The organism is Streptomyces mirabilis (genome assembly GCF_039503195.1).
In the GTDB taxonomy this organism is placed as follows: Bacteria; Actinomycetota; Actinomycetes; order Streptomycetales; family Streptomycetaceae; genus Streptomyces; species Streptomyces mirabilis_D.
This window is the reverse complement of record NZ_JBCJKP010000001.1, coordinates 7,731,261-7,961,946: the sequence shown is the minus strand read 5'-3', so window position 1 is coordinate 7,961,946 and position 230,686 is coordinate 7,731,261. Positions and strand designations below refer to the sequence as shown.

The window sequence follows — 230,686 nt, the reverse complement described above, 5'->3', positions numbered from 1 at the left end:
CAGGGCGCCTTTCTGCTCAGCGCGGTACGGAAGGGCGGTGCGACCCGCTGGGTCCGGCTGGTCAGCGAGGCGGGCGCGCCCTGCGTCGTACGGCACGGCATCGGTGGCGCGATCGACGTGCGGGACGGGCGGGGACGGCAGCTGCGGTACGAGACGGTGGGCGAGGGGACGATCCAAGTCACCCTGCGCCGTGGCGAGTCGGCGCTGATCACCGCCAAGGGCGACCGCCCGGACCTGACCGTCACGCCGGTACGGCCGAACGCGGACGCTCCCCGGTGGGGGCTGCCCGCCTAGAGAAGGAGCGTGTCAAGGTCGATGTCGTCGGCCAGCGCCCGCATCCCCGTGTCGTTGAAGTGGAGGTGGTCGCCGGGGTCGTAGGCGGGGAGAATGCGGTGCGGGTCGGCCGGGTCGCGGACGGCGGCGTCGAAGTCCACGACCGCGTCGAAGAGATCGGCGTTGCGGATGAAGGCGTTGACCGTCAGCCGGATCGCCTCACGGCGCTCCGTATAGGCGCTGTACCCGCCGTACGGGGTGATCGTGGCGCCGACGACCCGGATCCCGCGGGCGTGGGCGCGCTCCACGATCCGGCGGTACGCGTCCTCGATGGCGAGGGGATCCTTCTGCTCGGGCGTGCCCTTGATGTCGTTGATGCCCTCCAGCACGATCACCGCGCGCACCCCGGCGCGGGAGAGCGCGTCGGCGTCGAGACGGGTCAGGGCGCTCGGGCCACCGTTCTCCAGCAGGAGGCGGTTTCCGGAGATCCCCGCGTTGAGGACACCGAGCCGGCGGTACGCGGGCAGCGTGCGCAGACGGGCTGCGAGCAGGTCGGGCCAGCGGCGGTTGGCGCCGTACGTCGAGCCGGTGCCGTCGGTGAGGGAGTCCCCGAGCGCGACCACGCTGCCCGCGGCGGGAGCGCCGAGTACGTCGACGCCGGTCACGTAGTACCAGTTGTCGAGGGTGACGGTGTACGCGGTGCCGGGCTCGTCGGCGGTCCGGTCCCCTTCGCGGGCCAGGAAGTTGGCCTGGAATGCGGAGCGGTGGTAGGTCGCCGGGCCGGAGTCGGCGGGGGTGTGGACCGAGATCAGGAGGTTGGCGTCGGCGGGAACCGGGAGGTCGACGGGGTCGCTGACCATGTCCTGCCCCACGGGGACCGTCACGGATCGGCGGCCGGCGAACGTGGCGACGCGCAGCGATCCCGGGGCGGCGTTCGGGCTCATGGGACTGCCCCACTCCTGCAACGCGACCGTGACGGCATCGAGCTGGAGCGGCGCGCTGCCGAGCCGGTTGGAGACGCGGACGCGGGCGGCGCTGCCGCCGACGCTGGTGTGTACGACGTTGCGGATCGAGGCGCCGGGCAGGGCGGGGGCGGTTCCGGAGGGGGCGGTCTCCCAGGTGCCGGTCCAGCGGGCCTGGTCGTCGTCGTGGGCGGTGAGAGGGGTGGACCCCGCATGGGCGCTCGCGGCCGGCGGGACGAGCGCCAGAACGGTCACCAGGACGGTGAGGAGATGGCGAGCCTTGATCACGCGGGTCATGCGGTATCGCTTCCCTGCCCGCCGGGCCCGTCAACGAAAGGTCACACCGTTGGCCGTGCGGTCTCACCCGCACCACTGATTCGTAGGACCTATCGTTCGATCGTCCCGAACAGAGCGACGTCCGAACCCCTTTGGGGCGGGAGACCTAGGACCAGGACCCGATGCGCTCCGCGCACGGGCGTGTTTGGCTGCGTCCATGACCGAATTCAGCGAGGCGGAACGTGCCTACCTCACCACGCAGCGGCTGGGTCGGCTGGCCACCGTCGACGCCCACGGGCAGCCGCAGGCGAACCCCGTCGGCTTCTTCCCGCAGGACGACGGGACGATTCTGATCGGCGGTTACGCGATGGGCACCACGAAGAAGTGGCGCAACCTGCAGAAGAACCCGAAGGTGGCGCTCGTCGTCGACGACATCGTCAGCCACCAGCCGTGGAAGGTGCGCGGCATCGACATCCGGGGCGAGGCCGAACTCCTCACCGGCCCGCACGACTTGGGTCCGCACTTCAGCGAGGAGCTGATCCGTGTCCATCCCCGGCGCATCCACAGCTGGGGCCTGGAGGACTGACCGGAGCCCTCGACGGCGCTTGGTAGGGTCACCGACCATGACCGCCACGGAACCCACCGTCCTGGCCACGTCGGGTGGTCACCGCGTCGGCGACCGCACCTGGCTGACCTTCGACGCACTCGTCCACCACGCCGTCGAACTGTCGGGCGTGCACGGGCGCCGGCCCCGGGTCATGTATGTCGGTACCGCGATCGGCGACGCCGAGCACTTCGCCGCCCGGATGAGCGAGGCGGCTCGCGTGGCGGGCTTCGACCTGACGCCGCTGCGCCTCTTCCCCATGCCCAACTTCGATGACATCGAGGCGGCGGTGCTGGAGCAGGACGTGGTGTGGGTGACGGGCGGTTCGGTGGCGAACCTGCTCGCCGTGTGGCGCGTGCACAAACTGGACGCGATCCTCCGTCGCGCCTGGCAGGCCGGGGTCGTCCTCAGCGGGGTGAGCGCCGGATCGATCTGCTGGTTCCAGGGCGGCACCACCGACTCCTTCGGCCCCGAACTGCGCCCGCTCACCAACGGTCTCGGCTTCCTGCCGTACGGCAACGGCGTCCACTACGACACCGACCCCGGCCGCCGCCCGCTGGTCCACCGGCTCGTCGCCGAGGGCACGCTGCCGCTCAGCCACTGCACCGACGACGGCGTGGGCCTCGTCTACCGCGGCACCGAACTCGTCGACACCGTCAGCGAGACACCGGGCAAGGGGGCGTACGTCGTCCGGCGCGAGGGGGACCGGGCGGTCGAGGAGCGCGTGGAACCGCGCCTGCTCCCGGCACCGCGGCACTGACGTTCCCGACGGCCGCCCGGGGGCCTCACTCCAACTCCCCAGCCGCCCTGAGGTGTTGAACGGCGTACGAGCGCCACGGGCGCCACGCGTCCGGCACGTCCACGCCCGGCGGCACCACGTCGGGGTCGCCGAGCGCGCGCGTACGGATTTCGGCGGCGGTACGGCCGTCCAGCCCCGGCAACGCCAGCAGCGCCTCCTGCGCCTCGTCGCGCTCCGCGCCCGCGTCCAGCCGCAGGGTGCCGTCGGCGAGGGCGGTGGTGAGCGCGCCGAGGGGGCCGTCCGGCTCGGCCTCCGCGAGGACGGCCGGCTCCGGGAACACATGGGTGAGCGTGCCGCTCGGGGCGTCCAGCGCCTTCCCGTACCGCCGCACCAGCCGCTCGGCCTCCGCCCGCCCCACCAGTGCGCGCACGGCCAGCTCGTCCGGATCGGCGGCACCCGGCGAGCGAAGGCCGGGGCGCGCGGCGACCAGCGGGGCCAGCCGGGGATCGGCGCCCAGCCGCTCGTCGACGGCGTACGGATCGGCGTCGAGGTCGAACAGCCGGCGCAGGCGCTGGACGGCGGTGGTGAGGTCGCGCAGGTCGGTGAGGTGGAGCCGGGCGTCGAGCCAGCCGCGTGAGCGTTCGTCCACCGCGACGATTCCGGTGCCGTACGGGAGGCGGAGGGTGCGGCGGTACGTACGGCGGCCGGGGGTGCCGTCGATGTCCTCGACCCCCGGGACCGCCTCGTGGGCGAGGAGGTCGAAGACGGCGGCGGACTGGTACGGGCCCCGGTGGGCGAGGCGCAGGGGGATCCCGGCGGTGGGGGTGACGGTGCGCCGGGTTCCGGTCCCGCTCCGTGGTGCGGCGGCCGCGCGCAGTTCGCTCGGCGTCGAGGCGTACACCGCGCGGATCGTGTCGTTGAACTGGCGGACGCTGGCGAACCCGGCCGCGAACGCGATCTCCGTGATCGGCAGGCCGGTGGTCTGGAGCAGGACGCGGGCGGTGTGGGCGCGCTGGGCGCGGGCGACGGCTACGGGGCCCGCGCCGACCTCGGCGGTGAGCTGCCGCTGCACCTGGCGGGCGCTGTATCCGAGCCGGACGGCGAGCCCTCCGACGCCCTCCCGGTCGACCACGCCATCCCCGATGAGGCGCATGGCGCGCCCTACGACGTCGGCCCGCACGTTCCACTCCGCGGAGCCGGGAACGGCGTCCGGGCGGCATCTGCGGCAGGCTCGGAATCCCGAGCTCTGCGCCGCGGCGGCCGTCGTGTAGTACCGCACGTTCTGCCGCTTCGGCGTCACCGCCGGGCAGCTGGGCCGGCAGTAGATCCGGGTCGTCTCCACCGCGAAGAAGAACTCCCCGTCAAACCGGGCGTCCCTGCTCCGTACCGCCTCGTACCTGGTCTCCGCGTCCATCACACCCACCAGTCTGCGCCGCCCCCGCTCCATCGACTGGCGGCTTTCAGACACAACACTCAACCAAAACCTGATCCCGCCCCCACCGCCCCTACCCGTCCCATCCCCAGGGGCTCCGCCCCTTCCACCCCACCGGGGGCTTCGCCCCCCCGGACCCCCGCATCGGCCTGAACGGCCTCGTCCTCAAACGCCGGACGGGCTGAAGATCCGGGGCGAAGCCCCCGCCTCAGGGGCGCGAGGAACTGCGCGACCAGCCCCCACCGGACCCGCAGCCGAAGAACTTCGGACGGGCGGAGGACGTGGGGCGCAGCCCCACCCTCAGGGGCGCGAGGAACTGCGCGACCAGCCCCCACCAGGCTCGCAGCCGAAGAACACACCCGGGGGGCCTGGGGCGCAGCCCCGGGACGCCGTTCCGCGTGGGCTCAGTGCCAACGACCCCGTTTGGCGTCCATCGCCGCCCTCCCCTCCGCCCCCTTCCGCTTCCAGTCCCGTCGAATCTCCGCCCGCACCCGCGCATCCGTCTTCGCGACGATCCGCTGGTTCTCCCGCAGCAGCTTGCGATAGCTGGCGAGACGGCGTTCGGGAAGGACGCCGGAGTCGACGGCGGCGAGCACCGCGCAGCCGGGCTCCGCTTCGTGTGCGCAGTCGTGGAAGCGACAGTCGGCGGCCAGGCCCTCGATCTCGGAGAAGACCTGCCCGACGCCGGTCTCGGCGTCCCAGAGGCCGACCCCGCGCAGTCCGGGCGTGTCGATGAGGACACCCCCGCCGGGGAGGGCGAGCAGGTTGCGGGTCGTCGTGGTGTGGCGGCCCTTGCCGTCCACGTCACGCGCGGCCCGTACGTCCATCACGTCCTCGCCGATCAGTGCGTTGGCGAGGGTCGACTTGCCCGCGCCGGACTGTCCGAGGAGGACGGACGTGCCGCCCGACAGCACCGCCGCGAGTACGTCAAGACCCTCCCCGGCGCTGGAGCTGACCGGCAGCACCGGGACCCCGGGCGCCGTCTTCTCGACGTCCTGGACGAGGTGTCCGAGCGTCGCCGCGTCGGGCACGAGGTCGGCCTTGGTGAGGACGACCAGGGGCTGCGCACCGGACTCCCAGGCCAGCGCGAGGAATCGTTCGACGCGGCCGAGGTCGAGTTCCAGGGCGAGGGACACGGCGACGACGGCGTAGTCGACGTTGGCCGCGAGGATCTGCCCCTCGGAGCGCTTGGAGGAGGTGGAGCGCACGAAGGCCGTACGGCGCGGCAGATACGTACGCACGTAGCGCGGGTTGCCGGCGGGTTCGACGGCGACCCAGTCCCCGGTGCACACGACCCGCATCGGATCGTTCGGCGTCACGAACGCGGTGTCCGCGCGCAGCACCCCGTCGGTGGTGACCACGTCGCACTGACCGCGGTCGACCCGGATCACCCGCCCGGCCAGCAGCCCTTCGGTGGCGTAGGGGGCGAACTCGTCCGCCCAGACGTCGTCCCAGCCGTAGGGAACGAGCGCGGCGAACGGTGAAGAGGGGAAAGCGAGAAAAGCGGAAGTCAAGGGAGACCCTTCACAAGGGCGGCCCCGGCACGCGCGCTCGGGCGCGGAGAGAAGAGGAAGGTCAGCCGGCGGCCACGGAGGTGGACTTGATGAACTTCTGGATGCGGGCAGCGCCCATCTCGAAGACAGCCATCGGTCACACCTCCCGGACATGCACCAGACGTGCACGAGTCACCCGCGGCACCCCTCGGTCACCGCTCGAACAGCCACGACCATAGAGGCACACGCCCCGCGGCGCCATCGAATTACGGCGTACCCGGCCGCGATCCCGGGCCGGGCTGCCCGCTGATCCGCGGCAGTGCCTGTTCGGCCCAGATCACCTTGCCCTGGGGGGTGTACCGGGTGCCCCAGCGCTCGGCCATCTGCGACACCAGGAACAGGCCGCGGCCGCCTTCGTCCATGGTCGCCGCGTACCGCAGATGCGGCGAGGTGCTGCTGCTGTCGGACACCTCGCAGATGAGCGTACGGTCGCGGATCAGCCGTACGTGGATCGGCTCGGAGCCGTAGCGCATGGCGTTGGTGATGAGCTCGCTCAGGACGAGTTCCGTGCTGAAGCCGAGCTCGGACAGGCCCCACTCGTCGAGCTTCTGGGACACGGTCTCGCGCATCCCGGCGACGGCCGCCGGGTCGAGCGGCACGTCCCAGTCGGCGATCTGGTCGGACGGCAGCCCCCGGGTGCGGGCGATGAGCAGGGCTACGTCGTCCTTGGGGCGGCCGGGCAGCAGTTCGTCCAGCACGGCCTGGCAGCTCTCCTCGGGCGACCGGTCGGGGTGGCCCGCCAGCGCGTCGCGCAGCAGTTCCATGCCCACGTCCAGGTCGCGTCTGCGGTCCTCGATGAGGCCGTCGGTGTACAGGACGAGCTGAGCGCCCTCCGCGATGTCCAGTTCGGCGGTCTGGAACGGCAGGCCGCCCAGGCCGAGGGGAGGCCCGGTCGGCACGTCCACGAAGGTGACGGTTCCGTCGGGGTGGACGAGCGCGGGCGCCAGGTGTCCCGCGCGTGCCATGACGCAGCGGCGCGTCACGGGGTCGTAGATCGCGTACAGGCAGGTGGCGCCCACGACGCCCGCGGCACCGTCCGTGTCCTGCTCGTCCTGGTCGATGCGGCCGACCAGGTCGTCGAGATGGCTCAGCAGCTCGTCGGGGGGCAGATCGAGGGTGGAGAAGTTGTGCACCGCGGTCCGCAGCCGCCCCATCGTGGCGGCGGCGTGCAGGCCGTGGCCGACCACGTCGCCGACGGCCAGCGCCACCCGGCTCCCCGGCAGGGGAATCACGTCGAACCAGTCCCCGCTCACGCCCGACTGGGCGGGCAGGTAGCGGTAGCCGACGTCGAGGGCGCTCTGCTCGGGCAGGGCCCGCGGCAGCAGGCTGCGCTGGAGGGTGACCGCCACCGCGTGCTCGCGGGTGTAGCGGCGGGCGTTGTCGATGCTGACCGCGGCCCGGGCCACCAGTTCCTCCGCCAGCGACAGCTCCTCCTCGTCGAAGGGCTCGTGCTGCTTGGCGCGCCAGAAGTTGGCCACGCCCAGCACGACACCGCCGGCCTGGATCGGGGCGGCGATGAGGGAGTGGATGCCGTAGTCGATGATCTCCTTGGTGCGCTCCGGGTCCTGCGCGTGCCAGCCCGTGGCGGTCGACAGGTCCGTCACCAGTTCGGAGCGGCCGCTGCCGTAGCCGCGTGCCTGGGGTGTGGAGGGCACGAAGTCGATCAGCCGACCCCTTTCGTAGAGCGGATGGTCGTTGCGGATGCCGCACACGGCGATGCGTCGCAGGTCCGTCGCCGTGGTGGCCGGCTCCTCGCCGTGCAGCACGGCGTCGGCCAGGTCGACGGTGACGAAGTCGGCGAAGCGGGGGACGGCGACCCGCGCCAGTTCGTCGGCGGTGCACCGCACGTCCAGGGTGGTGCCGACGCCGAGTCCGGCGTCGTACAGCAGCTTGAGCCGCTCCCGTGCGACCTCCGCCCTGCCGGTGACCGCCTGGAGCTCGGTGGAGTCGCGCAGCGTCACCACCGTTCCCTCGATGCCTCCGTCGCGCCCGGTGGGCCGCTGGTTGACCGCCAGCAGCCGTTCCCCGGCGAAGTGCACCTCGTCGGTGGCCTCGCGCCCGGAGACGAGCAACTCCACCGTCTCGGGTTCGAGGCTCGACAGCTGCGACACGAGCCGCCCCTCGGCGTCGGGGGGCAGCTCCAGCAGCCGTCTGGCCTCGTCGTTGGCCAGCAGCAGCCGCCCGTCGCCGGCGACGATGAGCACTCCTTCGCGTACGGAGTGCAGCACCGTGTCGTGGTGGTCGTACATGCGGGTCATCTCGTCCGGGGCCAGGCTGTGGGTCTGCCGTCGCAGCCGCCTGCCCACCAGTGCCGTCACCCCGGTGGACACCACGAGTGCCCCGGCCCCGGCGCCCAGGATGATCGGTAGTTGCCGGTTCACCTCGCTGGTCACGTTCTTGACCTTCAGACCGGCCGACACCAGGCCCACCACCTTGCCCCTGGCGTCGTCGACGGGGACGGTGGCCTGCACCTCGTGACCGAGCGGGCCGTGGACGCTCTCCGTGTAGACCTTCCCCGCCAGCGACGGCCCGATGGTGCCCACGAAACGCTTTCCGATCCTGCTCGGCAGGGGGTGGGTGTAGCGGATGCCCTTGGTGTTCATGACCACGATGAAGTCGACCCCGGCGGCCTTGCGGGCCGCCTCGGTGAGCGGCTGGAGGATCTTGCTCGGGTCGGGGGTCCGCAGTGCCGCCACGAGCCCGGGAGAGTGGGCGAAGGTCTCCGCCGTGGCTATGGAGCGGCGCTTGGCCTCGGCGGTGGTGTCCCGCTCCGTCTGCAGGGCAAGGGCGAACACACCGCAGGCCACGAGCAGCACGACCAGCGCCACCTGAAGAACGAACACCTGCCCGGCTACGCTTCGTGGGCTCCTGCTGACCAGCGGCCTGAGTGAAAAGCGTCGAAAACCGGCGAATCGTTTCGCCATGTGACCTTTCTAGCACTGGTGATCCCGAGCGGCCATGGCCCACCCGTGGCCCATGATCGCCCGGGGACGCGCCCGACCGCCGAGGGCGGCGGCACGAGCGCGACTGGTGGCATCTCTCCGCTGCCGTCTCGGGGGACGATCAACGGGAGGGACGGGATGACGAATGATCTCCGGTTCGGTCGGGAACTGAGCGGCACTGGTCGGGCGACCTGCCGCATCGCGGACAGCTCTTCGCAGTGGCAGGACGTTGTCGGCTACCGCACCGATGCCCTGGCCGACCTGCTCCATGGTGTCGCGGGTCTCCACGGCACCGTCGCCGTCCACGCTTCTCCTTCGACCTCGAACCGGCCGAAGTGAGTCCTCCAGCACGACGGGTGTGCACGTGAGCACGATATGGCGTTTCCGTAGCCCGGACACACCTGGGGTTCACAGGACGATCAGGACGATGGTGATGAGCACGGCGATGACGGAGAAGCCGACTCCCATCACGCAGCCCGGGTTGTTCGTCAGGTCGGAGAGCCGGGACGTGAGGGTGGGAGGTCTCGGCGGGGTGGAGGAGGGTTCCGGGGCCGTCGTGGGGTCCGGGACGGTGTAGGGCGCGTGGGAGGCGGAGGGCGGCTGCGGGGCAGCGGGCGACGGCTGGGCGGAGGGGGCTCGCTCGCCCCGGCTGAGCACGTCGCGCAGGATCTGCTGCCACAGGACCGGCGGCAGGTCGGGGACCTGGCCGTTCGCGGGGGCGATGATGCTCTGGCGGAGCCAGTTGCCCCCGGTGGGGTGGCTGTCCCGGGTCATGCGGTGGAGCAGCTCGCGCAGATCGCGCAGATAGCGCTCTTCCCGGGCCAGCGGGGCGACGGCCCACGTGAAGAGGTCGGCGGCCCGGGTGACCATGGCCGTCCTGGACACGGGTTCCGGGCCCTGTCCGTACGGCGTGAAGTACAGGCCGTTGTGGAGCACCTCCGCACACAGGTCGTGCCGCATCTCCGGTCGGCGCTCCTGGAGGCGGTGCTCGTTCCCCAGCTCGTCGAGCAGGAGTTCCACGGACTCCGGCGGCAGGTCGGCGGAGCGCAGCTCGCCCAGGAGCAACTCGTCGGGCAGGGTGCGCAGACGCGCCGCCAGGAGACTGCGTTGCATGGGGTTCCCGCGCCGATGGTCAAGGAGGTCCTGGTGCAGCCCGTACGCCTCGACGGCGGGAGTCCGGACCGGCGCCTGGACCGGCGTCCGCAGCGGGCGCGGAGGGGCCATGGGGGAGAATCCTCGGGTGCCGGGGGCGCGTAGGTGTCCGGATACGGGTCCGAGTACACATCCGGGCGCGGGTCCGAGTACACATCCGGGCGCGGGTCGAGGTGCGGGTCGGGGTACGGGTACGGCTTCGGGAGCCGCTGCGGGGGCGTCGTCTCGGCCCGTTCCCGGTCCTCGCCTCCCTCGTCCCCCTCCCCGACCGGGCCCGGTTCCGCGGAACGGGGCGCGGGTGCGGGCGCGTCGGCGCGCGTGCCGGTCCGGCGGTCGGTGCTGAGGATCTCGTGCAGCAGGACGCGCCGCCGCGCCCACTCCAGCCCCGCGCCGCCGGCGAGCTCGTCGACCAGCTGGGGCACCCCGGCGGCGGCGTCGGGATGCGCGCGGAGGCGGTCGAGAAGGTGGTCCACCAGTCGGGCGGCCGCCTTGTGCTCGAACCGTGGGGTGACCCGACGGCCCGTGACCCGGGCCAGTGGACCGGCCCCGCCCGCGTCCGGCTCCCAGTGCGGGACGCACGTCAGACGCAGCTGATGGGTGTCCACCGTGTCGTGGGTGGCGAACGTCCACTCCTGCCCCAGCCAGCGCCCGAAGAGCAGGAACAGCCCCAGATACGCCACCGGCACGCTGTCCTGGTCCGGCCAGCCGGGCTGCCCCTTCTCGTCCGCGAGCAGCGACACCCGCTGCGCCGGATCGCGCAGCCACTCGGCGGCGACCAGGATCAGCGCGTGCTTGACCGCCGGAAGCAGCTCCAGCATGGCCGGGAGCCGCTTGCGCGCCAGCGCGTCGAGCTGGGCGCACTCGATCACGCGCAGGCGTCCGGAGGCCTTCTCGGCGGACTCCCGGCTGCCCCAGCCGCCGTAGGAGAGGCCGAGGCACTGGCGGATCTTCAGAGTTCCGGGGTCACCGATCAGGACATGGCTGATCGTGCTGGGCCGGCCGCCGCGGTCGGTGGTGGGCCAGCGCTGGACGAGCATGACGTCGCCGTCGCGGGACAGGGTGCGTACGACGCTCTGCCGTGAGGCGGCCGTACCGGACACCCACAGCAGCGGGCCCAGTTCCCGGCCCAGTTCCTCGGCGCGTTCGGCCGGACAGGAGTGCGCGACGGCCTTCATGCCGGTGCCCTGGCGGCCCTGGTTGCCGTCCCAACGGAAGACGACCTGGTGCACCGAGCCCCCGATGCCGCCACCGCCCGGCCCGTGCGCGCCGGCCTGCTCCCCGTGGGCGGCCGGACTCCTCCGATCCGGGTAGTCGCTCACTCGATCCTGGAAGTCGCTCACTTCGCCTCACCTCGCGCGGATCCCGCGGCTCCCACCGCTCCCCCGGTTCGTCCGGCCCTCGCCGACGGCACCGCCTCGAACGCGGGCGCCTCTCCCACGGCGAACGCCTCGGCGCCGCCCGGCACTTCCACCATCCCGTGCAGCGCCAGCAGCGCCAGCAGCGGCTCCAGCACCCGCCGGGGCCCCGCCCCCGCCGGATAGCGGCCCTGTTCCTCCTGGCCGCCGGTGGCCGACGCGACATGCAGGGTGCACCGGCGGATCGCGTCGAAGGGGCGCAGCCAGGCCGGCCCGGCGTGCTGTCGCAGCAGCCCGTACACGTCCCGGCTCTCCTCACGCGTCCGTTCGGGGTCGAGCGAGGTGGCCGGTGCCCGGCCCAGCCACCGGTCGACGGGCGGCTGGAACCGCAGGAGGTCCGCCTTGCCGAGCACCATCGCGGCGGCCACGTCCAGATACGGTCCGTTCTTCGGCAGCCGGTCGAGGACGGTGCCGAAGGCGAGGTCGCCGTCCCGGTTCACCTCGACACCCCAGCGTTCCCTGGCGTGGTCCAGATGGGGCAGCGGAAGAGCCAGCGCCGGATCGACGACGAAGATCAGCGCGTCGATCCCGAGCAGGAAGCGTAGCGCGGCATCGGTCCGTACGAGGTCCTCGCCGCCGAGGTCGAAGAAGGCGACCGGACGTACCTGCCCGTGGGCGTCGGTGATGAGGAGGGACTCCACGAAGCGCGCGAAGCCGTCCAGGCCGAGGGCACCGGTGTGGTCGAGGACCTTGCCGTTGCGCAGCGGCTGCACCCGTTCCCGTACGAACCGAGCGTGCTGCTCCGGGTTGACGGACTGCCACTTCAGGCCGAACGGCTCCAGGCCGCCGTCGGTGATCTCCGCGATCATCTGGGTCAGCAGATGGCTCTTGCCGGTGGACGACTGGCCGACCATCGCGACGGTCAGGGGGCGGCCGTAGGTGAGGTAGGGCACCGGGATGAAGTGCTCGGGGAAGTCCCGGTCCGCGGTGCACTTCTGGACGGCACCGCGCATGACGTCCTGGCGGCGCAGGGCGTTGCCGATCGTCGAGACGTCCAGCGGCTTGTACTGCATCCTGCTGTCGGTGACGAAGAGCTGGGCGAGGTCGAGCTGGATGTGCTCCAGGCAGTACGGGCACAGCACCTGGCCGTCGCTGCTGCGCCCGGCCGGTGTCCCGGGCCCCTGGTGGGTGACGGGTGCCTGCCGCTTGAGGCGCAGCGCCCGCTCGAACGCCTCCTGGTGCGCGCGGGTCTCGTCGGCGGGCACGGTGAGCGTGACGCGCCGGGCGGCTCCCGGCGCCAGCAGGTCGAGCAGTTGGGCGGGGGTCGGCCGGTCGGCGGCCAGCGGGGCGAAGGCGCCCCGCAACGTCTCGGCGAGCACGCGGTGTTCGCCGAGGTCGGTGGGTGCCCGGTCACCGGGGCCGGGCCGGCCGGTCACCAGCTGGTAGAGCACCTGGGCTGCGCTCCACACCGCGTCCCGGGGGTCGACGAGCCCCTCGCCCCTGCGCTGTTCGGGCGAGCAGTAGGGTGCCCTGCCCCACCGGGTCCTCGGCCGTCCGGTACGAGCCGCCCCCTCCAGTCCCCAGAGCTGGACCGAGGCGCCGTCCCAGAGCACGGTGGCGGGCGAGATGCCCCGCAGCACCAGCTCCTGGCTGTCCAGCAGGCACAGGGCGAGCATCAGGTCGCGGGTGAGGACCCGTTGGTCGGTCGCGGACATCACATGGGTACGCGCGAGGGCGGCGCCGCGCGGCGCGGCGTACAGCAGGAACGGCTCGGCCGCGTCCAGTTCGTAGCCGACGATCCTCGGGAAGAGCGCCGTGTACTCCGTGTCGTCGAGGGCCCGGTGCAGGTGCAGGGCGGTGCCCGCCTCCGCGTCGAGCAGGGCGCGCGCGGCCGGGTTGGCCGCGTCGGCGGCGTTCAGGCGGACCTGGACGCACTGCTGCCCCTCGTCGTCGAGCAGTCCGTTGCGGATCAGCTGGGGCAGCAGCGGATCGCGGCGGGACTCGGGGCCGAAGCGGACGGGGGCGACCCGGCGCCGGCCCGAGGGGACGGTGAACGCGAGCGTCTTCCAGCGCGGACCGTCCGGCTCCGTCAGGTGGGGATGCGAGGTGCTGGTCACCAGCGGTTGCCGTCCTCTCGGTCGTACGGGTGCGCCGGGCCGGGGTACGGGATGCGGGTCACCAGTTGTCGCCGTCCTCTCGGTCGTACGCGTCCTCTCGGTCGTACGCGTCCCCGCGGTCGTACGCGTCCCCGCGGTCGTACGGGTCGAACCCGTCGGCCGGGGAGTTCTGGCGGGAGCGGACGGTGTCCACCACGCCCATCCGCAGCGGGGTGAGCCGGACCAGGCCGGCATAACGCCCCGAGGAGGTCCAGAGCGTCTGCTCCGGCGGTACGCAGCCGGTGGTCCGCCAGGTCTTCTCGACCTCGTCGCGCACGGCCTCCGGCGCGAACCTGATCCACACCGCGGCCGCCGGGTCCCGGCTGAGCAGCGTTCCCTGCTCGGGTGAGGAGAGCTGGACCACGGCCTGCCGGTCCGCCTCCGTGCCCACCAGGTCGGCCACCCGGCGCGGGTCGGTGCCCAGCAGGTTCGCCGAGCCGGCCCGGGTGCGGTGGTCGGCGGCGAACGGGGGCGGGGCCAGTACTCCGTTGTGCTGGAGGTGGCGGCGGGCCGTCGAGAGCAGGTCGCGGACCCGTTCCTCGGTGCGCCGGACGGCGAGGGCGCCGGCCTGGCCGCGCTCGACGGCACCCCAGTAGGGCTCCATCGCCACCATGGCGGCGTCCGTCAGATCACCGGCCAGGACGGCGACCAGCTCCGGTCCGCCCTCGCCGCTCTCGCGGTCCAGCCAGCGCGGAACTCCCGCGGTACGGTCCGCCCACGGGTCGGCGGGTCCCGCGGACTCCGCGAACCCACCCCGCGCGCCGGGCTCACCGGGCTCGCTCCAGGAAGCCCCGTCCTGCCAGGCGTACGCGCTCGCCCAGTCGCTGTCCCCGTCGTCGGGCACCGCGAACGCGTCCGTCTCCAGGACCGAGGTACTGGTCAGCCAGTCGTCCGCGTCGAGCGGCTCGGGACCGGGCGCGCCGGTGACGGTGGGCCGCTCGGGCTCGGGCACCGCCTCGGCGGCCGCGGCGGCGGCCGTCGCCCGCAGCATGCCGGCGACGGACCGGGCGGCGTCGGCGCAGTGCAGGCGCTCCTCGACGGCCCAGTGTTCACGGACCGCCTCGGCCAGCAGCGCGTCGAGCCCGGCCAGGGCCTTGCGCAGCCCGGTGGTGGCGTGGAAGGCCGCCCAGGAGTCGATCGCGGCGCGCCACAGCCGGCGTGCCGTCTCCACCGCGACACCGAGGCCCGCCAGGAGACCGACCGCGCTCAGCCAGAGCGGGGGCTCGACCGCGTACGCCACCGTCACACCGGCCGCGGCGCCACCGAGTGCCGCGGCCCGGGGACCCCAGCCCCAGCGGCCCGGGCGACCCGCGCCCCGCAGCCTGGACGCGCCGAGCAGCGCCACCGCGAGGAGGACCAGCGGGACGGCGATCGCCAGCGCCGCCAGAGACCCCCGCCACAGGCCCCCGAGCAGCCCCGCCACGGCCGCCGCGGGCAGCGCGCCGCGCCCCGTGGCCACGGGGCCGTTCCCCACGACGGTCCGCCGGGACAACGCTTCGGTGGAGTGGTCGGCGAGTTTGCGCACCAATGCCGAACCCGGTACGGGCTCCACCCGCCCGGCCAGCCCGGTGAAGCGCTGGGCCACGGACCGCAGGGCGAGCCCCTGTCCCAGCAGCTTTCCGGCGAACTCCCGCAGGCCCTCGCCGATCCGCTCCCCCATGCCCTCGGCCGAGGGCACCCGCAGACCGAGGGCCCCGAGCCGGGCCGCCGTCTCGGCGGCGGACGGCGCCGTACCGGAGCCGCCGCCGCGCAGGGCCGTGCCGACGAGGTCCCGGTACTCGCCGAGCGCCTGGTGCGCCTGGTCGAGGTCCGCCTCGAACGCCTGCCTGCGGGAGGCCCACACCAGCCCGGGCAGGGAGCGCAGTCCGGCCAGCGCGTCCTCGGCGTAGTCGAGGGCCTGTGCGCAGGCGGCGTACGTGCTGTCCGCCACGCCGCCCGGCTCCCGGTGCCGTTGGTCGCGGCCGCCCCGGCCCGCCACCAGACTCCGCAACGGCTCCGGCAGATCGGCGCCGGAGGAGGCGGTCGCCAGCAGGTCGGGGGCGAGTTCGGTGTCCTCGCCCGCGAACCTGAGGAGCGCGTCGCGCCAGGCCCGGTCGCGCACCTCACGGGGCAGGTCCTGTTCCAGCAGCCGCACGCCGGGTGCGGCGACGGCGTCGGGCAGCGCCCCGAGGCCGTCGAGGACCTTCCGGTAGACGTCCGGGACCGACAGCACGTCCACCAGGACGGCGAGCGCCTCCGGGGCGTCGGGCTCGGGCTGTTCCAGCGCCGTGCGCGCGGAGCGCAGATCGCCCGCCCACAGCAGGGCGGTGCCCGAGGCCCGCAGCACCGCGGGCCGCACGAGGCGCCGGTCGGGCTGGAAGGCCTCGTCCTCACCCGCGTACGAACCGGGTGCGCTGCCCACCAGCAGGACCAGGATCCTGACCTCGCCCACGGCCCGGTAGGCGGTGAGCAGTTCGTACTGCCGCTGGTGGTCGGTCAGCCCGGCCGGGGTGTCGACCACCAGGAACAGCGGATCGTCGGGTTCGGGCAGCCCGGCGCGGCCCAACTGCCGGGCGACACTGGCCCGCAGGGCCTTGGCGGTGTCGAGTTCCGCCGCGCCGCTGCGCAGGTCCAGCCGGATGACGGTGCCGAGGTCTTCGGACGTCTTCACTCCGGGTCACCGTCCCAGGGGTTGCGGCGGGAGCGTTCACGCTCGCCGTCGTCGCCGTACGGGCCGTGGTCACCGGGCTCGTCCCAGGGCACCGAGGGCCGGTCGGCGCCGCCGGAGCGCCCGTTGACGCGGTCACCCCGATCACCGCGGTCGGCCTCGTACCCGTCGTCGTAGTCGTCCACGGACGCGCGGCGCGGACGTTCCTCCGTGCCCCTCGGGTACTTGTCGAAGGAGGCGCGCGGTGCGGTGCCCCAGTCGTCTTCGTCGGGCACGGCACGCCGGGGTTCGGGGACCTCCTTGCGGACGCGCGGCGCGGGAGTTCCGCCGCGTACGTGCTCCAGCAGCGTGCGCAGCGTCGGCTGGACGGCGCGCTGGTCCCCGAACTCGGTGTCCAGCGCGGCGGGCAGTGTCTTCGCCCAGAACTCCCACAGCGGGCGCACCCATCCCTCGACCCGCTCGCCGCCGCGCTCCCGGCGGTCGGCCAGCAGTTCCAGTTGCCGCGGGGCGGTCTTCTCGACGAGTTCGACGAAGAGCGGATGCGGTTCGCTCGCGCTCCTGGCGAGACCGAGCGGCTGAGCCCCCATCAGTTCACGGCAGTAGTCCTCCACGGTCCGTTCGTCGTCGAGGACGGTCCAGCGTTCGTACGACCGCAGCAGCTCCGCCCAGCTCGACACCCCGCCGGGGAAGTCCCCCAGCCGCAGCCGGACGCCGGGCACATGGGCGCCCTTCTCGGGGAACAGCCGCAGCCTCAGCCGCTCCGGCGACGCCGGGTCGCCGTCCACCACGTCGACCTGGCCGTTCCACATGCAGCACAGCAGCCGGTGCAGGATGACGCGGCGGTCCTCCTCGCTGCTGACCATCCAGCTGTCCCGGTAGCCGAGCCGCTGCCGCCAGCGCAGTACGTCCTGGGCCTGCTCGGAGTCCTTCGCCCTGGCCCACTGGCGCAGCACCTTGCGGGCCTCGGGGACCTGGGTGAGGCTCATCTCGCTGCGGAAGAGGACCACGGTGACGGAGTCGCTCTCCACTCCCCGGTACTCCACGGAGTTCTTGGCGTCGGACGGCAGCCGCAGCGCCTTGCCGAGGTACTCCTGCACCTCCTCCACGGCCTGCACCCGCGGGTGGGTGACCAGGACCCGCAGCGGTCCGGTGCCCTCCGGGGTGAAGCCCACCGGCAGCAGCCCGGTCAGCTTGCGGCCGAACAGGTCGAGCGCCTCCTTGCTGACCTGGTCGGCGGCGTCCGCGTCGCCCGCCGCGGCGGCCAGCAGGGTGCCCATGGCCGGCAGCAGCGGGCGTTCCTCCAGGTGTTCGCCGCTCTCCGCGAACAGCCGGGTGATGCGGCCCTCCAGCTGTGCCTTGACGACCGCGACCGCGTTGTCCGGATTGCGGCGGCTGAGGGTGTGGACCTCGCGCCAGGTGTCCCCGTCGATCATCCTGAGCAGGAGCGCGGCCTCGTCGTCGTTCTCGCGCATTCCCTCCCGCCGGATCAGCCGGGTGACCACGTCCTCGTAGAAGTGGTTGAGGGTGCGCTGCGGCGGCAGCAGATACGAGATCCCGGTGCGGTCCTCGTACAGTTCGAGGCCTTTCTGCGCGGAGATCTTGCGCTCCTGGTCGGAGTGTTTGCGGAAGGCGTTGACCAGACGTCCGAGGTCGGCCCCGGCGGTGGCCGCCGGGGGCTGCCACTGCTGCTGCTGTTCCCGCCAGGCCTCGTGCCACACGGTCCGGCTGCGCCACTGGTACCAGAGGTCCTGCTCCTGGAGCGCGGCCTGCACGTCGTCGTCACCCCAGCGGGCCGGTGACATGCCGGCCAGTCTGCCCTTGATCCTGGGGGTCTTGGGCGGCTGATCGGTCACGCCCGGGGGGCGCTGCGGGGCGCGGGAGCGGCTGTCGAGCATGCCGAGGAAGCCGAGCCTGGCGATCGGTTCGTCGCTGTCCTGGACGCCTCTGACGATGCGTTCGGCGAGGAAGGGGTCCACGCTCTGGAGGAGTTTGTCGATGGCGGGTCGCGGGGCGAACCGGTCGGCCATCGAGGCGGCCTGGCGGTCGGCGATGGACTGGAGGTCGGACAGCAGCCGCTGCATGTCCGTGAGCCGTTCGCCGAGCGCCTGCTCGATGGCCTTGCCGCCGCGCGGCAGCGGATCGGGTTCCGGGACGGCCAACTGGGCGCGTTCCCACAGCTCTTCGAGGTGGGAGTCGGCGAACAGCTGCCGGATCAGCGGCACCGCGTTGTCGCGCAGTGCGGTACGGGGCCGCTCCACGAGGTCGGTGACCGCCTCCCGCAGCAGGCGGCCCGCCACCAGGTCGGCCAGTTGGTCCATGGGGGCGGTCATGGAGGCCACCAGGCTGGTGGAGACGCCCTGTCGGCCGATGCCGGTGGGGGACACGGCGCTGCGGTGCACGCCCCGGTTGATGAAGCTCGCGGCGAAGGTCTGGAAGTCGTCGTCGGTCGCCGTGGCCCGGCCCCTGGGGCGGCTGTCGCCCAGTTCGGTGCCGATCAGCGACATCACCAGGGAGACGATGGAGCGGCGCAGGTCGTCCTGGCGGATGCCGGCGGTCGGGCTGAACAGGAAGGCCGTGGGCAGGATGCCGGTGCGCAGGCGGATCGGTGTCGTGCCCGGGTAGCGGATGCCGAGCCCGGAGTCGAGGTCGAGGTCCAGGTCGCCGATCTCCGTTCCCTCGCTCGGCGCGTTCTGCGCGTCGACCAGCCGGAACAGGTCCACCAGCGCGCGGGCCGCGTTGAGCTCCGCCTCCCGTCCGCCGCCGCCCGCCGAGGAGAACGAGGACGGCATCACGACCAGCGGGTAGATCTTCACGCCGTCGAAGCGGCGCAGCTGGAAGGCGTGGTTGATCAGGTGCAGATAGTCCAGGAAGATCCCGGCGCCGGTGCCTCCGGCCACCGAGAAGGCGACGAACACGTCGCAGCCGTTGACCTTGCCGCCGCCGAGCTCGGCCAGTTCACCGGCCGACTTGGCGATCGCGTCGATCGCCTGGAGCAGCGGCTCGAGGACCGGGGCGAGGCTGTGCCGGAGCGTGGCGAACAGGGCGGCGCGTCCGACGGTGGGCAGTTGGCCCGCGCCGTTGTGCAGCGGGGTGACCTTCGGTTCGTCGATGCGCGGCGGCAGCCAGTCGGCGACCTCGTCGCGCAGGCTCGCCCGGAGCATCTTGGTCAGTTCGGGTGACGCGTCGAAGTTCGGCAGCAGGTTGTGGGTGGCCCGGGAGGTACGGGAGTACGCGGCCCGCAGCGAGGGGTCCACGTTGAACTGGGGCAGCCGCTGGAGGTCGGACTCGCTGTAGTCCGCGTAGACGAACTGGAGGCAGTCGGGCAGCTGGTAGGGGGCGTGTCCGCTGAGGTGGCTGAGCGCGACGCCGTCCGGTCCGCACAGCTCGGCGCGCAGCTTGCGTTCGAGTTCGGCGCCGACCAGGCCACCGGTGCCGCCCAGGCCGACGAAGAGCATCGGCTGGAAGATCTTCATGGGTTTCCTCCCCGCTTGCGGCCGTCGCGGCGGCCGGTTCGTGCTCGGTACGTCCGTGGAGTGCGCGCGGCACGGCGGCCGGGCCGCGGTGCGGTGCGCGAGGGCGGCCCGGTGAGGCGTCGGGCCGCCCGAGGCGTCACAGATACGACCCGTACGAGCTCCCGCTCTCGCCGGTACCGGTCGCGGAGGTGGTGGAGCCCGCGGTCGTCCGAGCGGAGGGCCGCGGTCGGCGGACCTTCGAGGCGCGGGTGTCCTCGCCGAGGGCCAGGCTCAGCGTGTCGGTCAGCTGGACCTGGCCGCGGGCGGGCAGCGGGGTCCGGCCGCCGCCGCGCTTGCGCAGCACCGCTCCGCCCTCGGGGCTGCGCTGGACGGCGTACGGGCCGTGGGCGCGCCGTTCGATGCGCGGGCTGCGGTGGGGTTCGACGACGGCGAACTCGTACCACTGCTTGTGTCCGTGTCCTGCGAGGTGCTCGCCGAGGACGTCGCCCTCCGCGGAGACCAGCCGCAGCACCAGACCGAACGGGTCCCTGCGGGTGCGGCGTTGGCGCAGCCAGGCGAGGACCGCCACGGTGGCCAGCGCGATCAGTGCGGCGGCGGACACGAACGCCCACCAGTACTTCGCCCAGACGCCCGGTTCGGGTGTCACCCGGACCGAGAGCGGGGTGCGCACCAGGGTCCGGTCGTGGTCGGTGGTGTCCACGACGGTGACCGTGCCGCCGAGTTGCAGTCCGCCGTCGCCGAGGCGGTCGCCGAAGACGTCGCGGGGGGCGACCTCGACCGTGATCTTCCGGGTGCCGGACTCGCCGGGCTTCACCTGGATCTCGGCCGGGGTGACCGTGAGCAGCCCGGACTTGAGGTCGGCGACGGACAGCCGCAGGGTGTGCGAGGTGTTGCTGGTGTTGTGGACGGCCAGCGTGCCGGTGACCGTGGAGCCGGGGTGGGTGTTCGCGGTGGGCAGTTCGAGCGCGGTGGTGACGGGCAGTGCGCCCGGTGCGATCTGGCCGCCCTCGCTGCGGGTGTCGGCGCTCAGCCCCGAGGCCGTCAGCGTGCCGCTCACCTTCAGTGCCCCGTCGGCGCTCTTGGGGATCTCGACGGAACCGGTGAAGGAGCCGTCGCTCGCCTTGGAGTCGGGCCCCTGGCCGTCGTCGGTGAGGCGCAGCGCCAGGGGGTCGAAGCCGTCGCCGGTCAGTTCACTGCGGACGCGCAGCCCCTCGTAGTCGCGCGCGTCCTTGATCTCGTAGCCCTCGCGGGTCTGCAGGCGCATGGTCACCGTGACCTTTTCGCCGGCCTGCGGGGACGGTGGGTCCATGGTGATGGCGCCGCGCAACTCGCCCTGCCACAGCACGCTGACGGCGACGGGCAGGGAGCGGTGGCCCTCCGGCGCCTCGGCCTTCACGCGCCAGGTGCCTGGCACCGGGTCGACGATCTTCAGCGCCTCGACCGTGCCGCTGCCGCCCGCCAGCTCGAAACCCGACTTGCGGTACGTCCCCGTGGTGGGGACCTGGTGGCCGTTGGGGTCGAGGTAGGTGATCTTCACCTGGGGGTCGCCCTTGTCGACGACGATGCTGCCCACGGTCGCCAGCGGCGAGATGCCGATCTCCAGGGTGGCGGGCGGCCGCTTGCTGGGGCCCTGTTCGTGGCGCAGGCAGTGGGCGGCGGCGAAGATCTTCTCCAGCATGGGGCCGACGTCCTTGGCCCCGGAGACCTTGCCCGCGCTCGGGCGGGCGGAGGGCAGTTCGACGCAGCCCTTCTGGTATCCGCCGGCGGCGATCCGGTCGAGTTGCGCCTTGTCCGGGTCGGGTCCGAAGCCGAGCGGCCAGATCTGTACGTGCTGGGCGGCGGCGTTCTCGAGCTCCTGCGTCAGCTGCTGTTCGCCCTCGTCCTTGCGGTGCGCGGGGTCGCCGTACTTGGGGCTGTCCTGGACGTCCAGCTTTCCGTCGGTGAGCAGGAACAGCACGCGGGGCTGGGAGGGGTCGGTACCGGTGGTGAGGTCGTGGACTCCCTGGCGTATCGCGCTCGGGAAGTCGGTGCCGGTGCCCTCGTTCTTCGTGCGGCCGCGCAGCTTGTCGACGCAGGTGCCGACCGTCTCGCGGCCCGCCGCGTCCAGCGTGGTGCGCGGGCAGACCGGGTCCACCGCGCGCTGGGCGTCGGACTCGGCGGCGGCGAAACCGAAGACGGTGGCGTGGGAGGACGAGGAGACGTCGCCGAGCGCGATGCGTGCGGCGGCGGCCTTCTCGGCCTTCATGTCCTCGGGCGCGAGGCTGGCGGACTCGTCCACGGCGATGGAGTAGTTGACCGCCGGGAAGGCGGGTTCGGAATCCGCCGCCGGTACCGGATCATGACCGGCGGGTGCCAGCAGGGACACGAGCACCGCCATGCCGCCGAGCGCGCCGACCGCGCGGCGGCGCACCCGGCCCCTTCCTGTCTGCCGTCTTCCCGCGATGCTTTCCACGGCCGTCCCCCTGGTTCCTTGGTTCGTCTCTGTGTCGTGTACGTGCTGTGCCGCGTGTCAGCGGGCGGTCAGGCTCCAGGCCAGGGCCAGCGCCGTGGAAGGTGCGAGCGAGCCCACTCCCCAGCGGATGGCCCGGTACTTGGCGGACAGGATCGAGCTGACGTCCACGGCCTGGACGAGCAGCCATCCGGCGGTGTCGCGTCCGGCCTCGGTGACGTCGGCGGACAGCCCCGCGAGGTCGCGGGGGGCCAGCAGGTCGCCGAAGTACGTCACCCCGTCCCGGCCGCGGACCGTGCGGGTGCGCGGCATGAGCGCCCCGACCAGCGCGGTCACCGCGACCACCCAGAGCACGCTCGCGAGGATCAGCGTCACGTCGGCGAGCCCGCGCCAGTCGGGCGGGCCGTGCCGTCCGATCAGGAACGCGGGCAGCGCCAGCGTTCCCGAGAGCAGTACGGCCGCCTTCGCGTCGGCCCGGCCGAGGTCCTCCCTGACCGTGCTCAGCAGCCGTTCGGCGATGCGCTCTCCCCGGTCGGACCCGTGCGGACCCCCGTCCGGCACGGGCCCGACCGGGTCGGGGGAGGTGCGCGCCGGGCCGTCGCCGGTCACCGGTCCTCCTCCGCCCAGGACCATCCGTCGTCCCGGGAGCGTGTGCGGCGGCGCGGCGGTTCGGGTTCGGCGTCCTGGAGGTCGCCCGAGTAGGGCTCTCTCGCGCGTGGTCCCCGGTCCGCCCGGGAGGGCGGCTCGTCCGCCACCCAGTCCGGGGTGAACGGCTCGTCGGCGGCCGACGCCAGCTGTGGGGTCTCGCGGCGGGCGGGCAGCGAGCCGATGGGCCCCTGGAGGGGGTGGCGGCCCTGGTTGAGGAGGTTGAGGGCCTGTGTCTCCATGTCGTTGGACTGGATCTGGCCGCTGGCGACCATGGCGAAGAGCCGGTCGACCCGTTCCTTCTCGTCCTGCCGGCCCTCCTGGCGGATCTTCTCCAGGAAGTCCTTGGCCGCCTCGGGCTCGGCCGCCAGCATGTAGCTGAGCTGTTCCAGCTCGCCGCCCTGCAGCATCGTGCGGAACGCGGCCTGGTGCACCCGGGTCACCTCGGCCGAGGCGTGCGCGTCCCGGATGCCGTCCATGTGCTCGATCGTCCGGTCGTCCACCCGCAGGCGCACGTACAGCCGTACCCGCATGCCGAGTTCGGTGCCCAGGTCGGCCCAGCGTCCGCCGGCGCACTCCAGGGTGATGGCGCGGTCGGCCTGTTCGGCCTGGGTCACCCGGTAGGCCGAGGACACCTCGCGCAGCCGCTCCAGCACCGGGGCGGTGAGCCGCTGGGCGACGTCGGTGACGACCTCGGTGGCGGTCAGATGGGGATCGGTCACCGTCCAGTGGATGTCCACCTCGGCCTTGAAGAAGGTGGTGCCTCCGGCGGCCGGCAACTCCATCTGAAGCGTCGTCACATAGGTGCCGAGCGCGATCTCGCAGACGGTGTACGGCCGGGCCAGCGCCCGCTTGTCGACGTGCCGGACACCGGAGACGGTGACCACGCTGTAGCCGCCGTTGCGGTAGAACAGCACCGAGGCCTTCTGGGCGCTCACCTGCGGGGATCCGCCCGTCGGCGCGTACTCCCGCAGGAAGGGGCCCGCGGGTCCCGCGGCCGCCTTCCGCGCCCTCAGCCGCTCCCTCGCCTTCGCCCGCGCGTCCTGGTCCTCAGCCATGACTGTCCTCCTCGCCCGTCCTCTCCTTCGGCGGGACGGCGAGCCACCACAGGGTGCGCGCCTGCGCGTCGGGAAGCGGATCCTCCGGATCGTTCATCATTCGGCGCAGCAGCCAGTCCAGCCGCCGTCGGTCGTTCTCCTCGGTCGCCAGCGCGGGCAGCAGCGCCGCCAGCCCCGGCCGGGTCCCCTCGGTGCCGTCCCCGCGCACCGCCGAACGCAGCAGGGACTCCAGCGCGTCCAGGGCCACGTCCTTCGAGCGCGCCGTGTTCAGCGCGCTCCACATCAAGTCGGCCATGGGGAGCACGAGTTCGGGACGGGGGACGGCGAGGGCGAGCGGCAGCGGCCAGTCGGCGCGGTCGGCCAGCGGGGAGTCGGGCTCGTCGGACAGCACCTCGTCCACCGAGGTCACGGCGAGCCGGACGGTGGTCACCAGACCGAGGTCCTGGTACTCCGCGCGCTTGTGGTGGGTCCAGTCGGCCATCCGCCGCAGCACCTTGGCACCGTCCGGGAGAGCCAGCAGCCGTACGGCGTTGAAGGAGGCGACCGCAAGTTGCTCCCCGTCGTCGCGGACCCCGATCCGGGCCAGGGCGTCCAGCGCGTCCTCCGTCGTGTCCGCGGCGTTCCCGTAACCCAGTGCCATCGCCGCGGTCCAGCGCAGCGCCTTCGTCCCGTACCTGCTCCAGTCGTCGACCAGCTTGCGCACCGCCTTGCGGTGCGAGGCGTGACCGGCCGCCTGGTCGAGGGTGGTGGCCGCGAAGATCCTCCGGCGGGGTGTGGCCGCCTCGGCGAGCGGCCGGATCAGCTCCGCGTATCCGTGGTCGAAGTCCCGTGCGCACAGCTCCCCGGCGGCCACCGCGGCGCGCATCCACACCTGGGGGCGTGGATCGTCGGCGAGCAGCCGCAGCCAGCGCACGATCGGTGCCCGGACGGGGAAGTGCCGATCCCAGATCTCGGTGAGCACCGCGGAGGGCAGGGCGGATCCCCGGTACCAGATCAGCCGGGCCGGAACCTCGGTCCCGGCCACCTCGAGCCGGCCGTCGGTCAGTTCGGCGCGCGAGAGGGCGAGATCGGCTTCCGGGTCGTCGCAGAACAGCGGGCGGGCCGGGGTGTGGTCCGGATCGCACTGTACGGACAGTTCCCAGGTCAGCAGGTGGGCGGCGGCGGCCACGGCGCTGTGCGAGGCGCCGCCCAGTACGGCGAGAGCGATACGGAACGCCACCGGGTGGAACAGGGCCGCCGTACCGGGCCGGCCCGCGCCGCCCTCAGGCTCGGCGGGAGGCGCCGTCAGCGCCCGGTCCACTCCGGCGAACCACTCCTGGGCCTGGTCGGCGGCGAGGCTCCGGCAACCGGCCAGCAGTTCGTCCCGCGAGACCTCCCCCAGTTGGTGTGCGGCCAGCAGCGAGGCGAGCAACTCGGCCTCGGCGGGGCGCAGGTCCTTCAGTCCGACCGCGTCCTTGACGTCCCGGCGAACCGCCAGTTCCTCCGCCCCGGTGAGCAGGTCCTCCAGCCGGACCTCACCGTCCGGGGCGGCGGCGACATGCTCCTCCAGCCGCTCCCGTAACCGGGTGGTGAGCAGTTCCTGGGTGGGTGCGGGAGGGCAGAGTCCGCCGTACCGCCCGGCCAGCAGCGGGTTGGCCGCCGACCCGACCGCGACGACGACCACCGCGTACGACTCGCACCGGGCCAGCGCCGCGGCGAGCCCGTCGAGGTCCATCTCGTCCGGGGGCAGCGCACCGGGCCCGGTGAGGGAGAGCTCCAGCAGATAACCGGTGCCGCGCCGCGCCTCCTCGCCCTCGCCGGCCAGCGAGCCCGCCAACTTCCGCACCCCACCGTCCGGATCGACCCGGCGCACCCGGGATCCGGCCCCGGGCTCCGTGCCCGTGGCGTCCGCCGCGGGGCCGGTGACCTCGTCGAGGAGCGAGAGCGCGGTGCTGGTGCGTCCGGTGCCGGGGGCGGCGCCGAGCACCAGCAGCCGGCGGGCGCCGAGGGCGTTGCGCAGTTGTACGTATCCCTGCGGTTCCACATGGACGCGGCGGAGCCTGCGCAGTTCCTCGTCGGGCACGGGTCCGCTGCGCATCCCCGCACCGGAGTGACGGGCGTCCATCCGCAGGTGGATGTCGCCGATGTGGGCGCTCTGGAAGTAGGAGCGGTCGAAGCTGTTCAGGTCCCGGCCGGTGTCGAACAGCATCCGGGTGGCACGGCGGGCCCGCGAGGCGGCGGCGAGATCCGTGGTCCCGTCCTCGCCCTGCTCCTCGGCGAGCGGGTCGCGGGTGTGTTCCTTGAACCGCCCCGCGGCGCGCTCGCGTTCCTCCTCCTGCTTCTTCCCCTGGTCGTTCTTGACGTCGCCCTCGTCCGGGGCGTCGTTCCTCGCGGCACCCTCGTCGCCTTCGGCCTTGCCCTCGTCGGCACGGGGCGGGTCGTTCCTGGCCTTCCCGTCGGCCTCGGGCGAACGGGCGTCGGCCCCCTTCCGGGGTGCGGGCTCGGCGCCGCCGCCCGCCTGCTGATCGTCGGCCACCGCGATCAGCCCTTCCGTCGGCCGGCGTCGCCGGTGATGCGCCCGATGTGCACGGGCTGCTGGTAGACGTTGTCGCTGTGCTGCGACATGTCGCCGTGGACGGTGTAGTGGGCGCGAGGACCGTCGGCGCGGTCCTCTCCGTCGATGCGACGGGCGTCATCGACGTCAGGGACGTCATCGACACCACCGGCGTCATCGACACCACGGGTGTCACGGACATCACGGGTGTCACTGGCATCACGGGCGTCATCGACGCCATCGGCACGGTCGGCGTCAGGTGCTGCCGGTGCGGCGGTGGGGATCTCGGGAGCGGGCCTGCCGGGAAGGTGGAACCAGGCGGTGACCTCGCCCTCCTTGAGCTCCAGGCGGGCCGAGGAGTAGTGCGCGGGCTCGATGAACTTGCCGCCGCTGCTGACCACGTCCTCGTAGAGCGACCGGGAGGTCACCAGCACGAGGTCGGCCCGCTCGGCGTCCAGCAGCCGTCGGGCAAGCGGCGAGTCGGCCAGCCGGCAGGCGAGGTCGACCGCGCGCCCGCTGATGCCCCGGCCGTCGTGCCGGACAGGCCCGACGTGCATGCCCACCCGAAGCCCGAGGGGAACACTCAGGCCGCGGTTCTCGTCCCGCAGATTCTCGTGCACCTCGACCATCCACAGGCCGAGCAGGCGGGTCACCGCGATCCGGCCGGCCACCGACAGCAGCACACCGTCGCCGCGGTCCTCCATGTGTACGGCGTCCCGCGCCACCTTGGCGTGGGTGAAGGCCGCCTCCAGCACCCGGTAGATCCGTTCGCGCATGCGCTGCTTGTCGACGTCGTCGTACTCCCCGGAACGCCGGGCGTCGACGCTGATCACCAACTCGTAGCGTGCTTCGGCGAGATCCATCGCGTCGTGGTCCACCCCGTGCCCCCTTGTTCTCTCCACTTGCCGTCCCCCTCAGCGTCGGGCCCGGGGACGAAGGCCGTCTGTAGCCGTTTACACACGACGAGGCGTGGGTTACGGCAAGGCGTGGGTCTACTCCTGATGACCGTCCGCGAGGAGTGCGAGCAGTTCGGGGTCGAGGATCTCCACCATCCGGTTGCCGGTACGCACGACGTGCTGGGTGCGCAGCAGCTTCAGTGCCTTGGCGACGGCTTCCCGGGTGGCTCCGATGGTGGCGGCCAGTTCGTCCTGGGCCAGTTGGACGACGGTGCCGGTGTGCAGGGCGCCGCCCGGTACGGCCGGGTTGTAGGGGCCGGAGGGCTCGGCTCTCGACAGTTCGGTGAGCCGGCCGGCCAGCCGTTGCAGCACGGTGAGCGAGGCGAGCGCGGACCGCTCCTGGTCGGCGCTGCGCAGCCGGAAGGTGAGCTGGCGTATCACCAGACCGCTGACGCGGGGGTGCAGGGCGAGGAACCGGCGGAAGGCGTCCCCGGATATGACCTGGGTCTCGGTCGGACCCAGCGCGCGCACCGTGGCGCTGCGGGGATGCGGGTCCAGGGCGGCCATCTCGCCGAGCAGTTCACCGGGACCCCGCAGACCGAGTATCAGCCGTGTGGCACCCCGGTCCGTCGCCACGGAAACGGTCACCCAGCCCCGAATGATGATCAGGACGTGACTGGACCGGTCACCCTCCGTCAGAAGGTGGGCATCGGCCGCGTAATGCTTCCGGCTGCCGAGAGCCATCACGCTCTCGCGCTCCTGAGGGGTCAGAGCGCGCGCGAAAGCCAGCTCATTGCCGAGCAGCCCCATGGCCACGCCCCCCGCCGCAATCATGCCGCCTGACTTTTCAGAGGCGTTGATGGTGGCAGAGCAAAGCATTGAGACGAGTGAATTACGCCAGATCGGCAGTACTGGTCGGTAAGGGGCGAAGTGCCAGGTGGGTCGCCCGGGGATGGCGTCCCCTCATGACGCCTCCACCACCGGTGACCGCGGCCGGACCGTCCGACTCCGCTCCCGCCCCACCGACGACCTTGAGGTCAGGACCGGCGCCGAACGGCCGGCCCCGTCGACACGGGGAACCGGCCAGGGTGGCGGACTTGGCGGAAAATCAGGTTTCCGCCGCCGGAGGGGTGGTGAGGAGGTGGCGACGGGGTGAGGGGACGGTGTCCGGTTCTTCGCGCGTCACACCGGCTCTTCGCGCGTCACACCGCTCGGCCGGATGCTCAGCCAGCGGCCTGGCAACTGGCCTTGTTGAGGGTGAAGTTGCGCGCGGCCGAGTTGGAGCCGGTCCAGGAACCGAGGAAGCCGAAGGTGAACGTGCCGTTCGCGGCGACGGTCTTGTTGTAGTCGGCGGCGGTGGCCGTGACGTGGGAGTCGTCCTGGGTGAAGGTGCCGTCCCACATCTGGCCCACGCGCTGGCCGTCCTTGAAGGTCCAGCCGAGGCTCCAGGTGGCGAGGGCCTTGGTGGAGGTGACGGTGACGGTGGCCTGGAAGCCGTCCGGCCACTCGCTCACGATCTCGTACTTGACCCGGCAGTCCGGCGCGGCGCTCTTCGTGGAACCCGTCGCCCCGCCCTGCTTCCCGGCGGGCGACGAGGACTCGCCCTGGGCCTCCTGATCGGAGTTGCCCGCCGGACGCGAGGTCGAGTCCGCCACCGCGGGCGAGCCCGTCGTCCCCGTCCCCGTCCTCGATCCCGACCCCGACTTCGTCTGCGAGCCCGAGGGGAAGGTGGGGCCCGGGTCCGCCACGGACTGCCCGTCCGTCGACTCGCCCTGCGCGGCGTTCGCGTCGCCGCCCTTCGAGCCGCCGAAGGGCATCAGGGAGACCGTGAGCGCCAGTGCGGACACGAGGACGGCCGTGACCAGGATCCCGGTCCGGCCGATCCGGGGCCGGACCGGCTTGCCCTCGTTCAGCCCCGTGTCCACCGCCGCGTCCGTGCGTCCGCCGATCATGCCGGCCTCGGCGGCCCGGCGCCGCCGTTCGAGATACGCGAGGCCGCCCCAGCCGATCACACCGCTGGAGAGCGCCGCGGGCAGCCCGCCGCCGTGCAGCCGCAGACAGGCGGCGGCCTCCGCGCACTCGACGCAGCGCGCCATGTGCCGGGAGAGGTCCTCGGGCGTCTCGGCGCTGGGTGAGCGGGTGACCGCGTCGAGGAGCCGCGCATAGCTGCGGCAGTAGGCGTCCATCGGCGTGTCGAGGTGGTTGCGGTGGCAGCGGTCCCGGAACAGCGCCCGCACCTGGGCGAGTTCGGAGGACGCGGCCGCCGGATCGAGACCGAGCCGCCGGGCCACCGCGGACATCGGCAGCGACTCGACCTCGGCCAGCCACAGCAGAACGGCGTCCGGCTCCTGCATGTCCCTCAGGCCGCGCAGCGCGAGCGGGCGGTGCAGCGGCGGTCCGACGTAGCGGGCGGCCATGTCGGAGTGGAGCCACAGGCGCAGGTCGGGGTCGAGCCGATGGCCGAGCCCGCTCGTCTCCCAGGCGGCGGCCACGGTACGGACCGAGGCGAGCAGCAGCGGAATGCGGGGCAGCCTGAGCGCCCGGCGTCCGGTACCGGTACTCTTCGATGCCGCGGTGGCGGCGCGCAGTTCGTCGATGCCGTGCGTGAACGCCTCGGTCGCCAGCTGCGTGGCCGAGGCGGAACCGGACGTGCACAGATCGGCGTACGACAGGACCGCGTCCCAGCACTCCGAGAGCAGCGCGGCCTCGGCGGCGTTCTGGGGGGTCGGCAGGTCGGGCATGGGGGGCTCCTGCATCAACTGCTTCCAGGTGCAACGTCTAGAAACGTCGGAACGTGATCGTCAACTCACCCTCTGTACAAGGGAGTTGAGGCCGCCTCAACGACGGGGCCCGAGCCTTTCACGCTTTCCACACAACTGACAAGCGAGGTATTCAATTAGCGTGGCAAGCGGTTGCGGCGCCGTACGTCCGAGCGCGCGCAGCCTCCCTCCCGCCGTATGGAAGGTGATACGGAAGGGAGGCCGATACGTCTCGATCGCCGTCTGACTTTTGAGAGGTTCTACGGAATCTTCGGTCCGGCCGCTTCCGCCACCGCCGGTTCCCGCGCCGGGAGACTGTCCATGAAGGAGCTCACCGAGAAGACCGCGTGGCCGGGTCCGGGCGGGCCGTATCCCGGCGGCGAGGACAGCCCGAAGTCCTCCATGGTCGAACGGTAGGCCTCCAGCAGCCGGATGTGGTACTCCAGCGGCGCGCCCTGGGGGTTGGCCTTGCCGAGCGGGGTCGTGGGCTCCGGGCACCAGGTGGTGAAGCGGGGCGTGATGCCGTGCGACATGAAGAAGCGCAGCCCCTCGGTGGTGGAGGCGATGGCCTCGTCGACGGTCGTGAAGCCGAACGGCTCCGCCATCTCCACGCCGGCCACGAAGTTGGGGATCACGTTGCGCGCGCCGAAGACCTCCGCGGAGTCGAGGATGCGCTTGTGCCACTCGTCGCGGCCGACGTATCGCTCCTTGCCCGGGCAGTACAGCTCGAACAGCCGGCGGTCCCACACCTCGTAGTTGGGGTGGTAGATCTGCACGCCGTAGTCCTTGAACCGCTGCACGTCGTCGCGCGGCAGCGCCTGCGCGACGACCTTGCCGATCCAACGCCCCGGGAAGCGCTCCTCGATGGCCTTGGCGTAGTGGCCGTAGAAGTCGGCCTCGTCGCGCCCCTGCAGCTTCGAGGTGATCGCGCCGCCGGTGAGGGTGTACGCGGTGGAGGCCTTCGCGGTGTCGTACCGGTCGATGATCTCCAGGGCTTCGAGGACCTCCTCGACGTCCTTCACCCCGGTGTACGGGCGCCCCGCCGCCTTGTGCTGGCGCCAGTTGTGGTTGATGTCGCAGTACTGGCACTCCTCCTTGGCACCGAAGTACTGGCAGACCCGGAAGACGGTGAGGTAGATCAGATAGCCCCACTGGATGGTGGGGGCGACCTCCATCACGGACTTCCCGTTGGAGAGCGTGTGCCGGTAGTACTCGGGCATCGGCGGCACGCCGACGTCGGCGATGCGCTTCCCGTCGAGGTAGAGCCCGAGCATGCCTTCGTCGTCCGCGGCGACGCGATAGGGCGAGGCGGGATTGACCCGCACGGACACCACGGTCCGCCGCAGGTCGTACGGCCCACCCGTGAGGATGATCTCCTCGGGCGGGCGGCGCAGCGCGGCCTCGCCGAGCTCGGGCAGGGTGCCGTGGTCGAAGGAGAAGATGAAGTACGACTTCGGCTTGACGTCACCGTCCTCGTTGTCGGAGAGCGCCGTCTCGTCGAAGGCCACACCTCCGCGGAGCAGGTCCTCCTTGAAGACGGCCTCCCGCGGTACGTGCGGGAACCTCTCCATCAGATCCTCGACCAACGCGGTGCGGCTGCCGACCATCCCGTTCTCCTCGCTCCCGACCCGTTCCCGACTCGTTCAAGTCTCCGTGCTCGACTCCTCACGGTATGCCCCTGCCTGTGCGTCAGCCGTGCCGGGTCCCCTCGCGGCGCACGATGCGCGCGGGAGGAGCCACGTCCGACCGCGGTGCCGGGTCGAACCCGGGCACGCCCCAGGTGGCCGCGACCGGCAGAGCCCCGGCCCGGAACCCGAGGCTCGCGCCGGGGCGCCCATAGGGACAGCACGAGCAGGACCGTCGCAGCGAGTTCCCTGCGGGTACGCCGGGACGAGCCCCGCGCACGGGTCCCGCGACTGGTACGGCCCAGCGCCCCAAGAGCCGCTCCGGGGCCCAGCCCCCGAGCGAAGGACCAGAGGCGCAGCCCCGAGTGAGGGACCCGGAGCGCAACCCCAAGTGGGAGTCCCAGGGGCGTAGCCCCAAGCGGGGATCCCGAAGACTCAGCCCCGAGCAGGGGACCGGGGGCGCAGCCTCCGGGGATGGGATGGGTAGGGGCGGCGGGGGCGAGGAAAGTCCGGGCGCCGCGTCACGCCCCCCGTTCCAACACCCCCACATCCACCCCGAACTCCACCCCCTCCCCCGCAACGACCCGCTCCGCCTCCGAGAGAACCGTCAGGCCCAGACGGGTGAGTTCGTTGCCCTGGGAGCCGGCGAGGTGGGGGGTGACGAAGGCGTTGGGGAGGTCGTAGAGGGGCGAGTCGGCCGGCAGCGGCTCGGGGTCGGTCACGTCGAGGATCGCGCTCAACCGCCCGGCCCGCAGCGCGTCGATCAGCGCGTCGTGGTCGACGAGCGACCCCCGCGCGGTGTTGATGAGGACCGCCCCGGCCGGCATCAGACCGAGTTCACGGCGACCGATCAGGTGCCGGGTCTCGGGGGTCTGGGGGGCGTGGACGGTGACGATGTCGCTGGTGGCGAGCAGGTCGTCGAGCGGGAGGAGAGGAACCCCCAGTTCGACCGCCGCGCCCTCGTCGGCGTACGGGTCGGTGAGGCTCACCCTCAGATCGAAGGGGCGCAGCAGTTCGATCACGCGGCGGCCGATTCGGGACGCTCCGACGACACCCACACGGCGGCCGTAGTTGCCGATGCCGGGAACCAGGGCCCACCCGGGCACGGAGCGCCGCGCGCGCAGCCGGTCGCGCTGGGCGAAGAGGTCCTTGCCGGCGAGAAGGATCATGGCGAGGGTGTATTCGGCGACGGGCAGCGCGTTGGCGACGGCGGCCGAGGACACCACAAGGCCGCGGTCCCAGACCGCCGGTGTGGTGAAGCCCTTCACCGAGCCCGCGGAGTGCAGCACGGCACGCAGCTTCGGCGCCGCGTCGAGCGTGGCCGCATCCAGCCGCGGGCAGCCCCAGCCGGTGATCAGGATCTCGGTCCCGGCGAGCGCCTCGCGCACACGAGGCTCCGAGAAGTCCTCGGCCACCAGCGCGGGGTCGATGTCCACGACCTCGCGCAGCCGGGTCATGACCTCGGCCGGGAAGACCTGCGGCACGTTCTCGGCGGACATGGCGAACATCGCCACGGGACGCTCGGGCAAGGAGTCAACCCTCCGGCTCGGTGACTGACGAAACACGACTACGGGAGAGGGCGGCCACCCAAGAGGGCGGCTACGGGACAGCACCAAACAGCAAGCGCTCTCTACCGCCTCCACCGTAACCGCAGCCCGCCACGCGCGACAGGGGACAGGGCCGGGACACCGGACCGACCGACCCCGAGGTAGTTTCCAGCAGTGGCCACCGCACGGCCGCGCACGGCGACTTCCCGGGGAGGCACGACAGGGATGACAGAAACCCTGACCAACTGGGCCGGCAACATCACGTACACCGCCAAGGAACTGCACCGCCCGCACACGCACGACGCCCTCGCGGCGCTCGTCGCGCGGAGCGCACGCGTCCGCGTCCTCGGCAGCGGGCACTCGTTCAACAAGATCGCCGAGCCCGGCGACGACGGCGTACTGGTCTCGCTCACCGCGCTGCCCCCGACCGTGGACGTCGACTCGACCGCCCGCACGGTACGGGTCGCGGGCGGCGTCCGGTACGCCGAACTGGCCCGCCGGGTGCACGAGCACGGGTTCGCCCTGCACAACATGGCCTCCCTCCCGCACATCTCCGTGGCGGGCTCGGTGGCGACCGGCACCCACGGCTCGGGCGTCACCAACGGCTCCCTCGCCTCCACCGTGCGCGAGGTCGAGATCGTCACGGCGGACGGCTCGACGGTCACGATCGGCCGCGACGACGCACGCTTCGACGGCGCCGTGACCTCCCTCGGCGCACTCGGCGTCGTCACCGCCCTCACCCTCGACCTGGAACCGGACTTCGAGGTGAGCCAGCACGTCTTCACCGAACTTCCCCTCGCCGGGCTCGACTTCGAGACGGTGGCGGCGACGGCGTACAGCGTGAGTCTCTTCACCGACTGGGGGCGTCCGGGCTTCCGACAGGTGTGGCTCAAGCGCCGTACCGACCAGCCGCTGCCCGACTTCCCCTGGGCCTCGCCCGCCACCGAGGCGATGCACCCCGTGCCGGGCATGCCCGCCGAGAACTGCACCCAGCAGTTCGCAGTGCCCGGACCGTGGCACGAGCGACTGCCGCACTTCCGGGCGGAGTTCACCCCGAGCAGCGGGGCCGAGCTGCAGTCCGAGTACCTGCTGCCGCGCCCGCACGCGCGCGCGGCGCTGGGCGCCCTCGACGCGGTCCGCGAGCACATCGCGCCGCTGCTGCAGATCTGCGAGGTGCGCACCGTGGCCGCCGACCGGCAGTGGCTGAGCCCCGCCTACGGCCGGGACACCGTGGCCCTGCACTTCACCTGGGTCGAGGACACGGCGGCCGTCCTGCCGGTGGTGCGTCGGGTCGAGGAGGCGCTGGAGCCGTTCGATCCCCGGCCGCACTGGGGCAAGGTGTTCACCACGCCCGGGGAGGTGCTGCGCGGGCGCTACCCGCGACTGGACGACTTCAGGGCCCTGGCCGAAACCATGGACCCGGCGGGCAAGTTCACCAACGCCTTCGTGCGGGACTTTGTTCACCCCCTTTCCTAACCCCTTGTCGAACGTCCTCGCCAGGCCATAGCCTTGCGCCGCGCCGGGACCGTCGAGCCCCGCTGTGCGGTACGGAGGACCGAGGTGGCCAAGCAGGCGAAGCGGACGTCGCGCGACATCCGCACCGCGAACCGCTACGAGGTGCTGCGTCAGATCATCGCCGCGTCCCCCACCTCACGACAGGAGTTGGCGGCGGCCACCGGGCTGAGCCTGGCCACGGTCGCCACGCTCGTCGGTGAACTGCTCGACCTCGGCATGCTGACCGAGGTCGGGTTCGAGGACTCCGCGGGGGGCCGCCCCCGGGGACTCGTGGCCGTCAACGCGTCGGGGGGCGCGTTGATCGGCGTCGACATCGCGGAGACGTACGTCCGCGTGGAGCTGTTCGACCTCGCGCTGAACGTGCTCGCCCGCGCCGCCGAGGACATGCGCCCCGGTGAGAGCCGCCCGGAGCAGGTCGTCGGACATGTCGCCGCGGCCGTCGGCTCGGTGGTCGCGCAGGCCGGGGTCGAGGGCGCGCGCGTCCTGGGCGTCGGGGTCAGCGTGCCGGGCCAGGTGGACCGCGACACCGGCATCTCCGAGTACGCGCCGAACTGGGACTGGCACGACGTGCCGCTGCTCGACCTGCTGGCCGAGCACATCGCCTACCCCCTCCACCTCGACAACCCGCTGCGCGCCTGCGCGATCGCCGAGCTGTGGTTCGGCGCGGCCCGCGGTCGCGGGGACGCCGTCGTCGTCAACCTGGGCACGGGGGTCGGTGCCGGGCTCGCGCTCGGCGGCGGGCTGCACCGCGGGGTGAGCAACAGCGCGGGCGAGTGGGGCCATACGACGCTGGTCCTCGACGGGCGGCCGTGCCACTGCGGCAACCACGGCTGCGTGGAGACGTACGTCGGGGCGCCCGGGATCATGCGGAACCTGCGGGAGTCGAGCCCGCGGAGCCCGCTGCTGCACCCCGACGACCAGACCGCCACCATCGACGCCCTGTCCCGCGGGGTCGCCGCCGGCGACCCGGTAGCGCTCCAGGTCGTCCGGGACACCGCCCGCTATCTCGGCGCGAGCATCGCGGACCTGATCAACCTCCTCAACCCCGAAGTCGTCGTGCTCAGCAGCTGGGTGGCCGCCGCACTCGGCGAACCGCTGCTGCGCGAGGTGCGCGAGGCCGTCGCCCGGCACGCGCTGCGGCGACCGCTGGCCGCCACCGAGATCGTCCTCTCCCCCATCCCCACCGACCCGGTCTGCCTGGGCGCCGCGACCTTCGCCCTGGAGGGCGCCCTGAACCCGGTGGGCCAGAAGCCCGCCGGCGGCAGGGCCGTCCCGCGCCGCACCGCTCTCTAGGAGGCGGTGGGCCGCCGGACCGGCGGTCCGCCAACTCGCCCTGCCGACACCCCTGTTCGATCCACCGAACCGCAGACAACGCTTCGAACAGACTTCGTCCAACCCCTTGCCGAAGCCTTAACAGAAGGTTAGCGTCCCGCACCGCACAGCGATTTCGAGCCGCAGCCGTACAAGAGACAAGGACGTCACCATGTCGGCAATGAGCAGCAACTGGGACCGTCGATCCGTCCTGCGGGCCGCAGCGGGGCTGGCCGCGCTGGGGCCGCTGGCCGCGTGTGGAAGCAACAACGGGCGTTCCGGGGGCGGGAGTTCGGGCAAGTCCATCAAGCAGTACTTCCACGCGTACGGGGAGGCCGGCGTCGAGGACGCCCTCAAGCGGTACGCGAAGGCCTACGACAAGGCCGCGGTGAACACGCAGTGGATCACCAGCGCGGACTACGAGAGCAAGCTCTTCTCCGCACTGCTCACCGACAACGCCCCCGACGTGTTCGAGTTCCACCCGCAGATCCAGCTCATCAAGAGCGGTCAGGTGGCGGACCTGAGCGACATCATCGATCCGGTCAAGTCCGACTTCAACCCGGCCGACATCGCCTCGCACACGGTGGACGGGAAGATATACGGCGTCCGGATGATCGACGACCCGCAGTTCTTCTTCTACCGCAAGTCCGTGCTGGAGAAGGCGAAGATCCAGCCGCCGACCACCCTCGACGAGTTGATCGAGGCCGCGGCGAAGCTCACCACCGGCAAGGTCAAGGGCCTGTTCATCGGCAACGACCTGCACGCCGTCATCAACCCGCTGATCTGGTCGTCCGGCGCCGACACCCTCGACGCGAAGAACCAGATCGCATACCACACGGAGGGCGTCAAGGAGGGCATCAAGAAGATGCGCCAGCTGTTCACCAGCGGCCACCTTCTCCTCGACGCCCCGACCGACTACTGGGACCCCTCCGCGATCGTGCAGGGTCTGACCCCTATCCAGTTCTGCGGTATGTGGGCCATGCCGGTCATGCAGAAGGCACTCGGCGACGACCTCGGGATCTTCCCCTTCCCGAAGGTCACCGACTCCGGCAAGCAGTCGGTCGTCAACGGCGGCTGGTCGATGTTCGTCAACGCCAAGGGCAAGAACGCCGATCTGGCCAAGGAGTACGTGAAGTGGCTGTGGATCGACCAGAAGAAGTACCAGGAGGACTTCGCGCTGTCGTACGGCTTCCACATCCCGCCGCGCGCCTCGATCGCCGCGTCCGCCACCAAGCTCAAGACGGGCCTGCCCGCCGAGGGCGTCAAGCTCTTCAACGACTTCGGACACTTCGACAACATCGGCTGGACCCAGGCCATGATCACCGCGCTGGAGGACGTCTTCGCCAACTGCGTCCGCAAGAACGGTGACCCGGAGGCCGAGCTCTCCAAGGCCGACACCACCGTCAACCGCGAGCTCAAGAAGCTCTTCGGATAGGCCGGGGCGGAGACAGACGGACGGGTAGCGACATGTCGACCACCACCACGCGCGGTGTCGCGCACCCCGCCTCGGCCAAGGCCTCACCGGCCAGGCCGCGGCGGGGGCTGCGGGGCAGCAGCACCTTCAACTTCTGGCTCTTCACGAGCCCTTTCCTCATCGGCCTGACGGTCTTCGTCTATGTGCCGATCGGCTGGAGCCTCTGGCTGAGCTTCTTCGAGGCGCGCTTCACGGTGACGCCGAGCAAGTTCGTCGGCTTCGACAACTACTGGCAGATGCTGCAGGACAGCAAATTCACCGGTTCGCTCGTCACCTTCACCGTGTTCGCCGTCTTCATCGTGCCCGCCACCTGGGCGCTGTCGCTGGGTCTCGCCCTGCTGGTGAACCGGCTGCGCTTCATGAAGGCGTTCTTCCGGTCCGTCTTCTTCCTGCCGACCGCGTGCAGTTATGTCGCCGCCGCGCTGATCTGGAAGATGTCGATGTTCAGCGGGGTCCGCTTCGGCCTGATGAACACGATCCTCGGCTGGTTCGGCGTCGAGAACATCGCCTGGCTCGCCAACCCCGATCCGCCCTGGTACTGGCTGGTCATCGTGACGCTGCGACTGTGGCTGCAGGCCGGTTTCTACATGATCCTGTTCCTCGCGGCGCTGCAGAACATCCCGCCCGAGCTGTACGAGGCCGCCGCCATCGACGGCGCCAAGCCCGGCTGGCAGACCTTCCGCTACATCACCCTGCCGCAGCTGCGGGCCACCTCGACCGCGGTGATCCTGCTGCTGGTCATCGCCGCTTACCAGGCCTTCGACGAGTTCTTCAACCTGCTGGCGAAGACGACCTGGGGCCGGCCACCGCTCGTCGAGCTGTACTACACCGCACTGGGCGAGAGCCAGGACTACGGCGAGGGCAGTGCGGGCGCGGTGATCCTCACCCTGCTGATCCTCATCGTGACACTGGCGCAGGGCAAGTTCCTGGGCTTCGGAAGGGGTGACGACAAGTGACCGCGACCGTGCCTCCAGTCACTCCGGTCGACAAGCCACGCCGTGTCAAGCGCGGCAGCGTCATCGGCAACACCGGCCTGTACGTCTCCATCGGCGTCGCCGCCCTGCTCTTCCTGGTCCCCTTCTATCTGATCGCCCGCAACGCGCTGTCGACGGACCCCGAAATCACTGGCGAGAACTGGAAGTTCTTCCCCACGAACCCCCAGTGGAGCAACCTCACCGAGCTGTTCCACGACACGACGGTCGACTTCGGCCGCTCCCTGCTGAACTCCGCGGTCGTCGCCGTCCTGATCACGGTGGGCACCCTCCTGGTCTGCTCGCTCGCCGGCTACGGCCTGGCCCGCATCCCGTACAAGCACGCGAACAAGATCTTCTACATGGTCCTGGGGACCCTGATGGTGCCGCCCGCCGTCACCTTCGTGCCGAGCTTCGTGCTGGTCTCCTCGCTGGGCTGGGTGGACAGTTATCGGGGCCTCGTCATTCCGGTGCTCTTCAGTGGTTTCGCCTGCTTCCTCTTCCGGCAGTACTTCCTGGGGTTCCCCAAGGAGCTGGAGGAGGCGGCGCGCGTGGACGGGCTCGGCTACTGGGGCGCGTACTGGCGCATCGTCGTACCGAACTCCCTGAACTTCTTCGCCGCGATCGCGACCATCACCTTCATCAGCGGCTGGAACGCCTTCCTGTGGCCGCTGGTCATCGGCCAGGACCCGAGCGCCTGGACGGTGCAGATCGCGCTCTCCTCGTACATGACCAACCAGACCGTCAACTACCACCTGATCTTCATGGCCACCGCCATTTCCATCCTGCCCCTGGTGTTCGTGTTCCTCTTCCTCCAGCGCTGGCTGGTGCAGGGGGTCGCGCAGACCGGCATCAAGGGCTGATCGACAAGCTCGACGGGCACCAAGGGACGATCTAGGAGACCGATGTCTTTCCGCACGACTTCCGCCATTGACTACGTCGAGGACGTCTCGCCGGGCAGTGGGGCGCTCCCGCCACGCGCCCGGTACGCGTCCTCGGACGCGCGGTCCTTGTCACTGAACGGCAGTTGGCGCTTCCGTCTGTCCCCCACCGCCGACGCCGAGGACGACTCGTTCGCGGCGCAGGGGTTCGACGCCGGGGACTGGGCCGAGGTGTCCGTCCCCGGCCACTGGGTCCTCCAGGGGCACGGCTCACCGATCTACACCAACCACCTCTACCCGTTCCCGGTCGACCCGCCGCGCGTGCCGACCGGGAACCCGACCGGCGATCATCTGCGCACCTTCGACCTGCCGTCCGACTGGCCCTCGGACGGCGGGGCGGTGCTGCGCTTCGACGGGGTCGAGTCCTGTGCCCGGGTCTGGCTGAACGGCACGGACATCGGAGAGTTCAAGGGCTCGCGGCTGCCGCACGAGTTCGCGGTCGGCCATCTGCTCAAGCCGGGCGGCAATGTGCTGGCGGTCCGTGTCCACCAGTGGTCGGCGGGCTCGTACCTGGAGGACCAGGACCAGTGGTGGCTGCCGGGCATCTTCCGGGACGTCACGCTCCTGCACCGCCCGGCGGGCGGCGTCCTCGACTTCTTCGTGCACGCCTCCTACGACCATGTCGAAGGCCTCGGGACCCTGCGCGTCGACTCCGATGTCGACGGCCGGGTCACCGTGCCCGGCCTCGACATCGATGTCGCGACCGGCGAGTCGGTCACCGTCCCGGTGCGGCCGTGGACGGCCGAGACACCCCAGCTGTACGACGGTGTGCTCGCGACCGAGGGCGAGCGCGTCCCGCTGCGCGTCGGCTTCCGCACGGTCGTCCTGGCGGACGGCCTGATCAAGGTCAACGGCACACCGCTCCTCTTCAAGGGCGTCAACCGGCACGAGTGGCACCCGGAGCGGGGCCGCGCCCTCGACCTGGAGACCATGCGCGAGGACGTGCTGCTGATGAAACGGCACAACATCAACGCGGTGCGCACCTCGCACTACCCGCCGCACCCCGCCTTCCTCGACCTGTGCGACGAGTACGGCCTGTGGGTCGTCGACGAGTGCGACCTCGAGACGCACGGATTCACGGAGCAGGCCTGGCGCGACAATCCCGTCGACGACGACCGCTGGACCCCGGCCCTGCTCGACCGCGCGGCCCGCATGGTCGAGCGCGACAAGAACCACCCCTCCGTCGTCATCTGGTCCCTCGGCAACGAGGCCGGCACCGGGCGCGGGCTGACCGCGATGGCCGAGTGGATCCGTGGCCGGGACGGCTCACGCCTCATCCACTACGAGGGTGACATCGACTGCCGTGACACGGACGTCTACTCGCGGATGTACGCCGACCACGCCGAGGTCGACAGGATAGGCCGCGGCCTTGACGGCGGCACCCGCAAGCGCCGCGGACTCCCCTTCATCCTCTGCGAGTACGGGCACGCGATGGGCAACGGTCCCGGCGGGCTCGCGGACTACCAGCACCTCTTCGAGTCGTACGGCCGCATCCAGGGCGGCTTCATCTGGGAGTGGATCGACCACGGCATCAAGGACGAGCGGTTCGGGTTCGCGTACGGCGGCGACTTCGGCGAGGAGCTGCACGACGGGAACTTCGTCTGCGACGGGCTGCTCTTCCCCGACCGGACCCCGTCCCCGGGCCTCGTCGAGTACAAGAAGGTGATCGAGCCGGTCCGGATCGTCGGCGACAGGGCGGACGGGACCGTACGGGTCACCAACGCGTACGACTTCGCGGATCTCTCCGCGCTCACCTTCGAGTGGTCCTACCAGGTCGACGGCGAGACCGTCGAGGCGGGCGTCCTGCCGGTGCCGGAGCTCGCCCCGGGCGAGTCCGCGGACGTGAAGCTGCCGGACCCGCCGGCCGACCCACGGGGCGGGGAGACCCAGTGGACGGTACGGGCGACGCTCGCGGCCGACACCGCGTGGGGGCCGAAGGGCCACCTGGTGGCCTGGGCCCAGTTCCCTCTCTCGCCGCGGCCGTTGACCGTCGTGGCGCAGAGCGACGGACCGGTCCTCGGCAAGGGGCAGATCACCCTGGGCCCGGCGGCCTTCGACGCCCGTACCGGCGCGCTGCGGTCCATCGGCGGGATCGACGTCAGGGGACTGCGACTCGACGTGTGGCGTGCGCCGACCGACAACGACAACGGGGCGGCCTGGCAGCCGGATCTGCGCTACGGCCCGCTCTGGCGGGAACTGGGCCTGCACCGGATGCAACACCGGCTCGAATCGGTGGAGTTGGGCGACGACGCGCTGACCGTACGGACCCGGGTGGCGCCCGCCGCCCGCGAGGTGGCCCTGCGCACGGTCTACCGGTGGACGTCCGACGGAACGCGGCTGCGGCTGACCGTGTCCGTGGCGCCCGAGGGCGACTGGAGGCTGCCGCTGCCCCGGCTCGGGATCCGGCTGGGGCTCGCGGGCTCGGTGCACGGGGCGAGGTGGTTCGGCGGCGGTCCCGGCGAGGCCTACCCGGACACCAAGTCAGCCTCAATGGTGGGTCGTTGGGAGTCGACCATCGACGCACTCCAGACGCCGTACGTCCGTCCGCAGGAGAACGGCGCTCGGGCCGACGTCCGCTGGGTGGAGATCGGTGGGCTTCGGATCGAGGGCGAGCCGGAGTTCTGGTTCACCGCGCGCCGCTGGACGTCGGAGCAGCTCGACGCGGCCGAGCATCAGACCGATCTGAAGGCCGGTGACACGGTCTGGGTCAATCTCGACCACGGGCAGCAGGGCATCGGCTCGCAGTCGTGCGGTCCGGGCGCGCTTCCGCAGTACCAACTGCGGCCCAAGCCCGCCGAATTCACGCTGCTCTTCTCGGAGATCCATGGCTGACGCCCTCACGAGGACCGCGGCCGGCCGGCTCTTCAGCCGACCGGCCGCGGTCGCGTCGTGTATCGGATTCGTCCTCATCGGCATGCTGCAGGCGCTCTACGGCCCGGCGGTCCCGGGCCTGCGCGCGCAGTACGGCCTCTCCCCCTCGGCGGCGGGCCTCGGCCTGAGCCTGCACTTCACCGGTGGCGTCGTGGGCGTCCTCGCCTTCAACACCATCCATTCCAAGATCTCCAACAGGGCGCTCCTGGCGGCGAGTTACGCGCTGATGGCGGCGGGCGGCGCGGGCTTCGCGCTCGCCGCGAACTGGCCGCTCGCACTCGCCGCCGCCTTCCTCGGCGGCCTCGGCTTCGGGGGGATCGACTACGGCCTCAACCAGCTGTTCGCGGTCGGCTTCGGCGACCGTTCGACGGCCATGCTGAACGTCCTCAACGCGCACTTCGGCATCGGCGCGGTCCTCGGCCCGGCGCTGGTCGCGTGGCTGGGGCCCGGCGACTACCCGTACGCCTTCGGTGCGTGCGCGATGCTCGCGGGGGCGCTGATCCTGTGCACGGGAGGGGTCCGCAGCAAGGCGCCGCCCGTCTCCCCGGCCGAGCGGCCCGCCGCTTCCGGTGGCCTGCTCTCCCGCGTCCTGGTGGGCTTCCTGCTCCTCTACATCCTGAACGTCGGTGTCGAGGCGGGCGTCGGCGGCTGGGAACCCACCCACCTGGAGACCGTCGGTTACAGCGCGACGGTCGCCGCCTCCGCCACCTCCGTCTACTGGCTGATGATGACCGCGGGCCGCTTCCTCGTCGTCCCGGTCACCCTGCGGTACGCGCCCGAGCGCATCCTCGCGGTCTGCGCGGCCGGGATGACCATGTGTCTGCTGCTGGCGCTGATCCCCGGGGCGGCGCCGGTGGCGTACGCCGGTGTGGGTCTGTTCATCGCGCCCGTCTTCCCGACCGGGCTGCCGTGGCTCAACAGGGCCCTCCCGCGGGCGAAGAGGGCCGGGGCCTGGGTGATCGCGGCGTCCATGATCGGCGGGGTGGCGGCGCCTCCGCTCCTCGGCGTGGGCATCGAGGCGTCGGGGATCCACGCCGTCCCCTGGCTGCTGACCGCCCTGTCCGCGGCCTCGCTCGTGGCCACCCTGTGGCTGATCGCACTGACCCGGAAGGCGTCCGCATGAGCGGCAGCATCCAGGTCCGGGGGCTGTCCCGGACCTTTCACACCACCGTGCGCCGCCCGGGCTTCTCGGGCGCGCTCAAGTCCCTCGTCAAGCCCGAGCGGGTCGCGAAGGAGGCCGTCTGCGACGTCACCTTCGAGGTGGCGCCCGGCGAACTGCTCGCGCTGCTCGGCCCGAACGGCGCCGGCAAGTCCACCACCATCAAGATGCTCACCGGCATCCTCACCCCGACCTCCGGCGAGGCGCGCGTCGCGGGCGTCGTCCCGTACCGGGAGCGCGAGCGCAACGCACGCAACATCGGGGCGGTGTTCGGGCAGCGCACCCAGCTGTGGTGGGACCTGCCGGTGCGTGAGTCCTTCGCGATCCTGCGGGACATCTACGGGGTGCCGGAGCGTGAACACCGCGTCCGCCTCCGCGAGTTCGACGAGCTGCTCGCCCTCTCCTCCTTCTGGGACACCCGCGTGCGCCATCTCTCCCTCGGCCAGCGGGTGCGCTGCGACCTCGCCGCCGCGCTGCTGCACGACCCGCCCGTGGTGTTCCTCGACGAACCCACCATCGGCATGGACGTGGTGGTCAAGGAACAGGTGCGCGGCTTCCTCAAGCACCAGGTGGAGGAGCGCGGCCGGACCGTGCTGCTGACCACGCACGACATGACGGAGGTCGAGCGGCTCGCCGAGCGGGTCGTGCTCATCAACCACGGGCGACTCGTCCTCGACGGCACCCTGGACGAGATCAGGCGCAGGTTCGGCTCGACCTGGCAGGTGCGGGCCACGCTCGCCGATCCACAGGCGGCGATCGCCCCGCCGCCGGGCATCGCACTGCTGCGACGCGAGGGCCCCCAGGTGGTGTTCGGACCGGACGGGCCCGGCGCCCCGACGGTCCACCAGGCGCTCAAGCAGGTCGTCGAGCGGTACGAGGTGACCGACCTCGCGATCGACGAGGCGGACCTGGAGGACGTGATGCGGGCGGCGTACGTCCAGGCGGAGGCCGCGTGAGCGCGACCGTCCCCGGCGGCTGGCGGGCCGCCCGGGTCACCCCGCTCGGCGAGCTGCACACCCCGCCCCGGATGACCGCCGCGCTGCTGCGCCTCGTCGTGCAGGTGGTGCTGGTGGCCTCGCTGTGGCGCGGCCTGTACGCGACGACCGGCACCACCGCGGGCCTCACCCGCGACCAGGCCGTCACCTACGCCGTGCTCGCGGTACTGGCCACCAGGATCAGGGCGTTGGACCAGTACTCGGGCCGGGACACCGTCCAGCAGCACATGCACTTCGGCACCATCGTGTACTGGTATCTGCGCCCGCTGCCCCCGCAGCGCTACTACGCGTTGCGGGCGCTCGGCGAGCAACTCTACGGATTCCTCTGGGCGTCGACCGGATACGCGGTGTGTCTGGCCGTCGGGTTCGTCCAGCCGCCCGGATCGACCGCCGTGGCGACGGTGTTCGGGCTGAGTGTGCTGCTCGGCCAGTGGGTCCTGTACTACGTGATGCTGGTGATCGACCAGCTGTGCTTCTGGACGCTCCGCAACGGCGCCGCGATCCTGATCCTGGTCTTCGCGCAGAACATGCTGTCCGGGGTGTACGCGCCGCTGTGGTTCTTCCCCGACTGGTTCATCACGCTCAGCCGCTTCCTCCCTTTCCAGGCGACGCTGAGTGTGCCGCTGTCGCTGTACGTCGGCCGGATCCCGGTGTCGCAGGCGGCTCCTCAACTCGCCCTGCAGGCCGCGTGGGTGGTGGCCCTCGCCCTGTTCACCCGGCTGCTGTGGCGCCGGGCCGCCCGGCGCGTGATCTCGCAGGGAGGCTGAGCATGACGGACGGACCGAACATGACGCACGGGCCGAACACGACGGACGATCTCAGCACGACGGACAGGCTCGGCACCTCACTGAAGTCCCTGCGGATCGTGTGGCGCATCACGCGTCTCAACTTCCGCGCGCAGCTGGAGTACCGCTCCGAGTTCCTGCTGATGATCGCGATCGGCGCGATCTGGCAGGTGTCGGTGATCGTGTTCGCGACGGTGCTGCTCACCCGGTTCACCGGGATGGGCGGCTGGGCGAGCCAGGACGTGCTGCTGATCGCGGCGACGCGGATGCTGGCGCACGGTCTGTTCGTGCTCTTCCTGGGCCGGGTGCACGGACTGGCCCGGCACATCCAGGAGGGTGTGATCGACACGTATCTGGTCCGCCCGATGCCGGTCCACCGGCAGCTCCAGCTCTCCGTCTTCCCCACGAACGCGATCGGCGACCTCACGGTGGCGACCGGGCTGATGGTGGGCGCGCTGACCCGCAGCCAGCTGGACTGGAACGCGGCCCGGATCTCGTACCTCGTCGTCTGTGTGCTGGGCGGGATGCTCCTGGAGGCGGCCCTGTTCACCGCGGTGGCCTGCGCCTCGCTGCGCTTCCCGGCCGCCGACTACTGGGGACGCTGGCTGGAGGAACTGCTCGGCACGTTCGGCAGCTATCCGCTCAACGTGCTGCCGCGCGCGGTCGGCGGTTTCCTCACCTTCGGGCTGCCGCTGGCCTTCGTCGCCTACTTCCCGGCCGCCGTGCTGACCGGACACGGCGGCGACTCGGGGGTGCCGTACTGGCCGGCGGCGGCCTCACCGCTGGTGGGGCTGCTCGCCTATCTGGGCGCGCGGCTGCTGTGGCGCTGGAGCCTCGACCACTATTACGGGGTCAACGGCTGACGACCGGTGCGCCGGTCCCGTCCGTACGGGGCCGGCGCACCGGGGTGAGCAGGGCCAGTAAGGCGACGAGCACGCAGCAGGCGCCCGCGACCACGCCCACCGCCGCCGTGCCGTGGCGCCCCGCGGCCCAGGTGAGGACGGCCGCGCCGGCCGGGGCCGCCGAGTAGTGCAACGTCCAGAACGCCGAGGTGACCCGTCCGAGCAGATGCTCCGGAGTCACCTCCTGCCGCAGCGACATGGAGCACGTGCCCGCCACGCTCCCGAAGCCCAGGAAGACCGCGGTCAGGGCGGCGACGGCCGGCACGCTGCGAGCCCAGCCCAGACCCGCCAGCGCGCATCCGCACACCGCCACCGAACCGATCCAGGTCGGGCCGAAGCCCAGGCGTCGGCGCACCCGGGCCACCAGGAGCGCCCCGGCGATCGTGCCGAGCGCGCCGACCGCGAACACGGTGCCGACCGCGGCGTCGTCGCGGCCGAGATCGTGCTTGAGGTGGTAGATCAGCAGGTCGTTCAGGCCGAGTGTCAGGAAACTGAAGAAGGACAGCAGGACGGTCAGCACGCGCAGCACCGGATGCCGGACCAGGAAGGACACCCCGGCGAGCAGGTCCGTCCACAGCCGCCGGACCGCTCCCGTTCCGGCCGCGGGTCCCGGTGCGGGGCGTGTGGTGCCCTTGAACCGTACGAAGCCGACGCAGGCGGCCGACACGCCGAAGCTCGCCGCGTCCACGCCGACGGCGGCGGCCGGCCCGAGCCACGCCGCCACCAGCCCCGCGCACACCGGACCGGCCACCCCGGCCGCCGCCGCGGTCGCGTTCAGCCTGCCGTTGGCCTCCGTGATCCGCTCGACGCCGACGAGGTTGCGGACGACGGTGACGTAGGCGACGGAGAACAGCATGCCGACGGCCTCGCACAGCGGCAGGACCACGTAGAGCAGCCAGATCCGCGGTCCGAAGACCCAGACCAGCGGAATCACCGCGTACAGCGCCATACGGACCAGATCGCAGGTCACCAGCAGCTTCCTGCGGTCCACCCGGTCGACGACGACCCCGGCGAAGACCCCGGCCGCGACCGAGGCCGCCCCGCCGACGGCCGTCAACAGGCCCATCCGCGCGACGGAGCCGGTCGCGTGCAGCACGAGCAGCGGCAGGGCGATCAGCGCGAAGGAGTCCCCGAGGACCGAAAGGGTCTGCGCGACCCAGAAGACACCGAAGTCACGGTCCCGCCGCAGCGGTTGTGGGGTGCCTTCGTCAACAGTGCCTGTTGCGGCCTGCTCCGAAGGCCTGGCCTCTCTCCCACGCCGCGCCCCGTACGTCACCGTGTCGGCCCCCGTCACCCGATCCATTCGTCGACCAGCCTAGACGGGACGGGTGCGCGGATGCACACGTGACGGAATCTGCACAGCGAATGCGCAACTGCGTCATGGGTGCGTTCTGTTGGTACGGAGTTGTCCTGGTCGGAGCCGCCGTGGCAATAGCTGTCGGATTCCGGTGCGGGGTTACATGTAGAGAAGCTGTCCTCAATCCGTGTGCACGCGTGCATGGATGAGTGGCGGAATGTTGCAACTGCCGTGCTGGGAGCTGCGAACGATTGGATGCCGGGCACCCTCCGTGATTTGATCCTTCGCGCCGAAGGGTTCGCGCCAAGACGTCCGGAAACGGATGGCGCGCGCCTGCGGTCGCGGCCCACCGGCTATCCCCAGCCTGGCCGCTCCCCCTTGTGGAACATCCATACGAAGGGCAGTTTCCTCATGAACTCCGCTCCCCAGGTTCAGACCATTGAAATCTCTGACGCCGAGCTCGACGCCGTCTCCGGTGGCCTGAGCCCGCAGGTCGGCATCGCCGCCGGCCCCACGGCGATCGGTAGCTCGGACCTCGTGGGTCAGTTCGGCGCGGTCAAGGACGAGGTCCTGGACACCGTCGGCCAGTACCACCAGGTCGGCCTGACCGCCTCCTTCTGATCGTCCGGTCGCGGGACTTCCTCATCGCGGGATCGCTGACACCGGCAGCCTGACCGCCGATCGACGTCCCCAGCGACAAGCCCCCTGCCCGCAGGTCTGCGCCGGTAGGGGGCTTGATCGTTGGGGGTTGCTTCTTCTTGCCCTGAGCCTTGTCGGGGATCTTGGTGAGCTGAGCTTTCCCGAGCGAAGTACGTCCAGCGGCGGTCTGCTTCTGTTCTTTTCCTGCCCGCACCAACGCGATGGCGCGGGCGCGGAACTCAGCGGGGTAGGCGCGGGGCGTGTCCGGCAGCCTTTCGTGAAGGCCGTCAGTTAGCCAGCAGAACTGGAACCTGAGAGGTGGGGCAGGTCAAGATGTCGCCCGATCGTGCAGCAGACCCGGATGCGCCGCGCGGACATCGACGACGGGACAAAGCCCGGAACGACCAGCCAGGACAACGCGGAACTACGGGAAGCGCGTCGGCGGATCAAGCTGCTGGAGCAGGAGAACGAGGTCCTGCGCCGGGCCGCGGCCTACCTGTCGCAGGCGCATCTGCCGGGAAAGGGATCTACCCGCTCGTGAAGGAGCTGGCCGCCGGCGGAGTTCCGGTCACGGTCACGTGCAGGGTCCTGAAGCTCGCCAGACAGCCCTACTACCGCTGGCTCGACCGGCCGGTGACCACTGCCGTGCTGGAGGAGGCTTACCGCGCGAACGCATTGTTCGACGCCCATCGTCAGGATCCGGAGTTCGGTTACCGCTTCCTTGCCGATGAAGCCCGTGACGCGGGGGCGGTCATGGCCGACCGGACCGCGTGGCGGATCTGCCGCGACAACAGCTGGTGGAGCATGTTCGGCAAGAAGCGCGGCAGTATCAAGAAGGCCGGCCCGCCGGTGCACGACGACCTCGTCTGCCGTGACTTCACCGCGACCGGCCCGAACCGGCTGTGGCTCACCGATATCGCCGAACACGCCACCAGCGAAGGCACGTTGTATCTGTGTGCGATCAAGGACGTCTTCAGCAAGAGGATCGTCGGCTACTCGATCGACACGCGGATGAAGTCCCGCCTGGCCGTCACAGCCCTGAACAACGCTGTTGCCCGGCGTGAACACGCCGCCGGGTGCATCCTGCACAGCGATCGACACCTTCACCACCACCGGCCTCACCGAACCCAGTGGCACCGCCACCACTGACCCCAGCGGCACCGACAGCACCGGCCTCACATTTACGGTCATCCCAGTCGGCCACCCCTCCCTGACCATCGCCAAGAGTCACGCGAACACCTTCACCCGGGGCGAGGACGGCGTCTACACCATCACTGTGGGTAACGTCACCGCGGCCGGCCCGACCCATGGCACCACGGTCACCGTCCACGGCATCCTCCCCACAGGTCTTCGGGCCGACAGGATCACCGGCAGGGGATGGCACTGCATTCTGGCCACCCTCACCTGTACCCGTCGCGACGTCTTGCCTGCCGGGCACAGCTACCCGCCCGTCACCCTGAAGGTCGACGTCTCCTGCAACGCCCGTGCACGGGTCACCAACACCGCCACCGTCACGGGAGGCGGTGACACCACCACTCACACCGCCACCGACACCACCACGATCGAGCACCACGAGCACCACGGGCACGACGGCGACGGGCACGACGGCCACGACGGGCGTCATGACCACTGCGATCGCCACGACCACTGACAACCCTCAGCCCGCGTGGGCGTAGCGGAAGGCGTGCGGGTCCATGAGTCACACTGCCTGGTCGGTAACGTCGCGGTCGGCGGTGCGACTGGGGCCGGGGGCTGCTTCGGCGCGAGTGATCACGGCCCCGTAAGAGTCACATGGATCGGCTGCTCAGGAGGCGTCCCGGTCGTCAGTGACCGTGCTCGTTGATGTCAGCTGCGGATGTCAAAGGCCCCGGACCATGATCGGTCCGGGGCCGGATCGTCCTCGTCGGGTCAGTGGTCCGCGCAGCACGGTGTCGGGTCCGGGACCTCGAACGGGACCAGTGTCCCGCCCGCGGCCGGCATCGCCGCCAGGACCAGTCGCCCTTCGCGCCACTCCGGTCGTACGTGATCGCGGGTGACGATCCGCTGGTCCGGGTCGGGGCCGTCGGGCGCCCCGAGGACGACGATCCGCTCGACCGCGGAGACGGCCAGCAGCCGGGCGACGGTCACCGTGCCGGTGAGCGCGTCGACCCCGCCGTACCGGACGGCACGGCCACCGGTGCGCGCGAGGTGCTCCGCGGCGGCGTGCGCGGCGCCGGCGGCCAGCTCGTCCGGACCGTGCCTCTCGGCACCCAGAGCGGCGCCGAACTCCCGTTCCGTGAGCGCCCGCCAGGCCGCGCGGGCCACCCGCTCCAAGGGCGTGGAGAAGGACAGCGCCGTGTGCCGCCGCCCCTCCCGCACATGGTGCGTACAGCCCACCACCCCGTCGTCCAGGCCGAGTTCGGCAGCGAGGTCGAGGAGGAGATGGTCGGCCGCCCGCAGGGTTCCGGACAGACCGGTGTCGACCCCGACCACGTACCGTTCGGTCACGATGGCAGGACCCACACCGGGTTGGAGTAGAACCACAGGTCCTTCCATGGGTCCGCGTCGCCGACGACGTCCACGGCCGGGCCCGCGGGGTCGACGGCAGCGCCCATCAGACCGGTGGCGGAACGGTTGCCGTCGGTGCCACGCAGCCGGACGTACACCGGGCGGTCGACCGTGCCGAGGGAGTACGACAGACGCACCACGCCCGTGGACTTGTTCACCTCGTACGACCGGACGACCTTCGCGGTCGGCGCGGTGAAGGTGTCCCTGTCCGCGACGGCGCCCGTGACATCGCCCTGGATGACGTCCACGCGGGCCAACTTCGGGACGAACCCAGCCCAGTTGGGCCCGTCGGCGAGCGCGATGTCGACCGTCAGCGTGACGTTCTGCCCCTTCTTGACGTGCAGCGCGCCGCCGAGGGTCGCCCAGCGGCTGCCGCCCGCCACCCGCGCGTCGAGGCCGCTGATGAGCTGCCCGTGGTCGACCCACACGCGCCCGGCGCGAATGCCGTCCATGACGGCGGCGTACGAGAAGCCGTCGGCACCGACGTGGGTACGGCTGTACTGGCCGGGCCAGTAGTCGCCCTGCGTGACGTCGATCTTGCCGCCGTAGACCGGGTCGGTGTGCCTGCCGTTGGCGGTGAAGTCACTGTCCGGGCCACCGCGGACGGCGGTGTCCGTGTACACCTGGTGGGAGTCGGAGTTGGCGGTGATCCACCAGGGCTTGCCCTCGGCGAGGAGGCTGTCCCACAGGCCGCCGACCGTGGCGGTCATCCAGTCGAAGCCGCCCCAGGTGCGGTAGCTCTCCAGCGGGTAGCCGGCGAAGGAGTCGGCGCTCGGGTTGTTGTCGTAGATGCCCCGGGCCCGCCCCATGCCCAGCGGCGTGGCGATGCCCCCCGCCTGATGGCCCGGCGCGCCCTCGAAGCCGACGGCGATCTGACGGCCCGAGCCGGTCGCGTCGCGCCAGCCGCGGATCTCGTGCGGCGAGTCGACACCGCGCCGCGCCGGGTGGTTGGCGAGCATCAGCGCGTCCTCGACCTTGCGCCGCCGCACCTGCTCCGCGAGGAAGTTGAGGCCCGCGACGGCGAGCGCCTCGTTGGCGGGCGAGGACCCGCTGGTACCCGTCACGCTGCCGTCGTAGGACGTCTCGAACGCCTTCAGGACGCTGACCTCGTTGTTGCCGGGGTGAACGAACACGGTGCCGTGCTCGGCGCCGGGTATGTTCCACTCCAGCCCCTGGAAGACGAGCGTGTCCTCGTACTTCTCCCGGGCCTCCTTGATGTCGGGGTTGACCTTGTCGACACCGATCTTGGCGTGCGTCTCGCTGCCGTGGTCGGTGATGACCATCCAGTCCAGACCGTGCCGGGCGCCCTGCCGGACCTGGTCGCCGACGCGGTACTTGCCGTCGCTGCTGTACTGGGTGTGGATGTGGTGGTCACCGGACAGCCAGAGGAACCCGTTCCGTCTGCGACCGCTCGTGGCGCTGGAGGCGTACGCCGGCGCCACCGCCCCCTGCGCGAGGACGCCACCGGCGGCCAGCCCCGCGCCGAGCAGCCCCGCGCGGCGCAGCAGCGAGCGGCGCGACTGCTGCTCGGGGGTCAGGGCCTCGTCGGGCACGGAGGGGTCGAACGCGGCGGGAAGCGACTCGCTTTCGTGGTCGTGCCCGTGGCTGTGGTCGTGCTGGTGACCGTGGTGGTGATGCCCGTGCCCCATGCCTGCCTCCTGAGTCGTGCGCCGCGAGTGCGAGAGCGCGCCACGAGGAGATTCGGTGCGGAACGTGAACGCCGGACGGCGGGCGCGTGATCGGCGGGCGAGGGGGGCGAGTCGACTCGCCCCGCGCACCTCAACTACCTACCCAGGCCCACCAGTAGCTCCGCCCACACGATCTTGTGGGCCATCCCGATCCGGGGCTCCACACCCCACCGCTCGGCCAGCGCCGCGACGAGCACCAGCCCGCGCCCGCCTTCGCCGTCCGGCTCCCGCAGCACCGGCAGCCGCTCGGTCCGCCCGTCGGCGACCTCCACGCGTACGACGCCGTCGCGCACCACCAGCCGTACGCGGAAGCTGCGCCCCCGCACGCTCCCGTGCCGTACGGCGTTCGCGGCCAGCTCGGCCACGACCAGGCTCACGTCTTCGCTGGCCTCACTGTCGTAAGCGAATCCCCACACGTCCATCCGGTTCGCGACCAGCCGCCGCGCGAGCCGGGCGCCTCGCGGCGTGCTGCTGAAGAGTTGCGTGAACGTACGTACGGTGACCGGTTCCTGGGCCCGGATGTCTCCTTGCATGGCCCAACGGTCCCGGGTCTCATGGGCGTCGACCAGCGACGCCAGTCGTACGCCGGGTTCTGTAGGAGTTCACGACGCGGCAGCCGGGTTTGGCGTCCTGGTTCCGCGAGTGGGCGGAGCTGGAGGAGCAGGCGATCAGTCTCTATACGTTCGAGAACCGGCTCGTGCCGGGGCTGCTCCAGACAGAGGGGTACGCACGCACTCTCTTCAACGAACGCGTGCCCGTGCTGACGGACGCCCAGATCGAGGCCCAGATCGCCGCCCGCGCGGATCGACAGTGGCTGCTCGTCGAGCGGCCCAACACGGCGTTCAGTTTCATCGTCGAGGAGCACATCATCCGCCGGGGGACTGGCGGCCTCCAGGTCACACGAGGGTTGATCGACCACGTCCTGACAATTACGGAACTGCGCAACGTACAGATGCAATTAATGCCCATGACACGCGATGTCCACCCAGGTCTCGACGGCCCCATCCGGCTGCTGGAGATCCCGAAGAACGAGTGGTTCGGCTACTGCGAAGGCCAACGGAGCGGACAGTTCATCGCTGACCCGAAATCGATCAGTGTGCTCCACATGCGCTATGCGAAACTACGTTCACAGGCTCTCACCCCGGAGGATTCCAGGAGCCTGCTGGAGCGGACGCTAGGAGCGCTATGAACACCACAGAGCTGACCTGGTTCAAGAGCACCTACAGCGGCAGCGACGGCGACGACTGCGTCGAAGTGGCCCTCTCCTGGCGCAAGTCGACATACAGCGGCGACGACTCCGGCGACTGCGTCGAGGTCGCCACCTGCCCCACCACCATCCACATCCGCGACTCCAAGCACACCCCCGGCCCTCAACTCGCCCTCTCCCCCACCACCTGGACCGTGTTCGTGGAGTTCGCCGTACGTGAGGGCGTGGACGGGTCCCGCTGAATCCACAGCACGGCGCCCGCCAGCAGCGCGGTGCCGCCCAGTAGCCACGGCAGCGGCCCCGCCGGAAGCACCCCGACGACCAGACCACTGAGCGCCGCCACGAGTTGGAGGGCCAGGGACTGGACGGACAACGCGGTGGCGCGCCCGGCGCTGGGGACACGGCGGTGCAGGAGCTCGTTCTCGCTGGGCGCCGCCGCGCCGATGCCGAGGTAGACGAGGGCGTAACCGCCGGCGGCCAGGATCATGGCGAACGGCGCCGTGGACACCGCCGTGGCGCCGAGCAGAAGCAACCCGCTCGCCCCGGCGCCGAGGCTCACCAGGACCGCGCGCCCGCCGCTGCCCGCGAGCCGGGCCGTGAGCGGAGCGAGGTGGCTGCCGACGCCGGAACTGACGAAGCCGAGGCAGGCGATGACGGCGTAGAGGACGGCGCCGGACTCCGAGGCGCCGGTGAGGGCGGCGGCGCGGCCGGGGGTGAGGAGTTCGAGCGCGGCCAAGGCGCAGCCCACGGTCCCGGCGCTGAGGAACACGCGCCGGACGAGCGCGTCCCGTGCGCCCAGCCGCAGTCCGCCCACGACGGTGGCCGGGACGCCCTGAAGGACGTCGCGGAGGGTGGTCTTCGCGCGGGGCGGCTCACGCAGGGCGGTCAGGACGTACAGCACGAAGGCGATGTCGACCACCGCGCCGAGGAGCAGCGGAACGGAGAGGGGCAGTACGAGCCCGGAGGTCGCCCCCGAAAGACCCGCCCCGAGGTCGGGGCCGAGTCCGAGGAGCCAGGGGAGGGCGCCGCCGAGGAGCGTGCCGGTGGCGAGCGCGGCGGAGGTCGCGGAGCCGCCGCGGGCGAGTCCCGTACGGAGTTCGGCGTCGGGGCCGGCATGAGCGTGGACGGTGTCGACGTACCAGGCTTCGGCGGGGCCGCTGGACAGGGCGCGGGCCGTGCCCATCAGGACCATGCCGAGGGTGAGGACCCAGGCGGTGGTGCCCAGTGCCTGGAGGGTCAGAGCGGTCAGGTTCAGCAGCCCGGCGGCGGCCAGGACGGCCCGGCGGCCGAGTACGTCGGAGAGTCCTCCGGTGGGCAGTTCGAGCGTGGCGGCAGTGAGGGAGTGGGCGGCGAAGAGGCCCGCGATGGCGGCCATGGTCATGCCCCGTTCCGTGAAGAGCAGGATGAGGGGAGCCGTGGTCAGCCCCGCGGGCAGCCAGAAGAGGGCGCAGGCCGTGACGTAGCGGCGGCGGGCGGTGGGTAAGTCCAGCGGCGTGGTCATGACCCGGAACCGCCCTCGGTCCCCGACCCCGCCGTACCCGGCTCATCTCGTCCCGGCTCATCTCGCCCCGGCTCCCCGTCCGGCTCGCGCGGCGCGAGCGGCAGCCCCGCCGCGACGAACACGACCCGCTCGGCCCGCGGATCCTCCGCGTCGCGCGCGGCCAGTTCCTCCAGCTTCCGGTCGATCACCTCCCAGAGTTCGGAGAGCGACTCGGGGGTCAGACGGGGCATCAGGTCGGTGATCCCGGACGGATCGACCCACTCCTGGCCCAACCGCCCTTCGGCGACGTCCGCTTCGTACCGTACGAGCGACGCCTCCAGGTGCTCGATCTGGCGCCTGCGCGACAGGCTCACGAAGTCGCGGCTGGCCGGGGAGTCCTCCATGGCCTTGTTGCTCCAGGAGGTCACGGAGTGCACCGCCTGCCAGCGGCGCTCCCGGCCGTCCCGGTGAGCAGCCTCGGCGACGAACGCGTACTTCGCCAGGACACGCAGGTGGTAGCTGGTGGAGGCGGACGACTCCCCGGTCCTGACCGCGAGTTCACTCGCGGTGGCCGGACCGTCCTGTCGCAACATCCCGAGCAGTCGGATACGCAGGGGGTGGGTGAGGGCCTTCAGAGCCCCGGCGTCCCGCTCGGGATCGAGTACGCGTTTGTGCTCGTCGCTGACCATGCCGGGAGCCTAGAACGCACCGGACACTTTCCAAAAGTATTTTTGCAGAATTTATTTGGCGATCTGGCGATCAGGTGTTGGCGCCGCGTGCCGCCACCCGCCAGCGGTCCAGTTCCACGCCCTGGTGGGCGATCACCAGCTCCTCCGCGAGGTTCACCGGCTGGCAGACGTGGTTGGGGACGACGGCGAGTACCGCGCCGAGGCGGGGGGCGGGTACGCCTTCCGGGAGGTGGACCACCGCGTGGTGCTCCCAGAGGGCGGTGATCGTGGCCTCGGGGTACTGCGGGAGGTAGCCGTGGCCGGTCACCCACGCGGAGCGGTCCGCGCCGAGGACCTTGCTGCCCGCGTCGAGGACGAAGCGGTCCGGGGCGGGGACGCTGATGACCGTCGAGGCGGCCGCGAGGGCCAGGTCGTCGACACCGCAGCAGCCCATGGCCAGTTGCTGGGCGTCGTTGAAGACGTAGACGCCGGGACGGAGTTCGTCCACCGGGCCGGGGCGCCAGCGACCCGCCGTCGGAGTCGATCCGCCGCTCAACACCCGGGGTTCCAGGCCCAGTTCGCGCAGGGCCTCCGCCGCCTCGGACAGGGCCCGTTCCTCGTCGCGGGCCGCCCGCTCCCGGGCCTCGGGGTCATGGCCGTATCCGTGTCCGGGGAAGGTGAACGCGCCGAGCACCCCCAGCCCGGCGTCCGACGCGGCGCGGGCCACCCGACCCGCGTCCGCGGCCGGCACCCCGGTCCGTGCCGTCCCGCAGTCCACCTCGACCAGGACCTCCACCGCGCGGTCACTCCCCCGCACCGCGTCCCCCAGCCGCCGCGCCGCCTCCACCGAGTCGACGCCGATCCGCAGCGCGACCACGTCGGCCAGTCGGCGCAGGCGGCGCGCCCTGCTCTCGTCCGGCCAGAGCGGATACGCGATGAACAGGTCGTCCACGCCCGCCGCCGCGAACGCCTCCGCCTCGCTCAGGGTCGCCACCGACAGTCCGCGCGCACCCGCCCGGAGCTGCCGCCCCGCGATCTCCGCGCACTTGTGGCTCTTGGCGTGCGGCCGGAGAGCGAAGCCGCCGGTCGTGGCGGCCTCGGCCATGCGGGCGATGTTGCGGTCCAGTACGTCGGCGTCCACGACCAGCGCGGGCGTGACGAGCCCTTCGGGCAGTTGCTCAAGCATCACTACGTCCTCCCCGGACCACTACGTCCTCCCCGCATCGCTACGTCCCCCCAGTCCGCTACAGCCTCTCACTCCCCGCATGCCTGTGTATATTAGGTCTCTGCCTAGGAGTCCTAGGCGATCAGGCGAGGCACATCAGACGAGCGAGTGCTCCAGAGGTGGTCCCCATGGCCCGTGCCGGGCTCACGGCCGACCGTGTCGTCGAGGCCGCGGCCGATCTCGCCGACGAGGTCGGGTTCGAGAACGTCACCCTGTCCGCGTTGGCGCGCCGGTTCGGGGTGAAGGACGCGAGCCTGTACTCGCACGTCAAGAACCTGCGGGATCTGCGGACACGGGTCGCCCTGCTGGCCGCGGGCGAGATGATCGACGGGATCGCCACGGCGGTCGCGGGGCGGGCCGGCAAGGACGCCCTCGTGGCCTTCGCGGGCGCCTACCGGACGTACGCGCTCGCGCACCCCGGCCGCTACGCCGCCACGCACACCCCGGTCGACCCCGCCGTCGGCGCCGCGTCCGACGCGTTCCGGCGCACCGCCGAGATCACCTACGGCATGCTCCACGCGTACGGCCTCTCCGAGCCGGACCTCACCGACGCCGTACGGCTGTTGCGCAGCACCTTCCACGGTTTCTGCGCTCTGGAGGCGATCGGCGGCTTTCACGCCGCCAGGGACGTGCAGACCTCGTGGGAGCGGGCCCTCGACGGCCTGCACACGGCCCTGGAGCACTGGCCACGGAGCGAGCGGAAGGAAGAGGATCATGCGTAACAGGCACCACGACGGGCACTGCGACGGACACTACGACGTGCGAGGCAGGGGGCCCCTGCTGCTGATCATTCCCGGCGGAGCCGGTCACCCCATGGGGCTGGAGGGCGCCGTCGCACGCCTTTCCGAGCGGTTCACCGTGGTGACGTACGACCCGCTCGGGCTGTCCCGCGGCACGCTCGACGGGCCGGTCGGGGACCAGCGGGTGGAGGTGTGGAGCGACCGCGCCCACCAGCTGCTCGACTCCCTCCTCCCGGACGGCGAGTCCGCCCGCGTCTTCGGGAGCAGCTCCGGCGGGATCGTCGCCCTGGACCTGCTGGCCCGGTACCCGCAGCGGCTGCGGCGCGTGGTCGCGCACGAGCCGCCGAGCATCGGAGTGCTGCCGGACGCCGTCCGGCAGCACGCGATGATCACGGAGGTGTACGAGATCCACCGTACGGAGGGGGTGGTGGCGGCGACGGCCCGGCTCAGCGCCGGTCTGGAGGACCGGAGTTGGGAGCCCGGTCCGCGCCCCGCGTCGGCTGCCGCCGACGGCGGCGAGAACACGCGGAGCACGCCGGACGCCCAGGGGGCGCAGAACACGCCCATGGACATCTTCCTCGGCCACGTTCTACGCCCCTTCACCTCCCATGCCCTGGACCTGGACGCCCTGAAGGGTCTGTCCTCCCGGCTCACGCTCGGTGCCGGACACGACTCGCGGGGTCAACTCTCCTTCCGCACTGCCTCGTTGCTCGCCGAACTCAGCGGCAGCGACTTCGTCGAGTTCCCCGGAGGCCACCTCGGTGTCCTCCAGCACCCGGTCGCCTTCGCGGACCGGCTGGCCGAGGCGCTCTGAGTCGCTCGGCAGAGGGAGGGATCAACCAGGCGCCGCGAAGAGCTGTATCGAGTACTTTCCGCTGACGGCAACGCCGGTGTCCGTGAACGAGCAGTTGAGGATGTTGCCCTTGTGGGCTCCGCTGTTCATCCAGCCGTCGACGGCCTGCTTGGCGCTGGTGTCTCCCCAGGACATGTTCTCCGCTGACGGCCCCGCGTTGTAGCCGGCTTCCTTGATGCGCGTTTGGGGCGTGGAGCCGTCGGAGCCCGTGTGGTCTGTCAGGTTGTGCTTGGCGGCGTCATCCGCGAAGACCTTGGCGGCGTGGGTCAGCTGCGCGTTCTCGTGGAGCGCGGGGCAGTTGACCTTGGCGCGTTCGGCGTTGACCAGTTGCAGAATCTCGCCGGGCGAGGTCTGCGGGGCGCGCGGCACGGATGCGGGCACGGTGGCCGTCGCCGCGGCGCCCGCGCCGGCCGCTCCGGTGAGCACCAGCAGAGGGGCCGCGCACGCGGCAACGCAGACACGGCGTATTCGATTGCTCTTGGTTCGCACGGGATTCCCTTTCGTCAGGGGCGGTCGGCAGCTCCCCGACATCGCGTGCGACGCGACGCGAGGAACGTGACGGCACCCTCCCCGCCCTTGGCCGTCACCAGCCCGCGGCCTCTTTCGCCGCTCGGGTGAGGGGCATGACAACGCCTCCTCGTACAAATCCACCGTAATCCCGACCACGCGCGCTCACGACTCGGGCGGCCAGCGGGCGGTGCCTCGGGATGAACACGCCATCGGAGCCGGTCTGTTGAGAGATCGCGTCAGCATCGGCGTCCGTGCCCGCATCGACGCCTCCGTCCGCCCCGGAGTCCGCGTCCACGCCGCCCTCCGAGGCTCCCGCCGACCCGCTCGGCGCGGCTCAGCCGAAGGCAGCCGCACTGTCGGGCACCGAGGTGGACGGCTGCCGGATCACCGCGTTCCCCGCGAAGCCCGACGAGGGCGCCACCGCCCTAGGAGGTCCGGTCCTGCGTGCTGAGGGCCTGTACCTCGTCGTACGTCGGCGCGGTGCCCCGCGGCGGGCGGCCGGAGCGGATGTCCGCCATCGCGTCCAGCGCCGCGCCCAGGGCCCGCCGGTAGAGGTACGAGCCCAGGCTGATCCTGCGCACGCCGAGGTCGGCGAGGCGGGAGACGGAGGGGCCGGCGGGTGAGTAGAGGATGTTCAGTGGCACGTCGAGGGTCTTGAGCAGGGCGGTGACGCGGGCCGGGTCGGTCAGTCCCGGGACGAACACACCGTCGGCGCCCGCCTGTTGGTAGGCGTCGAGACGGCGGACGGTCTCCCGCTCGTCCACACCGTCGCCGCGCCAGTGGGTGTCGGTGCGGGCGTTGACGAAGAGGTCCGGTACGGCCGCCTTGACCGCCGCGATCTTCGCCGCGTGCAGGTCGGCGGGACCGAGGCCGTCCTCCAGGTTGATGCCCACCGCCCCGGCGACAGCCAGCTCGCTCGCCAGCTCCGCCACCTCGGACGGGTCCTGGGCGAAGCCGTCCTCGGCGTCGACGGACAGCAGGTACGGGCCGGCGCCGAGCTGCCGCGCGAGCCGCACGGTCAGGTCCCGGGTCGCCGCCGCCCCGTCCGGCAGTCCGGCCGCCGCGGCGACACCGAGACTCGTCGTACCGATCGCCGCGAAGCCCTGAGCGGCAAGGAGCGCTGCCGAGGCGTGGTCCCAGGCGTTGGGCAGCAGGAGGGGTGCGTCGGCGTGGTGGAGCGCGGCGAAGGGAGTCATGTCGGCCTTCCGGTGCGGGGGCTGCGGGCGATCACGTCAGCTTGCCGACGGCATCGGCGTAGTACGTCGATCCCTCGAGGTGTTCGGCCAGTTGACGGAAGCTCCACCCCTCTCCCGGGGAGTCGTCGAGCTGGTCCTCGGTCAGCGTGTCCAGCCGGTTCGCCCAGATACGGGCGAGGCGGGTGAGCCGACTGCGCGCCTCGTCCAGATCCTCGCGGGTGAAGGGCGCGCGGTCCGCCTGCGTCGTGCTCGCCGACGCGTGCCAGTGGTCGGGCAGTGGCTCCTCGCCCACGAGCCGGGCCTCCAGCTCGGCCAAGTGGTCGAGGAGATGGTCGGCGACCCGGCGGATCGCCTTGTGCGGGGTATGGACACGGTCGTCGACGTGGGTCGGCCTGCCGTCCCAGGTGGTCCAGGTCGCCGCCAGATCGAGGACGTGGTCCACCATGGCGACGACGCCTTCGGTCGGTTTACGGGGTGAGGAGTCGTCCATACCGCGAACGCTAGACGCGCGATCCTTCGGCGCCCGCCGAACCGTGTCCGCCGTCGCGCCCCGGGAAGCGCGGCAACCTTTCGCCCCGCGGTGGCGCCCCCCGGCATGACCCACGCAAGACCCAGATCTCCGGTGATGTCGCGACCCTCAAGGACGGCTCCCTGACCTGGGCGTACGCCCCCGTCACCCCGTCCTACGCGAGCGCCCTCACCGGGGCTTCACCGACCACGACGACGCTGAAGGTCGCCCGTCTGAAGCCCTGAACCGGAAGCACGTCGAGGGGCCCGAGGGCCAGCTCACGCGGACGTCGTACTCCCCCTGTTCCTCTCCCTCCACGTCCACGGACACCGATTCCGTGAGGGGCAGGGGGTCCGGCTCGCCGGTGAGCCGGGCGAGGGCGACGAAGAGGGTGGCGCCGGGTCCCGTGACACCGGCGGAGTCCGACAGGTTGTGTGCGGGGAGGAGTTCGGCGTGCACTCCGTCGTCTTCCGGCCATCCCGTGATGCGTACCGGCGTCCCCTGGGCCGCTCCCGCCACCAGGTGGGCCCGCACCTCCACCGCTCCCCGCGCGACGACCAGGTTCACGACCCGCGCTCCCCCACCCGCCGTGTGCCGGGACGCCACCCAACCGTCCCCGGCGCCCAGCGGCTCGATGTCCGTCCGGCTCGGATCGTCACCGACGATCACGCTGTTGTCGTACGACGCCGAGGGCGTGGTCGCGGTCGAGTACCCGAGCCGCGTGTAGTAGGGGTCGTAGCGGACGTCCTCGCTGCCGTGGTTGTGCAGGCGGACCAGCCCGTCCGAAGTCGTGGTCTGGAGCAACCAGTTGGGTGGCCCGACGGGGGTGACGGCGTCGGCACGGTCCGTCGGGCCCGGCTCCTCCCGCGCCGTCCACACCTTGTGGTCCGGTGGGAGGAGCAGGCCGACGAAGGCCTTGCTCGCCCAGTACGGGGAGGCCGGGCCCGAATAGCCCTGCAGAACCGTCTCGTCGGGGCCGTGCCAGCCGAGGGTGAGCAGCCCCCGCTCGTCGACCGCGCCCCGGTCGAGGAAATGACGCAGGGCGCCGGACGCCAGGCGTCGGGTCTCGCCCGGCGACAGCGGCGTACGGCCGGTGAGGGCGCCGAGCCACAGCGGGGCGGTCGTCGCGAAGCGGTAGGTGAGGGAGCGGCCCTGGCGCATCGGGGCGCCGTCGCCGCCGAACAGCCGGGCGTAGTCGGCGAGATGGCGGGAGAGCCGGCCGCCGTACAGGTCGAGGAGCCGGGTGTCGTCCGCGAGCCAGGCGTGCAGCACCGGGTACAGGTGCATCGCCCAGCCGTTGTAGTAGTCGAAGGCGCGGCCGGGGCCGTCGGTGTACCAGCCGTCGCCGACGTACCACTCCTCGATCCGCTCCAGGCCCCGGTCGATCGCGGCCCGCGACGCCTCGGGCTCGTGGCCGACCTCGGCCAGGAAGCCGCCGACCGTCACCGGGAACAACTCCCAGTTGCAGGCCCAGGGTTCGGCCGTGAGCGCGTCGCCGAGCCAGGCCGCGGCCCGCTGCCGCACACCGTCGTCCAGGCGGTCCCACAGCAGCGGCCGGGTGAGCCTCAGCGCGAGGGCGATCGAGGCGGCCTCGACGAGGGGCTGGCTGCGGTCCTCGACGCGCGGCCAGACGCCGGCCGTACCGGCGGCGAGTCCGTCGGCGTACCGCTCCAGGGCCTTCTCGTCGCGCCGGAAGGCGGCCAGGAGCAGGGTGCGGGCGTAGCCCTCCAGACCGTCGGAGAGCCGGCCCGACCAGCTCGTGTGCGCACCGGGGAGGTGGTAGAGGGCGCCGTTCTCGGTCGCGTACGGGGCGACCGCGGCGAGCAGGGAGTCGGCCGCCGCCTCCCAGTGGGCGCGGGTGTAGCCGGTGTACGGGCTGAGGGTGCGGTCCTCGTCGGGCATCAGTGGCGCTCCGTGGTGCGGCGGCTCGGTCGGGTGGTGGTACCTGGGGCGCCCCGGTTCCGGACGGGACGCCCCAGGAGTTCATCCCACCCTCACCTGGCGCTCGGGCACCAGATGCTGGGCGAGGAGTTCGTCGCGGACGAGGCCCGCGTAGACCGTGGCGCCGTGCACGGAGGTGTGCGTGTTGTCCCGCTTCTCGTTGTAGAGGTAGATCGCCTTGGAGCCCTCGACGCCCAGCGACTCGACGAGGGCCTTGGTCTTGGCCGTCAGGTCGATGAGGGGCACGTGCTCGGCGGCGGCGACCGAGCGGATGACGGCCGGGTGGTTCACACCCAGGCCGTTGACCAGCAGCGCGGTGTCGTTGTTCAGGGTGCCGTCCGCGTTGAACCAGCGGCGGACGATGGGGGTGACCAGGACCGGATCGCCGCCCCGCGCGCGGACCCCGGCGACCAGGGTCTCCAGGTTCGCGCGGTACGTCGGCTCGTCGGTCGTCTTGTCGTTGTGCGCGAGCTGGATGAGGACCAGGTCGTGGCGGCGGATGAGCGGCTGGACGGTCGGGAAGAGCGCGGGGTTCTCGAGGTAGGTGACCGTGCTCTCCCCGGAGTCCGCGTAGTTGGCGACCGAGACGCCCTTGCGGAGGTACTGGGGCAGCTGCTGGCCCCAGCCGGTGTAGGGGTCGCCGGGCTGGTCGCAGACGGTGGAGTCGCCGACCAGGAAGATCTGACGGGTGTGGGGGACGGCCGGGGTCACCCGGATGTCGGCGAGCGCGGGCGCGGAGCCGCCGAGGACCAGGTCCAGGCCGGGGGTGCCGTCGGGGCCGGTCGGCTCGCCCTCGGGGGTGCGGACGTTCACCGTGAAGCTGCGGGTCACGGGTCTTCCGGCCGCCGTGGCGGTCTCGGGCAGCAGCGCGCGGCGCGTCTCACCGCTGACGCTCGTGCTCGCCGCGGCCTCCCCGCCGAGCCGTACGCGCACGTCGTACGTGCCCGGCGCGACGTCGAAGTGGCAGGCGGTCGCGGTGCAGTTCTCCAGGCCGAGGGCGCGGGGCCCTCCATGTGCTTGGGCGGGCGTGGCCGTCAGCGCGGTGGCTGCGGCCAGCACGGCCGCCGCGGCCAGGCGGCCCCGGGGAAGTGCGGGTGCGTTCCCGCGTCGTTCGGTGCGTGCTGTCGGCGTGCCGGACGAACGTCCTCGTAGCGGAGCTACTTGGGCCTTTGGCCGGTGCGGCGGGAGTGCGTGCCGCGCGGCGTGGGGGCGTGCCTGAACTTCCCCGGGGCCGCCCGGGATGAAACGTCTCATTGCGGCTCCTCCAACAGGACGACAAGACCTGGCGGCAGGACCGTACCGCTCTCCGCAAGCGCTTTCTAGTGCGCGGCGCGTTTTCACATGATTGCCAACTCCCAGGAAGCGAAAGCCCTTTCGCGAAATCGATTCAACTGTCAGTCTTCCGGACACCCGCACACCCCCACCTCCGAAGGAGGCACCCCCATGTCCGGATCCACCGACAGATCACTCGGACGCCGTACCTTCGTCCTCGGTACGACCGCGGCGGCCGTGAGCGCGACGGCCCTCACCCCGACGGCCGCCGCCGCGAGCTTCGGCTACACGGACGACGGTTCGAACTACGTCGTCGACACCGGCGCGAACCTGGTCTTCAAGGTCAGCAAGACCAACGGCGACCTGACCTCGCTCGTCTACCGCGGCACCGAGTACCAGGGCTACGGCGGCAAGAACTCGCACGTCGAGTCCGGCCTCGGCACCTCCACCGTGACCATCGCGCAGTCCGGTTCGACGATCCTCGTCTCCGTCGCGTACGGCACGCTCAAGCACTACTACGCGGCCCGCAGCGGCGAGAACAACGTCTATCTGTGGACCAACAAGGCCGACACGTCGGTCAGCGCCACCCGGTACATCGTGCGCGTCAAGGCGGGCCTGTTCCTCAACGACGAGCCGGACTCCTACACGTACGCGCCCACCACCATCGAGTCCGCGGACGTGTTCGCGAAGTCCGACGGCCAGACCCGCTCCAAGCACTACTCGAAGCTCCGGGTCATCGACTACGACTACATCGGCTGGACCACCGGAAGCGTCGGCCTGTGGATCGTGCGCAGCAACCACGAGAAGGCCTCCGGCGGCCCGTTCTACCGCTCCCTGCTGCGCCACCAGAGCGCGGACGGCGGCGGGCTGTACGAGATCCTGTACTACGGCGAGAACCAGACGGAGTCGGAGCGCTTCGGCCTCCAGGGTCCGTACGTCATCGCCTTCACAGACGGCGGCGCGCCCTCCTCCTCGCTGTACGCGGGAAACCTCACCACCTCCTGGGCGGACTCGCTCGGAATCTCCGGGTACACGGCCGCGAGCGGCCGGGGCCGGGTCGCGGGCGTGGGCATCTCGGGGCGCGACACGGCGTACGCGTACACGGTCGGGCTCGCCAACTCGGCCGCGCAGTACTGGGGTTCGGCGCGGGCCTCGGACGGCTACTTCTCGGTCGCGGGCGTGCTGCCGGGGTCGTACACCCTGACGGTCTTCAAGGGCGAACTCGCCGTGTACACCACGTCGGTGACGGTCACGGCGGGCGGGACCACGACGTTGAACAGCATCGCGATCCCCTCCTCCAACGACCCGTCCAAAGCGAGCGCGATCTGGCGGATCGGCGCCTGGGACGGCACGCCGAGCGGGTTCAAGAACGCGGACCTGATGACGTACGCGCATCCGTCGGACGTCCGGGCCGCGTCCTGGACCGGCAACGTGGTCGTCGGCAGCGGCACCGAGACCTCGGCGTTCCCCTGCTATCTGTGGAAGGACGTGAACAGCGGCATCATCGTGTACTTCAAGCTGACCGCCGCCCAGGCCGCCGCCGCGCACACCCTGCGCATCGGCGTGACCACGGCCTACGCGAACGGCCGCCCGCAGATCGTGGTCAACGACACCTGGACCTCGGCCGTCCCCTCGCCGCCCGCCCAGCCGAGCACCCGGTCGCTGACCGTGGGCTCCTACCGGGGCAACAACTACACGTTCACCTACAGCGTTCCCGCGTCCGCCTGGCTGACGGACACCACTGCGTACAACACCCTGAAGATCTACGTGGCGAGCGGTTCGGGGTCGACGTCCTTCCTCAGCGCGGGTACCTCCATCGACGCCGTCGACCTACTGATTTGACGTCATGTTCCCCGCGTCCACTGCTGGTTGGTCCCTCCGTTGCAGGTGTACGTGATGATCGCGGCGGAGTTGGCGGTGGACGCGCCGGACACGTCCAGGCACTTGCCGCTCGCCCGGGCCTTGACGAGCACATAGCTGCCGGACGTGGTCAGGCTCCACTGCTGGGCGGTGGCGCCGGTGCAGTTCTCCTGGGTGACACTGGCGGAGTTCTCCTGGAGGCACAGGGAGCTGCCCCGGCCCATGAGTTCGTGGTAGCCGGTGCCCAGGTCCTTGAACCACCACTTCTGGTTGGTGCCGCCGTTGCAGGTGTACTGGCTGATCGCGACGCCCTGCCACAGCGACTGGCTGGGAACGTCCGCGCACTTGGCGCTGGACCGCCCGACGAGCGTGTCGTAGGTGGCGCTCGTCCCGGCGATCGTGCCGGCGGTGGTGTCGAGCGAGACCTCCGGGTACCAGGACATGGACATCGAGGTGGAGGTCGGAAAGGTCAACGGCAGCCAGACGTAACGCGAGTCGTCGACGGTGCCGCCGAAGGAGTTGCCCCACCGGTCGCCCATGTACAGGTACGAGGTGCCCGAAGTCCCCTGGAGCGGAAGGACGTACGCGGTCTGCGAGTTGTACGTCGTCGAGTCGCCGACGTTGGTCATCGCGGTCCAGGGGCCGGCGATGCTGGTCGCGGTGGCGTACTGCTGCTGGTTGGCGTTCCAGCCCGTGGCCGCCGAGGTCAGCATGAAGTAGACGCCGTTGCGCTTGAACAGCGCCGGTGCCTCGCGGTGGCCGCCCACCCACGGGTTGGCGACCAGGCTGTCGATGCCCGTGTAGTCGGCGGTGAGCTTGTAGATCTGCAGGTCGTAGTTCTCGCGGGCCGCCGACACCATGTAGCCGGTGCCGTCCGTGTCGACGAAGGTCGTGATGTCACGGGACATGTACTGGCCGAGCGGCTGGAAGCTGCCCTGGTAGGTGTAGTTCCCGTCGACCGTGTCCGAGACGGCGACGGCGGCGCGCGCCTCGCTGTAGTCGACGCCGTTCTCCTTGTGCATCCACATCACGAACTTGCCGGTGGACGCGTTGTAGATGACTTTCGGCCGCTCGATGTAGGCGGTGCCCAGCTCGGAGGCGCTGGACTGGGTCAGTACGTGATTGCGGAACTCCCAGTTCTTCAGGTCGGTGGAGCGGTAGGCGTCCACGTACTTGAAGGTGTTGTCGGCGTCGCGGTCCTCGCCGAACCAGTAGTAGTAGCTGCCGGCCTTGATCACCCCGCCGCCGTGCGCGTGCACGGCGTTGCCCGAAGTGTCGGTGAACTGCGTGCCGTTGGTGATGGTCTGGGCCGCCGCCTGGGCCGGTCCGGCGGTCACCAGTGCCGCGGCGAACGCACAGCACAGGGCGACAAGGACTGCGTACACACGTCTCATCTGACGCCTCTCGGAGGGGTTCGAGATTTCGTACGGCATCTGTCATTACGAACGCCGAAAAGGTAAGGGTGTGTTACGGGAAGGTCAACGGGTCGCGCGTGACAAAGATGGACGCGAGATTTCTGTTATCGCCGCCGTCCGCGTACGTCTCCGATGACGTGCGCAGCCCTACCCACAAGTCAGCAGCCGCCGTTGGCGCCCTCGCGACCGTCGCCTTCCTGGTCACCGCGCCTCCCTCTTTCGGCTCCGTTCGCGCGGCGGCCTCGGAAGCCGCCGGCCGTGACGCCACCGCCGACGTCCTCGCGGGCCGGGACGTCACGCTCACCGGCGACACGCTGGTCACCGTGCCGTCCGGCACGACGACGTACGACGGGGTGTTCCGCGGCCGGGGCACCCTCACCGTGCGCGGCGACGGCACGCTGATCCTCACCAAGGACAGCGACTTCACGCTCCCGGCGGCCCGGCAGCGGCAGAGGGTGACCACCTGGGGCGGCAACCACCCGTATACCACCGTGAGCAACCCCGACCCGCCCGCGATCACCGTCGAGCGGGGCGCCACCCTCCAGTACGGCACCGGCGGCGGCACCGGTCTGATCGGCCACTTCCCCTACAACACCCCCGGCTACCGGCTGAACCAGCTCAACGTGCGCGTCGACGGCACCCTGCGCCTCTCCCTCACCCGCACCTTCAACATCGGCACCATCAGCGGCTCGGGCCTGGTCACCCAGCCGCGCAACATGTGGGGCACCCTCGACCTGGCGGGCACCCACCCCTTCTCCGGAGTGATCGACAACGGCACCGGCATGGCGGTGGGCCGCCCCGAGTACCCGGTGGCGCTCCCGAACGCCCGCGCCATCCTCAACCAGGGCTCCTGGATCATCGACACCCCTCTGTACCAGACGATCACCCTGCGCCAGAACTTCTACCAGCGCGCGTACGGCAGCGACGTCAACGTCCACTCGCGGCCCGGCAGCAAGGTCGTGCTCACCGGCCAGTACGGCTACAGCGACCAGGGCGGCGACACCGACCCGTCGCTCAGCGACCCGGTCCTCAACTGGCGCCCCATCGGCCGTCAGTTGAACAAGCGCGGCACCAACATCGAGGGTGCGGACGTCCAGTGGGGCGACGGGACCACCCACGAGATCTTCATGCCGGGGACGAAGGACACCGTCTACGTCAACCTGCACATGGCGAGCGGCGTCCGCTCCCGGCTGACCTTCGCCTACGACGGTCCCGTCACCCTGGGCGCGCCCATCGGCGGCGGCCGGTACCACGACACACTCGCCGCGCCCGGCGCCGGGGATGTCGTGATCAAGGGGACGCCCGGCAACGACGTCACCTTCGCGGCGGGGCAGTACTACGACGGGTCGACGACCATCGAGAAGGGCGCCGTGCTGCGGCTGGGCTCGGGCGCGCGGGGCGGTGACGGCTCGCTGATGACCGGCACCGGGCGCAGACGGATCGTCGACGACGGCACGCTGATCGTCCGCAACACCACAACTCCGGTGTCGCTGTCCCATGTCGACGGCGTCGGCGGGCTCACCCAGTCGGGTGCCGCGACGACGACCCTGACGGGCGGCGAGGTGTCGTACACGGGCCCGACGACGGTCACCAAGGGCACACTCGCCCTGACCGCCGGCGCCACGCTCGCGCACAGCAAGGCGATTCGGCTCACCTCGGCCGGTGCGCGGCTGGACGTGCGGACGACGGGACTTCGGGTGTCCACGTCCCTCAGCGGCAAGGGCACGGTACGGGGCGCGGTCGTCAACGACGGCGAGGTCGCGGGCGCCCTCACGGTGACCGGCGACTACACGCAGGGCGCGCAGGGCACGCTGGTCCTGCGCGACAAGCCCCTGAAGGTGACGGGCGCGGTCCGGCTGGCCGGTGACCTCGATCTGTCGGCCGCCGGGACCGGCCCCGCCCGCGAGATCAGGGTGCTCGCCCACACCGGCCGGGCGAGGACGACCGGCGCCTTCTCCGGCCTGCGCGAGGGCGCCACGGTCGAGCTCGCCGACACGACGTACCGGATCAGCTATCGCGGGGGCGACGGCAACGACGTCACCCTGAAGGCCGAACCGAAGCACCGGACCGCGGCCCCGTCCCCCTCCGCGTCCGGCGCCGCGTCCGTGAAGAACTCCAGCGCCGTCGGCGACGGCGAGAACGCGAACTCGTGGTGGCCGCTGCTGCTCGCGCCGCTGCTGGCCGCGCTCGCGGTGCCGGTGGTCCGGCGGGGCCGGTCACGGCGACGCGGTGGACGGCGGCACGCTGCCTCACGGTGAGTCATGGGTGGACGAGTGGGTCAGGGGTGGACGACGGTCGCCCCGCGTTCCGCGAGCTTCGTCATGACGGGATCGGGATCTCCGTGGTACTCGCGGTAGCACATGCGGTAGGGCATGGTGACGTGCTTCAGGGACGGCAGGTCGAGCAGGGGCGGCAGTCCTCCAGGTCGCGGCAGTGGCCCAGATTGATCTCCGTGAGCGCGGACAGTCCCGTCAGCGCGCTCAGCGCCGTCAGACCGGAGAGTTCTCCGAAGGTGCGGTCGTCGGACGGTCCCAGGCGTCGCCGGTCTCCTTGCCCCGGGTGAGCACCTTCAGGTCCCCCCAGGCCAGGGCCTCTTCTACTCACCAGATGGACATAACGGGTCGCGGCCGTCCCCATCGACTAGCGTCGTGACATGACCAGCGACACCCCCCGCAGCGCTTCCTCCCCCTCTCCCTCCCTCGCCGACGCCCTCGCCTCCGGAACGGTCGTCCTGGACGGCGGCATGTCCAACCAGCTGGAGTCGGCCGGGCACGACCTGAGCGACGAGCTGTGGTCGGCGCGACTGCTCGCCGAACGGCCCGAGGCGATCACCGAGGCGCACCTCGCGTACTTCGAGGCGGGCGCGGACGTGGCGATCACCTCCAGCTACCAGGCCACCTTCGAGGGCTTCGCGAAGCGCGGCATCCCGCACGGGCGGGCGGCCGAACTCCTCGGCCTCAGCGTGGAGCTGGCGCGGGAGGCGGCCCGTCGCGCGCACGCGAAGGGTGCGACCCGGCCGCTGTGGGTGGCCGCTTCGGTCGGCCCGTACGGGGCGATGCTCGCGGACGGTTCGGAGTACCGGGGGCGGTACGGGCTGAGCGTCGCCGAGCTGGAGCGGTTCCACCGCCCCCGCCTGGAGGTGCTGGCCGCCGCCGCGCCCGACGTACTGGCCCTGGAGACGGTGCCGGACGCCGACGAGGCCGAGGCGCTGCTGCGGGCGGTACGCGGTCTTGGCGTACCGGCGTGGCTGTCGTACACCGTCGTCGGGGACCGTACGCGGGCCGGGCAACCCCTGGAGGAGGCCTTCGCCCCGGCCGCCGACGCGGACGAGATCATCGCGATCGGCGTGAACTGCTGCGCCCCCGAGGACGTGGACGGCGCGGTGAAGACGGCGGCGCGGGTGACCGGGAAGCCGGTGGTGGTGTACCCGAACAGCGGCGAGGTGTGGGACGCCGAGGCGCGGGCCTGGAACGGGCTGTCGACCTTCACGGCCGAGCAGGTGACCGGCTGGCGGCGGGGCGGGGCACGGCTGATCGGGGGGTGCTGCCGGGTGGGACCGGAGGCGATCGCGGGGATCACCCGGGCGCTGGCGCCGGTGCGGTGATCGGGTGCTGACGCCCGTGCAGTAACTCGCGTGAAGCACGCGCTCAACGAGGGCTTCACGGACGGGTGATGGAGTCCCCGTACTCGTCAGCCGATCATGGAGGCCCACTTGAGCGAGCCCACCACCGAGCAACTGGACGCCTACGTACGGACCCGCCTCGCGCTCGCGGGGTTCGACCTCTCCCTGCTGCCCGAGGTGTTCGACGCGGCGACGGGCGTGCCCACCCGGGACCAGGTGCTGGCCAACCTGCGGTCGTTCGTGGCCTCCACCCCCGGCGCGATATCCGGCTGGGCGCCGCCCGCCGAGGCCCCCGCGTACGCGCAGCAGGCCTCGCCGCCCCTCATTTATCCCTCCATCACGGAGGCCTGGACGGGGAAGGCGGACGCGCGATGAGCAGATCCCTCAACCGCCGGGTGTTCCTGGCGAGTTCGACGGCCGTGGCGAGCGGGGTCGCCTTGCGGACGGCCAGCGCGGCGCAGGCCTCCACGACTCCCCGTGTGCCCGACATCCAGGTACGCGAGGCGCTCGAGGACCCCACCGAGGCCACACTCACCGAGGCCGTCGTGCTCATGCGGCGCGGGAAGCTGACCTCCACGACCCTCACCGAGGCGTACCTCGACCGGATCGAGCGGTACGACGGGACGTATCAGGCGTACGCGGAGGTGACCGCGGACGCGGCGCTCGCGGCGGCACGCAAGGCGGACCGGGGGCAGGGCGCCCGGGGCGTACTGCGCGGGATCCCGCTCTGCGTCAAGGACAACTACTTCACCCGGGGCGTGCCGACGCGCTGCAACTCCTCCATCTTCGAGGACTTCGTGCCGGACGAGGACGCGACGGCCGTGGCCCGGCTGAAGGCGGCCGGCGCGATCGTGCTCGGCAAGGGGCAGATGGGGCCGCTGGCCACCACCCGGGCGACGAAGCCGAACGGGACGGTGACCACGGTCAACGCCTGGACGCCCGGGGATCCGGGGGTCGACCCGGGCGGCTCCTCGACCGGACCGGCCTGTTCGGTCGCCGGGCGCATGGCGGCGTCCTCGATCGGTACCCAGACCGGCGGCTCCATCGTGCTGCCCTCCAACCAGCAGAACCTGACCGGTCTGAAGCCGACCATGGGCCGGGTGTCCATCCACGGCGTCATCCCGCTGTCCTTCACCCGCGACCACTCGGGGCCGCTCGCCCGCGACGCCATGGACGCGGCGCTCATGCTCCAGGTCATGGCCGGTCCCGACGCGAAGGACCCGCGCACGCTGGGACTCCCGGCCGTGCCCGATCTCGTACGGGCCGCCACGCCCGTACTCTCGCGCGGCGGGGCGGTTCGGATGCGCCGGGCCACCCGGATCGGGGTGCCGTCGGACTTCCTGGCCGCGCAGAAGGAGCTGCGCACCGCCCTCCTGAACCAGTTGGACGCGATTCCCGGTGTCGTCCTCGTCGACATCGCCTACCCCGCCGACTGGACCCTGCTGACCGGCACCTTCAACGCGGCCCGGCTCGCCGAGCGCACCGAGCCGTTCCGGCACTGGCTGCGCGAGGACCCGGCCAAGTTCGGTGTGTCGCTGCTCAGTTGGCTCCAGGGGCTGATGCTCTCGGGCGACGAGTGGATCACGGCCCAGCGGGCCAAGAACCATCTGCTGCGGGAGGTCCTGGACGGGCTCATGAACCGCTGCGACGTGCTCCTGCAGACCGGGCCCGTCCCCTTCGACATCCTCGGGCTGCCGGAGATCGCCTTCCCCATCGGCTTCGACGCGGGCGGAGTGCCGGTGGGGGCGATCCTCGGCGGGCAGCCCTACGAGGAGGACCGGCTGCTGGAGGTCGCCGCCGCGTATCAGGCGGTCACCGACTGGCACACGCGGCGACCCACCGACCCGGTCCCGGCCGCCGCGCGCCTCAGGGCAGCGATCGCCCGCCCCCGGCTCTCGGCGGAAGAGGTGGCCACGAGCTCGGCCTGACGGCCATGACCCGGCGGGGTCGGCGCGGGCGCGGCGACGGGCTGGACTCCGGGGAGCTGAGCGGGGCACCGGGCCGCCCCGACTCGGCGTCCCACAGCGCCAGTTCACGGTCGCGCGGTCCGAGAACGGTGTGGGGTGCGCCCGCACCGAAGATCCGCACCGGGTGCGAGGCGTCCCAGGCCTGCCAGCCCGGGTCGCCCTCGACCGCGAACCGCACCCACGCCGAGTGCATCGCGTCGGCGAGTTCCTGCGGGGCGCCCGGGCCCGCGAGCTGCGCCGCCTGGGGCACCTCCACGGTGTCGAAGACGAAGCCGAGCTCCAGGGCGTGGCAGGCGCCGAGGCCCGGCACGTTGGAGGGCCAGGCGAACTCGTAGACGTACGCGGGTGTCCGCGGCGGACGGGCATCGGCGAGCCGGTGCAGCGGCACCCGCAGCAGATGGTCGGTGACCATCTGCCCGACGAGGTCCGCGGTGCCCGCCCCCGGATGGATCGCGCGATAGCCGCGGGGCACCTCGTGGCCGCAGCGGCAGCGGGCCATGGCACCGGCCAGGGCGACGGGACCGAGCCGGTCGACGCGCTCCAGCAGACCTCCCGGGGCCAGCCACAGCCGGTACTCCTCGCTGGTCCAGCCCAGCAGCAGTTCGACGTCGGACGCGCCGCCCGCGAGGAGTGCCTCCATCGGGTGGCGCGGGACGAGGTCGCCGTCGACGACGATCCCGAAGGCGGGCCCGCCGAGGACCGGGCTGCCGAGCCTGGCCACGTCGGCCTGGGTGCGCAGCAGCAGGGCGCGGTCCACGGCGGCGAACGCCCGCGCCGTCGCCGGGACCTTCAGCCGGGTGGCCATCCTGCGCACCATGCGCCGTACCTTGTCGCGCTCGCTCGCCTCCGGCGGTCCGCTCTGCAGGACGGCCCGCCGGAACAGCCCCTGGGCGCGCGGGCTTGCCAGCAGCGCCCCGATGCTGATGGCCCCGGCCGACTCGCCGAACACGGTCACCCGGTCCGGGTCGCCGCCGAACCGCGCGATCGACTCCCGCACCCACTCCAGCGCGGCGAGCTGGTCGCGCAACCCGGCGTTGGGCGGCGCGTCCGGGAAGAGGCCGTAACCCTCCACACCCAGCCGGTAGTTGATCGAGACGAGGACGACACCGTCGCGTGCGAAGGCCTGGCCGTCGTAGACGGGCACGGCCGACGAGCCGCGGGTCAGCGCGCCGCCGTGGATCCACACCATGACGGGCAGCCCGGCCCCGGGGCCGGGCTCCGGTGTCCAGACGTTCAGGTTGAGGCAGTCGTCACCGGCGACCACGGGGTCGGCGAGGAGCCGCGCGAACGCCTCGGAGTATGGGGGCTTGGGCGGCGTCGGCCCGAACTCCCCCGCGTCACGCACACCGTCCCAGGGCTCGGGCGGGACGGGTGGCCGGAAGCGGCGGGCGCCGAACGGCGGGGCCGCGTAGGGGACGCCGCGGAAGACGGCGACCCCGTCCTCGTACCGGCCGCACACCGCTCCGTAGGGAGTGGTGACCACCGGGTCGTGCCTCCGTGAAGCCGAGTCCACCGCGTCCACCGCCATCCGCCCACCAGCTCCTCACCCGCGCGTCGTGTCCTTCCGCAGCAGAGCATCACACCGCCTCCGGTGAGCGCGACTCCCCATGAAGTGGATCTCGACACATCAAGATCCACTTCTGCCGGCGAATCCGGCCCGGTTCCCGCCGCCCGCATCACCTCACCACGCTCGGCTGCCGATGCCCTGCCGACACGTACGCGCGTTCGGGTGAGGCCGCGTCCGGAGCGGGTCACGCCGCCGCCCGCCCGTCTCACGAAGTGGCCTCGGGCGCTCTCCACGTTCAGGCGCTCGACGAAACTCGCACCGGCGTACCGGAGTTGCGCCCGCGGCCGTGGTGGGCGCAGGGGCGGTCCCTGTGGTGAGAGCACCGCCCGCGCAGCCGGAGCGTGAGGATCCACTGCTTGGGTGCCCCCTGACGCCCGTCTGCCACCAGCGCCTTCCGCACGACCACCGCGATCGCCGAAGTCGGACCGGACCTGTCGGGCTCCTGCCTGCGGGGGATGTCGTACCGGGCACGAATTGGTTGCGGCCCGGGCTCCCCGCGGTGGCCCGTGGTGGCACTGCGGCAGCATGACAGCCCATGAGCAGAGACCGCTACGTCGACTTCCTGCGCGCATGGGCGATCGGCCTGGTGGTGCTCGGCCACTGGCTGATCACCGCCCTCGTCCGGGAGCCCGGCGGGGAGATCCGCGCGCCGGAGCTGCTGGCGACCGTGCCCTGGACCCAGTGGCTGACGCTGGGGTTCCAGATCATGCCGCTGTTCTTCCTCGCCGGGGGCCATGCGGCGGGCGGCAGTTGGGCGCGGGCCCGGGCGGCGCGCGGTACGGCCGCCGGATGGGTCGGAGCGCGGGCGCTGCGGCTACTGCTTCCGGCCGCCGTGTACAGCGGACTTGTGCTGTCCGCCGTAGGGATCTGCTCGGCGGTCGGCGTGGACCCGAACACCCTTGAACTGGTGGGCTGGGCGATGGCGATGCAGTTCTGGTTCCTTCCGGTGTATCTGCTCCTCAGCGCTCTGACCCCGCCGCTGCACGCGGCCCACCGGCGCTGGGGGCTCCTCGTCCCGGTGGCGATGGGCGCGGTCGCCCTCGCGGCCGACACCTTGGTGGTGACGGTGCACACGCCCTACGTCGGACTGCTCGACTACGTGCTCGTCTGGGGCGTGGCCTACCAACTGGGTTTCTGCTGGCGGGACGGCCTGCTGACGGAGCGTCGGCCGCTCCCGGCCGCGCTGGCGGCGGGCGGCACACTGGCCTTCACCGCGCTGATCACCCTCGGGCCGTTCCCGGTCAGTCTGATCCTGGTGACCGGGCAGACCCCCAGCAACACCGATCCACCGTCGGCGGCGATGCTCGCGTGGGCGGTGGCCCAGGTCGGCCTGTGCCTGCTCGCCGCGCCCGCGGTACGACGGCTGCTGGACCGCGAGCGGGTGTGGCGGGCGGTGCGCCCCGTGGGCGGCGCCAGCATGACGCTGTATCTGTGGCACATGCTGCCCGTGCTGATCGTCGCCGCCGCGTTCTATCTGACCGGCCTCGCGCCCGAACCCACCCTCGGGTCCGCGGCCTGGTGGGGACTCCGGTTGCCGTGGCTCCTCGTGCTCGGCGTCGTCCTGACCGGTGTCGTGCGGGCGTTGCGTCCCCTGGAGCGCGGGCTGAGCCTCCTCTACGAACGGACGCGCCCGGACCCCGGTTTCTCCCGCTCCTCCCGCTCCTGGCTGCCCTGGCTCGGTCTGGCGGCGAGCGTCATCGCCCTGACCCGCTTCGCCACCCGGGGCTTCGCTCCCGACGGCCGGTTCCCCGTCCTGCCCGCACTGGGCCTGCTGTTGGGCACGACACTGTTGACGGCACGACGCCTGACGACGGTCGACCGGGACACTGGGGGGCCCAAGGAGGCCTTGCGGGAGGCCGCCTGATGTCACGTCAGCTTCTGTCGGCGGTACTGGTGGTCGGCAGATTTCAGGACTTTCCCCGTGTCGTCCATGGCTTCGTGGAAGGCTGATCCGTTCCGGTCAGAGCCGTCCGAGGAGCTCTCTTTGGTGCGCATCGCGAAGGAAGACGCCGAGATCATCCGACGGGACTGCGGTCCCGGGGTCGTCGAGGAACTCACCGACTGGGCGCGAGAGGAGGGGCTGACGGCGCTGTATGTGCGGCGCCCCCTGTGGAGTGTGCGCGGCAGGAGCTACACGGGCGCCTCGCTCCTCGCGATGGAATGCGCGCCTCCGGCCCGGATGCTCATCGTCAAGGTCCTCCCCGCCGGAGCGTCCGCCCGTGAACCCGAGGCGCTGAGCGCGGCGCTGGACGCGGCCCCGGACTTCAGCCGGCGTCACCTGGTGGGACAGCCGTTCCCCGCCCGGGACCTTCCGGACGGTCGGACCCTCATGTTCCAGGAAGCGGCGGGCGACAGCCTGCGGGACAGCGCGCCGTTGGGTTCGCTCGACGGCGAGGAGACCGACCGGGTGCTCGCGGAGGTCGTGCGCGGGCTGCTGACCGAGTGGAACGGTCCCGCCGAGGAGCGGGCACAGGCCGCCGTCCCGGAGTCGGTGACCGCCTCGGAGTTCCTGCGCACCGAACTGGGCGACGCCTGGGAGGGCGGTGGTTCGGTCCGGGCCTGGGGTCGCGGACTGGGCGTCCTGGAACCCTCTCCGCCCTGGCTCTACAGCGACGGACTGCGTCTGCCCAACCCCTACCTGATGGTGACCGGTGACTCCGCCGCGCTGCCCGATCCCTCCGTACGCGTGCTGCGCGGCCGGGCCCACGGCGATCTGCACCTGGACAACATCATCGTGTCCCGCTGGGAGAAGGAAGTCCGCGCGGACGAGTACCACCTGATCGATCTGTGCACCTTCCACGACCGGGCCGCGCTCGGCCGCGATCTCGCGACCCTGCTGCTGTCCGCCCTGGTCCCCCACATCCGGCACCCCCTGCCGCCGGACCAGCGCCACGCCCTGCTCCGGTTCGTGGTCGACCCGGCCGCCACGCACCGCGCCGAGATCGTGCCGAAGGCGGCGGCGCGGGTGGCCGCCGTCCGGGACACCGCGCTGCGGATCATGCGCGAGCGGCACTGGAGCGAGTCCTGGGAACTGCAGTTCCTGCTCTCGCTCCAGGCCCAGGCGCTGCTGTTCACCTCGTACACCGACCTCGGCGACGCCGGTCGTACGTGGTGCGCGCGGCTCGCTGCGCACGCGGCGGGAGAACTGCTGGGACGCACCGGCTCGGGCGGGGCGGCGGATCTGTCGTCCGAGCGGGCCGCCAGGGATTCGTTCGAGATGCCCGGACTGACCGGGCCGCGCGCGCCGACGGCCCCCGCCTTCGTACCGGACCAGGCGCCCCGCCGGAAGCTGTGGAGTGCGGAATCCGGAGTGCGCGACAAGGAGGCCGTGGTCGGGTTCGGACCGGACCACACGGTCGTGGTCGTCGACGGGCGTGGAGGCGTCAGGCGGTGGACCGTCTCGGGTGAGGAACTGCCCGGCGTCGGGGGCCGGTCACCGGCGCTGCGGCTCGGGCACCAGGCCCTGGTGGCCTCCCTGACCCACAGCGTCGTCGCGGCCCGTCCGGAGGAACTGGACATCACACACTTCCCCAGGGACGGCGGCGTGCGGCGCGCGGCCCCCGTCCGCCTCGGTACCGATCACTTCCTGGTGACCAGCGGCGGCGACGTGCTGGCGACACACGACAGGAATCGGCTGACGGTACGGACGTTCGACGACGGGACGCCGATCGAGTCCGTCGTGTGCCCGCCGGCCCTGGCGGCGAGCGCTGTCAGCACCGACGGTTCCGTGATCGCCATGGCGAGTTCGAGAAGGGTCCACATTCACCGGAGGGGCGGCGAGCCGCTGGTGAAGGAGACCGTCAACAGCCTGCCTTACGCCAGGCACAGGTTCCTGCGCGTGCTCCTGCCCGACCCCGGGTGCTGGCTGGCGGTCTCCCCGTCCGGCGGCCACGTGGGGTGCGTGACCTTCGAGGAGGTCGTGGTGTGGAGCGTCGACGACGACAAGGAGGTCTACCGCAGACCGCTGGGAGACCGGGAGAGCCTCGAAGGAGGCGGCGCGGCGCAGATGCGTCTGGTGTGCACGGACACGGGCACCCTGCTCTGGCTCAAGCGCGGCCGGCTCGTGTGCCCCACCGTCGGACCGGCCGGGACCCAGCTTCAACAGTCGGGCTACTACAACGACTTCGCCGCCACCCGTGACGGCCGGCGGATCGCGACACTCGACACCACGGGCCGGCTCGACGTGTGGGAGACGTGACGCCGACCGGGGCACCGGGACGTGTGGGAACGGCCTCCGACGAGGGCACCCAGACGTGTGGGAGCGGCCCCCGAAAGGGACACCGGAACGTGCCGGAACGGCCTCCGACGGGGGCGCGCGGTGGCACACGTCCTCCCCAGCACGCGCCCCTGATGAAACGCACTCCGATTGCCGGATCGGAAGTGCCGAGCGTGCCCACACGCCGCCTTTCAGCTGGCTAGCGTGACCGTCACATTGTGTGTCCGGGCGGGCCGACTCGGCCTGCCCGGACGCATGTCACCAGCACACGAACCGGGACGCGACCGGTCCCGGCCGGTCCGCCGGTCCGTCGCTCCACAGAGGGACAACTGTGAATCTCGACAAGCAACAACGGGACGCCACCGATCCGCCACCCGCTCCACGCCGTCAGCGGGGCATTCCGCGGTGGGTCGAACTGCTCGTCCTCGCCGCGACGGCCGTGGGTGGCTTCTTCGGCGGGCAGGTGGTCGTGATCAACAAGGATTCCGGGGGCGACGCGAAGCCGTCGGCGGAGGCCACCGTGACCGCGACCGTGACAGCCACTTCGACCGTCACGGCGAGCCCCTCCGAGACCACTCTCTCCGGGGGCGAGTCACCCACCGACGACCCGAGCGACCCCTCCGGGAGCCCCGCCCCGGGCCGACGGACCTTTCTCGCGGACCTGGGCGTGGTGGACGGCGGGGGCGAGGCGAACGCCTCCCCCGCCACGTTGCTCGGCCACAGCTATCCGAAGGCCGTCCGGCTCAACTGCGACGCGAACGGCCAGAGCGCCGTGTACAACGTCAGCGGCTACAAGACCCTCCAGGCCTCGGTGGGCATCGCCTCCGATTCGTACAACGCCATCGGGTCGGTCGGCTCCGTCTCCGTGACCAGCGCCTCGGGGAACCAGATCGGTCGCCCCGTGGAGACCCGTTCCAGCTCCGTCACGAAGCTCTCGGTCGACATCTCCGGGCAGGACCAGGTGAAGATCACCTGCGTCATGACGAAGACCGGCTCGGAGGGCAAGTCCTACTTCACCACGGCGCTGGGCGACGCCGTCCTCATCGCCTGACCGTGCCCGATCTCCTGGTCGGCACGATCCGGCCGATGGTCGGTATTTCGAGAGTTTCAGCCCGCGAGGAGTCCCGAGGACTTCCGTCAACCCTTCCCCCTTCACGCCGTATTGGGGCGGGCTTAGTGTAGAAAGCGTTTGCTACGCGGTCGCGATGCCGGTCGTGCGAGCAGTGCTGTTCGAAACTTTCGACGGGCCCTCGGGCGGGCCGGGGAGGCGGGCTCTCATGGTGCGTACGGGAAGCGTGGCCGGGCCGACGCTGGCGGTCGTCGCCCGTGCGGCGGGAGTCTCGGTGCCGACGGCGTCGAAGGTGGTCAACGGCCGGGAGGACGTGGCACCGGAGACCCGCCGCCGCGTCACCGAGGCGCTCGACCGGCTCGGCTACGTCCGCAGACCCCGCTTCGAGGTGGCGAAGCCGCCGGGGCTGGTCGACCTCGTGGTGCACTCGCTGGAGAGCTCCTGGTCGGGTGCGGTGCTGCACGGGGTGGAGGGCGCGGCGCACGACGCGGGCCTGGAGGTGGTCGTCTCGGCCGGCCTGACCCGGACCGGGGGCGCACGCCCGCAGCGCGACTGGCTGGACAAGCTCACCACGCGGGGTTCGGCGGGCGTGCTGTTCAACCTGGCCGAGCTCACCCCGTCCCAGTACGCCTGGTTGGAGCAGCACCGCATCCCGTTCGTGATGATCGACCCGGTGCTCGAACCGCCGCCCGGTGTGGTGTCGGTGGGCGCGGCCAACTGGCAGGGCGGGGTGCTGGCGACGGAACATCTCCTCTCCCTCGGCCATGAGCGCATCGGCGTCATCGGCGGCTTCCGCCGCAGGATGTGGGGCGGCGCCCGGGTCGCCGGCCACCGCTCGGCCCTCGCCTCGGCCGGGATCGGGCACCGCCCCGAGTACGTCCGTTACGGCGGCTTCAGCGAGACCGGGGCCCACCGCCGCATGCGGGAACTCCTCGACCTCCCCGAGCCGCCCACCGCTGTCTTCGTCTGTTCCGACCGGATGGCACTCGGTGCCTACCAAGCCCTTTCCGAAAGGGAGTTGAGAGTCCCGGACGACTTCAGTGTGGTCGGCTTCGACGATCTTCCCGAGTCGCGCTGGGCCACTCCGGCCCTCACCACCGTGCGTCAGCCGCTCTCCGAGATGGCCGCGACGGCACTGCGCCTGCTCGTGCGGATGATGGCGGGCGAGCAACCTGAGGGCACGCGTACGGAGTTGTCGACGCGTCTGGTGGAACGGGCGAGTACGGGGCCGGTACCGTTCCGGTGGAGAGCGGCCGAATCGCTCAGCGGGCGGCCGCCCAGGTGATGCCGCCGAGCAGATGCGCACGGAAGTCGGGGTCCTCGTACGCCTCCGCGGCGTGCCCGAGCGCGGTGTAGAAGACCCGGCCCGCGCCCTGTTCCCGGCACCAGACGAGGGGATGGTCCCGGCCCATGCCGCCGCCCTCGTACGAGGATTCGTCGGCGGAGGCGAGGACGCGGACCGCACCTCGCGGGTTGGCGCGGAAGTCGTACCACTCGTCGGTGAACTCCCAGACGGTCGGCAGGTGTTCGGTCGCGGGATGCCCGCGGTCCTCGACGACGGCCTTGCCCGGCTGGTACTCCGGGTGCCGGTCGAAGCGCGCGCCGAGGAGTTCGCCGTAGTACGGCCAGTCGTACTCGGTGCAGGCGGCGGCGTGCACTCCGACGAACCCACCACCGCCCTCGACGTACGCCGCGAGCCGGGTCCGTCCGGGCGGAGTCAGCACGTCCCCGCTGGTGGAGAGGAAGACGACCGCCGCATACGGGTCGAGGCGCGTCTCGAATGCGGCCGGGTCCTCGGTGGCGTCGACGTCGAAGCCGTGGGTCGCACCCAGCAAGCGTACGGCGGCGACGGCGGCCGGGATGGAGTCGTGCCGGTAGTCGGTGGTGCGGGTGTAGACGAGAACGCGGGTGGTCATGGGCGCGAGCCTATGCCTGGGGAATCGTTTCGGCTGTCGGGTGTCCCGTCCCCCGTCGGCGGCAAGTCACCCCGCTCCACGGGTGTCGTGGCTGTTCAAGCCGGTGGCAGGACGGCGGCGAGTTCGGCGTCGCTCGGGCGGTGGGCGGAGTGGAGGGCGGAGCGCAGGACGGCCCGCGTCACCTTCGTCGAGTCACCGCTCACTTTCAGCACATGGCCCTTTTCGACGAGCGCGTACTCGTGCCGGCCCCCACCGGCGCGGTACCACGCGTCGCCGTCCCGCTCACACACCGTCCGCTCGCCCGCCATGCCGCCGACCGGCTGCTTCGGGCAGGACCGCGCCGTCATCGTGCCCCGTTCCACGGACAGTTGGATCTGGGCGTTGGTCTCCTTCGCCCAGTACACGCCGGAGAAGCCGTCGTCGCCGTACACGCCGACCGACTGCTGGGCGAGGGTGTAGCCGGGAGCCTTCGTGACGTACACGAGTTCCGGTGCGATCTGCAACGCCCGTGCGCGTGCGTCGAGTTCGGCCCGGCCCGGCACGGCGACCGAGGCCGACGAGTCCACTCCGGGCCCGGCTCCCGCCTTCTCCGAACCGCACCCCGTGAGCAGTACGGGAACCAGCAGCACCACCGGGAGCAACAGCACGCGCACAGGTCGGATCATGGCGCCCATCCTGCCGCACAGGTGTTCCACAGGTGTGCGGCAGTGCAGATACACGTCAGTTCACGACGATGAAGACGCCCACCGTGAGGAAGGCCGCTGCGGCGAACGCCAGGACGACCACCGGTCCCGTCATGTGCCGCCACATCCGCACCCTGGCCCGCCGTGGGTTGTGCCGCGGATAGATCACGGGCACGGTCAGCCCGGTGGCGAGCCCCATTCCGGATCCGCGCATACGGGGCTTGAACTCCACTCGGTGACCCCGGTGGTCCAGGAACTCGATGACCGGCACCCATTCGGGCCCGTCCTCACTGCGGACGCGGACGTTGTCGACCACCACGCCGTGGGTGTGGAGCCCGTGACGGCGCAACCGGCGCATCTGGACGCCTTCCGAGAGCGCGCAGCCGAGGAGGGCCACGCCGACTCCCCCGCACAGGACGCCCCCGAGTGTGCCTGACATGCCTTCGCCTTCCCTCCACACCGGTGACCCGTACTTGCTCTGTCCCGGCCACAGGAGACGTGCTCCTCCGTGAGTTCGGTTCCCGTCGTTCCGGAGTTCGGTTCCCGTCGTTCCGCCCGCCGAGGGACTCCGTCCGATTCGTTCAAGACCCGCTTCCCGCTCTCTTCCTACGGTGTCCCCATGACTCCACGATTCGCCGTGATCGGCGTGGTCGCCTCCGACATGGCCGCCACGCTCGCCTTCTACCGCCGCCTCGGGCTCGTCTTCCCCGAGGGCGCCGAGGACCAGCCGCACGTCGAGGCCGAACTGCCCGGAGGGTCCCGGCTGGCGATCGACACCGAGGAGACGGTCCGTTCGTTTCACGCGGGGTGGCGGCCGCCGGCCGACGGGGGCGGCCGGATGTCGCTCGCCTTCGGCTGCGACGGCCCGGCGGAGGTCGACTCCGTCTACGAGGACCTGGTCGGCGCCGGGTACCGCGGCGAGCTCAAGCCGTGGGACGCCTTCTGGGGGATGCGGTACGCGGTCGTGCACGACCCGGACGGCAATGGCGTCGACCTGTTCGCGGCGCTACCCGCGGCCGAGTAGTTCCCCCAGCGGCATGCCCGCCAACTCCCTTACCTCCCGGGCCAGATGGGCCTGGTCGGCGAAGCCGGAGCGGGCCGCCGTCTGCGCGAAGGGGACCCCGGTACAGGCGAGGGCGAGCGCCCGTTGCAGGCGCAGGACGCGGGCGAGGGTCTTGGGCCCGTAGCCGAAGGCGGTCAGTGAGCGGCGGTGCAACTGGCGTGCGCTCAGGCCGAGTCGGTCGGCCGTCGCCGCGATCGACCGGCCCGCACCCAGGGCCGTCACGACCTCCCGCAGCAGCGGGTCGGGGGGATCGGTGACAGCCGCCCGGTCCAGTGCCACCTGCTCCAGCGCGGTCACCGGGTCGGCGGCCGCGGCGACCCGCGCGGTGCGGCGCCGGACCTCCGAGGCCGGCCACAGGTCCGCCAAGTCGACGCGCAGGTCGCGCAGTTCGTGGGCGGGTACGCCGAGGAACGTCGGCCCCGTGCCGGGGTAGAAGCGGACGCCCGCCCAGTGCCCGGCCGCGCCCTCGGGAACGTGCGCCCGGGTGTCGGGCCCGGCGACGAGCAGTCGCCCCTCGTGCCAAAGCAGGTCCATACAGCCGTCGGGAAGCACGGACCCCACCGTGGAACCGGACGTGCCACGGGACCACACGACGGCGCCCGCCAACCGGGAAGGCCGCTCCACGTACATGTACGTCAGGCTACGCCGCCCGCGTCCGGTGCTCCTGCGGGCTCACCCCGTACACCCGTTTGAAGGCGCTGGACAGGGCGAACGCGCTGCCGTAGCCGACGTGGCGGGCGATCGCCTCGAGGGTGTCGTCCGTTTCGCGCAGCCGGTCGGCGGCCAGGGCGAGGCGCCAGCCGGTGAGGTACGTCATCGGGGGCTCGCCCACGAGTTCACTGAAGCGGCGGGCCAGCGCGGCCCGCGACACCCCGGCCTTCGCGGCGAGCGTCGCCACCGTCCAGGGGTGTGCCGGGTCGTCCTGGACGAGCCGCAGCACCCGGCCGACGACGGGGTCCGCGAGCGCCCGGTACCAGGCGGGGGCGGCGGCCTCCGGACGGGAGAACCAGGCGCGCAGCGCGGCGATCATGAGGAGGTCGAGGAGCCGGTCCAGGACCACCTCCTGGCCGGGCTCGTCACGGACGATCTCCTCGGTGAGGATCGCGGTGAGCGGGCAGTCCCACACGTCCTGCGTCAGGGAGAGCAGCGGCGGCAGGGCGTCGAGCAGCCTGCCGTTGATCTCGCCCCGCATCATGTACGTCCCGATCAGCAGCACCGTGGAGCCGTCGAGCCGGTCGCCCCAGGTACGGACGTCCAGGTCCCACTGGCCCTTCAGGGACCGCCCGTCGGGATAGGTGCACTCGCCGCCCGGCAGGATCACCGCCTGCGGCGGGGTCCCCGGCTCGTCCGCGCAGGTGTACGGGTCGGGTCCACGGGCGATCGCGAGGTCACCTGCCCGCAGGAACACGCCTTCCCCCGCGTCCGGCACGACCCAGGCCCCGCCGCGCACCACGAGCATGATCGTGAGAGGAGCGCGGTCCTCGACGCGTACGCACCAGGGCGGGTCGAAGCACGCACGGATCATGAAGGCGCCGCGTGCCCTGGGGCCCTCCAGCAGGCCGGCGAGTGCGTCCATGGCGTCAGCGTAGACGTCGGAGAGGAAGGGACGTAGACGTCCGCTTATGGGAATGAGGCCCTCGGCGATGGGAGTCCTGCGCGGGCGGCGCTTCACTGTCGGTATGACGCAGAACAGGGCGGGCGAAGAGCGCGCAGGGGACATGACGGTGCTGGTGACGGGCGCCACGGGGCGTACCGGACGGCGGGTGGCCGAGGCCGCGCGGGCGGCGGGGCTGAGGGTGCGGGCGGCGTCCCGTGCGGCGGGGTTCGACTGGACGGACCGGTCGACGTGGGCGGACACGCTGCGGGGTGCCGACGCGGCGTATCTCGTCCACCCCACGGATGTCGGCTCGCCCGACGCGGCCGAGGTGGTCGGGGGTCTGGCACGGGAGGCCGTCGGGCTCGGGGTGCGGCGGCTGGTGCTGCTGTCCTCGCGGGGTGAGGAGCGGGCGCGGCCGGCCGAGGAGGCGCTGAGGGCGTCGGGCGCCGACTGGACGGTCGTACGGGCCGCGTGGTTCGCGCAGAACTTCAGCGAGGGGCCGCTGGTGGAGGGGCTGCTCCGCGGGGAACTGGTGTTTCCCGCCGGTGAGGTGCGGGAGCCGTTCGTCGATGTGCGGGACATCGCGGACGTCGTGGTGGCCGTGCTCACGGGGGGCGACCGGTATGTCCGGCAGGAGCTCGCCGTCTCCGGGCCCCGGCTGCTGAGTTTCCGGGAGGCGGTGGGGGAGATCGCGGCGGCGACGGGGGGTGAGCTGACGTATCTCCCGGTGACGGCGCGCCAGTACGGCGATCAGCTGGCCGGGCTCGGGGTGCCGGCGGAGGAGGTCGAGTTCCTCGTCGAGCTCTTCGAGAGCCTGCTCGACGGGCGCAACTCCCACCTTTCGGAGGGTGTGCGCCAGGTTCTGGGGCGGGAGCCTCGCGATTTCACTGCGTTCGCCCGGGAGGCGGCGGTGGGGGGTGCGTGGAAGGGGTAGGTCCGTCCCCTCCCCCACCTGGGGGCTCCGCCCCCAGACCCCCGGGGTGCGTTCTTCGGGTGCGGGTGGGTGGCGGCTGGGCGCGCAGTTCCCCGCGCCCCTGAGGGGCGCCTCCCGTGGGGCGTCCTACTCCCCCGCGCGGTTGTCGTCGTTGTTCTTTCGGGGGTGGTGGGAGCTCTTGACGTGGGTGCGGAGGCGGGAGGTCACGTCCTCCGGGGAGGAAGCGGGACCAGCGTTCCGGGAACTCGGAGGGCATGTCAGGGTCGTCGGGGTCGGGGTCGCCGGCGCGGTGGGCGGCGGCACGGGCGACGTACTCGGCGGCCTGCTCCTGACGCAGGCGCTCGTTCTCGGCGCGGGCCGCGGCCGTGGCGGCGGCCGGCCAGACCCGGTCGATGGCCGCGTTGACGGCGGCGCCGACGAGGACGGCGAACGCGGAGACACCGATCCACAGGAGGACGGCCACGGGGGCGGCGAGTGAGCCGTAGATCGTCGGGCCCTCGACCGTGCTGGTCAGGTAGATACGGAGCAGGAAGCTGCCGAAGACCCACATGGCGAGGGCGACCAGGGCGCCGGGCACGTCCTCCACCCAGGGTGAGCGGACGGGCACCGACACGTGGTACAGCGTGGTCAGGAAGACGACCGAGAGCACGATGACGACAGGCCAGTACAGGACCTGCACGAGCGTCGCCGACCACGGCACGATCTGCACCACCGCGTCCGGGCCCGCGACCATCAGAGGCAGCGCGATCGAGCCGATCAGCAGCGCCACGATGAACAGCAGGAACGACATCACGCGCGTCGCCACGATCCCCCGGGTGCCGTCGAGGCCGTACATCACGGTGATGGTGTCGACGAAGACGTTCACCGCGCGCGAGCCCGACCACAGGGCGAAGAGGAAACCGAGGGAGATGATGTCGGGCCTGCCGCCCTTCATCACGTCGTGAAGGATCGGTTCGGCGATCTGATGGACGCCCTTGTCCGTGAGGACCGTGCGGGAGGCCTCGAGGATGTTGGACTCCAGGCTCGCGATCGAGTGCGCGCCGGTCCAGGCGTCCACGTACCCGAGCAGTCCGATGAGGCTCAGCAGCAGGGGCGGCACGGACAGGAGTGTGAAGAAGGCGGCCTCGGCCGCCAGCCCCAGGATCCGGTACTCCATGCAGGAGTTGACGGTGTCCTTGAGCAGCAGCCAGGCGGTCCTGCGCTTCGACACGTTCCTGTACAGCGCGCGAGCGCGGTGAAAGCGGCCCACGGGAGACCGTTCAGGTGTTTCTTTTGCCTGGTGCACGTCCTTACCGTATCCGTATGGCAGCCAGCACCCACACCGTGACCAACCAGGCTCCGCCCCTGGTCGGATATGACGTCTTCGCCGCCGACCGGGCCCTCGTGGAGGCGGTCGAGCGACACCTTGATCCAGGACTTCTCGACGAGGCACAGGAGGAGCTGTCGCTGCTCGGGCGTACGACGGGCTCCGCGCAGGTGCAGGAGTGGGGGGTGCTCGCCAACGAGAACCCGCCGAAGCTGCGCACCCACGACCGCTACGGCAACCGCGTCGACGAGGTCGACTTCCATCCCGCCTGGCACCGACTGCTCGGCAAGGGCGTCTCTGCGGGGCTGACGACGGCCTGGAGCCGTCCCGGCGGTCACCTCAGGCGCGCGGCCGGCTTCGTCGTGTGGTCGCAGGCCGAGGCGGGCCACGGCTGCCCGCTCTCGATGACCCACGCGGCGGTGCCCGCCCTGCGCACCGACCCGGCGCTCGCCGCCCTCTGGGAACCGCTGCTCACGTCCACCGTCTACGACCAGGGGCTGCGGCCCGCCTCCCAGAAGGCCGGTGTGCTCTTCGGGATGGGCATGACGGAGAAGCAGGGCGGCAGTGACGTACGGGCGAACAGGACCGAGGCGCGGCCGCTCGCCGAGGACGGGACCTACGAGCTGACCGGGCACAAGTGGTTCTGTTCGGCTCCGATGTCGGACGGGTTCCTGGTGCTGGCGCAGGCGCCGGGCGGGCTCACCTGTTTTCTGGTGCCGAGGGTGCTGGAGGACGGGACCCGCAACGTGTTCCGCATCCAGCGGCTCAAGGACAAGCTCGGCAACAAGTCGAACGCGTCGAGCGAGGTCGAGTTCGACGGGACCTGGGCGCGCCGGGTCGGAGACGAGGGGCGCGGGGTGCGCACCATCATCGAGATGGTCGCCGTGACCCGGCTGGACTGTGTGCTCGGCGCCGCCGCCGTCATGCGGCAGGCCGTGGCGCAGGCCGTGCACCACTGCACTTACCGGGAGGCCTTCGGCGGCAAGCTGATCGACAAGCCGCTGATGCGCAACGTGCTGGCGGACCTCGCGCTGGAGTCGGAGGCGGCGACGACGCTGGCGATGCGTCTGGCGGCGGCGTACGACGACGGTGGCGAGGACGAGCGGGCCTTCCTGCGGCTCGCGGTGCCGGCCGCCAAGTACTGGGTGACCAAGCGCTGCACCCCGGTGGCGGTGGAGGCGCTGGAGTGCCTGGGCGGCAACGGGTACGTCGAGGAGTCCGGCATGCCGAGGCTGCTGCGCGAGTCGCCGCTCAACTCCATCTGGGAGGGAGCGGGCAATGTGCAGGCGCTCGACCTGCTGCGCGCGATCCAGCGGGAGCCGCAGGCGCTGAACGCGTTCCTGCAGGAGGTGGGCCGGGCCCGAGGCGCCGACCACCGGCTCGACGGCGCGATCAAGAACCTGCTGGGCGAACTCGCCGACCTGGACGGCATCGAGGGCCGCGGGCGCAGGCTCGCGGAGCGTGTCGCGCTGGTGCTGCAGGGGTCACTGCTCGTGCGGTACGCGCCCCCGGAGGTCGCCGACGCCTTCTGCGCCTCACGGCTGGGCGGCGACTGGGGCTCGGCCTTCGGCACCCTGCCGCACAGTCTCGATCTGGCCACGGTGGTGGATCGGGCCCGACCGGTTTCCTGAGCTGCTTCCCAAGCCGGTCTCCGCACCGGGCGCGGGGGTGGTGCTGCGCCGACACGGCACCACCCCCGCTCTCTGGCCCCGTTGTGAGGAGCGCGAACGCCGCACAGGCGGCGTTGCTCAAGTCTCCGACCCCGTACGGCTGTTCGCCAGGGTTGCAGGGGGTTGCAACTTTTCCGGCCGGTGTGGCCGGACTGTGTCCCTCCGTCCGCGCCGAGCGGCACTATGAGAACAGCAGTCAGTACGGGCCCGGGCGCCCGTGGCCGAAAGGGGCCGGGCAGTGTGGGCCTCACATGCCCCGAACCCGTCGGTCCGTCCAGGGAGGATGGGGAGGATCCCGTGGCGCACTCTCCGATCGACGTGACGCGGCTCGCCGCCCTGGACGCCGCCCAGGCGGCCCGTGTGCTGCGCGAGGTGCGCGACGCCACCCTCTCCGGACAGCCCGCCCGCCTCGCGCCACGCCCGGTGATCGAGCAGTCCTGGGAGCGCATGCTGCGCGGCGGAGTCGACCCCGACCACGACTTCCGGGCCGGACTGCTGGTCCGTGACGAGGTCGAGCGGCGGCGCCAGACCTCGCAGCTGCGGCATGTCCTGCCGGTGCTCCGCGAGGGCCTGCTCTCGGTCGCGGACGTCGCGCACCACATCATGGTGGTCGCGGACGCGGAGGGCCGGGTGCTGTGGCGGGAGGGCAGCGCGTCCGTGCTGCGCAAGGCCGACGGGTTCGGATTCGAACTCGGGGCTGACTGGCGCGAGGGCGTGGTCGGTACGAACGGTGTGGGCACCCCGCTGGTCGCCCGGCGCCCCGTCCAGGTCTTCTCCGCCGAGCACTTCGTGCGCACCCACCACTCGTGGACCTGCACCGGCGCCCCGATCACCGACCCGCGCGACGGCAGTCTGATCGGCGTCGTGGACGTGAGCGGCCCGCTGGACACCCTGCACCCGGCGACGCTCGCCCTGGTCGGCTCGGTGGCCAAACTCGCCGAGGCGCGCCTGCGCGAGCTGCACCTGACCTCGCTGGAGGGGCTGCGCGCGGTGGCGGCGCCGGTGCTCGCCCGGCTCGGCGGGCGCGCCCTCGCCGTGGACCAGGACGGCTGGACGGCCGCGGTCACCGGAATGCCGTACACCGGACGGCTCACGCTGCCCAAGGCGCTGGCCCCCGGGCGGAGTTGGCTGCCGACGCTCGGGCTGTGCGTGGTGGAACCGCTGCCCGGCGGCTGGCTGCTGCGGGCCGCCGACGAGCCGGGGCCCCGGCGGGCCGCGCGGATCGTCCTGGACCTGGCGCACCCGCGGCGCTCCTCGGTGACCGTCTCGTCCGAAGCGGGCTCCTGGTGCCACGAACTGAGCCCCCGGCACGCCGAGTTGCTGTACCTGCTGGCCGTCCGACCCGCCGGGCGCAGTGCCTCCGGGCTCGCCGACGACCTGTTCGACGACCCGGGTCGTACGGTGACGGTACGGGCCGAGATGTCGCGCGTACGGCGGTATCTCGGGGCTTTTCTGGAACACCGGCCGTATCGTTTCTGCGAGGACGCGGAGGTCGAGTTGGTGCTCCCGGAGGACCCCCGGGACCTGCTCCCCCACTCGACGGCGCCGACGGTGCGCAGGGCACGGAAACCCGGGCCCCCTTGTACCGCACCGGGGCCCGACGCGTCACCCGACCGGCCGAATATGCCCCCTGCGAGAGGCAAGGAGCGTATTTCGGGACCGTCTTCCGGCGTCCTTGACCAGGCACGTGGCTCTCTGACGTAGCATCCCTCCACAGGCCACCCCACCCGTCCCTCCGTCAACGTTCTGATCATGAGGGGCAGTTGGCCTTCCTCGGGAGGACGCATGAAGCATCGCGGCAGACACCGTCGTAGGCGAAGGGGACAGGCGCTGCGCGCCACTCTGGCCGGAACCGCCCTCGCGCTCACCGCGGCCGCCACGCTGATCAGCACCTCCCAGGCCACGGGCAGCAACAGTCCGGGCGCGCTGACCCCGCTCACCTCGGCCGCCGAGACCGGCAGGCTCCAACTGCACGAGAACCTGGTCGCCGGGAACACTCTCAGCACGCTCAGCCGGAACATGGGCGGGAACGTCGGAGTCTCCGGCGTGCTGGCGAGCGCCGACCACACGATGCGCGACGAGGCCGACTGCTCCGGGACCGAGCGGGCCGCGCTGCCCCTCGAACCGGTCGCCACCCGCGCGTACTGCTGGGCCTCGGACGACGCGCGGAGCCGGCAGTGGGCGCCCGCCTCCGTCACCACCTCCGGTGACGCCGAACAGGACGGCCGGTGGGGCGACCGGCGGGTCATCCTGGCGGGCTGGAACCACGACGACCGGGCCGCGGGCGCCTCCACCACGGACCGGGGTCTGGCCCGGGTCGCCTTCATCGACGCGAGCGACCCGGCGGCGCTCAGGTACCGCTGGGTGCTGCTGGTCGCGCCGCGCGACGGCGGCAAGGACTTCGGCGCGGTCCGCTCCCGGCTGGGCGGCATGGTCTGGTACCAGGGCAAGCTGATCGTCACCGCGCAGAACGGCGCGGGGCAGGACGACTCCCTGCTCGTCTTCGACCTGCGCCACCTCCTGAAGGCGGGTGTGGACAGCGGGGCGATCGGCAAGGTGCGCGGCGGCTACTCCGCGCACGGCTACCAGTACGTGCTGCCGGCCGTCGGCTCGTACAGCCCGGCGGGCGGCACGTGCGGGTCGGGCGAGGCCCGGGCGAACCCCTGTTTCGGTTCCCTGTCGCTGGACCGCACCTCGACGCCGGACAGCCTGGTCGCCACCGAGGCGGCGCCGGCCGACGGCACGGAGCGGACCCGGATCTGGCGGTACTCGTACAGCACCGTCGCCGGCCGGGCGGGCTTGCTCGGCGTTGACTCCCTGGGGCGGGTCGACGCACGCGAGGCCTACACGACCAAGGCCGCCGGGCTCTCGGGTGTCCTCTCCCATACGCCGGCCGGGGCGCGCAAGGCCGACTGGTACGTCGGTCACACGCCCGCCAGCGGCGGCCGGCACGGCACGCTGTGGCGCCAGAGCGGACACACCGCCGAGGCGGTGCAGTGCACCGGGGACCAGTCCTACGCCTGCTGGGGCCAGCACACCGCCTCCCTGTCCTACTGGCAGGAGACCGGCGAACTGTGGACCCTCACCGGCGCCGCCCCGGACACGACACCGGAGCGCGTCCTGTACGCGGTCCCATTGACCGCGGTGAACAAATCCCTGGGCTAGGGACCCCGGCGGTACCCGTCCATCCCCACTCGGGGGCTCCGCAGGGGGTCTTCAGGGGCGCGGGGAACTGCGCGACCAGCCCCCACCGGCCCGCGGCCGAACGATTCGGGCGGGCGGGGAATCCGGGGCGCAGCCCCGGCCCGAGGGGCGCGGGCAACTGCGCGACCAGCCCCCACCGGCCCGCAGCCGAAGAACACAGGCGGGGGGTCTGGGGGCGGAGCACCCGGGGAGGGGACGGGTAGGGGCGGCGGGGGCGAGACCACCTGGCCCACTTTGGAGCGCGGCGCAGCCCCGTGGTTCCCTGGCCCCCATGAGCAACGTCACTGTGACCACCTGGTCCCTGGAGCAGACCGCGTCGAGCGACCTGCTCCCCGCGATCACGCCCGACGGCGACGTCCGGATCGTGTGCTCCGAAGTCCCCTCACCCGAGTTCAACCGTTTCCTGTACGCCTCCGTGGGCGGAGACATCCGGTGGACCGACCGCCTGAGCTGGACGTACGCGCAGTGGCAGGAGGTCCTGGACCGCCCCGGCGTGGAGACCTGGGTCGCCTACGACCGGGGAACGCCCGCAGGCTATGTCGAGCTGGACCCGCAGGACGACGGCGTCGTCGAGGTCATGTACTTCGGACTGATCCCCGCCTTCCGGGGCCGCCGGATCGGCGGGCACCTGCTCTCGTACGGGGTGGCGCGAGCCTGGGACCTGGCGGAGCGCTGGCCGGGGCGGCCCGAGACGAAGCGGGTCTGGCTGCATACATGCAGCAAGGACGGGGAGCACGCGATGGACAACTACCTGCGCCGCGGCTTCAAGCTCTTCGACACCAAGGTGGAGGAGGAGCCGGAGATCGCCACCCCCGGGCCCTGGCCGGGCGCACGCGCGGTCTGACCTGCCGCGGGCCGTCCCTCGGGCCGCCATCGGGCGGTCACCGGGCCCCCGGATCGTCCATTTCTGCCCAGCCGTGTGACCGACAACACCTTTGTCTCGCGATTCGGGACAAGGGTGTCCACATGATGGATAACGGTGGACTGGCCCGAGATCCCCGTGACACGCTTCCGTCATGTCTGGAACTGGAATTGCCTTGGTGAGTCGGCGGCACGTCGACCTCGGCCGCATGTCCAGCGCCATCTGTCCGGCGAGCTGACAGCCCCGGCCCAGCCGACATTCTCTTTTGCTCCCTCTGCGCGATGACGCGCGCGTACTTTCCGTATGCGCCCATATGTGCAGTTGAGAGCCGCTCTCCTTCCTGTCCCGCAGTCCCGAAGGACGTATCAACCATGGCCGCCACCCCGCAGAATCCCGCCGCCGCGCCCCGCCGCAAGGTGAGTCGTCACCGCGGCGAGGGTCAGTGGGCCGTGGGTCACTTCACCCCGCTCAACGGAAACGAACAGTTCAAGAAGGACGACGACGGTCTCAATGTGCGGACACGCATTGAGACGATCTACTCGAAGCGCGGCTTCGACTCGATCGACCCCAACGACCTTCGTGGACGCATGCGCTGGTGGGGGCTGTACACCCAGCGCAAGCCCGGGATCGACGGCGGCAAGACCGCGATCCTGGAGCCGGAGGAGCTGGACGACAAGTACTTCATGCTGCGCGTCCGCATCGACGGCGGCCGGCTGACCACCGACCAACTGCGCGTCATCGGCGAGATCTCGCAGGAGTTCGCGCGCGGCACCGCCGACCTCACCGACCGCCAGAACGTGCAGTACCACTGGATCCGCATCGAGGACGTCCCCGAGATCTGGAACCGGCTCGAAGCCGTCGGGCTGTCCACCACCGAGGCCTGCGGTGACACGCCCCGCGTCATCCTCGGCTCGCCCGTCGCCGGCATCGCCGAGGACGAGATCATTGACGGCACCCCGGCCATCGACGAGATCCACCGCCGGATCATCGGCAACAAGGACTTCTCGAACCTGCCCCGCAAGTTCAAGTCCGCGATCTCCGGCTCGCCGCTGCTCGACGTGGCGCACGAGATCAACGACGTCGCCTTCGTCGGCGTGAACCACCCGGAGCGCGGCCCCGGCTTCGACCTCTGGGTCGGCGGCGGCCTCTCCACCAACCCCAAGATCGGCCAGCGCCTCGGCGCCTGGGTCCCGCTGGACGAGGTCCCGGACGTCTACGAGGGCGTCATCTCGATCTTCCGCGACTACGGCTACCGGCGCCTGCGCACCCGCGCCCGTCTGAAGTTCCTGGTCGCCGACTGGGGCGTGGAGAAGTTCCGTCAGATCCTGGAGGACGAGTACCTCGAGCGGAAGCTCGTCGACGGCCCGGCCCCCGACCAGCCGGTCGCCCGCTGGCGCGACCACGTCGGTGTGCACCGCCAGCAGGACGGCCGCTTCTACGTCGGCTTCGCGCCGCGCGTCGGCCGCGTGGACGGCACTACCCTCACGAAGATCGCCGAGCTGGCCGCGGCACACGGCTCGGGCCGGCTGCGCACCACCGTCGAGCAGAAGATGATCGTGCTCGACGTGACGGAGGACCAGATCGACTCGCTGGTGGAGGGCCTCGAAGCCCTCGACCTGACCGTCAGGCCCTCCACCTTCCGGCGCGGCACGATGGCCTGCACCGGCATCGAGTACTGCAAGCTCGCGATCGTCGAGACCAAGGCGCGCGGTGCTTCCCTGATCGACGAACTCGAGCGCCGCATCCCCGAGTTCGAAGAGCCCATCACCATCAACATCAACGGCTGCCCGAACGCCTGCGCCCGTATCCAGGTCGCGGACATCGGTCTCAAGGGCCAGCTGGTCCTGAACGACCAGGGCGAGCAGGTCGAGGGCTTCCAGGTGCACCTGGGCGGAGCGCTCGGCCTGGAGGCCGGCTTCGGCCGCAAGGTCCGTGGCCTGAAGGTCACCTCGGACGAGCTTCCCGACTACATCGAGCGGGTCCTCAAGCGCTTCCAGGCGGAGCGCGAGGACGACGAGCGCTTCGCCACCTGGGCCGCCCGTGCCGACGAGGAGTCGCTGTCGTGAGCGAGCGAGCGGCTCCCTTCTACTGCCCCTACTGCGGCGACGAAGACCTCCGTCCGAGCGAACAGGGCCACGGCGCGTGGGAATGCGCGGCGTGCAACCGAGCCTTCCAGTTGAAGTTCCTCGGGCTGCTCGCCCGTGGGGTTCAGCGCAACGAAGGTGGAGGGGACGAGATATGACGACGATTCAGAAAGACCGGGGAGACCGGGAAGGCCGGGAAGACCGGGAAGGCCGTACGGCCGAGGACCTGAAGCGCCTCGCCGAGCAGGCGGGGCGCGACCTCGAGGACGCCTCGGCCCTGGAGATCCTCCAGTGGGCCGTCGAGACCTTCGGCAAGACGTTCTGCGTGACCTCCTCCATGGAGGACGCGGTCGTCGCCCACCTCGCCTCCCGCGCCCAGCCGGGCGACAGCCAAGTCGACGTGGTCTTCCTCGACACCGGCTACCACTTCCCCGAGACCATCGGCACCCGGGACGCGGTCGAGGCCGTGATGGACGTCAACGTCATCACCCTCACCCCGCGCCGGACCGTCGCCGAGCAGGACGCCGAGTACGGCCCCAAGCTGCACGACCGCGACCCCGACCTGTGCTGCGCCCTGCGCAAGGTCAAGCCCCTGGAAGAGGGCCTGACCAGGTACGACGCCTGGGCGACCGGACTGCGCCGCGACGAGTCCCCGACCCGGGCGAACACCCCGGTCGTCGGCTGGGACGAGAAGCGGCAGAAGGTCAAGATCTCGCCGATCGCCCGCTGGACGCAGGACGACGTGGACGCGTACGTCGCCGAGCACGGCGTCCTCACCAACCCGCTGCTGATGGACGGCTACGCATCCGTCGGCTGCGCGCCCTGCACCCGCCGTGTGCTGGAGGGCGAGGACGCCCGCGCCGGCCGCTGGGCGGGACGGTCCAAGACCGAGTGCGGGCTGCACGGATGACCACGACCACCCAGATCTCCCAGGAGCAGCAAGTGACGACCGGAGCCACCATCTGGCTCACGGGTCTGCCGAGCGCCGGCAAGACCACCATCGCGTACGAGCTGGCCGGCCGGCTGCGCGACGAGGGCCACCGCGTCGAGGTGCTCGACGGCGACGAGATCCGCGAGTTCCTCTCGTCGGGCCTCGGTTTCTCGCGCGAGGACCGCGACACGAACGTGCAGCGGATCGGTTTCCTCGCCGAGCTGCTCTCCCGCAACGGCGTCAAGGCGCTCGTCCCGGTGATCGCGCCGTACGCCGACAGCCGCGAGGCGGTCCGCAAGCGTCACCGGACCGGCGGCACCCCGTACCTGGAGGTGCACGTGGCGACGCCGGTCGAGGTCTGCTCCGTGCGCGACGTGAAGGGGCTGTACGCCAAGCAGGCCGCGGGGGAGATCTCGGGGCTGACCGGCGTCGACGACCCGTACGAGGAGCCCGCGTCGCCCGATCTGCGCATCGAGTCGCACACCCAGTCCGTGCAGGAGTCCGCGGCCGCGCTCCATGCGCTGCTCACCGAAAGGGGTCTCGCATGACGACCGTCGCCAGTGTCTCCGAGGAGACGGACAGCAGCCCGTACGCGCTCTCGCACCTGGACGCCCTGGAGTCCGAGGCGGTCCACATCTTCCGTGAGGTCGCGGGCGAGTTCGAACGGCCGGTGATCCTCTTCTCCGGCGGCAAGGACTCCATCGTCATGCTGCACCTCGCCCTGAAGGCCTTCGCCCCCGCCGCGATCCCCTTCACCCTGCTGCACGTCGACACCGGACACAACTTCCCCGAAGTCCTCGAATACCGCGACCGGACCGTGGAAAAGCACGGACTGCGGCTGCACATCGCCTCCGTGCAGGACTACATCGACCGCGGAGTCCTGCGCGAACGCCCCGACGGCACCCGCAACCCCCTGCAGACCGTGCCCCTCACCGAGAAGATCCAGTCCGAACGCTTCGACGCCGTCTTCGGCGGCGGACGCCGCGACGAGGAGAAGGCCCGCGCGAAAGAACGCGTCTTCTCCCTGCGCGACGAGTTCTCCCAGTGGGACCCCCGCCGCCAGCGCCCCGAACTGTGGCAGCTCTACAACGGCCGCCACGCACCCGGCGAACACGTCCGCGTCTTCCCCCTCTCCAACTGGACCGAACTGGACGTCTGGCAGTACATCGCCCGCGAAGGCATCGAACTGCCCGACATCTACTTCGCGCACGAGCGCGAGGTCTTCCAGCGGTCGAACATGTGGCTGACCGCCGGTGAGTGGGGCGGACCCAAGGACGGCGAGACGGTCGAGAAGCGGCTCGTCCGCTACCGGACCGTCGGCGACATGTCCTGCACCGGCGCCGTCGACTCCGACGCGACCACGCTGGACGCCGTGATCGCCGAGATCGCCGCCTCCCGGCTCACCGAGCGGGGCGCCACCCGCGCCGACGACAAGATGTCCGAGGCCGCGATGGAAGACCGCAAGCGTGAGGGGTACTTCTAGACATGACCAGCACCACCGAACCCACCGAGCCGCTGTCGGTCGAGCAGTTGTCGGCGACCACGCTCCTGCGCTTCGCGACCGCCGGCTCCGTCGACGACGGCAAGTCCACGCTGGTCGGACGGCTGCTGCACGACTCCAAGTCGGTCCTGACGGACCAGTTGGAGGCCGTGGAGCGCGTCTCGGCGAGCCGGGGCCAGGACGCCCCCGACCTCGCTCTCCTCACCGACGGCCTGCGCGCCGAGCGCGAGCAGGGCATCACCATCGACGTCGCCTACCGCTACTTCGCGACGGCGCGCCGCCGGTTCATCCTCGCCGACACCCCCGGGCACGTGCAGTACACCCGGAACATGGTCACCGGCGCCTCGACCGCCGACCTGGCCGTCGTCCTCGTCGACGCCCGCAACGGCGTCATCGAGCAGACCCGTCGGCACGCGGCCGTCGCCGCGCTGCTGCGTGTCCCGCACGTGGTCCTCGCCGTCAACAAGATGGACCTCGTCGAGTACAAGGAGTCCGTCTTCGCCGCGATCGCCGAGGAGTTCACGGCGTACGCCTCCGAGCTGGGCGTTCCCGAGATCACCGCGATCCCGATCTCGGCGCTCGCCGGTGACAACGTGGTGGACGCCTCCGCGAACATGGACTGGTACGGCGGCCCGACGGTCCTGGAGCACCTGGAGACGGTCCCGGTCAGCCACGACCTGGGGCACTGCCACGCCCGTCTGCCCGTGCAGTACGTGATCCGCCCGCAGACCGCCGAGCACCCCGACTACCGGGGGTACGCCGGTCAGATCGCCGCCGGTAGCTTCCGGGTCGGCGAGAGTGTGACCGTGCTGCCCTCCGGGCGCACCACGAAGGTCGCCGGGATCGATCTGCTGGGCAAGCAGGTCGACGTGGCGTGGACCCCGCAGTCGGTGACCCTCCTGCTGGAGGACGACATCGACGTCTCGCGCGGTGACCTGATCGTGCCGAGCAAGGACGCGCCCCCGACCACGCAGGACGTCGAGGCGACCGTCTGCCACGTGGCCGACCAGCCGCTCACCGTCGGCCACCGGGTGCTGCTCAAGCACGGCACCCGCACGGTGAAGGCGATCGTCAAGGACATCCCGTCCCGGCTGACGCTCGACGACCTGTCGCTGCACCCGCACCCGGGTCAGTTGGTCGCCAACGACATCGGCCGCGTCAAGATCCGTGCCGCCGAGCCGCTTCCGCTCGACTCGTACGCCGACTCCCGGCGCACCGGCGCGTTCATCCTGATCGACCCGGCGGACGGCACCACGCTGACCGCGGGCATGGTCGGCGAGTCGTTCGCCGCGCCGCAGCCGGTCAAGGACGAGGGCGACGACGACGGGTGGGACTTCTGAGATGACGTCCACCGACTTCTACTCCACGTTCGCCAAGGAGGGCGGCCGCGTCGGCAGCGGCGCCCTCGGCAGCGGGCAGGGCGGAGTGGCGCGATGTGCGGAATGACGTACGCGCACTGCCTGCGCGCCCCGTCCCCCCACCCGACGTCCCGGATGCGACGACGAAGACCTGCCGACCTCCCGGCCACGACCTGAGAACGTGACCGCCGGGCCAACGAGAGGAACCCCTCCCGTGCCTGCCATCCGCTCGAACCTTGTACACCGTGGCATAGCCGCCGCCATCGCACTCCCCCTGCTCGCGCTCGCCGCCTGCAGCTACGGCTCCGAGTCGAAGAGCGACTCCTCCTCCAAGGAGAAGGTCGCCGCCGGATCCTCGAAGATCGACGGCCTCGACACCGTGAAGATCGGCTACTTCGGCAACCTCACGCACGCGACCGCGCTGGTCGGCCGTCAGGAAGGCCTCTTCCAGAAGGCGCTGGGCGGCACGAAGGCGGAGTACTCCACCTTCAACGCGGGCCCCTCCGAGATCGAGGCGCTGAACTCGGGCTCGATCGACATCGGCTGGATCGGCCCCTCGCCCGCGATCAACGGCTTCACCAAGTCCCAGGGCAAGAGCCTGCGCATCATCGGCGGTTCGGCGTCCGGCGGTGTGAAGCTCGTGGTGGACCCGAAGAAGATCAAGTCCCTGAAGGACGTCAAGGGCAAGAAGATCGCGACCCCGCAGCTCGGCAACACGCAGGACGTGGCGTTCCTCAACTGGATCGCGGACCAGGGCTGGAAGGTCGACGCGCAGAGCGGCAAGGGCGACGTCTCGGTCGTCCGTACGGACAACAAGATCACCCCCGACGCCTACAGGTCCGGCTCCATCGACGGCGCCTGGGTGCCGGAGCCGACCGCGTCCAAGCTGGTCGCCGAGGGCGGCAAGGTACTGCTCGACGAGGCCTCCCTGTGGCCCGACAAGAAGTTCGTGATCACGAACATCATCGTGTCGCAGAAGTTCCTCAAGGAGCACCCGAAGGTCGTCGAGGCCGTGCTGAAGGGCTCGGTCGACACCAACAAGTGGATCAGCGCCAACCCCGGCCAGGCGAAGGCCGCGGCCAACGCCCAGCTGAAGGTCGACTCCGGCAAGGAGCTCCCGGCGAAGGTGCTCGACCCGGCCTGGAAGTCCATCCAGATCACCAATGACCCGCTGGCCTCCACCCTCAACACCGAGGCGGAGCACGCGGTCAAGGCGGGCCTGCTGAAGAAGCCCGACCTGAACGGGATCTACGACCTCACGCTCCTGAACAAGGTCCTGGGGGCCGCGGGCGAGAGCACGGTCGACGACGCCGGTCTCGGCGTCAAGTAAGGACCCACACCGATGAGTTCCCAGGAGGTGACGACCATGGCCACGACCCTCGCCAAGGCCGCCGACGGCGCCGAAGTGATGGAGCAAGCCGCCCGGATCGAGCATGTCTCGAAGTCCTTCGCCGGACCGACGGGGCCCCAGCTCGTCCTCGACGACATCACCCTCGATGTCGCGCCGGGCGAGTTCGTCACCCTCCTGGGGGCCTCGGGGTGTGGAAAGTCGACGCTGCTCAACCTGGTCGCGGGTCTCGACGCCCCGACCGCGGGCAACATCACGACCAACGGGCGTCCGGCCCTGATGTTCCAGGAGCACGCCCTCTTCCCGTGGCTGACCGCGGGCAAGAACATCGAGCTCGCGTTGCGGCTGCGCGGCGTCGCGAAGTCCGAGCGTCGCGACCGGGCGGAGGAACTGCTCGAACTCGTCCGGCTGAAGGGCGCGTACGGGAAGCGGGTGCATGAGCTGTCCGGCGGTATGCGCCAGCGCGTCGCGATGGCCCGCGCGCTCGCCCAGGACAGCCAGATCCTGCTGATGGACGAGCCGTTCGCGGCGCTGGACGCCATCACGCGGGACGTCCTGCACGACGAACTGACCCGGATCTGGCGCGAGACCCAGCTGTCCGTCCTCTTCGTCACCCACAACGTGCGTGAGGCGGTGCGGCTGGCCGAGCGGGTCGTCCTGCTGTCCTCGCGCCCCGGCCGGGTGGCCCACGAGTGGCGGGTCGACATCCCGCAGCCGCGTCGTATCGAGGACGCGGCCGTGGCGGAGCTGTCCGTCGAGATCACCGAACAACTGCGTGGGGAGATCCGCCGCCATGGCCAGCACTGAGACGAAGGCCGACGCGGCCGGCCGGCCCGTCAAGGACAGCCCCGGCAACGACATGGCGGGCCTGGAAGCGGGCCTCGACGCCCTGGAGACGACCGCGCACACGGGCCGGCCGGCCTTCCGCCAGACCTTCGTCGAGAAGATACTGCCGCCGCTCGTCGCCCTCGCCCTGGTACTGGTGGTGTGGCAGGCGCTGATCTCGTTCAAGGTCGTCACCGACCCGAGCAAGCTGCCCTCACCGTCCGACGTCTGGGGCGAGGTCAAGGACGCCTGGCTGCAGGGCACGCTGCTCGGCTACATCTGGACGAGTGTCTCGCGCGGTCTGCTCGGGTTCCTCTTCGCCCTGGCCATCGGCACCCCGCTGGGTCTGCTGGTGGCCCGGGTGAAGTTCGTCCGCGCCGCGATCGGCCCCATCCTCTCCGGGCTCCAGTCGCTGCCCTCCGTGGCCTGGGTGCCGCCGGCCGTCATCTGGCTGGGCCTGAACAACTCGATGATGTTCGCGGTGATCCTGCTCGGCGCCGTCCCCTCCATCGCCAACGGCCTGGTGTCGGGCGTGGACCAGGTGCCGCCGCTGTTCCTGCGGGCGGGCCGCACGATGGGCGCGACGGGCCTGCGCGGAACCTGGCACATCGTGATGCCGGCCGCGCTGCCCGGCTATCTGGCCGGTCTGAAGCAGGGCTGGGCGTTCTCCTGGCGCTCCCTGATGGCGGCGGAGATCATCGCCTCCTCCCCCGACCTGGGCATCGGCCTCGGTCAGCTGCTGGAGAACGGCCGCACCGCCAGTTCCATGTCGATGGTCTTCCTCGCCATCTTCCTCATCCTGTTCGTCGGTATCGCCATCGACCTGCTGATCTTCAGCCCGCTGGAGCGGTGGGTGCTGCGCAGCCGCGGTCTCCTGGTGAAGAGCTGAGCCCGTCATGACGAGTCGTCCGGTCCTCCTGGTCATCGCCCACGGCAGCCGCGATCCGCGTCATGCCGCGACGGTGCACGCCCTTGTGCGGCGTGTGCGGACCCGGCGTCCGGGCCTGCGCGTGGAGACCGGCTTCCTCGACTTCAACATCCCCTCGGTGCCGGGGGTGCTGGAGTCCCTGGCGGCGGAGGGCGTACGTGATGTGGTCGCCCTCCCTCTCCTGCTCACCCGCGCCTTCCACGCGAAGGCGGACATCCCGGCGGTCCTGCGGGAGGCCCCGGCGCGCCTGCGCATCCGTCAGGCGGAGGTGCTCGGCCCCTCCCCCTGCTGACGGCGGCACTCGAACGCCGGCTGTACGAGGCGGGGCTGACCCCCGCCGACAAGTCCTCGACGGGGGTCGTGCTGGCCTCCGCGGGGTCCACCGACCCGGAGGCGATCGCGGTGATCGCAGAAATCGCGCGGGAGTGGCGGCACACCGGTTGGTGCGCCGTGCGGCCCGCGTTCGCCTCCGCATCCCTTCCGCGCACCGAGGACGCGGTGCGCGAACTGCGCGCCCTCGGCTGCGCACGTGTCGCCGTCGCCCCCTACGTCCTCGCCCCCGGCTTCCTCCCGGACCGCATCGCCCGGGGCGCCGCCGAGGCGGACGTACTGGCCGACGTGCTGGGCCCGGCACCGGAGGTGGCACGGGTCCTGCTGGAGCGGTACGACGAGGCACGCGTCCCGGTGCCGGCGGCGCTCGGCGCCTGAATGGTCACGCCCTGGTGGTGGCCGTCACGGTGGCCGCCGGTCCCGTGCCCGCCGCCGTCACCGTCGCGATCGTGACGGTGTACGAGGTGCCCGGGCTGAGGCCTCCGATCACCCGGAACATGCCCTTCGCGGAGGGCTGGCCGACCAGCACGTCCCGGCCCGTGACGTCGATCGGGGCGCGGCCGTCGGAGACGGTGACGCGGTAGCCGACGACCTTGGCGTCGCCGGTCGCCGTCGGCGGGGTCCAGGCCACGGTGGCCGCGGTGGACGCCGTACGCAGCTTGGGGCCGGTCGGTGCGCCCGGCAGCGCGGTCACGGCGGTCGGGGTCAGCGGGAGCGAGGCGAGCGACGGGGCACTGGTGCCGTGGGCGTTGCTCGCGGTGACGGTGACCGTGAGCGGGCCGGCCGACGCGGGCAGTCCGCCGATCCGTACGACCGCCGTGCGCTTGAACTCGGCCGCGCCGACGGCCTGTTCGCCCACCTGACGTCCGGACGCGTCGTACGCCCGCGCCGTGTAGCCGGTCACCGGTGAACCGCCGTCCACGAAGCTCGGGTTGAAGGTGACGTACAGGGCGTCGACTCCCGCCGTGCTGGTGCCGACGCGGGAGGGTGCCTCCGGGGTGGAGACGGCGCCGACGCGACGGTTCAGCAGTCCGCGGTGGGCGGGTTCGAGTCCCGCGTTGCCGAGGATCTCCGGCGGTACGTCGGACGGGGCCGCCATGATCTTGTTGCCGGTCGTCACCAGGCCCTTGTTGTCGCCGTCGGCGGTTCCCTCCTCCCACCAGTTGTCCTTGACGAGGGTCGGGTCGTTGTTGCCGAGGGTGTCGCGGTAGTCGGTGTGGCGGGAGGCGACGTTGGCGTACGAGGCGTTGTAGAGGACGTTGCCCTCGACCGTCTCGTAGGTGCAGCCGTTGTCGGTGTAGACGTTCTTGCCGAGGCCCCACTGGTCGTGGATGACGTTGCCGGTGACCTTCTCGCCGTCGGCCAGGGAGGTGCCCGTCAGTCCCTGGGTGTAGATGCCGCCGCCGTCGTCGAGCATCTGCATGTAGTCGAAGATCAGGTTGTCGCGGACCGTGTTGTCGTGACTGGGGTTGGGGGTCGCCGGGTCGCCGATCTTGTCGGGCCAGCCGCCCCAGCCGAGGGAGACGGCGCTGTAGCCGACGTGGTCGATCTGGTTGTGGGCGATCGTGGTGTTCTGGGTCCAGCCGTTGAGGATCGCCACGCCGCCGTGGTACTCGCGGGGCAGTCCGTAGAGGTGATTGTCCGTCACCTTGACTTCGGAGGACGGGGTTTGCCCGTCCACTGAGCCGATCTCCAGTCCGTTTCCGGAGATGTCGGTGAAGACGCTGGCGCTGACCGTGGAGTCCTTCGAGCCGGTGCCCAGGTCGAGGCCGGACGCGCCGAGATGGGCGAAGACGTCGTCGCTGAACGCGATGCGCTGCCCGTACGCGAAGGAGACGTTGCCCGGCATCTTGGTCCAGGACGCGAACGGGCAGGTGCCGCCCTCGACGTACTGGCACAGGCCCTGGGTCGCCCAGCCTTTCTCGCCGGTGATGGTGTAGCCCGCCTGGATCTCGGAGAAGCCCTCCGGTCCCGAGGGGGTGAGCCAGGTGGCGTAGCTGAACTGCAGGCCGCGGAAGGCGAGGTCGTGGACGGGCGCGGCGGCCGTGCCCCGTCCGTCGATCAGCTTCTCGGCCTGAGCCGCCTCGACGTCGGCGCGCGCGAGGTTCTCGCCCTTGCGGGGCAGGTAGTAGACCCGGTGCGCGGTGCGGTCGAGGTACCACTCGCCGGGCTGGTCCAGGAGTTCGTAGGCGTTTTCGGCGTAGGTCGCCCTGCCGCCGTTGGTGAGGTGGCCGGGCCCGACCATGCTGACCGTGCGGCCGGGGATGTCCGGGAACTCGACCCGTTTGTTGGAGTTGTCCCAGCACGGCTGGACCATCGTGATCGTGGTGCCCTCGGCGGCGGCGATGCGGCAGCGCGGCTCGGTCCACTGGCCCAGTCCGTTGCGCTCGACGTTCCACAGGGACTCGCCGCTGGTGTAGACGAACTCGGCGTCGGAGGGGTGCTTCCAGCGCGCGAGGGTGTCGGAGGACGCCGTGTATCCGGTGGCGGTCTGGGTGAGGGTCACCGGCACGGCCCCGCGGGCGCGCTGGGCGCGCACCCCGTCGACGTACAACTGCCGTGTGTCGGTGAGGCCTTGGGGTGCGGGCGCGGACCACAGGCCCGGCCTCCCGGTGACCTGGCGCCAGCCCTGGACCTGTCGGCCACCGCTGACGACGGTGTTCCCGGTGCCCTGCCAGATCACCTGGTGGCCACCGGTGCCCGAATCCCGGGCGTCGAGGGTGAGGGGCGCGGTCTGCCGGTACGTACCCGAGGCGAGGTGGACCGTCAGGTCGCCCTTCATCCCCGGGACGCGCTCGCGGACGAGGTCGCGGGCGCGTTCCAGGGTGCGTACGGGGTGGTGGACGGTGCCGTTCGCGTGGTCGTTCCCGCTCGGGGAGACGTAGAGGTCGGAGGTCGCGGGCTGGGCGGAGGACACGGCACCCGGAATTCCGAGGGCCAGGACCGTGGAGATCAGGGTGACTAGGGCGGCTCTTCGGCGCATGGGCATGTTCCCCTCCCGTGGGATCAGCCTGTACCCAACGCCGAGAAAGGTAGGATCTATGATGCGCCACCGTCAATGAATGCGGCAGAGAACAGCCGAACTCCCTTCTACTGGATACCGATTCATCCGAGCAGCGTTCATATTCCAGACCACTGTTCAGTCGAAGGACAGTCCTCCCGACCTCGTCCGCTTGAGCTCGAAGAAGTCCGGGTGGGCGGCGAGGACACGGAAGCTGTCGAAGAGCTCCGCCGCGCGCTCGCCCCGCGGAACGGCCCGCAGGACGGGGCCGAACCACACCGTTCCGTCGACGTGGAGGGTGGGGGTCCCCACATAGCCGTCCGCGCCGGGCTCCCGGCCCGCCTCGTGACTGCGGCGTACCGCCTCGTCGTACGCGGAGTCGTGGGCCGCGGCGGCCAACTCGGCCGGGAGCCCCAGTTCGGCGAGGGAGTCGGCGACCACGGCGTCGAAGTCCTCGACCCCCCGGTCGTGGATGCGGGTGCCGAAGGCGGTGTAGAGGTCGCGCAGCACCTTCTCGCCGGTTTGTTCGGCGGCGGCCACCGCGACCCGTACGGGACCGATGGACTTGTCGACCAACTCCCGGTACCAGTCGGGGAGTTCATTGCCCAGGTTGTGCAGGTGGAGGCTCATCACACGGAAGCGGAGGTCGAGCGGGCGGGCACGCTCGACCTCCAGCATCCAGCGTGAGGTGATCCAGGCGAAGGGGCAGGCCGGGTCGAAGTAGAAGTCGACGCGGGTGGGTGAGTCGTCCGTCCTCGGGTTCGTCATACCGTCGAGGCTAGCCGGCCAATGGTGCAGGGACACGGCCCAATTTTGCTCTGAACTACTGGTCCATTGCTGTGTGGGTCAGGTGCGGATCGCGGCCGCTGTGGGCGAGGGCGCGCTCGAAGACGGGTGCGTCGTCGGACACCGGCACCGGGTCGGCGAAGCCGTCGTACTGGCGGTAGAGGTCGGCGTGCGTGTCGACCACGTCCAGAACGAACCGGGCCGCGCCGTCCGAGATCCGGAACTCCTGGCCGGTGGCCGTCGCGACGTCCCAGCCGTGCACCGCCATCTCCTTGACGATCATCGAGGCGATGTCGGCGGCGGGCATCTTCGCCATCCCGAGGTCGACCTCGCCCTGCCACACCGCGGGGTCGTCCCAGGCGGCCACGGCGCGGTCGAGCTGCTCGGCGTACGCCCGCGCCCAGCCGGGATCCGACGTGAAGTCGCGGCCGGTCAGCTCCTCGGAGAGCTGCTTGCGCAGCGCACGGTGTTCCAGGCCGTGCGAGGTGTAGAGGACCCAGTGGTTCACCAGGGTGCGCAGGTCCCAGTCCGGGCAGTGCGTGGGACCGGGGTCCGCCAGCCGCGCCGCCGTGACACCGCCGGCCACCCGGGCGGCCTCGGCGGCGCATTCCACCATGTACGGGTGCACGTTCTTGTACGGATTGCTCATGCGCTCCACGCTAGGGACGCGGCGCGCGCTCCTCTTGAACAAACGCGACAGCCTCGTCGGCCAGACGTACGAGCTCCGCGACCGGCAGCGATCCCGCCGCCCTGCGCTCGCGCACGAAGGTGGTCGCGAGCCGCTGGAGCGGCTCGTTCAGCGGGACCGGATTCCGTGGCTTCCTGCTTCTTCGCGCGTGCAGGTCCACTGCCGTACGTGCAGAGGTTTGGGCCCGTCCTTGATGCCGTAGACCGAGCACACCTGACTGGTCGGCTCGAACCGGCCGACCTTCACAAACGCGCGCCCGTACCGCTGCGCCTTGTACTCCAGCATCGCCAGGAAAGAGGCCCGTCCGGCGTCATGGACGGACGTGCCGAGCTCGCTGCGCGCGAGCCCCTTGACCGCCAGGTGTTCAAGCGGGCCTTCTCCCGGTTCCTGCTGCCCTTCTGCTTGCGGGACAGCTCTTTCTGGGTCTTCTTCAACTTCTTCTCCGCCCGCCACAGAAATCGCGGGCTGTCGATCCTCGTCCCGTCGGACAAGACCGCAAAAGGGGTCAGTCCCAGGTCGATCCCGACACTCGGCAGGTCATCGGCCCCGGGCATCCGCGCCAGATCCGCGTTCGGGTCGGTCTCCACCACAAAGGAGGCGAAGAAGCGCCCGGCCGCATCGCGGATCACCGTCACGCTCGAAGGAACGGACGGCAGAGTGCGGGAGCATTTCGCCCGCACCTCGCCGATCTGCGGCAGGAGCAGCCGCGTAGCCTGGACGGAGCGCTCCCCCGACTCCGCCGGGACACTTCCGCGGCGCTCCGCACCGCAGTCACGTGATCCGCTTCACCACCGCCTCAAGACCGGTGCGCTGCGGATGAATCCAGGCAACGCCTGAAACGAGCCTCGCACAGTCGCGTGTACCCTCCATGAAATGGTTCCGGGAAGATCTGCCACCGACTCCGCAGCAGGCTTCTCGCCGGACTTTGCACTCGGCGGGGAGCCGCCGGTGCGGCGGCTCGGCTACGGCACCGCCCAGTTGACCGGTCCCGGCTACTGGGGGCCGCGCGGGGACGCCCGGGACGCGGTGGCCGTGCTGCGGCGGGCCGTCGGGCGCGGGGTCACCCTCGTCGACACCGCCGACAACTACGGTCCCTCGATCGCCGAGGAGCTGGTCGCCGAGGCCCTGCACCCGTACACCGAGGACCTGTTGATCGCGACCAAGGGCGGTGTCGTGCGCACCGGCGACCGCGCCTGGCACGTCGACGGGCGGCCCGAGCGGTTGCGGGCGATGTGTGAGGCGAGCCTGCGGCGGCTGCGGCTCGAGGCGATCGGCCTGTACCAGTTGCACCGGCTCGACCCGGCCGTGCCCATGGCCGAACAGCTGGGCGCGCTCGACGAGTTGCGCGCGGAGGGCAAGATCCGGCACATCGGGCTCGACTCCGTCACCGCCGAACAGCTTGAAGGGGCAATGGAGTTGACCGACATCGCCTCGGTCCAGAACCGCTTCAACCTGCTCGACCGCGACTCGGAGCCGCTGCTGAGGCTGTGTGAGGCGCGCGGCATCGCCTTCCTGCCCTGGTTCCCGCTGGGCAACGGCTCCCTCACCGCCGACCCGGCGTGCGCCCGGATCGCCGCCGCGCACGGGGCGACCGCGGGGCAGATCGCCCTGGCCTGGCTGCTGCACCGCTCCCCGGTGCTGTGCCCGACCCCGGGCACGGGATCCCTCGCCCATCTGGAGGAGAACCTCGACGCGGGGGCGGTACGGCTCACCGCCGAGGACATGGCGGCGCTGGGTTGACCCTGCCCCTGGGGCAAGGACGAGGATCCCGGGCATGGACCCGTACCTGAAGCAGACGACGTACAGCGATCCGGGCGACGCCCCGGACCTCGGCGCACTGCCCCGTGATCCGGGGCAACTCGCCTGTGTCGTCAGAGATCTGATCATCCATCGGGGCGAGGGCCCCCGCTTCGACTACGCCATCCCCGAGGAACGGGTGCACGCGGACGCGGAGTCGCGTTACGCGACGGAAGTGCTGCGGATCCTCGCGGAGCGCGGTGACACGCCGCTCACCGAACGGCGGGCGCCCGCTGAGCGATTCGTGGGTACGTGCCGGGACTTCGCGCTGCTGCACTGCTCCCTCCTGCGGGCCACGGGGACGGCTGCCCGGCTCCGTTGTGGCTTCGCCCGGTACTTCGACGCGTACTACGCCGACCACTGGGTCACCGAGTACCGCCTGCCGGACGGCAGTTGGCGGCTGGCCGACCCGCAGGTCCACCACGAGTACGACATCGACTTCGACCCGATGGACGTGCCCCGCGACCAGTTCCTGGTGGCCGCCGACGCCTGGCGGGCGTGCCGCGAGGGAGGAGCCGACCCCCGGAGGTTCGGCGTGTTCGACCTCAACGGGATCGAGGGCCTGTCGTATCACGGCCTGTGGTTCGTCCGCGCCGACGTCCTGCGCGACCTGGCCGCCCTCAACGGCGTCGAACTGCTGCCCTGGGACGCCTGGGGCCCGGAGATCCTCGACGACGCCGCGCTCGACGCGGACGAGCTCGCCCTGATCGACTCCGTCGCCGCGGCCGACGGCGAGGACGAGCTGCGACGCCTGTACCGGGACCCGAGGCTGACGGTCCCGGACGAGATCGTCTCGTACACCTCCTATGGCGGCGTACGAAAGGTCACTCTGGGTCGGACCTGAACGGTGTGCCCTGGTGGAAGTACAGGCGCCAGCCGTCCTCCGTCCGCCGCCACAGCGAACTCCGGTGCACACGGCGGCCGTTGTCCTCCTCCGTGTCGAAGGTGAGGTGGACCAGGTCCGGTGCGAGCTGGACGCCCTTCATCCGCGAGGCGGTGAGGGGCCGCGACCCGGGCACGGCCTTGCCGGTCAGTTCGGCGAGGACGGAGGCGCGGTCCCACAGCCGCCCGGAGCTGCCGAACTCGTAGAAGTCGGGGTGGAGCAGTGCTCCGAGCCGCTCCGGCGAGCGGCGGACCTCCGCGTCGAGCAGCCTCAGTTCGCCCATGATGGCGGCCTCCACGGCGGGGTTGTGCTCAGGCACCGGTCAGCTCCTCGAGTTTGACGACCGTGTTCCAGTTGCGGGTGGTGGCGGTGACGGCCTTGAGGAGCCGCGGCTTCGACAGGGCCTCGGCGAGCTTGGAGCGTCCCAGGCCGTCGGGTGCGTACAGATAGAGCGCCCGGTCGCCGAGGCGGAACTCCTCCGGCAGGAACACCGCCGGGTCGACGGAGGCGAAGCGCTCGGCGTCGACGGGACCCGAGAAGTAGGTGACGTGCAGCTGCTTGGCCTCCAGCTCGTCGGCCGGGAACGGGCACGCCTCCCGTACGGCCCTCAGATAGGCGTGGTCGCGGACCAGTACGCCGACGCCGAAGCCGAAGTGCTTCTCCATGGCCTCGGCCAACTCGGCCGCCAGGGAGTCCTCGTCCCCGCGGTCGGTGGAGAAGACGGCGTTGCCGCTCTGGAGATACGTCTGTACGCCGCCATGGCCGAGTTCCTCGATCAGTGTGCGCAGCTCGGCCATCGGCACCTTCTTGTTGCCGCCCACGTTGATCCCGCGCAGCAGTGCCGCGTACGTCGTCGTCATCCGCACACCATAGGACGGCCGTCGGGCCCAGGCGGATCAACACCCGCACCCCGGTCCCGATCGGCACCGCACCCTGATCCGGATCCCCGAGAGGCCCGGATAGGTGTAAGGGGCCCCTGTCCTCCCCAGTGCGGAGACGACGGGGGCCGCGGGGAGGAGCCGGAGGTCCCGCGGTTCACCGGGCAGCACGAGGAGACGTTCTTATCCCACCCCTACCTTCATAAGCAGAGGTGACGGCAGGGGGCTGTCACCGTGCACAAGGGGGCTGGCCCGTCATGGGGAACGGAGACATACGGGTGCGGGGCATCGCCGCGCGGGCAGGCGGCTGGAGCGCCCGGCACCGATGGGCCGCCGTGGGAATCTGGGTGCTGTTCGTCGTCCTGGCGATGGGGCTCGGCTCGGCGGCGGGCCGCGTCGACGTCAAGGAGAGCGATCAGCTCAAGGGCGAGACACACACCGCCGCGAAGATCATCGAGGATTCGGGGATCAAGGCCCCGGCCGGTGAGAGCGTCCTGATCCAGGGGAAGGACGCGAACGTCAAGGCGACGGACGCCGACTTCCGCGCCGCCGTCACCGCCGTCGTCAAGGCCGTCGAGGGGACCGGCAACGTCACGGCCGTGACCTCCCCGTACGACACGAAGACGATCTCCAGGGACGGGCGCAGCGCGCTCGTGCAGTTCGACATGCGGGGCGACGCGGACACCGCGGGCGACCGTGTCGAGCCGGTGCTGAACGCCGTCAAGGGCGTCCAGAAGGACCATACGGCGCTGCGGATCGAGGAGATCGGCGGCGCCAGCATGCAGAAGACCTTCTCCGACGCGTTCGGCGACGACTTCAAGAAGGCCGAGTACTCCGCGGTGCCGGTGGCCCTCGGTATTCTGTTGATCGCCTTCGGCGCCCTGGTGGCGGCGCTGCTCCCGGTGGCGCTCGCGCTCACCGCGATCATGGCGACCATGGGCCTGATGGGCATCGTCAGCCACCTCCAGCCGATGAGCGACACCGCCAACTCCGTGATGCTCCTGGTGGGTCTGGCCGTCGGCGTCGACTACTGCCTGTTCTATCTGCGCCGCGAGCGCGAGGAGCGCGAGGCCGGCCGGGACGCCGGGGCCGCGCTGCGGATCGCCGCCGCCACCAGCGGCCGCGCCATCGTCGTCTCCGGTGTCACGGTGTGCGTGGCGATGGCCGGCATGCTCTTCACCGGGCTCGCCGAGTTCGAGGCGATGGGGCTGGCCTCGCTGATGGTCGTGGCGGTCGCCATGGTCGGCTCGGTCACCGTGCTGCCCGCGCTGCTCTCGCTGCTCGGCGAGCGGGTCGAGAAGGGCCGCCTGCCGTTCCTGCACCCGGACAAGCGGCGGGCCAGGGGCAAGCGCGTCCGGTCCGCCGAGGAGGGCAGCCGGTTCTGGGGCGCGGTACTGCGGGTCGTACTCGCCAAGCCCGCCGTCTCGCTGCTCGTCGCGGCCGGTACGCTGCTGGCCATCGCCGCTCCCGCCCTCGGCATGAAGACGCAACAGCTGACGCTGGACAAGGAGTTCGGCGACTCGCTGCCGATCGTGGGGACGTACAACCGGGTCAACGACGCCTTCCCGGGCGGCTCCGAGCCGGCCGAGGTGGTCGTCAAGGCGCACGACATCAACGCCTCCGACGTGAAGGCCGCGCTCGCCGACTTCCGTACGCAGGCCATCAGTTCGGGTGCCTCGCGCGGCCCGGTCGACATCAAGGTGCACGCGGCGCAGAACGTCGCCTTCGTCTACGTGCCCCTCGTGGGCGGCTCCGACCAGGACAAGGCGGAGAAGAGCCTTCAGCTGCTGCGCGACAAGGTGCGGCCCGACACACTCGGCAAGGTCGACGGCGTCCAGGCCCCGATCACCGGACAGGTCGCAGGATCGCACGACTTCAGCGACCAGTTGCTGGGCTCGGTGGCCCCGGTCTTCGCGTTCGTGGTCGTCTTCGCCTTCCTGCTGATGCTGCTCTCGTTCCGCTCGCTGACGATCGCGATCACCTCGATCGTGCTCAACCTCCTGTCGGTCGCGGCGGCCTACGGCATCCTGGTCGCCGTCTTCCAGCACGGCTGGGGCGCCTCGCTGGTCGGTGCGGAGGGCGTGGGCGCCATCATCACCTGGCTGCCGCTGTTCCTCTTCGTGATCCTCTTCGGACTCTCGATGGACTACCACGTGTTCGTGGTCTCGCGGATCCGTGAGGCGCGGCTGCGGGGCCGGGACACCAAGGACGCGATCCGGCACGGGGTGGTCACGACGGCCGGTGTCGTGACCAGCGCCGCCGTCATCATGGTCGCCGTCTTCGCGATCTTCGGGACGCTGTCCATGCAGTCCATGAAACAGATGGGTGTGGGCCTGGCGGCCGCGGTGCTCATCGACGCGACGATCATCCGCGGGGTGCTGCTGCCGGCCGTGATGGCGCTGCTCGGCGAGCGCAACTGGTATCTGCCGAAGTGGCTGAACCGGCTGCCGGACTTCACCCACGACGAGTCCCCGGAGGCCGCGTCCGGACCGCCGGCGGTCGAGGGAGAGAAGGTGGGCGTCTGATCTCCGCACGATGAGGTCGTACGTGGCCGGGGCCGCGTCTGATCTCCGCACGATGAGGTCGTACGTGGCCGGGGCGCACACGCCCCGGCCACGTTGCCGTGCGTCGGGTCTAGGCCTGGCGCAGCTCGGCCTCGATGAGGTCGGCCGCGCGCCCGGTGCCGCCCTCCCCCGCCATCTCCTCCCGGATCACCGCCAGGCGGCGCGCCACCTCGGGATCCTCGACCAGGGCGAGGACCGTTTCCCGCAGGGTCTCGGCCGTGGCCTCCGGCATCGGCAGATGGCGGGCCACGCCCAGCGCCTGGAGCATGTCGGCGTTGCCGAACTGGTCGACGGCCTGCGGTACGGCGACCATCGGGGTGCCGGTGGCCAGCCCCTCCTGGCTGCCGCCCGCACCGGCGTGCGTGATGAACGCGTCGGCCTGGCGGAGGATCGCGAGCTGGGGCACCCACGGGTGGACCTCCACGTTGCCGGGCACCTCCCCCAGCTCCGCGGGGTCGACGAAGCGACCGATCTGCAGCACGACGTGCCAGCCCGGCAGCCGGCCGAAGGCCTCGACGCACGCGCGGTAGAAGGCGGGCTGCTTGGTGAAGCTGGAGCCCAGGGACACGAGCAGGACCTTCTCGGCGTCGGCGGGCCGCCGCCAGTCCCCCTGTGCGGCGCGCTCGCCCTGACAGGCGCCGACGAACGTGTACCGCTTCTCGTCGACGCGGTCGGCGTTCGGCTGGAGAGCCTTGGGGATGAGAACGAGGCACCGGTCGGGGCGGCCCATGAAGTCCTCGACGCTCAGGTCCATGCCGTTCTCCGCGATCCAGCGCGCGAAGGTGTCGTAGAACGCCTTGCCGCGCGGGGTCTGCTTGAGCGGCTCGAACAGCGGTTTGCCGACCTCCTCGTCATACCCCTCCCACGCGACGAGGTTCGGGGAGAGCTGCACGATCGGGACGCCCCAGCGGTGGGCGAGCACCCGGGCCGGGTACGCGGTGATGTCGTACAGCACAAGGTCCGGTTCGTCGCCCTCGTAGGCCGCCGCGAGTTGCGGCTCGGCCTGCAGCGCGTCGGTCAGGAACGGCTCGATGTTGTCGATCAGCTCGGTCCCCCAGGCATCCGGATCGTCGTCGTCCGTGGGCAGGGTCGAGTGCCAGAGCCTCGGCTCGGCCCCCGTCTCGGCGACCTTCTCGTCGAAGGCGGGCGGAATCGCGTACGTCACGCGGTGACCGCGCGCCACGAGCTCACGGATCACCTCGATGCTCGGGTTCACGTGCCCGTGGGCTGCGATGGAGAACATGGCGATGTGGGCGGGGCGAGTGGTCATGTGACGACCCTAGACAAGACGAGACGTCTCGTCCAACCTGTTTTCGCTCGGGCCGGCGGCCACCGCCGGCCCGGGACCGGCCCCGACCACTCACCTCCGGCCCCGCCCCATCACCTCTGATAGCGGGCCAGCACCAGGTTCCCGTCCCTCACCAGCCGCTTTCGCAGCTCGGCGAGCCCGATCGCCCCGCTGTAGTACTCCTGGAACGCGGGGGTCGCCACCTTGTCCTTCCACTCGGGATAGCCGCGCACGGACTGAGCGGGGGCCGGGCGGAGGTGGGGGGCGAGGGCGGCGCCGGTCGCCCAGCCGTCCTTGGCGGTGTGCAGGGCGGGGTCCTTGAGCGCCTCCGTCCCCGTGGGCAGCATCCAGTCGCCGAGGGCGAGGCGGACCATGTTCTCCGGCCGGAGCAGGAAGTCGATGAACGCGGCGGCCTCCTTCTTGTGCGGGCTGTCGGCGGCAATGGACAGCGTCTGCGGGCTGACGCCCTGAGCGAGCCCGTCCACACCGGCCGGGGCGGGCAGCACCTGCCAGTCGAAACCCTTCGGCGCCTGCTGCACGATCTGCTGGCGGTAGGAGAACCCGAGCGGCACCATCGCGTACTTCCCGCCGAAGAACCCGGGCAGGGTGTCCGAGCCGCCGCTCCCGAGCGTCGTGGGTGAGGCGCTGTGGTCCACGTCCGCCTGGTCGTGGATCGTGCGCGGTACGACCTGGTCGGCCGCGTCGAAGCGCACGGCCACCTTGCCGTCCGCGCCCCGGTGGAAGAGTTCACCGCCCGCCGACAGGGACAGGTTGAGCGTGGCGGACACGGGCTCCTTGAGCGGCCAGGCCACGCCGTACTTGCCGTCCCCGCTCAGCCGCCGGGTGATGTCCCTGAACTCCGGCCAGCTCCAGGGGTGTTCGGCGGTCGGAATGCGTACGGCCGCCTTCTTCAGCCAGGTCGCGTTGGCGACGATCACCCGCGGTTCCTGGAGGAACGGCACGCCGTAGATCCCGTCCCCGAAGGTCGCCGTTTCCCAACTGCGCTGCGCTATACCGGACTTGAGTCGGGCGGGCAGCAGGTCCCGGAGGTCGGCGAGGTAGCCGCCGTAGGCGAAGTCCGCGAGGTCGTCGGAGGCGTCGTGGATGATGTCCGGCGCCTCACCGCCCTCGAAGGAGGTGAGCAGCTGGTCGTGGACGCTGTCCCAACTGCCCTGCACGTAATCGACCTTGACGTGCGGATGGGTGGCGTTCCACTCCTTCACCAACTCCTTGTTGGCGGTGACGGACTCCTCCTGCCAGGCCAGGGACTGGAAGCGGAGGGTGATCCGGCCGCCCGCCGAGCCGTATCCGCCGCCGCCCGTGCAGCCGGCGAGGAGCAGACCCACGACGAGGACGAGGATCCACTTGGGTCGCATCAGCTCTTCACCGCCCCGGTGAGCATGCCGCCCGTGATCCGGCGTTGGATCAGCGCGAAGACGACCAGGGAGGGCAGAGTCGCGAGGAACGCGGCGGCGGCCAGCGGGCCGAGGTCGGCGACGCCCTCCGCGCCGATGAAGTGGGTGAGGACGACCGGCAGGGTCTGTTTCTCCGGGGTCTTGAGCAGGACCAGCGCGAAGAAGAACTCGTTCCACGCGGTGACGAACGCGAACAGCGCCGTCGCCACGATGCCGGGGGCGAGCAGGGGTGCCGTCACCGAGACGAGGGTCCGGAGCTTCCCGGCGCCGTCGACCGCGGCGGCCTCCTCCAACTCGGCCGGTACCGCCCGTACGTACCCGGCGAGCATCCACAGGGCGAACGGCAGCGACCGCACCACGTACACCAGCACCAGCCCGGCCAGGGAGTCGATCAGCCGCAGGTTCTTCAGCACCAGAAACAGCGGGATGATCACCAGCACGAACGGGAACGCCTGGCTGACCACCACCCACCCGGTCGCGGCCCGCGCGAGCAGCGTCCGGCGCCGAGCCATGACCCACGCCATCGGTGTCGCGATCACCACGGCGATCAGCGCGGCCCCGAGCGCCGCGAGCAGGGAGTTCAACACGGCGTGCGGCAACGGCTGTTCGTCGAAGGCCTGGCGGAAGTTGGCGAAAGTGGGGTGCCGGGGGATCCAGGTGGGGTGCAGAGTGCCCAGCTCGCGCGGCGACTTGAAGGCGGTGGAGATCAGCCAGAGGAAAGGGAAGCCCAGGAAGACGAGATAGGCGAGCAGGGCGACGTACTGTCCGGCGCGGGCTCCGGTACTGGTCCTCATGACTCGTCCCCTCCCCCGATACGGCCCACGAGGAAGACGGCGAGGAGCACCGAGATCACCGCGACCATCACACAACCCATGGCCGCCGCGTAGCCGAACTGCCCGTAGCGGAAGGCCTCTTCGTAGGCGAAGAGCATGGGCAGCCGGGTGCGGCCGCCGGGTCCGCCGTTGGTCAGGACGTAGACCAGGGCGAACGAGTTGAAGTTCCAGATCAGGTTGAGTGCCGTGATCGCCAGCGCCACCGGCCGGAGGGCGGGCCAGGTGACCGTGCGGAAACGGCGCCAGGCTCCGGCGCCGTCGACCGCCGCCGCCTCGTGGAGTTCGCGCGGGGTGTTCTGCAGCCCTGCCAGCAGCGCGACCGTCGTCTGCGGCATGCCCGCCCAGACGCCGACGACGAGCACCGCGGGCAGGGCGGTGCCGAGACCGCTCAGCCAGTCGTGGCCGTCGCCGAGGCCGAGGTCACGCAGGGTCTCGTTGAGGATGCCCGCGTCGGGGTTGTAGACGAGCCGCCACATGATGCCGACGACGACCTCGGGCATGGCCCAGGGAATGATCGCGAGGGCGCGGGCGAGCGGACGGAGGCGGAGGTCCTGGTTGAGCAGAAGCGCGAGGCCCAGGGCGAGGAGGAACTGCGGCACGGTCACCCCGACCGCCCACAGCAGTCCGATCCGGAACGATTCCCAGAACAGGGCGTCGTGCAGCAGGTCCTGGAAGTTGAGCGCCCCGATCCACCGCGTGGGCGCGGACCGGCCCGACTGCGCGTCGGTGAACGCCAGCGCGATCCCATAGAGCAAAGGTCCGACGCTGAGCACCAGGATCGGGATCAGCGCGGGCAGCACCAGGAACCAGGCCCCGTGGTCGACGGGGCGCCGCCTCCCGCCCGCATCGGGGGTTTGCGTCGCCGACCGCCTGGTCGCGCTCGCCCATGTCATGGAATCGGCTCCTTCGCGCGACTCGTGGCGGTCTGGCCGTCCCGGCGGCCCCCGTCATGGTCCTGACGGAGACGGAGGTCGTCAAGACACCTCGCACCCGGTCCGACCTGTGGGAATGCGAGACTGGCCCACGGATGGCGGGAACGCGACGCCTTACCCGAAGGTCGTACACGAGGGTCGTGCACGGGCTGTGCGCGAGGACACGGAGGCGAAGGATGGACGAGGCACGGGCGCGGGACGTACTGGCCGCGGCCGAGGTGCTGCCCGGGCCGGCGCGGGACGCGACGCTCCTCGCCCTGGGTGAGAACGCGGTGTTCGCCGCCGGTGACCTGGTGGTCAAGGTGGGACGCGATGCCGAACTCCTCGAGCGCGCCCGGCGGGAACTGGACATCGCCGCGTGGCTCGCCGAGGCAGGCGTTCCCGCGGTGCGGGCGGCGGAGTCCGAGGCTCTGCTGGTGGACGGCCACCCGGTGACGATGTGGCACCGGCTGGCCGATCCCGTACGCCCCGCCGAGCCGCGGGATTTGGCCGAACTGCTACGGGTGGTGCACGCACTGCCCTCCCCCTCCTTCCCCCTGCCGCCCCGCGAGCTGCTGGGCGGGGTGGAGCGCTGGCTGCGGCTCGCGGGCGAGGCGATCGACCCCGCGGACGCGGCATATCTGCGGGCGCGGCGCGACGGCTTCGCGGACGCCGCGGCCGCGCTCACCCCGCATCTCGCGCCGGGCCCGATCCATGGCGACGCGCTGCCCCGCAATGTGCACGTGGGTCCCGACGGCCCGGTCCTGGTCGACCTGGAGACCTTCTCCGCCGATCTGCGCGAGCACGACCTGGTGGTCATGGCCCTCTCCCGCGACCGCTACGGGCTGGCCGCCGAGGCGTACGACTCCTTCACCGAGGTCTACGGCTGGGATGTGCGCGCATGGGAGGGCTGCTCGGTGCTCCGGGGCGCCCGCGAGACCGCCAGTTGCGCCTGGGTGGCCCAGCACGCGCCGGGCAACCCGAAGGCCCTGGCCGAGTTCGAACGACGGGTGGCGTCGCTGCGGGACGGGGACGAGACCGTGCGCTGGTACCCCTTCTGACGCTTCCCGGCCGACCTTTCCGGGCTCCCCGGGCAGTGCGGACCGTCCGACCGGGCCCGGTACGGCGCGGGTCCGGTCAGACCTTCTGGTCCGCCAGGTCCCGCATCGGCCATGTCCCGTCGACCACCGCGTCCGTCTCCCCCTTGCGGCGCAGGAAGCTCTGGAAGTCGGCCGCCCACTCGGCGTACCACTCGATCTGGCGGCGGTGCAGCTCCGCCGGGCCGAGGGCCGCGACCTTCGGGTGGCGGTCGGCTATCGCACGGGCGAGCCGGGCCGCGGCGAGGGCGTCGGCCGAGGCGTCGTGGGCGGCGTCCAGCGACACGCCGTACTCCGTGCAGACCGCTTCGAGGTTGCGCTTGCCTCGGCGGTAGCGCTCGACGGAGCGGTCGATCGTGTACGGGTCGACGACCGGCGCGGGGTCGGTCCCGCCGAGCCGCTCGCGCAACGACGGCAGCCCGTACCTGCGCAGTTCGGCGGAGAGCAGGGTCAGGTCGAAGGCCGCGTTGTACGCCACGACCGGGACGCCGCTCTTCCAGTACCCGGTGAGGACGCCGGCGATCGCGTCGGCGACCTGGTCGGCGGGCCTGCCCTCCGCTGCCGCCCGCTCGTTCGAGATCCCGTGCACCGCCACCGCATCCGCCGGAATCTCCACGCCCGGATCGGCCAGCCACTCACGACGCCCTATCGGCTCTCCGTCCTTGACCTCGATCACGGCACCCGTGACGATGCGCGCCTCGCGCGGATCGGTCCCGGTCGTCTCCAGGTCGAAGCCGATCAGCAGCTCCCGGTGCCAGCCCATGGGCGGCCCCCCTTCTTCGTGGTGCTTTCCCCCAGTGGTCTCCACGATCGCACGAGCCACTGACAGTCCGAGGACCGCGTTCCGCTTCCCGCGCCGGACACCACGTCACGACCCCCGTCGGGGCGACACTTCAGGACACCGGGCGCGAATCCGCCCAGGCCACCTCGAACTCCTCGCGGTATGTCGGGAAGAGTCCCTCTTCCCCTATCTCGTCCGGTTTGACCACCCGGCCGCCGCCGCGCAGGACCAGCACCGGCGCCTCCATACCGCGGGCGCGACGCAGATACGACTGCACGATCGCGATGCCGTCGGAGCCGTCCCCGTCGACGAGGTACGCCGTGAAGCGTGGCGTCTCGTCGTACACCTGGATCTCGAACGCGCCGGGGTCGCGCAGCCGGGCCCGTACCCGCCGCATGTGCAGGATGTTCATCTCCACGGCTCGGCTCAACTCGCCCCTCTTGAGACCGAGTTCGCGCTCGCGCCGCTTGACCGCGCTGGATGCGGGGTTCAGGAAGAGCAGCCGCACCCGGCAGCCCGTCTCGGCGAGGCGTACGAGCCGCCGCCCGGAGAAGTTCTGCACCAGCAGGTTCAGGCCGATGCCGATGGCGTCGAGGCGGCGGGCGCCGCCGAAGAGGTCCTCGGCGGGGAACTGGCGCAGCAGCCGCACCCGGTCGGAGTGCACGCCGACCACGTCCGCGTACCGGTCGCCGACCAGGTCCTCGACGGCGTCGACGGGCAGCCGGCGCGCGGAGGGCACGTCGCTGCCGGCGCCGAGGATCTCCAGGAGCTTGGCCGCGGCACGCTCGGCCTGGCCCAGGACCGCCTCGGACAGAGCCCGGTTGCGGGAGACCACGTTCCGGGTGACTTCCAGTTCGTCCAGCGCGAGTTCGACGTCCCGGCGCTCGTCGAAGTAGGGCTCGAAGCACGGCCAGTGCTGCACCATCAGCTCGCGCAGCTGCGGCAGGGTGAGGAAGCTGAGCACGTTGTCGTCGGCCGGGTCGAGCAGGTAGCCCTTGCGGCGGCTGACTTCGCGTACGGCGACCGCGCGCTGCACCCACTCCTGCCCCGCGGGTCCGGCGGCGGCGACCACCCAGTCGTCGCCGTGGACGGGTTCGTAGATGGGACGCAGAACAGCGGCCACGACCGCGCGCAGCCGCTGTTCGACCAGGTTCAGCCAGATGTAGGCACGGCCGGCTCGCTGGGCGCGCGTACGCACCTCACGCCAGGCGTCGGCGCCCCAGTCCAGTTCCGGTCCAATGGATCCCATCTCCATCGGCCGCGCCAGGGACACCGCGCCGGGTGGGACATCTGTGGAGTTCCCCTCGTGACCCTCGTCACCAGGAGGCAACTCCAGCCCTCCCGAGCCCACCCGCGCACCGCCTTCCGCTCCCCCGAGCTCTTCCGTGGGTCAGCCCCACTCAACGATCAAGGAAGGGTACTCCGGGAGCGGCGGGCGGTGCAGCCCGATGGACAGGTCGTTTCTCAACTACCGTTTTCCACATGCCCGTTCTGGTCGGCGAGCTCCGGCGGAGTGAGCGGATTCATAGCGGTGACGTCACGCGGGGCGATGGAAAAGCCCTGCCAGTGGACGGGCATGGGCTGCTGGTCCTCGTCGCGCGCTATGTGGTGGAAGCCCACGTTGACCCACACGATGGGGTGGGTGAGCGTCTGTCCGTTGACGTACGTGTCGACGGACTTGCCCGCTCCGGCGCCGCAGTTGAGCAGGTTGTCGGTGGCGAACTGCTCGCACTTCTTGTACTCGGTGAAGTACACGTCGTGCTTGGTGAAGGGGCGGCCGAGGTACTTGGTGGTGGCGCCCGGGACGATCTCGTAACTGCGGGCGTGGTTGTCCTTGTTCTTGCCCGTGTCGCTGACAACGCGCCACCAGCGCATGTTCGCGGCGTCGCCCGCGAGTTCCTTGGTGACCTTGGTGAGGGTGGTCTTGTTGGTCGGGCCCTCGTTGCCGTTGCGGGGCGGGCTGACCACGGAGTCGTACTGCTCGACCTTGTTCTTGGAGGAGCCGTCGAGGCCGAAGTCCAGCCGCCAGAAGACGTTGTGGCTGTGGCTGGTGGCGTAGGCCTTGGCGCCCTTGCCGATGGGCCAGCCGCGGCCGTCGCCCGCGTCGTAGTCGCCGGGCGAGAGGCTGCCGGTGGCACCGATGTTCATGCTGATGGTGCCGTCGTCCTGGAAGCGCCACTCGCTGATGTACTCGTACCAGCCGACCTTGTTGACGGTGTAGATCAGCAGGTCCTTGCCCTGGGTCTGGAAGACCTTGTTGCCCGTGTCGGCCTCCATGCGGTAGGCGTGGCCGCGCGAACGGGTGGTGGTGCACAGGCCGTTGACGTTCGGGTGCTGCGGGTCCCAGGCGTTGGGGATCTTCACGGTCTTGATGGTGCCGCCGGGACACTCGCCGGGTGCCATCTTCATCAGACCCTGGCCGAAGCCCGCGCCCGTGAGGTCGTCGTACTCGGCCTTGCCGTCGTCGTAGGGGACATGGATCTGGCCGAGCTTGGCACTGGTGAGGACCTTGATCGGCTGGGCCTCGCCCTTGGGCTGGTACGAGATGTTCTCCAGGACGAGCCCGGCCTCGCTCTCGTAGTGCCAGCACATGCGCCAGGTGGTGCCGGTGGAGAGCTTCTGCTCGATCTTGTACGCCGTGCTGCAGCTGGGGGCCGCCGCGGGCGCGGCCTTGGGCTGGGCGACGGCCGGACCCGCGGCCGTCGTCGCGCCGACGGCGAGTGCGGCCACCGAGAGACCGACCGCCGTCCGGCCGCGGGCACGACTGATTCTGTTCACGCGCATGACGAAGAGACTCCTTGCGAAAGCATGCGAAAGAAGGAGATGGGTTGGAAAAGCGAACGGAGGCGGCTCAGCCGCCGGGAGCGCGTCGGTCGCGGCTCAGCCGAGCTTGCCGACCTTGCGAGCGCTCAGATCGATCACCAGTTGACGGGCATCGATCCAGGACCCGTTCAGGACCTTCGGGAACAGCCTCACGCAGCGGTGCTCGCCGCACTTCCCGAGGAGGGCGGGCTGGGCACCGGAGGTCGCCCGGTAGACCATGCTGTTCAGCGTCAGCTGGTCGGGCGAGGTGAGTTCCTTGCCGGTGGCGTCCTTGTAGTCGGCCCGCAGGCCCGCGCCGAGCGGGTCGGCGATCAGCAGTTTCGCGGCCTCGACCATCTCGTCGCGGCTGATGGGCGGCTGGACACCGTGCTGGGTGTCCGTCCGCTCGACCTTCCCGCTGCCGAGGTTGACCGTCTTCGTGACGAGCGTGTCGTCCTTGTAGTCGTAGAACGTGACGTCGGCGCGGCGCGGCGCGTTCGGGTCGTCGAGTTCGTTCTCCTCCGGGTCGGCGAGGTCGACACCGATGCGCTGCGGGCCGCGCTGCCCCTCGACGTTCTCGCCGGAGGTCAGCAACTGCCGGTTCAGCGCGATCTGTTCGACCCGCTTGGTCTCGTCGTCGGTCAGCGGGTCACGGCCGGTGCCCTTGTCGCCCTCGGCCGGGGCCCGCTCGACGACACCGGGCTCGACGGCCGTCCGCCCCTGTCCCTGTCCCGCCTGCTGTGCGGCCTGGCTGCCGCCGCGCAGGCCGCCCGAACTCTCATCGGCCCCCGCCGAGCCCGGAAGGGTGATCCCGACCATCACGGCCGTCCCGGCCACCGCGACGGCGGCACCCGCCACCACCTTTCCCAGATGGCGGTGCACTATCTTGCGCACATTTCCCCCTACTCCCTCTGTTTCTCCAGGAGTGATCTGAGCCCCACTGGTTCGGCATACGACGTATGCCTGGTCAGCGGGTAAGAGGGACATAAGTCATAGGAGGTTCCCTCAGTTTCGGGGAGACTCGACTCCGAGTTGCCCCCAGGGGCGCGGCACTACTGGAAGAGTCGTATCCATGCAGGTCTGGCCTGGAGAGGCATATCCACTCGGTGCCACGTACGACGGCGCCGGTACCAATTTCGCGGTCTTCTCGGAGGCCGCCGACCGGATCGAGCTGTGTCTGCTGCAGGACGACGGCTCGGAGACGGCGGTCGAACTGCGCGAGAGCGACGCGTTCGTGCGGCACGCGTATCTGCCGGGGATCATGCCCGGGCAGCGGTACGGGTTCCGGGTGCACGGACGGTACGCGCCCGAACGCGGACAGCGCGTCAACTCCGCGAAGCTGCTGCTGGATCCGTACGCGCGTGCGATCAGTGGCTCGATCAAATGGGGCGAGGAGGTGTACAGCTATCCGTTCGGGGCGCCCGACAAGCGCAACGACCTGGACTCGGCGCCGCACACCATGACCTCGGTCGTGGTCAACCCCTACTTCGACTGGGGCGACGACCGGCGCCCGCGCACCGAGTACCACCACACGGTGATCTACGAGGCCCATGTGAAGGGCCTGACGATGCAGCATCCGGCGCTGCCCGAGGAACTGCGCGGCACCTACGCGGCGCTCGCCCACCCGGCGATCATCGAACACCTGACGGAGCTCGGTGTCACGGCGCTGGAGCTGATGCCCGTACACCAGTTCGTGAACGACCACCGACTGGTGGAGATGGGCCTCAACAACTACTGGGGCTACAACACGATCGGCTTCTTCGCCCCGCACAACACCTACGCGTCCTGGGGCGACCGCGGCCAGCAGGTCCTGGAGTTCAAGTCCGCGGTCCGGGCGCTGCACGAGGCCGGGATCGAGGTCATCCTGGACGTGGTCTACAACCACACCGCCGAGGGCAACCATCTGGGCCCGACCCTGTCCTTCAGGGGCCTCGACAACGCCTCGTACTACCGCCTCGCGGACGATCCCCGCTACTACATGGACACCACGGGGACCGGCAACTCGCTCCTCATGCGCTCCCCGCACGTGCTCCAGCTGATCATGGACTCGCTGCGCTACTGGGTCACCGAGATGCACGTCGACGGCTTCCGCTTCGACCTCGCGGCCACGCTGGCCCGCCAGTTCCACGAGGTGGACCGGCTGTCGTCGTTCTTCGATCTGGTCCAGCAGGATCCGGTGGTCTCCCAGGTGAAGCTGATCGCCGAGCCCTGGGACGTCGGCGAGGGCGGCTACCAGGTGGGCAACTTCCCGCCCCTGTGGACCGAGTGGAACGGCAAGTACCGCGACACCGTACGGGACCTGTGGCGCGGCGAGCCGCGCACGCTGGCGGAGTTCGCCTCGCGGCTGACCGGCTCCTCCGACCTCTATCAGGACGACGGCCGCCGTCCCCTCGCCTCCATCAACTTCGTCACCTGCCACGACGGGTTCACGCTCAACGACCTCGTCTCCTACAACAACAAGCACAACGAGGCCAACGGCGAGGACAACCGCGACGGCGAGAGCCACAACCGGTCCTGGAACTGCGGCGCCGAGGGCGACACCGACGACGCGGCCGTACTCGCGCTGCGGGCCCGTCAGAAGCGCAACTTCATCGCGACGCTGATGCTCTCCCAGGGCGTGCCGATGCTCAGCCACGGCGACGAGTTCGCGCGCACCCAGAACGGCAACAACAACGCCTACTGCCAGGACAGTGAGCTGGCCTGGGTGCCGTGGCCCGACAACGACGGCGAGCTGCTGGACTTCACGCGCGCGATGGTGTGGCTGCGCCGCGACCATCCGGTCTTCCGGCGGCGCCGGTTCTTCCACGGCCGCCCCGTCCAGGGCACCCACGACGAGCTGTCCGACATCGCGTGGTTCACCCCGGCGGGCACCGAGATGACCCAGCGCGACTGGGGGTCCACGCAGGCGCAGGCGCTGTCGGTCTTCCTCAACGGCAACGCGATCTCCGAGCCGGGCCCGCGCGGTGAGCACATCGCCGACGACTCCTTCCTGCTGATGTTCAACGCCTCACCCAAGCCCCTGGAGTTCGTGGTTCCGGTCAACCACGGGCGGCAGTGGCAGGTGGTCGTCGACACGGCCCTCCCGGACGGGGTGGCGGCGGGCACGGGCGCGAAGGTCCAGGCCGGCGACCGGCTGACCCTGCTCGACCGAAGCCTGACCGTGCTGCAACGGCCCGCGTAGCCGGTCATTCGGACGTACGTCGATGACACGAAAGAGGACGAGGCGGGTACGTAGGTTTCCATGACACCTGAGCGTCCCGAACGGGAGAACCCTGCCCCGGTGGTACCCGCCGCGCCCACCGCCACCTACCGGCTGCAGCTGCAGCCGGAGTTCCCCTTCGGGGCCGCCGCGGCCGCCGTGCCGTACCTGGCCTCGCTCGGCGTCTCCCATCTGCACCTGTCCCCCGTCCTGGAGTCGGTCCCCGGCTCGACGCACGGCTACGACGTGGTGGACCACGCGCGTGTACGGGGTGAACTGGGCGGCGAGGAGGGGCTGCGCGCCCTCGCCCGCACGGCACGGGAACACGGCCTCGGCCTGGTCGTGGACATCGTGCCGAACCACATGGCGATGGCCCCCCGCCACAACCACGCCCTGTGGGAGGTACTGCGCGAGGGCCCCGAGTCGCCGTACGCGCGCTGGTTCGACATCGACTGGGACGCCGGCGGCGGCCGGCTGCTGCTGCCGGTGCTCGGGGGCCGGCTCGGCGTGGAAATCGACCACCTCAAGGTGGACGGCGACGTACTGCGCTACTACGACCACGTGTTTCCGCTGCGCGAGGGCACCGCGGGCCTGCCGCTGCCGGAGCTCCTCGACGCCCAGTGGTACCGCCCGGCCTGGTGGCGACTGGCCCGCACCGACCTCAACTACCGTCGCTTCTTCAGCATTTCGGAGCTCATCGGCGTGCGCGTCGAGGACCCGGAGGTGTTCGCGGCGACCCACGCGAAGATCCTGGAGCTCCTCGACGAGGGAGTGGTCGAGGGACTGCGCATCGACCACCCCGACGGCCTGGCGGACCCCGACGCCTATCTGCGCCGCCTCCACGAGGCGACCGGCGGGCGCTGGACGGTGGTCGAGAAGATCCTCGCGGACGGCGAGCCGCTGCCCGCCGCCTGGCCCGTCGCGGGCACCACGGGCTACGACGCCCTGCGGCACGTCGACGGCCTCTTCACGGACCCGGCGGGCGCGGGGGAACTCCTCGGCCAGTACCGGCGGTTCGCGGCCCCCCAGGCCGATCGGGGCGGCAGCTGGGAGGCGACGGTGCGCCGGGCGGCGTACAAGGTGATCACGCACGAGCTGGCCACGGAGTTCGACCGCCTCACGCGCGTGGCGAGCCGACTGTGCGCCAACTCCCCCGACCCGGAACCGCGCGACCACGCCCCGTGGGCCCTGGGCACCGCGCTGCGGGAGCTCCTGGTGCGCGTCGAGGTGTACCGGCCGTATCCGTCCACGGACGCCTCCCTCGTCGTGACGGAGGAGGCCGCCGAGGAGGCCCGGGCGGTCTTCACGGTGCCGGAGGAGGCGCACGCCGTGGACGTCGTGCGGGACCTGCTGCTCGGGCGGGCCGGTGACGGACCCGAGCACGCGGAGTTCAGGGCCCGGTTCGCGCAGACCTCGTCCGCGCTGCGGGCGAAGTCCGTGGAGGACACCGCGTTCTACCGCTATGTGCCCCTGCTGTCGGCCAACGAGGTGGGCGGCAACCCGGGCGCTCCGGCCGTGTCCCCGGAGGACTTCCACGCCTACTGCGCGCGCGTGCAGCGCGACTGGCCCGCCACCGGCACCGCCCTGTCCACGCACGACACCAAACGCAGCGCCGATGTCCGCGCCGCCCTCTCGGTGCTCACCCAGTGCCCCGAGCGGTGGGCGGACGTGCTGGCCGAGGTGACCCGCGAGGGGACGACGGGCGTACCCGACCCGCAGCCTGCGTGGGCCGCGTGGCAGACGGTGTTCGGGCTGGGTCCGGCCGACGCGGAACGCGTCCAGGGGGCACTGCTCAAGCACGTCCGGGAAGCAGGGCTGCACACCTCCTGGACCGAGCAGAACCCCGCGTACGAGGAGTCGGTGGCGTCCTTCGTCGCGGCGGGCCCCTGCGGGCCGCCCGGGCGGCACGTGGCCGACTTCCGGGCCTCGCTCGCCCCGCACGTCCGGGCGAACGTCCTGGGGGCCGCTCTGGTCCAGCTGACGATGCCCGGGGTGCCCGACGTCTACCAGGGCACCGAGGGCGAGTACCTGGCGCTGGTGGACCCGGACAACCGGGAGCCGTTCGCGCCCCCGGAGCACGCCTCGGCGAAGGCCGCGCTCACCACGGCGGCGCTGCGGCTGCGCGGGCGGCGTCCCGAGGTCTTCGGCGACGCGGCGACGTACGTACCGCTGACGGCGGAGGGGCCGGGCGCCGCGCACTGCACGGCGTTCGTCCGCTCCGGGGAGGTGATTTCCGCCGTCACCCGGCTTTCGCTGCGCCTGGCGGAGGAGGGCGGCTGGCGCGACACCCGGCTCGCGCTCCCGGAGGGGCGGTGGACGGACGTGCTCGACCCGGAGCGGGAATTCACGGGGCACACACGTGTGGCGGAGCTTTTCGAGCCGTCGCCGGTGGTCCTTCTGGAGCGGGTCAGCGCAGACGGACCAGCAGGTTCCGGGGAGAGCGGCTGATCAGGCCCTCCACGACGGGGCGAAAACCCGGGGACCTGCGCAGCTCCGGGAGGGCGGCGAACAGGGCGCGCAGGCCGTGTTCCGCGGTGAGCCGGGCGAGCAGCGCGCCCGGGCAGAAGTGGCGTCCGGAACCGTACGCGAGCTGCCCGGGGTCGGGCCGGAAGACGTCGTAGCGGTCCGGGTCGGCGAACCGGGCCGGGTCGCGGCCCGCGGCGCCCAGCAGACAGGCCACGGTGGCGCCCACGGGTACCGCGCCGACCGGCTCGACGGCCCGGCGCAGCACGATGTGCAGCGGGGGATCGCGGCGCAGCGACTCGGCCCAGGCCCCGGCCGTCAGCTCGGGGCGTGCGCGAACCAGCGCCAGCTGGCCGGGGTGGTCGAGGAGGTTGGCGAGGAACGACGCCAGCGCGTGCGCGGTCGCCTCGCCGCCCGCGCCGAGGAGCGTCCCCGCGATCCCCGCCACCGACTCGTCGGACAGCGGGCACCCGTCCGCCCGCGCCGTGCACAGCGCGGAGAGCAGATCGTCGCCCGGGTGGGCGCGCCGACGGGCGATGTACGGGAGCAGGAAGGCGTCGAGCTCGGGGTGGTGGCCGCCGAGGTGGTCGAGGCCCGTGCGGCACCAGGCGTGCACGCGCGCGGTGTCCTCGTACGGCAGCCCGAGCGCGGCGACGGCCGCCGCGGTGGGCAGCCAGTGGCAGAACTCGGCGACGAGGTCGGCCTCCCGGCGGTCGGCGAGGCGGCGGGCGAGGACGTACGCCGTCCGTTCGACCCCGGCGGTCAGCGCGGTCAGGGCGTGCCCGCGGAACGCCGGTGAGACGAGCGCCCGGTGCGCGCTGTGCGTGCCGCCCTCCAGGTGGGCCAGGGTGCGTCCGGGCGGCGCCGCGACGAGCCGGGGGTCGGCGAGGGCGGCGCGTACATCGGCGTAGCGGCTGACCAACCACGCGCCGAACGGCCGGTCGTACACGAGCGGGAACTTCTGGCGCAGGGTGCGGTACAGGGGGTACGGGTCGCGTTCGATGCCGGGGGTGAGCAGGCTCGGGGGGTCGGGCAGCCGTCGTACGACGGGCGGTCGTGTCGAGGTCGCGAGCGGCGTGACGGGGGCGACGGGGGCGACGGGGGCGACGGGGGCGACGGGGGCGACGGGGGCGACGGGGGCGACGGGGGCGACCGTAGCGGTGGGCGCGATCGAAGTGCCTTCTGCGGGAAGGCCATGAGGACACAACACCGCGGGCCTCCCACCTCGGGTCTGCGCGCCGAGGAGCGGCACGTGGTTGTTCCCAGCGGACCACCGCGGCCCCCGGACCGCAGTCCTCGTACGCCCGGACGGGTGACACCGAGGCTCGACCCTCGCACCGGCTCGCGACCGCGCACGCTCCCAGGGCTCGCACCGGACGGACGGACGGTGCGTGGGGTGGGCGACGACGAGCGGGCCGCGCCGGGACTCCCGAGGTCGGCCCCGGCCCTCGGACCTGCACGAGCGGCGCCGCGTGCGCCCCTTCCGGCGCCGCCCGGCCGTCCTGGCGGAGATCAATGCCACCAGGCGCTCCGGGGCGCCGCCGCGCCGTCTCCTTGACAGTTCCCCCAGACCGTGGAGTACTGCGGAAAGCGACGCAGGGCGGACAAGTCGGGGGTGAGTCTCCTGCCGGAGTTGCGCTACCCCAGTGTGACCGAAATCGTCTCGTCCGCTCGGACGTTGGCGGCTCACCGTCCCGGGCTGTGCGCCCTCAGACAGATCGGCGTCTCGCGCGCGGGCAGGCCCCTCCATCTGCTGTCCGTCGGTCACGCCGAGCGCGCGGTCCTCGTCGTGGCGGGCGCCCACGCGAACGAGCCGACCGGCGGCTCTACGCTCCAGGCCCTGGCCGAACGTGTACTCCGCGAGCGGGAGTTGCGGGCCGACACCTCCTGGCACTTCCTCCTGTGCGCGGACCCGGACGGCGCGAGCCTCCATGTGACACCGGCCCCGCGCACCCTGTTCGACTATCACCTCGGGTTCTTCCGTCCGGCCGGCCCCGAGCAGCCCGAGTGGTCGCCCTCCGTCCTGCCGCCGGACCGGCTGCCCCCGGAGACCCGCGCCCTCACCCGGGTCATCGACGAGCTGCGGCCCTACCTCCAGGTGACCCTGCACGGCACCGATCTCGGCGGCAGCTGGGTGCAGCTGACCAAGGACATCCCGGGCCTCGCCGAACCCTTCGCCAAGTCCGCGGCGGAACTGCACATCCCGGTGGAGATGGGCGCCTCCGACGCCGCCGGCTGGCCCGCTTCCGGACCCGGGGTGCATGTGATGCCGGCGCCGGGCTCGGACGCGGCGTACCCGAGCATGCCCGACGACGCCCGGCACAGCACCTGGTACCACATTCACCGGTACGGCGGTCTGACCGCGGTCGTCGAGGTGCCGATGTGGGCCAGCGACCTCGTGGACGACCCGGCGCCGCATCCCGCACCGGATGCGGCGATGCGACGCCTGGCACACCGGCTGCTGCGCGACGCGCTCCAGGTGCAGACGGTGCTCACGGAGGTCCTGCCGAGACTCCCCGGCCCCGACGGGCCCCTCCTGCGCGCCGCGAAGTGGGCGCTGGAGCTGGTGCCGGGCCTCGCCCACGACTGGGTGCGGACGCCGCCCGCCGATCCGACGATGGCATACGTCGGCAGTGTCGACGCGTTCGGGCGCCGGCTCCCCTTGCGGGCCGCCGCGATGCTGTTGCGGGTCCTCCAGGAGGCCGACGACCGGGCGGCGCCGCGCCTCGAGCGCCTGGTCGCCGCGTGGAGCGACGCCTTCGCCGAACGCTTCCGGGCCCGCTGGGTTCCCCTGGAGCACCAGGTCGAGCACCAGTCCCGCACGGTGGTCGCGGCGGCGCGGCATGCCCGGGACGGCGCGGCTTGACGCCTGACGAATGACGAATGACGAATATCAGATGTCAGATGTCAGATGTCAGATGACAGATGACAGATGACAGATGACAGATATCGTCATCTGTCATCCGACGTCACCTCAGCCCGACCACGCAAACACCGCCCCCGTCCCAGCCCCCATCACGCACGAGTTCGAGAATGTGTGCGAGTACGTCACCTGCCGCCCCTCCCACTCCCCGCGCGCGGAGGCGGTGACCGGGCCGTAGATCATCGAGCAGATGGTGTCGGGCCTGGGCGGGATCCGGGAGATGTCTCCCCCGGCGGTGGCGAGTTCGGCGCAGGCCTCGGCCGCGCGGGCGTGGCCCTGGGGCGGGTCGCAGCGCAGGAGCGTGCCGCGGATGCTGCTGGTGTGGGCGTCACCGGTGGTGAGGGTGAGGTAGAGCCAGTTGCCGGGGATCGCCTGATGGGGCGTCGCCCGGGCCGGGGTCGCGCCCAGGGTGAGCAGAGCGACGGTCGCGAGGAGGGCGTTGCGTACCGCGTGGATGTTTCTCGTCATTCCCGGTGCATCGGCAGCGCGGCCTGCGCACCCCACCCCGTCTCACCCGAATGGGAGCGCACAGGCGCGTACCGCCCGGCGAGTTCGAACGCGGCGATCACCACGCGCGCCTGGTACTCGACCTGGCGGGCGACCGGGATCCAGCGCGCCCCGCAGCCCTCGCGGTAGTCGGCGCACCATGCGTCGATCAGCCGGTCGAGCTCCGGCAGCGCCCCGCTCGGGTCATGCCCGGAGCCGGTCACGAGCTGGTGCAGCAGCCCGGCCGTACGCAGGGCGACCCGGCGTCCGGCGAGGCGCAGGGCGGTCAGACGGGCCGTGTCGAGCGGTGGCAGGGGGCGCGCCCCGGCGTCGTGCACGTCGGGGTCCCAGGAGTCGGCGAGGCCGGGGCCGACGAGTAAATAGTCGTCGACGGGTGCGAGGAGGCAGGCCGCGTCCGGGGTGGTGTCGAGGCCGGGCCGGATCCGCCCGAGGATGCCTTCCAGGAGCCGTGTGTCGTGGCGCAGCGTGTGGCTGATGGACCGCAGCACGGCGTCGGCGTCGGTGGGCCGGGAGGCGTCCTCCACGGCCGCCACACCCCACATGGGGGCCTCGACGACGGCCGTGACGGTGCCGTAGCGGTGCGGGTGGAACCAGGTGGACTCGACGGCGGCCTCGGTGATGGCGGCGGCCAGGTCGCCGGGGTGCGGCGGCGGGATGCGGTAGACGGCGGGGCCGAGCCTCGGCCAGTACAGGGTGTCGTAGGGCCCTAGTTCGCGCGGGATGCCGAGGCGGGCCGCGGTGTGGGCGACGCGCTGGGCGAGGCCGGGCAGTTCGCGGGTCAGTTCGACGAAGGCGCCGCCGACGTCGACGCCGTGCAGGGAGCACTGGAAGACCGGCCGCAGTTCGTCCTGGAGGTCGAGGAGGGCGCGGGTCTCGGGGAGGGTGACGCCCGCCGCGCCCTCGGGCAGCCACTCGGGCTGTTCGAGGAAGCCGGGGCGAAAGAAGTTCCGGAAGTAGTGGCCGAGGGTGTAGGGGCCGGACAGCCAGGCCTCGTTGCGGCGGGCACCGTCGGGGTCGAGGCAGAGCAGCAGGTTCCAGGTGGCGTCGGCGCCCTCGCGGAGCCGGGGGTCGGCGAGCACCCGTTCGGCCAGGCGCAGGGCCGTGGCACCACCCACGGGTTCGTTGGCGTGGGGTCCGGCGACGACGAGGGCCTGGCGGCCGCCGTGTCCGACGGACAGCAGCCACAGCGGGGCGCCCGCCCGTGACGTGCCCACGCGGCGCAGTCGGGCGTCGCGCGGCCGACGGGCGACGAGCGCGGCCGCACGGGCGCCCAGCTCGTCCACGGTCGGGTAGCGGAGGAGTGGCGGCAGGGCACACCTCCACAAATGTGGTGCCGTCGATTCACCTGATGTACATGGCGTACGCACAGTCAGTCACGGCTGTGGAGGTACGTCAACACCGTCGAACGTAAGGGAATTTAAGGAAATCACTGAGTGAAACCGAGGCCAATGCTCATGCGGGTGCGGGTCGGTCGCTCAGGAGGACGAGAGGCGGAAGGACATGCGTCCGAAGCTGATCTGGTCGCCCTCTTTGACGACGGCGGCGCTGATCACCCGCCGTCCGTTGACGGTCGTCCCGTTGGTCGAGCCGAGGTCGCGCAGCACCCACAGGCCGCCCTGGCGGCTCAGTTCGGCGTGGACGCGGGAGACCGTCTCGTGGTTGAGCCGCAGTCCGCTCGCGGGGTCGCGGCCGATCCGCAGGGGGTAGTTGTTGCCCGGGTGGGGCAGCAGCAGTTTGGGGAGCCGCTCGGCCTGCCAGGCCCTGCGCAGCCGTACGGTGAAGCCGGAGATCGCCTCGACGGTGCCGAACACCAGTTTCGACCAGCGTCCCTCGGTGGGCAGGTCGGCGATGAGCACGGCGAGTTCGTCGGAGCGGCGGGCGGCGAGCGCCAGTTCCATCCGGCGGACGAACGTGTCGTGCGAGAGGCGCCCGAGGGCGACGCCGTCACTGAGCGCCTTCAGCGCCCGGTCGCGCTCCGCGTCGGACAGCCGCGCGGGGTACGTGTGGAACTCGAAAGACGACGTCACGGAGGTGATTGTCGGTCAGTAGGAGCGGGGTGTCCAGAAGACCCGGAAAAGGCCGCTGGCCGCCGACAGGTGGGTCCCACGCGTCCATCACGTGGCAAACACGCGGCAAAAGGGTGGATTCGAAAGCGAATTGATCTCGTGTGAAGCACCATGGACGTGCTACGTCACAACATGTTGCGTCACTCACGTCGCGCTCTGTCACGAAGAGCGGACAACGGACAACCGGCAACGGGCAGCGGACAACAGAGAGCGGACAAGGGGGAACCGTCTGTGCGGTTCGAGGTGTGGGCACCGGAGGCCGACCGGATGACGCTCCACTGCGCGGGCGCCACGCACGCGCTGGAGCGCGATCCGGAGCGCGCCGGATGGTGGACGGGCGACGCGGACGCGCAGGACGGCACGCGGTACGGCTTCGCGGTGGACGACGGTCCCGTGCTGCCCGATCCTCGTTCGCGGCGGCAGCCGGACGGCCCGGACGGACTGAGCGCGGTGGTCGACCAGGCCCGGTACGCGTGGCGCACGGAGTGGGCGGGGAGCCCGCTGCCGGGCGCGGTCCTCTACGAGCTGCACGTGGGGACGTACACCCCCGAAGGAACGCTCGACGCGGCCGCCGGACGTCTGGAGCACCTCGCGGAACTGGGTGTCACCCACGTCGAGTTGATGCCGCTGTGTCCGTTCCCCGGGCGGCACGGCTGGGGGTACGAGGGGGTCTCCCTGTGGGCCGTGCACGAGCCCTACGGGGGCCCGGAGGCGCTGAAGCGTTTTGTCGACCGGGCGCACGAACTCGGCCTGGGTGTGGTCCTCGACGTCGTGCACAACCACCTCGGCCCGTCCGGGAACCACCTCCCCGCGTTCGGGCCGTACTTCACGGACACCCATCAGACGCCCTGGGGCTCCGCGGTGAACCTGGACGCACCGGGTTCGGACGAGGTGCGCGCGTATCTCGTCGACAGCGCCCTGGCCTGGCTGCGGGACTTCCGGCTGGACGGGCTGCGACTGGACGCGGTGCACGCGTTGCGGGACACCCGCGCGGTGCACTTCCTGGAGGAGTTGTCGACGGCCGTGGACGCCCTCGCCGACGACCTGGGCCGGCCGCTGTTCCTGATCGCGGAGTCGGATCTGAACGACCCGCGGCTCGTCACCGCGCGCGCGGGGGGCGGTCTGGGACTGCACGCGCAGTGGAACGACGACTTCCACCACGCGCTGCACACCGCGCTGACCGGTGAGGGACAGGCCTACTACGCGGACTTCGCGCGGTCCCCGTTCGCGGCGCTCGCGAAGACGCTGACGTCCGGCTTCTTCCACGACGGTACGTACTCGAGCTTCCGCGGCCGCCGCCACGGCCGCCCCCTGGAGCGTACGCGCGTCTCGGCTCACCGGCTGCTCGGCTACTCCCAGACCCACGACCAGATCGGCAACCGTGCCCAGGGGGACCGGCTGTCCGCGTCCCTCTCCCCCGGCCTGCTGGCCTGCGCGGCCGCGCTGACGCTCACCGGACCCTTCACCCCGATGCTGTTCATGGGCGAGGAGTGGGCGGCCGGCACCCCGTGGCAGTTCTTCACCGACCACACCGATCCCGAGCTCGCACAGGCCGTACGGCGGGGCAGGCGGCGGGAGTTCGCGGCCCACGGCTGGGCCGAGGAGGACGTCCCCGACCCGCAGGACCCGGCGACCCGCGACCGCTCCTGCCTGGACTGGTCGGAGCCCGAGAAGGCACTCCACGCGCGTGTGCTGGCCTGGTACCGCGACCTGATCGCCCTGCGCCGGCATCAGCCCGACCTCGCGGACCCCGATCTCGCCGCCGTCAAGGTCGCCTACGACGACCAGGCCCGCTGGCTGGCCCTGCGGCGCGGGGACGTACGGGTGGCGGTGAACCTCGGCAAGGAGGCCGCCGCGATCCCGCTGGGGCTGCGCCACGCGCGCGTGCTGGCCGCCTGGGAACCGGTCGAGGTGCCGGACGCGAACCGGGTGTTGAGCGTGCCCGGCGAGTCGTGTGTGGTGCTGACGCAGGCGTGAGCGCCTGGCGGCTTCGCGCGGCCGGGCTCAGCCGTCGCCCGGCAGTTCCGTGACCCGTTCGAGGAGGATCGGCTCCCAGGCGCGTCCCAGTTGGGTCCGCAGCAGCGGGAGCGGGCCTTCGCCGCGGCCCCGCAGGCGCTCGGCCAGGCGGATCACCGTGTCGCAGCGGGACAGCCACAGGCCGCGCAGACAGGGGCGGGCCCCGTAGTCGGCGAGGGTGGCGGCGCGTACGGCGGCGGGCGCCCCGACGGCGATCGCGAGCCCGGCGATGTCCTCGGCGGGGTCCCCGAGGATCGCGTCGGCCCAGCCGAGGACGCCGCGCACGCGCCCGTCGGCGCTCACCACGAGGTGTTCACCCTTGAGGTCGTGGTGGACGAGGACGGCGGCCGCGGTCTGCGCGGCCAGCTGGACGGCGGCGGGCTGGGTGAGCTGGGCGAGGCGTCCGGGGTCGAACTCGTCGGCGGCGGCGAGCCCCTCGGCAGCCCGCTCCGCGGCCGTCCGCAGCTCCTCCAGGGAGCGGGGCGCGGCCCGTGGCACCCCGAGCGCCTCGGCCTGCCGTACGGGCACCTCGCGCAGCCCCGTGAGCAGTCCCGCGAGGTCCGCCTCCCCGACCGCGGAGACGTCCTGCGCCTCACCCGAGCGGCCGGGAAGCCGGGTGTCCAGGGTGTAGGTCAGGCCGCCCGCCCAGTCACCGTGCGCGACGCTGGTCGGCACCGCGACCCCGACGAGCGGGCGGACCAGGTCGCGCAGCCGCAGCTCGCGCCGCCGGCGCACGGCGGTCTCGCGGTCCAGGGCGAGCCGCAGCACATGACGGGTGCCGACCCACCAGGTGGAGTGCTCACCGCCCTCGGTGACGGGCCGGACGTCGGGTCCCGCGCCCGCCACCTCGCTGTCGGCGAGCAGCGAACGGACCAGTCGACGGACGGTGTCCGCGGTCGGTGTCGGTGCCTGGGTCATGGTCGCGCCGTTGCCGTCGGGGGCCTTGGACTGCCGGGAGGCCCTGGGGAGTGCTCCTGGTGACCGGTCAGTCGACGATCGCCATCTCGCGGGACGTGGTGTTGAGGCGCCATCCGCCCTCCTCGGTCACCGTGACGATGTCCTCGATGCGTACCCCGAAGCGGCCGGGCAGATAGATGCCGGGCTCCACGGAGAAGCACATCCCGGGCACGAGGGGCAGTTCCTCGCCCTCGATCATGTACGGCGGTTCGTGGGTGGTGACGCCGATGCCGTGCCCGGTGCGGTGGATGAAGAACTCGCCGTATCCCGCCTCGGTGATGACGGCGCGGGCCGCCCGGTCGACGTCCTGGCAGGCGGCCCCCGGCCGGACCGCCGCGACGCCCGCCTCCTGGGCGGCGCGCACGACGTCGTGCACCCGGCGCTCCTCGAGGTCCGGCTCGCCGACGTGGACCGTGCGGGAGGTGTCGGAGCCGTAGCCGTGCTTGAGACCGCCGAAGTCGAGGACGACCATGTCGCCGCGCTCGATGACGCGCTCGCCCGCCTCGTGGTGCGGGTTGGCGCCGTTCGGGCCCGAGGCGACGATGGTGAAGTCGACCTGGGAGTGCCCGAAATGCCGCAGCAGCGCGTCGAGGTCGGCGGCGACGTCCGCCTCCCTGCGCCCCGCGAAGGGCACCTTCCGGATCTCCTCGTACGCGGCGTCCGCGGCCGCCCCGGCCTCCGCCAACCGCGCCACCTCCGCCGCGTCCTTGACCGCCCGCAGCATCGGCAGGGCTTCGGTGAGTGCCACGTACCGCGTGTCCGGCAGCCGCCGCTGGAGGCCGAGCAGATGCAGGGCCCAGGAGTTGTCGCTGACGCCGAAGCGGCCCTCGCTCCCGACCAAGGACGCGGCCGCCTCGTACGGGTCCCTGCCGTCGGTCCAGTCGCGCAGGGTCAGCATGGGGGCCGCCGCCGCCGCGTCCGGGGCCTCCAGGGTCGGCACGACCAGCACGGGGTCCTGCCCGGCCCTGAGCACCAGCAGGGTGAGGCGTTCGGTCTCCACGGGCCGGTAGCCGGTCAGCCACACCAGATCGGGCCCGGGGGCGATCAGGACGCCGTCGAGTCCCGCGTCCGCGGCGGCCTCGGCCGCGCGCCGCATACGGGCCCCGTAATCACCGGCGGTGAAGGGCGCGGGGTCACCGGCGGTGAAGGGCGCGGGCGTGCCGGTCATCCATGCCTCCGTCTGTCCGGAGCTTCCCAGGGGCTACGGGCAGCATCCTGCCCGTTCGCCGATGCGGACGCGAGCCGGTTGCGGCCATGGCGTCGATCCGGGAGCTCAACTAACGGTTGGTCGTCGCCGGTGCATTAGTGCTAATGGTTTGATGCGGATGTTCCATTAACTTCCAGGAGCGGCCCCAGGCCATGCTCGTACTGGCACCCATCAGCGATCTGCATCTCGACGGCACCCGGCGCGCGACGGAGCGGACCGAGCGGGTACGGGAGCTACCGGGTGGACGCCCTGCTGGTGACCGGCGACATCGCGGACCACGGCACGGAGGCGGAGTACGAGGAGGCGGCGCGTCTGTTCGGGCGGCGCGACGGGGAGCCCCCTTTCCCCGTACTCACCTGCCCGGGCAACCACGACAGCCGAGCGCCCTACCGCAAGGCCCTGCTCGGGCAGCCCGCGTCGGAGGGGCCGGTCAACAGCGTCCACGTCTTCGACGACGCCGCCGTCCTGATGGGCGACTCCAGCATCCCGGGCCAGGACGAAGGAGAGCTGGACCGGGAGACGTACACCCGGATCGAGACAACGCTCGACGAACTCGACGGCACCGTTACGGCGTTGCTCGCCTTCCACCATCCGCCGGTGGCGCTGCACCATCCTCCCCCACTGTCTTAAGGGCAATGCCGTTGCTTTTGGGGTGTGCGTGGTGTTGAGCCATGCGTGTTGGTGTCGCGTCTGGAGCGGCTGGGGTTGGGCATCCTGACTCGGTCGTGTCCTGCTGAGCTGGTGGACCGGGTCGTTGCCGAGGCTGGGTGTGCGGAGAAACGCCGACGTGTGCTGTCGGCCCGGTTCACGGTGTACTTCGTGCTCGCACTGTGCCTGTTTCCGCAGGCCGACTACCTGGAGGTCCTGCGGCTGGTGAAGGCCGGCGAACCGACGCTTCGGCCTTGGGCGGGGGTGAACAAGTCATCTCTGACGCGTGCGAGGCAGAGGCTGGGCTGGCCGGTCATGCGAGAGCTGTTCCGGGCCGTGGCCCGACCGTTGGGCCACAGGACGGAACTCTTCCACGGGCTACGGGTCCTGGCCCTGGACGGAATGCTGCTGGCCGTCCCCGACTCGCCCGGCAACCGGGAAACGTTCGGCAAGTCCGGCTCGCAACGCAGTCCGATGGGCTATCCGCAGGCCCGGGTGGTCGCGGTGTCGGAGTGCTCGTCGCACGCGGTACTGGACGCGGTGATCGGCGGCTGGAAGGACTCCGAGCGGATCGTGTCCGACGAACTGGAAGCCCATATCGGGGCCGGGACACTGGTCTTGGCCGACCGCGGACTTTGGGGCCTGGCCCGCTGGCACCGCTTTCGCGACCGGGGCGCCCACCTGCTGTGGAGGATCGAGCGGCGGGCCGCCCGCAGGGTCCAGGACGTCCTGCCGGACGGAAGTTACCTGGCCCGGATCCAGGCGAACAAGCACGCCAAGGCTGCCGGAACCGTCAAAGCTCCACCAGCTCTGGTGAGAGTGATTGAGTACCGCGTCGACGGCCAGGCGGACGTGATCCGGCTTGTCACCAGCCTGACGGACCATGAGGAGTATCCGGCCGCCGAACTCGCCACCCTGTATGCCCGGCGCTGGGAGATCGAGATCGTCTTCGACGAGATCAAGACTCACCAGCGCGGCAGACCGGTCCTGCGATCGCAGACTCCGGACGGGGTCAGGCAGGAGATCTATGCCCACCTGATCGTCCACCACGCGACCCGCGACCTGCTCAACGAGGTGGCCCGGATCGCGCAGACTTCCGCCGATCGGACATCGTTTACCCGGGCCCTGCATGTGGTCCGCCGCTCGGTGATCGCGCCGTGCGGCTTTTCCCCCCTCAGCCCGAAATCACGACCGTCTGCTCGGCCTTGCCGAGATCCGCTGGTCTCTCCTGCCACGACGACGCTCACGCGACTGCCCCCGCAAACTGAAGTCGTCGATCACCCCGTTCAGCAGCAAGGCCCCCGACGAACCTGCTAGCCACCGCCGCCCATCAGCCGTCATCACGGTGAACCACAGATGGCAGTAACCACCAAAAGCAACGGCATTGGTCTTAAGGGCGTGGGGGGGTGCCCCCACCCGGACGCCTACCAACCGCGCCGGCCGGCTTCCCTGGCCGCGCTGTTGGAGCGCAGACCCGAGGCCGCCGGGCCGATCACCGGGCACGCGCACACGCCCGCCGCGACCGCCTTCGCCGGGCGGCCGCTCGTCGTCGGTCCCGGGGCCACCTGGACGTTGCGGCTGCCCTGGGAGGGCGAGGGGGGCCGACCGGGACGCACCCCCTGGCTTCGCGTTTCATGTACTGGCCGACGACGGGCGGCTGACCAGCCACTTCAGGACCGCCTGACCGACTCGTCGGCGTCAGGTCACGACGCGCGGGACCGTGGACAGTTGCTGCTGGTTGCCGTTCGCGTGGCGCACGTCGAGCGTGACCCTCGTCCCGGGGGCCGCGGTCGAGACCGCCCGCGCGAGGTCGGCGGCCGAGCCGAGCCGTGCCCCGGCGAAGGCGATCAGGGTGTCACCGCGGACCAGGCCCGCGGTGTAGCCGGAGCCGGGGATGTGCACACCGACGACGAGCGCGCCCCCGCCGTGGGGGGCGTCGACCGCCTCGATGCCGAGCGTGGCCTTCCCCGGCGCGGGCTCCGGTGCCGTCGAAGCGACCGGACTCCCGCCGCCGGGCGCCGACTTGGTGCCACCGGCCTGCGACGCGCCGGATGCCTGCCCGGGTCCGTCCGGCCGGACGGACGGCCCCTGCGCCGCCCCGGCCAGCTTCTGGAGGTCCGCCAGCCTGCTCATACCGATCACCGTGGCGCCCACGGTCCCGATTCCGACGCCCGACAGGACCAGCACGGTCGCGACGAGGAGACCGAGGAGCAGCGGCATCAGCCGCCTGCCACGCCGTCGCGCGGCGTGCGGGCGCTTGGTGGTGCCGGTCGAACTCCGATCACCACCCGGATCCTGACCGGGCATCGGCTTGGGACGCAGTGCGGCCTGTTCCATGGATCGCCTCCTGCAGATGCTCTACGGACCGCCCCCGGCTCTTGCTCTACCCTGCGCTCCGGCACACGACGATTCACGAACGAGTGAGACTGTCAAACACGTTCGAGAAGTTGGTCCACCAAGGCCGCGGCGGCTCCGCGCGGAGACCCGCTGTGCACCAGTTCCGTACGGTGCACCAGGCGCGGCGCCACGAGCGGCACGGCCACCGACCCGGGGACGCCGGTGGCCGCAGCCCGCGGCAGCAGCGTGAGACCGTGCCCGGCGGCGGCCAGGGCGGCGAGAGTACGCACGTCGGTGCCCTCGTATCGCAGGGCCGGGCGGAAGCCCCCGCTGCCGTTCGCCCGGCGGAGGTGGGCCAGGGGCAGTCCCGCGTCGGGGGCGTCCAGCCAGCGGGCGTCGACGAGATCGGCGAGGCGCAGCCCGTCGCGCAGGGCGAGCGGATGAGTTTCGGGCAGCAGCACGCAGACGGGTTCCTCGCCGACGCCGTACGTGGTCAGCGGGGCCACGTCGGGATGCCGCAAGGGGTCGTTGGGCGCCGTCAGTCCGTCCACCAGGCCCAGCTCCGCCCCGCCCTGCGCGACGGCGGCGGGGATCTCCTCGCGGGCCAGCACCCGCAGGGTCACCCCGGCGGCGGGCAGCGCCGCGAGCGTGCGCGGACCGAGCGCCGTCGGTGTCGCCGCGAGCGTCAGCCCGTACTCGGGCGCGCCCACCATCCGTAGGACGTCCGCGCGGGCCGCGTCCAGGCGCAGCAGCAGTGGCCCGGCGTGTTCGAGGAGCCGTTCGCCCGCCGCCGTCGGTGCCACGGGGCGCCGGGTCAGCAGGGGCGCGCCGAGGTCCTGCTCCAACGCGGCGATGTGCTGGGACACCGCGGACTGGGTGTAGCCGAGTTCCCGTGCGGCCTCCGAGAAGGAGGCGACACGGGCCACGGTGACGTAGGTGCGCAGGAGATGCGGATCCATGCGCTCCAGGATCCCGTACCGATCCTGTGTCCCACCAGAATCACCATCAGCGTTGCTTATCGAAGGTGCAGCAATCATCGTTGGACGTGAACGAGCGGGGCCGCCGAGGATGAGGACATGACGACCATCGCGGCGCAGACCGCTCGCCTCGCCCTCGTGGGCGACCGCTCCCCGAACGTCCTCGCCCACACCCGCGTCCCCCTCCTCCTGGACGCCCTGGCCACGCGCGACCGCCTCGTCCTCGACGCCTACTGGGTCCCGACCGAGGACGCCGAGGACCCGGCCGCGGTGCGCGGCTTCGACGCGGTGTGGGTGCTGCCCGGCAGCCCGTACCGCAGCGAGGCGGGGACCCTCACCGCGATCCGCACCGCGCGCGAGGAGGGCATCCCGTTCCTGGGCACATGCGGCGGATTCCAGCACGCGCTCCTGGAGTTCGCGCGCGACGTCTGCGGGCTCACCCGTGTCGCGCACGCCGAGCAGGACCCCGACGCCGATGACCTTCTCATCGAACCGCTCGCCTGCTCCCTCCTGGGCCACGAGGCCGCCGTCACCATCGAACCGGGTTCGCTCGCCCAGTCCGTGATGGGCGCCGAGCGGACGGTCGAACGCTATTTCTGCGCGTACGGCCCCACTCGCCACCTGGACACCCTGCGCGCCCACGGCCTGCGCTTCAGCGGCCACGACGAGGACGGAAACGTACGGATCGTCGAACTCCCGGGCCATCCCTTCTTCCTGGGCACCCTCTTCCAGCCGGAGCAGTACGGGGACGGCTCACGCCCGCACCCGATCGTGCGGGCGCTGGCGCGAGCCGCCGTGGCACACGCGGCCGTCGGGGAGCTCCGGGAACTCGGCACGGTCGACGGGGCCGACGAGGTCGGCGGACGGCGTCAGCCCGTGTGACGGACGGAGCCGTTTGTCAGTGCCGGCTGTTACGTTCGGCGGCATGAGCGATCACGCCCTGCGGCTGCTCCGGGAGCAGCCTCACCTGGCCGAACTGGCCGCGTTCCCCTTCAACTTCGACCTGATCCGGGCCGACCACGGCGAGGCCGTCCGGCTCGCCTCGGGCGGTCCGCTGGAGGCGGTGGCGGGGGACGACACGGGCGGCACGTATTTCGTGTGCGGGGACGGCTCCGTGCTGTACGCGGACTCCGAGGGTTCCGCCGGAATCATCGGCAACAGCGTCGACGAGGCGCTGGAGGTGCTGGTCGGGCTGCCCGGCTGGCACGACTACCTGGGGCTCGCGCCGGCCGACGGCGAGGAGAAGATCCGCGCGGCGGTCGCCGAGACGGAGGAGGAGATCCGGGAGTACCACGGGATCGACGACGAGCGGACCGAGCTGCGGGCCGGTCTCGGCCTGCCCGAGCGCTCACCCGTCGAGCTCATCGGCCTGCTGCACGCGGCCCTGCTGCGCACCGAGCCCGACTTCCTCCTTCTGAACGCGGAGGAGGGCGGCGCGCACGACCTCCTCGACCGCCACCCCCGTCCCGCGCTGTGGGAGACGGTCCTCGCGCGGGGCCGTACCGACCTCACGCTGCTGCGCGAGGGCTCGGCGTGGGACGAGGTGGCCGGGGACCGGGCGCGCCGGGCGCTCGCGCTGCGCGCCGCCCAGTTCGACCGGCGCGAGGGCGATCTGCCGCTGCTGCGGCATCTGCTGAGGCACGAGGCCGAGGCGTCGATGACCGACGAACTGCGGCTCGCCGCCGTCCTGGTGGGCCTGCACGGCTGCGCGGAGGATCTGCCGCTGCTGTACGAGGTCCGTGAGACGGACTTCGACACCTGGTGCGGACTCGGCGGGATGCCCGAGCCGGGCGCCGATCCGGCCGAGCTGCGGGGCTGGGCGCGCGACCTGGACGACTCGCTCTTCGGTACCGACCCCGCCGACGAGCCGCTGTTCACCTGGACCGGCCTCGCCCACGAACAGGGTCTGGTCGAGCTCGCCCGCGCCGCGCTGATCCGGCGGTTGGACGACATCGACTTCCGGGTGTACTGCGACGCGCGGGACGGCAAGGCCATGGAGCGCCGCGATGCCTCCCCACTGGGCTCGCTCGTCCACGAGTTCGAGCAGTTGGGCGACACCTTTCAGGCGCTGCGCGCCCAGCGGCTGTACGTACCTCTGCAGACCAGGGCCTGGGACCGCGTCTCGGCCCTCCTCAGACTCGCCCGGCTGGAGCGGGAGGAGGGCCGGTTCGGCGCGGCGATACGCACGTTGGCCTCGCTGCGGGACACGCTCGCCGAGCCGGACGGCGGCGCCGGCGACAGCGGGAGCGGGAGCGGGAGCGACAAATCGTTGGGGCACTGGCAGCGCACCAACCTCGGCGCGTACATCGTCGAGGAGCACTACGCGGTCGCCCGGACCGCGGCCACCGACACGGCGCTCGCCGACGAGGTCCGGGCCGTCACCGTGGCCGCCGGGGAGCTCCTGGCGGGACTCTCCGGGACGGCCAGGGCGAACGTGGAGCGGCACCACGCCGGGACCGCCGACACCCATACGGACACCCACGGGACGACCGACACCCATACGGACAGCCCTACAGACATCCACACGGACACCGGTGCGAACCCCGATGCCGGGGTCAGTGCGGAGCCGACGCCGCCTCAGCCTTCGGCAGGCTGAACTCCGCGGCGGCTCCCACCCCCTTCGGCAGGGTGAACGACGAGGTCGCGCCCGCCGCGGTCCGGGGAGTGAGGTCCGGCGGGGATTCCGTCTCCGCCATGTCCTGGGGACTGAGCGCCGGGACCGGCACCGGCACGGTCCCGGCCCCCGTCCCGGGGAACGGGACCGTGGGGGCCCGGTCCGGCAGGAAGCCGTGGGCGCGGCGGGCCAGGTCCTCGGCGCCGTAACGGTGGCAGTCCTGGTGCCACTTCAGGATTCCGGACAGCCAGTTCTCGAGTTGCACCACATAGCCGTCCATGATGCCGCGCACTTCCGGCGAGAGCTTGAAGTCCTCGTACAGAACGGGCAGTTCATGGGCGGCGACATGCTGGAACTGCTGCATGCGCTGGGTCATCAGGTCGTGGATGACGCCGAGGCCGGTCGGGTAGTCGCAGCCGAAGAAGTTCTGCACGACGAGGATGGCGTTGTGGACCTCGCCCTCGTACTCGATCTCCTTCTGGTACGAGAAGACGTCGTTGATCAGCATCGCGTAGTCGATGGCGGCGTTCTCCAACGACCGGACGGGACCGCTCAGGTAGACCTCGGGCGGGACCTTGGGGCCGTGGCCCAGGCGGCACAGGTTCAGGGTGAGGTCGGAGCCGAAGGTGGCGCGACGCATCTCCAGGTAGTCGACCGGGTCGGGGATGCGGTGCTGGAGCTGGTTCGACAGCTCCCACACCCAGCTTTCCGTCATCTTGTCCACGTCACCGCGCAGCTTGCGCCGCTCGTCCGGGGTCATCTTCGCCGCCGTGCGCTCCCACAGGTCGAGGAGGCCGTGCTCCATGGCGTTGGCCGGGACCGGGGTCGGCTCGCCGTCGATGGGCATGCAGGCCGAGAGGCGTGCGGTGGTGGTCCTGGCCGCCGCCAGGTCACGGCGGTGTCCGAAGACCAGCGGGTAGTAGTCGTCGCCGTACGTCCCCCAGGCCAGCCACTGCGAGCCGAGGTCGAGGGCCTCCTCGGTCGCGTCCGGGTGGATGCCCGCGGCGCACAGCGGAAGGTCGTACGCGTCCAGTTTGTCCTCGTCCCAGACGCCCTCCTGGAGCATGCCCTTCTCGTACATCCAGCCGGTGAGGCGGTCGCGGGCGCCGTCCAGGTGGGGGCTGAGGGCCGGCTCGAAGGGCATGTAGAAGTCGGGGAGCAGGGACGGGCCGACCTTCTGGTACGGGACGTGGGTGTACCTGCGCAGCCGCTGCGCCCCGGCCGCGGAGAGCAGGGCGCCGACATCGACGGCCGCGGTGCCGAACCCGGCGCTGCCGAGCGGCCGGCTGCCCTCCACCGCCCCCTCGTTCATGTAGCGGCTGGAGCGCAGGTGCCACTCGTGACCGCCCGACTGCCAGTCCTGGAGCCCCTGGGTGTAGGCGGCGACGGCGGCGACCTGGTCCGGGGTGAGCCCCTTCTCCGCGGCGAGCGCGGGCACTTCGGTGAGGGCCGTGTGCTCGAACTGGTGCAGGCGTGAGGTGAGGATGTCGTTGACGGTCTCGGCGGCCTCCTGGGTGGTGCAGCCGAAGAAGGTCTCCAGGACGAGGATGCCGTTGCTGAGCTCGCCCTCCTCCTCGACCTCGCGCTGGTAGGAGAACAGGTCGTTGCGCAGATGGACCCCGTCGGAGAACGTCTCCATCAGCACGCGCAGCGGGCGCGTCCCCGCGACGGAGGCGGGCACCTCGGCCGTCGCGTACTCCACGAGTCCCGCAGACCAGGGGGCGCCGCCCACCTTGCGGCGCATCTCGATGTACTCGACGGGGTTGGCGATCCGTCCCTCGTTGATGTTGGAGAGCTCCCACATCGACTCGTTGAGCAGGTGCTCCGTGGACACCGCGAACCGCCCCCGCCAGTCCACCGACATCGCGGGCACCGTGCGCGCCCAGAGGTCGGCGAGCCCCGCCTCGACCGGATTCTCCGGCTCCGGTACGGGGGTCGAGAGGTCCAGCGGCATGAAGAGGGGCAGCCGGTCCAGGTAGGCCTTGCCGCCGTCGCGGTCCTGGGTGCGTTTGAAGGTCTCCAGGAAGTGGTCGTCGAAGAAGAACACCCACACGTACCAGTCGGTGATGAGCGAGAGTGCCGGGCCGTCGCAGTCGGGGTGGGTGTACGCGCAGAGCAGCCCGTAGTCGTGCGCGTCGAGGTCGGACTGTTCCCAGATGCCGGAGCCCTCCAACATGCCCATCCCACGGGCCCATTCGACCGTGTGGGCGCGCGCCTCGTCGAGGTGCGGGTTCAGCCGCGCGGGATACGGCATGTAGAAGTGCGGGAGTTCGAACGGCTGCGTCATGGCCGGGCCCTACCCAGGGCCCTCCGGGGGCATCCACCGGGCGGGACATGATCACACCATCGCGTGAATTTACCCCTTTTCGAGGCAAGTGATGTGCACGGCGGCGCCCACGAGGTGATCGCGCCGCACGACTGATGGCCGCTTGGCCCTCAGGCCCGCACCTGGATCAGGGCGTGTGTGCCGCTCGTGCGCCAGCGTCCGCCCTCGGCCGCGTCGAGGGCGGCCTCCGTGCGGGCGTCCAGGCCCACGATCACATCCGACTTGAGGGTGCGCAGGGCGGCGACCGGGCCCGGGAAGTACGCGGTGGGCTCCGTGAAGGGGGTGGTGGCGGGGTAGCGCCGGTCGCCGACCAGGCGGCGGTAGTTCAGGTCGCCCTTCACGAGGGTCACGTCGGCCTCGGCGAACTCACGGCGCAGGTCGTCGGGCATGTCGGCGTACGGCAGCGGGGCGCAGGAGAAGGGGTGGGCCCGGACGGTGAGGCGACCGTCGGTCATGGCCGCCCACAGCCGGCGGCCGGACTCGGCCGCCGCCCCCTTCGCGCCGGTGAGGTGACGCAGGGCGTCGACCACGTCGGCGGTCGTGGCGTCCGAGACGTAGTACGGGTACGGCTTCACGTGCAGGAGCGCCCGCCCGACGCGGCGGTGGTGGAGCAGATGGTCGATCAGGAGCAGATCGGGGATGAGTTCCCGGCCGGAGTTGTCCGCGACCAGGCAGAGGGTGCCGCCCGCGAACAGGGAGCGCAGCGACTCACCTTCGTTGGCGACCAGTTCGGCGACGATGTCCGATTCCCCGTCCGCGGCGGCGAGACGGAAGCCGAGGTCCGCGCGGTTGCCCCACAGCGAGCCGTGCAGCAGCGCCTCCTCGCGCTCCTCGACCGGCCGCTCGGCGAGCGGGTCGAGCGCGGCGAGCTCCTCGTCCGCCTCCGGGGCGCTGAGCTCCGCGAGCTTGAGGGGGCGGAAGGGGTCGATGCCCTTCCAGGGGCCGGGGGTGAAGTAGCCGACGGCTTCGAGGAGTTGACGGTAGAAGTAGCTCTCGGACCAGAGGAAGGGCACGTCGAACCATGAGCGCCCGGCGTACTCCTCGCCGCCCCAGCGCTCCCACTGTTCGCGGTCCGCCGCCCGCTCGCCGAGCGGTTCGATGACGCCCTCGGTGGCGTTCTTCAGCAGGGCGTCGAGCGCGCGGTGCTGCTCGGGGCCGTAGGGGAAGGCGTCCCGGACCTTCCGGACGAGGGCCGGATGCCGCTCGGCCAGCACACTCCAGGGGAACGAGCCCGGCTCGTCGCTGAGGATCACGGGCGCGTCGGCGGGTTCAGACATGTGGCTCACGGTACCGGCCGAGCCGAAAGGGGCGGCCCACGCCGCGCATGGGCCGCCCCTCCCCCCGTGGGCCGCGCTCAGAGGTCAGTTTCCAGCCTGTCAGGGGCTGCCTGTGGGTCGGCTGTGACCGAACGATAGGCAAAGCCCAGGTAATACGGATACAGGGGAAACCCTTGATCTGGCCGGTAACCGCCCCTCAAGGGCTCCCCGTTGGCCGGGAGTGCCCGGTTTCACCTCGCTCGCGCATCTGAACGCGCGGCCCTGTGCCCCCGTACTTCACGGTGCGGCCACGCCTGCGCGCGATGCCGTACGGCCGCACCCGCCGACCCCACCCCGCGAGGAGACCCACCGGATGACCGCACACCGCACCGCCACCGCGGCCGCTGTCGCCGTGGCGGCCCCGCTGCTTCTTCTGACGTGGGCCGTCGCTCCGGCCCAGGCGCACGGCGCGCCGACGGATCCGGTCAGCCGGGTGGTGGCCTGTTCGCCGGAGGGCGGCAGCAATACCGGTACGGCGGCCTGCAGGGCGGCGATCGCGGCGAACGGCGCGCCCTTCACCGCCTGGGACAACCTCCGGGTCGCCGATGTGGGCGGCAGGGACCGTCAGGTGATCCCGGACGGGCAGCTGTGCAGCGGGGGGCTGCCCGCCTACAAGGGGCTGAACCTGGCCCGCGCCGACTGGCCCTCCACGCGGATGACGCCGGGCGCGACCTTCACACTCTCCTACAGTTCGACGATTCCGCACACGGGGACCTTCAAGCTGTATCTGTCCAAGCCCGGGTACGACCCGACCAAGCCTCTCACGTGGTCCGATCTGCCGACGAAACCGTTCGCCACCGCCACCGATCCGGCGCTGGTGAACGGCGCCTACCGGATCAAGGCCACGCTGCCCTCCGACCGGACCGGCCGGCAGATGCTGTACACGATCTGGCAGAACACGAGTACGAGCGACACGTACTACTCGTGCTCGGACGTGGTCTTCCCGGCCGCGCGCGGCGGTGGGGCCGCCGCGCCGACGACCTCGTCCCCCGCGCGTACGACACCCACGGCGAACCGGACGGGTCAGCGGAGCCAGGAGTCGACCGCGACCACGGCCACCCCCAGCGACCGGTCGCCGTCACCCGCCCCGGAGACCACCGCGGCGACGACGGAGGTGACCGCGCCCGACCATCTCGCGCCGGCCGCGGACAGCTCGTCGGGCGGCAGCAACACGCTCCCCCTCGTCGCCGGAGCGGGGGAGCGGTCGCGTTCCTGCTCACCGCGGGCGTCGCCATCACGCTGCGACGCCGTCGGTGACCGGTCGTCCGGGTCGGGTCAGTTGACGGTGACCGCCGGGCTGCCCGACTGGGTGGTGTCGGAGACGGGCGCGTACTTCGCGGTGAAGTAGCCGCTGCTGAAGCAGAGCGACGAGCCCGAGGACTTCGCGAACGCCTGGTTGGTGAAGGTGATGCTGTGGTCGGTGTTGCTCGCCGTGCCGGTCAGGCTGGGTGCCTGGTAGACGCAGTTGATGCTGCCCAGCAGGGTGCGCAGCACGACGGTGGTCTGGATGGTGGAGCCGGCGGCCGGGGTCACGGTGACCGTGCCGCCGGAGGCGACCGTAGTGGTGTACGGGAGGTTGTTGACCGTGACACTGGTGACGCCGAGCACGCCGATGACGTTGCTGGTGCAACTGCCGAAGGTGTGGGCGCTGAGCGACTCGGTGGCGGTGCCGGGGGCCGTCGGGTTGTCGGTGACGGAGGCGGTGAAGGTCGACGCGGCACAGGAGACACCGCTCGTGCCGGTCGCGCTGGAGTAGAGCGTGGCGGCGGTGCCGCTCGCCAGTGAGGCGGTGAGGACGTCGCCGGTGGCGACGGCGGCTCCGCCGGCGGTGAGCACGGGGGTGTCGTCCGCGGAGGCGGGGGCGATCGCGGAGACCGAGAGCGCGGCGGCGGTACCGAGGAGGGCGAGCAGGGATCGAGTGCGCATGGGGGTGCCTCTTTCTCAGACGGGGGTGCGGGTGGGTACGAGGACGTCGCGGACATGCCGTCACGGCGGACCGCTGCCGGTCCGTGACGCCTTCTCCTTACGTCACGGACCGGCAGCGGAAGCCGGGCGACCGGACACGGCTCAGGGGGAAAGTGCCGTGCCGGTGCCGCGGGGGGAGGTGGCTTCGACGTTGGAGCGCACCGCACGTTCAGACATGCCACGACCACCCCGCGAGGAGCGGGGGGTCCAGGAGGTGGCGTACGTGCCGCGCATCGGATCCGGCGCCACGGATCCAAGGGAAACCATGCAGAGTTCTAGACCTGATGAATGGTCAACGTCAAGGTACAGTAAGGAAGTTGAACGTCAGCGGCCCCCAGGAACGACGCGGCGGGCGGCCCGGCCGCGAGCTCGTCGCGGGACCGGCTGCGAGGTCGTCGCGGGACCGGCTGCGAGGTCGTCGCGGGACCGGCTGCGAGGTCGTCGCGGCCGGACCTCCACAGTTGGCACACAATCAACATCCCTTTGCCACAAGTCTCTTGACCCACGAATGTAACCCCCGGTAACTTCCACGTCGGCTACTGCTGCGTAACGAGAAAGCCCTTGCGACCGCCGGGAGTTGTGAGGAGGCGTGCGCGGCAGCCGCTGTCCGCGCCAGGACAACGTGCCCGTTGAAGCCCCACCTGCATGACTATGTCCAGGGAGCAGAACATGGCCTCGTCCTCGGACGCCACGGCGTCCACCGATTCGACCCCCGAGAACGAAAGCGGTTCCGGCAGACGTGGGCGGGTCCGCCTGCGTCGCGCCGCGGTGATGGCGGTGCCTGCCACCGCGGTCGCCGCGGGACTGATGATCCTCACCGCCCAGGGCGCTCTGGGGGTGCAGTTCGCCATCTCCGGCATGCCGTTCACGGTCACGGCCACCGAACTCAACGGCACCGGCTTCGAGCAGTTCGGCAACCTCGACAACATGGCCGACGGCAGCCCGAACGCAGGCGACACCGGCGGCCAGGTTCTCGTCATCACCTCCGCGATCAAGAACGCGACACTCACCAAGCTGTGCCAGAGCGTGGACCTGGGCGGTACGAACCTGGTCATCACCGCGGGCGGCGGCACGGACAAGGTGCAGGCGACCAACCTGACGACCGACTCGACCGAGCTGTCGGGCGACGCGGCCTTCAACAACATCGAGATCGGCAACGACGCGAGCACGCTCGACAAGGCCGGGGTGCAGGGCAACAAGGGCGTCTTCAGCCAGCAGGCCGACACCGTCCACATCGGGAACCTGCGGCAGACCAACTACGCGACCACGGCAGCGGTGTTCAAGCTCCCCGGTCTCAAGCTCCGCTTCAGCGACTCGGGCTGCTGATGCCGGCCGTCCGGGATCTGCGGTCCGGCTTCCGGCGGTGGCGTGCGGACCGCCCCTTCTGGGGCGGCCTGCTGCTCACCCTGGGCGGGGCGGAGATCCTCCTCACCGAGAAGGCGTCCCTGAAGGTCGTCATGCACATCGGGATGCAGGGCATGGCGGGCTATCTGCTGCCGACGGTCATGATCCTGTGCGGTCTGCTGATCCTCTTCAACCCGACGCAGCGCCTCTTCTACTCCCTGCTCGGCATCCTCCTCTCCCTCGGCACCTGGCTCACCTCCAACCTCGGCGGCTTCTTCATCGGCCTCCTCCTCGGAGCGACCGGCAGCTGCCTGGCCTTCGGCTGGCTTCCCCACCAGGAGCCGCGCAAGCGACGTCTGCTGCGCAGGCGCCGTCGGCAGCAGATGGCGACCGAGGCGTAGGGAGGACGAAACGGAAGGGGTCCGCCCCGGCCGAGCTCAGGGCAGTGGGCGGCCGGGGCGGGAGCCGTGACGGTACGACTCCAGGAGGCGGACCGTCCCCCGACTTGCTTGTACGCGCAGGAAATTTGCCCTCGCACGCAATGGATGCCGGACGGCCGCATCGGGGAACGTCACCCTCGCGTAGCGTGACGCGCCGTACAGACGTCCGAGTGCCAAGGAGGCTTCCGATGGGAACCCCGAGTCCCTTGACGGGCAACCCGAGCCCCTTGGTGGTGGACGCGACGGGCCGTGACATCCACGCGGAGGCGGCCCGCATCCGCGCGCGCGGACCGGCGACCCGTGTCGCCCTGCCCGGTGGCGTCGAGGCCTGGGCGGTCAGCAGCCCCGAGCTGCTCAAACGGCTGCTCCTGGACCCACGGGTGTCCAAGGACCCGCGCCGGCACTGGCCCGCCTGGATCAACGGGGAGATCTCCCCCGAGTGGCCGCTGTTCACCTGGGTCGCGGTGCAGAACATGTTCACCGCGTACGGCGGCGACCATCGGCGGCTGCGGACCCTCGTCTCCACGGCGTTCACGGCCCGCCGCACGGCCGCGCTGCAACCCCGGATCGAGGAGATCACCGCCGGCCTCCTCGACCGCATCGCCGAGGCCGGCGAGCACGGCGAAGTCGTCGATCTGCGCGAGGAGTTCTGCTACCCGATCCCCATCCAGGTGATCAGCGAGCTCTTCGGACTGCCCGAGGACAAGCGGGCGGACCTCAGGGACCTGGTGGACAGCATCTTCCACACCTCCGCGCAGCCCGAGGAGGTGACGGGCAACTACGCCAGGCTGTACGCCGTACTGGGTGAACTGGTCGCCGAGAAGCGGGAGTCCCCCGGTGACGACCTGACCTCCGGCCTCATCGCGTCCCGCGACGAGGGTGATGGCCGGCTGAGCGAGCAGGAGCTGCTCGACACGCTGGTCCTGATGGTCAGCGCCGGTCACGAGACCACGGTCAACCTCATCGACAACGCCGTGCACGCCCTGCTCACCCACCCCGAGCAGCTCGCACACCTCCGCGCCGGACGCGCCACCTGGGACGACCTGATCGAGGAGACCCTGCGGGTCGAGGCACCCGTCGCGAGCCTGCCGCTGCGCTACGCCGTGGAGGACCTCGACCTCGCCGAACTGGGCGGTCCGGACGGCACCGTGATCGGCCGGGGCGAGGCGATCCTCGCCGCGTACGCCGCCGCCGGACGCGATACCGAGCGCCACGGCAAGGACGCCGACCTCTTCGACGTCACCCGGGCGGACAAGGAGCACCTCGCCTTCGGACACGGTGTCCACCGCTGCCTCGGCGCCCCGCTGGGCCGCCTGGAGGCCCGCATCGCCCTCCCCGCCCTCTTCGACCGCTTCCCCGACCTCCGACTCGCCGTACCGGCATCGGATCTGGAGCCGGTGGACTCCTTCATCTCCAACGGCCATCGCACCCTGCCCGCCCGGATCCGCTAGGGCCTGTCCGACGGATCAGGTCGCAGGAGACGGGCGGCGCCTCGTCGACGCTGCCCCGCGTCTGCGGCATGATCCGTCGGACAGGCCCCAGAGGCCGGCGCTCACTCGCCGCGCCACCAGGACAGGAGTCGGGTCCAGCCGCTTCGCGGGGGGTCGGGCTCCCGGGCGGGTGGTTCGGTCACGAGAGCCGGGAGGGGGCTCGCGTACGACTGACGCTCGCCTTCGGGTCGTTGGACCGTCGCGGTGGGCGGGAAACGGACGGGCAGCGCCGCCAGCGCGCGGTGGAACGGGCCGGGCCGCCAGGACAACTCACCCACCGGCAAACCGAGTTCGACATCGGGGAGGCGGTCGAGGAGCTTCTCCACCGCGGCCGTCGCGATCAGCCGGGCCGGGCTCTGCGCCGGACAGTTGTGGGGTCCCGCGCTCCACGCCAAGTGGGCCCGGTTGCCCGTCCGTTGATCGGCGGTCAGGGCGGGATCGGTGTTGGCCGCGGCGAGACTGACGACCAGCGGATCGCCCGCGCCCAGCACCGCTCCCTCGTACACGACGTCGTGCAGCGGATAGTGCACGGCGTAGTTGGCGATCGGCGGATCGGTCCACAGCACCTCGTCGAGGGCGTCCTCCACGGGGAGGCTGCCGCCGGACAGATCGCCCGCGAACCGTTCGTCGGACAGCAGCAGCCGCAGGCTGTTCGCGATCAGGTTCTGCTGGGGCTCGGTGCCGGCGCCCATCAGCACCACGAGGGTGTGGATCATCTCCTCGTCGGTGAGGTCCGCGGGGTGCGCCATCAGCCAGGACGTCATGTCCTGACCGGGGTTGCCCCGCTTCAGCGCGACCAGGTCGAGCAGGGTGCTGGTCAGCAGTTCGTCGGCCTTCTCCGCGTCCACCCCGTCGAAGATCCCGGACATACCCTCGACCAGCCGGACCCCGTACTCGGCCGGGCAGCCGAAGAGGTGGTTGAAGACCAGCAGCGGCAGGACCTGCGCGTACTCGCCGAGCAGATCCGCGGTGCCGAGCGGCGCGAACCGGTCGATGAGGGTGTCGGCGCTGCGCTCCACATAGCCGCGCAGGGTGTTCGGATCGACGAGCGCGAGGCTGTCGGTGATCGCCCCGCGCAGCCTCTCGTGCTGCTCGCCGTCGGTGAACAGCGCGTTGGGCCGGTACATCATCATCGGCACGACCGGGCTGTCCGGCGGGACGGTCCCGTCGGCGAGGTCGCGCCAGCGGCGGGGGTCCTTGGAGAAGGTCTCCGGACTGCGCAGGACGTGCAGGGCGGCGTCGTAGGAGGTGACGAGGGTGGCTCTGACGCCGGGCGCGAGCTCGACGGGTGCGGTCGGTCCCACCGTACGCAGCCGCCGGTAGACGGCGGCGGGGTCGGCCGCGAAGTCGGGCCCGTACAGGGGCTCGTGAGCCGGGCAGCCGGGCGGTGGCCCGGACGTCGGTGACAGGGACGGCGGTGACACGGACGGTGGCGGTACGGGCGGTGGTGGTTCGGAGGTCACACGGACTCCAGTTCGCCGCTGCGGGTCATCAGGTACTCGACGAGGGCGATCAGCGCCTCGGTGGACGAGACCCGGTCGCGGGCGTCGCAGCGCACGAGCGGGGTCGAGGGCAGCAGGTCGAGTGCCTCGCGCACCTCGTCCAGGTCGTGCGCCGCGGAGGCGTCGTCGAAGTCGTTCAGGGCGACGGCGTACGGCAGGCCCAGCTCCTCCAGTACGCCCATGACGTCGAAGGACTCGGACAGCCGCCGGGTGTCGGCCAGCACCAGCGCGCCGAGCGCTCCGCTGGTCATGTCCTTCCAGAGTTCGGTGAAGCGGTGCTGTCCGGGCGTGCCGAAGAGGTAGAGCACCAGGGCGTCGCTGAGGGTGAGGCGGCCGAAGTCGAGGGCGACGGTGGTGGTCGTCTTCTCCCTCGAACCGGCGAGGTCGTCGACGCGTGCGCCCGCCTCGGTCATCACCTCCTCGGTGCGCAGCGGCCGGATCTCGGAGAGCGCGCCGACGAACGTGGTCTTGCCGACCGCGAAGTGGCCCACGATCAGGAGTTTGACCGCGGTTCGCACATCCGGGCCGAGGTGGACGTCGTCAGAGGCGGGCGCGGAGCCCATCCAGTACCTCCTGGAGGATGCGGGCGTCGGAGAGACGGGCGGCCGGTACCGGCGCCCGGGTGACGAGGTGACCGCTGTCCATGAGGTCGGCGATCAGTACTTTGGTGACGCTGACCGGGAGTTCCAGATGACCGGCCACCTCGGCGACCGACAGCGCTCCGGGCCGGCACAGCTCCATCAGTCGGCGCTTCTCCGGGTTCAGCCCCGTCAGCGGCAGGTCGTCGGCGGCGATCAGCAGGGTGACGAGGTCGAGGGTGTTGCGGGAGGGGTGGGCGCGGCCGTCCGTGACGACGTACGACCGCACCAGCCTCCCGCCCGGCCGACGCCCGGGCGTCATGCCGGGCTGCCGGTGTCCTGCCGGGCTGGGCTGGTCAGCTCCTTGCCGAGCCGGTCGACCAACTTGTGCATGCGGTAGGTGACCGCCTCCATGTCCACGTTCTCGCCGGTGGACACCGCGAGGTGGGCGCCCTGCCCGGCGGCGACGAGGAAGACGAACCCGTGCGCGAACTCGATCAGGGTCTGCCGCCACGGCGCGGTCGCACTGCCGCAGAACTCGGCGGTGCTGCGGCTGATCGACTGCACCCCGGACAGGCCCGCGGCCAGCCGTTCGGCGTCGTCGCGGCCGATGTCGGCGGAGTGGGCCCGGAGCATGCCGTCGGCGGACAGCAGGATGGCGTGCCGCGCCTCCGGCACCTTCAGGACCTCGTCGAGCATCCACCCCAGCTCGTTGGTCATGGGCGCGATCATCCCTGTGTGTTCCCTTCGGATTCGTGGGGGGCTTCGATGTCGTGAGGGGTCCCGGCCGCGGTACGTGAGGAGGGTGCGGTGTCCTGCTCGGCCCGCGCGGAGCGGGTGCCGCGCGCGAACGCGCCCATGCGCCGGGCGTTCTCCTCCGCGGAGCGGCCCACGCTCTCCTCGGCCGGTGCGGCCGGTTCGCCCGGTGCCGCCGCGGGCTGTTCGGCGGCGGGCGGGGACACGGGTGCGCGGCGGCGCCGCTTGGGCAGTCCGCCGGAGGTCGTCGCCTCCGCGGGCCCACTCGTCCGGGCCGTACGCCGGGGCGTGCGCGCCGGTTCCCTCGGCTGCGGGGGTTCCTGGACCGGGTCGGCGTGGGTGAGCAGCGAGGCCGGTACGAAGACCACGGCGCGCACGCCGCCGTACGGGGAGCGGGTGTCCACGGAGACGCTGAACCCGTAGCGGGTGGCGAGGACGCCGATGACGGCGAAGCCGAACTGGGGCGGGTCGTCGAGGCGCGTGACGTCCACCGCGCGGCGGCCGGTCAGCAGCGCGGCGGCGTGCTCGGACCCGCGGCTGTCCATGCCGACGCCCGCGTCGTCGATGACCACGACGGCGCCGTTGTGCACCGCCTGGACGCTGACCTCGACCGTGGTGTTGGGCTGTGAGTGGCGCGCGGCGTTGTCCAGGAGTTCGGCGACGGCGAGGACGACCGGTTCGACGGCCCGGCTCTCGACGGCGACGTCGGCCTGTCCGTTGACGCGGATGCGCCGGTAGTCGCGGATGCGGGAGGTCGCGCCGCGGACCACCTCGATGAGCGGTGAGGTGGCCCGTTGGCGTCCGGGCCAGGAGCCGCACAGTACGGCGATGGCCTGCGCCCGACGGCCGAACTGGGCGTTGGTGTGGTCGATCTCGAGCAGGTCGCGCAACACGTCGGGGTGGTCATGGCGGTCCTGCATTTCCGAGATGGACACCTGCTGCTCGTTGGCGAGGGCCTGGATCGAGCGCATCGACGCCTTGAGGGCGGCCTTCGCGGACTGGTCGGCGCGGGCCTGTGCGTGCCGCACGGCGTCGGAGAACCGCTCCAGGAGAGCGTCGAGGCACTTCGCGAAGTCGGTGTCGGCCAGCCGCGCGTCGAGGAGGCCCACGGCGGGGAGGGCCGGTGCGGGGAGAACCGGAGCGGGCAGGGACGCGCCGGCCGCGGGCAGGGGCCGGCCTGACGCGGAGAGAGGGCGACCCGTCACGGAGTGGTGGTGCCCCGTCGCGGAGGCGGGCTGGTGCGGGGCGCTGTCGAGCGCGGGCAGGCGGACCGCGACCAGATGGCGCAGCTCCTCGTCCCGGGCCCGCAGCGCGTCCGCGAGCTCGGCGCTCCGGCCGCGCTGCCGTCTCGTGATCCCGCGCTGGCGCACCAGCAGCACGATGACGGCGAGCAGCCCGACGGCCAGGCACCAGAACGCCGCCTCCGGTATCCGTTCGGTCATGAGGTCCTCAATGGCATATGCAAGTTGACGGGTCGCACGACCCTAGCCACCCGTCGGCACAAGCGCTTGCCGTCGCGCGCAAGGAAGTTGCCGTGGGGCGCACGGACTGTATGCACTAGGCTGACGTGGAGTAACTACCGCTCGCTGCACGGGAGTTGAGGGTGGCATTGTCCGCGGAAAGCTACATCGTGGAAACACGGACGACCGCGGAGGTGGATCCGCACGAGCGGGCCGACTTCTGGAGCGAGCACGTCGGGTCCCACCAGTCCAGAATGGGCTACCGGTACGCGCGCACCGACGACTTCCGTGGCGCGACGGTCCGCCAGCGCACCGAGCGCTATCAGCTCGTCAAGTTCTGGTCGGACGAGGTCGCGTACAGCAGGACCGCGCGCCAGGTCCGCCAGGACCCCGACGAGGACTACCGATTACTGCTGCCGCTCAGCGGGGAGATCGTGCTGCGACAGGACGGCCAGGAGGCCCGGCTGACACCGGGCACCGGCACCCTCGTCAGCTTCGGGGCGCCCTTCGAGTGCCTCCAGGACGCCTCGACGCACGCGTTCGTCCTCACCATCCCCGCGCGTGAGATGGACGGCCCACTGAACCGCAAGTCGCCGCTTGCCACCGGGCTCGATCTGAGCAGGGGGCTCGGCCGGGTGGTGAGCTCCATGATCGGCGACCTGCACGCGGAGCGGGACCATCTCACCGACGCGCACTTCAACGCCGTCTCCGACCGCGTCGTCGAGCTGCTGTGCATGCTCACCCTCGGCGACGACCGCCCCGACGGGGCGGGCCAACTCACCGACGTGGAGACGATGGTCCGCCGCTACGTCCGTGAACACGCCGCCGACCCGGGTCTCACCGGTACGTCCATGGCGCACGCGCTCGGCTGGTCGCTGCGTCAGATCCAGCTGGCCCTGCAGCGCGCCGGCACCACTCCGCGCGACCTCATCCGCGAGGAGCGGCTGCGGCTGGTTCGTGAGCGTCTCCAGTGCGGCGACTGCGAGCACCTGACCATCACCGATCTGGCCTTCACCTCGGGGTTCTCCTCGGCGAGCGCGCTGAGTACGGCGTTTCGGCAGCGGTATGGGGTGAGTCCTCGGGAGATGCGGTCCGGGGGGCGGCGGCCGTAGCGCCGTGGTTCGGCCGGCACCCGGGAGCCGCGCCCCTGAGAAGCGGGACGCCCGCCTCACCGGGGCCGAGCGCCCCCCGATCGGACATCACCGTGGTCGCCGAGGCCGCCGCCGGGCAGAAGGCCGTGGCACCGGAGGACCCCCTGCGGCTGCTGAGCGACCCTGCCCGGACCGGATTCCGGCCCACTCCCGGGTTGATGTGACTGCCGGATCACATCATCCTTGTACATATGGTGAAAATCCCGGGCGATGCTGGGCGGGCAACCACGGCCGGTGACGCCATGGTGGTGGTCGACGCGCACGGAGTCGTGACCGGCTGGAGCGAGGGCGCGCAGCTGCTGACCGGGTACGCCGCGGCGGACGTCACCGGCCGTCCGGTGTCGGACCTGCTGGACGGGGACCCGGGCGAGGCCTGGCGGGCGCTGCGGGCGAACGGCGGCCACGGTGTGGTGCCCGTACGGCGTGAGGACGGGCGCCGCACGGAGCTGGCCCTGCGGGCGTACCCGCTCCAGGGCCTGGAGGGGGCGCCGGCCGGATACGTGATCACCGCGGCGCCGGACGGGCAGGGCCGCGACCTGGGAGAGCTGGCGTTCAAGCAGGCGTCGGTGTCGATGTCGGTCTTCGACACCGAACAGCGCTATCTGCGGATGAACGACACCGCCTGCCGGATCATGGGCGTCCAGGAGGCCGAGGTCCTGTACCGCTACTTTCCGGACACCGTCGAGAACGCGGAGCACAGCCGCGGCTTCTTCAACCATCTGCGCCAGGTGGTCGAGACCGGCCGCCCCGTCCACTACGAGAGCTGGACCCGGGCCCCCTCCGGACTGCGTATGCACGCCTGGAACATCGAGATGTGGCCGCTGCGGGCCCCCTCCGGGCAGTTGCTCGGCGTCTCGCTGGCCGGTTACGACAGCACCGAGCAGTACCGGGCCCGGCAGCGGCTCGCCCTGCTGAGCAAGTCCGCCGCCGCCATCGGTACGACGCTGGACGTGATCCACACCGCCCGTGAGCTGGCCCAGCTGGCGGTGCCCGAGCTGGCCGACTTCGTGAGCGTGGACCTGCTGGACTCGGTGGTCGAGGGCGAGGAGCCCACCGGCGGCCCGGTGGAAGCCGATGTGGAGCTGCGCCGGGTCGCGCACCACTCCCGTACCGCCGGGGTGCAGGAAGCGGCGATCGACCTGGGCGCGGCGGACGTCTACCCGTCCTCCTCCCCACCGGTCCGCGCCCTGGTGACCGGGCACGCGGTGCTCACCAGGACCGGCGACCCGGACGTCGACGGCTGGCTCAGCCGGCACGGCGCCCAGGCCGCCAGGCCGCACCAGGCGGACCGCCGGGACTTCTCACTGATGGCGGTACCGCTGGTGGCACGCGGTACGACGCTGGGGGTGGCGGTCTTCGTGAGGCTGCTCACCGCCGAGAGTCCGGACCCCTTCGACCAGGACGACGTGTCGCTGGCCCAGGAGCTGGCCAGCCGCACGGCCGTCTGCGTGGACAACGCCCGCCGGTACGCCAAGGAGCGCACGACCGCCGTGGCCCTCCAGCGCAGTCTGCTGCCCCAGGCGATGGCGGGACAGGCTGCGGTCGAGTTCGCCTCCCGCTACCTTCCGGCGCTGTCGCGGGCGGGCGTCGGCGGTGACTGGTTCGATGTGATCCCGCTGTCCGGGACCCGGGTGGCGCTCGTCGTCGGCGATGTCGTCGGGCACGGCATCCACGCCTCCGTCACGATGGGCCGGCTCCGCACGGCGGTATGGACGCTGGCCGACGTCGACCTGCCCCCGGAGGAGCTGCTCACCCACCTCGACGACCTGGTCGGACATCTGGCGGCCGACGAGAGCCCGACGGGCGCGGAGATCGGCGCCACCTGTCTGTACGCGGTGTACGACCCGGTCTCCGGGCACTGCGCCGTCGCCACGGCCGGGCACCCGCCGCCCGCCGTGCTGTTCCCGGACGGCACCGTGAAGGTCGTCGAGGTGAGCGCGGGACCGATGCTCGGCGTGGGCGGGCTCCCCTTCGAGGCCACCGAGCTGCACCTGCCGGAAGGCACCGTCCTCGCCCTCTACACCGACGGTCTCTTCGAGGCTCGCCACCTCGACGCGGACGCGGGCACGGCTGTGCTGTGCAGCGCGCTGACGGTCCCCGCCGGAAATCTGGACGAGGCCTGCGACAACGTGCTCCAGGTGCTGCTGCCGAAGCATCCCAAGGACGACGTGGCCCTGCTGCTGGCCCGCACCCGCACCCTGGACAGCGACGAGGTGGCGGTGTGGGACCTGCCCGCGGATCCGGCGGAGGTCGCCACCGCCCGGCAGTACGCGACCGAGCAGCTGGCCCGCTGGGGGCTCGACGAGGTCGCGTTCGTCACCGAACTCGTCGTCAGCGAACTGGTCACCAACGCCATCCGCTACGGCGGCGCGCCCATCCAGCTCCGGCTCATCCGCGACCGCGCCCTCATCTGCGAGGTCTCCGACGCCAGCAGCACCTCGCCCCATCTGCGCCGGGCCCGCACCTTCGACGAGGGCGGCCGCGGACTGCTCCTGGTCGCCCAGCTGACCGAGCGCTGGGGCACCCGCACCACCGGCACCGGAAAGACGATCTGGGCCGAACAGGCGCTGCCGTTCGAGTGACCGCGGCCTCGCAGGGCTACTGGAAGTCGCAGCCGGGGTTGGGCGCGTCCTCCGAGAACGGTGAGCCGTGGGGCAGGACGTACAGCACGTCCAGGACGACGGGGACCGAGCCCTCGTTGCGGCCGATGTGCACATGGGCGGGACCCGGGGGCTCGGTGATCGTACGGCCGGCCGGGTAGGTGCCGTCCTGCGCGCAGGTGGCGTCGAAGTGGCTGAGGGTGCCCTTCTTCACGAGGCCGTACAGGGGACCGTCGTGGTAGTGCCAGCCGGTGCTCTGGCCGGGCGGGATGGTGATCTCCCGGAGCGTGTAGTCCGTGTTCCCCACGGTGGTCCGATAGAGCACCGTCGCGGTGACACCGGGGCCGGCGGGAGTCGCGTACGCGGTCCCGGCGACCAACGACATGGCCGACAGGCCGACGACCGCGGCGCCCGTCACTCCCCTACGCAGCACGGCACGGACAGCGGAAACCTCACGCGTCATCTCGTCCTCCCCCGTATGAACGCAACAGCCCATCAACGGCAGGCCCACGCACCATCATTGAACATCCGTGCCCCGTGCGGAAGGTGCGATACCACCCAACTCGCGCATCCCGCGTCCAACTAGTGACGATGCGGCGACGACACCCTCGCGCCGACCATCTCCGGCATATGCCCGCTCACTTGACGGCCGAGTGTGACACACGGTTGGCTCCGGCCCAACGAAAGTACGACAGTCGGTACACAACATCCCGACATCGCACCGATCTCACTCTCCCCGACCCACCGCTGGGCCGCACAGCGAGGTGCCGCACCCATGAACATGTCCCCCACACCTCACCACTTCACCGGATCCCCGCATCGCGCCGCCCTCGTCGCCGCCGTCGCCGCGGCCTGTCTGCTCGCCGCCGGCTGCTCCGGCGGCTCGAACGACACGAGCGACGCCTCCGCGGGCACGGCGGGCACCGGCCGGATCAAGATCGCCCTGATCACCCACGGCGCCCGCGGAGACGCGTTCTGGGAGCTGGTGCGCAAGGGCGCACAGGCGGCGGCCACCAAGGACGGCATCGACCTGACGTACGCGAGCAACTCCGAGGCCGCCGCCCAGGCCAGCCTGGTGCGGGACGCGATCCGCGACCGGGTGGACGGCATCGCGCTGACACTGGCCAAGCCGGAGGCGATGCAGAGCGCGGTCAGCGCGGCCAAGGCGGCGGGGATACCCGTGGTCGGTCTCAACTCCGGGATCGACGCCTGGAAGTCCGAGGGCCTGCTGGAGTACTTCGGTCAGGACGAGAGCGTCGCGGGCCGGGCCACCGGTGACAAACTGGACGAGCTGAAGGCCAAGCACGCCCTGTGCGTCATCCACGAACAGGGCAACATCGCCCTGGAGGCCCGCTGCGCCGGGGTGAAGAAGACGTTCGGCGGCGAGACCGACATGCTCTATGTGAACGGCACCGACATGGACGCGGTGGGCGCCGCCGTCACGGCCAGACTGCGCCAGGACCCGAGCGTCGACGAAGTCGTCATGCTGGGAGCGCAGTTCGCGCTCGCCGCGGTGAAGTCGGTGAAGTCGGCCGGCAGCAAGGCCCAGGTCGCCACCTTCGACCTCAACAGCTCTCTGGTGAAGTCCGTGCAGAGCGGGGACGTGCAGTTCGCGGTGGATCAACAGCCCTATCTCCAGGGCTATCTGGCCGTGGACTCGCTCTGGCTCTACCACTCCAACGGCAACTTCAGCGGTGGCGGAACCGCTCCCGTGCTCACCGGACCCGCGTTCGTCACCAAGGAGAACGTCTCCTCGGTCGCGAAGTTCGCGGCGAACGGAACCCGCTGACCGGCCGCCGCCCGCACTGGCGGCACCAAGGTTTTCCGTCCCTCACGGTGCGTACGGTCACTTGTACGGATAGCATCCTGCGCACCCTCTCATCGCTGATCGCTCTAGGACGACGATGTCTCCACGGACCGGTGCCCGGCGCCGTCTCGGCTCCATACGTCTCTCCCTGATCCTGCTGGCGCTGGTCCCCAGCGTCACCCTCGCCGCCATGTGGGGTGTGACGACGACGCAGATCTTCTCGGAGGGGCTGCGACTGCGCGAACAGACGGGGCTGAGCCGGTCGACGGGCGCCATGGGCACCGAGGCGACGCTCGCGCTGCAACAGGAGCGCAGCCTGTCGGCCGCCTGGATGGCCTCGCCGCACGGTTCCCGGGTCGCCCTGGACCGGCAGCGCAGGCGCACGGACGTCGCGGTCGCGAAACTGGTCCGCCGGTCGGAGGACTTCAAGAACGCGCCCGCCCGGATCGGCGACCGGATGTACTCGGTCATCGCCTCGGTGGGAAGCCTGGAGTACTACCGGGGACAGGTGGACCACCCCACCGACATCACCGCCCAGCAGGCCCTGGACCAGTACACCTCGATCATCGGCGACCAGATCCACGCCTTCCAGGAACTCTCCCAGGTCGACGACGGCGACCTCACCTCGCAGGCACTGCCGCTGATCACGGTGGGGAACGCGGCGGAGCTGGTCGCCCAGGAGGACGCCCAGCTCGCGCTCGCCTGGCCCTCGGGAAAGCTCGACGAGCAGTCGTGGCAGCAGTTCGCCCAGCGGGTCGACGTGCGCCGCTGGGTCTTCCAGAGCCAGGTCCTCAACTCGCTGCACGGCACCGTGAAGGACCAGGTCGAACGGGTCCTCCAGAGCCAGGACTGGAAGACCCTGGAGACCGTCGAGGACCAGATCGTCGCGGCCCGGACGGCGCACGGCCGGGTGGCCAGGACGGTCGACCTGCCCGACGCGCACGCCCGCTGGAACACCGCGCTCGGCAGGATCTCCGACCAGTACACGAACCTGATCCAGCAGCAGACCACGCAACTGCTCGACCGCAGCGCCGACAAGGCGCACAGCCTGCTGATCAAGGCGGCCGCGCTGAGCGCCGGCGGACTCGTCGCCCTGCTGGTGTGCGTCGTGATGTCCTGGCGCATCACCCGCTCCCTCTCCCGACGGCTGCGCGGTCTCCGGATGGCCACGCTCAGCCTCGCCGAGGAACGGCTGCCCGACGTGGTCGCCCGGCTGAACCGGGGCGAGAAGGTCGACGTGGAGTCCGCCACCCCGCCCCTGGACTACGGCGAGGACGAACTCGGCCAGGTGGCCAAGGCGTTCAACACCGCCCAGCGCACGGCGGTGTACACCGCGGTGGAACTCGCCGACACCCGACGCGGCTTCCAGAAGGTGATCCTCGGCATCGCCCGGCAGAGCCAGAACCTGGTCAACCTTCAGCTCAGCAAGCTCGACGCGCTGGAACGCGAGCACCAGGACCCGGGGATCCTCAAGGGCCTGTACGAACTCGACTCCACCGCCAGTCAGCTCCGCCGCTACGAGGAGAACCTCGTCATCATCAGCGGTGAGCAGCCCCGGCGCAGCTGGACCGAACCGGTCGCGCTGATCGACATCCTGCGCAGCGCCGTCGGCGAGGTCGCCCAGTACCAGCGGGTGAACGTGCACACCGACGACGAGGTGTACCTGAGCCCGCCCGCGGTGGCCGACGTCATCCATCTGCTGGCCGAACTCATCGACAACGCGACCACCTACTCCCCCGCGCCCAGCCCGGTGGGGGTGCGGGCCGCGATGGTGGCCAAGGGACTGGCCGTCGAGATCGAGGACCGGGGCCTGGGCCTGTCCGAGGAGGACTACGCCGCGTTCAACGCCCAGTTGGCGGTGGCCCCGCAGTTCGACGTGGTGGCACTCGCCGATGACCTGCGGCTCGGCATGTTCGTGATCGCGCGGCTCGCCACCCGGCACGGCATCGCCGTCACCCTGCGCTCCTCGCCGTATGGCGGGACCACCGCGATCGTGCTGATCCCGCACGACGTCGTGGTCCGCGACACTCCCGGCTCCCCCGCCACGGACGGGGAGGTCGCGGTACCGGCGGGGGTCGTGGCGGCGAAGGGCTCGGCCGACGACGCGGTCCCGGAGCGTCGGCCCCATGAACGTGCGGAGGAGGCACCCCCCTCCGCCCGGGCCCGCACGACCGACTCCGCCGCGCCGCGCTCTGGCCCCGCTCAGGGCGCCGCCCGCCGCGACGGACTCGCTCCGCTGCCGCGCCGGGTGCCGCAGACCAGCCTGGCCACGGAGCTGCGGGAGGAGGCGACGCCCTCCGAGGCCGACGACAAGGACGCCACCGACCTCGCCGACTTCACCGCGGAACGTGCCGCCTCCTCGCTCGCGGGCTTCCAGCGCGGGACGCTCCGGGCCCGCGACGACGAGGAGATGTCGTACGACCACGGGGGCGAGGAACCGGCGTACGACCACGGGGAGGACCCGGCCCCGACCCAACCCGCAGACCGCTCGTGGACTCCGCCCGCCGACCGCTCGTGAAGGACAGAGAAATGACACGCCCCAGCACCGCCACACACAGCCAGCTCGACCAGCTGCTCACCGGACTGGTGGAACGGGTCGCCGATGTGAACCACGCCGTCGTGCTCTCCGAGGACGGACTGGTCGTCAGCAAGTCCACGGCGTTCGTCCGCGACGACGCCGAACGGCTGGCGGCGACCGCGTCCGGCCTGATGAGCCTCAGCAAGGGCGTCAGCATGGACTTCCGTGGCGGTCCGGTGCGCCAGGCGCTGATCGAGATGCGCGACAGCTATCTGATCCTCACCGCCGCGGGCCCCGGCGCCCATCTCGCCGTGCTCACCAACCAGGGCGCGGACGTCGGCGTGGTGGCGTACCAGATGAACATGCTGGTGAAGAAGATCGGCGAGCACCTCAGGGCAGCACCTCGTGCGGGCGTCGCCGCCGCGGCCGACAACGGCGAGTGAGGTGAGCGAAGGCGACGCGGCCGGCCGGCTGGTACGGCCGTTCACGCTGACCGGAGGCCGCACCCGGCCCAGCCGCGCCGACTTCACCCTCATCACGTCGGTGACCGCGGTGGATCCGCCGCCCGAGGGCGCCACCCGGCCGCAGCCCGAGCACGCCCGGATCCTGCGGCTGTGCGCGAAGCCGATCGTGGTGGCGGAACTCGCCGCCGAACTCGACCTGCCGGTGAGCGTGGTCGTGATCCTGCTCTGCGATCTGCTGGAGGCGGGCCGGATCACCGTCCAGGCTCCGCGTCTCGTCTCCCGTACCCCGGACCTTGACCTGCTGCAGAAAGTGAGGGACGGCCTTGGCCGGCTCTGACCCCGCCGCGCGCGGGACTTCGGCACCCGACGCACCCCCCGCTCCCGACGCGGTCAAGATCCTGATCGCCGGAGGGTTCGGCGTCGGCAAGACGACCATGGTGGGCGCGGTCAGCGAGATCGTCCCGCTGCGCACCGAGGAACCCCTCACCTCCGCCGGTCTGAACGTCGACGACCTCGACGGCATCGAGGAGAAACGGGCCACCACCGTGGCCCTGGACTTCGGGCGGATCACCCTCAGCCCCGAACTGGTCCTGTACCTCTTCGGCACCCCGGGCCAGCAGCGGTTCTGGTTCATGTGGAACGACCTGGCGATCGGCGCCCTGGGCGCCGTGGTCCTCATCGACGTCCGCAGGCCGGAGTCCAGCTTCGCCGCCATCGACTTCTTCGAGCGGCGCGGCATCCCCTTCGTCGTCGGCGTCAACGGCTTCCATGGGCAGCACCCGTACACCCCCGAGGAGATCCGCGACGCCCTGGCCCTGCCGAAGCGGACCCCCGTGCTGCTCTGCGACGCCCGTGAGCGGGGGTCGTGCCGGGACGTACTGGTCACTCTGATCGACGAGTTGATCGCCTCGTCCAGCCACAACTGACGTACGGAGAGGAGCTGTTCACCGGGCTTCCTGTGAACCGCCAGGTCCCGGCTGTGCGGAAACCGTGAGTTCCCTGATTCTCGTCCTTCCCTCGGCGCGGGCTCAGCGACGGCCCAGATCCGGCCCGGATCGTCGGGGCCATGAACGAAACGAACGCGGGAGGCGTCCGGCAGCGGTCGGTCGATGTCGTGGTGCCGGTCCACAACGAGGCACACGTCCTCGGCGAGGGCATCGGCCGCCTCCACGCCTACGTCCATCTGGAGGCCAAGGGCCGGGGCCGCGCGCTGCAGGGGGCCGCGCGCTGCAGTACGTGTGGAGCAGGTCCGAGGCGGACGTGGTCGCGTACATGGACGTCGACCTGTCGCCCGGACTCGACGGCTTCCTCCCACTGGTCGCGCCCCTGCTGTCCGGTCACAGTGACCTGGCCATCGGCAGTCGGCTACGCCCCCGGGCGGCGGTGGGGCGCGGACCGAAGCGCGAGTTCATCTCCCGCTCCTACAACCTGCTGCTGAAGCTGGGGCTCGCGGCCGGCACCAGGCGAGCGGGGAGCGGGTGAGCGGTAGGATCCCGAGGTGAACGGAGCAGCGCGTACGAGCACGAGGGACATCGCACGGGCTGCCGTCCGGGCCGAGTTGGCCCAGGTGGTCCGACGCGAGGGCTTCGAGAACGTCACCGTCAACGACCTGGCCGCGGCGGCCGGGGTGTCCCGGAGCACCTTCCTGCGCTACTTCGGCACCAAGGAGGACGCCGTCCTCGACGCGGTGGACGCCCAGGGCGGGCGGATCGCCGACGCGCTACGTGCCCGCCCGGCCGGCGAGGACGACTGGACGGCGCTGCGGCACGCCCTGGGCACGGTCGTCGAGCACCACCGGCAGGACCCGGCCGGCGCGCTCGCGCTGTCCCGTCTGATCATGAAGACGCCCGCGCTGTGCACGCGCAGCATGGAGAAGCAGAACGGCTGGCGCCCGGTCATCGCCGAGGCCCTCGCCGAGCGCGCGGCCCCCTCACGGCCCTCGGCCCTGGGCCCGCTGGTGCGGGCCGCCGCCGCGGTCGACTGTCTGAACATCGCCATCGACCACTGGACCGCCTCCGACGGCACCCTCGACCTCGACGATCTGATCGACGAGGCCTTCGGGGCCCTCGCACCGCGCTGAGTGAGGATCACTGAATGAGGACCGCTGGATGAGGACCCTGTCGGCCCTGACGGCGGGGGTGGCCCTGGGCGAGCTGAGCGCGGCCGAGGTGATCGCGGGCGCGCTGGAGCGACTCGACCGTACGGAGTCCGATGTACGGGCGTGGGTGCGGGTGGACCGGGACGGAGCGCTGAGCGCCGCCCGGGAGCTGGATGCCCTGCCGTCGGGCGGCCCGCTGCGCGGCGTCCCCGTCGGGGTCAAGGACATCATCGACGTCGCCGGTCTGCCCACCGAGTGCGGATCGCCGCTGCGCCGGGGCAGGATCGCCGAGGCCGACGCCCCGCTGGTCGCGCGCCTGCGGCGGATCGGCGCGATTCCCCTCGGCAAGACGGTCACCACCGAGTTCGCGTACTTCGCCCCCGGCCCCACGAGGAACCCGCACAACCTCGCCCACACGCCCGGTGGTTCCTCCAGCGGCTCCGCGGCCGCCGTCGCCACCGGGGTCGTCCCGCTGGCTCTCGGCAGTCAGACCGCGGGCTCACTCACCCGGCCGGCGTCGTACTGCGGGGTCGCGGGCTTCGTGGCGCCGGCCGGGGGTCCCCTCGACACGACGGGATTCGTGGGCCTGGCCCCCGGCCTCGACGCGGTCGGGCTGCTGACTCCGACGGTGGCCGATCTCCGGCTCGCTCACGGGGCGTTGATCGGCGCGGAGCGGGTCCCCGGCCCTCCGCAACCGCCGACGCGACCGCGGCTGGCGGTGTGGTCGGGCGACGAACTGGCCGAGATCTCGAAGGACATGCGGGCGGCTCTGGCCCGGAGCGTCGAGGACGCCGTGGCGAACGGCGCCGTGCTCGTGGACGTCGACTGGCCCGCCCTCACTCCCCGCCTCGTCGAGGCACACGTCACGGTGATGGCGTACGAGGCCGCGCGGACGCTGGCCGAGGAGAGCACCCACCCGGACCGGCTGAGCGCACCGCTGAACGAACTCCTGGCGCACGGCCGTTCCCTCACCACCGAGGACTACGAGCGCGCGCGGTCCGTCGCGCGGCGGGAGCGCTCCGCGATGCTGGCACTGCTCTGCGACGTGGACGCCGTGCTCGGCCCGGCCGCCCCGGGTGTCGCCCCGAAGGGCCTGACGGCCACCGGGTCGCCCGTCCTGAGCCGCCCCTGGCAGCTCCTCGGACTCCCGGCCGTGACCGTACCGGGCCACCGGGACGCCCAGGGCATGCCCCTGGGCGTCCAACTCGTGGGCCACCCGGACCGCCTGGAAGGCCTGTTCTCCCTCGGCCACGCCGTCGAACGGGCCGCGCGGGCGAACGGCTGACGAGCGGCGACCGCCGGTGGTCGCCGATCAGATGAGAACGGCTCAGTCCTCGACGACCGCCGCGAAGGACACGTCCGCCGTGGCGACGGTGCCCCCGCGCCGCCCGGGTGCGCTCTCCCACTTCCAGTAGAGGTTGGTGTGCGCGACCACCTGCTCCGGCGACGGCGCGCCGTACGCGCTGAGGTCCTCCGTCGTGTGCGCGTCACCGACCAGCGTCACGTCGTACCCGCGTACGAACGCCCCGTGCAGGGTGGCACGGATGCACATGTCGGTCTGCGCGCCCGTGACGACGAGCCGGCCCACCCCGCGCTCGGCGAGCAGCGCCTCGAGGTCGGTGTCCTCGAACGAGTCGCCGTAGTTCTTGTGGACGAGGGGCTCGGCATCGCGGCGGACCAGTTCCGGCACGTACTGCCAGCTCTCGCTGTCGCGCTTGAGCCGGTCGTCCGAGTGCTGCACCCACACCACCGGCACGTCCTGCGCGCGAGCCCTGCCGACCAGGGTGTCGATGTTCGCGACCACCTCGTCGCGCCGGTGCGCGCCCGCCACCACCCCGTTCTGGACGTCGATGACGAGCAGCGCGGTGTGCAGCCGATCGGGCAGAGTCGTCATGAGGGGCCTCCGTTGTCTCGTCCGTCCCGTCCATCTCACTCGGCGGGTGCGTTCCGAGTGCGCCCCCTCTTTCTCTACCGTGCGTCGACGGGAGCGCCAACCGCCCTGCCCCACAGGACGACGTGCCCGGCCGCGTCGCCCAGCCGCTGGTGCCCCTTCCCCTCCCGGACACCGCGCCGTCACACCGAGCGGGAACGTTCCCATCGTCCCCCTCCGCTCAAGCCTCTTCTTGTGTCCGTCCGCCGGTACCGCGGACGTGACGTGGAAGGACGATGTGCGCCGTGTCCCCGCTCCCGCTCGACGATCCCCCCGTAGCGCGCCCCGCCCCCGTCCGGTCCCCCGCCGCCGCCCGCCTGACCCGCCTCACCCGTGCGACGCTGACCCTGCTGCCGCTCCTGGCGATCGGGACGTGGGCGGCGGTCGACTGGCGCGCGGTGAGCGAGGGCGCCGCCCGGCTGGCCGCCGCCGATCCCCGGTGGCTCCTGGCCGGGGTCTTCTTCACCTGTCTGGGCTGGGTGGCCGCCGCGTGCGTCCGGCAAGGTGCCCTGCCCGAACGGCTGCCGCCCGGGCCACTGCTCGCCTCGCAGTTCGCCGCGGGCGCCGCCAACCACATCCTTCCGGCGAGCATCGGCGCCCACGCCGTCACCCTGCGCTTCCTCCAGCGCCGGGGCATACCCCTGGCCCGAGCCACCGCCTCGCTCGCCCTGTACTCACTGGTGAAGCCGATGGCGAAGACGGTGGTGCTCGTCGTCTTCCTGGTGGCCTTCCCGGACGCGCTACGGCTCGGCGACCTCACCCCGGACACCTGGACGTCGCTCATGGCCGCCGGGGCCGCGGTGCTCGGTCTCGCCACCGCCGCCCTCCTCCTGACGGTCGTACGCCCCCTGCGCCGCCCGGCGCTCGGCTTCGTACGCACCGCTTTGACCGAGGCGCGGACCCTGCACACCCGGCCGAGCCGCGTCCTCGCCCTGTGGGGCGGGTCGGCCGTCGCCCCGGTGCTCCAGGGGAGTGTGATCGCCTCGGTCGGGTTCTCGCTCGGGTTGCCGCTGTCCTGGGCCCAGGTGGTCCTCGCGCTGCTGCTCGCCAGTACCGCCGTCGGCGCGGTGCCCGCCCCGGGCGGCATCGGCCCGGTCGACGCGGCCATGGTCCTCACCATGGCCGCGTACGGCGCCCCCGTGTCCCTGGCCACGGCGACCGTCATCGGCTACCGCGTCCTGACCGTCTGGATCCCCCTGCTCCCGGGCGCCCTCGTCCTCTCGGCCCTCGTCCACCGCGAGGTGCTGTGAACCTCAGCCCTCGTCCGGAGCCAACCGCAGCGAGATGCTGTTGATGCAGTACCGCTGGTCGGTCGGCGTCGGGTTACCCTCACCCTCGAAGACATGGCCGAGGTGCGATCCGCAGCGGGCGCACCGCACTTCCGTGCGGGCCATCCCGTGGGAGCGGTCCGCGATCAGCTCGACCGCGTCGGAGTCCTTCGGGTCGTAGAAGGACGGCCAGCCTTCGAGCTTCGCGCATGCATACTTCTCCAGCCGAACAACGCGGGACGACCACGGCAGATCACCGTCGGCCGCCCACACCAACGTCCCGACCGGCAGCGGGCGCAGCCGATTGGCGATCGCCGCCACCACCGCGGGGCGCGTCGGATCGCCGCGGGCGATCAGCTTGGGCCGCTGCCAGACTGCCACCTTCCGCAGGCGCCGATACAGCGTGCGGCGACTCATCTTCGGCCGTCCCAGGTACCGATACAGTCGCGACACCGTCCACAGTCCGGGCTGTTTAAGCAGGGCGCTGATCCTCGCGCCCAGCCGGCTGCCGCCCTGCCTGGGACGTCCGCAGCGGAGCCAGTCGTCCAGGCCGGCCCCCTCAGATGTTCAAGCGGCCGATCGAACAGCGCACCGTGGCCGGGTCATACTCCAGCAGCACGGCGATCTGCGCCGGTGACAGGCCGTGCAGCGACAGCAGTACCATCACCGCCCGCGCCGCCGGCCGCCATCGGCCACGCAGCAGGCCGCGTAACCTCTCGCACTCGGTGACGGACGCATTGGCGAACATGGTGAACGGGCGCACACTGACCACGACCTCGCCGGGCGGACGGTGCTGACACCTCGATCGAACGCCCGGCGAGGGCCGTGTCAACGCCCCCGCCCCAGACGGCCTCAACTCCCGTTACGCTCAGAACTTCTGGAAACGCGCTCAGCCGCAACAGCCCCACGGGCATGCCCTGTGCGGACAGCACTGGTCGACCGCGGCCGAGATCCGTACCGCCGCCCGGGCGGGCGGCTGACGGCGACGGTGGCCTGCCGGTCAGGACGGAAGGGTTGCCCCGGTCTGATGGACGCGGACAGGCTTGGCCTCGTCGGCTGAGAAGTGCCGGTCTCTCAGCCGCCGACGAGGGCGACGAGCTTGATGAAGACCAGGTCGGGATCGGCGATGAGATCCACGACTTCGTCGAGGTCCTCGACCTGGCGATCGCTGGCCAGCACGAAGAACCCGTTGGTAAGGAAGGCGCGCTCGGCGATCTCGGCCTGGCGCTCCCAGTCGATGCGGCGGGGTTCGCGGAGTCGGTAGCCGTTCAGCTCCGTCTCGGCGTCGTCTGGGCGGACGAGTCCGTTGAAGCGATCGCTCGGGCGGGCGTTGTGCCGGGCGACCTCCTCGCGGACCCGGAGCCTGATCAGCTCCCGTACGGTCATCCGTTCGGGCAGCCCGGCGACCTCCCACTCGGTGAGCGGCTTGCCCGTCGCGGTCTCGTCCCGGAACGTCACGGTGGCCATCAGGCACCTCGCTTGATCTGCGTGAGGATGGACTCGTCGATGATCTCGGTGTCGGCGGCCAGCAGGAATGCCTTGCTGAGGATCAGGGAGAGCCGGTCGTCCTCGAACGGCAGGAACACCTTGCCGTCCCCCGAGCGCCGCGCCGGGACGATGCACAGGTAGCTGTCGTCCGGCTGCATCAGGATGTTGGCCGAGCCCAAGTGGATCTTGTATGTGCGCAGCTCGCCGCGGACGATCAGGAAGCGGCCGTCGAGCGTGCACCGGCCGGCGATCTTCAGGCGCGGCAGGATCCGCTCCAGCACGTCGCGGCGCGCCTCGGCGCTCTCGGTCAGCTCGGCGAACCCGGTCCGCTCCCAGTAGGTGCGCTCGGGGCCGCCGTCGGTCCAGTCGGGATCGGCGGCGATCGAGGTCACGCCGACGAAGAGGTCCACGTCGCGCATCGCCTCGCTGAACACCAGCGGGGGCACGTCGGCGAGCGGTGCCTCGCGCCAGGCGCCCGCCACCCGGCGGTCGAAGCGCACCTGGTCGGTCGAGGCCAGTTCGTCGTCGCCCGCCCAGTCGGCCCAGCTGTGGAAGAAGCGGACCCGCCACTCCCCCGCCGCCAGGGTGCGCTCGGCCTCGTCGCCGTCCCCGCCATCCCAGGGGCCGAGCCGGTCGCTCTTCCATCCCCGGGCCCGGAACAGGGCGAACATCCTGAGGTAGTGGACGATGTGCGCGGCGAAGCGGTTGGAGTAGACGCGGGTCTGCTCCTCGGCCGGGGTGAGGAGGTAGATCTCGCGGAACGCCTGCTTGAAGGGTTGCCGTATGCACCGCTCGGTGAGCAGGTCCCGCCAGGCCCGCACGGCGTGGGGGTCGGAGCGGAGCGGGTGCCAGAGCCGTACGGAGGCGTCGTAGGGCGCGTCGGGAAGGTGCTCGTCCGCGTCGGGCAGTACGGCCCGCCATTCGCCGGGTGCGACCTCGATCTCCCAGATCAGCCGGCGTACGAGGGTCCGGGCGAGGGGGTGCCCGGCCAGCTCGGTGCGCCACCAGCCGTACGGGTGGACGGCCTCGACGGTGAAGCCGCCCTCCAACGCGCGTACGAGGGTGACGAGTTGGGCGTTCACCCGCTTCACCAGGCCGCGCAGCTCCTTAACCAGGGCGGCGTGGTCGCGGCGGACCGGCGCCGGGACGCTGCGCAGCGGGCGGCCGTCCTTCTCCCAGGTCAGCGTGGCGGTCTCGGCGACCATGACGACGGCCTGGTAGTCGCCGGCCGTCCGGCGCAGGACGCCACCCACGGCGGAGCCGCTGATGGATGCGGTGTCGAACTCCAGCCTCGGCAGCCGTAGCGCCACGTCGGTGCGCTCGGCCAGGGCCGCGTCGACCTTCTTGAGCATCTTGTCGAGTTGCTTGGGCACCCCGGCGTGCCGGACAGTCCGGCGCACGGTGCGGATCGCGGTCACCAGCTCGGGCGTCGGGGAGTCCTGCGCGGCGCGGACCACCTCGTACAGCAGGGCCTGCGACGGAAGTGTCTTTGCCGCCGTCGGGGCGAGGGCGACGCCGGGCAGCAGCCGCTCGAACAGCTCCGGCAGCCAGGGCTCGTCGCGCAGCAGCGCCACCCGCAGGGCCTGTCCGAGCGAGGTGATCTCCCGGTCCGTGAACGCCTTGTCCGCCCGGTAGGGGATCTCGCCCGCCCGGATCGCGTCGGTGCGGTCGGCCGCCGCTTCCAGCGCGCGGCGGGCGAACATCACGTAAGCGGGGTTTTCGGCCGACCTGCGCCACGCGTGCGCGAGCGGCGAGACGAACCTGTGGTCCCGGTCGATCTCGGACGGCAGCGCCCGTTCGGCCGGTGCGAGGCCGGCACTGACGGCGATCTCGTCCGCGACGATGGGGCCCACATCACGGGAGAGGCGCTCCACGGCCGCGCGCAGTGTCCCGTCGCCGGCGAGCCCCGCGACCGCGAGCAGCGCGTACGGCTGACGCACGGTGTCCTTCTCCAGCCAGAACCCGACCAGGGTGCGGGCCGGTTCGGACACGTCGGGCAGCGGCCCCGTGCAGCGCTCCAGCGCGCCCAGGCCCAGGGTGAGGTCCGCCCAGCCGCGCTCCTCACACTTTTCGACGAGTGCCTCGAACATCCGGCGGCACGCGTCGGGCGTATAACGCGGCTGCCGTTCCCCGGCCGCGTCCTCGACCGCGAAGCGGACCATCGTCATCGCGTGCGTGGCCGAGGCGTCCACCCGGTAGGCCGCCACGAGCAGGCTGCCGAGCTCCTCATCGGAGACCTGCGACAGATCCGGGTGCCTGTCCTTGTCCTCGAGCATGAAGTCCGGGTCGGTCAGCGCGCGCATCAGCCGGGCTGCGAGGTCCATCAGGCACCCCTCTTGATCTGGCGGAGGATCGTGTTGTCGGTGATCTTCGTGTCAGCGGCGAGCAGAAACGCCTTGCTGAGGATCAGGGTGAGCCGTTCGTCCTCGAACGGCAGGAAAACCTTGCCGTCGCTCTTGCCGCGCGACGGGACGATGCACAGGTAGCTGTCGTCCGGTTCCATCAGGATGTTGGCCGAGCCCAGGTGGATCTTGTATGTGCGCAGCTCGCCGCGGACGATCAGGAAGCGGCCGTCGAGCGTGCACCGGCCGGCGATCTTCAGGCGCGGCAGGATCCGTTCCAGGGCGTCGCGGCGGACCTCGGCGCTCGCCGTCAGCGCACCGAACGTGGCCGTCCGCCAGTACCCGGCATAGCGGTCCCCACCCCGGTCGTTCCAGTCGGGATCGGCGGCGATCGAGGCCACGCCCACGAACAGATCGACGTCCCGCATCGCCTCGCTGAACACCAGCGGGGGCACCTCCGCCAGCGGAACCTCCCGCCAGCGCCGGCCGTCCCGCCGCTCGAAGCGGACCTGGTCCGTCGCGGCGTGCTCGATCGCGTAGCCGCTGCCGTCGTCGTCCGCGGCGGGCTCGTGGTGGAAGCAGGCCCGCCACTCGCCGTCGCCGAACTTGGCCCGCGCCTTCCCGTCGTAGCCGCCGTCGTGCCGGCCGAGGAAGTTGGCCTGCCAGCCACGTTCCTTGAACAGCGCGTAGAGCTGCCGGTAGTGGACGATGTGGGCGGCGAACCGGTTGGAGTAGACGCCGGTCTCCTCCTCCGCCGGGGTGAGCAGGTAGATCTCCCGGAAGGCCTGTTTGAACGGCTGCCGCAGCCGTTCGGCGACGAGCCGCTCCCGCCACGCCCTGATGTCGTCCGTCGACGCCCGGATCGGATGCCACAACCGAACGCGCTCGGGCCGGCCGGGCGGCTCGGCCATCGGTGCCACCGCACGCCACGTGCCGTCCGCGCCCTGGAACTCCCAGATCAGGCCGCGGACGAGAGTCCCGGTGACCGGATGGTCGCGGTAGTGGCGGCACCACTCGTCGTACGGCCACTCGCGCCCGGCCGACATCAGCGCCTCGACGCGGGCCCTCTCACCCGACAGTGTCCCCCGCACCTCCTTGGCCAGTGCCTTCAACTCCTGTAGCTCGTCCGGGAAGCCGTCCTTCACTGCCGCCGGAGCCGTGCGGGACGTCCCCCCGTCGGGGTGCGTGAAGGTGAGCCGCACGGTCGCCGCTTCCTCGATCGCCACCCGTACCCGGTGTCCGCCCAACTCCCGTTCCAGCGAACCGTCTGGCGCCAGGCCGTGGTCCGGCACGCTGCGCTCGATGAGCTGCTCCGCCGTGATGCCCTGCTTCCCGGCTGCCGTCACCAGCGCGGTGTCGAGCTGCTTGCGCAGAGCCCGGTGTTTGATCCGGGACTGCAGCCGCCACAGGGCCTCCAGAGAGGCCGGATCGCCGGTCTCGGCCAGCGCGTTGATCGCCGCGCCCGCGAGCTTGAGGTCCTCGAACACACGGGCTTCGAGGCCGCCGGCCCGCAGAGCGAGCGCGCCGAGGTGCCGCACCGCGGCCGGTCCGCCGGTCAGCGCGGCCGCCCAGACGACGCCGCGCGCCAGGTCACCGTCGTTCTGGTGGACGACGTAGTGGTAGTGGTGATCGCCGTGGAGCCAGCCCGTGTGCGCACCGGTTCCCGTGCTGCACAGCGGATCGTCCTCGGCCAGCGCCCGCAGGACGTCGGCCACGAGGTCCCGCGCCGACGCCGCGTCCGCGAGTTCGAGGCACGTCCGCCGCCACCTCTGCGTGGGACGCGGCCCCGACAGGCTCGCCAAGTGCCGCACGAAGCCCGCAAGTTCCGGCGTCGGCGAGGTCTTCGCACGGTCGCTCAGCGGGGAGGCCCAGGGAGCGTCGGCGGGGATCAGTCCCTCGGGGATGTGCGCCTTGTCCACGCTCGCGAGCAGCGCGCGGAGGCGCTGGGCGAGCGACGCGCGCAGGCGCGCCTCGACAGTGGTGTCCATGAGCTCCGTGTGAGCGTGCCGCAGCCAGGGCATGACCGCACGGCGGCCGTCGGCGTCGAGCTGGTCAGCGGCGTTCAACACCAGCCCCAGCGAATTGGCGAACCAGAAGCCCATGTCGTACTCGGTGGCGCGGAGCAGCATCACCGCGATCTCGTCGGGCGTCCAGCCGCGCACCCGCGAGATCAGGGGCCCGATCTCGGCGTCGTACTGCCACAAGCTCGTGTCGTCGAAGCGAGCGGCCAGCATGAGGCACAGGACCGCGGCCCTGCCCTCCTCGTCCGCACAGGCCGCGAGCCGCCCGTCGATCTCGGCCTCGGTCGCTGCGCCCGCCGCCCTGGATCGCCGGTGCTCGTGCCCCATGGACCGCCGGAACTCGGTCCGCTGACGTTCCAAGAGGTCGACGAGCCAGCGGACGCGGTCGAGCGCGGCGGACCTCACGTCGTCGAGTGAGTCGTTCCTACGGGATTCGGCCACCAAGGCGTCGTACAGCATGGCGGGATGATGGCAGAGGGGACTGACAATGCGATCAACTCAAAGGATCCACCCGTCTGCTCATGTGATCTCCGGGTCCAACTACCGGCGGCCCGGAGGTGGTCCACGCACAGCCTCCGGGAACCGAGCCGTGTCTCGTCCCGCGGCGCCCAACGTCCACATTTCTGAAGCCAGACACGAGACTCCACTGGCACGACCGTGATCACGGGCTACCGATTCAGCCGGACGACCGTCTTGATCACCAACTGCCCGCCCCCGACCGGTGGCTTCCCTCATTCCCACGTCCCGTGTTCCGCGCCGAGAGTTTCGAACCTGCGCAAGGGCACCAACGAAGGCTCGGCGGCACTTCACCGACCCGTCCCCGGGGCGACCGGCACCAGCCGGGACCGCCCCTCCACCCTCACCGTTGCACAAATCCGCAGATCAGCGTCCCGCACAGGAGATGAAGATCATGTCGGTTTGTCTGTGAACTGCTCAGCCGGACGCCACGTACCAGTCCCTGTGGGTGGGCACCGTGCCGCCCGGCGTACTACCAGTGAAACGGGTCGGCGGGCATGCGCCTGTCGCAGGTTGCATCGTGCAGCGACCGCCGAGGCATCGGCGGCGTGTGGCAAACACGGTGCTCAGAGAAAGGGTCGAACGATTTCAGTGGATCGGAGCCGTCCGGTCAGCAGCGCTCTCGACTTAGCCGCCCCAGCGGGACAGGAGGAGACTGCGAGCAAAGCACACGTCCGTCGGCAAGTGGTGGGTCTGGATGGTCTCCGCGGCCTGGCGGCACTGTATGTGGTCCTGTTCCACTGCTGGTTGTACACCTTCCCGGGCTACCCTGACAGTTCGGCGCCTCCGTGGCTGGACGGGCTGATGTTCGGGCGCCTCGCCGTCGTCTTCTTTCTGGTGCTGTCCGGTTTCTCCCTGGCGATCTCCCCGGCGCGTCACGGTTGGCAATCGGACGGCATCGCCCAGTTCCTGCGCCGACGCGCCTGGCGTATCCTGCCTCCGTATTGGGCAGCGCTGACCATGAGTCTGATCATTTCCTGGTTTGTGGTGCCGGCTTCGCACTTTGGACCACCTACGGGCGCGTCAATTCTGGTATACGGCCTCATTGCTCAGGACATGTTCACCGCCCCAACACCGAACGGCGCATTCTGGTCGATCGGAGTGGAAGCCGAACTCTATCTCCTCTTTCCCCTTCTCCTGTTTGTTCGGCGGCGGTTGAGCCCGGCGGTCCTGGTCGCGTGCGTGACGCTTCCGGTGATCGCCCGCGGCCTGATGGCAGCTGGCGCGTCCCCTGTGGAGGGCGACAACTGGCTCGCTCCACATCTCGCTCCCGTCTTCGTTGCAGGCATGATAGGCGCAGGAGTCGTCGTTGCGTCGGACAGAATTCAACGCCTGCCATGGGGATGGTTTGCTATCCTGGCCGCCATCCCTGTCCTGGCTCTCGGCGTCATCCAGGGTTCTGTGTGGACGGTGAACCACTACTTCTGGGTAGATCTCGCCATCGCTCCCGCCATGACGATGACGCTTGCCGCGGTTGCCACCGGCAGACCCGCCATCCTAGTACGGCTTCTGACCGCGCGCCCCATTCAGAGTCTCGGCAGCTTCTCCTACAGCCTCTACCTGATCCATTTGCCGATCGTCATGGCAGTAATTCGCCGAGTAGCCCCGCATTTTGTATTGCCCGGCCTGCCCACCTTCTGTTTCACGCTTATCCTGGCCCTGCCGGTTTCAGTGCTTGGGGCATGGCTGTTTTCCCAGATCTTCGAGATGCCCTTCAAGAGGAACAGATCCTGGAAATCCATGTTCGCTCTGGGCCATTCCCGCCGGACCAGTGGGAGCGCGAGAGACCGTCAACGGCCTAGCCTCGATGATTCATGAGTGCCCGTCAGTTCGCTAACGGGCACTTTGTGATGAGAGTCGGTGGAGTTTTCGGAGCCCGGGCAGGTTGAGCGCCCGGCTGTCGCGTCGGGCGGCCGCCGGGTTCAACGGCCCCGGCGGGCTGGTGCTTCGCAGTGATCAGGAACCCTAGCGCCCGGGTCTGACGGCGCCCGGCACGCACGGACCGCGCCCCGAGATGGAGCAAGCCCGCCCCGTCGGGAACGGGGCGGGCTCACCACTTCGACTGGGGGCTCTCGTTTCAGGACGTCGGGATCACATCGCCGTCGATGGCGACGACCACAGACCCCGACCCCTCGGCCAAATAGTCGTGTTCCGGAAAGTAGTCCACGTGAAGATGGTCGTCCTGATCCGCCTCCACAGCGAAGCCTTCGATGTTTTCGGCGAAGAGCGAAAAGGACTCTGGGCCGCCCTGCACATCCATGGATTCGCTGTCTCCGAATGACGAGATCGTGATCTTTCCGCTCACTTGCCGGAATGTCATCCGCCACAATGACCTGCTGTACGGGAACGGATCGGAGACCTTCTCCAAGAGAATCTCTCCCTGCCCGTTCCGCAACTTTTGCCCCAGGGCCAGCAGTTCGGAGCGGGTTCCGGAGAGCTCCAGCTCCCCGGTCGAATCACCGCGCAAGACCTTCACCATCACGCCTTTACTCTTCACCTACGGCCAGTAATCGCTGGACCGGATCGTGGACGGGTCGATCGCCGTGTGCGGATCCTTGAGCGGGCCGCTGGTGACCGTTTTTCCATTAATCCGAGTCTCCAGGTTCAGATGCGGACCCAGTTTCTGGACGGTCGCCCACATTGCCGTCAACCACTGCCGTAATCCCACGCAGAAGCCCCGCCGGTTCCGGCGGGGCTTCGCGTATGCATCACGTGCTTGGCTGTAGTCGGGACAGAACTGGTTCAGCTCTGGCCGCTGCTCCCAGAGAGCCAATCGACCAGCTTCTCGAACTCTGCGCCCAACCGGTCCGCGTGCGCGTCGGACAAGTACTTCTCACTGGGATACGTGTCGACGTCATAGTCAATGGCCGACACCTGAACCTCGCCCGAATCCCAGACCGTCAGGTAGACCCCTCTTCCCTCTCTCTCCATATAGACACCGAAGGATTTCTTTTCTGTGCGCTCCGGAGAGGCGATCACCTCAAGCGTGAATCCCGATTCTTCAAGCCGCGGACGTGCCTCATCGACTCGAGCCTTGAGCACGTCAGGCAAGGGTTCGTTCATTTTCGGTCGACAATCCTAAGGTTCTCGAATGACGGCATCTCTGGCGGCGGAAGGCCACGCTTGGCATTTAGCTTCGAGTAGATCGGATGCTCCGGGCCTGGTATCTGGGCCCACCCGGGTTCACCGGCAGGCTTCAGGCAAGAACACGGCACATCGAACTCAGCGTAGACGGACCCCGGCGCAGCCTGCTTCCGATAGGCATCGGAGTTGGCCGGCCTCGCCACATACGTCGAGGTGCCGCCGCTTCCCGCCTGCACCTTGCCGGTATCGCGCATCGCTTGAAACTCATCCTGCGACATCCATCGACCAACGGTGCAGCTGTCGTTGTGGACGAGTACAGGAATCTGCCCCGCAACCACATAGTACGTGTGGATGTCGGCGACGGTGAGGTTGTGCACCGTGGCCTGTTGGGTCCATCGCTGGACCGCAGTGATCCGGACCACGACCCTGGTGGACGCGTGGAGTTGTTCGCCGACGGCCAGGGCGGTGGCCTCGACCCATTCGCCGAGCTCTGGGACCCAGAACCGGTGTCCGCCCGTCGCGGTGACCGACGCGGTCAACTTCTTGCCGTCGACTTCGATGGACAGGGTGATCCTGACCAAGTGCTTCAGACCCTTGCCGGTGATCTCGGCGGTGACCGTCTTGACCGTGGTGCGGCCGGTCTTCGGGTCCGTGGCCAGGACCTTGTCCCCGGTCTTTACGTCCTGGATGGGCTTGGTGGTGCCGTCGGCCATGAGGACTTCGGTGCCCGGGACGAAGCTGTTGCAGGGTTTCGCACTGCCGCCGGCCCCGCCCAGATACGCCAGCAGTGCGGTGGCGACGGTGTCCCGGATGACGTTTCCGCGCGCGACGGCCGCGGCCTTCTCGTTGCATTCGTCGGCGTTGTAGACGCAGTAGGTGGCCGCGATCTCCTTCGCCTTCTCGGCGTCGGCGCCGTCGCCCGCGTGCAGCACGTAGAGATAGGCCTGGCGGCATCCCTCGCGGCCGTAGCAGGCGGAGCCCGCCGTGGACGACTCGTAGACCGGGTTGTACCAGAAGTCGTCCGTGAACTCCCCGTCCATCGAACTGGCCCAGTAGTTCTGCAGCTTGTCGACGTTATTCGTGACGGGGGTGTTCGTGCCTACCCAGTGCTTCTTCGCCGCGTGGGAGCGCTTGTAGATGTTGCCGCGGTGGTAGTCGGACGTGCCGGTCCTGGCGTCGTAGCCGACTTCCTGCTGCTGGTGCTTGCTGCAGTACTTGACGTCGTACTGGCAGGAGTTGGGCTTGGAGCCGATCTCCGTGCCCGCCGGGTCGGAGTAGGTCAGCGGGTTGTTGTTGGCGTAGGTGTAGCCGTTCATCTGCTGCGGATCGGTGGCCGTGAAGACGGGGTCGACCGACAGGAAGCGACCGGTGGCGGGGTCGTACTCGCGGGCGCCGAGGTGGGTGAGGCCGGTGGCGGTGTCGGTGGTGCCGCCGACGAAGCCCTTGGTGCCGGTCCAGGTATTCGGCACGGTGCCGCGCAGTCCGCCGAACGGCAGGCTTCGGCGCTGGGTCAGCGCCTGCGTGTCGGCGTTGACGGATAGCTGGGCCGTGCCGTGGTGGTCGGCCAGGGTGAAGGAGATGGTGCCGTCGTTGGCCTGGACGGCCTGGTGGCCGCCGCCGAGGTCGAAGTAGCGGGTGCCCTTGGCCGTCGTGGCGCCCGTCGCCAGGGTGACCTCCGTGGCGCCCAGGTAGAGCGTGGTCTCGGTCGGGGTGCGGCCGATCAGACGGTTGCCGTCGGCGTCGTACAGGTACTCGGTGACCTTGTCGCTGCCGCCCTCCACCGGCTGGGTTACCTTGGCGAGATGGCCCTCGGCGTCCCAGTCCAGGGTCTGGGAGGTGCCGTTGCCCAGCAGACGGGTGTGGGTGTTGCCCGCGACGTCATAGCCGAAGCTGTCGGTGGACTTCACCGTTCCGGTGGTGGTGTCCACCGTGCCCAGCGTGTGGGGCCGGACCGCGCCCGGATCGGGGTAGTGGTAGCTCCGCTGGGTGTCCGAGGCGCCGCTCGTGGTGGCGTGCTGGGTCTCGCTGAGCCGGTTGCCGACCTTGTCGTAGGTGTAGGAGGTCCAGTACGGGGCCGGGCCGCCCAGCACACCGGTGGTGGGTGTGGTGGCGCAGCCGGTGGTCGACTGGGCCCAGGCCTCGGTCACCCGGCCGAGGTAGTCGTAGCTGAAGCACTGGTTGTCGGTGCCGGAGCGGGAGGTGTCGGTGACGGACTGGACGTTGCCCGCCTCGTCGTAGGAGTAGGTGTTGTACTGGTCGACGCCCGAGACGTCCTGGCGGTCTACCCGTGAGGTGGCCAGCCGCTGGGTGCCCCACTGGTAGGTGTTGGTCTCGTACGTGGTCTTGCCGCCGTTCGCGGTCAGCGAGTACTGCAGCGGCTTTCCGACGGGACTGTAGGCGGCGGTCGCGGTCAGGTTCAGCGGCCCGCTGACCTTGATGGGCCGCAGGGTGCCGTCCTCGTAGGTGTAGGCCGCGGTGTTGGCGGCCAGGTCGCCGGCCTTGGGGTAGCCGACGCCCTGCACCGTGCCGGATGCGTTGTAGGTGGTCGTCGACAGGTAGGTGCCCTGCAGCGCGCCCTCGGTCGACGGGATCGTCACCGAGGTGCGCAGCGGCCGGTACAGCCGGTCGTAGGCGACGACGCTCTTCTTGTACTCCTGGGTGCCGCTGTAACGCGAGCTGGACGCGAGGTGGCCCTTGGCGCCACTGATCGTGTCGTAGACCCACTTGGCGCGCAGCGTGCCGGTCGAGGAGGTGTCGCGCAACTCGGTCTTGCGGCCCAGCCCGTCGTAGACGGAGGCGAGGACCGTGCCGCGGGCGTCCTTGGTGCTGGTCAGCTGGGAGCGGTCGTCGTACTCGTTGTGGCCTGCGCCCTTGTCGGGGTCGGTGGTGTCGGTGAGCCGGCCCATCAGGTCGACTCCAGGCACCACCGGGTGCTGTCAACGGCGAGTTGCTGAAGGCACGTTGCAAGCGACGGCGGTAACGCCTGGGCACCGTCGGACTCGGGATGAGCCAGCCGTCACCTCCCGGCCGCACACCAACCGCTACGCAACGGCGGCTGGGGATCGCCACCCGGCTCGGGAAGGTTTCCGGCGTTCAAGAGCCGCTCGGGCGCAGGCCGACGAGAACAAGGTCCACTGCGTCCGCCGCCCAGCCCATGTGACCGCCGCGGCCCGCCATGTAGTCCGCGTAGAACGGGCCCAGGAGGGCGGAGACGGACGCATCCAGATCGGCCCCGAGACGGATCTCGCCGCGGTCGCGGGCCTGTTCGAGCACCTGCCGCAGCAGGCTGCGGCGGGGCAGGACGGTTCGTTCGCGCAGCAGGGTCAGGAGTTCGGGGGTGTGGGCCTCTTCGGCAAGGCAGGTGCCGATGAGGGCCATGCCACGTACGCGCGTCACGGTCGCGGCGAAGTCCTCGAGAATGGCCACCAGGTCCTCTCGCGTGTCCCCACTCAGCGGCGGGGCCTCGGCCATGCGCAGGTCCGCGAGTGCCGCGGTCACCAGGTCGGCCTTGGTCTTCCAGCGCAGATGGATAGTGGACTTGCTGACCTGGGCTGCGGCGGCGACCTGGCTGAGGCTCATCCGCGTGTAGCCATGAGAGGCCAGCAGTTCCAAGGCCGCGCGCAGGATGGCGGCGTCCTTTTCTGCCGAGCGTGGCCGTCCGGCACCCTTCGTCTCGCTTTCACTCATTCGGACAGGATATGCCTATAGCCGCACCGAGCGGTTCGGTACGGCTATAGGCACCCTTGCCCGGGGCAAAAGCTGTCCACCCGGCAACGGGCCCGTCCCGATCAGGGGCCGGACAAGATGCAGAGTCTCCGGGTCACCGGGACGGTCCAGAACGAGGGCGCGCATGAGCGGTGACTTTCGTCGGTCGTACGAAAGCAGGGAGAGGGTGGAGCCCGGCGACTGAGCTCGGAGGCTTCTCGCCACCCGGCCCGGCATGGGGGTCAGGCGCCGGCGCGGGCGCCCGCAATGTGGAAATTGAAGTCCGCGTGGCCGATCGTGCCCCACAGACGCAGCCAGATCGGCAGCAGCATCTCAGTGCCGCGGGCGGTGTTGATGCCACCCAGGTCGATGGCACTTCCCTCGGGCCAGCCGAAGGAGACCAGCAGCTCGGTGACGGCCTGCTTGGCGCCGGTGTCGTCGCCGGACACGAACACGGTGTGCTCACCGGCCACCAGGGACGGTTCGACCATGATCTGGCAGTTCATGGTGTTGAGGGTCTTGACGACCTTCGCCTCCGGGAACGTGCGCTGGATCTGCTCGCCGAGGCTGTCGGTGTTGACCGGGTTCAGCGACGGAGGCATCCCGTGGGAGAAGTCGAGCGGGTTGGCGATGTCGATGAGCACCTTTCCCGCCAGGTTCTGTGCGCCCGCGCCTACGAGGGCCTGCAGGCTGCCGGCGCCCGCGGTGGCGTTGACGACCGTCTCGCCCCAGGCCGCCGCGTCGGCAAGGATCTCAAGGCGTACCTGCTCATGCGCGGCCAGCCAGTGGGCGAGCGGCGGGTTGCCGTAACCGTCGGGCTCGATGCGGGCGAGGGTGGCCTCGGGGTCACGGGTGCCGATGACGACCTCGTGGCCGAGGGAAGCCAGCTTGGCGGCGATCGTCCGGCCGACGATGCCGGTGCCGAGAACTGCGTAACGCATGAAAGGGGACCTTTCCGAGGTGGGGACGTCCCGACGGAGTCGTCTGGCGCCTCCGAAAAACTAAACCGAGTGGTTCGGTATTGCAAGCGGCTATGCTGTCGCCGTGGAGAAGACGGATCCGGAGGGCTGTCGCAGCACCGCGGGCAGGCCGCGCTGTCCGGGCAAGGAGGCCGCGATCCTGGACGCGGCGCTGACACTGCTCACCGAGCAGGGCTTCACCCGGATGACCCTGGACCAGGTGGCACGGGCCGCCGGGGTCAGCAAGGCCACCATCCACCTGCGCTTCAAGACCAAGGCCGAGCTGGCCACCGCCGCACTGAGGACCCTGCGCCCCTGCTCCGCGCCACCGCAGACCGGGAACATACGCGCCGACCTCGTCGCCTGGCTCGCCGATTTCGCCGACACCCTGACCCGAACACACGGCATGGCCCTGATCGGCACATGCCTCGCCGAAGATGCCCACACTCCCGAATTGCTGGAGCTCTTCCGCGAGCATGCCGTACAGCCGCGCCGCACCGCGGTCCGGCGCCTGCTCGAGCAGGCCCGCTCACTGGGCGAAGTCGCCGCCGACGCCGACCCAGAGGTGCTGACCTCGGCCCTGCTGGGCGCATTCTTCGCCGACCACCTCGCCGCACTCGCCACCACAGCGGACTGGGCGGAGCGCACCGTTGCTGCCGTACTCGCCCCAGGGACATCCACCTAGCGCCGTGACGGGCGACGGCCGCCGATGAAGGAATGTCGTCCGGTGCATACTTCTCGGCGTGCCCGCCGGAGGCCCTCACCCCGGACGTACTCGGGTCCTCGGCCGGTGCGCCGAGAATACGTACCGGGGGACAGAACGACGCGCGGGCGCCGAGGTCGATCCGCCGCTCGAGTCGTCAAAGCGTGGCCCTGGCACCTCAGAGGAGCACAAGGAGTACGACGCCGACGGCGAGAAGGCGCGATTCGCACACACGCGGCGTCGAGAACGATGGGAACGCTGTTGGCGCCAAGGACAGGCCCCCCGGCAGGGACCAACGACGAGGTGATGGAGCTGCTCACCTTATGAGCCCCGGCCGGAAGAGTGGGACCCCAAGAACACATTATGACCCCGACCAGGACGTTTTGCCTGGTCAGGGCCCCCATGTCAGACGAGTCGGGTTGTACGCCAGGGGTAGAATGAGCTGCCTCGATTGCGGGCTGCCGTTTCTCAGCCCTCCTCAGGCGTCAGCCGCAACGAGATCGAGTTGATGCAGTACCGCTGATCGGTCGGAGTGCTGTACCCCTCACCCTCGAAGAGATGCCCCAAGTGGGAGCCGCACTTCGCGCAGCGGACCTCGGTCCGCACCATCCCGTGTGAACGGTCGGACACAAGTTCCACCGCATCCGAGTTGCGTGCATCAAAGAAGCTCGGCCAGCCGCAGTGGGACTCGAACTTCTCGTTCGAGGTGAAGAGTTCGGCGCCGCACGCGCGGCAGGAGTAGACACCCTTGGCCTTGGTGTCGGTGTACTCGCCCGTGAAGGCGGGCTCGGTGCCCGCCTTCCGCAGGACGGTGTACTCGGCCGGGGTCAGCTCCGCGCGCCACTGCTCGTCCGGCTTTTCGATGTCGTACGACATGAAGCTCAACCCCTCACAAACGTCACGGCTACTTCGACAGGCGGGTCAGGATCTCGGGACCGAGATCCGTCACGTCTCCCGCGCCCATGGTGAGAACGAGATCACCGGGCTTCGCCATTCCCGCGACGACCGAGGGCACCTGCGCCTTGTCGTGGACCGGTGTCACGTCGGCGCCCGCCGCCCGCGCCGCCTCGATGATCAGCTCGCTGGTGACGCCCGGGATCGGGTCCTCGCGGGCCGGGTAGATGTCCAGCACGATCGAGGCGTCGGCCAGGGCCAGGGACTCGCCCATCTCCTTGGCCAGCTCCTGGGTGCGGGAGAACAGGTGCGGCTGGAAGACCACCAGGATGCGGCCCTCGGCACCCGCGCGCATGGCCTCCAGGTCGGCCGTCATCTCGGTCGGGTGGTGCGCGTAGGAGTCGACGACCTGGACGCCCGCCTCCTCGCCCTTCAGCTGCAGACGGCGCTTCACGCCCGTGTAGGAGGCGATCGCGGGGGCCAGCTCCGCGGCCGGAATGCCCAGCGCCGCGCCCGCCGCCAGCGCGGCCACCGCGTTGTGCGCGTAGTGGCGGCCGGGGACGGAGACGGCGAAGGTCAGCTCCGTGCCGTCGAGGAGCACCGTCACCTCGCTCTTCAGGCCCCGGGGGATCACGGACAGGACCCGTACGTCCGCGTCCGGCGCGTCGCCGTACGTCACCACCCGTACGTCCGCCGGCAGGCGCCGGGTCAGTTCGCGCGCGCCCTCGTGGTCCGCGGAGATCACCAGCGTGCCGCCCGGCACGATCTTGGCGGCGAAGGTCTCGAAGGACTCGTAGATCTCGTCGATGGAGGCGTAGTTGGCGTGGTGGTCGAGCTCGACGTTGAGGACGATCGCGACCTCGGGGGCGTACTTGTGGAAGCTGCGGTCCGATTCGTCGGCCTCGGCGACGAAGATCTCGCCGTCGCCGTGCAGGGCGTTCGAGCCGGGGGCGTCCAGGTCGCCGCCGATCGCGTACGAGGGGTTCAGCCCCAGCGTCGAGAGGGACACGGCGAGCATCGACGTGGTCGTGGTCTTGCCGTGCGTGCCCGCGACCGCGATCGGGCGCAGGCCGTCCATCAGCCGGGCGAGGGCGTCCGAGCGGTGGACCACCGGGATGCCGAGCTCGGCGGCGCGGGCCAGCTCCGGGTTGTCCGCGCGGATCGCCGAGGACACCACCACACAGGTGGCGTCGGAGGCCAGGTGGTCGGCCGCGTGGCCGATGTGCACGGTCGCGCCCAGCGCCCGCAGTGCCTCGGCGGTGGCGGACTCCTTCGCGTCGCTGCCCGCGACCTTCGCCCCGCGCTGCGCCAGAATCTTGGCGATGCCCGACATCCCGGCGCCGCCGATGCCGATGAAGTGCGGTCGGTCCATGGCGGTAGGAAGGCCGGGTGCCATGCGTGTATCTCCCAAGATCCGGTACGACGGTAAGCGCGCTCCCACAGACAGGAGCCCGCCCCAGCCTATTCCGTGCGGCCTCCCGCGACCTCCCAGGGGCACGGGGCTGTGACATGTGTGCCTCCGCCGCGTGGGCGCGACCAGCCACGTGCCGGCCGCACCCGACCGATCCCAGCGGCCCCCACGCCCACGACCGGCGGGAGTCCTACACCTTGCTGTGCGAGAACAGCTTCAGCACCGGCACGCCGACCTTGTGACGGGCCCGCGAGGCCCAGTCACGGTGGAAGAACTCCTCCACGTAGTGCGGGTCGGTCAGCACGATGACCTCGTCCGCGTCGATCTCGTCGACCAGCTCCTTGAGCGCGTCGAGCGGGTGGTTCTCGATGAGCCTCCCCTCGGCCTCGCTGCCGGCCGAGCGCAGCGCCACCAGCGACACGTCGAGGGCCTGCTGCCCCTGACCGGCCGCGTCCGCGCCCTCCGGCGTCTCACGCTCGTGGGCCGCCTCGTCCAGCTCCCCGAGCGCGACGTCGTCGATGGCCCGCAGCAGCCGGTCCGCCTGGTCGCCCCGCGGCTGGAGCAGCACATGGAAGGCGACCACCTCGTCACCGTGCAAGGTGGTGACGAACTCCACGTCGGCGGACGTCAGGGCCTTCTCGATCATCAATACGCTTGTGAACACGACAGGCGCCCTTCTCCTCCGTGGGCCTCCCTGGCCCCCTGCGGAAACCATCCTGCCCCGTGATCGCACGGGGACTTCGATTTTCAGTGTGCCCAGCGGAAGATAATCGGAACGATCCACTCCGCTACCTTGCCCCGACCGACGGCCGGGACCGACGCCAGGGCCGTCGGTCAGGGCCGACGGTATCGGGCGAAGAGGAATCCGGCCTCCTCCAGGAGGGACGCCAGTTCGAGCCGCTCGGGAACCGCCATCGCGGGCCCCCCGGCGATCCGCTGCGCGTCTCCCGCCGTGAGCGTCGGGGAAAGGGTCAGGCACAGTTCGTCGAGGACACCCGCCGCGACCATCTGGCCCAACAGCCGCGGGCCGCCCTCCGTCAGCAGCCGGGTCATGCCGCGCTCGGCGAGGGCACGTACGGCCCGTACCGGGTCCACGCCCATCCCGTCCCCGGCGATCACCACCTCGGCGCCCGCCTTCTCGGCCGCCGCCACGCGGTCCGGGGCCGCCGCGGCGCCCGTCAGGACGAGCGTGGGCACCAGGGGCGAGGTGAACAGGGGCAGCGAGAAGTCCAGGTCGAGGCTCGCGGTGACGACGGCGATCACGGGCGCAGGGCCCTGTCCGGCCGCCTCCCGGGACCCCGCGAACTCCGCACGCGCGCGTGCCGGACGGTAACCCTCCCGGCGTACCGTTTCCGCGCCGACGACCACGACGTCCGCGAGAGCCCGCAGCACCCCGAAGATCCGCATGTCGGCGGCGCTGGAGATGCCCTGGGACTTCCCGTCGTGCTGGGCGGCGCCGTCGAGCGTGGAGACCATGTTGGCCCGCAGCCAGGGCTCCCGGACACCGGCGGAGCGGAGCTCGGGGTAGGCGTAAGCCTCCGCCAGCTCCAGCAGTTCCCACTCACGGTCCGTCGCATCCGTCACGGCCGCCACAGCCGCACCAGGGGCATCTGGGGCCCCGGCGGTGGCCTGGGCTGCTGTTTCGTAGGTCACAGGGAACAGGCGTCGCATGTCGTGCAGTGTGGCACGGCGCTTAGAGTGGGGAACCGTGTCGTCCTCCTCCGCCGCTTCCGGGTTCGAACCGATACCCGAAGCAGCCCCCACGTCCCTGTGCGCCCGCGAGCCGCACGTCCCCGCGGACCGGCTGGTCGCCGAGATGGTGCCGCCGCCGCGCTTCGACTCCGTGCGCTTCGAAACGTACATTCCGGACCCGAACCAGCCGAGCCAGACCGAGGCCGTACAGGTCCTCGCCGGCTTCGCGGCCGGTCTCGGCGGGGCGCACGCGCTCGGCGGCGGCAAGCGGGGCTTCTTCGGCTTCGGCAAGGCCAAGGCTCCGAAGACCCCGGCCGGCCCCCGCGGTGTGTACCTGGACGGCGGCTACGGCGTCGGCAAGACCCACCTGCTCGCCTCCCTGTGGCACGCCACCCCGGCCGAGCCCGCGCTCAAGGCCTTCGGCACCTTCGTGGAGCTGACGAACCTGGTCGGCGCGCTCGGCTTCCAGAAGACCGTGCAGACGCTCTCCGGGCACCGCCTCCTGTGCATCGACGAGTTCGAACTCGACGACCCGGGCGACACCGTCCTCGTCTCCACCCTGCTCGGCAAGCTGGTCGACGCGGGGGTCGCGCTCGCGGCCACCTCGAACACCCTGCCGGGCAAGCTCGGCGAGGGCCGGTTCGCGGCCGCCGACTTCCTGCGCGAGATCCAGGGGCTGTCCGCACACTTCCGGCCGCTGCGCATCGACGGCGAGGACTACCGCCACCGCGGGCTGCCCGAGGCCCCGGCGCCGTTCTCCGACGAGCAGGTCACGAAGGCCGCGTACGCCACGGACGGGGCCTCCCTCGACGACTTCCCGCATCTGCTCGACCACCTCGCGCGCGTGCACCCCAGCCGCTACGGCGCCCTGACCGACGACCTGAAGGCCGTCTGCCTCACCGACGTCCAGCCGGTGCCCGACCAGTCGACGGCGCTGCGGCTCGTGGTGCTCGCCGACCGGCTGTACGACCGCGAGGTGCCCGTCCTCGCCTCCGGGATGCCCTTCGACCAGCTCTTCAGCGAGGAGATGCTGAACGGCGGCTACCGGAAGAAGTACTTCCGCGCGATCTCCCGGCTCACCGCGCTGGCCCGCGACGCCAAGGGGCTCGTCGAGGCGTAGTTTTCGGCCCCTCCACAGCGTTTTCGGCCCACTTCACTGTGAAACGTCGAGTTAACCCTGCAAACAACTTGCCGCGTTAACCTATGCATTGACATGGAGGACGAGACGCCGGGAGGGGGCGCATGTTACGAGGTACGACGGCCCGACCCCTGTACGTGGTACTCGCCGCCGTCCTGATCAGCCTCCAGCTCTTCGCTCCCACCGAGGCGTTCGCGTCCGCGCACAGGGGCGAAGTCGTCTCCTGCGCCGAAGCGGAGCATCCGCACAAGGTGGCACCCCCTCTGGGCGCCCGTCAGCGGACCCGCGACGAGGATCTCGTCCCCGACACACCCCCGCGCGCCCTGCTCGCGAGCGACCCCGCGGCCTCGTACGCGCCGCTCGCGCCCGCCCCGGCGCACCCACGCACGTCGAGATCCTCGACCGCCCACTCCCCCGCCGCACTTCAGGTCTTCCGCTGCTGAGCGGAGCGCGTCCCCCCACGCTCCGTCTTGTAAGCCGACGCGCCCTCGGGGCGCGCCAGGAGGAACTGACATGCAGCCCCTCATCGACCATGCCCGCTCCTTCGGCCGGCGGCCCGAGGAGTTCGCCTCGCTCGCCGACGGCCAGTCCCCGCAGGTCCTGTTCATCACCTGCTCCGACTCCCGGGTCGTTCCGGCCCTGATCACCGGCGCCCGCCCGGGCGAGCTCTTCGAGCTGCGCACCGCGGGCAACATCGTCCCGCCCTACGTCCCCGGCCGGCCGACCTCCGAGGCGGCCACCGTCGAGTACGCGGTGGACGTGCTCGGCGTGTCCGAGATCGTGGTCTGCGGCCATTCGCACTGCGGTGCCGTCGGCGCGCTGGTGCGCGGCGAGGACCTGCCCGCGGTACCCGCCGTGCGCGACTGGCTCGCGCAGGCGCAGCGCCCGTCCGGCGCACCGGGCGACGACCCCAGCGTCGCCGACGCGGTGCAGAACCACGTCCTCGCGCAACTGCTCAGGCTCCGCGGATACCCGTGTGTGGAAAGGGCCCTGACGACGGGCCGGGTGCGTCTGCACGGCTGGTACTACGAGGTCCACACCGGAGCCGTGCGCGAACACCGTGCGCACACCGACACCTTCGAGGCCCTGTGAGCCGCGCGATGAACACCTCGAGCCTCATGGGCGAACTCCCCCACCTGCGGCAGGACTTCGCCGCCTCGATCGTCGTGTTCCTGGTCGCCCTGCCGCTGTGCGTGGGCGTCGCCGTCGCCTCCGGTGTCCCGGCGGAACTCGGCCTGGTCACCGGCATCGTGGGGGGTCTCGTCACCGGGCTGATGCGCGGCAGCAGCCTTCAGGTGTCGGGCCCGGCGGCCGGACTGACCGTGCTGGTCTTCGAGGCCGTACGGGAGTACGGGCTCGCCGTACTCGGAGTCGTCGTGCTCGCCACAGGTGTGCTCCAACTCCTCATGGGCGCCCTGAAGCTGGGGCGCTACTTCCGGGCCATCTCGGTGGCCGTCGTCGAGGGCATGCTCGCCGGGATCGGCCTCGTGCTGATCGCGGGCCAGCTCTACTCGATGGCCGGGCTCAAGGCCCCCGCCTCCGGACTCGACAAGCTCGCCGGACTGCCGGAGGCCGTCGTCGACGCGGCCCGCAGCATCGAGGCGCTGGCCTCGGTCGGACTCGGGGCGGGCACGATCGCCGTGCTCGTCCTGTGGCGGCGGCTGCCGCGCCCGGTGCGTACGGTGCCGGGGGCGCTCGGCGCGGTCGTGCTGGCCACACTGGTGGCCTCGGGGTTCGGGCTGCCGGTGGCCAAGGTCGAGGTGCGGGGGCTGGTCGGCTCGATCCGGCTGCCGAGCCTGGAGGCCTTCGGGGAACTCGCGAGCGTGGGCGTGCTCGCCACGGTGCTCGCCTTCACGCTGATCGCCTCCGCCGAGTCGCTGTTCAGCGCGGCGGCCGTGGACCGGCTGCACGACGGCCCCCGGACCGAGTACGACAGGGAGCTGATGGCGCAGGGCGCGGGCAACACGGTCTGCGGGTTGCTCGGCGCGCTGCCGATGACCGCGGTGATCGTGCGCAGCGCGGCGAACGTCCAGGCGGGCGCACGGACGAAGGCGTCCCGCGTGCTGCACGGCGTCTGGCTGCTGCTGTTCGCGGCGCTGCTGCCCGCCGCGCTCGGCGTCATCCCGCTGCCCGCCCTCGCCGGCATCCTGGTGCACGCGGGCTGGAAGCTGGTCCCGCTGCGCGAGGTCGTCTCGCTGTGGCGCGAGCACCGGGGCGAGGCGCTGGTCCTCGTCGTCACGGCGGTGTCGATCGTCGCCGTCAGCATGTTCGAGGGGGTGCTCATCGGGCTCGCCCTGGCGATCGCCAAGACGGCGTGGGAGGTCTCGCACGTCCGCCTGGAGGTCATAGACAAGGGTGCGGGCCCCGTCCAGGCGTATCTGTCGGGCAACGCGACCTTCCTGAGGCTGCCGAAGATCCTCGACAGCTTGGAGGCACTGCCCCAGGACCGCCCGGTCGAGCTGGACCTCTCCGGCCTGCACCACCTCGATCACGCCTGCCGCACCGCGCTGGAGAACTGGTCGGCGCGGCACAGTGAGGCGGGGACGGAACCGGTGAAGGTGACCACCGGCTGACCACCGGCTGACCACCGGCTGGCCTACGGGGCTCGCGGTCGGGGAGATCCTCGACCGCGAGCCCGCGTGAGGCATATCGTGGGATTAGTGGTGGTGTGCGGCGACTCGAAAGGGGGTCGTCATGCTCGATGAACTCTTGGCCACGGCCGCGGTGGTCGGTACCGCGGGGGTGGTGTACGTCGTCGCGGCGGCCCGGGTCGTCAAGCAGTACGAGCGGGGCGTGGTGCTCCGGCTCGGGCGGCTCCGGGGCGGCATCAGACCGCCCGGATTCACCATGATCATCCCCGGTGTGGACCGGCTGCGTAAGGTCAACATGCAGATCGTGACGATGCCCGTCCCCGCGCAGGACGGCATCACGCGGGACAACGTCACGGTCCGGGTCGACGCGGTCATCTACTTCAAGGTGGTCGACGCGGCCGACGCGGTCATCCAGGTCGAGGACTACCGCTTCGCGGTCTCGCAGATGGCGCAGACCTCGCTGCGTTCGATCATCGGCAAGAGCGACCTGGACGATCTGCTCTCCAACCGGGAGAAGCTCAACCAGGGCCTGGAGCTGATGATCGACAGTCCGGCCATGGGCTGGGGTGTGCAGATCGACCGGGTCGAGATCAAGGACGTGTCGCTGCCGGAGACGATGAAACGGTCGATGGCCCGGCAGGCCGAGGCCGACCGTGAACGGCGCGCGCGCATCATCAACGCGGACGCCGAGCTCCAGGCGTCCAAGAAGCTGGCGGAGGCCGCCGGGGTGATGTCCGAACAGCCCGCCGCGCTCCAACTGCGGCTGCTGCAGACCGTGGTGGCGGTCGCCGCCGAGAAGAACTCCACCCTCGTGCTCCCCTTCCCGGTGGAACTGCTGCGGTTCCTGGAACGGGCGCAGGTCCAGCCGGGGGCGCCGACGGTGGAGCAGATACCGACGCGCCAGCGGCCCGACGAGCACACGGACGACGAGTTCGTGCTCGATGAACCCAAGGGTGACAAGTTCAGCCGCGAGGAGGCGGAGGACGAGTTCCCGCTCGACAACCCCGGCGCGAGCCCTCTCCTTGGCCCCGACTGATCACCCCCACCCATCGGCCCCACTTGTCCCCACTAATTGCCGCGACCTCTCGCCGACTCCCTGCTAGCGTCCCTGCCATGAAGCGTGCCGCTGTGAAGACGACGACGCCGGAGAGTGTCCCGGCGCGCTGACTGCTGACGAGTCCGAAGCCCCGGGGCGAGTGCCCCGGGGCTTCGCCGTGTGGTCACTCGCCCCTCGAGAAGCGAGGAGACCACCATGACCGCCCGCCCCGACCACCGCCGCCTCGGCCGTGAACTGGACCTGTTCGACACCGAACCCCTGATGGGCGCGGGCCTGCCCTACTGGCTGCCCGACGGCGCGGCCGTGCGCCACGCCCTGGAGGAGTACGTCCGCGACGCCGAGCGACGCGCCGGCTACCAGCACGTGTACTCACCGGTGCTGGGCAAGCGGGAGCTGTACGAGATCTCCGGGCACTGGTCGCACTACAGCGAGGACATGTTCCCGCCGATGGAACTCGGCGGCGAGCAGGTGGTGCTGCGCCCGAGCCTGTGCCCCCACCACGCGCTCATCTACCGCTCCCGCCCCCACAGTTACCGCGAACTCCCGCTCCGCATCGCCGAGTTGGGCGGCATGTACCGCTCCGAGCCGTCCGGTGTCCTCGGCGGCCTCACCCGCGTACGGGCCATCCAGCTCAACGACGCGCACCTCTTCTGCACCCTGGAGCAGGTCGCCGAAGAGGCGTCGGCGGCACTGGGGTTGATCCATCGGGCGTACGAGGCGATGGGCATCCGCGCGGCCCGTCACCGGCTCTCCCTGCCGGGTCCCGGCGGCAAGTACGTCGCCGACCCCGAGCTGTGGCGGCGCTCGGCGGCGCTGCTGCGCGAGGTCCTCGACCGCTCCGGGGTGGCGTACGAGGCCGTCGAGGGCGAGGCCGCGTTCTACGGCCCCAAGATCGACGTCCAGATCGCCGATCCGGCGGGCCGGGAGTCCACTCTCTCCACCGTCCAGATCGACTTCCACCAGCCCGAACGCTTCGACCTGCACTACATCGGCGCCGACGGGGCGAAACACCGGCCGGTCATGGTCCACCGCAGTGTCATCGGCAGCCTGGAGCGAGCCGTCGCCCACCTCATCGAGGCGCACGGCGGCGCCTTCCCGCCCTGGCTCGCCCCGACCCAGCTGGTGGCCCTGCCCGTCTCCGACGCGCGGGCCGAGGTCGAACAGGCGGCCGATCTCGTACGCCGCTGCCTGGACCGGGGCCTCCGAGCCCGGCTCATCACCGCCGACCAGGGCACCCTCGGCGCCCGGATCCGCGCCGCCCGCCTGGTCCCGTACCAGGCGGTGATCGGCCCCCGGGAGACCGCGGCCGACGAGATCGCCCTGCGCCTGCGCGACGGCCGCCGCCTCGACCCGCAGCCCGCCGCCGAGGCGCTGGACCGCATCACCCGTCTCGTCCGCGCCCAGAGCACCGAGCTGACCGGCCAGATGTCCGCGCCCTGGACAAACGCGTCCGCCCCATCCAGAGGTGGCTGACGGACTGCGCCTCATCGTGAACGTCGACCCCGACAGCCGTCCGCGACCGGCCGTCCTGGTCACCCTCGAAGAGGCCACAGCACGACTCGCGGGCACCCGGCTCCCGTCGCACCATCGAGGGACACGGCCGGAAGGGGTGCGCGGTGGCCAAGAAGGACGGCGAGGGGACGAACGACGGCGAACAGGGCAAGGGCGGGGCCCCGTCCCGGCTGCGCCACCTGCTGCGCGTTCCCGGGGGCCAGGACATCGACCTCTCCTCGTACGACGCCAGGGCCACGCCCGCCGGTCCGCGCGACAAGGCCGCCGGGCTTGCCGCCATCGCCCAGATGGTCGAACGCCTCGCCGACCTGCAAGAACGCCTGTGGGCCGCGAGCACGGCGGGTGACCGCCGCCGGGTCCTGCTGATCCTCCAGGGCATGGACACCAGCGGCAAGGGCGGCACGGTCAAGCACGTCATCGGGCATTTCAACCCCGCGGGCTGCCGCATCCGGGGCTTCAAGGCGCCGACCGCCCAGGAGCGCGCGCACTCCTTCCTCTGGCGGATCAGACGGGCCCTGCCCGAACCCGGCGAGATCGGCATCTTCGACCGCTCGCACTACGAGGACGTCCTGATCGCCCGCGTCCGCGAACTGGCTCCCCGCAAGGAGATCGCCCACCGCTACGGCGAGATCAACCGCTTCGAGAAGTCCCTCGCCGACGACGGCGTCACCGTGGTGAAGTGCTTCCTGCACATCTCCTACGACCAGCAGCGCCGTCGGCTCCTCCGACGGCTCGACAACCCCGACAAGCACTGGAAGTTCAGCCCCGACGACGTCGACGACCGCCGGCTGTGGCCCGCGTACCAGAAGGCGTACGAGATCGCCCTGGAGCGCTGCTCCACACCGGAGGCCCCCTGGTTCCTCGTCCCCGCCGACCGCAAGTGGTACCGGAACTGGGCGATCAGCACTCTGCTCCTGGAACACCTCGAGACACTGGCCCCGCAGTACCCGAAGGCCGACTTCGACGTGGCGGAGGCCAGACGGCGCCTGCTCACGGAAACCTGATCTGCGCAAGGCTTGGCGTGGCCGTATGGCGGTCGGACCCCTCGGCGGACCAGAGCCCGACCGCGCCGCTCTTCACGGACACGGGAGAAGCGAACCGGCGTACGAGACCGGCGCATGAGACCGACTCACGAGACGGCGTGAGAGACGGCGTGCGTCTCGTCGGGTCCAGCCGGGTGACTTCCACGCCCCCGCCACCGGGCACGTGCGAACAATGGACGAATAGTAGGTATTGCCCACATATCTTCATCGGGTGATCATTCCAGTACGACGATTCGTCGCGACCTGCGCCCTCGGCGCACTCGGGGTCGCGCTCGCCGCCTGCGGGACCCCAGGAACCCCGCACGCCGCCCGCCCAGGGCAGCCCGCGTCGGCCTCGGGCAGCACGGACGCCCAGCCCTCGCACCCCCCCACACTCGCCCCCGGCTCCAGCGGTATCACCCCCGTCTTCACCAACGGTCCGCGCACGCAGGACAAGACCGTCGCGCTGACCTTCGACGCGGACATGACCGCCGACGAGGGTCCACGCGCCGCGGCCGGGGAACACTTCGACAACCCCCAACTGATCGCCACGCTGCGCGCGTTCAAGGTGCCGGCGACCCTGTTCATGACCGGACGCTGGGCCGACGAGTACCCGAAGGAGGCCAGGAACATCGGGCAGGACCCACTGTTCGAGGTCGCCAACCACTCGTACAGCCACTACGCCTTCACCGACGACTGCTACGGCCTGCCCACCGTGCCCCAGGAGCGGATGCGGGCCGAGGTGGAGGAGGCCTACGCCGCCTTCAAGAAGGCGGGCGTGCCCCACGCGATGCCCTACTTCCGGTTCCCCGGCGGGTGCTACGACCAGCAGGCCCTGCGCACGCTGAGCGCCGTGGGCGTGACCGCCGTGCAGTGGGACGTCGTCAGCGGGGACGCCTTCGCGACCGACGCCGACGCCGTGGCCCGGCAGGTGCTGGAGGGTGTGAAGCCCGGATCCGTCGTCGTCATGCACTGCACGCGCAGCGCGGCTCCGGTGACCGAACAGGCCCTGCGGACGATCGTTCCCGAGCTGCGGAAGAAGGGTTTCCGCTTCGTGAAGGTCTCCGAGATGATCGGCTCGGCGACGCAGGGCGAGCGACACGGCACCACGTAGGCGCGCTCCGGTCCCGGCCTACGCTGGGACCATGAGCGACGACTACTGCGCCGCCCCGGCGGCCCCGACCCCGGCACCGGACCCGGCCGACGCCGGGCCGCCGTTCGCCGAGTGCGTGCTGTGCCGGAGGCCGACCGAGTACCCGGAGTCGCACAGGGGGATCACGCTGTGCCCCGTCTGCGAGTGGCAGGAGGCACAGCGGACCGCCTGTTCCGGGTGACGCTGACACTGACGGTGGCGTGACCGCTCGCCGAAGAGCCGATCTTCCGCCTGGCACACTGGAGGGCGTGAGCAGCGACCCGACCGTAGCCGACGCACCCGGCCGACCCGACGTACCCGGCTCGGCCGAGGACAGCCCCTTCCGATCCGAGCGCACCGCGCGCGACGAGGCCCCGCAGTTCGTGCTGCCGCTGGTCGTGCGCATCGAGAAGGCCGCTCCCCCGGCCCGCACGGACGCGCTGGAGACCGCGGCCCGCGCCGTGCTGACGATCCTCAGCGATGAGCGGGCCCTCGGGGACGGCGAGTGGGCGCAGGCGGTGCGGGACTGGCAGGACGCCCGGATCCGCAAGGTCGTACGACGGGCGCGTGGCGCCGAGTGGCGGCGGGCCGAGGCTCTGCCCGGCATCACGGTGACCGGGAAGTCCTCCGAGGTGCGCGTCTTCCCGCCGGTCCCCCTGGACGGCTGGCCGAAGGACCTGGTCAAGCTCCAGGTCTCCGGCACCGACCTCGACGACCCGGAGCCGCCGGTGGACGCGGACCCGACGGCGCCCGTGCTGTGGCTCAACCCCGATCTCGACATGTCGGCCGGCAAGACGATGGCGCAGGCCGGGCACGCCGCGCAGCTGGCCTGGTGGGAACTGTCGGACGAGCAGCGGGCGGCCTGGCGCGACGCCGGTTTCCCCCTCGCCGTCCGCACCGCCGACCCGGCCCGCTGGAGTGGACTCACCACCTCCGGGCTGCCGTTGGTGCGCGACGCCGGGTTCACGGAGATCGCGCCGGGGTCGTGCACGGTGGTGGCCGACCATCCGGCGCTGCGCTCCTGACCGATCCCGACCGACCCCGAGTGACCTACGGACCCGAGGAGGCGCGATGGCCGGGACCCGGCTGGACGGCAGGGTCGAACGCGGCAACCGCACACGGCAGTTGGTGCTCCGCCGCACCGTCGACATCGCCTCGGTCGAGGGACTGGAGGCACTGTCCGTGGGCCGTCTCGCCACCGAGCTCCAGCTCAGCAAGAGCGGAGTGTTCGCGCTCTTCGGCTCCAAGCAGGAACTGCAGCTGGCCACCGTGCGGGAAGCGGCGCGCATCTACGTCGAGCAGGTGATCCGGCCCGCGTCCGAGACCCCCGCCGGTGTCGCCCGGGTCTGGCGGCTGTGTGAACTCTGGCTGGACTACTCCCAGGGCCGGGTCTTCCCCGGCGGCTGTTTCTTCTACGAGGTCATCGCCGAGTTCGACGCCCGGTCGGGGCCCGTGCACGACGCCGTCGCGGAGGCCCAGCGGGACTGGGCGGCCCATGTGGAGCACACCATCACCGAGGCCCGGGACCTGGGTGAGCTGCGCTCCGACACGGATGCCGCGCAACTCGCCTTCGAGCTCATCGCGTTGATGGAGACGGCGAACGCGGTGTCGGTGCTGCGCGACGAGACGGACGTCTATCGCAGGGCCCGCGTCGCCATCCTCTCCCGGCTGCGCGCGGCGGCGACCGACCCGTCCCTCGTGCCCGAGCCCTCCCGGCCTGTCGAGCCCTCCCGACCCGCCGAGCCCTCCTGACACACCGAGCCTTTGACGCGGGAACCGTCACGGCCGGAAACAAGTAGCACGATCGTTCGCTCAGTTTTATGATCGACCGTATGACATCGACCGGAGTGGACATCGTCGAACTCGACCGGATCGCCGTGTACGAGTCGCTGCGGCTCGTCGGGCTGGCGCGGGGCACGGACTGGGAGCGGGACACACCGTGTGCGGGGTGGACGCTGCGGCGGCTGGTGGCGCACATGGCCGCGCAGCACCACGGGTTCGCGGCCGCCGCCCGGGGAGCGGGGCACGAGACGGCGTACTGGCGGGAGCCGGAGGACATGGGGGACCCGGAGCGGACCTACCGGGGAGCGGCGACGGCGGTGCTGGCCGCTTTCGCCGAACCGGGCGTGACGGAGGAGGAGTTCGTGCTGCCGGAGATCAGGGACGGGGGCGGGTTCCCCGGCGGGATGGCCCTCGGCTTCCACTTCGTCGACTACGTGGTGCACGCATGGGACGTCGCCGCCACGCTCGGCGTCGGACTCGATCTGCCGGACCACGTCCTCGGGGCCGCCCTGGCCGTGGCCCGCCTCGTACCGACGGATCCGGCCGGTCGCGGGCCGGGGTTCGCGTTCGCGCCGCCGGTCGACGTTCCCATGGGCGCGGATCCGCTGGACGAGGCGCTGCGGCTGCTCGGACGGACACCGGAGAAGTGGCCGCTGTCGACCGACGGCGCGGGTCCAGTCACGGCGCCCTCCGCGCCGCCGGTGCAGCCTGCCGACGACGTCGTCGTCACGTCGAGCCCGTCGCCCGCACCGCCGGGGCAGGTCAACACCGCCCGGCCGGAGCCCTCGGATCCGGACAAGGTACTGCGGTAGCCGGTGGGCCGCCTCGGGACCCCGGCGGAACCTCAAATGTTGCTCTGAACGTCCGGCGACTTGGGTTCGGCCCCGCTTCCCGGGGCCATGACTCCGTCACACCGGAACAGGGGTCCGTCGTGAGGAGACAGCGGCCGGGGTCGCGGCAGCCGGGGTTCGAGCGGTGACGGAGGAGGCGACATGACACAGCCGAGGCGGCTGGGGACGGGCATCGGGTGGCGGCCGGAGCTCGCCGAGGCCGTGGAGCGCATGCCCGGTATCGACTGGGTCGAGGCCGTGGCGGAGAACCTGTGCCCCGGGCATCTTCCCGAGTCGCTGCTGCGGCTGCGCGAGCGGGGCGTCACGGTGGTGCCGCACGGGGTCTCGCTCGGCCTCGGCGGCGCGGAGCGGCCCGAGGAGTCCCGGCTCACCGCCCTCGCGGAGCGGGCCGAGGCACTGGGCTCGCCTCTCGTCACGGAGCACATCGCGTTCGTACGGGCCGGGGGCGCGCTCACCGCGTCGCCCTCCCTGGAGGCCGGGCACCTGCTGCCGGTCCCCCGCACCCGGGACGCCCTCGACGTGCTGTGCGAGAACGTCCGTATCGCGCAGGAGGCCCTTCCCGTCCCGCTCGCGGTCGAGAACATCGCCGCGCTGATCTCCTGGCCCGGGGAGGAGATGACCGAGGGGCAGTTCCTGTACGACCTGGTGGACCGCACCGGCGTACGCCTCCTCATCGACGTGGCCAACCTCCACACGAACCACGTCAACCGGGGCGAGGACCCTTCGAAGGCCCTCGACGAACTCCCCGTCGAGGCCATCGCCTACGTCCACGTCGCCGGCGGCTTCGAACGGGACGGCGTCTGGCACGACAGCCACGCCCACCCCGTCCCCCGGCAGGTCCTCGACATCCTGGCCGACCTCGCCTCCCGCGTGACCCCACCGGGGGTCCTCCTGGAGCGCGACGAGAACTTCCCGGACCCGGGCGAACTGGAGAGGGAGCTCGGGGCGATCAGAGTCACCCTGACGAAGGCGCGGGCACGGGTCGTGAGGCCGTCCGAAACCCCGGCAGGCCCACACTCCGGTGCGGCCGCCGCCCCCGCGAGCGGCATCCCCGGGGCAGCCGGGAGCCACGAGGCCGGCGTGGCCGTGGGTGCGCGGCAGCGGCTGGCGCTCGGGCAGGCCGCGCTGTTGTCCGCGCTCGTCGCGGGTACCCCCGTGCCCGAGGGGTTCGACCGGGGACGACTGGGTGTGCAGGCGCGGGCGCTCGCGGCCAAGCGGGCGGACGTCGTCGCGAAGGTGGCGGTGGAGCTGCCGGAGATCCTCGGGGACGCGTACCGGCCGGCGTTCCTCGCGTACGCGCAACGGCATCCGATGAGCGGTGGGTACCGGCGCGACGCGTTGGACTTCGCCGAGTACATGCTGCTCGCGGGGCACCCCGAGGACGCGGAGACGCGGCGGCTGCGTGCGTGGTGGCAGGAGCGGTCCGGCCCGACCCCGCCGTCGCAGCGGCCCACGGCCCGGCTGGCCCGCGCGACCCGACGGGTAGTGCTGCGCCGCTGACCCCGCCCGCGTCACCGGAGCCGAGGCGCACTACTAAGCGCGCCGTAGTGCCTCGCCCCGGCAGAGTGTGCCGGGGCTAACACCGGGCCCCGTCCGACTGGATCCGACGTCCGTTTTCCAGGGCTTCCTGATGGTATGAACTCCGGGCTAACCACCCCATTCGACGCCTTCCGCCCACCCGGCAACCCTTACTCCTCGCACGGCAGTTGGCGTAGTGCCCGAAGTAATATGCCAACCCGCACCCGTAGCGCACTAGCGTGCGGTGCCGCAACAGGAGGCACCATGCGATCCATCAACCGCACCGGATTGGTCAGTGGGACAGGACTCATCATCGCGGCCCTCACCGCGACCCTCGCCGCCCTGATCTTTCCGATCTGGTCGTACGCGGACCGCGCCGGCACCGGCCTGGACACCCTGAACGCCCAGTCCGTGTCGACGCAGTTCGGTCCGCTGTCCGCACTGGACCGGGAGTTCATCACCAAGGTCCGGCTCGCCGGGCTGTGGGAGCTGCCCGCCGGCCAGCAGGCCGCGGAGCGCGGCACCACCCAGGCCGTGAAGACGGCGGGCGCGCACCTCGTCGAGGGCCACACATTCCTCGACGCACGCGTCCGCAACGTCGCCGCACGGCTCGGACTCGAGCTCCCGAACCAGCCCAACGCCCAGCAGCGGGGCTGGCTGGCCACGCTCGACGCCGCGCACGGCACGGACTACGACCAGAAGTTCGCGAACATCCTGCGCAGGGCGCACGGCAAGGTCTTCTCCGTCGTCGCCCAGGTCCGCGCGAACACCCGCAACTCCCTCGTACGGGACCTCGCCGACGACGCGAACACCACCGTGCTCGACCACATCAAGGTCCTCGAAGCCACCGGGTACGTGGACTTCGACGCCCTCGCCCAGGACGCCGCGACCGCGAGCCCGCCCCCGCTGACGGCTTCCCCGGCCCCGCCGGGTCCCATCGCGTCCCCGGACAGCCCCGTCCCCGTCACCCCGTCCGGAACCTATCCGCTGCCCCCGGCCGCTTACCGCCCCAAGGGCTAGCTGCGCGGCGCCCCTTGGGGAACGCCCCGGCGGACACCGGAACGTCACAGAGCCACAACGCTCCGTCCATATCGTGGGCATACCGTGGCGCCGACCTGGGCTCCTCGCGTAGAAACACGCCATGTTCTGGGTCCTCCTCCTGCTCCTGGCCTGGGCCGCGGCCGGTATCTCCTGCACTCGGCTGTGCCTGGCCGCCGTGCGCGCGGCGGCGGTCGACGCCGACGCGGCGCGCGGACACCACCTCACGCTGTACGAGGCGGCGTTCCTGTCCGGCGGCCCCGCCCGGGTCGCCGATCTGACCCTGGTGTCGATGGCCCGTCAGCGGCGGCTGTTGCTCGCGCACACGGGCTGGGCGACCGTCGTGGACCCGCGCGGTCGCGACGAGATGGAGTGCTCGGTGATAGGGGCGATAGGTCCGCAGGGGCAGTCCCGGATAGCGCCCGTACGGGCGAGCACGGCCGCCGCGGACTCCGTACACCGCCTCGCCGACCGTCTCGTCGCCGCGGGCCTCGCCGTGCCCGACGGCGCCCGCACCACCGTCGCGAGCGCCATCCGCCAGGTCCAGGCCGCCGCCGCGGCCGTCCTCGCGCTCGGCGCCGTCGCCGTGCTGATGCCCTCCCAGTCCCGGGGGAGCGAGAACGACGTGCCGATCGCCGTGTGGTTCTCGCTGCCGCTCATCCTCACCGTGAGCTGCCTCGCCATCGCCCGCATCGAGGTCCACCCGTACACGCGCTGGGCCTCCCCGGCCGGACAGCGGCTGCTCGGCACCCTCGCCCGGCACCCCGACGCCACCGGCGACGACCGTACGTACCTCACCTCGGTCGCCGTACGCGGCGTCCGCGCCGTCGACGAGCCGGAGCTGCGCGCGGCCTTCGCGCACCGCGACCGAAGCCCCGAGCGGCAGCGCTGACGGCGCCCGAGGGGGCGCATAGGGGTCATTGGGGCCGACACCGGCACCAGGTGCTTTACTTCATCAACTGACGAACCAAACATCCCTTTTGTCGCTGCCGTGCGCCGAAGGGGATACGCGATGAGAGCTGCCGTCCTGTACGGAACCACCGGGTCCTTGCTTCTGAGCGGCCTCGTCGCCGCCCCCGCGGGCGGCGCGGCGGCCTGGCCGAACCCCGCGGCCTCCCTCGAGGCGCGCGGCACCGTGGTCGCCGCCGCCCGTGCCGCGAAAGCCGGCATCCACTGGGGCGCGTGCCCCAAGGGGGACGACTTCCCGGTCGCGATGCGCTGCGGCACGGTCACGGTGCCGCTGGACTACGCGCAACCAGACGGGAAGAAGATCAAACTGACCGTCAGCCGCGCCGGCGCCACCGGCAAGGACCTGCGCAACTCCAAGCACAAGGTGCCGCGTCAGGGCTCCCTCGTCTACAACCCGGGCGGCCCGGGCGCGTCCGGCATGTACTTCCCGCTGATCGGCTTCCTCCCCGAGTGGAAACGCATCGCGGCCGCGTACGACCTCGTGGGCTACGCCCCGCGCGGTGTGGACCGCTCGGCCCCGTTGTCCTGCGAGGACCCGAAGCGCTTTCTGAAGGGGCCCGCGCAGTCGCCGACGAACCCCTCGGAGACGTACAAGAAGGAGCGCATCGCGGAGGCACAGGCGTACGCCCGCGGCTGCCTCAAGCGCTCCGGGCAGGGCATCCGGCACTACACCTCGCTCAACAACGCCCGCGACCTCGATGTGCTGCGCGCCGCGCTGGGCGAGCGGAAGCTGACGTTCATGGGGGCGTCGTACGGCACGTACTTCGGCGCCCTGTACGCGACGCTCTTCCCCTCGCACGTACGCCGGATGGTGTTCGACTCGGCGGTGAACCCCGCCCCCCGGCAGATCTGGTACCGGAACAACCTCGACCAGTCGGTCGCGTTCGAGGCCCGTTGGGCGGACTTCCGCGCGTGGATCGCCAGGCACGACAAGGAGTACGCGCTCGGCACCACGCCCGAAGCGGTGCTGCACAACTACGAGAAGGCGCGGGCACGGCTCGCCGCGGCGCCCGCGGGCGGCAAGGTGGGGCCGCGTCAGTTGCAAGGCGCGTTCCTGGCGGCGGGGTACTTCGACGACTACTGGCCGCAGCGCGCCCTGGCGCTGTCCGCCTATCTGAAGGGCGACCCGAAGCCGCTGATCCAGCAGGCCGGGCCGCATCCGGAGGCGTCGGCCGAGGCGGAGAACGGCAACGCGGTGTACACGGCCGTGGAGTGCAACGACGCGCCCTGGCCGACGAACTGGCGTACCTGGGACCGGGACAACACCCGGCTCGCGCGCGTGGCACCGTTCGAGACCTGGGACAACGTGTGGATGAACCTGCCGTGCGCCTACTGGCCGGTGCCGCGGCAGAAGCCCCTCGATGTGCGGACGCTGCCCGGCGCGCTGGCGCCGGTCCTGATCCTGGCGGCCGAGCGGGACGCGGCGACGCCCTACGAGGGGGCGGTGGAGCTCCAGCGGCGGCTGTCCGGCTCGGTCCTGGTGACCGAGAGCGGCGCCGGGACGCACGGGATCGCGGGCGGCCCCAACCAGTGCGTCAACGGCTACCTGGACGCGTACCTCCTGGAGGGCCGCCTCCCGGAGCGGCGCGCGGCGTGCGCCCCGCACGCGGAGCCGGAGCCGGCGGCGCCGGACGGTGACAAGACCGCCCGGCACGACGCACACGCCCGTGAGGACGCGAAGACGGCCCGCCAGGCTCCCTGATCAGGCGAGCCCGGCGACCAGCTCGGCCACGGACTTACGGCGGCCGGTGTAGAACGGGACCTCCTCGCGGACGTGCATGCGGGCCTCGGAGGCGCGCAGGTGGCGCATGAGGTCGACGATGCGGTACAGCTCGTCGGCCTCGAACGCGAGCATCCACTCGTAGTCGCCGAGGGAGAACGAGGCGACCGTGTTGGCGCGCACGTCCGGGTAGCCGCGGGCCATCTTGCCGTGGTCGGCGAGCATGCGGCGGCGGTCCTCGTCGGGCAGCAGGTACCAGTCGTAGGAGCGCACGAAGGGGTAGACGCTCACATAGTTGCGCGGCGTCTCGTCGGCGAGGAACGCCGGGATGTGCGAGCGGTTGAACTCGGCGGGGCGGTGCAGCGCCATGTTCGACCAGACCGGCTCCAGGGCGCGACCCAGCCTGGTGCGGCGGAAGAGGTTGTACGCCTCCTGGAGCTGGTCGCTGGTCTCGGCGTGCCACCAGATCATCAGGTCGGCGTCGGCGCGCAGCCCCGACACGTCGTACGTCCCGCGGACGGTGACGTCCTTCGCGGCGAGCTGGTCGAAGAGCTCCTGGACCTCGTCGGCGAAGCCGGCGCGGTCCTCGGGCAGCACGTCCTTCAGCTTGAACACGGACCACAGGGTGTAGCGGATGACCTCGTTGAGGTCCTTGGCCAGCTTGCCCTTGTTCGGGACCCTGCCGGACTCGGTGGTGGGGGCGTCGTCACTCATGAGGCTATTCTCCCGCTCCGCCGTGCAGGCTCTGCACCGGGTTCGCCCTCAGCGCCTCCAGTCCGGCGCGGTCGCCGCCGAGCTGGTCCACGGCGGCGTACGCGCTCGCGACGCACGCGGGGATGCCGACCCCGTCGTACGCCGCGCCGCAGACGGCGAGCCCCGGGAGCTTGGCCACGTGCTCGCGGACGCGGGCCACGCGCGTGTGGTGCCCGACCGGGTACTGCGGCAGGCCGTCGTCCCACCGGGTCACCCGGGTCGCCACGGGCTCGGCGGCCAGGCCGGTGGCCTCCCGCAGGTCGTGCCGGGAGACGTCCACGAGGTCGGCGTCGTCGCGGCCCAGCACCTCCGTCTCGCCGTACCGACCGACGGAGGTGCGCAGGACGAGCAGGTCGGGGTTCTCCTCGGCGATCCAGCCCCACTTCCGGGAGGCGAAGGTGGATGCCTTGATGGTGTGGCCGTCCACCGGTGGCACCAGGAAACCGCTCCCTTCGGGGAGGGTGATGTCCGCGCGCCGGTAGGCCAGCGTCACCAGCGCCATGGAGGCGTACTCGACACCGGCCAGCTCGGTGGCCGCCGCGGGCGCCTCGGCCCTCAGCAGGGCGGCGGCCGGGCCTGCGGGCACCGCCACGACGACCCCGTCCGCGTGCAGGACGCGTCCCCCGGCCACCACCCGCCAGCCGCCGTCCCCGGCGCGGCGCAGCTCCGTCACCGTGGCGCCGGTGAGGATCTCGCCGCCCCGCGCGCGCACCGACCGCGCGACCGCGAGCGGGAGTTGGCCCACTCCGCCCTCGATGCCCATGAACACCGGTCCGGTCTGCTGGGCCGCGGCCGCCTTCGCCTGGATCTCACGGACCGCCTCGGTCAGGGAGACATGGGTGCGGAGGGCGGCGAACAGCTGGGGGACGGCCAGCCGCATCGAGATGCGGTACGCGTCGCCCGCGTAGACGCCGCCCAGGAGGGGCTCGACCAGGCGGTCGACGACCTCGCGGCCGAGGCGTGCCGCCACGTACTCCCCCACGGCCACGTCGTCGCCGACTTCCGTGCGGGGCAGCTCGGCGTCGCGCTCGATGCGGGCCAGGCCCTCGTCGGAGAGGACTCCGGAGAGGGCGGCGGCCGTGCCGGGCACGCCCATGACATGGCCCTTGGGCATGGGGCGCAGCACGCCGCGCGTCCACAGGGAGGCGGTCGCGGTGGCGGGCGGCTGGAGACGGTCGGCGAGGCCCACCTCGCGGGCGAGCGCGACCGCTTCCGGGCGGCGGGCGAGCATCGACTCGGCGCCGAGGTCGACCCGTGCGCCCGCGATCTCGCCGGGCAGGAGCTTGCCGCCGACGCGGTCCGACGCCTCGAGGACGGTCACCCGCGCGCCGCGGTCCAGCAGGCGGTGGGCGGCGGCCAGACCGGCGATGCCGCCCCCGACGACGACGACCTGTCCCGTACCCGTACGACTGTCCTGTGCGCGCATGACTCCACCTTCTCAGACCCCGCCGGCAGGCCCGCCGGGACCCGGAGCCGTCGTCCGGTACGGCGGTGCCCTGCGCGAGTCCCGACCGTGACCGCATCGGGATCGGATCCGGCAAACGTCGCGCCCGGCCCCGGCGTCGAAGGAAGGTCAGCAGTCGCCAGCCACGGGGGTACGCCCACATGCACACACGACGTTCCGCACGAACGGGCCCGGTTTTCGCCGGGATGGTTCTCGCCGCCGCCCTCGCGGTGACGGGCTGCGGCGCCGCCGGCGGTGGCTCCGCCTCCAGCGCCGACAAGGCGGCCGCGCCGGGCGCCGAGAACGCCCGCCCGGGCGCGGCGGACAGTGTCGCCTCGGGCGCGGGCGGCGCAAAGTCCGCCCACCCGTCCAAGGCCACCGGCACATCCGTGCCGGCCGGCAGCCACATCATCCGCACCGCCTCGCTGACCCTGCAGGTCAAGGACGTGCCCAAGGCGCTGGACTCCGCCCGCACCGCGGCCGTCGACGCGGGTGGCTACGTCGGCGACGAGACGACCACCCGGGACGGCGGGGGCCGCGAGCGCACCCGAGCCGTACTGCGTGTGCCCACCGCCCGCTACGACGCGGTGCTCTCCTCCCTGGAGGGCACCGGGAAGGTCGTCGAGCGGACGGCGAAGGCGGAGGACGTCACCGACCAGGTCGTCGACGTGGAGAGCCGCGTCAAGTCGCAGCGCGTCAGCGTGGCCCGGGTCCGCGAGCTGATGGACCAGGCCACCAAGCTCAGCGATGTGGTCGCCCTGGAAGGCGAGTTGAGCACCCGCGAATCGGACCTCGACGCCCTGCTCGCCCAGCAGGCGTCCCTGAAGGACCGCACCGGCCTGGCCACCATCACGCTCTCCCTCTCCGAGACCCCGCTGAAGCAAGCCGCGAAGAAGTCCGGCACGCCGGGCTTCGTGGACGCGCTGACGGGCGGCTGGGACGCGTTCGTCACGATGCTGCGCTGGATCGCCGTGGTGTTCGGCGTAGTGCTCCCGTTCCTGCTGAGCGCCGGGCTCCTCCTGGCGCTGTGGCTGCGGCTCGCCCGCACGGGGCAGCCGCGCCGGCCCGGGGCCGAAGCGGCTCCCGCGGGCGCGGGTTCGCTGCCGGTGGCACCGCCGGTGCGCGAGGAGGGTGGCGACGAGGACTGAAATGCCCGGTCCCCGTAGCGTGTTCGCATGAGCATGAGCCGTACGGAGCGACTGGTCGTGATCGGGGGTGACGCGGCGGGCATGTCCGCCGCGTCACAGGCACGCCGGATGCGCGGGCCCGACGAACTGGAGATCGTGGCGTTCGAACGCGGTCACTTCAGCTCCTACTCGGCCTGCGGCATCCCGTACTGGGTGGGCGGCGACGTCCCCGAGCGGGACCGGCTGATCGCCCGGAGCCCGGCGGAACACCGGGAGCGCGCGATCGACCTGCGGATGCGCACCGAGGTCACGGAGATCGATGTCGCCGGGGGCCGCGTCCGCTCGCTCGACCTCGAGACCGGGGCCGAGGAGTGGACCTCGTACGACAAACTCGTGATCGCGACCGGCGCCCGTCCGGTCCGCCCCGACCTGCCGGGCGTCGACGCTCCGGGCGTGCACGGCGTGCAGACCCTGGACGACGGCCAGGCCCTCCTGGACACACTGGCGACGACCGAGGGGCGTCGCGCGGTGGTCGTCGGCGCGGGCTACATCGGCGTGGAGATGGCCGAGGCGCTCATCAACCGCGGGTACGAGGTGACGGTCGTCAACCGCGGCAAGGAGCCGATGTCCACCCTCGACCCCGACATGGGCCGCCTGGTGCACACGGCCATGGAGAACCTCGGCATCACCATGGTCAACGACGCCGAGATCACCAAGCTCCTCACCGGGGACGCGGGCCGGGTCCGCGCGGTGGCCACCGAGGACGCGGAGTACCCGGCGGACGTGGTCGTGCTCGGCATCGGCGTACGCCCCGAGACCACGCTCGCACGGGCCGCGGGACTCCCCCTGGGCGAGCACGGCGGGCTGCTCACCGACCTGGCGATGCGGGTGCGGGGACACGAGAACATCTGGGCCGGCGGCGACTGCGTCGAGGTGCTCGACCTGATCTCGGGACGCGAACGGCACATCGCGCTGGGCACGCACGCCAACAAGCACGGGCAGGTCATCGGCTCCAATGTGGGCGGCGGGTACGCGACCTTCCCCGGTGTCGTCGGTACGGCCGTGAGCAAGGTCTGCGATCTGGAGATCGCCCGCACCGGGCTGCGCGAGAAGGACGCGCACCGGGCGGGCCTGCGGTTCGAGGCCGTCACCATCGAGTCGACCAGCCGCGCGGGCTACTACCCGGACGCGGACCTCATGACGGTGAAGATGCTCGCCGAGCGCCGCACGGGGCGGCTGCTCGGCGTGCAGATCGTCGGCGGCGAAGGCGCGGCGAAGCGGGTCGACATCGCCGCGGTGGCGCTGACCGCGGGCATGACGGTGGAACAGATGACATCCCTGGACCTGGGCTACGCACCCCCGTTCTCACCCGTGTGGGACCCCATCCTGGTCGCGGCACGCAAGGCGGTGACGGCGGTACGCGAAAACGCCGCGTAAGTGGAGCGCCCCGAACGGGCGCGGGGCTGTGACATACGCGGGGCTGTGAGACATATGCGGCTCCGCCGCGTGGGCGCGACCAGCCACAGAGCGTCCGCAGTCAACACTCAACCGCTACGCGTCTACGCAGACTCGTGTCCCGCGTTCCCGTTGATCCGGTCTATCGCCTGCCGCGCCTGCTCGGCCGGCGGCCGCGCCGGAAGCGAGGACACCGACGCCGACGCGGTGACGGCCGCGGGCTGCGTGGTGGGCGGCTTGGCGTGGGCGGCCGACCGCGCGGAGCGCAGTCGGTGGCTGACGGCCTCGTCGAGGGTCACCGGCCGTTGCATGCGCGCCGCGAGCCGTCCGGCCTCCTGGCCGAGCGCGGCGACGTCCTCCCAGGGGAGGTGCAGCACCAGGGCGATTTCCGCCTCGCCGTCGGGCAGGGCATGCATCGGAGGAGTAACTCGGTCGTTCATCGCCTGTGTCCTCACGTCTCTCGCGTCGCGTCTTCGTCGCGGCGCGGGCGGTTGAGGAGACATACGGATGCGGGGGCGGGGCCGTTCACGGATTCACCCGGCGTATCCCGGGCACTAGTTCCTCGTGGTCATCCCCGTCCATGACGTGAACCCGGTGCGCCGCACGCCCTATGTGACGTATGCGCTGATCGCCGCCAATGTTCTGGTGTTCCTCTACACGCCCGGCCTCGCGGGATCGGTGGCGGGTGACAGCGGGCTCTCCCAGCTGTGCCATCTGCACGCGTTCCTGGAGCACTACGCCGCGGTGCCGCAGGAGTTGCTCCACCACCAACTGCCCCGCCTGGTCCCGACCGGCGACGTCGGCGTCGGGGCAGGGGGCCCCGGGTGTCTGGTGGGGCCGCCGACGTACGACAAGTCGCCGCCGCTCTCGGTCCTCACCGCGATGTTCCTGCACGGCAGCTGGCTGCATCTGCTCGGCAACATGCTCTTCCTGCTGATCTTCGGCAACAACATCGAGGACCGCCTCGGACATGTGCGGTTCGCGGTGTTCTACGTGGCGTGCGGTTACGCGGCGGCGTACGGCTTCGCGTACCTCAACACCGACTCGACCGACCCGCTGATCGGCGCCTCCGGAGCGATCGCCGGAGTCCTCGGCGCCTATCTGGTGCTCTATCCGAGGGCCAGGGTCTGGGTGCTCGTCCCGTTCCTGGTCTTCCTGCCGCTGCGACTGCCCGCGTGGCTGGTGCTGGGCTTCTGGTTCGCGTTGCAGGCGGTGTACTCGTCCGGCGGCGGCGTCTCCACCGCCGGAACCGTGGCGTACGAGGCCCACGTGGTCGGCTTCCTCGTGGGGATGCTGCTGGCCTGGCCGCTGCGCCCGGGCACCCCGCCACCGCCGGAACCGCGCAGCCTGCTGTTCGGCAGACAGGCGCGGCACGGCTGGTGAGGCTGGCGGCGTCGAGGCGCGCGGCGTCCCCCGTAGGGCGTCCCCCGTAGAAGGTCAGCGCGCGGTCTGCTGGTGGACGTGCTCCACGAGACGGGTCAGCGCGTCCGGGTCGGTGCTCGGCGGAACGCCGTGGCCGAGGTTGAAGACGTGACCCTCGAGACCGGCGGCGGCGTCCAGCACCTCGCGGGTCTTGGCCTCCACGGCCTCGGTGGTGGAGAAGAGGACGGCGGGGTCGAGGTTGCCCTGGAGCGCCTTGCCGGGGCCGACGCGGCGGGCGGCCTCGTCGAGCGGGACGCGCCAGTCGACGCCGACGACGTCCGCGCCCGCCTCGCCCATGAGGCCGAGCAGTTCGCCGGTGCCGACGCCGAAGTGGATGCGCGGCACGCCGTACCCGGCCACGGACTCGAAGACCTTGGTGGACGCGGGCATCACCGAGCGCCGGTAGTCGGCGGGTGCCAGGGCGCCGACCCAGGAGTCGAAGAGCTGGACGGCGCTGGCGCCCGCCTCGATCTGCACCTTCAGGAAGGCGGAGGTGATCTCGGCGAGACGGTCGAGCAGGTCGGCCCACAGCTGCGGGTCGCCGTACATGAGCGCCTTGGTGTGCTCGTGGTTCTTGGACGGACCGCCCTCCACGAGGTAACTCGCGAGAGTGAAAGGCGCGCCCGCGAAACCGATGAGCGGGGTCTCGCCGAGCTCGGCCGTCAGGAGCTTGATCGCCTCGGTGACGTACCAGACGTCCTCGGGGGTCAGGTCGCGCAGCTGGGCCAGGTCGGCGCGGGTGCGGATCGGGTTCTCGACGACCGGGCCGACGCCCGGCTTGATGTCGAGGTCGATGCCGATGGCCTTCAGCGGGACGACGATGTCGCTGAAGTAGATCGCCGCGTCCACGTTGTGCCGGCGCACCGGCTGGAGGGTGATCTCGGCGACCAGCTCCGGCCGCATGCAGGACTCCAGCATGGGAATGCCCTCGCGCACCTTGAGGTACTCGGGCAGCGAGCGACCGGCCTGCCGCATGAACCACACGGGCGTGTGCGGCACGGGCTCGCGCCTGCACGCCTTGAGGAAGGCGGACTCGTACGTGGCTGTCGGCGGCTGGCCCGCGGCGGGGCGGTCATTGGCACTCACGACGGAAAGTCTCGCACGCCCCGCCGGCCCGCGAGTGCCGGGCTCCGGCGCCCGGAGCGGTCCGCTCCCGCCTGCGCTTTCGTGCGGCACGATCCGGACAGTGGTCCCGCGCACGGGTGTCTCTCCCTGCGCGCGGGCTCCGTTCCCCTTAATCTTCCCCGCATGGCTGCGGCTCAGGGACGACTGTCGGACGGCGCTGGCGAAATGGACGATGCCAAGGAGGGGGACCAGGATGCGAGGGAGACGGCTCCGCCGCCCTTCCGGGCTGCCGTCGACGCACTGAGGGCCGCGCGGTTGCGGCCCGAGATCGAGATCGACCCGACGCGCCCACCACAGCGCCTGGCCCCCTACGCGTACGCGCTGGAGGCCGCGGTCGTCGCGGACGACGAGGACCTGGCGGACGGCCGGCTCATTCTGCTGCACGACCCGGCGGGGCACGACGCCTGGCAGGGCTCCTTCCGGCTGGTGACGCTGGTCCGCGCGGAGCTGGAGCCGGAGATGGCGGCCGACCCACTGCTCCCCGACGTCTCCTGGTCGTGGCTGACCGGCGCGTTGCAGGCCCGCGGTCTGTCGTACGGCGAACCGAGCGGCACCGTCACCCGGGCGAGCTCGCACTACTTCGGGGGGCTGTCCGAGCGCCCCGCCGCGTCCCAGATCGAGATCCGGGCCTCCTGGACGCCCCGCGAGGGCCTGGGCGGCGTACCGGACACGGCCGCGCACCTCGCCGCCTGGTGCGATCTGCTCTGTCAGATCGCGGGCCTGCCCCCGGCGGGGCCGGGCGACGGCTCGGTGGTGACCCTTCCGCAGCGCCGGGGTCCGCAGTCCCGCTGAACGCCCGTCTTTCGCTTCTCCGTCTTCCGGGGCGCCCGTGTCATGTCGAACGGGCGCCCTTTTCGACCTCGCGGAACGCCGCGCCCTTTGCCGAGTTCCTTGCCGAGGTTTTGTCGATACGGCCACTTTCAGCCGTGTCGTGACATGGAACGACTCGGTTCGATCTTCGGATGATCGATCGCGTGTCCGAATTGCACGGATTGTTACTCACCAAATCGTGATCATTCTCTAAAGGCGGACGGGTTTGATGCCGAAGACGTCTGTGACCTTGAAAACACGGTTCGCCCCGGCTTCATCCCCACAGCCGGTCCCCGTCCCGCACCCCCAGGAGGCCTGGTGTCCGTTCTCCTCGAGCAGCCCGCAAGCCTGGTCGCCTACCGCCCGAACAAGCCGACCGCCATGGTGGTCGTGGCCGACCCACGGGTCCGATCCACCGTCACCCGCCACCTCTGGGCGCTCGGAGTGCGCGACGTCATCGAGGCGTCGTCCGTCGCGGAGGCCCGTCCCCGAATCGGCAACCCGCGCGACATCTGTGTCGCCGACGTCCACCTGCCCGACGGCAGCGGGCTCACCCTGCTGTCCGAGACCCGAGCCGCGGGCTGGCCCAACGGCCTCGCCCTCTCCGCCGCCGACGACATCGGCGCCGTGCGCAACGCCCTCGCGGGCGGCGTCAAGGGCTATGTCGTCACCGGCACCCGTACGAACGTCGGGCTCCCCACCCGCCCCGGTGTCGCGCCCATCGGCTCGGCCGCCGCCCGTATGCACCGCCGCCCCCCGGGTGCCCCGAGCCACCCGGGCGGCTACCGCGAGCTCTCCGGCCGAGAGGTCGAGGTGCTCCGGCTCGTCGCCGAGGGCCAGTCGAACAAGGCCATCGGCGTCTCCATGGGCCTGTCCGCGCTGACCGTCAAGAGCCACCTCGCCCGCATCGCCCGCAAGCTCGGCACGGGCGACCGCGCCGGGATGGTGGCGGTCGCCCTGCGGACGGGGATCATCCACTGAAACAGGGGCACACCCCCACCGGACCGGAACTTTCACCGACCTGACTGGTTTACGACCCTCCTGCGCCCGCCGACGGAACGTTCCGTCGGCGGGCGCAGTCCATACACAGATACCCTTGACAGGTGACCGACGCCCAAGAGACCGCAGAAGACAGCTCACTGCGAACCACCGGAGGCGGCCCTCCGGACGACGTCGAATCGGCGCCGATCCCTTTGCTTGAGCCCCGAGAGGGCATTCCGCCCGTCGTCGCCGACGAGACCTCGCTCGCCGAGGTGATCGCGGCCTTCGCCGCCGGCTCCGGCCCCGTGGCCGTGGACGCCGAACGCGCGTCCGGGTACCGATACGGCCAGCGCGCCTATCTGGTGCAGCTGCGCCGCGAGGGCGCCGGCACCGCGCTGATCGACCCCGTCGCCTGTCCCGACCTCTCCGGGCTCGGCGAGGCCATCTCCGGCGTCGAGTGGGTGCTGCACGCCGCAACCCAGGACCTGCCGTGTCTGCGGGAGATAGGCATGGTGCCGACGCGGCTCTTCGACACCGAGCTGGCCGGACGCCTGGCCGGGTTCCCCCGAGTGGGCCTGGGCGCGATGGTCGAGAGCGTGCTCGGCTTCGTACTGGAGAAGGGGCACTCCGCGGTCGACTGGTCCACGCGCCCGCTCCCGGAGCCGTGGCTGCGCTACGCCGCGCTCGACGTGGAACTGCTCGTCGATCTGCGCGACGCCCTGGAGAAGGAGCTCGACCGGCAGGGCAAGCTGGACTGGGCCCGACAGGAGTTCGACGCGATCGCGCAGGCCGAGCCCGCGCCGCCGCGCAAGGACCCCTGGCGCCGCACGTCCGGGATGCACAAGGTGCGCCGCCGTCGGCAGATGGCGGTCGTGCGGGAGCTGTGGGAGGCCCGGGACCGGATCGCCCAGCGCCGGGACATCTCGCCGGGCAAGGTGCTGGGGGACGGGGCCATCGTGGAGGCCGCGCTCGCCCTTCCGGCCAACGTGCACGCGCTTGCCGCGCTGAACGGGTTCGGGCACCGGATGGGGCGGCGCCAGCTGGAGCAGTGGCAGGCCGCCGTGGACCGCGCGAAGGCAGTGCCGGACGCCGAGCTGCCGCAGCCCGGGCAGCCCGTCACCGGGCCTCCGCCGCCGCGCGCCTGGGCCGACAAGGACCCGGCCGCCGCAGCCCGGCTCTCCGCGGCGCGGGCCGCCGTGTCGGCGCTGGCCGAGGAGCTCAACATGCCGCAGGAGAACCTGATCACTCCGGACACGGTCCGGCGGGTGTGCTGGGAGCCGCCGGCCGGTGCCGACGCCGAGTCGGTTTCGGCCGCGCTCGCCGGGTACGGGGCTCGTGCGTGGCAGGTGGAGCTGGTCACACCGGTCCTGGTGGATGCGCTGGCCGTCAAGGGTGCCTAGTCGCCGTACGTGGTGCCGTACGTGGTTCTGACGTACGGCGACCGCGTGCCGTTTCGGGTTGCTCGCGCAGTTCCCCGCACCCCTTTCGGGGCGCGGTTTCGTCTCCCGTGCGCTCCGAAGGGGCCCTTGAAGCGAAAGAGCGACGTCGAGATCACGCCAAGATCCTCGGATGGCCTACAGAGACCGGAGTGGAGATCGAGACGATGTCCGTGCCCGAGCGGAGACGATCGACGGATGTGACGTTCGCCGCTCCCGTCGTCGGGACTGGGCAGGGTGGTTACTCGCAAGTAGCATGACGGGGTGAGCGCGCGCTCAGTCGCGTGCGACGCGCAGCAGTGCCATCCCGCATCTGGAGGAGAGCCATCGTGCCTCGTACCGTCAGGGACGTCGTCTTCGTCGACGGCGTCCGCACCCCGTTCGGCAAGGCGGGCCCGAAGGGCATCTACCACGAGACCCGCGCCGACGACCTCGTCGTGAAGGCCATCCGGGAGCTGCTGCGTCGCAACCCGGGCCTCGACCCGAAGAAGATCGACGAGGTCGCCATCGCCGCGACCACGCAGATCGGTGACCAGGGTCTGACCCTGGGGCGGACCGCGGGCATCCTCGCCGGGCTGCCGCAGTCGGTCCCCGGCTACTCCATCGACCGTATGTGCGCGGGCGCGCTGACCGCCGTCACCACCACCGCGGGCTCCATCGCCTTCGGTGCCTACGACGCCGTCATCGCCGGTGGTGTCGAGCACATGGGCCGCCACCCGATGGGCGAGGGCGTGGACCCGAACCCGCGGTTCGTCAGCGAGAAGCTGGTCGACGAGTCCGCCCTGTTCATGGGCATGACCGCCGAGAACCTGCACGACCGCTACCCGCAGATCACCAAGCAGCGCGCCGACGAGTACGCCGTGCGCTCGCAGGAGAAGGCCGCCAAGGCGTACGCCAACGGCAAGATCCAGCAGGACCTGGTGCCGATCTCGGTGCGCAACACCAACGCGGAGGTCGGTGAGACCGGCTGGGGCCTGGTCACCGCCGACGAGCCGATGCGCCCGGGCACCACGCTGGAGAACCTGGCCGGGCTCAAGACGCCGTTCCGCGTGCACGGCCGGGTCACCGCCGGCAACGCGGCCGGTCTGAACGACGGTGCCACCGCCTCGATCATCGCGAGCGAGGACTTCGCCCGCGAGCACAACCTGCCGGTGAAGATGCGGCTCGTCTCGTACGCCTTCGCGGGCGTCGAGCCGGAGGTCATGGGCTACGGCCCGATCCCGGCGACGGAGAAGGCCCTCGCCAAGGCGGGTCTGTCCATCGAGGACATCAACCTCTTCGAGGTCAACGAGGCCTTCGCCGTCCAGGTGCTGGCGTTCCTCGAGCACTACGGCATCGCGGACGACGACGCGCGCGTGAACCAGTACGGCGGCGCCATCGCCTTCGGTCACCCGCTCGCCTCCTCCGGCGTACGTCTGATGACGCAGCTGGCCCGCCAGTTCGAGGAGCAGCCGGAGGTCCGTTACGGCCTCACCACCATGTGCGTCGGCTTCGGCATGGGCGCCACGGTGATCTGGGAGAACCCGCACCACAAGGACGCCGGAGGCAACAAGTGAGCACCGCTGAACTCCTGAAGGGTGCGGCCGAGCTGTTCCCCGACGAGGTCGTGACGTCCGCGCACGTACGCCACCTCGACCTGCCGTTCGGTGCCGGGCGTTTCGCGCTCATCACCCTTGACAACGGTTTCGACCACACCAAGCCGACCACCTTCGGCCCGGCCTCGCTGGCGAACCTGAGCGCCGCGATCGACCAGGTCGAGAAGGAGGCCGCGGCCGGCGAGATCGTCGGTGTCGGCGTCACCGGCAAGCCGTTCATCTTCGCGGTCGGCGCGGACCTGAAGGGCGTCGAGCTCCTCAAGCACCACGACGACGCGCTCGCCATCGGCAAGGGCGGCCACGAGGTCTTCAAGCGTCTCGCGGCGCTGGCCGTCCCGACCTTCGCGTACTACAACGGCGCGGCGATGGGGGGCGGTGTCGAGGTCGGTCTGCACTGCCAGTACCGCACGGTGTCGAAGGCCATCGCGGCCTTCTCCCTCCCCGAGGTCTTCCTCGGTCTGGTCCCGGGCTGGGGCGGCTGCACGCTGCTGCCGAACCTGATCGGCGCCGACAAGGCCGTCTCGGTCATCATCGAGAACTCGCTCAACCAGAACAAGCAGCTCAAGGGCAAGCAGGTCTTCGACCTCGGCATCGCCGACGCCCTCTTCGAAGGCGCCGACTTCCTCGAGCAGTCGCTGATCTGGACCGCGTCCGTCCTCAAGGGCGACATCGCGGTCGAGCGTCCCGAGATCGACCGCGGCGAGGCCTGGGACCAGGCCGTCGCCAAGGGCCGGTTCATCGCCGACGGCAAGGTGCACGGGGCGGCTCCGGCCGCGTACCGCGCCCTCGACATCATCGAGGCGGCCAAGGACGGCGACCTGCAGAAGGGCTACGACGCCGAGGACATCGCCCTCGCCGACCTGATCATGGGCGGCGAACTGCGTTCCGGCATCTACGCCTTCAACCTGGTCCAGAAGCGCGGCAAGCGCCCCGCGGGCGCGCCGGACAAGAACCTGGCCCGTCCGATCACCAAGGTGGGCGTCGTGGGCGCGGGCCTGATGGCCTCGCAGCTCGCCCTGCTCTTCCTGCGCCGCCTCGAAGTACCGGTCGTCCTCACGGACATCGACCAGGAGCGCGTCGACAAGGGTGTGGGCTACGTCCACGCCGAGATCGACAAGCTGCTGGCGAAGTCCCGCGTCAACCAGGACAAGGCCAACCGCCTCAAGGCGCTGGTGACCGGTGTCCTGGACAAGGCCGAGGGATTCTCCGACGCCGACTTCATCATCGAGGCCGTCTTCGAGGAGATCGGCGTCAAGCAGCAGGTGTTCGCGGAGGTCGAGGCGGTCGCCCCGGCGCACGCGATCCTCGCCACCAACACCTCCTCCCTCTCGGTGACGGAGATGGCGTCGAAGCTGAAGAACCCCGAGCGGGTCGTGGGCTTCCACTTCTTCAACCCGGTCGCGATCCTGCCGCTCCTCGAGATCGTGCGCGGCGAGCGGACGGACGACGCCTCGCTGGCCACGGCCTTCGCCGTCGCCAAGAAGCTGAAGAAGACCGCGGTACTGGTGAAGGACGCCCCGGCGTTCGTCGTCAACCGCATCCTCACCCGCTTCATGGGCGAGATCCAGAACGTCATCGACGAGGGCACGCCGGTCGAGGTCGCGGAGAAGGCGGTCGAGCCGCTGGGTCTGCCGATGTCTCCGCTGGTGCTCCTTGAGCTGGTCGGTCCGGCCATCGGCCTGCACGTCTCGGAGACCCTCAACCGGGCCTTCCCGGACCGCTTCACGGTCTCGCCGAACCTCGCGGCCGTCGTCAAGGCGGGCAAGCGCGGCTTCTACGTGTACGACTCCGGGAAGCCGGAGCTGGACCCCGAGGTCGCGGCGCTCCTGAAGCAGGGCGACGCGGTCCTCACGGAGGAGCAGGTGCGTGCCCGTGTCCTGGACGCGGTCGCCCAGGAGATCGGTCTGATGCTCGACGAGGGTGTCGTCGCCGAGGCCCAGGACATCGACCTCTGCCTGATCACCGGTGCCGGCTGGCCCTTCCACCTGGGCGGGATCACTCCGTACCTGGACCGTGAGGGCGTCTCCGAGCGAGTGACCGGCAAGCGGTTCCTCGAGGCCGGGGTGGCTTCCGTCCCCGCGTAGCCGCTCCGCTCCGTCTCCCGGGTGCCCTGTATGCCGACGTGGCGTACGGGGCACCCGTCGTTTCCCTCGTCCTCGAACGCCGGACGGGCTGAGAGTGCGCGCCAGCGCGCTCAAGGGGCGCGGGGAACTGCGCGACCAGCCACCGCCGGGCCGCAGACGGAGAGTCGGCCGGGAGGCTGGGGGCGGAGCCCCCAGGGATGGGACGGGTAAGGGCGGCGGGGGCGGGAAACGGCTGTTACACCGGGCGCCACGCCTCCAACGCCAAGCCCGGTTCATCCTTGCGCCGGGTGAGGAGGAGCTCCTCACGGCCGGGGGCGACCGTCGCCGCGACCACACGCCCCTCCTCGTCCTCCGCCAAAGACACCTCGGCCCCGACGGGAAGCCCAGGACCCGACTCGGTCCACCACGCCCCCGCCGCCTCCTGCTCGGTGGGATACGCGGCGAAGACGATCCGCCCGCTCGCCGACCGCTGCGCGAGCAACGTGCAGTCGTAGCCGTCGAGTTCACACCGGATCGCCGAGACGGGTCCGGGACCGGCCGACGCGAGCACGGCGACAGGCTTGGTGCCCGGGCGCCACGCGCACACGTCACCCGCCTCGTCGGTGAAGAAGAGGGTGGTGGAGGAGGGGGAGGTGGCGAGGACGCGGAGAGTTCCGGGGCGTACGGATGTCTCCAGGGACTCCTGGAGCACCGGCTGCTTGCCCGGCTCCTCCTGGCGCCAGTGGGCGACCCCGTCCGGCACGGCCGCGTACAGCTCGACGAGCCCGGACTCCCCCGTCACGGCCGCCAGATCCTCCCGTACGTCGCTGCCCTTGAGGTCGCGCCACGGATCCCAGCCGCCCTTCTCCTTCTGGGCGACCATGCTGACCCCGCCGCCCTTGTTGCGCACGAAGACGTGCGCACGCCCCTGCGCGTCGACCGCGACGGCCGGCGTACCGGTGCGGTCACCCGTCCTGTCGGGGTGCCCGATCGCATGCCAGTCGAGCGCGGCGAGCCGCGGCCGGAAGTGCGTGGTGTGCATGAGCCCGGACTCGCCGGGCACGGTGGGGCGCCAGGAGACGAGGTGGGTGTAGCCGTCGGCGCCCTGGCCGACGGCGAGGACGGGGTGCAGGCGCTGCTCGCCGCCGATGGTGCGCGGTGGGTCCCAGGGGCCGCCGGGGCCGCGCTCCGCCCGGCAGTGGACGGCGGTGCCCGACAGCAGGTACGCACTGAGCCTGCCGTCGCGACCGCGTCTGAGCCATTCGCCGTTCACCGGTTCACTTTAATCCGGGGCCCTCTCGTCTTGATCCGGGGCCCTCTCGTCATCGCCTGGGTGCCGGCCTCCCGGTAGTACAGGCAGGTGCGGCCCGCGCCCCTTCGCTCTGCCCCGAGGCTGCGCGCCCGGATCTGGTCCGCATGACGTGACCTGCCGTGCGACGCTGGTCGGATGACCGACCAGCCTCTGCTCGTGATCATCGACGCCGCCAACGTCGTCGGCTCCGTCCCCGACGGCTGGTGGCGCGACCGCCGGGGTGCCGCGGAGCGGCTGCGGGACCGGCTCGCCCGGGACGGACTGCCCGGACACGAGGGTCCGGTGGAGCTGGTCCTCGTGGTGGAGGGCGCGGCCAAGGGGGTGGAGTCCGTCCCCGGCGTACGGGTCGTGGAGGCACCCGGCAGCGGCGACGACCGCATCGTCGAGGCGGTGACCGAGGCCGGTGACCGCCCCGTCCTGGTCGTCACGGCGGACCGTGAACTGCGGCGCAGGGTGAGCGAGGCGGGCGCGGAGGTGGCGGGACCCCGGACGGTACGGGGGCCCTCCTGAGCCGGCGCGCGACCGCTGGGCCGGGACGGGTCGGCGGGCGGGCGGGGCGAGCCCGGGTGAGCGGCGTGGCCCCGGCGTCAGTCCGGCGGCCCCGTGCGGGCGTACAGCACCGCCCCGTCCACCGTGCCCGACTCCTCGTATCCCGCGGCCAGCAGCCGGCGCAGCGAGCTGACCCGGTCGGGGGCGTACGGCTTGCCCCGGGAGTCGTCGACGACCAGGGCCGGTGGGTGAGCCGTCAGTTCCGCGCGGAACACCGGCCAGGCGCCCTCGACGGCGTACTTCTCGCCGACCTGGGGACCGTCACGGCCCCCGCTGTAGTTGGTGAGGAGCCCGGCGGTCAGATAGCGGCTGGCGGGGGTCCGGTTCGCCAGCCAGTACGTCTCCGGGTGTATGCCCCACACGAGGACGCGGTCCCCGGGATCCGTACGGTGGTGCAGGGCTGCGGCGAGGCGCTGGGCGTGTCCGAGTTCGGGGCGTGGCGCGAGCAGGCCCCAGGCCAGGAACAGCGCGCAACACCCGACCGAGGCGAAGACGGCGGTCACCAGGCGGTCGCGGGGCAGGATCTGGAGCGCGGCCGTCGCCAACAGGGCCACGGACGGAATGAGTTGCAGGTAGTAGTGGCCGAAGAAGTGGAACCCGACCAGGACCGCCACCGCCGACGAGCCCAGCCACAGCCAGAGTTCGGCCGCGCCGGCGCGGGCCACGCGCAGCGCCCGCAGGATCGGCGGGATCAGGCCCGCACAGGCCGCCGCGAGGATCCCCGTGTTGGTCAACCCCCGTGACAGGACGTGCAGTTCGGAGCCCCTGAAGGAGACGTAGGCACCCGAGCCGGTGACCGTCCAGAACAGGAAACCCGCCGGGGTGGTGAGCAGCGCCGCACCCAGGACCGGGGCGGCCACGCCACCTCCCAGCCACAGCAGGCCCTTTCGGGGGTCCTTCTCCTGGCGCCACAGCATCCAGAGCACCGGCACCATCACCACCCCGCCGGTCTGCTTGGTCAGGAAGGAGCAGGCCACGGCGACCCCCGCGGCGCCCCAGCGGCACCGGTCGGCGCACCACATCGCGGCCGTCGTGCAGGGCAGTATGAACACCTCGAAGGTCGCCGCCTGCGCGTCCTCGGGGTTGAGCCCGATGGAGACCAGCGCGTACAGCACCCCGGCCGTGCGCCCGGCCCGATCGCCCCAGCGACGCCGGGCCAGCGAGGCCAGCAGCACGGCGGTCGACAGCTGGGCCACGATCGCGAGGACGCGCACGGACGTCAGCGAACCGGAACCGAACACCGCGAACGCCGCCTCGTACAACCACGGCACGAGCGGCGGCTTGCGGTCCACGACGGTCTCGTAGAGCTCTCCCCCGCCCGCCAGTATCCGCGCCTGTACGGCGAGATAGCCCTCGTCGGGGTTCCACAGCGGCCGTACGAAGGAGGGGGTCCGGGTGAGACAGACCAGCACCCCGAGGAGGGGCAGCAGCCGTCTCCAGTAGCCGGGGCCCGACATCCGTGACGCGGCTGCGGAGCGTGGTGATTCCAGGAGCCCGGCGAGCATACGGTGCACGCTATCCGGCCCCGCGGCCTCCACCGAAGCGGGACATACGGGGCCGGAGCATCAATGGGGGCCGATCACTGGGTGTCGGGGCGCGGCGGGTGCACCGCGGCCCCGCTCGTCTCCTCGTGCCGCGCGAGACGGCTGTGCGAGCGGCCGTACAGGAAGTAGACGACGAAGCCGATCACCATCCAGATCGCGAACCGCAGCCAGGTCTCGGCCGGCAGGTTGAGCATCAGCCACAGCGAGGCGAGGACGGAGACGATCGGGACCAGCGGGACCAGCGGGGTGCGGAAGGAGCGGTGCAGGTCGGGGCGGGTGTGGCGGAGGATGACGACGCCGATCGCGACGACGACGAAGGCGAAGAGCGTACCGATGTTGACCAGTTCGGCCAGTTCGCTGAGGCTGGTGAAGCCCGCCACGATCGCGATGATCACACCGAGCAGGATGGTCGGCCGGTGCGGGGTGCGGAACCTGGGGTGGACCCGGGAGAAGAACCGCGGCAGCAGTCCGTCGCGGCTCATCGCGAAGAAGACCCGGGTCTGGCCGAGCAGCAGGATCATGCAGACCGTGGTCAGACCGACCGCGGCGCCGAAGCTGATGACGCCCGCGTACCAGGGGTGCCCGGTCGCCTTGAAGGCGTCGGCGAGCGGGGCGTCGATGGACAGCCGGTCGTACCTCTGCATGCCGGTGACGACGATCGACACGGCCACATAGAGAGCGGTGCAGATGAAGAGCGAGCCCAGGATGCCGCGCGGCATGTCCCGCTGCGGGTTCTTGGTCTCCTCCGCGGCCGTCGCCACCACGTCGAAGCCGATGAAGGCGAAGAAGACGACGGAGGCGGCGGTGAAGATGCCCATCACGCCGAAGTTGGTGGGTGTGTAGCCGAAGATGAGCTGGACGAGCGGGGCTTTGAGACTGCTGCCCGCCTCCTGGGCCTGCGCCTTGGGGATGAAGGGCCTGTAGTTGTCACCCACGATGAAGAAGGCGCCCGCGATGATCACGATCATCACGACGGTGACCTTGATGGCGACGACGACCGTGGTGACGCGGGCGGAGAGCTTCACGCCGATGACCAGGATCGCCGTGAGCACCAGCACCAGCGCGGCGGCGAGGATGTCGAACCCGAACCCGGAGGACCCCTCACGCCCGCTGAGATAGTCCGGCAGATGCCAGCCCGCGTTGTCCAGCAGCGAGCGCACGTACCCCGACCAGCCGACGGCCACCACCGCCGTACCGAGCGCGAACTCCAGCACCAGGTCCCAGCCGATGATCCAGGCGGGCAGCTCACCGAGCGAGGCGTACGCGAAGGTGTACGCGGACCCCGCCACCGGGACCGTGGAGGCGAACTCCGCGTAGCACAGCGCCGCCAGGGCGCAGACGACACCCGCGACGACGAACGCCAGCGAGACCGCGGGGCCCGCGTTCTCCCTGGCGACCTTGCCGGTGAGGACGAAGATGCCGGTTCCGATGATGACACCGACGCCGAAGACGGTGAGATCCAGAGCCGACAGCGACTTCTTGAGTGCGTGCTCCGGCTCCTCAGTGTCCAAGATCGACTGTTCGACCTTCTTAGTCCTGAAGAGGGTGCTGCTCACTGGCCTACCTCCACGCTTGGTGTCCTCGACATGATCGAGGGGGCGTGTACCGCGCATGCCCCGAGGCGGTCGAGTTCACGCAAATGGGCCGGTTTCGCCACCCGTGCGGGGTGGCGAAACCGGCCCGATGGACCTGCGTTCGACGGTGGTACGTCAGTCGCGGGCGGGCTCCACCGAGTCCACCGCCTGCGCGGCGGCCCCCGGGAAGCGGCCGTCGAGCTTGGAGACGAGACCGGTGACCTGACGGGCGATGTCCGGTGCGGTCAGGCCGATCTCCGCCATGACCTCGGCGCGCGAGGCGTGGTCGAGGAAGCGCGGCGGGATGCCGAAGTCGCGCAGCGGGACGTCGACACCCGCGTCGCGCAGGGCCTGCGCGATCGTCGATCCGACGCCGCCCACCCGGGAGTTGTCCTCGACGGTGACGACCACGCGGTGCTGCTCGGCGAGCGGGGCCATGGCCTCGTCGACCGGCTTGACCCAGCGCGGGTCGACGACAGTCGTGGAGATGCCCTGCTGGTCGAGGAGACCGGCGATCTCCAGGCACATGGGCGCGAGGGCGCCGACGGAGACGAGGAGCACGTCGGGCGCGTCGGTGCCCGGCTCACGCAGCACGTCCATGCCGCCGATCCGGCCCACCGCGGGCACCGCCGGACCGACCGCGCCCTTGGAGAAGCGGACCACGGTCGGCGCGTCGGTCACGTCGACGGCCTCGCGCAGCTGGGCGCGGACCTGGTCGGCGTCACGCGGCGCGGCGAGCCTGAGACCCGGCACCACCTGAAGGATCGACATGTCCCACATGCCGTTGTGCGAGGCGCCGTCGGTGCCGGTGACCCCCGCGCGGTCCAGCACGAACGTCACGCCGCACTTGTGCAGGGCCACGTCCATCAGGACCTGGTCGAAGGCACGGTTGAGGAAGGTCGCGTACACGGCGAAGACGGGATGCAGTCCGCCGGTCGCCAGGCCCGCCGCGGACACGGCGCCGTGCTGCTCCGCGATGCCGACGTCGTACACCCGTTTGGGGAAGACCTTGGCGAACTTGTCGAGGCCGACCGGCTGGAGCATCGCGGCCGTGATGGCGACCACGTCCTTGCGCTCCTGGCCGAGCTTGACCATCTCCTCGCCGAAGACGGAGGTCCAGTCGGCGCCGGAGGAGGCGATCGGCAGGCCCGTGTCGGGGTGGATCTTGCCGACGGCGTGGAAGCGGTCCGCCTCGTCCTGCAGGGCGGGCTGGTAGCCGCGGCCCTTCTCGGTGAGGCAGTGCACGATGACCGGGCCGCCGAAGCGCTTGGCGCGGGCCAGCGCCGACTCCAGGGCCTCGATGTCGTGGCCGTCGATCGGGCCGACGTACTTCAGGCCCAGATCCTCGAACATGCCCTGCGGGGCGATGAAGTCCTTGAGCCCCTTCTTCGCGCCGTGCAGCGTCTCGTAGAGCGGCTTGCCGACGACCGGCGTGCGCTCCAGGAGGTCCTTCCCCCGGGCGAGGAAGCGCTCGTAGCCGTCCGTGGTGCGCAGGGTCGCCAGGTGGTTCGCGAGGCCGCCGATCGTGGGGGCGTACGAACGCTCGTTGTCGTTGACGACGATGACCAGGTGACGGTCCTTGGCGTCCGCGATGTTGTTGAGCGCCTCCCAGGCCATGCCACCGGTGAGAGCGCCGTCACCGATGACGGCGACCACGTGGTCGTCCCTGTCGAGCACCTCGTTGGCCTTCGCCAGACCGTCGGCCCAGCCGAGGACCGTGGAGGCGTGCGAGTTCTCGATCACGTCGTGCTCGGACTCGGCCTGCGAGGGATAGCCGGACAGGCCGCCCTTCATCTTCAGCTTCGAGAAGTCCTGACGGCCGGTGAGCAGCTTGTGGACGTAGGACTGGTGACCGGTGTCCCACAACACCCTGTCCTTCGGCGACTCGAAGACGCGGTGCAGGGCGATGGTGAGCTCCACGACACCGAGATTGGGGCCCAGGTGGCCGCCTGTCTTGGAGACCGCGTCGACGAGAAAGGTCCTGATCTCGCCGGCCAGCTGGTCCAGCTGCTCCAGGCTGAGCCGGTCCAGATCGCGCGGTCCCCTGATGCGGGTCAGCAGCGGCACCCGTGCCTCCTTGCAGTAGAGCTGTTCGAGCTTTGCCGGGCCTGTCGAGTCTAATGTTCCGCCAGGACATGACTGTGCCCGGCACCGCCATTGGCGCCGGGCACAGGTTCGAAGGGGGCTGCGAGCAGCGCGCCCCACAGGGGAGCGGGGAACTGCGCGACCGGCCGGAGCCGGTCCGCAGCCTCCCCGCGAACCGCTACGCGCGACCGGCCGTCTTCTGCGTCTTGCGGGTGACGGCGTCGATGACGACCGTGGCGAGAAGCACACCACCGGTGATCATGTACTGGATAGGCGACGCGATGCCCTGCAGCGCCAGACCGTACTGGATGGACACGATCACCAGCACACCCAGCAGCGCGTTCCACGTACGACCGCGACCACCGAAGAGGCTGGTGCCACCGATGACCGCCGCGGCGATCGCGTTCATCAGGAGGTCACCCGCGCCCGCGCCCTGGTTGGCGGAGGCGATCTTCGAGGCGATGAACAGACCGCCGATGGCGGCGAACGTACCGGAGATCGCGAAGACCGAGATCCGCACCATCTCCACGTTGATACCGGCACGCCGGGAGGCCTCGACGCTGCCACCGAGCGCGAAGATCTTCCGGCCGTACGCGGTCCGGCGCAGCACGAAGTCCGTGATCAGCAGGACCGCGATGAAGATCACCACGGCCAGCGGAAGGCCCTTGTACTGGTTGTAGGTGATCGCCACGGCGAAGGCGACGATCGCCAGCAGCGCGGTGCGCAGGATCGTCTCGCTCAGCGGCCGGGCCGGCACACCCGCGGCCTCGCGGCGCTTGTTGCCGTAGAAGGAGCTGAGGAAGAACACGGCGGTGACGCCGATGGCGAGCGCGTAGGCGGCGGCGACATCGGTGAAGTAGTAGCTGGTCAGCTTGGCGACGAGACCGTTGCTGTCCAGGTTGATGGTGCCGTTGCTGCCCAGGATCTGGAGCATGAAGCCGTTCCAGAACAGCAGACCGGCCAGGGTGACGGCGAAGGCCGGCACACCGATGCGCGCGAACACGAAGCCGTGGAGCGCGCCCGCGACCGTGCCGGTGAGGATGGCCAGCACGAAGGCCAGATACTCGTTCATGCCGTGCGTGACGTTCAGCACCGCGAACGCGGCGCCGGCGACACCGGAGACCGAACCGACCGACAGGTCGATCTCACCGAGCAGCAGCACGAAGACGATACCGACGGCGATCATGCCCGTGCCGACCATGGCGACGGAGATGTCGGACAGGTTGCCCGCGGTGAGGAAGTTGGAGTTCAGGCTCTGGAAGATGATCCAGATGATGACCAGGCCGAGGACGACCGGGATGGAGCCCAGGTCACCGGCCTTCATCTTGCGCTTGAACTCGGAGGCGTAGCCCGCGAGGCCCTGCTCGCGCACGAGGAGCCGGGGATCGATCGCGGTGACCGCCGCGGCGGCCGCCTCGGGGTTCTCCACGACGTGGTCCTCGGGGGTCTCAGAGGTCTTGTCGATGCTCACTTCTGAGCCTCCCCATTGCTGCGCGCCGCACGACGGGTCACGGCGTTCTCCGTGGCGCCCGTGATGGCGGAGATGATCTCTTCCTGCGAGGTCGACTTGACCTCGAAGATGCCGTTGTTGCGCCCGAGGCGCAGGACGGCGACCTTGTCGGCCACGGCCTTCACATCCGCCATGTTGTGGCTGATGAGGATGACCGCGTGACCGCGCTCACGCAGCCGCTCGACGAGGTCGAGCACCTGGGCGGTCTGCTCGACACCGAGGGCCGCGGTGGGCTCGTCGAGGATGACGAGCTTGGGCTCGCCGAGCATCGAGCGGGCGATCGCCACGGTCTGGCGCTGACCGCCGGAGAGCGAGGCGATCGGGATGCGGACGCTGGGGATACGGATGGACAGCGTGTCCAGCAGCTCGCGGGAGCGGCGCTCCATCTCGACCTCGTCCAGGATGCCGCGCTTCTTCAGCTCCCGGCCCAGGTAGAGGTTGCCGACGACGTCGATGTTGTCGCACAGCGCCAGGTCCTGGTACACGGTCGCGATACCGAGGCCCTGGGCGTCCTGCGGCTTGTTGATGTGGACGGCCTTGCCGTCCCACTCGATGGCGCCTTCATCGATGGGGTGCACGCCGGCGATCGTCTTCACCAGCGTGGACTTTCCGGCGCCGTTGTCGCCCACCAGGGCGACCACTTCGCCGGCGTGGACCTCAAGCTCTACATCGGTGAGCGCCTGGACGGCACCGAATCGCTTGGAGACCCCGCGCAACGCCAGGACAGGCGTAGCGGACACGTTAACCATCTCCTTCGCCGCCTGACCCGGCGGGAGGTTGTGCAGAAGTTTGTGGAGGGGGTGTTCCGTCCGGCGCCCCGCCCTAGCTTTGCGGGGCTGATGGATGCGGGGCGCCGGAGGGGCTTTCGATGACGCAAGTCCCGTACGGAAATTCAAGAACGGATTCCCGTACGTGGATAGAGACTTGCGGCGGCTACTTCAGTTGCTCGGACTACTTGATGCCGAGCGCGTCGCACTTGGCCTTGTAGGCGCTCGTGCAGATGTCGCTGACCGTGTAGACGCCGTCCTTGATGACGGTGTCGTTGATGTTGGCCTTGGTCAGCGAGACGACCGCGACGATGACCGACGGGATCGCCTTGTCGGTCGGGCTGTCGACCTTGTCCTTGGCGACGGTGTCGAGCGACTTGCCCTGGGCGAGCGCGACAGCCATCTCGGCGGCGGCGTCGGCCTCGGGGGCGTACGGCTTGTAGACGCTCATGAACTGCTCACCGGCGATGATGCGCTGCACACCCGCGAGCTCGGCGTCCTGGCCGGTGACCGGGACGGAGATGCCCGCGGCCTTCAGGGCCGTGATGATACCGCCGGCCATGCCGTCGTTGGCGGAGTAGACGCCGACGATGTTCTTCTTGCCGAGGGCGGAGATGGCGCCCTCCATGTTGGCGTTGGCGTTCTCCGGCTTCCAGTCCTTGGTGTCGTACTCCTTGCCGACGTTCACCTTGCCGTCGAGGACGGAGTGGGCACCGGCCTTGAACTGGGCGGCGTTCGGGTCGGTGGACGACCCGTTCATCATCACGATCTTGCCGGACTTGGCCTTGGAGCCGAGCGCGGTGAGGAGGGCCTCACCCTGCGTCTTGCCGACGGTCGTGTTGTCGAACGACGTGTAGCCGCTGATCGGGCCCTGGGCGAGACGGTCGTAGGCGACGACGGGGATGCCGGCGTCCTTGGCCTTCTGGACCGAGTTCTTGATGGCCGCAGAGTCCACAGCGTCGACGATGAGGACATCCACCTTGTTGGTGATCATCGTGTCGACCTGCTGGTTCTGCGTGCTCGCGTCCTGCTTGGCGTTGGCGTAGACGACCTCGCCCTTGTTGTTCGTAAGCTCCTTGACCTTCTTCTCGATCAGAGGCTTGTCGAACTTCTCGTAACGCGCGGTCTGGTTCTCGGGAAGGAGCAGGCCGACCTTGATCGCGTCGCCCTTCTTGGCGGAGCCGGAGCTGTCGCTCTTGCTGCCACCGGACTCCTTGGCACTGCCACAAGCAGCCAGCGAAACGGCCATCGCACCAGCGGCAACGGCAAACGCGGCACGACGCATACGCGTGTTCACTCTTGAAACCTCCC

Annotated in this window: 189 protein-coding genes and 8 pseudogenes (1 of these 197 running past the window's edge); 102 read left to right on the top strand and 95 right to left on the bottom strand. The window is 71.2% G+C overall.

What is annotated here, in order from left to right:
* Positions 1–294 carry the 3' end of a glycosyl hydrolase family 95 catalytic domain-containing protein gene (locus AAFF41_RS36200; RefSeq protein WP_343325267.1) on the top strand. The gene continues 2,019 nt to the left of window position 1, outside the view, so only the last 294 of its 2,313 coding nucleotides appear in the window; the start codon falls outside the window, past its left edge; it ends in the stop codon at positions 292–294.
* On the opposite strand, the gene AAFF41_RS36195 is transcribed toward AAFF41_RS36200, so the two are convergent.
* On the bottom strand, positions 291–1,532 hold the full coding sequence (locus AAFF41_RS36195) for an SGNH/GDSL hydrolase family protein (protein WP_343325266.1): 1,242 nt from the start codon (positions 1,530–1,532) through the stop codon (positions 291–293). The genes AAFF41_RS36200 and AAFF41_RS36195 overlap by 4 nt on opposite strands.
* Positions 1,533–1,728: 196 nt before the next feature.
* On the opposite strand from AAFF41_RS36195, the gene AAFF41_RS36190 reads away from it, so the two are divergent.
* A complete protein-coding gene (locus tag AAFF41_RS36190; protein ID WP_097286731.1) occupies positions 1,729–2,097 on the top strand; it encodes a PPOX class F420-dependent oxidoreductase in 369 nt (122 codons plus the stop codon).
* Between the two features lie 37 nt (positions 2,098–2,134).
* A complete protein-coding gene (locus tag AAFF41_RS36185) occupies positions 2,135–2,875 on the top strand; it encodes a Type 1 glutamine amidotransferase-like domain-containing protein (protein ID WP_319750944.1) in 741 nt (246 codons plus the stop codon).
* 25 nt (positions 2,876–2,900) lie between these two features.
* Here the strand turns inward: AAFF41_RS36185 and AAFF41_RS36180 are convergent, their stop codons facing one another.
* The 3 genes from AAFF41_RS36180 to AAFF41_RS36170 form a co-directional block, all read right to left on the bottom strand.
* Complete coding sequence (locus tag AAFF41_RS36180; protein WP_343326400.1) at positions 2,901–4,268, bottom strand: bifunctional transcriptional activator/DNA repair enzyme AdaA; 1,368 nt, start codon at positions 4,266–4,268, stop codon at positions 2,901–2,903.
* 422 nt (positions 4,269–4,690) lie between these two features.
* Positions 4,691–5,800, bottom strand: coding sequence for a ribosome small subunit-dependent GTPase A (gene rsgA, locus AAFF41_RS36175; protein ID WP_054236962.1), 1,110 nt, complete (start codon positions 5,798–5,800; stop codon positions 4,691–4,693).
* 245 nt (positions 5,801–6,045) lie between these two features.
* Positions 6,046–8,763 carry a SpoIIE family protein phosphatase gene (locus AAFF41_RS36170; RefSeq protein ID WP_319750945.1) on the bottom strand — a complete coding sequence of 906 codons (2,718 nt, stop codon included), beginning with the start codon at positions 8,761–8,763 and terminating at the stop codon, positions 6,046–6,048.
* A gap of 156 nt (positions 8,764–8,919) precedes the next feature.
* Here AAFF41_RS36170 and AAFF41_RS36165 point away from each other — a divergent pair, with 156 nt between their 5' ends.
* Complete coding sequence (locus AAFF41_RS36165; protein WP_319750946.1) at positions 8,920–9,120, top strand: hypothetical protein; 201 nt, start codon at positions 8,920–8,922, stop codon at positions 9,118–9,120.
* 69 nt (positions 9,121–9,189) lie between these two features.
* Here the strand turns inward: AAFF41_RS36165 and AAFF41_RS36160 are convergent, their stop codons facing one another.
* The 14 genes from AAFF41_RS36160 to AAFF41_RS36095 all read right to left on the bottom strand — a co-directional run bounded on the left by AAFF41_RS36160 (position 9,190) and on the right by AAFF41_RS36095 (position 33,058).
* A complete protein-coding gene (locus AAFF41_RS36160) occupies positions 9,190–9,651 on the bottom strand; it encodes a hypothetical protein (protein ID WP_343325265.1) in 462 nt (153 codons plus the stop codon).
* Positions 9,552–11,273: a hypothetical protein gene (locus AAFF41_RS36155; RefSeq protein ID WP_343325264.1), complete on the bottom strand. Its 1,722-nt coding sequence runs from the start codon at positions 11,271–11,273 to the stop codon at positions 9,552–9,554. Before AAFF41_RS36155 ends, AAFF41_RS36160 begins: the two co-directional genes overlap by 100 nt.
* Complete coding sequence (locus AAFF41_RS36150; protein WP_319750948.1) at positions 11,270–13,405, bottom strand: hypothetical protein; 2,136 nt, start codon at positions 13,403–13,405, stop codon at positions 11,270–11,272. Before AAFF41_RS36150 ends, AAFF41_RS36155 begins: the two co-directional genes overlap by 4 nt.
* 58 nt (positions 13,406–13,463) lie before the next feature.
* Complete coding sequence (locus AAFF41_RS36145) at positions 13,464–16,094, bottom strand: hypothetical protein (RefSeq protein ID WP_343325262.1); 2,631 nt, start codon at positions 16,092–16,094, stop codon at positions 13,464–13,466.
* Complete coding sequence (locus AAFF41_RS36140) at positions 16,091–19,564, bottom strand: tubulin-like doman-containing protein (RefSeq protein ID WP_319750950.1); 3,474 nt, start codon at positions 19,562–19,564, stop codon at positions 16,091–16,093. Before AAFF41_RS36140 ends, AAFF41_RS36145 begins: the two co-directional genes overlap by 4 nt.
* 136 nt (positions 19,565–19,700) lie before the next feature.
* Entirely contained in the window at positions 19,701–21,974 is a 2,274-nt protein-coding gene (locus AAFF41_RS36135) for a VWA domain-containing protein (RefSeq protein ID WP_319750951.1), read from the bottom strand.
* 99 nt (positions 21,975–22,073) lie between these two features.
* A complete protein-coding gene (locus AAFF41_RS36130) occupies positions 22,074–22,622 on the bottom strand; it encodes a Pycsar system effector family protein (RefSeq protein WP_060898396.1) in 549 nt (182 codons plus the stop codon).
* Positions 22,619–23,716, bottom strand: a complete 1,098-nt coding sequence (locus AAFF41_RS36125; protein WP_319750952.1) for a hypothetical protein — start codon at positions 23,714–23,716, stop codon at positions 22,619–22,621. Before AAFF41_RS36125 ends, AAFF41_RS36130 begins: the two co-directional genes overlap by 4 nt.
* Complete coding sequence (locus AAFF41_RS36120; RefSeq protein WP_343325261.1) at positions 23,709–26,231, bottom strand: hypothetical protein; 2,523 nt, start codon at positions 26,229–26,231, stop codon at positions 23,709–23,711. Before AAFF41_RS36120 ends, AAFF41_RS36125 begins: the two co-directional genes overlap by 8 nt.
* A 5-nt stretch (positions 26,232–26,236) precedes the next feature.
* Positions 26,237–27,127, bottom strand: a complete 891-nt coding sequence (locus tag AAFF41_RS36115) for a hypothetical protein (protein WP_319750954.1) — start codon at positions 27,125–27,127, stop codon at positions 26,237–26,239.
* Positions 27,128–27,241: 114 nt separating this feature from the next.
* Entirely contained in the window at positions 27,242–27,955 is a 714-nt protein-coding gene (locus AAFF41_RS36110) for a Crp/Fnr family transcriptional regulator (RefSeq protein WP_319751042.1), read from the bottom strand.
* Between the two features lie 413 nt (positions 27,956–28,368).
* Positions 28,369–29,886: a cellulose-binding domain-containing protein gene (locus AAFF41_RS36105; RefSeq protein ID WP_319750955.1), complete on the bottom strand. Its 1,518-nt coding sequence runs from the start codon at positions 29,884–29,886 to the stop codon at positions 28,369–28,371.
* A 278-nt stretch (positions 29,887–30,164) separates the two neighbouring features.
* Complete coding sequence (locus AAFF41_RS36100; RefSeq protein WP_343325260.1) at positions 30,165–31,511, bottom strand: radical SAM protein; 1,347 nt, start codon at positions 31,509–31,511, stop codon at positions 30,165–30,167.
* A 539-nt stretch (positions 31,512–32,050) separates the two neighbouring features.
* The gene (locus tag AAFF41_RS36095) at positions 32,051–33,058 is read right to left on the bottom strand and encodes a hydroxyacid dehydrogenase (RefSeq protein ID WP_319750957.1); all 1,008 of its coding nucleotides are present in this window, start codon (positions 33,056–33,058) and stop codon (positions 32,051–32,053) included.
* Between the two features lie 243 nt (positions 33,059–33,301).
* Between AAFF41_RS36095 and AAFF41_RS36090 the strand changes: the two genes are divergently transcribed.
* The 10 genes from AAFF41_RS36090 to AAFF41_RS36045 all read left to right on the top strand — a co-directional run bounded on the left by AAFF41_RS36090 (position 33,302) and on the right by AAFF41_RS36045 (position 45,961).
* Positions 33,302–34,552, top strand: coding sequence for an FAD-binding protein (locus AAFF41_RS36090; RefSeq protein WP_343325259.1), 1,251 nt, complete (start codon positions 33,302–33,304; stop codon positions 34,550–34,552).
* A gap of 84 nt (positions 34,553–34,636) precedes the next feature.
* Positions 34,637–35,884, top strand: a complete 1,248-nt coding sequence (locus AAFF41_RS36085; RefSeq protein WP_319750959.1) for an ROK family transcriptional regulator — start codon at positions 34,637–34,639, stop codon at positions 35,882–35,884.
* Positions 35,885–36,074: 190 nt separating this feature from the next.
* Positions 36,075–37,337 (top strand): ABC transporter substrate-binding protein, encoded by a 1,263-nt coding sequence (locus tag AAFF41_RS36080; RefSeq protein ID WP_097286718.1) that lies wholly within the window; start codon positions 36,075–36,077, stop codon positions 37,335–37,337.
* Between the two features lie 32 nt (positions 37,338–37,369).
* Positions 37,370–38,332 carry a carbohydrate ABC transporter permease gene (locus AAFF41_RS36075; RefSeq protein ID WP_319750960.1) on the top strand — a complete coding sequence of 321 codons (963 nt, stop codon included), beginning with the start codon at positions 37,370–37,372 and terminating at the stop codon, positions 38,330–38,332.
* On the top strand, positions 38,329–39,210 hold the full coding sequence (locus AAFF41_RS36070) for a carbohydrate ABC transporter permease (RefSeq protein WP_319750961.1): 882 nt from the start codon (positions 38,329–38,331) through the stop codon (positions 39,208–39,210). The genes AAFF41_RS36075 and AAFF41_RS36070 overlap by 4 nt, the downstream gene beginning before the upstream one ends.
* Positions 39,211–39,252: 42 nt before the next feature.
* Positions 39,253–42,120 carry a glycoside hydrolase family 2 TIM barrel-domain containing protein gene (locus AAFF41_RS36065; protein ID WP_343325258.1) on the top strand — a complete coding sequence of 956 codons (2,868 nt, stop codon included), beginning with the start codon at positions 39,253–39,255 and terminating at the stop codon, positions 42,118–42,120.
* Positions 42,113–43,282, top strand: coding sequence for an MFS transporter (locus tag AAFF41_RS36060; protein WP_343325257.1), 1,170 nt, complete (start codon positions 42,113–42,115; stop codon positions 43,280–43,282). Before AAFF41_RS36065 ends, AAFF41_RS36060 begins: the two co-directional genes overlap by 8 nt.
* Positions 43,279–44,274 (top strand): ABC transporter ATP-binding protein, encoded by a 996-nt coding sequence (locus AAFF41_RS36055; protein WP_319750964.1) that lies wholly within the window; start codon positions 43,279–43,281, stop codon positions 44,272–44,274. Before AAFF41_RS36060 ends, AAFF41_RS36055 begins: the two co-directional genes overlap by 4 nt.
* Positions 44,275–44,345: 71 nt before the next feature.
* Complete coding sequence (locus AAFF41_RS36050) at positions 44,346–45,080, top strand: ABC-2 family transporter protein (protein ID WP_319751043.1); 735 nt, start codon at positions 44,346–44,348, stop codon at positions 45,078–45,080.
* A gap of 20 nt (positions 45,081–45,100) precedes the next feature.
* Positions 45,101–45,961: an ABC transporter permease gene (locus AAFF41_RS36045; protein ID WP_388409247.1), complete on the top strand. Its 861-nt coding sequence runs from the start codon at positions 45,101–45,103 to the stop codon at positions 45,959–45,961.
* Here the strand turns inward: AAFF41_RS36045 and AAFF41_RS36040 are convergent.
* Positions 45,951–47,303 carry an MFS transporter gene (locus AAFF41_RS36040; RefSeq protein ID WP_319750965.1) on the bottom strand — a complete coding sequence of 451 codons (1,353 nt, stop codon included), beginning with the start codon at positions 47,301–47,303 and terminating at the stop codon, positions 45,951–45,953. The genes AAFF41_RS36045 and AAFF41_RS36040 overlap by 11 nt on opposite strands.
* Before the next feature lie 405 nt (positions 47,304–47,708).
* Here AAFF41_RS36040 and AAFF41_RS36035 point away from each other — a divergent pair, with 405 nt between their 5' ends.
* From AAFF41_RS36035 to AAFF41_RS36025, 3 genes and pseudogenes are all read left to right on the top strand, one after another.
* Positions 47,709–47,918 carry a hypothetical protein gene (locus tag AAFF41_RS36035; protein ID WP_343326398.1) on the top strand — a complete coding sequence of 70 codons (210 nt, stop codon included), beginning with the start codon at positions 47,709–47,711 and terminating at the stop codon, positions 47,916–47,918.
* Between the two features lie 397 nt (positions 47,919–48,315).
* Positions 48,316–49,034: pseudogene (locus tag AAFF41_RS36030) on the top strand (DDE-type integrase/transposase/recombinase); the annotation flags it as partial.
* A complete protein-coding gene (locus AAFF41_RS36025; RefSeq protein WP_319750967.1) occupies positions 48,997–49,587 on the top strand; it encodes a hypothetical protein in 591 nt (196 codons plus the stop codon). The pseudogene AAFF41_RS36030 and the gene AAFF41_RS36025, both read left to right, overlap by 38 nt.
* 257 nt (positions 49,588–49,844) lie before the next feature.
* Here the strand turns inward: AAFF41_RS36025 and AAFF41_RS36020 are convergent, their stop codons facing one another.
* From AAFF41_RS36020 to AAFF41_RS36010, 3 genes are all read right to left on the bottom strand, one after another.
* The gene (locus tag AAFF41_RS36020) at positions 49,845–50,471 is read right to left on the bottom strand and encodes a hypothetical protein (protein WP_388409131.1); all 627 of its coding nucleotides are present in this window, start codon (positions 50,469–50,471) and stop codon (positions 49,845–49,847) included.
* Positions 50,420–52,132: a PHP domain-containing protein gene (locus AAFF41_RS36015; protein ID WP_319750969.1), complete on the bottom strand. Its 1,713-nt coding sequence runs from the start codon at positions 52,130–52,132 to the stop codon at positions 50,420–50,422. The genes AAFF41_RS36020 and AAFF41_RS36015 overlap by 52 nt, the downstream gene beginning before the upstream one ends.
* A gap of 134 nt (positions 52,133–52,266) precedes the next feature.
* Entirely contained in the window at positions 52,267–52,704 is a 438-nt protein-coding gene (locus tag AAFF41_RS36010) for an ATP-binding protein (protein WP_343325256.1), read from the bottom strand.
* A gap of 74 nt (positions 52,705–52,778) precedes the next feature.
* Between AAFF41_RS36010 and AAFF41_RS36005 the strand changes: the two are divergent.
* Positions 52,779–53,360: pseudogene (locus AAFF41_RS36005) on the top strand (DUF5753 domain-containing protein); the annotation flags it as partial.
* Positions 53,357–53,620 (top strand): DUF397 domain-containing protein, encoded by a 264-nt coding sequence (locus AAFF41_RS36000; RefSeq protein ID WP_319750972.1) that lies wholly within the window; start codon positions 53,357–53,359, stop codon positions 53,618–53,620. The pseudogene AAFF41_RS36005 and the gene AAFF41_RS36000, both read left to right, overlap by 4 nt.
* Here AAFF41_RS36000 and AAFF41_RS35995 read toward each other — a convergent pair.
* The 3 genes from AAFF41_RS35995 to AAFF41_RS35985 all read right to left on the bottom strand — a co-directional run bounded on the left by AAFF41_RS35995 (position 53,542) and on the right by AAFF41_RS35985 (position 56,712).
* The gene (locus AAFF41_RS35995) at positions 53,542–54,879 is read right to left on the bottom strand and encodes an MFS transporter (protein ID WP_319750973.1); all 1,338 of its coding nucleotides are present in this window, start codon (positions 54,877–54,879) and stop codon (positions 53,542–53,544) included. The genes AAFF41_RS36000 and AAFF41_RS35995 overlap by 79 nt on opposite strands.
* Positions 54,876–55,547 carry an ArsR/SmtB family transcription factor gene (locus AAFF41_RS35990; RefSeq protein ID WP_319750974.1) on the bottom strand — a complete coding sequence of 224 codons (672 nt, stop codon included), beginning with the start codon at positions 55,545–55,547 and terminating at the stop codon, positions 54,876–54,878. Before AAFF41_RS35990 ends, AAFF41_RS35995 begins: the two co-directional genes overlap by 4 nt.
* Before the next feature lie 70 nt (positions 55,548–55,617).
* Positions 55,618–56,712 carry an alanine racemase gene (locus tag AAFF41_RS35985; RefSeq protein WP_343325254.1) on the bottom strand — a complete coding sequence of 365 codons (1,095 nt, stop codon included), beginning with the start codon at positions 56,710–56,712 and terminating at the stop codon, positions 55,618–55,620.
* A 167-nt stretch (positions 56,713–56,879) separates the two neighbouring features.
* Here AAFF41_RS35985 and AAFF41_RS35980 point away from each other — a divergent pair, with 167 nt between their 5' ends.
* Together AAFF41_RS35980 and AAFF41_RS35975 are read left to right on the top strand one after the other, a co-directional pair.
* A complete protein-coding gene (locus AAFF41_RS35980) occupies positions 56,880–57,473 on the top strand; it encodes a TetR/AcrR family transcriptional regulator (RefSeq protein WP_319750976.1) in 594 nt (197 codons plus the stop codon).
* Entirely contained in the window at positions 57,466–58,305 is an 840-nt protein-coding gene (locus AAFF41_RS35975; protein ID WP_343325253.1) for an alpha/beta fold hydrolase, read from the top strand. Before AAFF41_RS35980 ends, AAFF41_RS35975 begins: the two co-directional genes overlap by 8 nt.
* Before the next feature lie 21 nt (positions 58,306–58,326).
* Here the strand turns inward: AAFF41_RS35975 and AAFF41_RS35970 are convergent, their stop codons facing one another.
* The 5 genes from AAFF41_RS35970 to AAFF41_RS35950 form a co-directional block, all read right to left on the bottom strand.
* On the bottom strand, positions 58,327–58,833 hold the full coding sequence (locus tag AAFF41_RS35970) for a CAP domain-containing protein (RefSeq protein WP_319750978.1): 507 nt from the start codon (positions 58,831–58,833) through the stop codon (positions 58,327–58,329).
* Positions 58,834–59,279: 446 nt separating this feature from the next.
* Positions 59,280–60,050, bottom strand: coding sequence for an isocitrate lyase/PEP mutase family protein (locus AAFF41_RS35965; protein WP_319750979.1), 771 nt, complete (start codon positions 60,048–60,050; stop codon positions 59,280–59,282).
* A gap of 31 nt (positions 60,051–60,081) precedes the next feature.
* A complete protein-coding gene (locus tag AAFF41_RS35960; RefSeq protein ID WP_343325252.1) occupies positions 60,082–60,540 on the bottom strand; it encodes a hypothetical protein in 459 nt (152 codons plus the stop codon).
* 207 nt (positions 60,541–60,747) lie between these two features.
* Positions 60,748–62,460, bottom strand: a complete 1,713-nt coding sequence (locus tag AAFF41_RS35955) for a DUF2264 domain-containing protein (protein WP_343325251.1) — start codon at positions 62,458–62,460, stop codon at positions 60,748–60,750.
* A gap of 81 nt (positions 62,461–62,541) precedes the next feature.
* Positions 62,542–63,558, bottom strand: coding sequence for a rhamnogalacturonan acetylesterase (locus tag AAFF41_RS35950; protein WP_343325250.1), 1,017 nt, complete (start codon positions 63,556–63,558; stop codon positions 62,542–62,544).
* Between the two features lie 384 nt (positions 63,559–63,942).
* Here AAFF41_RS35950 and AAFF41_RS35945 point away from each other — a divergent pair, with 384 nt between their 5' ends.
* Positions 63,943–65,613: a rhamnogalacturonan lyase B N-terminal domain-containing protein gene (locus AAFF41_RS35945; RefSeq protein WP_343325249.1), complete on the top strand. Its 1,671-nt coding sequence runs from the start codon at positions 63,943–63,945 to the stop codon at positions 65,611–65,613.
* A 2-nt stretch (positions 65,614–65,615) separates the two neighbouring features.
* Here the strand turns inward: AAFF41_RS35945 and AAFF41_RS35940 are convergent, their stop codons facing one another.
* Complete coding sequence (locus tag AAFF41_RS35940) at positions 65,616–67,025, bottom strand: RICIN domain-containing protein (RefSeq protein WP_343325248.1); 1,410 nt, start codon at positions 67,023–67,025, stop codon at positions 65,616–65,618.
* A gap of 158 nt (positions 67,026–67,183) precedes the next feature.
* On the opposite strand from AAFF41_RS35940, the gene AAFF41_RS35935 reads away from it, so the two are divergent.
* From AAFF41_RS35935 to AAFF41_RS35920, 4 genes are all read left to right on the top strand, one after another.
* Positions 67,184–69,304, top strand: a complete 2,121-nt coding sequence (locus AAFF41_RS35935; RefSeq protein ID WP_343325247.1) for an autotransporter — start codon at positions 67,184–67,186, stop codon at positions 69,302–69,304.
* Positions 69,305–69,699: 395 nt separating this feature from the next.
* Complete coding sequence (mmuM, locus tag AAFF41_RS35930; RefSeq protein ID WP_343325246.1) at positions 69,700–70,650, top strand: homocysteine S-methyltransferase; 951 nt, start codon at positions 69,700–69,702, stop codon at positions 70,648–70,650.
* Between the two features lie 108 nt (positions 70,651–70,758).
* Positions 70,759–71,043 (top strand): hypothetical protein, encoded by a 285-nt coding sequence (locus AAFF41_RS35925; protein WP_205521775.1) that lies wholly within the window; start codon positions 70,759–70,761, stop codon positions 71,041–71,043.
* On the top strand, positions 71,040–72,596 hold the full coding sequence (locus AAFF41_RS35920) for an amidase (protein ID WP_343325245.1): 1,557 nt from the start codon (positions 71,040–71,042) through the stop codon (positions 72,594–72,596). Before AAFF41_RS35925 ends, AAFF41_RS35920 begins: the two co-directional genes overlap by 4 nt.
* Here AAFF41_RS35920 and AAFF41_RS35915 read toward each other — a convergent pair.
* Positions 72,535–74,163: a carboxylesterase/lipase family protein gene (locus AAFF41_RS35915; RefSeq protein ID WP_343325244.1), complete on the bottom strand. Its 1,629-nt coding sequence runs from the start codon at positions 74,161–74,163 to the stop codon at positions 72,535–72,537. The genes AAFF41_RS35920 and AAFF41_RS35915 overlap by 62 nt on opposite strands.
* Positions 74,164–74,737: 574 nt before the next feature.
* Between AAFF41_RS35915 and AAFF41_RS35910 the strand changes: the two genes are divergently transcribed.
* The 4 genes from AAFF41_RS35910 to AAFF41_RS35895 all read left to right on the top strand — a co-directional run bounded on the left by AAFF41_RS35910 (position 74,738) and on the right by AAFF41_RS35895 (position 80,772).
* Positions 74,738–76,066, top strand: coding sequence for an acyltransferase family protein (locus AAFF41_RS35910; protein WP_343325243.1), 1,329 nt, complete (start codon positions 74,738–74,740; stop codon positions 76,064–76,066).
* 123 nt (positions 76,067–76,189) lie between these two features.
* Entirely contained in the window at positions 76,190–78,400 is a 2,211-nt protein-coding gene (locus tag AAFF41_RS35905) for a hypothetical protein (RefSeq protein WP_319750991.1), read from the top strand.
* A 349-nt stretch (positions 78,401–78,749) separates the two neighbouring features.
* On the top strand, positions 78,750–79,469 hold the full coding sequence (locus AAFF41_RS35900) for a hypothetical protein (RefSeq protein WP_319750992.1): 720 nt from the start codon (positions 78,750–78,752) through the stop codon (positions 79,467–79,469).
* 226 nt (positions 79,470–79,695) lie between these two features.
* Positions 79,696–80,772 carry a LacI family DNA-binding transcriptional regulator gene (locus tag AAFF41_RS35895; protein ID WP_343325242.1) on the top strand — a complete coding sequence of 359 codons (1,077 nt, stop codon included), beginning with the start codon at positions 79,696–79,698 and terminating at the stop codon, positions 80,770–80,772.
* On the opposite strand, the gene AAFF41_RS35890 is transcribed toward AAFF41_RS35895, so the two are convergent.
* The 3 genes from AAFF41_RS35890 to AAFF41_RS35880 form a co-directional block, all read right to left on the bottom strand.
* Complete coding sequence (locus AAFF41_RS35890; RefSeq protein ID WP_343325241.1) at positions 80,750–81,403, bottom strand: ThuA domain-containing protein; 654 nt, start codon at positions 81,401–81,403, stop codon at positions 80,750–80,752. The genes AAFF41_RS35895 and AAFF41_RS35890 overlap by 23 nt on opposite strands.
* A 95-nt stretch (positions 81,404–81,498) precedes the next feature.
* Entirely contained in the window at positions 81,499–82,068 is a 570-nt protein-coding gene (locus AAFF41_RS35885; protein ID WP_343325240.1) for a hypothetical protein, read from the bottom strand.
* Positions 82,069–82,123: 55 nt separating this feature from the next.
* Positions 82,124–82,525 (bottom strand): DUF3592 domain-containing protein, encoded by a 402-nt coding sequence (locus AAFF41_RS35880; protein ID WP_319750996.1) that lies wholly within the window; start codon positions 82,523–82,525, stop codon positions 82,124–82,126.
* A gap of 180 nt (positions 82,526–82,705) precedes the next feature.
* Between AAFF41_RS35880 and AAFF41_RS35875 the strand changes: the two genes are divergently transcribed.
* Complete coding sequence (locus AAFF41_RS35875) at positions 82,706–83,110, top strand: VOC family protein (RefSeq protein WP_319750997.1); 405 nt, start codon at positions 82,706–82,708, stop codon at positions 83,108–83,110.
* Here the strand turns inward: AAFF41_RS35875 and AAFF41_RS35870 are convergent.
* Positions 83,093–83,779 (bottom strand): helix-turn-helix domain-containing protein, encoded by a 687-nt coding sequence (locus tag AAFF41_RS35870; protein ID WP_343325239.1) that lies wholly within the window; start codon positions 83,777–83,779, stop codon positions 83,093–83,095. The genes AAFF41_RS35875 and AAFF41_RS35870 overlap by 18 nt on opposite strands.
* Before the next feature lie 10 nt (positions 83,780–83,789).
* Complete coding sequence (locus AAFF41_RS35865; RefSeq protein ID WP_319750999.1) at positions 83,790–84,725, bottom strand: AraC family transcriptional regulator; 936 nt, start codon at positions 84,723–84,725, stop codon at positions 83,790–83,792.
* A 103-nt stretch (positions 84,726–84,828) separates the two neighbouring features.
* Here AAFF41_RS35865 and AAFF41_RS35860 point away from each other — a divergent pair, with 103 nt between their 5' ends.
* Entirely contained in the window at positions 84,829–85,680 is an 852-nt protein-coding gene (locus tag AAFF41_RS35860) for an NAD(P)H-binding protein (protein WP_319751000.1), read from the top strand.
* Between the two features lie 126 nt (positions 85,681–85,806).
* Here the strand turns inward: AAFF41_RS35860 and AAFF41_RS35855 are convergent.
* Positions 85,807–86,965, bottom strand: a pseudogene (locus tag AAFF41_RS35855) (YihY/virulence factor BrkB family protein).
* Positions 86,966–86,982: 17 nt separating this feature from the next.
* Here AAFF41_RS35855 and AAFF41_RS35850 point away from each other — a divergent pair.
* The 15 genes and pseudogenes from AAFF41_RS35850 (at position 86,983) to AAFF41_RS35780 (ending at position 102,405) form a co-directional block, all read left to right on the top strand.
* Entirely contained in the window at positions 86,983–88,617 is a 1,635-nt protein-coding gene (locus tag AAFF41_RS35850) for an acyl-CoA dehydrogenase family protein (protein ID WP_319751002.1), read from the top strand.
* 336 nt (positions 88,618–88,953) lie between these two features.
* Complete coding sequence (locus tag AAFF41_RS35845; protein WP_319751003.1) at positions 88,954–90,360, top strand: GAF domain-containing protein; 1,407 nt, start codon at positions 88,954–88,956, stop codon at positions 90,358–90,360.
* An 81-nt stretch (positions 90,361–90,441) separates the two neighbouring features.
* Entirely contained in the window at positions 90,442–91,821 is a 1,380-nt protein-coding gene (locus AAFF41_RS35840) for a hypothetical protein (RefSeq protein WP_343325238.1), read from the top strand.
* Between the two features lie 310 nt (positions 91,822–92,131).
* Positions 92,132–92,704 carry a GNAT family N-acetyltransferase gene (locus tag AAFF41_RS35835; RefSeq protein ID WP_343325237.1) on the top strand — a complete coding sequence of 191 codons (573 nt, stop codon included), beginning with the start codon at positions 92,132–92,134 and terminating at the stop codon, positions 92,702–92,704.
* Positions 92,705–92,876: 172 nt separating this feature from the next.
* Entirely contained in the window at positions 92,877–92,960 is an 84-nt protein-coding gene (locus AAFF41_RS35830; protein WP_309486338.1) for a putative leader peptide, read from the top strand.
* Between the two features lie 133 nt (positions 92,961–93,093).
* A complete protein-coding gene (locus tag AAFF41_RS35825; RefSeq protein WP_319751006.1) occupies positions 93,094–94,788 on the top strand; it encodes a nitrite/sulfite reductase in 1,695 nt (564 codons plus the stop codon).
* Positions 94,785–94,964 (top strand): hypothetical protein, encoded by a 180-nt coding sequence (locus AAFF41_RS35820; protein ID WP_079090235.1) that lies wholly within the window; start codon positions 94,785–94,787, stop codon positions 94,962–94,964. The genes AAFF41_RS35825 and AAFF41_RS35820 overlap by 4 nt, the downstream gene beginning before the upstream one ends.
* Entirely contained in the window at positions 94,961–95,716 is a 756-nt protein-coding gene (locus AAFF41_RS35815; RefSeq protein ID WP_343325236.1) for a phosphoadenylyl-sulfate reductase, read from the top strand. Before AAFF41_RS35820 ends, AAFF41_RS35815 begins: the two co-directional genes overlap by 4 nt.
* Complete coding sequence (gene cysC, locus AAFF41_RS35810) at positions 95,713–96,285, top strand: adenylyl-sulfate kinase (RefSeq protein WP_054234101.1); 573 nt, start codon at positions 95,713–95,715, stop codon at positions 96,283–96,285. The genes AAFF41_RS35815 and cysC overlap by 4 nt, the downstream gene beginning before the upstream one ends.
* Complete coding sequence (gene cysD, locus AAFF41_RS35805; RefSeq protein WP_099920120.1) at positions 96,282–97,220, top strand: sulfate adenylyltransferase subunit CysD; 939 nt, start codon at positions 96,282–96,284, stop codon at positions 97,218–97,220. Before cysC ends, cysD begins: the two co-directional genes overlap by 4 nt.
* A gap of 2 nt (positions 97,221–97,222) precedes the next feature.
* The gene (locus AAFF41_RS35800; protein WP_054234103.1) at positions 97,223–98,578 is read left to right on the top strand and encodes a sulfate adenylyltransferase subunit 1; all 1,356 of its coding nucleotides are present in this window, start codon (positions 97,223–97,225) and stop codon (positions 98,576–98,578) included.
* A 232-nt stretch (positions 98,579–98,810) separates the two neighbouring features.
* Positions 98,811–99,926 (top strand): aliphatic sulfonate ABC transporter substrate-binding protein, encoded by a 1,116-nt coding sequence (locus tag AAFF41_RS35795; RefSeq protein ID WP_343325235.1) that lies wholly within the window; start codon positions 98,811–98,813, stop codon positions 99,924–99,926.
* Between the two features lie 36 nt (positions 99,927–99,962).
* The gene (locus tag AAFF41_RS35790; RefSeq protein ID WP_319751045.1) at positions 99,963–100,751 is read left to right on the top strand and encodes an ABC transporter ATP-binding protein; all 789 of its coding nucleotides are present in this window, start codon (positions 99,963–99,965) and stop codon (positions 100,749–100,751) included.
* Positions 100,738–101,658: an ABC transporter permease gene (locus AAFF41_RS35785; RefSeq protein ID WP_319751009.1), complete on the top strand. Its 921-nt coding sequence runs from the start codon at positions 100,738–100,740 to the stop codon at positions 101,656–101,658. The genes AAFF41_RS35790 and AAFF41_RS35785 overlap by 14 nt, the downstream gene beginning before the upstream one ends.
* 7 nt (positions 101,659–101,665) lie before the next feature.
* Positions 101,666–102,405 (top strand): annotated as a pseudogene (locus AAFF41_RS35780) (sirohydrochlorin chelatase).
* A 4-nt stretch (positions 102,406–102,409) separates the two neighbouring features.
* Here AAFF41_RS35780 and AAFF41_RS35775 read toward each other — a convergent pair.
* The 4 genes and pseudogenes from AAFF41_RS35775 to AAFF41_RS35760 all read right to left on the bottom strand — a co-directional run.
* On the bottom strand, positions 102,410–105,010 hold the full coding sequence (locus AAFF41_RS35775; protein WP_343325234.1) for a fibronectin type III domain-containing protein: 2,601 nt from the start codon (positions 105,008–105,010) through the stop codon (positions 102,410–102,412).
* 156 nt (positions 105,011–105,166) lie between these two features.
* Complete coding sequence (locus tag AAFF41_RS35770) at positions 105,167–105,796, bottom strand: mycothiol-dependent nitroreductase Rv2466c family protein (protein WP_319751012.1); 630 nt, start codon at positions 105,794–105,796, stop codon at positions 105,167–105,169.
* Positions 105,797–105,851: 55 nt separating this feature from the next.
* The gene (locus AAFF41_RS35765; RefSeq protein WP_319751013.1) at positions 105,852–106,463 is read right to left on the bottom strand and encodes a TIGR03086 family metal-binding protein; all 612 of its coding nucleotides are present in this window, start codon (positions 106,461–106,463) and stop codon (positions 105,852–105,854) included.
* A gap of 147 nt (positions 106,464–106,610) precedes the next feature.
* Positions 106,611–107,209 (bottom strand): annotated as a pseudogene (locus tag AAFF41_RS35760) (RNA-guided endonuclease InsQ/TnpB family protein); the annotation flags it as partial.
* Between the two features lie 166 nt (positions 107,210–107,375).
* Here AAFF41_RS35760 and AAFF41_RS35755 point away from each other — a divergent pair.
* Together AAFF41_RS35755 and AAFF41_RS35750 are read left to right on the top strand one after the other, a co-directional pair.
* Positions 107,376–108,242 (top strand): aldo/keto reductase, encoded by an 867-nt coding sequence (locus AAFF41_RS35755; RefSeq protein WP_319751014.1) that lies wholly within the window; start codon positions 107,376–107,378, stop codon positions 108,240–108,242.
* A gap of 34 nt (positions 108,243–108,276) precedes the next feature.
* Positions 108,277–109,143 (top strand): transglutaminase-like domain-containing protein, encoded by an 867-nt coding sequence (locus AAFF41_RS35750; RefSeq protein WP_343325233.1) that lies wholly within the window; start codon positions 108,277–108,279, stop codon positions 109,141–109,143.
* On the opposite strand, the gene AAFF41_RS35745 is transcribed toward AAFF41_RS35750, so the two are convergent.
* Both AAFF41_RS35745 and AAFF41_RS35740 read right to left on the bottom strand, forming a co-directional pair.
* Positions 109,124–109,501, bottom strand: a complete 378-nt coding sequence (locus AAFF41_RS35745; protein ID WP_343325232.1) for a nuclear transport factor 2 family protein — start codon at positions 109,499–109,501, stop codon at positions 109,124–109,126. The genes AAFF41_RS35750 and AAFF41_RS35745 overlap by 20 nt on opposite strands.
* The gene (locus AAFF41_RS35740; RefSeq protein WP_319751017.1) at positions 109,494–110,042 is read right to left on the bottom strand and encodes a DUF1697 domain-containing protein; all 549 of its coding nucleotides are present in this window, start codon (positions 110,040–110,042) and stop codon (positions 109,494–109,496) included. The genes AAFF41_RS35745 and AAFF41_RS35740 overlap by 8 nt, the downstream gene beginning before the upstream one ends.
* A 275-nt stretch (positions 110,043–110,317) precedes the next feature.
* Here AAFF41_RS35740 and AAFF41_RS35735 point away from each other — a divergent pair, with 275 nt between their 5' ends.
* Entirely contained in the window at positions 110,318–112,585 is a 2,268-nt protein-coding gene (locus AAFF41_RS35735) for an MMPL family transporter (RefSeq protein WP_319751018.1), read from the top strand.
* Between the two features lie 109 nt (positions 112,586–112,694).
* Here the strand turns inward: AAFF41_RS35735 and mgt are convergent, their stop codons facing one another.
* From mgt to AAFF41_RS35715, 4 genes are all read right to left on the bottom strand, one after another.
* Positions 112,695–113,894, bottom strand: coding sequence for a macrolide-inactivating glycosyltransferase (gene mgt / locus AAFF41_RS35730; protein ID WP_319751019.1), 1,200 nt, complete (start codon positions 113,892–113,894; stop codon positions 112,695–112,697).
* A gap of 110 nt (positions 113,895–114,004) precedes the next feature.
* Positions 114,005–115,288, bottom strand: a complete 1,284-nt coding sequence (locus AAFF41_RS35725) for an ABC transporter substrate-binding protein (RefSeq protein WP_319751020.1) — start codon at positions 115,286–115,288, stop codon at positions 114,005–114,007.
* A complete protein-coding gene (locus AAFF41_RS35720) occupies positions 115,288–116,121 on the bottom strand; it encodes a carbohydrate ABC transporter permease (protein ID WP_343325231.1) in 834 nt (277 codons plus the stop codon). Before AAFF41_RS35720 ends, AAFF41_RS35725 begins: the two co-directional genes overlap by 1 nt.
* Positions 116,118–117,053 carry a carbohydrate ABC transporter permease gene (locus AAFF41_RS35715; protein WP_319751023.1) on the bottom strand — a complete coding sequence of 312 codons (936 nt, stop codon included), beginning with the start codon at positions 117,051–117,053 and terminating at the stop codon, positions 116,118–116,120. The genes AAFF41_RS35720 and AAFF41_RS35715 overlap by 4 nt, the downstream gene beginning before the upstream one ends.
* A gap of 215 nt (positions 117,054–117,268) precedes the next feature.
* On the opposite strand from AAFF41_RS35715, the gene AAFF41_RS35710 reads away from it, so the two are divergent.
* Positions 117,269–118,132: a phosphotransferase enzyme family protein gene (locus tag AAFF41_RS35710; RefSeq protein WP_343325230.1), complete on the top strand. Its 864-nt coding sequence runs from the start codon at positions 117,269–117,271 to the stop codon at positions 118,130–118,132.
* Positions 118,133–118,208: 76 nt separating this feature from the next.
* Here the strand turns inward: AAFF41_RS35710 and AAFF41_RS35705 are convergent, their stop codons facing one another.
* From AAFF41_RS35705 to AAFF41_RS35690, 4 genes are all read right to left on the bottom strand, one after another.
* Positions 118,209–118,931, bottom strand: a complete 723-nt coding sequence (locus AAFF41_RS35705; protein ID WP_319751025.1) for a 3'-5' exonuclease — start codon at positions 118,929–118,931, stop codon at positions 118,209–118,211.
* A 130-nt stretch (positions 118,932–119,061) separates the two neighbouring features.
* Entirely contained in the window at positions 119,062–120,300 is a 1,239-nt protein-coding gene (locus AAFF41_RS35700) for an SAV2148 family HEPN domain-containing protein (protein WP_190173009.1), read from the bottom strand.
* Between the two features lie 113 nt (positions 120,301–120,413).
* Positions 120,414–121,733, bottom strand: coding sequence for a copper amine oxidase (locus AAFF41_RS35695; RefSeq protein WP_319751026.1), 1,320 nt, complete (start codon positions 121,731–121,733; stop codon positions 120,414–120,416).
* Between the two features lie 96 nt (positions 121,734–121,829).
* Positions 121,830–122,645: a Tat pathway signal sequence domain protein gene (locus tag AAFF41_RS35690; protein WP_343325229.1), complete on the bottom strand. Its 816-nt coding sequence runs from the start codon at positions 122,643–122,645 to the stop codon at positions 121,830–121,832.
* A 178-nt stretch (positions 122,646–122,823) separates the two neighbouring features.
* Between AAFF41_RS35690 and glgX the strand changes: the two genes are divergently transcribed.
* Together glgX and treY are read left to right on the top strand one after the other, a co-directional pair.
* Positions 122,824–124,932 carry a glycogen debranching protein GlgX gene (gene glgX, locus AAFF41_RS35685; protein WP_319751028.1) on the top strand — a complete coding sequence of 703 codons (2,109 nt, stop codon included), beginning with the start codon at positions 122,824–122,826 and terminating at the stop codon, positions 124,930–124,932.
* Between the two features lie 60 nt (positions 124,933–124,992).
* The gene (treY, locus tag AAFF41_RS35680) at positions 124,993–127,398 is read left to right on the top strand and encodes a malto-oligosyltrehalose synthase (protein ID WP_343325228.1); all 2,406 of its coding nucleotides are present in this window, start codon (positions 124,993–124,995) and stop codon (positions 127,396–127,398) included.
* On the opposite strand, the gene AAFF41_RS35675 is transcribed toward treY, so the two are convergent.
* Positions 127,358–128,623: a cytochrome P450 gene (locus AAFF41_RS35675; protein WP_343325227.1), complete on the bottom strand. Its 1,266-nt coding sequence runs from the start codon at positions 128,621–128,623 to the stop codon at positions 127,358–127,360. The genes treY and AAFF41_RS35675 overlap by 41 nt on opposite strands.
* A 405-nt stretch (positions 128,624–129,028) precedes the next feature.
* Between AAFF41_RS35675 and AAFF41_RS35670 the strand changes: the two genes are divergently transcribed.
* Positions 129,029–130,279, top strand: coding sequence for a M14 family zinc carboxypeptidase (locus AAFF41_RS35670; protein ID WP_319751031.1), 1,251 nt, complete (start codon positions 129,029–129,031; stop codon positions 130,277–130,279).
* A 108-nt stretch (positions 130,280–130,387) separates the two neighbouring features.
* Here the strand turns inward: AAFF41_RS35670 and AAFF41_RS35665 are convergent, their stop codons facing one another.
* The 3 genes from AAFF41_RS35665 to AAFF41_RS35655 all read right to left on the bottom strand — a co-directional run bounded on the left by AAFF41_RS35665 (position 130,388) and on the right by AAFF41_RS35655 (position 132,870).
* Positions 130,388–130,804: an SSI family serine proteinase inhibitor gene (locus tag AAFF41_RS35665; RefSeq protein WP_343325226.1), complete on the bottom strand. Its 417-nt coding sequence runs from the start codon at positions 130,802–130,804 to the stop codon at positions 130,388–130,390.
* Positions 130,801–132,168 (bottom strand): M14 family zinc carboxypeptidase, encoded by a 1,368-nt coding sequence (locus AAFF41_RS35660; RefSeq protein ID WP_319751033.1) that lies wholly within the window; start codon positions 132,166–132,168, stop codon positions 130,801–130,803. Before AAFF41_RS35660 ends, AAFF41_RS35665 begins: the two co-directional genes overlap by 4 nt.
* 150 nt (positions 132,169–132,318) lie before the next feature.
* Positions 132,319–132,870, bottom strand: coding sequence for an FHA domain-containing protein (locus tag AAFF41_RS35655; protein WP_054236796.1), 552 nt, complete (start codon positions 132,868–132,870; stop codon positions 132,319–132,321).
* A gap of 270 nt (positions 132,871–133,140) precedes the next feature.
* On the opposite strand from AAFF41_RS35655, the gene treZ reads away from it, so the two are divergent.
* Entirely contained in the window at positions 133,141–134,886 is a 1,746-nt protein-coding gene (gene treZ, locus AAFF41_RS35650) for a malto-oligosyltrehalose trehalohydrolase (RefSeq protein WP_343325225.1), read from the top strand.
* Positions 134,887–134,913: 27 nt separating this feature from the next.
* Here treZ and AAFF41_RS35645 read toward each other — a convergent pair whose 3' ends face one another.
* Both AAFF41_RS35645 and AAFF41_RS35640 read right to left on the bottom strand, forming a co-directional pair.
* On the bottom strand, positions 134,914–135,843 hold the full coding sequence (locus AAFF41_RS35645) for an aminoglycoside phosphotransferase family protein (RefSeq protein ID WP_343325224.1): 930 nt from the start codon (positions 135,841–135,843) through the stop codon (positions 134,914–134,916).
* 67 nt (positions 135,844–135,910) lie between these two features.
* Positions 135,911–137,050, bottom strand: coding sequence for an aminopeptidase P family protein (locus AAFF41_RS35640; RefSeq protein ID WP_343325223.1), 1,140 nt, complete (start codon positions 137,048–137,050; stop codon positions 135,911–135,913).
* 191 nt (positions 137,051–137,241) lie between these two features.
* On the opposite strand from AAFF41_RS35640, the pseudogene AAFF41_RS35635 reads away from it, so the two are divergent.
* The 3 genes and pseudogenes from AAFF41_RS35635 to AAFF41_RS35625 all read left to right on the top strand — a co-directional run.
* Positions 137,242–137,710: pseudogene (locus AAFF41_RS35635) on the top strand (metallophosphoesterase); the annotation flags it as partial.
* A gap of 60 nt (positions 137,711–137,770) precedes the next feature.
* Entirely contained in the window at positions 137,771–139,054 is a 1,284-nt protein-coding gene (locus AAFF41_RS35630) for an IS4 family transposase (RefSeq protein ID WP_343324438.1), read from the top strand.
* A 93-nt stretch (positions 139,055–139,147) separates the two neighbouring features.
* Positions 139,148–139,421, top strand: a pseudogene (locus AAFF41_RS35625) (phosphodiesterase); the annotation flags it as partial.
* A gap of 14 nt (positions 139,422–139,435) precedes the next feature.
* Here the strand turns inward: AAFF41_RS35625 and AAFF41_RS35620 are convergent.
* Together AAFF41_RS35620 and AAFF41_RS35615 are read right to left on the bottom strand one after the other, a co-directional pair.
* Positions 139,436–140,074 carry a PDZ domain-containing protein gene (locus AAFF41_RS35620; protein ID WP_343325222.1) on the bottom strand — a complete coding sequence of 213 codons (639 nt, stop codon included), beginning with the start codon at positions 140,072–140,074 and terminating at the stop codon, positions 139,436–139,438.
* Between the two features lie 92 nt (positions 140,075–140,166).
* Complete coding sequence (locus tag AAFF41_RS35615; protein ID WP_319748598.1) at positions 140,167–141,033, bottom strand: LysR family transcriptional regulator; 867 nt, start codon at positions 141,031–141,033, stop codon at positions 140,167–140,169.
* A 117-nt stretch (positions 141,034–141,150) separates the two neighbouring features.
* Between AAFF41_RS35615 and AAFF41_RS35610 the strand changes: the two genes are divergently transcribed.
* Positions 141,151–141,933 carry a CTP synthase C-terminal region-related (seleno)protein gene (locus AAFF41_RS35610; protein ID WP_319748597.1) on the top strand — a complete coding sequence of 261 codons (783 nt, stop codon included), beginning with the start codon at positions 141,151–141,153 and terminating at the stop codon, positions 141,931–141,933.
* Positions 141,934–141,976: 43 nt separating this feature from the next.
* Positions 141,977–143,647: a hypothetical protein gene (locus AAFF41_RS35605; protein ID WP_343325221.1), complete on the top strand. Its 1,671-nt coding sequence runs from the start codon at positions 141,977–141,979 to the stop codon at positions 143,645–143,647.
* Here AAFF41_RS35605 and cyc2 read toward each other — a convergent pair.
* Positions 143,607–145,952, bottom strand: coding sequence for a germacradienol/geosmin synthase Cyc2 (cyc2, locus tag AAFF41_RS35600; protein WP_343325220.1), 2,346 nt, complete (start codon positions 145,950–145,952; stop codon positions 143,607–143,609). The genes AAFF41_RS35605 and cyc2 overlap by 41 nt on opposite strands.
* 149 nt (positions 145,953–146,101) lie before the next feature.
* Positions 146,102–147,268: a damage-control phosphatase ARMT1 family protein gene (locus tag AAFF41_RS35595; protein WP_319748594.1), complete on the bottom strand. Its 1,167-nt coding sequence runs from the start codon at positions 147,266–147,268 to the stop codon at positions 146,102–146,104.
* Between the two features lie 352 nt (positions 147,269–147,620).
* On the opposite strand from AAFF41_RS35595, the pseudogene AAFF41_RS35590 reads away from it, so the two are divergent.
* Positions 147,621–148,564 (top strand): annotated as a pseudogene (locus AAFF41_RS35590) (lytic polysaccharide monooxygenase auxiliary activity family 9 protein).
* Positions 148,565–148,582: 18 nt separating this feature from the next.
* Here the strand turns inward: AAFF41_RS35590 and AAFF41_RS35585 are convergent.
* Positions 148,583–149,233 (bottom strand): Tat pathway signal sequence domain protein, encoded by a 651-nt coding sequence (locus AAFF41_RS35585; protein WP_319748592.1) that lies wholly within the window; start codon positions 149,231–149,233, stop codon positions 148,583–148,585.
* Between the two features lie 708 nt (positions 149,234–149,941).
* Between AAFF41_RS35585 and AAFF41_RS35580 the strand changes: the two genes are divergently transcribed.
* The 3 genes from AAFF41_RS35580 to AAFF41_RS35570 all read left to right on the top strand — a co-directional run bounded on the left by AAFF41_RS35580 (position 149,942) and on the right by AAFF41_RS35570 (position 152,507).
* Entirely contained in the window at positions 149,942–150,598 is a 657-nt protein-coding gene (locus AAFF41_RS35580) for a DUF6230 family protein (protein WP_054236784.1), read from the top strand.
* A complete protein-coding gene (locus AAFF41_RS35575) occupies positions 150,598–151,017 on the top strand; it encodes a DUF6114 domain-containing protein (RefSeq protein ID WP_060896901.1) in 420 nt (139 codons plus the stop codon). Before AAFF41_RS35580 ends, AAFF41_RS35575 begins: the two co-directional genes overlap by 1 nt.
* A gap of 227 nt (positions 151,018–151,244) precedes the next feature.
* Positions 151,245–152,507: a cytochrome P450 family protein gene (locus AAFF41_RS35570; RefSeq protein ID WP_343325219.1), complete on the top strand. Its 1,263-nt coding sequence runs from the start codon at positions 151,245–151,247 to the stop codon at positions 152,505–152,507.
* 101 nt (positions 152,508–152,608) lie between these two features.
* Here the strand turns inward: AAFF41_RS35570 and AAFF41_RS35565 are convergent, their stop codons facing one another.
* The 5 genes from AAFF41_RS35565 to AAFF41_RS35545 all read right to left on the bottom strand — a co-directional run bounded on the left by AAFF41_RS35565 (position 152,609) and on the right by AAFF41_RS35545 (position 156,824).
* Entirely contained in the window at positions 152,609–153,907 is a 1,299-nt protein-coding gene (locus tag AAFF41_RS35565) for a cytochrome P450 (RefSeq protein ID WP_425526260.1), read from the bottom strand.
* A 98-nt stretch (positions 153,908–154,005) separates the two neighbouring features.
* Positions 154,006–154,611 (bottom strand): GTP-binding protein, encoded by a 606-nt coding sequence (locus tag AAFF41_RS35560; protein WP_319748589.1) that lies wholly within the window; start codon positions 154,609–154,611, stop codon positions 154,006–154,008.
* Positions 154,589–154,948: a DUF742 domain-containing protein gene (locus tag AAFF41_RS35555; RefSeq protein ID WP_054236780.1), complete on the bottom strand. Its 360-nt coding sequence runs from the start codon at positions 154,946–154,948 to the stop codon at positions 154,589–154,591. Before AAFF41_RS35555 ends, AAFF41_RS35560 begins: the two co-directional genes overlap by 23 nt.
* A complete protein-coding gene (locus AAFF41_RS35550) occupies positions 154,945–155,358 on the bottom strand; it encodes a roadblock/LC7 domain-containing protein (RefSeq protein ID WP_319748588.1) in 414 nt (137 codons plus the stop codon). The genes AAFF41_RS35555 and AAFF41_RS35550 overlap by 4 nt, the downstream gene beginning before the upstream one ends.
* On the bottom strand, positions 155,355–156,824 hold the full coding sequence (locus AAFF41_RS35545) for an ATP-binding protein (RefSeq protein ID WP_343325218.1): 1,470 nt from the start codon (positions 156,822–156,824) through the stop codon (positions 155,355–155,357). The genes AAFF41_RS35550 and AAFF41_RS35545 overlap by 4 nt, the downstream gene beginning before the upstream one ends.
* A 188-nt stretch (positions 156,825–157,012) precedes the next feature.
* On the opposite strand from AAFF41_RS35545, the gene AAFF41_RS35540 reads away from it, so the two are divergent.
* A complete protein-coding gene (locus tag AAFF41_RS35540) occupies positions 157,013–157,954 on the top strand; it encodes an AraC family transcriptional regulator (protein ID WP_343325217.1) in 942 nt (313 codons plus the stop codon).
* Between the two features lie 230 nt (positions 157,955–158,184).
* A complete protein-coding gene (locus AAFF41_RS35535) occupies positions 158,185–160,575 on the top strand; it encodes a SpoIIE family protein phosphatase (RefSeq protein WP_319748586.1) in 2,391 nt (796 codons plus the stop codon).
* 16 nt (positions 160,576–160,591) lie between these two features.
* On the opposite strand, the gene AAFF41_RS35530 is transcribed toward AAFF41_RS35535, so the two are convergent.
* Positions 160,592–161,056, bottom strand: coding sequence for a cupin domain-containing protein (locus AAFF41_RS35530; RefSeq protein WP_388408996.1), 465 nt, complete (start codon positions 161,054–161,056; stop codon positions 160,592–160,594).
* A gap of 312 nt (positions 161,057–161,368) precedes the next feature.
* Between AAFF41_RS35530 and AAFF41_RS35525 the strand changes: the two genes are divergently transcribed.
* The 8 genes from AAFF41_RS35525 (at position 161,369) to AAFF41_RS35490 (ending at position 168,765) form a co-directional block, all read left to right on the top strand.
* Positions 161,369–162,382: a substrate-binding domain-containing protein gene (locus AAFF41_RS35525; protein WP_319748585.1), complete on the top strand. Its 1,014-nt coding sequence runs from the start codon at positions 161,369–161,371 to the stop codon at positions 162,380–162,382.
* A gap of 115 nt (positions 162,383–162,497) precedes the next feature.
* Positions 162,498–164,918, top strand: a complete 2,421-nt coding sequence (locus tag AAFF41_RS35520) for a sensor histidine kinase (protein ID WP_343325216.1) — start codon at positions 162,498–162,500, stop codon at positions 164,916–164,918.
* Between the two features lie 11 nt (positions 164,919–164,929).
* Positions 164,930–165,361 carry a roadblock/LC7 domain-containing protein gene (locus AAFF41_RS35515; protein WP_054236774.1) on the top strand — a complete coding sequence of 144 codons (432 nt, stop codon included), beginning with the start codon at positions 164,930–164,932 and terminating at the stop codon, positions 165,359–165,361.
* Between the two features lies 1 nt (position 165,362).
* The gene (locus AAFF41_RS35510; RefSeq protein ID WP_054236773.1) at positions 165,363–165,719 is read left to right on the top strand and encodes a DUF742 domain-containing protein; all 357 of its coding nucleotides are present in this window, start codon (positions 165,363–165,365) and stop codon (positions 165,717–165,719) included.
* The gene (locus tag AAFF41_RS35505) at positions 165,706–166,308 is read left to right on the top strand and encodes a GTP-binding protein (protein ID WP_060902481.1); all 603 of its coding nucleotides are present in this window, start codon (positions 165,706–165,708) and stop codon (positions 166,306–166,308) included. Before AAFF41_RS35510 ends, AAFF41_RS35505 begins: the two co-directional genes overlap by 14 nt.
* 310 nt (positions 166,309–166,618) lie before the next feature.
* Positions 166,619–166,864, top strand: coding sequence for a glycosyltransferase family protein (locus AAFF41_RS35500; protein ID WP_319748583.1), 246 nt, complete (start codon positions 166,619–166,621; stop codon positions 166,862–166,864).
* Between the two features lie 16 nt (positions 166,865–166,880).
* Positions 166,881–167,462, top strand: a complete 582-nt coding sequence (locus AAFF41_RS35495; RefSeq protein WP_343325215.1) for a TetR/AcrR family transcriptional regulator — start codon at positions 166,881–166,883, stop codon at positions 167,460–167,462.
* 28 nt (positions 167,463–167,490) lie between these two features.
* The gene (locus tag AAFF41_RS35490) at positions 167,491–168,765 is read left to right on the top strand and encodes an amidase (protein ID WP_343325214.1); all 1,275 of its coding nucleotides are present in this window, start codon (positions 167,491–167,493) and stop codon (positions 168,763–168,765) included.
* Positions 168,766–168,807: 42 nt separating this feature from the next.
* Here the strand turns inward: AAFF41_RS35490 and AAFF41_RS35485 are convergent, their stop codons facing one another.
* A complete protein-coding gene (locus tag AAFF41_RS35485) occupies positions 168,808–169,374 on the bottom strand; it encodes a cysteine hydrolase family protein (protein ID WP_343325213.1) in 567 nt (188 codons plus the stop codon).
* Positions 169,375–169,646: 272 nt separating this feature from the next.
* Between AAFF41_RS35485 and AAFF41_RS35480 the strand changes: the two genes are divergently transcribed.
* Positions 169,647–170,660 carry a lysylphosphatidylglycerol synthase transmembrane domain-containing protein gene (locus tag AAFF41_RS35480; RefSeq protein ID WP_415925879.1) on the top strand — a complete coding sequence of 338 codons (1,014 nt, stop codon included), beginning with the start codon at positions 169,647–169,649 and terminating at the stop codon, positions 170,658–170,660.
* Between the two features lie 3 nt (positions 170,661–170,663).
* On the opposite strand, the gene AAFF41_RS35475 is transcribed toward AAFF41_RS35480, so the two are convergent.
* The 5 genes from AAFF41_RS35475 to AAFF41_RS35455 form a co-directional block, all read right to left on the bottom strand.
* Positions 170,664–171,059 carry a peptide-methionine (R)-S-oxide reductase gene (locus AAFF41_RS35475; RefSeq protein ID WP_343325212.1) on the bottom strand — a complete coding sequence of 132 codons (396 nt, stop codon included), beginning with the start codon at positions 171,057–171,059 and terminating at the stop codon, positions 170,664–170,666.
* Positions 171,060–171,237: 178 nt separating this feature from the next.
* Complete coding sequence (locus AAFF41_RS35470) at positions 171,238–171,441, bottom strand: hypothetical protein (protein WP_343325211.1); 204 nt, start codon at positions 171,439–171,441, stop codon at positions 171,238–171,240.
* Between the two features lie 311 nt (positions 171,442–171,752).
* The gene (locus AAFF41_RS35465; protein ID WP_343325210.1) at positions 171,753–172,145 is read right to left on the bottom strand and encodes a hypothetical protein; all 393 of its coding nucleotides are present in this window, start codon (positions 172,143–172,145) and stop codon (positions 171,753–171,755) included.
* Positions 172,145–174,490, bottom strand: coding sequence for a DUF4132 domain-containing protein (locus AAFF41_RS35460; protein WP_343325209.1), 2,346 nt, complete (start codon positions 174,488–174,490; stop codon positions 172,145–172,147). Before AAFF41_RS35460 ends, AAFF41_RS35465 begins: the two co-directional genes overlap by 1 nt.
* On the bottom strand, positions 174,490–176,988 hold the full coding sequence (locus AAFF41_RS35455; RefSeq protein WP_343325208.1) for a DUF4132 domain-containing protein: 2,499 nt from the start codon (positions 176,986–176,988) through the stop codon (positions 174,490–174,492). Before AAFF41_RS35455 ends, AAFF41_RS35460 begins: the two co-directional genes overlap by 1 nt.
* Before the next feature lie 741 nt (positions 176,989–177,729).
* Here AAFF41_RS35455 and AAFF41_RS35450 point away from each other — a divergent pair.
* Positions 177,730–178,863, top strand: coding sequence for an acyltransferase family protein (locus AAFF41_RS35450; RefSeq protein WP_343325207.1), 1,134 nt, complete (start codon positions 177,730–177,732; stop codon positions 178,861–178,863).
* A 259-nt stretch (positions 178,864–179,122) separates the two neighbouring features.
* Here AAFF41_RS35450 and AAFF41_RS35445 read toward each other — a convergent pair whose 3' ends face one another.
* The 5 genes from AAFF41_RS35445 to AAFF41_RS35425 form a co-directional block, all read right to left on the bottom strand.
* Positions 179,123–179,524, bottom strand: coding sequence for an Imm32 family immunity protein (locus tag AAFF41_RS35445; RefSeq protein ID WP_425526259.1), 402 nt, complete (start codon positions 179,522–179,524; stop codon positions 179,123–179,125).
* A 263-nt stretch (positions 179,525–179,787) separates the two neighbouring features.
* A complete protein-coding gene (locus tag AAFF41_RS35440; protein WP_343325205.1) occupies positions 179,788–180,108 on the bottom strand; it encodes an immunity protein TriTu family protein in 321 nt (106 codons plus the stop codon).
* Positions 180,105–183,053 carry a TreTu family toxin gene (locus AAFF41_RS35435; RefSeq protein ID WP_343325204.1) on the bottom strand — a complete coding sequence of 983 codons (2,949 nt, stop codon included), beginning with the start codon at positions 183,051–183,053 and terminating at the stop codon, positions 180,105–180,107. The genes AAFF41_RS35440 and AAFF41_RS35435 overlap by 4 nt, the downstream gene beginning before the upstream one ends.
* Before the next feature lie 169 nt (positions 183,054–183,222).
* A complete protein-coding gene (locus AAFF41_RS35430) occupies positions 183,223–183,816 on the bottom strand; it encodes a TetR/AcrR family transcriptional regulator (RefSeq protein ID WP_319748578.1) in 594 nt (197 codons plus the stop codon).
* Between the two features lie 260 nt (positions 183,817–184,076).
* Positions 184,077–184,775 carry an NADPH-dependent F420 reductase gene (locus tag AAFF41_RS35425; protein WP_319748577.1) on the bottom strand — a complete coding sequence of 233 codons (699 nt, stop codon included), beginning with the start codon at positions 184,773–184,775 and terminating at the stop codon, positions 184,077–184,079.
* Positions 184,776–184,878: 103 nt separating this feature from the next.
* On the opposite strand from AAFF41_RS35425, the gene AAFF41_RS35420 reads away from it, so the two are divergent.
* Complete coding sequence (locus AAFF41_RS35420; protein WP_343325203.1) at positions 184,879–185,478, top strand: TetR/AcrR family transcriptional regulator; 600 nt, start codon at positions 184,879–184,881, stop codon at positions 185,476–185,478.
* A gap of 486 nt (positions 185,479–185,964) precedes the next feature.
* On the opposite strand, the gene msrB is transcribed toward AAFF41_RS35420, so the two are convergent.
* From msrB to AAFF41_RS35400, 4 genes are all read right to left on the bottom strand, one after another.
* Positions 185,965–186,372, bottom strand: a complete 408-nt coding sequence (gene msrB / locus AAFF41_RS35415) for a peptide-methionine (R)-S-oxide reductase MsrB (protein WP_319748575.1) — start codon at positions 186,370–186,372, stop codon at positions 185,965–185,967.
* Between the two features lie 28 nt (positions 186,373–186,400).
* Entirely contained in the window at positions 186,401–187,786 is a 1,386-nt protein-coding gene (murC, locus tag AAFF41_RS35410; protein ID WP_319748574.1) for a UDP-N-acetylmuramate--L-alanine ligase, read from the bottom strand.
* Positions 187,787–187,991: 205 nt separating this feature from the next.
* Positions 187,992–188,465: an indole-3-glycerol phosphate synthase gene (locus tag AAFF41_RS35405; RefSeq protein WP_079090183.1), complete on the bottom strand. Its 474-nt coding sequence runs from the start codon at positions 188,463–188,465 to the stop codon at positions 187,992–187,994.
* A 170-nt stretch (positions 188,466–188,635) separates the two neighbouring features.
* Positions 188,636–189,472, bottom strand: coding sequence for a pyrimidine reductase family protein (locus AAFF41_RS35400; protein WP_319748573.1), 837 nt, complete (start codon positions 189,470–189,472; stop codon positions 188,636–188,638).
* A gap of 37 nt (positions 189,473–189,509) precedes the next feature.
* Between AAFF41_RS35400 and zapE the strand changes: the two genes are divergently transcribed.
* The 16 genes from zapE to AAFF41_RS35320 all read left to right on the top strand — a co-directional run bounded on the left by zapE (position 189,510) and on the right by AAFF41_RS35320 (position 205,805).
* Positions 189,510–190,613 (top strand): cell division protein ZapE, encoded by a 1,104-nt coding sequence (gene zapE, locus AAFF41_RS35395; RefSeq protein ID WP_097286600.1) that lies wholly within the window; start codon positions 189,510–189,512, stop codon positions 190,611–190,613.
* Between the two features lie 122 nt (positions 190,614–190,735).
* Complete coding sequence (locus AAFF41_RS35390) at positions 190,736–191,074, top strand: hypothetical protein (protein WP_075030505.1); 339 nt, start codon at positions 190,736–190,738, stop codon at positions 191,072–191,074.
* A gap of 70 nt (positions 191,075–191,144) precedes the next feature.
* Positions 191,145–191,723 (top strand): carbonic anhydrase, encoded by a 579-nt coding sequence (locus AAFF41_RS35385; protein ID WP_343325202.1) that lies wholly within the window; start codon positions 191,145–191,147, stop codon positions 191,721–191,723.
* Between the two features lie 8 nt (positions 191,724–191,731).
* The gene (locus AAFF41_RS35380) at positions 191,732–193,204 is read left to right on the top strand and encodes a SulP family inorganic anion transporter (RefSeq protein ID WP_343325201.1); all 1,473 of its coding nucleotides are present in this window, start codon (positions 191,732–191,734) and stop codon (positions 193,202–193,204) included.
* Between the two features lie 121 nt (positions 193,205–193,325).
* A complete protein-coding gene (locus tag AAFF41_RS35375; RefSeq protein ID WP_319748569.1) occupies positions 193,326–194,258 on the top strand; it encodes a slipin family protein in 933 nt (310 codons plus the stop codon).
* Between the two features lie 216 nt (positions 194,259–194,474).
* Positions 194,475–195,752 (top strand): threonine--tRNA ligase, encoded by a 1,278-nt coding sequence (gene thrS / locus AAFF41_RS35370; RefSeq protein WP_343325200.1) that lies wholly within the window; start codon positions 194,475–194,477, stop codon positions 195,750–195,752.
* A 143-nt stretch (positions 195,753–195,895) separates the two neighbouring features.
* The gene (locus tag AAFF41_RS35365; protein WP_343325199.1) at positions 195,896–196,795 is read left to right on the top strand and encodes a PPK2 family polyphosphate kinase; all 900 of its coding nucleotides are present in this window, start codon (positions 195,896–195,898) and stop codon (positions 196,793–196,795) included.
* 250 nt (positions 196,796–197,045) lie between these two features.
* The gene (locus AAFF41_RS35360; RefSeq protein ID WP_319748566.1) at positions 197,046–197,927 is read left to right on the top strand and encodes a polysaccharide deacetylase family protein; all 882 of its coding nucleotides are present in this window, start codon (positions 197,046–197,048) and stop codon (positions 197,925–197,927) included.
* A gap of 31 nt (positions 197,928–197,958) precedes the next feature.
* Positions 197,959–198,147, top strand: coding sequence for a hypothetical protein (locus tag AAFF41_RS35355; RefSeq protein WP_319748565.1), 189 nt, complete (start codon positions 197,959–197,961; stop codon positions 198,145–198,147).
* A gap of 67 nt (positions 198,148–198,214) precedes the next feature.
* Positions 198,215–198,970 carry a peptidyl-tRNA hydrolase gene (locus AAFF41_RS35350; protein WP_319748564.1) on the top strand — a complete coding sequence of 252 codons (756 nt, stop codon included), beginning with the start codon at positions 198,215–198,217 and terminating at the stop codon, positions 198,968–198,970.
* A gap of 46 nt (positions 198,971–199,016) precedes the next feature.
* A complete protein-coding gene (locus AAFF41_RS35345; protein WP_343325198.1) occupies positions 199,017–199,697 on the top strand; it encodes a TetR/AcrR family transcriptional regulator in 681 nt (226 codons plus the stop codon).
* Between the two features lie 80 nt (positions 199,698–199,777).
* Positions 199,778–200,539, top strand: a complete 762-nt coding sequence (locus AAFF41_RS35340) for a TIGR03086 family metal-binding protein (protein ID WP_343325197.1) — start codon at positions 199,778–199,780, stop codon at positions 200,537–200,539.
* A gap of 180 nt (positions 200,540–200,719) precedes the next feature.
* A complete protein-coding gene (locus AAFF41_RS35335) occupies positions 200,720–202,078 on the top strand; it encodes an MbnB/TglH/ChrH family RiPP precursor modification enzyme (protein WP_343325196.1) in 1,359 nt (452 codons plus the stop codon).
* Positions 202,079–202,360: 282 nt separating this feature from the next.
* Positions 202,361–203,116, top strand: a complete 756-nt coding sequence (locus tag AAFF41_RS35330) for a DUF4142 domain-containing protein (RefSeq protein WP_343325195.1) — start codon at positions 202,361–202,363, stop codon at positions 203,114–203,116.
* Positions 203,117–203,237: 121 nt separating this feature from the next.
* Entirely contained in the window at positions 203,238–204,026 is a 789-nt protein-coding gene (locus AAFF41_RS35325; protein ID WP_319748559.1) for a TIGR04222 domain-containing membrane protein, read from the top strand.
* A gap of 120 nt (positions 204,027–204,146) precedes the next feature.
* The gene (locus AAFF41_RS35320) at positions 204,147–205,805 is read left to right on the top strand and encodes an alpha/beta hydrolase (RefSeq protein ID WP_319748558.1); all 1,659 of its coding nucleotides are present in this window, start codon (positions 204,147–204,149) and stop codon (positions 205,803–205,805) included.
* Here the strand turns inward: AAFF41_RS35320 and hemQ are convergent, their stop codons facing one another.
* The gene (hemQ, locus tag AAFF41_RS35315; RefSeq protein ID WP_054233999.1) at positions 205,806–206,537 is read right to left on the bottom strand and encodes a hydrogen peroxide-dependent heme synthase; all 732 of its coding nucleotides are present in this window, start codon (positions 206,535–206,537) and stop codon (positions 205,806–205,808) included.
* 4 nt (positions 206,538–206,541) lie between these two features.
* Positions 206,542–208,002, bottom strand: coding sequence for a protoporphyrinogen oxidase (gene hemG / locus AAFF41_RS35310; protein WP_319748557.1), 1,461 nt, complete (start codon positions 208,000–208,002; stop codon positions 206,542–206,544).
* A gap of 179 nt (positions 208,003–208,181) precedes the next feature.
* On the opposite strand from hemG, the gene AAFF41_RS35305 reads away from it, so the two are divergent.
* Positions 208,182–209,168 carry a DUF4349 domain-containing protein gene (locus AAFF41_RS35305; protein ID WP_319748556.1) on the top strand — a complete coding sequence of 329 codons (987 nt, stop codon included), beginning with the start codon at positions 208,182–208,184 and terminating at the stop codon, positions 209,166–209,168.
* A gap of 27 nt (positions 209,169–209,195) precedes the next feature.
* Positions 209,196–210,584, top strand: coding sequence for an FAD-dependent oxidoreductase (locus tag AAFF41_RS35300; RefSeq protein ID WP_319748555.1), 1,389 nt, complete (start codon positions 209,196–209,198; stop codon positions 210,582–210,584).
* Between the two features lie 122 nt (positions 210,585–210,706).
* Here AAFF41_RS35300 and AAFF41_RS35295 read toward each other — a convergent pair whose 3' ends face one another.
* Entirely contained in the window at positions 210,707–211,042 is a 336-nt protein-coding gene (locus tag AAFF41_RS35295; RefSeq protein ID WP_082417462.1) for a hypothetical protein, read from the bottom strand.
* Between the two features lie 124 nt (positions 211,043–211,166).
* Between AAFF41_RS35295 and AAFF41_RS35290 the strand changes: the two genes are divergently transcribed.
* The gene (locus tag AAFF41_RS35290; RefSeq protein ID WP_319748554.1) at positions 211,167–211,985 is read left to right on the top strand and encodes a rhomboid family intramembrane serine protease; all 819 of its coding nucleotides are present in this window, start codon (positions 211,167–211,169) and stop codon (positions 211,983–211,985) included.
* Between the two features lie 54 nt (positions 211,986–212,039).
* Here the strand turns inward: AAFF41_RS35290 and hemE are convergent, their stop codons facing one another.
* Positions 212,040–213,110, bottom strand: coding sequence for a uroporphyrinogen decarboxylase (gene hemE, locus AAFF41_RS35285; RefSeq protein ID WP_319748553.1), 1,071 nt, complete (start codon positions 213,108–213,110; stop codon positions 212,040–212,042).
* 204 nt (positions 213,111–213,314) lie between these two features.
* Between hemE and AAFF41_RS35280 the strand changes: the two genes are divergently transcribed.
* From AAFF41_RS35280 to AAFF41_RS35260, 5 genes are all read left to right on the top strand, one after another.
* The gene (locus AAFF41_RS35280; protein WP_319748552.1) at positions 213,315–213,941 is read left to right on the top strand and encodes a DUF3000 domain-containing protein; all 627 of its coding nucleotides are present in this window, start codon (positions 213,315–213,317) and stop codon (positions 213,939–213,941) included.
* A 336-nt stretch (positions 213,942–214,277) separates the two neighbouring features.
* A complete protein-coding gene (locus tag AAFF41_RS35275) occupies positions 214,278–214,940 on the top strand; it encodes a response regulator transcription factor (protein WP_054234007.1) in 663 nt (220 codons plus the stop codon).
* A gap of 122 nt (positions 214,941–215,062) precedes the next feature.
* Positions 215,063–216,340, top strand: a complete 1,278-nt coding sequence (locus AAFF41_RS35270) for a ribonuclease D (protein WP_319748551.1) — start codon at positions 215,063–215,065, stop codon at positions 216,338–216,340.
* Between the two features lie 365 nt (positions 216,341–216,705).
* Complete coding sequence (locus AAFF41_RS35265) at positions 216,706–217,932, top strand: thiolase family protein (RefSeq protein ID WP_319748550.1); 1,227 nt, start codon at positions 216,706–216,708, stop codon at positions 217,930–217,932.
* Complete coding sequence (locus tag AAFF41_RS35260) at positions 217,929–220,055, top strand: 3-hydroxyacyl-CoA dehydrogenase NAD-binding domain-containing protein (RefSeq protein WP_343325193.1); 2,127 nt, start codon at positions 217,929–217,931, stop codon at positions 220,053–220,055. The genes AAFF41_RS35265 and AAFF41_RS35260 overlap by 4 nt, the downstream gene beginning before the upstream one ends.
* Positions 220,056–220,290: 235 nt before the next feature.
* Here the strand turns inward: AAFF41_RS35260 and AAFF41_RS35255 are convergent, their stop codons facing one another.
* Positions 220,291–221,307, bottom strand: a complete 1,017-nt coding sequence (locus tag AAFF41_RS35255) for a PLL family lectin (protein WP_343325192.1) — start codon at positions 221,305–221,307, stop codon at positions 220,291–220,293.
* Between the two features lie 174 nt (positions 221,308–221,481).
* On the opposite strand from AAFF41_RS35255, the gene AAFF41_RS35250 reads away from it, so the two are divergent.
* Positions 221,482–221,856 carry an NTP pyrophosphohydrolase gene (locus AAFF41_RS35250; RefSeq protein ID WP_319748547.1) on the top strand — a complete coding sequence of 125 codons (375 nt, stop codon included), beginning with the start codon at positions 221,482–221,484 and terminating at the stop codon, positions 221,854–221,856.
* A 77-nt stretch (positions 221,857–221,933) separates the two neighbouring features.
* On the opposite strand, the gene AAFF41_RS35245 is transcribed toward AAFF41_RS35250, so the two are convergent.
* The 6 genes from AAFF41_RS35245 to AAFF41_RS35220 all read right to left on the bottom strand — a co-directional run bounded on the left by AAFF41_RS35245 (position 221,934) and on the right by AAFF41_RS35220 (position 230,660).
* On the bottom strand, positions 221,934–223,400 hold the full coding sequence (locus AAFF41_RS35245) for an ArnT family glycosyltransferase (protein WP_319748546.1): 1,467 nt from the start codon (positions 223,398–223,400) through the stop codon (positions 221,934–221,936).
* A 74-nt stretch (positions 223,401–223,474) separates the two neighbouring features.
* Positions 223,475–224,995 carry an amino acid permease gene (locus AAFF41_RS35240; RefSeq protein ID WP_319748545.1) on the bottom strand — a complete coding sequence of 507 codons (1,521 nt, stop codon included), beginning with the start codon at positions 224,993–224,995 and terminating at the stop codon, positions 223,475–223,477.
* Between the two features lie 153 nt (positions 224,996–225,148).
* A complete protein-coding gene (dxs, locus tag AAFF41_RS35235) occupies positions 225,149–227,080 on the bottom strand; it encodes a 1-deoxy-D-xylulose-5-phosphate synthase (RefSeq protein WP_060899985.1) in 1,932 nt (643 codons plus the stop codon).
* A 196-nt stretch (positions 227,081–227,276) separates the two neighbouring features.
* Positions 227,277–228,569: a sugar ABC transporter permease gene (locus AAFF41_RS35230; protein ID WP_319748544.1), complete on the bottom strand. Its 1,293-nt coding sequence runs from the start codon at positions 228,567–228,569 to the stop codon at positions 227,277–227,279.
* On the bottom strand, positions 228,566–229,357 hold the full coding sequence (locus tag AAFF41_RS35225) for an ATP-binding cassette domain-containing protein (protein ID WP_054234017.1): 792 nt from the start codon (positions 229,355–229,357) through the stop codon (positions 228,566–228,568). The genes AAFF41_RS35230 and AAFF41_RS35225 overlap by 4 nt, the downstream gene beginning before the upstream one ends.
* Positions 229,358–229,559: 202 nt before the next feature.
* Entirely contained in the window at positions 229,560–230,660 is a 1,101-nt protein-coding gene (locus AAFF41_RS35220) for a substrate-binding domain-containing protein (RefSeq protein WP_319748612.1), read from the bottom strand.
* Positions 230,661–230,686: the final 26 nt, after the last annotated feature.

What these genes read in the sequence shown, in the direction of transcription:
- AAFF41_RS35460 (WP_343325209.1), bottom strand. Translation starts at nt 174,490, where the DNA reads ATGGACCTCGCAGCCCGGCTGATGCGCGCGCTGACCGACCCGGACTTC.
- AAFF41_RS35295 (WP_082417462.1), bottom strand. Translation starts at nt 211,042, where the DNA reads ATGAACGACCGAGTTACTCCTCCGATGCATGCCCTGCCCGACGGCGAG.
- AAFF41_RS36195 (WP_343325266.1), bottom strand. Translation starts at nt 1,532, where the DNA reads ATGACCCGCGTGATCAAGGCTCGCCATCTCCTCACCGTCCTGGTGACC.
- AAFF41_RS35615 (WP_319748598.1), bottom strand. Translation starts at nt 141,033, where the DNA reads ATGGATCCGCATCTCCTGCGCACCTACGTCACCGTGGCCCGTGTCGCC.
- AAFF41_RS35915 (WP_343325244.1), bottom strand. Translation starts at nt 74,163, where the DNA reads ATGGCGGTGGACGCGGTGGACTCGGCTTCACGGAGGCACGACCCGGTG.
- AAFF41_RS35220 (WP_319748612.1), bottom strand. Translation starts at nt 230,660, where the DNA reads ATGCGTCGTGCCGCGTTTGCCGTTGCCGCTGGTGCGATGGCCGTTTCG.
- mmuM (WP_343325246.1), top strand. Translation starts at nt 69,700, where the DNA reads ATGACCAGCGACACCCCCCGCAGCGCTTCCTCCCCCTCTCCCTCCCTC.
- AAFF41_RS36170 (WP_319750945.1), bottom strand. Translation starts at nt 8,763, where the DNA reads ATGGCGAAACGATTCGCCGGTTTTCGACGCTTTTCACTCAGGCCGCTG.
- cysD (WP_099920120.1), top strand. Translation starts at nt 96,282, where the DNA reads ATGACGACCGTCGCCAGTGTCTCCGAGGAGACGGACAGCAGCCCGTAC.
- AAFF41_RS35695 (WP_319751026.1), bottom strand. Translation starts at nt 121,733, where the DNA reads ATGCGCGTGAACAGAATCAGTCGTGCCCGCGGCCGGACGGCGGTCGGT.
- AAFF41_RS36180 (WP_343326400.1), bottom strand. Translation starts at nt 4,268, where the DNA reads ATGGACGCGGAGACCAGGTACGAGGCGGTACGGAGCAGGGACGCCCGG.
- AAFF41_RS35300 (WP_319748555.1), top strand. Translation starts at nt 209,196, where the DNA reads ATGAGCATGAGCCGTACGGAGCGACTGGTCGTGATCGGGGGTGACGCG.
- AAFF41_RS35320 (WP_319748558.1), top strand. Translation starts at nt 204,147, where the DNA reads ATGAGAGCTGCCGTCCTGTACGGAACCACCGGGTCCTTGCTTCTGAGC.
- AAFF41_RS35445 (WP_425526259.1), bottom strand. Translation starts at nt 179,524, where the DNA reads ATGGTGAAGGTCTTGCGCGGTGATTCGACCGGGGAGCTGGAGCTCTCC.
- AAFF41_RS35715 (WP_319751023.1), bottom strand. Translation starts at nt 117,053, where the DNA reads ATGACATGGGCGAGCGCGACCAGGCGGTCGGCGACGCAAACCCCCGAT.
- AAFF41_RS36000 (WP_319750972.1), top strand. Translation starts at nt 53,357, where the DNA reads ATGAACACCACAGAGCTGACCTGGTTCAAGAGCACCTACAGCGGCAGC.
- AAFF41_RS35440 (WP_343325205.1), bottom strand. Translation starts at nt 180,108, where the DNA reads ATGAACGAACCCTTGCCTGACGTGCTCAAGGCTCGAGTCGATGAGGCA.
- treY (WP_343325228.1), top strand. Translation starts at nt 124,993, where the DNA reads ATGACACCTGAGCGTCCCGAACGGGAGAACCCTGCCCCGGTGGTACCC.
- AAFF41_RS35830 (WP_309486338.1), top strand. Translation starts at nt 92,877, where the DNA reads ATGTCTGGAACTGGAATTGCCTTGGTGAGTCGGCGGCACGTCGACCTC.
- AAFF41_RS35885 (WP_343325240.1), bottom strand. Translation starts at nt 82,068, where the DNA reads ATGATCCGACCTGTGCGCGTGCTGTTGCTCCCGGTGGTGCTGCTGGTT.
- msrB (WP_319748575.1), bottom strand. Translation starts at nt 186,372, where the DNA reads ATGTCGTACGACATCGAAAAGCCGGACGAGCAGTGGCGCGCGGAGCTG.
- AAFF41_RS36020 (WP_388409131.1), bottom strand. Translation starts at nt 50,471, where the DNA reads ATGGAAGGACCTGTGGTTCTACTCCAACCCGGTGTGGGTCCTGCCATC.
- AAFF41_RS35860 (WP_319751000.1), top strand. Translation starts at nt 84,829, where the DNA reads ATGACGCAGAACAGGGCGGGCGAAGAGCGCGCAGGGGACATGACGGTG.
- AAFF41_RS35990 (WP_319750974.1), bottom strand. Translation starts at nt 55,547, where the DNA reads ATGGTCAGCGACGAGCACAAACGCGTACTCGATCCCGAGCGGGACGCC.
- AAFF41_RS36080 (WP_097286718.1), top strand. Translation starts at nt 36,075, where the DNA reads ATGTCGGCAATGAGCAGCAACTGGGACCGTCGATCCGTCCTGCGGGCC.
- AAFF41_RS35640 (WP_343325223.1), bottom strand. Translation starts at nt 137,050, where the DNA reads ATGACCGGCACGCCCGCGCCCTTCACCGCCGGTGACCCCGCGCCCTTC.
- AAFF41_RS35770 (WP_319751012.1), bottom strand. Translation starts at nt 105,796, where the DNA reads ATGACGAACCCGAGGACGGACGACTCACCCACCCGCGTCGACTTCTAC.
- AAFF41_RS36065 (WP_343325258.1), top strand. Translation starts at nt 39,253, where the DNA reads ATGTCTTTCCGCACGACTTCCGCCATTGACTACGTCGAGGACGTCTCG.
- AAFF41_RS35585 (WP_319748592.1), bottom strand. Translation starts at nt 149,233, where the DNA reads ATGCGCACTCGATCCCTGCTCGCCCTCCTCGGTACCGCCGCCGCGCTC.
- AAFF41_RS35980 (WP_319750976.1), top strand. Translation starts at nt 56,880, where the DNA reads ATGGCCCGTGCCGGGCTCACGGCCGACCGTGTCGTCGAGGCCGCGGCC.
- AAFF41_RS35455 (WP_343325208.1), bottom strand. Translation starts at nt 176,988, where the DNA reads ATGCTGTACGACGCCTTGGTGGCCGAATCCCGTAGGAACGACTCACTC.
- AAFF41_RS36105 (WP_319750955.1), bottom strand. Translation starts at nt 29,886, where the DNA reads ATGCCCGACCTGCCGACCCCCCAGAACGCCGCCGAGGCCGCGCTGCTC.
- hemQ (WP_054233999.1), bottom strand. Translation starts at nt 206,537, where the DNA reads ATGAGTGACGACGCCCCCACCACCGAGTCCGGCAGGGTCCCGAACAAG.
- AAFF41_RS35790 (WP_319751045.1), top strand. Translation starts at nt 99,963, where the DNA reads ATGGCCACGACCCTCGCCAAGGCCGCCGACGGCGCCGAAGTGATGGAG.
- AAFF41_RS35485 (WP_343325213.1), bottom strand. Translation starts at nt 169,374, where the DNA reads ATGACGACTCTGCCCGATCGGCTGCACACCGCGCTGCTCGTCATCGAC.
- cyc2 (WP_343325220.1), bottom strand. Translation starts at nt 145,952, where the DNA reads ATGACGCAGCCGTTCGAACTCCCGCACTTCTACATGCCGTATCCCGCG.
- AAFF41_RS36075 (WP_319750960.1), top strand. Translation starts at nt 37,370, where the DNA reads ATGTCGACCACCACCACGCGCGGTGTCGCGCACCCCGCCTCGGCCAAG.
- AAFF41_RS36185 (WP_319750944.1), top strand. Translation starts at nt 2,135, where the DNA reads ATGACCGCCACGGAACCCACCGTCCTGGCCACGTCGGGTGGTCACCGC.
- AAFF41_RS35755 (WP_319751014.1), top strand. Translation starts at nt 107,376, where the DNA reads ATGGTTCCGGGAAGATCTGCCACCGACTCCGCAGCAGGCTTCTCGCCG.
- mgt (WP_319751019.1), bottom strand. Translation starts at nt 113,894, where the DNA reads ATGACCACTCGCCCCGCCCACATCGCCATGTTCTCCATCGCAGCCCAC.
- AAFF41_RS35530 (WP_388408996.1), bottom strand. Translation starts at nt 161,056, where the DNA reads ATGACGCGTGAGGTTTCCGCTGTCCGTGCCGTGCTGCGTAGGGGAGTG.
- AAFF41_RS35480 (WP_415925879.1), top strand. Translation starts at nt 169,647, where the DNA reads ATGTGCGCCGTGTCCCCGCTCCCGCTCGACGATCCCCCCGTAGCGCGC.
- murC (WP_319748574.1), bottom strand. Translation starts at nt 187,786, where the DNA reads ATGGCACCCGGCCTTCCTACCGCCATGGACCGACCGCACTTCATCGGC.
- AAFF41_RS36160 (WP_343325265.1), bottom strand. Translation starts at nt 9,651, where the DNA reads ATGGTCACCCGGGCCGCCGACCTCTTCACGTGGGCCGTCGCCCCGCTG.
- AAFF41_RS35605 (WP_343325221.1), top strand. Translation starts at nt 141,977, where the DNA reads ATGAGCGATCACGCCCTGCGGCTGCTCCGGGAGCAGCCTCACCTGGCC.
- AAFF41_RS35490 (WP_343325214.1), top strand. Translation starts at nt 167,491, where the DNA reads ATGAGGACCCTGTCGGCCCTGACGGCGGGGGTGGCCCTGGGCGAGCTG.
- AAFF41_RS35645 (WP_343325224.1), bottom strand. Translation starts at nt 135,843, where the DNA reads ATGACCCAGGCACCGACACCGACCGCGGACACCGTCCGTCGACTGGTC.
- AAFF41_RS36055 (WP_319750964.1), top strand. Translation starts at nt 43,279, where the DNA reads ATGAGCGGCAGCATCCAGGTCCGGGGGCTGTCCCGGACCTTTCACACC.
- AAFF41_RS35325 (WP_319748559.1), top strand. Translation starts at nt 203,238, where the DNA reads ATGTTCTGGGTCCTCCTCCTGCTCCTGGCCTGGGCCGCGGCCGGTATC.
- AAFF41_RS35840 (WP_343325238.1), top strand. Translation starts at nt 90,442, where the DNA reads ATGAAGCATCGCGGCAGACACCGTCGTAGGCGAAGGGGACAGGCGCTG.
- AAFF41_RS36165 (WP_319750946.1), top strand. Translation starts at nt 8,920, where the DNA reads ATGACGAATGATCTCCGGTTCGGTCGGGAACTGAGCGGCACTGGTCGG.
- AAFF41_RS35525 (WP_319748585.1), top strand. Translation starts at nt 161,369, where the DNA reads ATGAACATGTCCCCCACACCTCACCACTTCACCGGATCCCCGCATCGC.
- AAFF41_RS35815 (WP_343325236.1), top strand. Translation starts at nt 94,961, where the DNA reads ATGACGACGATTCAGAAAGACCGGGGAGACCGGGAAGGCCGGGAAGAC.
- AAFF41_RS35740 (WP_319751017.1), bottom strand. Translation starts at nt 110,042, where the DNA reads ATGACGACGACGTACGCGGCACTGCTGCGCGGGATCAACGTGGGCGGC.
- AAFF41_RS36050 (WP_319751043.1), top strand. Translation starts at nt 44,346, where the DNA reads ATGACCGCCGCGCTGCTGCGCCTCGTCGTGCAGGTGGTGCTGGTGGCC.
- AAFF41_RS35550 (WP_319748588.1), bottom strand. Translation starts at nt 155,358, where the DNA reads ATGATCGCGCCCATGACCAACGAGCTGGGGTGGATGCTCGACGAGGTC.
- AAFF41_RS35385 (WP_343325202.1), top strand. Translation starts at nt 191,145, where the DNA reads ATGCAGCCCCTCATCGACCATGCCCGCTCCTTCGGCCGGCGGCCCGAG.
- AAFF41_RS35945 (WP_343325249.1), top strand. Translation starts at nt 63,943, where the DNA reads ATGTCCGGATCCACCGACAGATCACTCGGACGCCGTACCTTCGTCCTC.
- AAFF41_RS35595 (WP_319748594.1), bottom strand. Translation starts at nt 147,268, where the DNA reads ATGTCTGAACCCGCCGACGCGCCCGTGATCCTCAGCGACGAGCCGGGC.
- AAFF41_RS35335 (WP_343325196.1), top strand. Translation starts at nt 200,720, where the DNA reads ATGACACAGCCGAGGCGGCTGGGGACGGGCATCGGGTGGCGGCCGGAG.
- AAFF41_RS35965 (WP_319750979.1), bottom strand. Translation starts at nt 60,050, where the DNA reads ATGACTCCCTTCGCCGCGCTCCACCACGCCGACGCACCCCTCCTGCTG.
- AAFF41_RS35390 (WP_075030505.1), top strand. Translation starts at nt 190,736, where the DNA reads ATGTTACGAGGTACGACGGCCCGACCCCTGTACGTGGTACTCGCCGCC.
- AAFF41_RS35515 (WP_054236774.1), top strand. Translation starts at nt 164,930, where the DNA reads ATGACACGCCCCAGCACCGCCACACACAGCCAGCTCGACCAGCTGCTC.
- AAFF41_RS35225 (WP_054234017.1), bottom strand. Translation starts at nt 229,357, where the DNA reads ATGGTTAACGTGTCCGCTACGCCTGTCCTGGCGTTGCGCGGGGTCTCC.
- AAFF41_RS35575 (WP_060896901.1), top strand. Translation starts at nt 150,598, where the DNA reads ATGCCGGCCGTCCGGGATCTGCGGTCCGGCTTCCGGCGGTGGCGTGCG.
- AAFF41_RS35355 (WP_319748565.1), top strand. Translation starts at nt 197,959, where the DNA reads ATGAGCGACGACTACTGCGCCGCCCCGGCGGCCCCGACCCCGGCACCG.
- AAFF41_RS35710 (WP_343325230.1), top strand. Translation starts at nt 117,269, where the DNA reads ATGGACGAGGCACGGGCGCGGGACGTACTGGCCGCGGCCGAGGTGCTG.
- AAFF41_RS35800 (WP_054234103.1), top strand. Translation starts at nt 97,223, where the DNA reads ATGACCAGCACCACCGAACCCACCGAGCCGCTGTCGGTCGAGCAGTTG.
- AAFF41_RS35570 (WP_343325219.1), top strand. Translation starts at nt 151,245, where the DNA reads ATGGGAACCCCGAGTCCCTTGACGGGCAACCCGAGCCCCTTGGTGGTG.
- AAFF41_RS35340 (WP_343325197.1), top strand. Translation starts at nt 199,778, where the DNA reads ATGACATCGACCGGAGTGGACATCGTCGAACTCGACCGGATCGCCGTG.
- AAFF41_RS35610 (WP_319748597.1), top strand. Translation starts at nt 141,151, where the DNA reads ATGACGACCATCGCGGCGCAGACCGCTCGCCTCGCCCTCGTGGGCGAC.
- hemG (WP_319748557.1), bottom strand. Translation starts at nt 208,002, where the DNA reads ATGCGCGCACAGGACAGTCGTACGGGTACGGGACAGGTCGTCGTCGTC.
- AAFF41_RS36010 (WP_343325256.1), bottom strand. Translation starts at nt 52,704, where the DNA reads ATGCAAGGAGACATCCGGGCCCAGGAACCGGTCACCGTACGTACGTTC.
- AAFF41_RS35835 (WP_343325237.1), top strand. Translation starts at nt 92,132, where the DNA reads ATGAGCAACGTCACTGTGACCACCTGGTCCCTGGAGCAGACCGCGTCG.
- AAFF41_RS35620 (WP_343325222.1), bottom strand. Translation starts at nt 140,074, where the DNA reads ATGGAACAGGCCGCACTGCGTCCCAAGCCGATGCCCGGTCAGGATCCG.
- AAFF41_RS35995 (WP_319750973.1), bottom strand. Translation starts at nt 54,879, where the DNA reads ATGACCACGCCGCTGGACTTACCCACCGCCCGCCGCCGCTACGTCACG.
- AAFF41_RS35865 (WP_319750999.1), bottom strand. Translation starts at nt 84,725, where the DNA reads ATGGACGCACTCGCCGGCCTGCTGGAGGGCCCCAGGGCACGCGGCGCC.
- AAFF41_RS35520 (WP_343325216.1), top strand. Translation starts at nt 162,498, where the DNA reads ATGTCTCCACGGACCGGTGCCCGGCGCCGTCTCGGCTCCATACGTCTC.
- AAFF41_RS36140 (WP_319750950.1), bottom strand. Translation starts at nt 19,564, where the DNA reads ATGAAGATCTTCCAGCCGATGCTCTTCGTCGGCCTGGGCGGCACCGGT.
- AAFF41_RS35375 (WP_319748569.1), top strand. Translation starts at nt 193,326, where the DNA reads ATGCTCGATGAACTCTTGGCCACGGCCGCGGTGGTCGGTACCGCGGGG.
- AAFF41_RS35280 (WP_319748552.1), top strand. Translation starts at nt 213,315, where the DNA reads ATGGACGATGCCAAGGAGGGGGACCAGGATGCGAGGGAGACGGCTCCG.
- AAFF41_RS35305 (WP_319748556.1), top strand. Translation starts at nt 208,182, where the DNA reads ATGCACACACGACGTTCCGCACGAACGGGCCCGGTTTTCGCCGGGATG.
- AAFF41_RS35960 (WP_343325252.1), bottom strand. Translation starts at nt 60,540, where the DNA reads ATGGACGACTCCTCACCCCGTAAACCGACCGAAGGCGTCGTCGCCATG.
- AAFF41_RS35895 (WP_343325242.1), top strand. Translation starts at nt 79,696, where the DNA reads ATGGTGCGTACGGGAAGCGTGGCCGGGCCGACGCTGGCGGTCGTCGCC.
- AAFF41_RS35955 (WP_343325251.1), bottom strand. Translation starts at nt 62,460, where the DNA reads ATGCCCGACGAGGACCGCACCCTCAGCCCGTACACCGGCTACACCCGC.
- AAFF41_RS35725 (WP_319751020.1), bottom strand. Translation starts at nt 115,288, where the DNA reads ATGCGACCCAAGTGGATCCTCGTCCTCGTCGTGGGTCTGCTCCTCGCC.
- AAFF41_RS36045 (WP_388409247.1), top strand. Translation starts at nt 45,101, where the DNA reads ATGACGCACGGGCCGAACACGACGGACGATCTCAGCACGACGGACAGG.
- AAFF41_RS35750 (WP_343325233.1), top strand. Translation starts at nt 108,277, where the DNA reads ATGGACCCGTACCTGAAGCAGACGACGTACAGCGATCCGGGCGACGCC.
- AAFF41_RS36190 (WP_097286731.1), top strand. Translation starts at nt 1,729, where the DNA reads ATGACCGAATTCAGCGAGGCGGAACGTGCCTACCTCACCACGCAGCGG.
- AAFF41_RS35345 (WP_343325198.1), top strand. Translation starts at nt 199,017, where the DNA reads ATGGCCGGGACCCGGCTGGACGGCAGGGTCGAACGCGGCAACCGCACA.
- AAFF41_RS36035 (WP_343326398.1), top strand. Translation starts at nt 47,709, where the DNA reads ATGAACTCCGCTCCCCAGGTTCAGACCATTGAAATCTCTGACGCCGAG.
- AAFF41_RS35870 (WP_343325239.1), bottom strand. Translation starts at nt 83,779, where the DNA reads ATGTACGTGGAGCGGCCTTCCCGGTTGGCGGGCGCCGTCGTGTGGTCC.
- AAFF41_RS35880 (WP_319750996.1), bottom strand. Translation starts at nt 82,525, where the DNA reads ATGTCAGGCACACTCGGGGGCGTCCTGTGCGGGGGAGTCGGCGTGGCC.
- AAFF41_RS35400 (WP_319748573.1), bottom strand. Translation starts at nt 189,472, where the DNA reads ATGCGACGCCTGTTCCCTGTGACCTACGAAACAGCAGCCCAGGCCACC.
- AAFF41_RS35380 (WP_343325201.1), top strand. Translation starts at nt 191,732, where the DNA reads ATGAACACCTCGAGCCTCATGGGCGAACTCCCCCACCTGCGGCAGGAC.
- AAFF41_RS35665 (WP_343325226.1), bottom strand. Translation starts at nt 130,804, where the DNA reads ATGACGAGAAACATCCACGCGGTACGCAACGCCCTCCTCGCGACCGTC.
- AAFF41_RS35785 (WP_319751009.1), top strand. Translation starts at nt 100,738, where the DNA reads ATGGCCAGCACTGAGACGAAGGCCGACGCGGCCGGCCGGCCCGTCAAG.
- AAFF41_RS35850 (WP_319751002.1), top strand. Translation starts at nt 86,983, where the DNA reads ATGGCAGCCAGCACCCACACCGTGACCAACCAGGCTCCGCCCCTGGTC.
- AAFF41_RS35875 (WP_319750997.1), top strand. Translation starts at nt 82,706, where the DNA reads ATGACTCCACGATTCGCCGTGATCGGCGTGGTCGCCTCCGACATGGCC.
- AAFF41_RS35535 (WP_319748586.1), top strand. Translation starts at nt 158,185, where the DNA reads ATGGTGAAAATCCCGGGCGATGCTGGGCGGGCAACCACGGCCGGTGAC.
- AAFF41_RS35985 (WP_343325254.1), bottom strand. Translation starts at nt 56,712, where the DNA reads ATGCTTGAGCAACTGCCCGAAGGGCTCGTCACGCCCGCGCTGGTCGTG.
- AAFF41_RS35465 (WP_343325210.1), bottom strand. Translation starts at nt 172,145, where the DNA reads ATGGCCACCGTGACGTTCCGGGACGAGACCGCGACGGGCAAGCCGCTC.
- AAFF41_RS35245 (WP_319748546.1), bottom strand. Translation starts at nt 223,400, where the DNA reads ATGCTCGCCGGGCTCCTGGAATCACCACGCTCCGCAGCCGCGTCACGG.
- AAFF41_RS35720 (WP_343325231.1), bottom strand. Translation starts at nt 116,121, where the DNA reads ATGAGGACCAGTACCGGAGCCCGCGCCGGACAGTACGTCGCCCTGCTC.
- AAFF41_RS35975 (WP_343325253.1), top strand. Translation starts at nt 57,466, where the DNA reads ATGCGTAACAGGCACCACGACGGGCACTGCGACGGACACTACGACGTG.
- glgX (WP_319751028.1), top strand. Translation starts at nt 122,824, where the DNA reads ATGCAGGTCTGGCCTGGAGAGGCATATCCACTCGGTGCCACGTACGAC.
- AAFF41_RS35330 (WP_343325195.1), top strand. Translation starts at nt 202,361, where the DNA reads ATGCGATCCATCAACCGCACCGGATTGGTCAGTGGGACAGGACTCATC.
- AAFF41_RS36015 (WP_319750969.1), bottom strand. Translation starts at nt 52,132, where the DNA reads ATGGGGCACGGGCATCACCACCACGGTCACCAGCACGACCACAGCCAC.
- AAFF41_RS35920 (WP_343325245.1), top strand. Translation starts at nt 71,040, where the DNA reads ATGAGCAGATCCCTCAACCGCCGGGTGTTCCTGGCGAGTTCGACGGCC.
- AAFF41_RS35775 (WP_343325234.1), bottom strand. Translation starts at nt 105,010, where the DNA reads ATGCGCCGAAGAGCCGCCCTAGTCACCCTGATCTCCACGGTCCTGGCC.
- cysC (WP_054234101.1), top strand. Translation starts at nt 95,713, where the DNA reads ATGACCACGACCACCCAGATCTCCCAGGAGCAGCAAGTGACGACCGGA.
- AAFF41_RS36060 (WP_343325257.1), top strand. Translation starts at nt 42,113, where the DNA reads ATGGCTGACGCCCTCACGAGGACCGCGGCCGGCCGGCTCTTCAGCCGA.
- thrS (WP_343325200.1), top strand. Translation starts at nt 194,475, where the DNA reads ATGACCGCCCGCCCCGACCACCGCCGCCTCGGCCGTGAACTGGACCTG.
- AAFF41_RS35705 (WP_319751025.1), bottom strand. Translation starts at nt 118,931, where the DNA reads ATGGGCTGGCACCGGGAGCTGCTGATCGGCTTCGACCTGGAGACGACC.
- AAFF41_RS35555 (WP_054236780.1), bottom strand. Translation starts at nt 154,948, where the DNA reads ATGACGCCCGGGCGTCGGCCGGGCGGGAGGCTGGTGCGGTCGTACGTC.
- AAFF41_RS36090 (WP_343325259.1), top strand. Translation starts at nt 33,302, where the DNA reads ATGACAGAAACCCTGACCAACTGGGCCGGCAACATCACGTACACCGCC.
- AAFF41_RS35560 (WP_319748589.1), bottom strand. Translation starts at nt 154,611, where the DNA reads ATGGGCTCCGCGCCCGCCTCTGACGACGTCCACCTCGGCCCGGATGTG.
- AAFF41_RS36100 (WP_343325260.1), bottom strand. Translation starts at nt 31,511, where the DNA reads ATGGTCGGCAGCCGCACCGCGTTGGTCGAGGATCTGATGGAGAGGTTC.
- AAFF41_RS35735 (WP_319751018.1), top strand. Translation starts at nt 110,318, where the DNA reads ATGGGGAACGGAGACATACGGGTGCGGGGCATCGCCGCGCGGGCAGGC.
- AAFF41_RS35890 (WP_343325241.1), bottom strand. Translation starts at nt 81,403, where the DNA reads ATGACCACCCGCGTTCTCGTCTACACCCGCACCACCGACTACCGGCAC.
- AAFF41_RS35940 (WP_343325248.1), bottom strand. Translation starts at nt 67,025, where the DNA reads ATGAGACGTGTGTACGCAGTCCTTGTCGCCCTGTGCTGTGCGTTCGCC.
- AAFF41_RS35580 (WP_054236784.1), top strand. Translation starts at nt 149,942, where the DNA reads ATGGCCTCGTCCTCGGACGCCACGGCGTCCACCGATTCGACCCCCGAG.
- AAFF41_RS36110 (WP_319751042.1), bottom strand. Translation starts at nt 27,955, where the DNA reads ATGGGGCTGCTCGGCAATGAGCTGGCTTTCGCGCGCGCTCTGACCCCT.
- AAFF41_RS35825 (WP_319751006.1), top strand. Translation starts at nt 93,094, where the DNA reads ATGGCCGCCACCCCGCAGAATCCCGCCGCCGCGCCCCGCCGCAAGGTG.
- AAFF41_RS36125 (WP_319750952.1), bottom strand. Translation starts at nt 23,716, where the DNA reads ATGGCTGAGGACCAGGACGCGCGGGCGAAGGCGAGGGAGCGGCTGAGG.
- AAFF41_RS35250 (WP_319748547.1), top strand. Translation starts at nt 221,482, where the DNA reads ATGACCGACCAGCCTCTGCTCGTGATCATCGACGCCGCCAACGTCGTC.
- AAFF41_RS35910 (WP_343325243.1), top strand. Translation starts at nt 74,738, where the DNA reads ATGAGCAGAGACCGCTACGTCGACTTCCTGCGCGCATGGGCGATCGGC.
- AAFF41_RS35765 (WP_319751013.1), bottom strand. Translation starts at nt 106,463, where the DNA reads ATGAGCAATCCGTACAAGAACGTGCACCCGTACATGGTGGAATGCGCC.
- AAFF41_RS35545 (WP_343325218.1), bottom strand. Translation starts at nt 156,824, where the DNA reads ATGACCGAACGGATACCGGAGGCGGCGTTCTGGTGCCTGGCCGTCGGG.
- AAFF41_RS36040 (WP_319750965.1), bottom strand. Translation starts at nt 47,303, where the DNA reads ATGGATCGGGTGACGGGGGCCGACACGGTGACGTACGGGGCGCGGCGT.
- AAFF41_RS35425 (WP_319748577.1), bottom strand. Translation starts at nt 184,775, where the DNA reads ATGCGTTACGCAGTTCTCGGCACCGGCATCGTCGGCCGGACGATCGCC.
- AAFF41_RS35430 (WP_319748578.1), bottom strand. Translation starts at nt 183,816, where the DNA reads ATGAGTGAAAGCGAGACGAAGGGTGCCGGACGGCCACGCTCGGCAGAA.